Consider the following 226,521-nt stretch of genomic DNA (forward strand, 5'->3'; position numbering starts at 1 on the left):
TAATACCGCATACGTCCTACGGGAGAAAGCAGGGGACCTTCGGGCCTTGCGCTATAAGGCTCGCTCCCACAGTTTTTTTGTATTCCGGTCCTGGCAATCATCCTGTTATGAGCTAGTACTGTCAGGTCAATTCGACATCCTCTGACAGGAGTCCTCCATGTTGGCTCATTGGTCTCTCGCGGCAATTCATCTTCTGGCGTTCGCCTTGGGGTTCTGGGCGGTACTTGCCCGTGGCACGGCGTTGCGACGCCTGGCGGGCGGTATGGACACGGTTCGAAATGTCTTGATGGCGGACAACCTGTGGGGACTATCGGCGGTGGTCCTGCTGGTGACCGGTGGGATGCGAGCTTTCGGCGGCTTCGAAAAAGGCACGGACTATTACCTGCACCAGCCGTTGTTTCACCTGAAAATGACCTTGTTCGTGTTGATCCTGTTGCTCGAGATCGCGCCGATGATCGCCTTGATCAAATGGCGGATGGCACTGGGTAAAGGCGGCGCGATCGATCCTTCGAAAGCCGGCCGGTTTGCACGAATCAGCCACATTGAAGCCTTGCTGCTAGTGCTGATGGTGGTCGCTGCCACAGGAATGGCTCGCGGCGTGAGGCTGGGTTAACCCGTCATGAATACCTGCTTCGTCGCCATTAAAACGAAACGTCTGACAGCCATGCTACGAGCAATGTCATTAGTATCGGTTTGACGGGATGGACGAAAAAATCATGGGCGGGATGGAGCGGGGGGAGGACGGTCGGCATGAATCTTTAGCCAGCCTTGTGACGATGCATACGGGCTGGCTACGGACTGCTACAGGGCTCAGGGCGTTTGCGGCTTGTCGGGGGCGGTAAGGCCCGCCTGAATACGCTGATAGATTTCTTCGCGGTGCACCGCAACGTTCTTTGGCGCGTTGATGCCGATACGAACTTGTTGGCCGCTAACGCCCAGAATGGTGATCGTGATGTCGTCACCAATGTTTATGCTTTCACCGACTTTGCGGGTGAGTATCAGCATGGTGTTCTCCTTGATTGCTTTATAGGGCACCTGATTCAGGCAGTGCAGATGTCGGTACTGCTTATAGATTAGTGCCAAGTGTCACAATGTGGGTGCCTCTTTCTGACGCGCAGACGCAGCATTAATTCCCAGGGTGCGACTATACAGAGACGCCGTGCAGGTTTCTCGTGTTTTGAGCACTGTTTGCGGCGGTATTGGCGGGTTTGAGTGCTAAAATCCTCGCTCCATGTCTTCCGGGGTAAACGTTGTGCGCAAATTGGCTTGGTTAATCGCGGTATTGGCGCTGGCAGGATGCGGTGAAGGGCGTGATGTCGAAACGCCGAAGCCGGCGGCGACCTCCGCGCCAGCCGTCGCTGTGCCGCAGTGGGGTGTCGAGGTCCGTGGCGAGATCCCGCAGGCTGTCAGTGACCTGACCGCCTGGCTCATCGAGCACAGTTTTGTATCAAGCGTGGTGAAAGAGAATGGCAAGGACCGGGTTCTGGTCGGGCCTTTCAATTCAAAGGCCGAAGCCGAGGCGAAGCAGGAGCAATTGAACGCCGCACTGGTTCGAGCGAAAAAGCGCAACATCGAGTCGCTGGTGGTGGATTACCCGACCGCTCAATAAGCCCAGCAGAATAGAACAGTCAGATAAGCCACAACACCTGTGGGAGCGAGCCTGCTCGCGATAGCAGTGGGTCGCCAACGTTGACGTTGGCAGGCATGTCCCTATCGCGAGCAAGCTCACCCACAGTTGATTTGCGCTGTTCACTCATGCGAGGTCAACCACAGGCCTTCAAATTCACTGAGCCTACGAACTCGTTTCCACGTCCCATCACGCACGCCACGCTCTGGTTGCGCTGGCGCTCCCAGCTCTGCACCGGGTAGGTCTTGTCCCAGGCTTCATACAGGCGCCGGTCCTGTTTCGAGAGGCGCAGGCCGTACTGCTTGCTCATGTAGAAATACGTCCGGGCGATCATTCCACGGATGGAAGGGCGGGGCATGACTTTCTTGGCTTTGAAATCCACCTGGGTCAGGCACGAGCCGTACTGGCCCTTCTGCGTTGGCAGCCAGCCAAAGCTGAAGTTGCTGCGGTCGCCGTTCACTTCCCCGATGCTTGGCACCAGATTGTGGAGGTCGGCCTCGGCCCGTTGATAGACCGGGTCATGGCGGGTGCAATTCTTTCGGCCGCCTTGTTGCCAGCATTGACGCTGATGACCGATCTGCCAAGCCGGGACGATATGCTCCCACTCGATACGCGCGGCGCGATTGGCGTTTTTGCGCGGCACATAACCGCAGGCTGCCAGGTTCACGCGATTGCCTGAGTATTTGCAGCCACAGTAGAACTCGGTGGATTGGGGGGCATAGAGTTTCCAGGCGACTTTCTTGGCCTCGCGGAACGTACGGGGCGCATCGGCTTGCGCGCCCATGGCGACCATCACAAGCAATAAAGCAAAACAACGAACACTCATCAGACTCAATCTTCCTTCGGCACAACCCAGAACACCTGCACACCGCCATCGTCGCGATAGGCGAGGGTCACATTGTCGTTCTCGTCGATTTCTTCCAGCAGGCGCTCCCACTCATCCACCGGCTCCTCGGGAAGCCGGAAGATCAGGGCCGCCTTGGCTTTTTGTGCGGTGGGGGAGTTGATGATTTTCGAGACCCGCAGGCCAAGACGGGTATAGGAATCTAAGGGGGTAGTTGCAGCGGACGGCGTTGCCACAGGATTATCCTTATTGAGCTGTACGTGCGTACAGTATTTAACCGTAGGCATTTACGCAACTGCTTAAAATTCAAGAAAATCCTCTGACAACGCTTTTTCCGTTTTGGTGTAGGAAAAATTAAGCTAAAGAAGCCGCTCAAGCAGTCGATGGCCTTTGTAGGAATCTCATCCATGGAGTTTTGTTATGTCGTTTTCCGTCGGCTTTCCAAATGCTGCTGCCGTCACCATCGGCGGCAAGTCCGCGGCCACGCTCAATGCCTTGAGCCAAGCGAGCGCTGAGGCAGCCGATGAGACCCTCGGCCAGACGCAGGCGCCAGGCCAGGTCCGTACGAGCATGAGCCCTGCGTCCGAAGGCAAGGCCGAAAAGAGCGCGAGCACCCAAAGCATTGCCGTGCAGGTGTTGCTCAAGCGCATGCAAGAGCTTCAACAGCAGCTCAGAGAACAGCAACAACAGTTGGCTGCTGCGCAGAAGCAGGCCTATCCGACACCCGAAGCCAAAACCTCGACAGTCATGGCGATACAAGGCCAGATTGCCGACACCAGCGGCGCGTTGCTGGAGGTCACCGGCCATCTGATCACAGAGCTGGCCAAGGGCTCCGGCTCGGGTGCCCTGGTCAACACGATGGTCTGAGCCCGCAGCCTCGCGGTGAAATCCGCACGTTGACAAATCCTGGAAGCTTTACCATAGTTCCTTTCACGCAAACGTTTGCGCAGCCTTCGCTGATGCTTGGCGACGGCCTGTGGAACGACTTCCCGTGCAACGATTTTGCTCAAAATAATCATAAAATCGGAGTGAACCCATGAAGTTGCCATTCGCTGGACGCCTTCTCGCCGTCGCCATGCTCGCGGCCGCATCCGCTGCGCTGCCTTTCTCTTCGGCATTCGCCCAGACCCCGGAAAAACCCAAGGTTGCCCTGGTCATGAAATCCCTGGCCAACGAGTTCTTCCTGACCATGGAAGACGGCGCCAAGGCCTACCAGAAGGAACACTCCGCCGATTTCGACCTGATCTCCAACGGGATCAAGGATGAAACCGACACCGCCAACCAGATCCGCATTGTTGAGCAGATGATCGTGTCCAAGGTCGATGCCCTCATCATCGCGCCAGCCGATTCCAAGGCCATGGTGCCGGTGATCAAGAAAGCCGTCGACGCCGGCATCACCGTGATCAACATCGACAACCAGCTCGATCCGGCCGTGGTCAAAAGCAAAAACATCACTGTGCCGTTCGTAGGCCCGGACAATCGCAAGGGGGCGCGTCTGGTGGGTGAGTACCTGGCCAAGCAGCTCAAGGCCGGTGATGAGGTCGGTATCATCGAAGGCGTGTCCACCACCACCAACGCCCAGGCACGCACCGCCGGCTTCAAGGATGCAATGGAAGCGGCGCAGATCAAGGTCGTTTCCCTGCAATCGGGCGACTGGGAAATCAACAAGGGCAATCAGGTTGCCGCCTCGATGCTCAGCGAATACCCGAACATCAAGGCACTGCTGGCCGGTAACGACAGCATGGCGGTCGGCGCGGTATCGGCCATTCGGGCTGCCGGCAAGGCGGGCAAGGTAAAAGTGGTCGGTTACGACAACATCAACGCCATCAAGCCGATGCTCAAGGACGGTCGTGTTCTGGCGACTGCCGACCAGTTCGCCGCCAAGCAGGCTGTTTTCGGCATCGAGACCGCCCTGAAGATCCTCAAGGGCGAAGCCGTCGACAGCGGCACCAACGGCGTTATCGAAACTCCGGTCGAGCTGGTGACCCAGTAGTTATTCTGGCGACACAACGACGCTCGCCATTACTGGCGGGCGTATTGGAGAGTTTTTTATGTCCGTTCGCGACCCGAACGCTGTCCTTTCGGTCAGCGGCATCGGCAAGACCTATGCCCAGCCGGTACTGACCGACATCGACCTGACGTTGATGCGGGGTGAAGTGCTGGCGCTGACCGGCGAAAATGGCGCCGGTAAGAGCACCCTGTCCAAGATCATCGGCGGGCTGGTGACGCCGACCACCGGGCAGATGCAATTCCAGGGACAGGATTATCGTCCTGGCAGCCGCACCCAGGCTGAAGAGCTGGGCGTGCGCATGGTGATGCAGGAGCTCAACCTGCTGCCGACGCTTTCCGTGGCCGAAAACCTGTTTCTCGACAACTTGCCCAGCCACGGTGGCTGGATCAGCCGTAAGCAGTTGCGCACAGCGGCGGTCGAGGCCATGGCCCAGGTGGGGCTCGATGCGATCGACCCTGACACACTGGTCGGTGAGTTGGGTATCGGTCACCAGCAGATGGTCGAAATCGCCCGCAACCTGATCGGTGATTGCCATGTGCTGATTCTCGACGAGCCGACCGCGATGCTGACCGCTCGTGAGGTCGAGATGCTCTTTGAGCAGATCACTCGTTTGCAGGCGCGGGGCGTGTCGATCATCTATATCTCCCATCGCCTCGAAGAACTGGCTCGGGTCGCCCAGCGCATTGCGGTATTGCGTGACGGTAATCTGGTCTGCGTCGAGCCGATGGCCAACTACAACAGCGAGCAACTGGTGACGCTGATGGTCGGGCGGGAGCTGGGCGAGCACATCGACCTGGGCCCGCGCCAGATCGGCGCGCCGGCATTGACCGTCAACGGCTTGAGCCGTTCGGACAAGGTCCGCGATGTGTCCTTCGAGGTGCGCAGCGGCGAGATATTTGGTATTTCCGGGCTGATCGGGGCAGGGCGCACCGAACTGCTTCGGCTGATCTTCGGCGCCGATGCGGCCGACAGCGGCACGGTGGCGCTGGGTTCGCCGGCCCGTGTCGTCAGTATTCGCTCGCCGTCCGATGCGGTGGCCCACGGCATCGCGCTGATCACCGAGGACCGCAAGGGCGAAGGCCTGCTGCTGACTCAATCCATCGCCGCCAACATTGCCCTGGGCAACATGCCGGAAATCTCCAGCGCCGGCTTCGTCAATGGTGGCGAGGAGTTCTCGTTGGCGCAGCGGCAGATCGACGCCATGCGAATCCGCAGCTCCAGCCCGACGCAGTTGGTGTCCGAACTGTCGGGCGGCAATCAACAGAAGGTCGTCATCGGTCGCTGGCTCGAACGCGATTGCTCGGTATTGCTGTTCGACGAGCCGACCCGAGGCATCGACGTCGGCGCCAAATTCGACATCTATGCGCTGCTCGGTGAGCTGACGCGCCAGGGCAAGGCGCTGGTCGTGGTGTCCAGCGACCTGCGGGAATTGATGCTGATCTGTGACCGGATCGGTGTGCTGTCCGCCGGACGCCTGATTGACACCTTCGAGCGTGACAGCTGGACCCAGGATGACTTGCTTGCCGCCGCATTCGCCGGCTACCAGAAACGTGATGCGTTGCTCAACGAAGCAGCGCCTAGGGACTTCTCATGAAAACCGTATCTGCCGTCGGCAAGCCGAGTGGCAACTTCTATGGCCTGGGTACCTACCTGGGACTGGCCGGTGCCTTGTTGGCGATGATCGCGTTGTTCTCGGTCCTGAGCAGCCATTTTCTTTCGTATGACACTTTCAGCACCCTGGCCAACCAGATTCCAGACCTCATGGTGCTGGCGGTCGGCATGACCTTCATCCTGATCATCGGCGGTATCGATCTGTCGGTCGGGTCGGTGCTGGCCCTGGCCGCCTCGACGGTGAGCGTGGCGGTGCTGGGCTGGGGCTGGAGCGTCTGGCCAGCGGCATTGTTGGGCATGGCCGTGGCGGCGCTGGCTGGCACCGTCACCGGTTCGATTACCGTGGCGTGGCGGATCCCGTCGTTCATCGTTTCCCTTGGCGTGCTGGAAATGGCCCGAGGCCTGGCGTACCAGATGACCGGCTCGCGGACGGCCTACATCGGGGATTCCTTCGCCTGGCTGTCCAACCCGATCGCCTTCGGCATTTCACCGTCATTCATCATTGCCTTGTTGGTGATCTTCATTGCCCAGGCTGTGCTGACCCGCACCGTGTTTGGCCGTTACTTGATCGGTATCGGCACCAATGAGGAGGCCGTGCGCCTGGCGGGTATCAATCCAAAGCCCTACAAGATCCTGGTGTTCAGCCTGATGGGCTTGCTGGCCGGTCTGGCCGCGCTGTTCCAGATTTCCCGCCTGGAGGCGGCAGACCCGAACGCCGGTTCAGGGCTCGAGCTGCAGGTCATCGCTGCTGTGGTCATCGGCGGCACGAGCCTGATGGGCGGGCGCGGTTCGGTCATCAGCACGTTCTTTGGCGTGCTGATCATCTCTGTGCTGGCAGCGGGCCTGGCGCAGATTGGCGCCTCCGAACCGACCAAGCGCATCATTACCGGCGCGGTGATCGTCGTTGCGGTGGTGCTCGACACCTACCGCAGCCAGCGCGCCAGTCGGCGGGCCTGAACCATGGCAACGATCAAGGATGTGGCGGCGCTCGCAGGAATTTCCTACACGACGGTGTCCCACGTAGTGAACAAGACGCGGCCGGTCAGCGAAGAGGTGCGGCTCAAGGTCGAGGCCGCCATCGAGCGCCTCGACTACGTGCCCAGCGCAGTGGCCCGGTCGCTCAAGGCCAAGACCACCGCGACCATTGGCCTGCTGGTGCCCAACAGCCTCAACCCCTACTTTGCCGAACTGGCCCGGGGGATCGAGGATTACTGTGAGCGCAACGGCTACTGCGTGATCCTGTGCAACTCCGATGACAACCCGGACAAGCAGCGCAGTTATCTGCGGGTGCTGCTGGAAAAACGCATCGACGGTCTGATCGTCGCTTCCGCTGGCGGCGACGTCGGTCTCGCCCAGGGGCTGACCAACGTGCGCACGCCCATGGTCATCGTCGACCGTGGGCTTGACGGCGTCGACGCGGACCTGGTGCGCATCGACCATGAGCTCGGCGCGTACCTGGCCACCCAGCACCTGCTGGAGTTGGGCCACCGTGATATCGCTTTTATCGGTGGTCCGGCGGACACCAGCGTGGCGCAGATGCGTCTGGCTGGTTACTGCCGCGCCCTGAAAGAGGCGGGGATCGAGCTGCCCGTCGAGCGCATGCTCGAAAGCGATTTCACCAGTACCGGTGGTTACCAGGCGGCGGCCAGGCTGCTCGAGCATCAGCCACCCAGTGCGATTTTTGCGGCCAACGACATGATCGGAATCGGTGTGCTGCGCGCTGCGGCCGAGCGCAACGTGCGCGTGCCCAGTGAACTGTCGGTCATTGGTTTCGATGACATTCAGATGAGCCGTTATGTCTATCCGGCGCTGACCACGGTGGGGCAGTCGATCCTGCAGCTCGGTGAGATGGCCGCTGAAGTGCTGTTGCGGCGGATCGCAACGCCGGGACTTGCCACCGATCAGCGGATCGTGACGCCCAGCATTGTCTTGCGAGAGTCGACTGCACCACTGTCCGGTACATTCGCCCAATACCGCTGAACCGAATTGATGAGTGACGATGTATGCCAGCAAAAGTAGTGGTAATAGGCAGCCTGAACATGGACCTGGTGACCCGTGCGCCACGTCTGCCCAAGGGTGGTGAAACGCTGATCGGTGAATCGTTCTGCACCATCCCGGGAGGGAAGGGGGCTAATCAGGCCGTCGCCGCGGCGCGCCTGGGAGCGAAGGTGTCCATGGTCGGTTGCGTGGGCAGTGATGCCTATGGCCAGCAATTACGCGGGGCGCTGCTGGACGAGGGCATCGACTGTCAGTCTGTCAGCATCGTGGCCGGCTCCAGCGGCGTAGCGCTGATCGTTGTCGACGACAACAGCCAGAATGCGATCGTTATCGTTGCCGGCGCCAACGGTGTGCTCACCCCTGATGTTTTGGACCGGTTCGATGAGGTGCTGCAAAGCGCCGATGTCATTATCTGCCAGTTGGAGGTGCCGGACGCGACCGTCGGGCATGCACTCAAGCGGGGCCGGGAACTGGGCAAGACCGTCATCCTGAACCCGGCACCGGCCTCCCGTGCGCTGCCGGCCGACTGGTACGCCTCTATCGACTATCTGATTCCCAATGAAAGCGAAGCCGCCGTGCTGAGCGGGCTGACGGTGGACTCCCTGGAAACCGCCGAAGCCGCCGCGACGCAATTGATCGCCGCCGGTGCCGGCAAGGTGATCGTGACCCTGGGTGCCCAGGGCCTGATGTTCGCCAACGGCGCGAGCTTTGAGCACTTCCCGGCGCCGCTGGTCAAGGCGGTGGACACCACGGCGGCCGGAGATACCTTTGTCGGCGGCTTCGCGGCAGCGTTGGCTGACGGCAAAAGCGAGGTCGAGGCGATTCGTTTTGGTCAGGTCGCCGCGGCGTTGTCGGTCACCCGTGCGGGGGCACAGCCCTCCATTCCCACCTGGCTGGAAGTACAGGCTTTCAAATCATGAAAAAGACACCGTTGTTGAATATCGCGCTGTCGCGACTGATCGCTTCCCTTGGCCATGGCGACAAGGTGGTCATCGGGGATGCGGGGTTGCCGGTGCCCCCCCAGGTCGAATTGATCGACCTGGCCCTGACCCACGGCATTCCGGATTTTGTCAGCACCCTGAAAGTGGTGCTCAGCGAAATGCAGGTGGAGAGCCACGTGCTTGCTGAAGAAATTTTCGATAAACAACCCTCGGCCCTGGCGACACTGGAGGCACTTCATGCCGATGGCGCGCTGGGGGCGCGAGAGCTGGTCAGCCATGAACAGTTCAAGGCGGTCAGCCGGCAAGCTCGGGCGATTATTCGCACGGGAGAATGCTCCCCGTACTGCAACATCGTATTGATTGCCGGAGTAACGTTCTAACCCTGTCAACCCTGCACAAGGAATGCGCCATGCACCACTATGCTCAGAAAATGCATCAACTGTTGCGGAGTCTGCTGCTTTTGTCATTGATCACCGCTACGAGCGCCCAGGCGGCGGAAAAAATTGACCTGATCATCGACACCGACCCGGGCGCCGATGATGTGGTTGCCCTGTTATTCGCCCTGGCTTCTCCCGAGGAGCTGAATATCCGTGGGCTGACCACCGTCGCCGGTAACGTTCGCCTGGACAAGACATCGCGCAACGCTCGCCTGGCCCGGGAATGGGCGGGCCGCGAAGACGTGCCGGTGTATGCCGGTGCGCCGAAGCCGATGATGCGCACACCCATCTACGCGGAAAACATTCATGGCAAGGAAGGCCTGTCGGGTGTCGAGGTGTATGAGCCGAAGAAGGGGCTGGCCAAGGGCAACGCCGTCAACTACCTGATCGACAGCCTCAAGGCTGCCAAACCCCATAGCATCACCATTGCCATGCTTGGCCCGCAGACCAACCTGGCCCTGGCCTTGATACAGGAGCCCGAGATTGTCCAGGGCATCAAGGAAGTGGTGATCATGGGCGGTGCGCACTTCAACGGCGGCAATATCACGCCGGTGGCCGAGTTCAACCTGTTCGCTGACCCACAGGCCGCAGAAGTGGTGCTCAAGAGCGGTGTGAAGCTCACCTATCTGCCGCTGGACGTGACCCACAAGATCCTCACCAGCGAAGCGCGCCTGAAGCAGATCGCCGCCGTGAACAACAAGGCCAGCAAGATCGTCGGCGACATTCTCAACGAATACGTCAAAGGTGATATGGAGCATTACGGCATGACGGGTGGCCCGGTGCACGATGCGACGGTGGTCGCTTACCTGCTCAAGCCGCAGTTGTTTACCGGGCGTTCGGTCAACGTCGTGGTGGACAGCCGTGAAGGCCCGACTTTCGGACAGACCATCGTTGACTGGTACGACGGCCTGAAGGCGCCAAAGAATGCGTACTGGGTGCAGGATGGCGATGCTCAGGGCTTTTTTGACCTGCTGACCGAGCGTCTGGCGCGCCTGAAGTAATCGGTCTTGCCGAACACCCGCAGGCCAGGGCCTGCGGGTGTGTTTCAATCCATCGCTTCAATGCTGCTCGGGTATCGTTCGAACGCTTGCTGGATAAAGTTCAGGGCGGCCTTCGTTCCCAATTCCTTGACCAACAGTTCTATACCGATGATTGCCAGTTCTTCGGGGCTGCCAGGGCTGTAGGAGCTGTGACCCTCCGACCATTTGGCATTGATGGTGGCTTCGATGCTGACGGTACTCATGGTCGGGCTCGCGAGTTGGGAGGCCTGTAGGTTGAGTTAACCATTTTTGCCTGGCGTTTGGCACTGCGACTTAGGCATCAGGGAAGGGCTGTGCGACACTTGTCTTTTGAATTTCTGAAGAGGCCCCCGCCGTGCAGATCGATTTGAACGCTCCTGACGGGTTGACCCTTGACGCGGTTCGTCAGTTGCTGGCGTCGGCCAGTGATGACGAACACACCCAACTGCGCGTGACCAAGGGTGGTATCGCCTATTTGTCTTCGGGCGTGGTGGGCGGTGTGGAGATCGACGGGCTATCGTTTCGGCTGGAAACGTGGGCGAAAGGTTCAGGCTACGTCGGAAGGGTCGCCGCCAGCGACGAGGTCTGGGTCATGCAGATCTACAATGCGTTGAAAGACAACTGGCCGAATCCACCCTTTGACTACATTGACGTTTACTGAGCACCATTCATATTCAGTCACGATTCATGCCTGAACCGGCAACTCGGCTCAGGCAAACTGCCTGTTTTCCAGATGAGGGCACCATGATAGCCCTGGTGTTGAAACCAAGCGTCGTTTGGGCTGTCGCACGCTCTCTGTTTATTTATCAAGAAAAGGAGGCTTCATGCCTTGGAAGCTCGCGTCATTGAGTACTTTGCTGGCCGTCGCACTCTTGAGCGGTTGCAGTAGCACCTCTGAATCGACCCCTGACCCAGTGGCAACAGAAACGGGTTACAGCCGCTGCGAAGCAAAAGGTGCCGAGTTTGCCATTGGCAAGAAGGCCTCGCCGCAACTGCTGGAACAAGCCCGCACCCGTGCCGGTGCGCAGAATGCGCGAATCCTCAAGCCCAACGACATGGTGACGCTTGAGTACCGCTCAGATCGCCTGAATCTCAACACCGATGCCAACCTGGTCATCAACCGGGTGAACTGCGGCTGATTGATTTTTCAATCGGCCATAAAAAACCCCGTCACATGGACGGGGTTTTTTGTGCTCGCCGAGAAATTACTCTGGGCGAACCTGTGCAGCTTGCATACCCTTTTGGCCTTTCTCAGCCACGAAGGAAACGGTCTGGCCTTCTTTCAGGCTTTTGAAACCGTCGCTTTCGATAGCTTTGAAGTGTACGAACAGGTCGTCACCGCCACCTGTAGGAGTGATGAAGCCGAAGCCTTTTTCATCGTTGAACCATTTAACGGTGCCGGTTTGGCGATTAGACATGGTGTATCTCCAAGAAACATATATTTTCAGTGTACTGTGCTGCTCAGGCCAACTGGGCACACCGGGGTATCATAGTCGAAATGTTCGATTTGGGAGCCCCCCGGACGCGCTGTTTGCCAATCAGTCGTGTTTTCTTTACTGCCTTGTCCGGCTGAAAGGCCCGGTTTTAAAGGCTTTCGGCCGAACGTAAAGACAATAAAAAAAGCTGTAAAACCTGAATAAATCGGTCAAAAAGGCCTGAAATCAGCGTTTTTTATCGATGCACGGCTCTGTCCAAAGACCCGTGTTCTTACTTTTTAGCCTTGTTATCGGCCTTGCATTTTGCAATCTGCCCCAGTGCTTTTTGCTGCAGCTGTGGGGTCGCCTTGTTGTCCATCAAGGCCTGAATGTCGGCTGCCGGGTAGGACTTGATCGCATCGGCGCCACAGGCGCAATGAGATTTGGCCGCCGCCGCGCCGATCTGTGGCGTTGCCGCCTCAGTGCACTGGGCCATGTATTTCTCACGCTCGCCTTTAGGCCATTCGGCGTGGGCGGTCAGTGGAAGCAGCAGGGCGAGGGGGGCGACTACTGCAAATAAGGTGTTCAGACGCATGCGAAGATGCTCCTTTCGGGTCGATGTCTTGTTATCTGAGGCGTAGCGGACGGTTCAGTTCAGCACTCTGGCATAAAAACCGTGGATTTACGTCCGCTTCAATCCGGGCGCGGCGATGACCGTTCATCTGTGCTAGCATGCCGGGCTCGGGTATTTTCAGGCTCCGGAGGACAACAGGTCCCGGCGGCGGCAAATGTTCGATTAACCCTGATTTGAATCCCAGTCACTCTGGTTCGGTTTTCCCGGTTGGCCGCAAGGCTCCTGCCGCTGTAAGGCAGGCGTTCGTCATTGAATGGCCTGGACTGGATCTTGTACTGGCTCATCCCAACCCACGTGACCTTTGGTAGGGGTCACCACTAGGAGAGGAGGCGCCATGCCAACTATTACTCTTCCCGACGGCAGTCAACGTTCATTCGATCATCCGGTCTCCGTGGCCGAGGTCGCCGCATCCATTGGCGCGGGCCTGGCCAAGGCCACCCTGGCTGGCAAGGTCAACGGCAAACTGGTCGATGCCAGCGACGTCATCGACAGCGACGCTACGCTGCAAATCATCACGCCCAAGGATGAAGAGGGGCTGGAGATCATTCGCCACTCTTGCGCGCACCTGGTCGGCCATGCGGTCAAGCAGTTGTATCCGAGCGCGAAGATGGTCATCGGGCCGGTCATCGACGAAGGCTTCTATTACGACATCGCCTTTGAGCGTCCTTTCACGCCGGAAGACATGGCGGCCATCGAACAGCGTATGCAGCAGCTGATCGAGAAAGATTACGACGTCATCAAGAAAGTGACCCCGCGCGCCGAAGTCATCGAAGTGTTCAAGGCCCGTGGCGAGGATTACAAGCTGCGTCTGGTGGAAGAAATGCCGGACGAGCAGGCCATGGGCCTGTACTACCACGAAGAATACGTCGACATGTGCCGTGGCCCGCATGTGCCGAACACCCGCTTCCTGAAGTCTTTCAAGCTGACCAAGCTGTCCGGCGCCTATTGGCGTGGCGATGCGAAGAACGAGCAGTTGCAGCGCGTCTACGGCACTGCCTGGGCCGACAAGAAGCAACTGGCGGCTTACATCCAGCGTATCGAGGAAGCCGAGAAGCGTGACCATCGCAAGATCGGCAAGCGCCTGGGCCTGTTCCATACCCAGGAAGAATCCCCGGGCATGGTGTTCTGGCATCCGAACGGCTGGACCCTGTACCAGGTGCTCGAGCAGTACATGCGCCAGGTCCAGCGTGAAAACGGCTACCTGGAGATCAAGACGCCGCAAGTGGTGGACCGCAGCCTGTGGGAGAAATCCGGGCACTGGGCCAACTACGCCGACAACATGTTCACCACCCAGTCGGAAAACCGCGACTACGCCATCAAGCCAATGAACTGCCCGTGCCACGTGCAGGTGTTCAATCAGGGCCTGAAAAGCTACCGCGAGCTGCCGATGCGTCTGGCCGAGTTCGGTGCCTGCCACCGTAACGAGCCGTCGGGTGCGCTGCACGGCATCATGCGCGTGCGTGCTTTCACCCAGGACGATGCGCATATCTTCTGCACCGAAGAGCAGATGCAGGCCGAATCCGCTGCCTTCATCAAGCTGACCATGGACGTCTACCGGGACTTCGGCTTCACCGAAGTCGAAATGAAGCTGTCCACTCGTCCGGAAAAACGCGTCGGTTCCGACGAGTTGTGGGATCGCGCCGAAGCGGCACTGGCCGCAGCCCTCGACAGCGCGGGCCTTGCGTACGATCTGCAGCCGGGAGAGGGCGCTTTCTACGGCCCGAAGATCGAGTTCTCGCTGAAAGATTGCCTCGGTCGTGTCTGGCAGTGTGGTACCCTGCAGCTCGATTTTAACCTGCCGATCCGTCTGGGCGCCGAATACGTGTCCGAAGACAACAGTCGCAAGCACCCGGTCATGCTTCACCGCGCGATCCTCGGTTCCTTCGAGCGTTTCGTCGGGATTCTGATCGAACACTACGAAGGGGCATTCCCTGCGTGGCTGGCGCCGACCCAGGCAGTGATCATGAATATCACTGACAAGCAGGCAGATTTTGCCGCTGAAGTCGAAAAAACTCTCAACCAAAGCGGATTTCGTGCCAAGTCCGACTTGAGAAATGAAAAGATCGGCTTTAAAATCCGCGAGCATACTTTGCTCAAGGTTCCTTTTCTCTTGGTTATCGGAGATCGGGAAGTCGAGATGCAGACTGTCGCTGTGCGTACTCGTGAAGGTGCTGACCTGGGCTCGATGCCCGTCGCCGAATTCGCTGAGTTCCTCGCGCAAGCGGTTTCCCGGCGTGGTCGCCCAGATTCGGAGTAATTACTATTAAGCGTGAAATGAGACAAGATAAACGAGCTGCACCGAAAGCCCCGATCAACGAGAATATCTCGGCACGCGAGGTTCGGTTAATTGGTGCTGAAGGTGAACAGCTTGGGATTGTGTCAATTGAAGACGCGCTTCTTAAGGCTGAAGAGGCCAAACTGGATTTGGTGGAAATTTCCGCCGATGCAGTACCCCCTGTTTGCAAACTGATGGACTACGGCAAATCGATCTTCGAAAAGAAGAAGCAGATTGCTGCGGCGAAGAAAAACCAGAAGCAGATTCAGGTAAAAGAAATCAAGTTTCGTCCAGGGACGGAGGAAGGGGATTACCAGGTAAAACTGCGCAACCTGGTACGTTTCCTGAGTGACGGGGACAGGGCCAAGGTATCCTTGCGATTCCGCGGCCGTGAGATGGCCCACCAGGAGCTGGGGATGGAACTCCTCAAGCGGGTTGAACAAGACCTGCTCGAGTACGGTTCGGTCGAACAGCATCCTAAGATGGAAGGACGCCAGCTGATCATGGTCATCGCCCCGAAAAAGAAGAAGTAATCAACAGGGCACGGCAGGCCTTGCGATTATGTTTATCAACTGAATGCGGAGTATCCGAACATGCCAAAGATGAAAACTAAAAGTGGTGCTGCTAAGCGGTTTCTGAAAACTGCTAACGGTATCAAGCACAAGCACGCTTTCAAGAGCCACATCCTGACCAAAATGTCGACCAAGCGTAAGCGTCAACTGCGCGGTAGCAGCTTGCTGCATCCGTCTGACGTGGCAAAAGTCGAGCGCATGCTGCGCCTTCGTTAATTTTTGGATCAAGAATAGAGGAAGTAACTCATGGCTCGTGTAAAGCGTGGCGTCATTGCCCGTAAGCGTCACAAAAAAATTCTGAAACTTGCTAAAGGCTACTACGGCGCGCGTTCCCGCGTATTCCGTGTTGCCAAGCAAGCGGTAATCAAGGCAGGCCAATACGCCTACCGTGACCGTCGTCAGAAAAAACGTCAGTTCCGCGCTCTGTGGATCGCTCGTATCAACGCTGGTGCTCGTGTTAACGGTCTGTCCTACAGCCGTTTCATTGCCGGCCTGAAAAAAGCGTCCATCGAGATCGACCGTAAGGTTCTGGCTGATCTGGCAGTGAACGAAAAAGCGGCGTTTGCTGCGATTGTCGAGAAAGCTAAAGCCACCTTGGCTTAAGTACCCCCGACAGTCACCCGGCCTCACCTCTGTGGGGCCAGGTGTTAAACGTCATAAATAGGGGAAGAGCCTTCAAGCTCTTCCCCTATTTTGTATCTGGAGTCTGTACATGGAAAACCTGGATGCGCTGGTCTCTCAAGCACTAGAGGCTGTGCAAAGCGCTGAAGATATCAATGCCCTGGAGCAAATCCGGGTTCACTACCTTGGGAAGAAGGGCGAGTTGACTCAGGTGATGAAGACCCTGGGGAACCTGCCGGCCGAAGAGCGTCCGCAGGTCGGCGCGCTGATCAACGTTGCCAAGGAGCGTGTCACAGAGGTCCTCAATGCGCGCAAGGCGTTGTTCGAGGAGGCGGATCTGGCTGCCAAACTCGCCGCCGAGTCCATCGACGTGACCCTGCCTGGCCGTGGCCAGACTTCCGGAGGCCTGCATCCGGTTACCCGGACCCTGGAACGTATCGAGCAATTCTTCACCCACATCGGCTACGGCATTGCCGAAGGCCCTGAGGTCGAAGACGACTATCACAACTTCGAGGCGCTCAACATCCCAGGCCATCACCCGGCCCGGTCGATGCATGACACCTTCTATTTCAACGCGAACATGCTGTTGCGCACCCATACCTCGCCGGTACAGGTCCGCACCATGGAATCGCAGCAGCCGCCGATCCGCATCGTCTGCCCAGGCCGTGTGTACCGTAGCGACTCCGATATCACCCACTCGCCGATGTTCCACCAGGTTGAAGGCCTGCTGGTTGATCGCGACATCAATTTCGCCGACCTGAAAGGGACTATCGAAGAGTTCCTGCGGGTGTTCTTCGAGAAAGAACTGGCGGTGCGTTTCCGTCCTTCGTACTTCCCGTTCACCGAGCCATCCGCTGAAGTCGATATGGAATGCGTGATGTGCAGCGGTAAAGGCTGCCGCGTCTGCAAGCAGACCGGCTGGCTGGAGGTCATGGGCTGCGGCATGGTTCACCCGAACGTGCTGCGTATGTCCGGGATCGATCCGGAAGAGTTCTCGGGTTTTGCTTTCGGCATGGGCGTCGAGCGTCTGGCCATGCTGCGTTACGGTGTAAATGACTTGCGCCTGTTCTTCGACAACGACTTGCGGTTCCTTGCGCAATTTCGCTAAGCCGCAGACCCGTAACGAATCTAATAGGAGAGCAGGATGAAATTCAGTGAACAATGGCTGCGCGGCTGGGTAAGCCCGCAGGTAAGCCGGGACGAGCTGGTTGCTCGCCTGTCGATGGCCGGTCTTGAGGTCGATAGCGTGACGCCGGCCGCCGGTGAATTCAGCGGGGTGGTGGTGGGCGAGGTGCTGAGCACCGAGCAGCATCCGGACGCTGACAAGCTGCGGGTTTGCCAGGTCAGCAATGGCACGGAAACCTTTCAGGTGGTCTGCGGCGCGCCAAACGTGCGCCCGGGCCTGAAGATCCCGTTCGCCATGATCGGTGCCGAACTGCCGGGTGATTTCAAGATCAAGAAAGCCAAGCTGCGCGGCGTCGAGTCCAACGGCATGTTGTGCTCCCAGGCTGAACTGCAGGTTGGCGAGGGCAACGATGGCTTGATGGAACTTCCGGCTGATGCGCCGGTTGGCCAGGACATCCGTGAATACCTGGGTCTGGACGATGCGAGCATCGAGGTCGACCTGACACCGAACCGTGGTGACTGCCTGTCCCTGGCCGGTCTGGCCCGTGAGGTGGGTGCGTTGTATGCCGTCCCGGTGGCACGTCCAGCGGTGGCGACCGTTGCGGCGGTGCATGATGAAGTGCGTTCGGTTGAAGTCCTGGCACCGTCGGCATGCCCGCGTTATCTGGGGCGCGTCATCCGTAATGTCGATCTGTCCAAGCCGACCCCGCTGTGGATGGTCGAGCGCCTGCGTCGCGCCGACGTGCGCAGCATCGACGCTGCTGTCGATATCACTAACTACGTGATGCTGGAGCTGGGTCAGCCGCTGCACGCGTTCGACCTTGCCGAAATCAACGGCGGCATCCGCGTGCGCATGGCTGAGGAAGGCGAGAAGCTGGTACTGCTCGATGGCCAGGAAGTGACCCTGCGCAGCGATACGCTGGTGATCGCCGACCACTCCCGTGCCCTGGCGATTGCCGGCGTCATGGGTGGCGAGCACAGCGGCGTCTCCACGACGACCCGTGATGTGTTCCTTGAAAGTGCGTTCTTCGACCAGATTGCGGTGGCTGGCAAGGCCCGTTCCTATGGCCTGCACACCGATGCCTCACACCGTTACGAGCGCGGCGTGGACTGGCAACTGGCCCGTGAAGCCATGGAGCGCGCCACTGGCCTGCTGCTGGAAATCACTGGCGGCGAAGCCGGCCCGATCATCGAAACCGTCAGCGAACAGCACCTGCCCAACATCGCACCGGTTACCCTGCGTGCCCAGCGCATCACCCAAATGCTTGGCATGGAAATGGACCCGGCCGAAGTCGAGCGCCTGCTCAGCGCTCTGGGCCTGAACATCAGCGCCGACGGGGCAGGGCAGTGGCGTGTCGAAGTGCCAAGCCATCGCTTCGATATCAGCCTGGAAGTCGATCTGATCGAAGAACTGGCCCGTCTGTACGGCTACAACCGTTTGCCGGTTCGCTACCCGCAGGCGCGCCTGGCCCCACAGGCCAAGGCTGAGGCCCGTAGCGACCTGCCGGAACTGCGCCGTCTGCTGGTGGCTCGTGGGTATCAGGAAGCGATCACCTACAGCTTCATCGACCCGCGTCAGTTTGAACTGTTCAACCCGGGTGCCGAGCCGCTGTTACTGGCTAACCCGATTTCCAACGACATGGCGGCCATGCGCTCGTCCCTGTGGCCCGGCCTGGTCAAGTCGCTCCAGCACAACCTGAACCGCCAACAGGATCGTGTACGTCTGTTCGAAAGCGGCCTGCGCTTCGTTGGTCAGTTGGAAGGCTTGAAGCAAGAGCCGATGCTGGCCGGTGTCGTTTGCGGCAGTCGTTTGCCGGAAGGCTGGGCGCAAGGTCGCGATGTCGTCGACTTCTTCGACGTCAAGGCTGACGTGGAAGCGGTCCTGGGCTTCGCCGGCGCGCTCGACGCGTTCACCTTCGTGCCGGGCAAGCATCCGGCGCTGCATCCGGGGCAGACAGCGCGCATTGAGCGTGATGGGCGTGAAGTCGGCTATGTCGGGGCGATTCACCCTGAGCTGTCCAAGACTTTGGGCCTGGATCGTCCTGTGTTCGTTTTCGAGCTGGTTCTGGGCGAAGTGGCATTGGGGAAAATGCCGAAATTCCAGGAGTTATCGCGCTTTCCTGAAGTGCGGCGTGACCTTGCGCTGCTGGCCGACCGCGACGTTGCATCCAGCGCCGTACTGGATGTAATCCGTGAAAATGCAGGCGAATGGCTCACGGACCTCAGGCTATTTGACGTGTATCAGGGTAAAGGCATTGATCCGCATAGAAAAAGCCTTGCAGTCGGCTTGACCTGGCAGCATCCATCGCGCACTCTTAATGACGATGAGGTGAATACCGCAACGCAGAATATCCTCACCTCGCTCGAAAACAGGTTGAACGCCACGTTAAGGAAGTGACGTATGGGGGCTCTGACGAAAGCTGAGATGGCGGAACGTCTGTATGAGGAGCTGGGCCTGAATAAACGGGAGGCCAAAGAATTGGTCGAACTGTTTTTCGAAGAAATCAGGCACGCTCTGGAAGACAACGAACAGGTCAAATTGTCCGGTTTCGGCAATTTCGACCTGCGGGACAAACGCCAGCGGCCTGGCCGCAATCCGAAAACGGGTGAAGAAATCCCGATCACGGCTCGCCGTGTGGTCACCTTTCGTCCAGGGCAGAAGTTGAAGGCCCGAGTTGAGGCTTATGCTGGAACCAAGTCATAACGACGAGCTACCCGTCATCCCGGGCAAACGCTACTTCACCATTGGTGAAGTCAGCGAGCTGTGTGCGGTAAAACCGCATGTGCTGCGCTATTGGGAGCAGGAGTTTCCTCAACTCAACCCGGTCAAGCGCCGCGGTAACCGCCGGTATTATCAGCGACAAGACGTGCTGATGATCCGGCAGATCCGCGCGCTGCTGTACGACCAGGGGTTCACCATCGGCGGAGCGCGCTTGCGCCTCTCCGGTGATGAGGCCAAAGACGATACCACCCAGTACAAACAGATGATCCGCCAGATGATCGCCGAGCTTGAAGATGTGCTGGTGGTGCTCAAGAAATAAATTTCTGCTTTTAAATCTTCCAGTTTTCAAAAGCTTGCGATATATTCTTGAGCGTTCCGTTGAGAGACGGAACAAGATTCACGCCTAGTCGGGGCGTAGCGCAGTCCGGTAGCGCACTAGCATGGGGTGCTAGGGGTCGAGTGTTCGAATCACTCCGTCCCGACCATATTATTCAAAGGGTTGCGAGATTTTATCTCGCGACCCTTTTTTATTTTTGGTCGTTTTTACCCCCACAAAACGACTGGCTCTGGGTGGAATCTTCACCTGATACCAAGGCCGGAATTTTCCCCGTTGGCTTTAGTCCCAGCTTGAGTTGACGACGGTTTATGGGTTCATTTCTGCCAAACGTTACCGGCACTATTGGCTGGCCGATTGTTGCCTGTCGCCAAAGGCTGCAATCGGTAATAGCTGCCGGTGGCGGCAGCAGAAGTCGGCCAGAACGGAGGGTCCCCCCAGCGGAGTCACGCTGGAGACGTTCTCGGTGGCGCACGGAAACTACCGGAATATTGGCGAACGATCGGATATTGACGTCCAGAAGGAATTCCTTTGAACGCCGACATGAAACGGGAAAGGTCGCTAGCGCCGCCGTGCTCGTCTGAATTCAACGGAGTTTATGCTGATTCGAGCTTCAACCAATCGAGCAAGGCGTTTTGAGCTTGGAGTGAAGCCTCAAAAGGAGCCATATGTCCACTGTCCTCGAATATCTTCAAATGGGAGCCGGTAACTCGGCTAGTTATGAATTCGTGCTGCGTTACAGGGCTCCATGCATCCTGCCGACCTACGCCAACCAGAGTGGGGCAATTGATAGCCGCTAGTTGCGGGGAGGCGTCCTTCCGATTCAGCAATGCCTTGATCTGACGCGCCAATATATCTGGCGTCATACGCAAAACCATTTCACGGAGTGGCTCAATGAAGGCAGCATTTTGGGCATGCTTAGGAAGCAACATAGGCGGTAGCCAGTGCTCCACGACTGCGACCATGCCGTGTTGATACGCAAGGTCCACCAGCGCCTGGCGGGAATGACTTTCGCCAGATTTGACGGGGTGCACACCTGTGCTGAGAAGGGCTATACGGGTTATTCGTTGCGGCGCACGGCGGTAGACTTCGAGTGCAACTCGAGCCCCCATAGAATGACCTGCGAGCGAGAACCGATCGGGTGCTGCGTCTAGTACCCGCTCGGCCATCGCGCCTATTTCATCGAACCCGCTGAAGTCAATCGTCATGATTCGAGCGTGGCGTGCCAGACCTGGCATCACTTTCATCCAAATGGTGTCGTCACACATGAGACCTGACAGGAGTAAGAGATCTGGCTTCATATGCGGCTCGACTACTGCTGCGGTTTAAACGCTTAGGCAGACTAATGGCTATTTTCACCGAGGGGGCTGCTGCTCGTTGCTATTGGGTTTAGCGAAATATCTACGTTTTTTTGGCCGATTCCTGGAAAGGTATTAGCTTAACCAAGACGATCGCTGCAATGATCATAGGTGCCGAGAGAATCGCGATATACATGGTTTTATCGAGACCCATCGCTATCAGATACCCAGCTAAAAGCGGCCCTGCCACAGCGCCAAGCCGGCCCGCGCCCATGGCAATGCCGGTGCCAGTGCTTCGTACGTGTACAGGGAAGACGCCTGGCACCAGTACGTAAAGCGAATTGACCGCGGAGAACAAGCAGAAGCCTACTGCAATGGCTGCTACCAGTAGAGCCATGCTCGCCCCCGGTGCGGCGGCAAACGCCACGGCGGTAATGACCAGCCCCAGCATGAATGCTGCAGCTAACGCTCTAGGCCCCAGTTTCTGAGCCAGAAAGCCATAGACCAAGCAACCTACTATTCCCCCTAGGTTCATTAACAAAGAACCTGAAATTCCCATGGTTTGAGTCATACCACTCTGTGTGAGGATTTGCGGTGTCCAGCTGAGTAGGAAGTAACAAGTCATCATGACTGTGAAATAAACGACGCTGGTGAAAAACAATCGACTGACCATGTCGCCACTCTTAAGCAACGCAAATAAGCCAGGCTTGGTGTCCGTTACGGAGTGATGAGTGGGAAGCAGGTCCAGTTGGGGCATTCCCATTTTCGATAAAATCCGGTTGCAACGTTCCAAAGCATTGGCCGGTTTTTTAGCAATCAAGTAGTCGACCGACTCTGGCATGGCAATCCAGATGAGAGGAAGCAATAGCGCCGCGGCGCCAGCACCAAACAAATAAACCGACTGCCATCCGTACGCTTGAATGAGAAACACGGAAAAGATTCCGCCCAACGTAGCGCCTACTGGATACCCGAGCGCCATAAGCGAAACGCACAATGCTTTTCGGCGAGCCGACGAATATTCAGTCACCATGATGTTCACATTGGCCAGAATTCCGCCAATGCCGATCCCCGTGACCACACGCATAAAAGCCAGCTCGCCGAGTCCGCTTGTAAACGCGGATAATCCCATCCCTACCAGCAATAGCATCATGCAAAACATGATCGTCGGCTTTCGCCCGACAATGTCGCCGATCGGCGCAACTGCAACAGCGCCGAGTCCCATTCCTGCCAGACCGGCACTGAATAAGAACCCAAGGTCGGTGGGGGCAAGTCCCCAATTTATCGATATTGCGGGACCGGTATAGGCCACCACAAGAACGTCAAAGCCATCCAGGCCAGCAATAAGGGTACAAAGCGCAACGATCAATATTTGATAGTTACTCATTTTTCCCTGTTTGATAGTGTCCAAGATATCAGCAGCATTATTCATTATTGTTCTGCCTTGTGATTGGGTTATTGATCAGTACGAACGTCAGTCCGTGGGTGGGGTGAAGCCTATGCGGGCGGGCATCGAATCCTGTATCGCACCCAGTAATCGGTAGCAGTTCATGACACCGCTCACACTGGAGCGCGGCTCGCGATCGTTGCGTATCGCATCGATGAACTCCCGATCCTGCAACTCGATGCCATCGGCATATGGACCGGTACTCGACAGGTCGACGGGCAACCCATAGCCATCGCTCAATTCGTCATACCGGGCAAGGTAGGTACCTCGATCTCCGATAAAACGAAAATGACTACCAAAGGGGCCTTCGTTATTGAAGCTCAGGCTCAAGCTGCATAACGCTCCGTTGTTACTCTTGAGTTGCAATGAAAGGTCCATGGCGATCCCCAATTGCGGATCCAGAGGACCTTCCAGCACGTTCCAAGCAATGACTTCACTGTCTGTCTGATACTGAAAAAGGTCGACGGTATGTGCAGCGTGATGCCACAACAAACTGTCGGTCCATTGTCTAGGCTGGCCTTCGGCGTTCAGATTCTCACGACGCATAAAATGCGTGGAAACCACGAGATGCTGGAGACGTAGACGGTCCTCATATATCTGCTGATGGAGCCATTGATGAGAAGGATTGAAGCGCCGCGTGTGCCCGACCATCGCGACGCAAGAACTTTTGGCGCTTACCTCCAAGAGGCGTTCGGCATCAGGTAGGTTATCCGCCATCGGAATTTCCACCAGTACATGCTTGCCAGCCGCCAGGCACCGCATGGCCTGGGAAGCATGCAAGGGCGTGGGCGTACATAAAATCAACGCGTCGATATTTGGATCCGCCAGCGCAAAATCGAAATCGCAATAAGTCCTGTCAATACCATAGTGGGCTGCGAGCAAGCAGTTTTGTGCCTGATCGATACCCACCAGCGCTGTGACTACAGCACTCTCAATGTTTGCCAGCACGTCCAGGTGTTTTCGCCCAAACGCGCCAAGGCCTACCAGCGCAATCCGTACCCTGGCCCCGGTGTCTGAATCAGTCATTTTCCAGCACCAGCAGACCATAGGCTGTGTTGGAGACGGGGATATGGTGGAAGCGGTGCAGCTCGCGGACTCGCTCGTTCATAGCACCACGCATGATCAGCCACATCACGAGTTCGATACCTTCCGAGCCTGTTTCACGCAGGTACTCGGTGTGTCCGATATTCAGAAGCGTGGCCGGATCACTAACGAATTGATCCAGCCACTGGAGGTCATACTCCCGGTTGGTCAATCCTGCCCGTTCGCCCTGAAGCTGATGGGACATGCCCCCCGTGCCGAAAATAGCGACTTTGATGTCTTTGTCGTAACTGTCGATGGCACGACGTAGTGCCCTGCCCAATTGGAAGCAGCGGTTACCCGTTGGGGGAGGGTATTGAATGACGTTCACGCACAAAGGGATCACCTTGCACGGCCATGCATCAGGCTGCCCGTAGGCCAACGATAATGGCACCGTCAACCCATGGTCGACGGTCATGTCGGTCACCAGAGTCATGTCAAACTCGTCGAGAATCAGGGACTCGGCAAGGTGCCAGGCAAAGTCAGGATCACCGTGCACTTGCGGCACAGGCCGTGGCCCATAACCTTCATCATGAATATCGAACGTCGCTCCCATGCCAAGGGCAAAGGTCGGGATCAGCGACAGATCGAACTGCGAAGCATGATCGTTGTAGACGACGATACAAACGTCCGGCTTGTGCTCGGCAATCCACGCGCGTGCAGGTTCTACTCCGTCGAATAAGGGTTTCCAATAGGATTCGCCGGTCTTGCCGTGATCGATTGCCGCGCCAATGGCTGGCACATGAGACGTGCCTATCCCGCCAATTAAGTCAGCCATGCATTTGCTCCTTCTTGCTGCGATTGCCAACGATGGAGCGACCGCCATCGAGCATCATTTTCTGGAACGCCTCGAGAGACATTCCGTTGCCAGACATGGCTGCACCTGCTTGCTGCATGCTCAGCCCATCGAAGATGGCCAATTTGAACGTGTAGTAGATGTTCCCACCCAGCCTCAACATTTCTAGCCATTCGCGCTGCATCACTGCGGCGTGTTGTTGTTCTGTCATCGGGTGACGCTGCAGATACCCCAAGGGGTCGCGTCGAAACGCCTCCCGGTTTTCAGCCAGGTCCAGAGATTTGCAGAACATATTCAGCGCATAGCCCTTACGATGGTGGCTACCGTCGAACACATAAGTGCCGGGTATGTCGTCGTAGTCTTTTGGCCGATTCATAGCGGCTCCGGTAAGAAAAATCAGGGTTGAAAAGGCTGGTTTCGCCGATGAGTCATGCCCAATACAAACGTGTCGGGTTGTCGACCAGCAGCTTGCGTTGCAGCTCGGCGGTGATCGCTATGCGTGGGATGACATCCACCAGCAGCCCGTCATCGGGCATGTGATCCTTGAGGTTGGGGTGGGGCCAATCCGTCCCCCAAAGCACTCGGTCAGGGAACGTTTCGACGACCTTTCGGGCAAAAGGAATGGCATCGCGATATGGATGTGATTCGCCATTCAAGGCCGCAGGCCCGCTGAGACTCAAACGCTCCGGGCAACTGACTTTCGTCCAGATATTGGAGTGCTCGGTGAGCAAGCGCAGGAACAGGCCGAATGACGGTCCGTCAACATTCTCACCGACGTCCGGGCGACCCATGTGGTCGACCACCACTGGCAGTGGCAGACCAACGAAGAAATCCCAAAGCTCAGGTAAGTCCTGCGCCTCGAAATACACCACCACATGCCAGCCTAATGGCGCGATACGCTGAGCAATAGCCTGTAATTCTTCACGAGGAGTGAAGTCCACCAGTCGCTTGACGAAGTTGAATCGCACGCCCCTTACACCTGCGCTATGAAGCTCCTGCAATTCTTCGTCGGTTACGTTGTTCTTGAGCGTAACGACGCCACGAGCCCGACCGCCTGAGTGCAGCAAGGCGTCGACCAATGCTCGATTGTCACTGCCGTGGCAGGTGGCCTGCACGATCACACTGCGGTCAACCCCCAGGCGTCGGTGCAAGGCGAACAACTGTTCTTTGGACGCATCGCACGGTGTGTATTTTCTTTCTGGTGCGAAGGGAAAACTGGCCGCGGGACCGAACACATGACAGTGAGCATCCACAGCGCCCGGAGGCAATTGAAAGGATGGCTTACTTGGATCGGGGTGAAAATTAAGCCAGCCGGGGGTGATATCGCTAGTCATGATTACTCTCGATGGAGGTGGAACGCTGCATTTTTTAGACTGGAATCAGTCCATGAATCCAGGCCAGACGACCCGCGGGATGAAGACCTCACTGCGCATCAACAGCCGAGCGGTTCGTAACAGGGTGGCACTCGTCACCGTGGGGTCGCGACCGTCGGGGGAAGATTCAAGGCCCAGTTCCAGAGTGAATTCGCCTGTCGGGTGTTCCACGCTGACGGTCTGTTTAAGCCCACCGGACACCTCGGCCAGTCCGTCAGCTACCGTGCCGGTAAGGACGCAGGCGGTGGCGACGGTGACAGCGGCCAGCACACCGATAGCGTCGTGGCATACATGGGGAATAAAGCAGCGAGTGACGATGCTGCCACCTTGTAGCGGGGAGGCAATCAGACACATTTTTGGGTAGTTGCGCGCGCTGACGTCTCCCAGCCCCATCAAGTCGCCGCACACCAGTCGCAAAGCTTCAAGCTGGGTCTTGAGCTCGTCGTCGGCGTTAAGCATTGAAGTGGGTTCTGAACCTGTGCGCCCTAGCGCGCTGGCGGGAATGAGGACCATTGGCATGCCATTGTCAATGCAAGTCACGTCCAAGGAGACGCCGTCCGGTAATGTGATTCGATCGCGCCGATTGCCGGTAGGCAGTAAACCTGAACAGACCGATCCGGCGGTTTCAAGAAAGTTGATACCGATAGGAGCAGCCTGCCCCGGTACACCATCGATGCGTGTGGCGCCCGCATATTCGACGTGACGCGCGTCACCGGAACTCGGCGTTTGTACGGTGATGTCACACTGCATTCCGGTGTTGAGTGTGAGTACACGCAATGTTGTCACATCGCCTTGGGCTTTAACCAATCCGCGCTCCAGGGCAAACGGCACCACGGCAGCGAGCATGTTGCCGCAATTGGCCGTGGTGTCGACTCGATCGCTGTCGGGCTGGAGTTGTGCAAAGAGAAACTCCAGATTCACACCCGGAACATTACTGATACCAACAATGCCCACTTTGCTCGTCAGCGGATGGGCGCCACCCATGCCGTCAATTTGTCGACGATCGGGGGAGCCCATGATGGCGAGCAGGACACGATCGCGGGTAGGGATATCGCCCGGCAGATCAGCCCGATCAAAAAAAGGTCCGCGTGAAGTACCTCCACGCATGAAAAGGCAAGGGATCGAAGTCTGAGTCATCATTGTGCTCGCAATCGTCGCTTCTTATTAGTCAGGATGCAGAGGTGTTTAATTACCGCCGTCCCGTTAAATCATGATAGGTAGCCCTACCAAGTCCAGCAATGCGATCCGGAACATGACTGTTATCGAATAAAAGCATCGCTCAATTTGCTACTAGCATTGAGTGCACGAGTCGTCGCGGTATGAATGGCATTAGCTGCCCCATACAGATCTGGTCATGCGAATTCCCATTGCACGTCGAGTCAAAACGCCAGTCCGAAGTGTCGGTTGTTGTCAAACTGCTATTCGGAGTAAATCGACTCATCCAAGCCGACGATGTTATTGGTAATAACTGCCTGCTCGGCTTGGAACCCTTTGTGTACTCCAGTTTTTCGGGAGTGCCCGATTCAATGAGTTATATAAAAGTCTCTTGGATGAAGTTTATAGACAAGCAAGCTCGCATTGCAGTGAGTGTTAGTTTAAGTTTAATTTTAATGCGGCCCCGGCATTAACCAGGGTCGGTTTAACAAACGTGTTTTAGCCAGCGTTTTGATCTTGGTATTGAAGCAGGTCGTCGTAATAGACGAGTCCATGTGCCTGCAAGGTTGGGCGCATATCATAGATGTCCAGCCCAAGCTCGCCGCTGGCTAGCCGATTACGCTTGCCAATCTCCAGTGCTTCACGTTGCTTGGCTGCGGCGAGCACTTTCTCCACGTTTGAATGGGGCACTACGACAACACCGTCATCGTCAGCCACGATTGCGTCGCCGGCAACGATGTAAGCGCCGGCGCAGACGATTGGAACATTGACCGACCCCAGGGTAGCCTTGATCGTGCCCTTGGCACTGATCGCTCGCGACCAGACAGGAAAACCCATTTGGGTTAGCGTGGACACGTCTCGACAGCCTGCATCTATGATCAAGCCCCTCACGCCCCTGGCCATGAGCGAGGTCGCAAGCAGGTCCCCAAACATACCGTCTTGGTTTTCCGAGGTGCAGCCCACCACCAAGATGTCTCCAGGTTTGCACATCTCCACCGCCACGTGCAGCATCCAGTTATCACCGGGTTGAGCAAGGACAGTCACCGCCGGACCAGCAATCGCCGCGCCCTTGTAGATTGGATGCATGTAGGTCTGCAGCAGCCCGCTACGGCCCTGAGCTTCATGGACTGTTGCCACTCCCAATGCCGCCAGTTCCTCGCCGATTTGCGGGGAGAATCGCGGTAAATTTCGAATTGCGACCCCGCTCATGACAAGTCTCCAGTTACACGTGGGAAGATGCTCTGATAGCCCTCTGCATAAATGATGTCGCGCTGGGCCGTGATTCCGATATTCCGCTTGGCTTGAACACCACGTTGTAAAGCTACACGGGTGTAGTACTCCCAGAGATGCTCCTGCCCGGCCATGCATTTGATGGCGGCCAGCTTTTGCTCCCACACGGGCGTGATGTCTAGCAGTACGTCGGGTTTCCATTCGCACTGTTCCGGTTGATGCGGTTCGAAGCTGTAAACCGGTGGGGCGCCAACGATTTTTTCCCCGGGCCGATAGCCCTCGGCTTGGGCAATGATGCGCGCTTCCTGGGTGAGGTGCGTCGCCAATGGATGGTCGTAGTTGTAGGGGTCCTTGAGAGAGTGGCTCAATGTAAATGCCGGCTGCACCCGTCGAAATACATCAGCCAGACGGAACAACACTTCTTTGTCCGCTCTCATTGGATAATCACCAATGTCGAAAAACTCGATACTGGCGCCAAGGATGTCTGCTGCAGCCTGGGCTTCGGCCCGACGTCCAGCCTTGACTTTATCTTCTGTCATTTCACCTTTGCGCCACATCTTTGCCGACTCGCCCCTTTCGCCAAAGGACAGGCATACGATGTGAACTTTGTAGCCTTGCTGGGTATGCAGCGCAATCGCACCAGCGGCGCGCCATACAAAATCGGCCGAATGTGCGCTCACCACCAGTGCGGATTTTTGTTCGTTTGACATGTTGGAGTACCTTTGTCTTTCAATAATCAGAAGAAGTAGCCAATACGCACAAAGCCTGAGTAATCGAACTTGTAGCCACCATCCACTTGCAGGTCGCGAGTAAGCTCGGAATACAGCTGCACGTCTGGCCTGATCCAGTAACCCAATCCGGCTCGCGCGCGGGTAGAGTCCGAACGTCTCCCGGTATCAATGCCATCCAAGGTCGAATCACCTCCCCAGGTTCGGGTCAACCCAATAGAAGTGGTGACCGTGTTGGCGAAGGTGTAACTGAGCCACGGTTGCAGGGTGTAGACAGGATCTTGCTTGAACGTGCGATTGACGGGGGTTGATTCCGTATTGTCGCCGTACCAACTGACGTCGCCGGTCAGCTCAGCGCGCCAGGCGCCGAAGCTATGGACATAGCCGGCTTGCAGGGCGGCGGAATAGCGGTTGTTTCCCATGTTTACTTTGCTGTCGTGGTCATAGCTGCCCTGCGGCAAAAATAGGTAGCCGGTGATCCCCAGATAACGTTTATTTACCGTGTCGTTGAGAGGCCACGCTGTCACCGCCACGAATGGATCGGCCAGGCCTGAATCATCGCCAACATGGTTGCCGCTCACTTTCAGTTTTTGTGAACCGAAAGGCAGCCCGAGTTGCACCTGAACTCTCGTCTGGTCGATATCAATCATGTGGAACAGCCGAATCAGTCCAGTCCGGGTATCCAGTTGCGTGCCGTGGTCCAGGGTCGCGCCTTTTTCCGGGTGGTATTCAGTTGCCCGCCCACCTCCCAGATACAGCATTGCGATGCTGCTACCAGCCGGGGCGGGCAGGTAAGCACCGGGCGAGACGTCCAGCGCCCAGGCTTCTGAAAAACCGCCAAGCGAAGCGAATGCTCCGACGGGAATAGCGGCGTTGCGTATACAGCGAGGTAAAAAAATCATGCGTTGTCTCCGTTGTTGTTTTTGTTCGGAATACACGATCATTATTCTGGTGACTGTTACGAGTCAGACCATTAAGAAAAAGGCAGTGCCGGTGAGTGAGCGGGGTCACTCGCCGGCTCCGGGTTAAAGGTCGAGAACCAACCGCTTGCTTTTGGCGCGTGAACAGCAAGGCGTGAATTGGTCGTTTGAGGTTTTTTCGCGATCACTCAGGTAGTAGTCCCGATGATCAGGAACCCCATCCAGCACCTTCGTCACACATGTGCCGCAGATGCCCTGTTGACAGGAAACCGGGATCTCGATACCCACCGCCAGCAACACATCCGTGACCGTTTGCTGAGGGCCGACTTCAAGAACCTGGCCGGTGCTTGCTACTTGGATCTCGAACTGATCACTGTTTTGTTCTTCGCCACTAGCGGGCGCGCTAAAATATTCACGGTGCAGATTTGCCTCTGGCCAATGCAGTTCGCGTGCGACGCCGAGGACGAAATCCATGAACCCACCGGGGCCGCAAATGTAGAGATGCTTGTGCGGCTGCGGATGACTGAGCAACTCTCTGACGTCCAGGCGCGCCTGACCGCCATCGTCATCGAATTGGCATCGGCTGCTGCTGCTGTAGGACGACGCTTCGACTCGCTTGACGAATGCAGCGCTGGCGGCGCTCCGGGCGAAGTAGAAGAGGGAAAACGACTGCCCCTGATCACTCAAGACTTCAGCCATGCTGAGGATGGGAGTGATGCCGATACCGCCAGCGAATAACAGGGAATGAGCGGCCTCCGGTTCCAGCTCGAACAGGTTGCGTGGTTCGCTGATCCACACCGTTTGACCAACGTGCAAATCCTCATGCATGCCTTTGGAGCCGCCGCGGGAGTCTGTGGTTTGCAATACACCCAACTGATAGCGATGGCGTTCTTGCGGGTGGTTGCAGAGCGAGTACTGGCGAATCAGTCCAGGCCGGACTTGTACGTCGATGTGCGAGCCCGCCGTGAAGGGTGGCAACGCACTACCATCAGGGTGCTGGAACTCGAACAGAAAAATATTATCGGCTTCAAGCTCCTTGCGGGTAAGGGTGACCTCAAACATCACGACCTCCGCTGGTTTCAGGTGCGAACAGGTGGTCCTCGGAGTGGAGCGTGCAAAACGCTTCCTGGCTGGTATTAGGGTCAATGACGCCTGTGATCACCACCATGTCTTTGAAGTTGTTTTCTTCGATCGTGCGCACCACGCCGCGTGGATCCTTGCCTTCGAGTACATCGCGGGCGCCCTCGTCAAGCATCCGGCGTGCGCGCATGATCGCCACGTCCGTTGCGCCCAAATGCTCATGGGTATGATCGTGGATGACGCCTTGGGATTGGGTGATTGCAATATCGTGCACAGAGAAACATTCGCCCATGCCCAAGTAGGCAGCTTCTTTCATCGAATCGCGATCTTGCATAAAGAGCGGGTCATCGGCACGCAGCATGCGGTCGTGCTCATCTTTTTCGGCCTGGTATTGCTTCTCCAGACTTTCCTTATCGAGTTGTCCGCTGCGGTGATAGATGAATTCCCAACGCCAGTGTGCGTGGTCGTCGATCGGCACGTCCCACAACATGGTGAGCCCGCCATCTCCCAGGTAACCTTCAAATCCACCGACCGCACAAGCGTTAGGCATGACGTAATTCGTGATTCGGATTGAGGTGTCGCGGGTTTCGCCAATGGCGCGCTTGGTATAAAGACGAACGCCGAACCGGGTGTCTTCGATGCTGATGATCGGACGCGCTTTGTTTGAAAATACACCCCAGCGCGCCTGCATGGTTTCGTCGGCCAGATTCACCTGGTGCAGATAGGAGGTGTGCACCGGGTCAATGTTGCCTTCACTGGCTTGCAGCCAGTTGCAGTCACCCCGCCAACGGCAGGTATAACGGTGTTCATCACCGCCTGCGAGCGCCGGATAGTTAGGAAAAATCGGCGGCTCGCCAGGCCCCATGTAGACCCAAAACGCACCGGCTGCTTCATGCAATGGATAGGAGTGAGTGCGTACCTTGTCCTTCGCAGTGGCGGAATGTTCCGCCGGTTGATCAAGGCATTTGCCTTTCCCGTCGAACAGCCAGCCGTGATATGGACAGCGCAGACCGCCATCTTCGATACGACCCAAAGCCAGGTCTGCGCAGCGGTGCGCACACTTGCGATTGATCAGGCCGACTTCACCTTTATCATCGCGAAACAGCACCAGGTCTTCGCCCATGATCCGCACAGGGAAAGGCGCCGAGCCGGGTGGTACGGCATCAGCCAGAGCAACGGGCTGCCAGTAGCGGCGCAGGAGTTCGCCGGCCGGTGTTCCGCGGTTGGTGCGGGTGAGATATTGGTAGCGTCCAGGGCCGCGCTCGTCGGGAATGCTGTCTTGAACCACAGGGATCAGGCTTGTCTGGTCCATCTTTTAAATCCTGTTCTTGAAGTACCGAACTACCGGGAGGAGTGAACCTGCGCAGGCGGACGGTTACGTTTTTATTGGAGGCCCATTAGTCATGAGCTGGGGTCAACAGTGAGGGCTAGCGGCGGAGTCGATCAATGACGCACCGCCACTAGCAGTTATGCAAAATTTCGATAACGCTGTTCGCTAGTGCTTGTAGTTGTGATACCAGCCGGTGGGGTGCATTCTGCTAAGTAATGCAACGGCACAATCAGCCAACCCTAACAACTAAAAAAACGGGATTGGAATGGACATCAAACAGCTTGAATATTTCAGTCAGGTCGCGGAACTGGGTAGTTTCAGTAAGGCATCGGCTTTTCTCGATATCGCTCAACCGGCACTGAGCCGTCAGATCCGCCAGTTGGAAATCGAACTGCGCACGTCACTGTTCGAGCGCACAGGTCGTGGCGTTACGCTCACGGCGGCGGGCACCCGTTTGCTCAAACATTCGCGAGGCATTCTTCGGCAAATCGATCTGGCTCGAGCCGACATTGATCAACACCGAAATGTCGCCGAAGGGCGTTTGGTTCTGGGCTGGCCACCCAGTTTGGGGCGCACCGCTACGGTTCCATTGGTAGAGGCGTTCCGTGAACAGTTTCCTGGTGTGACGCTGTGCCTGGTGGAGGGGCTGTCGACCCATATTCTCGAGTGGTTGGGTATTGGCCGACTCGATTGCGGAGTGGTCTATAACACCATGCCTACGGCGAATGTGGATCTCCTGCCTCTGGCGGAAGAGCCACTGTTTCTGATCTCGCCGCGCACCCCAGACGACGATGTCACGATTGGCGGATCTATCAGCCTTGAAGCGCTCGCCGAGCTGCAATTCATCATCCCGGGACGACCGAACAATATTCGTCTCTTGCTTGAGCAGTCCCTGGCGACGGTGGAGCGAAAAATCAAAGTTCGTTACGAGATAGAGAGCATCCCGGCCATCCACGAGCTGGTGCGGCGGGGACACGGCCACGCACTCCTGCCAATGAACGCCATCGGTGATGATAACTGTCACCTCGACAAACTTCTGAGTGTTCGGGCGATAGAGCCGGAACTGGCCACCAGTCTTTGGTTGGCCACTTCGACTCATCGGCCATGTAACCTGTTAACCCAGCAAGCATTAGGACTTATCGACTCAGTGATTCGTGAAGAAATCCGACAAAGGTCCATCGCCGTGCGCTCACTGATGCTACCCGTCTGAGCGATGCTTTTATTCGATAACAGTCATGCGCCAGATCGCATTGCTAGTGTCCATTGGCCTCCCTACCATCGCTTCACAGGACGGCGGTTACATGCCGTTACGCTCTGACCAATAAGACCTTTTTGCCTTCGATTCGGCATGAGCGAAGTATCAAGCTTGCTGGGGGTATACCGGCATGATTGCGCCCTAAAAAATTACACTAACGACTATCCGGTTTCGGCTTAGTTACCTTGCTGTCGCCTCACCATAAAAATAAAAGAGAGGGAACATGAACAATACGTTCAGGCATTACGTCGTCCGGACTTTGGCAGGTTGTATGGGAGGCTTGGTGTTAGGCGCTCCAGCGATAACACAGGCTTCCAACGGTCTATATACCGATGGGCAAGGGTTGAAAAGTGTGACGATGGGCGGGGCTGCAATTGCATTGCCACAAGACTCCATGGCCGCTGCTTCTAACCCGGCAGGCATGGCTTATGTAGGTAATAGAGTTGACGGGGACATTCAACTGTTCATCGGCAGCAATGAGGCGACTTACGGCTCCCCGGACAATCGTCTGCGCGGCCATAAAACAGTCCCTATTCCCGAGTTTGGTTTCAATTACGACCTTTCACCGAAGTTAAGCGTTGGTGTGTCCTCAATTGGTGCAGGTGTGGGCTGGGACTACGATGGCCCGTTGTTTCAGAATCAGGGGTTGCCACGGTTTCAGGCGATGCTTAAACAGGTCGGCGTTGCACCGACATTGGCGTACAAAGTGACTGACAACTTTTCGGTAGGTGTTTCAATTACTGCGGCCTACCAGTCACTGTTTGTGCGAGGCGCTGCGTTGCCGACACCTGCTGGTCCAGCCATATTGCCAAACCACGGCACCCAAGGCGCTTGGAGTTATGGGGTCCGCCTAGGTGCATTGTGGACTCCCATTGCTCCTCTGACACTGGGTGTTTCCTATATCAGTAAACAGAAAGCCAGCAGCTTCGACGGCTACAAGGATGATCTATTGGCGGTCTCCGACGGCAAGCTCGATAGTCCCGAGATTCTCGGTGCCGGATTGGCTTGGCGACCCACCGACAAACTGACAGTTGCATTCGATTACAGGTTGATTCGCTGGTCAGAGGTCGAAGCATTGAACAGTGACCAGACCTTCGGTTGGCGCGATCAGCACAACATGCGCCTGGGGTTGGCCTATCAACTCAATGATCAGTGGACGGTTCGTACGGGCATCAATTACGCCAACCGTCAGTACGCCAGTGATTCGCTCGTCGCCAACATTCTGATCCCCGGGCTGCTGCACAAGTCCTACAGCGCTGGCGTGACACGCACGATAGGCGATAGCGGGGAGGCGACCTTTGGATTGGTCAAGGACATCAGTGAACACGTTACTGGCACCGGCAAAAGCAGCGGTTCGACCATCGACGTCAAGTACGGCTATGTCGTGATGGGTTATGGCTACAAATTCTGAACAACCATCGCTAATTACCGGGAGTTGCCATGAAACAGCCTGTCTTCGATTTCAAAAGAGAGCTATCGGATAATGTTCGTTCACGTTTTTTTATTGGCGGCCAGTGGTTGCCGGTGCAAGGAATCCAGCGCAACGTGCTGATTGATCCTTCGAGCGAAGTGCCCGTATGCGATATCCCATTGGCGAATTTTTCCGATATCGATCAAGCCGTTGCTGCCGCACGTGAGGCTTTCGATGTTGGGCCTTGGGCGCGCATGACAGGTCCGGAGAGGGCGGTGCATTTGCGGCAATTTGCAGAGATCGTCAATGATCGTTTGCCATTGTTCATCCGTCTCTGGACTGCACAGGTTGGGGCGCCGGTGGCATTTGCCGGCCTTTTTTCCGGTGTTGCGCCGAGCATGCTCGAGTATTACGCACAGCTGGCTGAAACATTCGAATTCACTCAAATACGCGATACCTATCAAGGGAAGGCTAATGTCGTCCGTCATCCAGTGGGGGTCACTGCACTAATTGCTCCATGGAACGCGCAGTTACCTATCCTGGCCTACAAGTTGGGCGCCGCGCTCGCGGCGGGTTGTACCGTGGTTATCAAATCGCCCCCGGAATCACCCTTTGATGCTCTAGTGTTAGCCGAATGTGCTGAGGAAGCTGGAATTCCTTCCGGCGTGATCAATGTTGTCACTGCAGATCGCGAGGAAGGTGCCCATCTTGTGGCGTCAGCCGGGGTGGACAAGGTCAGTTTTACCGGCAGCACTGCAGTGGGCAAAGTCATCGCGAACGTGTGCATCCAGCGCATGGCGCGTTTCACTTTGGAGTTGGGCGGTAAATCCGCCGCCATCATGCTGGATGACGCCGACCTGCAAACGACTGTCGGCGTTCTGGCCCATTTCAGCATGCCGTTTTCCGGACAGATTTGTTTCGCACAAACCCGGCTGCTGATTCCCAGGTCGCGCTATGAAGAGTTCGTCACCGCCTATACACAGGCGATTGCCACCCTGACGATTGGCGACCCTTGGGACGACACGACTCACTTGGGGCCGGTGGCCAGCGCTGCTCAATATGAGCGCGTATTGACTTACATCCAGACCGGGTTAGAGGAAGGCGCGCGAATCGTCACGGGAGGTGCGCGGGTCGAAGGACGTGAATTGGGTTTCTTCATTCAGCCAACGGTGTTCGTCGACGTGACGCCTGAAATGACGATTGCACGCCAGGAGATCTTTGGTCCGGTGGTAGTGATCATCGCCTACGACGACGATGCCCATGCTCTGCGCCTGGCCAACGACAGCGATTTCGGCCTCAGTGGGAGCGTTTTCAGCGCATCCACCGAGCGTGCGGCTGCCTTTGCGCGTCAGGTCAAGACCGGCAACGTGACCATCAATGGTCTGCAGATGGCGCCCAACGTTCCTTTTGGCGGGTTCAAACAATCAGGTATGGGACGTGAAGGCGGTCTCGAAGGCCTGGACGCTTTTCTCGAGTCCCAAGCGATCTACTTCCCCGGCATTTGAGCCCTCTACCGCAGGTATCTCATGAAATACGATTACATTATCGTCGGTGGGGGCAGCTCCGGCTGTGTTGCCGCAAACCGCCTTGTTGTGGACCACGGCAAGCGAGTGTTATTGCTCGAGCAGGGCGCCGTGGACAAAAGCATGCTGCTGAAAATGCCAGCCGCGACGTTCAAGATGCTTTTCGAAGGAAGCCCCTACGTCAAGCAGTATGAATCCGAACCGCAGTTGCGGATGAACGGGCGTGTGGTGCGCGTGCCGCAAGGCAATGTCATGGGCGGTGGCAGCTCTGTCAACGCCATGGCTTACACTCGCGGCTCGCGCCAGGATTACGAGCGTTGGAACATCGCACTGGGACAGCCGCAGTGGGGCTGGGACGTCTTGCTACCCTACTTCAAGCGTCAGGAAGGCAATCAGCGTTTCGATAACGATGCACATGGCGCCGAGGGGCCACTGAAGGTCTCAGATCCACGTTACCGGGTTGAGGCTGCCGACATTTTTGTGCGCACAATGCAGCGTGCGGGCCTGCCGTTCCGGTCGGATTTCAATGCCGGTGATCTTTACGGAGTCGGTTACCTGCAGACGTCCACTTGGCGTGGTGAACGCAGCAGCGCATCCACGGCATTCATTAAACCGATCCTCGACAACCCCTTGCTAACGGTCATCACTGGCGCTCGCGTCAATAAAATCCTGTTCGACAATGATCGGGCCGTTGGGGTCGAGTATCAGCAAAAGCAATCGCTGCACCAGGCTCATGCCGACGCAGAAGTACTCCTGGCCGCCGGCGCTTTTGCTACGCCAAAATTGCTGATGTTGTCAGGCATTGGTCCTGCCGAGCACCTGAGCCAGCACGGCATCGACGTGCGAGTCGATTTACCGGGGGTGGGGGAGAATCTGCAAGACCACAACACGGCATTGCTGTCGATGACCACCAACGGCGCCTATGGCTACTACGGTGAAGACAAGGGGTGGCCAGCGGTGCGTAATGCGCTGCGTTACTTTGCTTTTCATGATGGCCCCATTTCCTCAAACGGTGCCGAAACCATGGCTTTCATCAACTTGGATGACCCGCTCTCGGATCCAGACTTACAGATCTACGGAGTCGGTGTGATGTGGCCCATGGAGGATGAAGAGAATGTGACGCACGGCTTCACCTTGATGGCCAATCTGGTCAAGCCGCTGTCCCGGGGCACTGTGCGTTTACGCTCGGCGAATCCTGATGATGAACCGCTGATCAATCCCAACTGGCTCAGCGACCCCAGTGACTGCTCGCGCCTGTTGCAGGCACTCAAGTACTTGCGTTCGATCGCTGCGACAGAACCTTTGGCTGGCATCATCCGCAAAGAGATTCAGCCGGGTATCGAAGTGCAAACGGACGAGGCGTTGATGGAGTACCTCAAGCGCACCACCGAGAGCAACTACCATCCCGTAGGCACCTGCAAAATGGGCCCTGATCATGACCCAATGAGCGTGCTACACGGTGATCTGTGTGTGCGAGGTGTATCGGGGTTGCGGGTCATTGATGCCTCCATGATGCCTAATATCATCAGCGCTAACACTAACGCACCAGTGATGGCCGTGGCGGATCGGGCCGTTACCCTGATGATGGCTAACGGGCCAATCTAAACCCCTATCGCTCTGTCAGGAAATCTCGAAATGAGTATATGTACCAGGCGAGCTCTGGCTGTCGTGACGTTGGCGCTGGTGGCTATCGCCGTATTCGGCGCATTGAGCACCGACGAGCGTTTTGCCCGGCGGTGTTTCACCGTATTGGCCATTGGCTTGCTCGTGACGTCCTGGCAGGTAAACCGGTATCTGACGAGGCTATCTGTAGTCTGTGAACACGCGGTAGCTGTGGCGCAGACGATGGGTGGCGGTGACTTTAGCCAGGAACCTATTACAGCAAAGGGGGGGAGCGGCTGGGAAGTTGCGCAGACCCTGTTAGATGTCCAATTGAGTTGGCGAGCGAGGTGTTTACAACGCTGCGAACAGGAGCAGACATTGCGGGGCTCAGCCCGATCATTGAATGACCAGATTCTTTCCATCGCTGACAGCACCGGCACTCAGGCAACGGGTGCTCTGACAATGGCACAAGCGTTGGAGTCGATGGGTGCTGCAATCAGTCAGATTGCTGGGCAGGCTATCACTGCGAAAAGTATTTCAAGTCAGTCGGAGCTCTTGGCCCAAAAAGGTAGCGACGTGATTGCCAACGTCATCGGGGGTGTTGAGGGGATCGTCGAGGCTGTCAATCAGTCCTCTACCCGGATTGTCGCCCTTGGACGATCCTCTGAGGAAGTTCATTCCATTATCCAGGTCATAAGAGGCATCGCTGAGCAGACAAACCTGTTGGCACTGAATGCTGCCATTGAAGCCGCACGAGCAGGGGGCGCCGGTCGAGGATTTGCCGTAGTGGCCGACGAGGTCCGTAACCTGGCCGCCAGGACCGCACAATCCACCCGGGAAGTGACTGAGATGATCGAGCGCATAAGAACTCACACGACGCAGGTGGTGGACAGTATGCAAGCGGCAGTCATGCGGGCCAATAATGGCGTTGCATTGGCAAAAGAAGCGGGGCTCGCCATGGAGCACATCCGCGAAGGTGCACACTCATCGGCGATACTTGTGGATGAGATTTCCCAAGCGTTGAGTAACCAGACTGAAGCAGTAGTGGAAATAGCTTCACGGGTAGATGTCATGGCGCGAAAGTCTCGCAGCAATAACCTTTCCATACAAAGTCTGGCGCAAGCGTCGCAACAATTGGAAGTAGACATTTTTTCAGTGAGTTAGCTTAGGATAAACAGAGCTGGATGCAACGCCCTGTTTATAACTTATTCTTACACCTGTTGCGTGAACCGCATCTAGGTCGCGCACAGTATCGTGCGACTTTTGGGATATTCATGAAGCTAATGGTTTTTCTATTACTGTGCCTTCAAGTAGTAGACCCGCCACACGGCGCACGTCCCCCGGAAGTTGTGATGGACCTCAGACGCTGCTTGGTTTTTTCCACTGGTTGATACTAATGCTGTCGAGCGCTTGGTCCAGCTTTATGCAGTAACCCCCAACTTTGCCAGCCAGTTTCACCACCTAAAAGTTTGTGAAATTTATGGGTGAGCGCCATCTGTAGGAAAATTGCGATGTTGTTTAGGAATATGAAAATTTCTGTTAGAGCCGCTCTATGTTTTGCCGTTATTACTACACTGTTGATTATCCTGGGCTTGATCTCGCTGTGGAGCCTGCACGCCATCCGTACTTTCGCCGCGGATGTCGAAGAGCACTCAATGGCCAGTGTCATAGCCGCCGACCGGATCGACGCCACAGCCTTGAAGCTGATGCTCGAAAGCCGCCGGCTCGTTGGGCAACCCGACATGGCGAACAAGGACGTCATTATCCAAAACATCCGGGATCTTCGCGCGTCACTGCTGACGCAAATGAAGGGGTATGGCGCGTACGTCAACGACGACAATGGGCAGCAGCTGTTCAAAGTGGTCTCCGATGGGATCCTGCGTCTGACCCGCCTGGCGCAGAATTGCATCGACTTCAGCCAGAAAGACCGGAACGTAGAGGGCGAGGCCCTGCTGGATGAGCATGTGCCGCGCTCCAGGCAAATGCAGCAGGCCCTCGACCAACTGATACAACTGAACATTGATAAGGTGCGCCGCTCTGGCATTGATTCCGCGCGAACCTATGACAACGGCGTTCAGTTCATTATCGCAATGATCTTCAGCGCTGTGCTGGCGACCTTGGCGTTGGCCTATTTTTTTACTCGCAGCATTGTGGTACCGCTGAAATATGCGTTGTCGATCAACGACACGATTGCTCGCGGCGATCTGCGAAGCGAGATTGTGATCGAAGGCAAAGACGAACTCTCGGCTTTGCTCAAATCGGCAAAGACCATGCAAGTTAGCCTGCGTGAGACGATCCGCCTGATCGGTGATTCGTCGACCCACTTGGCATCGGCCGCTGAAGAAATGAGCGCAGTCACTGGTGAGTCCAGTCGCGGTCTGCTCCGGCAGAATCATGAAATTGAACAGGCCGCCACGGCAATGAACCAGATGGCGGTCGCGGTAGTTGGAGTGGCCCGTAACGCGGCCTCAGCCTCTGTGGCAGCGCGCTCATCGGGCGCGTCGAGCCACACGGGGTCGGATCGTGTGAAGCACACCATTACCGCTATCGAAAAATTGAGCATGACCGTCCAGAGTACCAGCAACGATGTGCAGCATTTGGCCATGCAATCTCAGGATATCAGCCAGGTGCTGGCGGTCATTCGGGCCATTGCCGAACAAACCAATCTCCTGGCGCTGAACGCGGCCATTGAAGCTGCACGGGCCGGGGAGCAGGGCCGCGGGTTCGCGGTGGTGGCGGATGAAGTCCGGGCTCTGGCGGGCCGTACCCAGCAGTCGACCGGGGAAATTGCGCAAATCATCGAGCGGATCCGTCTGGGCACCGAGCAGGTTACCCAGGCGATGCGCGATAGTTGCCTGGAGGCTCAGGACACCCTGTTGATCGCCCATGAGGCGGGAGCGGCTCTGACGGAAATTTCCCATTCTATCGACCAGATCAATGAGATGAACATGCACATTGCCGCGAGCTCTGAAGAGCAGGCCGAAGTGGCGCATGCAGTGGATCGTAATTTAACGAGTATTCGCGATCTGTCCATGCACAGCGCCACGGGAGCGCAGCAGACCTTTGTGGCCAGTGCCGAGCTCTCCCGGCTGGCGGCCGACATGCACGGGCTCGTAGAGCGCTTTTCGATCTGAGCGTCAAACATCCATTTACGAGTAAATAATTCGGGTTGTTCTATTACGAAAGTTCTCGCAGACAACTCTCTTCGAGAGTTAGTACTCAAGTGGCTCTCTAGCCAGGTTAGCATGCCGCTTTGAATTACTTTCATGGAGAGTGAAGTTCGTATTCGTTGATTTATGAAACTCTACAACGGCAGCGTCAAAGAAGAGGCGAACTTATCGTGTCGCAAGTCGAACAGGACATAGAGATGCGGCTCATGGCTCGCGGTTATCGCGCTGACCCGTCTCAGCGGGCCGCCATCAAACTTCTCGACAAGTGGCTGGGAAGTTGGCTGCGTGAAAGACGGGTTTGGTTACCGGCTCCGAAAGCTGGAGTATATCTGTGGGGTGGTGTCGGGCGCGGTAAGAGTTTCGTGATGGATGCCTTCTTCGCCGCTGCTCCGCTCGAGGCGAAGCGACGCGTGCATTTTCACGCCTTTGTGCAAGGCGTTCTGGAACGTCTCAAACAGCTCACTGGTCAGCGCAATCCGCTGGTTCTTATCGCCAGCGAAATCGCAGCGGACACTCAACTGTTATGTTTTGATGAGTTTCATGTGCATGACATTGGCGACGCTATGTTGCTTGGCCGTCTTCTGTTGCAACTGGTAGATCAGGGGGTCGGGGTGGTAGCCACTTCCAACTATGCTCCCCAAGCGCTGTGTCCGAACCCTCTTTACCGGGACCGCTTCAAGCCGACCATCGAGATGATTGACCGCCGCTTCCATATCCATCATCTAGACGGTGACGAAGATTATCGGCTGAACGTCGAGGGCGGTAACGTTTGGGGTGTGTTGGCACAGGTAGCGGCTGATGCCCAGGCGGACTGGGTTGAGCGACGACTGCAATTCGACTGGTCAGCCGAGCGCAACGTGCTGGTGGAGGTGAATCATCGCCCCATGAAATTGCGGGCGCGGCAGCAAGCGACGGCTTGGTTGGATTTTGAGGACTTGTGCCGCATGCCCCGTTCCTGCGGCGACTTTCTCTGGCTCAGCTGCACCTTCAAACGATTGGCCATTACCGCAGTACCGACATTTGATGGTGAGGGCATCGACGTTCAGCAGCGCTTTCTCAATTTAATCGACATTCTCTACGACAGCGGTATTGAGTTAATTCTGATCACCGAGGAAGGTCCCCTGGCATTGTTTACCGCCAGCGCGCATATGGATTACGCGCGGACATGCAGTCGGTTGCAACAGTTACGGGTACTCGAACTCGAAAGCATGGATAGGATAAATCTTTGATACTGTCTTGCCACCGGAGATCCTTAAGAGCTCTCAGGAGGAAACCGGGATCCGTCCGGTCTAGATCCGGTTGCTATCTCGGCCACGGGAATAATGGATCGCCCTCGATCAGTAAGACCTGCCAGGGTTGACGTTTTCTGGCCCAGATGAACATCTGAGTGAGGTCGGCGAAGAAACTGATGGCTTGTCGGTGAACGCCGCGGTTGACCACGGCCCGGATCAGCGTCCAAACATCGTGTTCGGAGACGCTGATCACTGCGCCCTGGCCTGGTTACGCGCCTTGCGGATGTCGGTCAGGGATTTGCGTGGCCAGGATCCGCAGGCGTGACTCTTTGTTCTGGCCGCCCCAGCGATAACGATAAAAAGCTGACCGACACACCGTCCTTACTCACTGAGACTCGACCGGCGAGATTGCCATCTTCCCTGAGGATGCGGCAGGCATCATTGGCGGTCAGCGACTCGAGTTCTTTGATGGTGATTTTGGCCATGAAATGGACTCCCCCTACTTTTACCCCCACAAAAACGTCGGCTCTTGATGGACGTTACTGGACTCTCGTAGAGCAGAACACCGCTGGGGCTCAAGTAATTACTAGCTTAGAAAAGTCCAGAGCCAGATTTTGAAATCTTTCAAGAAGTATGCAAAAGGAGATGGGGTGCTAGGGGTCGAGTGTTCGAATCACTCCGTCCCGCCATATTATTCAAGGGTTGCGAGATTTTATCTCGCGACCCTTTTTTATTTCTCCGCGTTTTACCCCACAAAACGGCTGACTCTGGGTGGGTTTTTCGGATGTGATACCAATATCGAAATTTGTCCCAGAGGCTTTTAGTCCCAGCATGATAAGTAAGTTGACGATAGCTTGGGTTCATTCCTTTCGTGCGTGACAAGCGCTACTCATATCGAGTCGGATACCAATGTTGTCTTCCGTAAGCCTGGCGAAGAAGATTCCGCTAGAGGGCTATCTGCCTGCCAGAATTGCATACTTTGGTTGATGAGATAGCGCAGCAGGGCCACGAAGGGGAGTCCTTGATAGATGCTGTCGTGGAGGACGCAGGTGCAAGCAAGCTTGCTCAGGCGGGGCGTCAGCGGTTGATTTACAACGTTCATGCGGGACCACCCCTCTTGGGTTGGTGATTGCTCGCACCACCATCAAACCCGGTAGTCCGTTCTTTTTCAGGACGGGTGTCCGATCGGGTTGAGACTTTTACAGATAAGCATCGGCTCTCGAAGGCTGGCTATCGCAGCCACCGACACCTGGTTGCCTTCAGTCAAATCGTCATCGACTCAATATTTTGCTTACCGAGCATCATCCTTGCTGCTTGCAATAATGCACCAGACGCAATCGGTGAGCAGTTCCGTCAGGTGTTGTTCAGTAGTCTCTACTTCGTTCCATTGTAATTGGCCGTAGAGCATTCCAATGATTGTGCAGGTGATTAGGCTGGTCTTCACATCCTGCTTGTCCTGCACGCCACATTCTTCTGCGATAATTTCGTACAACAACGTTCGATGATTATTTTTTAACCGATTTGCCTGATGTTTATGTTCTTCATTGAGATTCACGAACTCTCGGGTCACCAATACCAATCGGTCCTTCTCATTCAAAGTGAAGCTGACAAAGGCCTGGACAAAGCGATGCAGCCGTCCGGCAGGGCTTTTGGCATCGTTCAGGCGGTGCTCGGTCGTGACCAGCAGGTCTGACAAAGCGGACTCAATGAGCTCGAACAACAAGCCTTCCTTGTTTTCGATGTGGTGGTACAGCGACCCGGCGTGCAGCCCTACGTGACCTGCCAGGTCACGCAAGCTGATGGCCTGGAATCCGTGGGATGCGAATAACTCGACTGCCGCGTCAACGAGCCGCTGACGGACGCTGAATGGCGAAATGGATGATGAGTCGACAGCAAGCATGATGGCTCCATCAAGGAAAATGCGAACGTTCGATAGTGCTAGCCCAGTTGGGGATCAATCAGAAATTCCTCGTTCGCGGCCTCATTGCCAATGGGCAGCGACTCACGAGTCGACAGGCAATGGAAGGGGGCAGGGGGGGAGACGTTGAGGGTCAGTAGGTAACGGTTTTCATCGCCGACTTCTTCATTCCGGGAAAGGTCGGCTGGACCTAACAGCAGGCCGACGTCGCGGGAGTTGACCGGTGTAGCCTCAATCCGGACCACGATCTCATCGCCATCCGGTTCTGTTGGCTCGACCTGTTCCCGCGACAGCTCCACCGTACCGTTCTCGTGGATCGCAAATCGCATGTCGCGTCCGGACCAGGTCATGGGCACCCTCCAATAACTCGTGTTGGTGTGCGGTCTGCTTTTCGGTTGATAAAAACAAAATTTACGAAAACGTATTCGTTGGATTTTCTGCATACTAACATGGGACAGAAGCGACGCAACGGGCTTTATGAACGTCTTAGGCATCTTTCCGTTTTTGCTAACTGCTGCAAGCCTTGGCTGCAGAGGGCTCGCTCAGTGCTGCCGCCGACGTACTGGGACAACCGATTTCATCGGTCAGCCGATTGCTGAAAGCGCTGGAGTAGTGTCTCAAGGTGGCGTTGCTGGTGCGCACCACGCGGCGTATGCAACTGACCGAGGCCGGGCAATACCTGTTGGAACGCAGTCATCACGTGCTGGAGTCGCTGAGCGACATCGAGGCCAATCTGACGCAGACCATCGACTATCCGAGTGGACTGCTGCGCATCAACACGTCGGCTTCGTTCATGGATCACTTGCTGCTGCCGCTGGTGCCACAGTTCGCCAAAGCCTATCCCAACATCACGTTAGAGCTGCGCACCAGTGATCAGATGATCGATCTCATCCAGGAACACGCCGATGTGGCGATTCGCATTGGTGTGATGGCGGACTCTTCCTTGCGAGCCGTGCACCTGGGAGATTGTCGGCGAGTGGTGATGGCGTCGCCGACTTACCTGGAACGCCATGGGACGCCGCAACGCGTTGAGGATCTTGCGAGTCATCGGCTGCTGGGATACATCGGTGCAGATCCGTTGAATCGATGGCCACTATCGAGCGGCCGACAGGGCGATTACGCGATCACCCCGGCATTGTGTGTGTCCCATGGCGAAATGCTGCGCCAATTGGTATTGGCCCATGAAGGCATTGCGTGTCTGATGGACTTTTCGGTGGTGGCTGATCGTCATCGTGGTGAGCTGGTCGAACTACTGGCGCCTTACAACCAGGCTCCATCCAGTCCGGTGCACATCGCCTATTACAGGCGCTCCCCGACTGACGCGCGCATTCAGGCTTTCATCGACTTCATGCGCAGTCAGGGTCCTGCACGGCTGACGCCTTAATATTCTTCATCACTCGCTTGACGCATCGTACAACCACGGCTATTTTGCGAAAACGATTTCGTTCCAGGGGTAATAACCCGTGAGAAGGATCTGGCCGTCAATCAAGTGACCTCGGTAGGAGAAAAGCATCATGCAAAACCGCGAAGGGGGCTGCTTATGCGGTTCGGTTCGATATGTGCTCAAGGGTGAGCCGCAAGCGACGGTGGTGTGCCACTGCACCCACTGCCAGAAAGCCAGTGGCAGTGCATTTTCCGTCAACTTGCTGGTGAAAGAAGATCAATACGAGCAACGGGGCGAGACCCACATTTTTGTCGATGTCGGTGACAGCGGTCTGCCGTCCTATCGCCATTTTTGCGCCAGTTGCGGATCTCCCGTGATCACCGTTGCGACCAATTTGCCCGGGCTGCTGTTGGTCAAGTCCGGAACGCTCGATGAGCGAAGTGACGTGCAGCCGCAGTTGGAAATCTATACCCGGCACGCTGCGAAGTGGCACGTGCCGATGGCTGGCACTACGCGCTTCGCCGGTGCTCCGCAGGCTTGAAGCCCTAAGATTTGAATTCATAACGTCCAAGACGAGGAATGAGTGATGAGCTTTCGTTCGATTAACCCGGCAACGGGCGAGTTGGTTAAGGAGTTTCCACTTCAAACAGACGAAGAGGTTTTTTCGGCACTGGATCAAGCCGAGCAGTGTTTTCGACAGGACTGGCGGCACCGGACAGTGTCCGAGCGGGCGGGTATCGTGGCCAAGGCCGCGCGGATTTTACGAGCCAAGCGTGATGAATACGTGCAGTACGCGACACTGGAAATGGGCAAGGTCACTCGTTTCGGCCATTTTGAAGTCGATCTGGTGGCCGACATTCTCGATTACTACGCCGAGCACGGTGAGCGACTGCTGGCTGAACAGGCGTTGCCAGGCGAGCCTGGGGCGACACTGGTCGCCGAACCCTTCGGCGTTATCCTCGCGATCGAGCCGTGGAATTTCCCCTATTATCAGTTGGCCCGTGTCGCCGCACCTCAGCTCATCGCAGGCAACGTGGTTATGATGAAGCACGCTGAAAACGTGCCGCAATGTGCGCTCGCTTTTGCGCGTTTGTTTGAGGAGGCCGGCGCACCGGAAGGGGCTTACACCAATCTATTTTGCAGCATCGACCAAATCGCTAGCCTGATCGACGACAGTCGCGTGCGTGGTGTGGCATTGACCGGCAGTGAGCGGGCTGGTGCCTCCGTTGGCGCTCGGGCTGGCCGTCACATGAAGAAGGTCATCCTTGAATTGGGTGGCAGTGACCCGGCGATCATCATGCCCGGCGCTCCTCTAGAGCATGCCCTGGATCAATGCACCATAGGTCGCCTGTACAACTCAGGCCAGGGTTGCGTGAACATCAAGCGAGTCATCGTGATCGGCAAGGAGCGCGGGGAAAAGGCGCTGGCGGGTCTCAAAGAACGCTTTGCGGCCGTCAAAGTTGGCGATCCAACTGATGAATCCACCTTGCTCGGACCGCTGGTCAGCGAAGCCGCGCTCAACGGTTTACTCAAACAGATCGACGCCGCCAAAGCTGCGGGTGGACGGATTGTCTTTGGCGGTCATCGTGTAGACCGACCAGGCTTCTTCCTTGAACCGACCATCATCACCGACATTTCCGAAGACAATCCGCTGTACCGCGAGGAAGCGTTCGGCCCGGTATTGTCCTTCTATATGGTGGACACTGAGGAAGAGGCGATCAAATTGGCCAACGCTACGCCTTATGGCCTTGGCGGTTACGTATTCGATGCCGACATCGAGAACGCCAAGCGCATTGCGTCGCGCATCGAGTCCGGCATGGTTTACATCAACTCCTGCTACGCGGATTCGCCGGGCCTGCCGTTCGGTGGGATCAAGAATTCTGGCTTCGGGCGTGAACTCTCGGAGTTGGGGATCAGCGAATTCATCAATCGTAAATTGATCCGCGTCGCGCCTTCTGCATAACACGCGCCGTTTTATCTGTTGAAACTTGCCACGACACAGCCTTCGGTGCGCTTGGCCGCGGATTGCTGTGTCGTGGATGAGCCCTGGTCGATGAAACGCCTTCCTCCGAATTTTCTACACGAGAAAAACCATGTCCCGCGCGGCTTTGCGTGCTCCTTGTTTTTTGTTGCTGGGGTTGATTCTGGTGGCACTGAACCTGCGCCCGACGTTGTCGAGCTTGTCACCGATGCTCGGTGAGGTAAGCGCAATCCTGGGCTTTTCAGCGGCGACGGCGGGCGTGCTGACCACAATGCCGGTCCTGTTCCTTGGATTGTTTGCGCCATTGGCTCCGATTCTGGCCCAGCGTTTTGGCCCTGAGCGAACGGTGTTGGGTGTCCTTCTGACCCTGGCGACTGCAATTCTGATGCGCAGTTCATTGGGTGAGGCCGGCCTGTTTATCGGCAGCCTGCTGGCAGGCGCCAGTATTGGGGTACTGGGTGTGTTACTGCCGCTCATCGTCAAGCGTGATTTTGCTCGACGGGCCGTGACTGTGACCGGCATTTACACGACGGCCCTGTGTCTCGGAGCTGCGCTTGCAGCCGGTTTTACCGTGCCGCTGAGCCACTACTTCGGAAATGACTGGCGCATGGGACTGGGTGTTTGGCTGGTGCCTGCGATGGTGGCTGCGCTGTTCTGGTTGCCGCAGGTTCGGCACCCGCGAGGTGTGCAGCCCAGGCGAAATCGGGTGAATGGTTTGCTGCGGGACGTGTTGGCGTGGCAGGTGACGTTGTACATGGGGATGCAATCATCGCTGAGCTACATCGTATTTGGTTGGTTGCCGTCGATCCTCATCGGCCGGGGGCTCACGCCGGGCGAGGCAGGCTGGGTGCTTTCCGGCTCTGTGATGTTGCAACTGGTCGGCGCGGTTGCTGCGTCCTGGTTGGCTGCACGTAGGACCGACCAACGCGGGGCGATCCTGATTGTGATGCTGCTGACTCTGGGTGGGCTGTTCGGCTGTCTGTATGCGCCCCTTGGCACCTTGTGGGGCTGGGCCATCGTGCTGGGCTTGGGGCAGGGGGGCGCTTTCAGCCTGGCATTGACCCTAATCGTATTGCGCTCGCGAGATTCCGACGTGGCCGCGAACTTGTCGAGCATGGCCCAAGGCGTCGGCTACACCCTGGCATCCATGGGGCCACTCGCCGTGGGCCTGGTTCACGATAAAACGGGAAACTGGAATGCGGCAGGCTGGATTTTCGCGCTGATCGGTGGCGCTGCCATCATCGCTGGCCTGGGAGCCGGGCGCGCCCGCTATGTGCAAGCGACCAGTGAAGACTTACCAACATGCACAACGCTGCGTTTGTGATCGCAGCGATCGATTCAACACCAAAACTGTCGCGTCATCCCATGAGATCACTTATGCCGGGAGGCGCACTTACCGTGATTGCCCGTAGAGGTAGCGATGCAAAATCTGATGATCAACGGCCTGGAGCGTGAAGTGGATGTCCCTGATGACATGCCATTGCTTTGGGTCTTGCGTGATGTGCTAGGGCTGACCGGAACCAAGTACGGGTGCGGTATCGCGCAGTGTGGCGTCTGCACGGTGCACCTGGATGGGCAAGCAGTCCGCTCTTGTGTATTGCCTGTCAGCGCCGTGGCCAGTCGTAAGGTCACCACCATTGAGGCGATAGCCGAACATCCTATCGGCCAGGCGCTACAAAAGGCATGGCTGGAACATGAAGTGGTGCAATGCGGGTACTGCCAGCCGGGGCAGATCATGTCTGCAGTCGCTTTGCTGCAGGCTCACCCCCATGCCGATGACGAACAGATCGTCAGCACCATGTCCGGCAACCTGTGTCGCTGCGCCACTTACACGCGCATCCGTGCGGCGATCAAAAGCGTCAGCCAAGCCTGAGGAAGTGATCATGTCAGATACACAACGCTCTCCCGCCGTGTTATCGCGACGCGGTGTGCTCAAGGGGGGCGCAGTACTGAGTGGGTTGGTGATCAGCACTTTTCTGCCTCCAGCGATTTCCCGCAGTTTTGCGGCCAGCACAGTTAAACGCGCGCAACTGGGCGATGCCGCTGAAAAGGGTTACGGCGCTTTTGTTCGGGTGGATCACAGCGGTCATGTGACCGTGATTTCGCCCAAAATAGAGATGGGACAAGGCATCCAGACCGGCATCGCCATGATGGTCGCCGAAGAGCTGGAAGTGCCGTTAAGCCAGGTCAGCATTGCCGAGGCACCGCCTAATGAGCAGCTATATACCGATCCGTTATTGCATTCGCAATTGACGGGTGGCTCGACCTCGACACGTTACGCCTGGGAGCCTCTGCGCAAGGCAGGTGCTTGCGCCCGCATCGTTTTAATTGAGGCTGCTGCGTTGCGTTGGCAGGTCGCCCCGAGTCAATGCCGTGCCCTCAACGGCCAGGTGCTGGGCCCTGATGGACAAGTCGCGGCCTATGGTGATTTGGTGGACGCCGCAGCTGCGCTGCCGCTGCCCGCCGATATACCGCTCAAGCCCATCGCCGAGTTCAAACTCCTCGGCAAACCCGCGCAACGACTGGATACACCTCACAAGGTCAATGGCAACGCCAAATACACCATCGACCTATACGTCCCCGACATGCTGATCGCGTCGACGATCACCTGCCCGGTTCATGGCGGCACCTTGCGCGGGGTCGCCAATGACGCCGCGGCTCTAGGTATTCCGGGTGTGCGCGATATTGTGCGTCTGGATAACGCGGTCGCGGTGACGGCCAGCAACTTTTGGGCCTGTCAGCAGGCACTCAAAGCCCTGGCGATCGACTGGGATCTCGGCCCTCGCGTGAGTCTGGACTCCAGGCAACTGGATAAATCGCTGTTTGAGGCGAGCGCCGGTAACGGTGTGTTTGCCCATCAGAGTGGAGATATCGCGACCGCCCTGAAAAATGCCAGCAGCCGTTTCGAGGCGATCTACGAACAACCTTTCCTGTCCCATTCACCTTTGGAACCCATGACCTGTGTTGCCCATGTCCATGCCGGAGGTTGCGAGCTTTGGGTCGGCAGCCAGGCGCCCGGTATCGCTCAGGCGGGTGCCGCGAAAATATGCGGGCTACCGGTCGACAAGGTTGTGTTGCACAACCAACTGATTGGCGGAGCGTTCGGTCGGCGGCTGGAATCTGACTTCATCTTTCAGGCGGTGGATATTGCCCGCCATCTCAGCTACCCGATCAAGTTGATCTGGAGCCGTGAAGAAGACATGACCCATGACTGTTATCGCCCGCAATACGTCGACCGTCTGAATGCGGCCCTCGACGAGGACTTGCGCCCGGTGGGCTGGGAACATCGAATTGCCGGCGCTTCAGTGGTGGCGGCTTACCTTGGATCACTGCCGCCTGATGGCGTCGACTTCGACGTCGTGGAAGTCGCGAAAGACCCTGTCTACAGCTTGGCCAGTTTGCAGGTTCGCTACATTCGCCACGAGCCCGAAGTGATCCCCGTGTCCTGGTGGCGTGGGGTCGGGCCCCTTCGCGGTACCTTCGCGGTGGAGAGTTTCATCGATGAATTGGCACATAACGCCAAGGTCGATCCGGTGAAGTACCGCCTGAGCCTTATGCAGGCTCAGCCGCGCGCCAAGGCGGTGTTGCGCCAGGCCGCTGAACTGATCGGCTGGGACACCCCGCTACCCGCCGGATCCGGCAGGGGCGTGGCGGTGTCCGCCGTTTTCGGCAGCTTTGTCGCCACTATCGTCGAGCTTGAGGCGCAGGGTCAAAAGGGGTTGCGCATTAAGCGTCTGGTGAGCGTGATCGACTGTGGTTTTGCTCACAACCCAACCTCTGTGGCCTCGCAACTGGAGGGCGGCACCTTGTTCGGCCTTTCGGCCGCGTTGTTCAACGAAATACTGATTGAACAAGGCCAGGTTCAACAGACCAATTTTCATCAGTATCGGCAGATCCGCATGAGCGACGCGCCACCGGTAGAGGTGCATGTCGTCAATAGCGAGGAAAGTCCCGGCGGTGTGGGTGAAACCGGTGCGGTCCCGGCTGCGGCAGCGTTGGTTAATGCACTGTTCGCCGCGACGGGCGTGCGCGAGCGTCGATTGCCATTGAGCCGTTTCGGCTATTTCACCGTTTAAGGAGCGCAGCATGAAGCATATCCACACTGTGCTCGGGCTGCTTGTCGGTTGCTTTGCGCTACCCAGTACTGCAGCCGAGGCGACCGTGGTCAGTAAAGGCGAGTACCTGGCGCGAACCGCCGACTGCGTGGCCTGCCACGTCGTGCCGGGGGGCAAACCCTATGCCGGAGGGCTGGAGTTCAAATTGCCATTCGGTAGCCTCTACTCTCCCAATATCACCCCTGACAAGGACACCGGTATTGGCGATTGGAGCGATGACGATTTCGTCAACGCCGTGCAAAGAGGTGTGGGCAAGGGGGGTAAGCACTATTACCCGGCGTTCCCCTACACCTCCTATACCCTGATGTCCCGGGAGGACATTCTGGCGATCAAGGCCTATCTGTTCAGTTTGGAGCCGATCAGCCAGCGCCCCCCGGAAAACACTATCGGGTTCCCGTTCAACCAGCGTTGGGGAATGATGTTCTGGAACTGGATATTCGCGCCGGATGAGCGCTTTGTCGCCGACAACCAGCAGTCCGTCGAGTGGAATCGCGGTGCCTATCTGGTCCAGGGGCCGGGGCACTGCGGCGAGTGCCACACGCCACGCAACCTGTTCCAGGCCATGGATTCCGGCAAGTTCCTGGCCGGCGCGGAACTGGGAAACTGGCAGGCCTATAACATCAGCTCCGACCGCCAACACGGCATCGGCGAGTGGCCCGAAGAGGCGTTGATCAGTTACTTGTCCAAAGGTTATGCGCCGGGGTATGGCGGTGCAGGCGGACCCATGGCGGATGCCGTCGAACACAGCCTGCGTTATCTGGAACCCGCAGACATCAAAGCCATTGCTGTCTTCCTCAAAAGCACCGCGCCGCAAGCTCAAGGGGTGACGCGTCCCGTCCTCGCATTGAATGACGCAGCGTTGCAGAAGGGCCAAGGCACGAAGCTGTTCAACGACACCTGTGTGGCGTGCCACCTGCTAGACGGCAGCGGCAGGCAATCTCCGGCGGGCGGGTTGGCAGGCCTGAAAACGGTCAACGATCCGGCGGGCAGAAACTTGATCGCCACCCTGCTGGAAGGCCATACACCTAACGCCGCGCGCGCTGACCAGCGCATGCCTGATTTCGCCCATAGCTACAACGATGCCGAGTTGGCGGCCATCAGCACCTTTGTGTTGCGCCGCTTTGGCCAGAGTAAGGGCGACATCACACCCGAAGATATCTCCAAGAGCCGAGAAGGTGCATTGCACTGACGCACGCTGATCGTTGCTGGCTGCCGACTGCCAGGTCGGGAAGCCGGCGTTGTTTATTACTGGCAGGAGTCTGAAGCGATGACGGAACAGGCAGCAGTCAAGAAAACGATGAGAGTGATTCAGGTTTCATCCGCGGGAGGGCCGCTCGAACTTGTCGAACGCGATATACCGGAACCGGTCCAAGGGCATGTCTTGATCAAGGTACAGGCCTGCGGGATCTGTCACAGCGATGCGTTGACCGTGGACGGCGAGTGGCCTGGTCTGCAGTACCCTCGAGTGCCTGGACATGAAGTCGCCGGGGTGATCGAACGGGTTGGCCCGGGTGTCGAAGGGTGGCACAGCGGCAATCGCGTAGGCGTGGGCTGGCACGGTGGGCATTGCGGGCGATGTGAGAACTGCCGGCATGGCGATTTTGTGCTTTGCGCCGATCTGCGCGTTCCCGGCATCAGCTACGATGGTGGATACGCCGAGTACATGATTGCCCCTGTAGAGGCGCTGGTACGCGTGCCAGATGACCTGGCGGATGTCGATGCCGCGCCTCTGTTGTGTGCAGGCCTCACGACTTTCAACGCATTGCGCAATGGTGGTGCGCGTCCTGGGGATGTAGTTGCTGTGCTCGGCGTCGGCGGCTTGGGGCATTTGGCCGTGCAGTTTGCACGCAAGATGGGATTTGTCACCGTGGCTATTGACCGAGGGGCGCGCACCGAGCCGCTGGCCAAACAATTGGGTGCCCACCATTACATCGATGCCAGCGCGCAGGACGTAGCGCAAGTGCTCCTGGGACTGGGCGGCGCTCGGGTCATCCTGGCAACCGTTCCCAGCGGCAAGGCCATGAGCGCCACGATTGGCGGTCTCGGTATCAACGGCAAGATGATCCTGGTGGGCTGGTCACAAGAACCCGTTGAAGTACCGATTCCGCAATTTGTGATGCGGCGCAATTCCATTCTCGGCTGGCCGTCAGGGACAGCGGCGCAATCTCAGGAAACGCTGGCCTTCAGTCTTTTGTCTGGCGTAAAGCCGATGATCGAGGAGTTTCCGCTATCCCGTGCGGCGCAAGCATACGAGAGAGTAATGGGGGGCAGGGTGACATTCAGGGCGGTATTGAGACCCGGAACTTAGCCGCTTCTGGCCAACCGTCGGTGGCTTTCGCGGGCTGTTCCGACTGACTGAGGTGCATGAGAGGTATGCCTTGAGTTTGTCGCAACGCCCGTTTCCACTGGAAAACCAATTCGTCGCCCGTTGTAGCAATGGTAGAGTGGCCCCTCGTATCAGCGGGACTACGGCGGAGCTTCCATTGGAACAACGAATCAACATTGCAGGGCTTGCCCGTCATTTGGGAATAGCGGTATCCACCGTTTCAAAAGCCCTCAACAATCGCCCGGACGTTGGCGAAGCCACCCGCAAACGGGTGCTTGAAGCCGCGCAGGAATTTGGCTTTGTGGTCGACCCGGCCGGCCGACGATTGCGCACTCAGAGCTCCGAGACCATCGGCTTCGTATTGTCGCCTCCGCAGACTCACTTCGCTCACCCGTTCTTTCTAGACCTGCTCATGGGTATTGACCAGGCCTTGGAAAAGACCCCATTCCAGTTGGTCATCGTTTCCGGGAGAACCCCTGAGGGCGAGCTTGAAAGCTTTCGTCGTATGGTTGAACGTCATCGGGTCGATGCGGTGATGTTCGGACGAACCCGCCGAGATGACCCACGGATCCGCTACCTTCAAGAGCGCAAAATGCCCTTCGCTACCTTGGGTAGAAGTGAAACGGGTGAGCCTTTTCCCTACGTGGACATCGACCGTACGGTGGCCGGGCGCAACGGTACGGCACGCTTCATTGCAATGGGCCATCAGCGCATCGGTCTGCTGAGCACCCCGGCTGAATTGATGATGAGTAAACACTTGCAGGACGGCAGCCGCGCGGCGCTTGATGCTGCGCGGATTCCCTTCGACCCGGCGCTGGTGGTCGAGGCACCCATGAGCGAGGAGGGCGGTCTGGTCGGTGCTCGACAACTGCTGGCGTTGAAGAACCCTCCCACGGCGATCATGTGTGGACACGATCTGATGGCCGCCGGTGCGATTCAGGCCATTCTCGAAACCGGCCGACGTCCAGGGCATGACATCGCAATCATCGGCTGTGACGACCATCCGCTCGGGCCTTACCTGAACCCACCCCTGACGACTTTTTCCGCGCCGACCGTTGCCGCCGGGCAGCGTATGGTCGAGTTGCTATTGGCGCTGATGCAGGGCCAATCGCCCGAGCAATTGCAGGAAGTCTGGACGCCAGAACTGATTCTTCGCTCGTCCCATGGCATGCCGCTGACCCCCTCTAACGACTGATTTTTCTGTCACGCGCCTGTTGGACGAGTGACGTTTATCAATTATCGAAAACGTTTTCGAAAAACCGACCCTCGGCTCTTGTAATTCAAATATTACCTATCTATATTAATTCGAAATCGTTTTCGTCAAACCGATTGGAGAATAATAATGGATAGTGAAGATATCGAAATGCTTCGCACAACCACGCGCCGTTTCGTACGTTCGCGCCTGGTCCCTCTGGAAGAGCAGATCGAGACGGCCGACGATGTCGACGAATCGCTGCTCGCTCAATTGCGCTCCGAAGTCGCGGCATTGGGCCTGTATGGTTTCAACCTGCCCGAATCGATTGGCGGTCCTGGTCTAAACGCCGCGGCCAAGCTGGCGGTCCTCGAGGAAATGACCTACACCTCTGTGCCCTTGAGCGAAGTCTTCGGTCATCTTCCGCTCTCGCTTGGGCGATGCAATGCCGAACAACAGGCCCGGCTTCTTCCGGATCTGCTATCGGGTAAAAAGATCCTGACTTACGCATTAACCGAACCGAACGCTGGCTCCGATCTGAGCAATCTGCGTACCCGTGCCACGAAGACTGAAGGGGGCTGGTTGCTCACCGGCAGCAAGCACTTCATTTCGCATGCGGAAACGTCGGATTACATCATCGTGCTCGCCGTCACTGATGCCGACGCATCCCTCAAGAGCAAGCTAACGACGTTTATCGTCGAAAGGCGCAATCCGGGCATCGTTGGCATGACTCGATACAAGAAGATGGGGTGGCGCGGTTACCACCTCAACGGGTTCTCGCTGGAAGACTGTTTCGTGCCCGATGCAGATGTGCTCGGCGAGCCGGGTGATGGCTTCCTGGTCATGATGGAGTCGATCAACCACGACCGGATTCTTTCAGCATGCCGTTCGACCAGCCTCGCGGCTCGCGCGCACACCATGTCTTGTGAGTACGCAAATGAACGCACCGCTTCCGGTACGGCGATAGCCAACCATCAAGCGATTCAATTGATGATCGCCGACAACGATGTCGAGATTGAAGCCGCACGATTGCTCATTCAACGGGCAGCGGAACTGGTCGAGGCTGATGTCCCTCAGGCGAGGATTGCGACCGCCCGGGCCAAGTTGTATGCGAGTGAAATGGGCTGTCGTGTCGCGGACCGGGCATTACAGATATTTGGCGGCATGGGGTACATGTGCGAACTGCCGATCGAGCGTTTTTATCGTGATGCTCGAGCCTTCCGTATCGGAGAGGGCACCTCGGAAATGCAACGCCTGCAAATTGCGCGATATGCGCTTTCCGTTTAAGACTTCGTGGAAGGCCATCATCTTGAAAACGACTTCTGATTTGAATGAGTCGGCTTTGCCGAAAACGTTGAGTGTTTCGGCTCAGTACGACGGTATCTCCAATACTGATATTTCGATTCAAGCATTTGGTGATTTGCTGGCGCATCACCCTGAGCTGCCCGCCTGTCATTTCGGCGAATTGTCAGTGAGCCGCGCTGAACTCAGCGTCGGTGCGTCCAATTCGGCTAATTATCTTTCATCATTGGGTTTCACATCGGGTGATGTACTGGCTGTCTGGCTTCCAGACAGTCCAGCGTGGTTGCAGTTGCTTTTCGCGGCGGCTTCGCTGGGTGTGATCGTTGTACCGATCAGTACCCGGTACAAGGTTGCGGAAGCGAACCATGTGATTGACCAGAGCCGTGCAAAAGGCTTGGTTATTGCGAAGGAGTTTCTTGATTACGACTACGTAACCGCGGCAGCTTCGCTCAAGTCGAGTAATTCGACGCTCGAACATATTATCTGCGTCGATATTAACGCCGGCCTCATGAGTGACGGCGCGGTGGCGCACTCGTCTGCAGTGACGGCGTCTATTCAATTACCTCTGATCACCTTCAGCACCTCAGGAACTACCGGGCATCCGAAACTGGCGCTGCACACACAGCTGGGCATTGCGAAACACGCCCTGAACGTCTCACGCGCACTGGAAGTCCGCGCGGGCGACGTGATGCTGTGTGCATTGCCGTTGTACGGCGTCCTGGGATTTGGGCAGGCACTCGCTGCCATTGCCGTAGGCGCTGCCTGCGTCCTGATGCCGGTTTTCAAAGGTGAGGATGCCGCGCAAGCAATCGAGCGACACGGTGTCACTCACAGTTTCGGCTCCGATGGGCTTTTTGAGCGGATTCTCGACACTACGCAATATTCGCTGGTTTCCTGGCGGCGCGCTGGTTTCACCGAATTTGCGGGCCTTGGCCAAGCGATCTGTAAAAAAGCCGAACAGGATTTGAATCTGTTGCTCACTGGCTTGTATGGCATGTCGGAATGTCTCGCCATTGCGGCGACACGCTTTCCACAGGACGACCCGGGCGTTCGCGCACTCGGTGGCGGCTCACCGGTATCTCCTGAGATTCGCCTGCGTGTAATTGACGGTGACACTGGTCTTGAAGTTACCGAAGGAGACCAAGGTGAATTGCAGATGACGGGTTACAACATCATGACCGGTTATTTGCATAACGAGGCCGCCTCTGCAGGCGCATTCACCGCGGACGGCTGGTTCAAGACCGGAGATCTGGTGCGCCGTACGGCCGATGGTTTCATCTATCTGGCACGCCTTAACGATGGTATGCGGCTCGGCGGCTACCTGGTCGATCCTTCGGAAATCGAACGGTTCCTGACTCAGCACGAGGGTGTTATCGGCGCGCAGGTGGTTGCCGTGAAAAAGCAGGGCACAGGCGATGTTGCGGTTGCTTTCGTTATCTCCGCCGATACGGAGTTATCGGAAGCAAAGTTGCTCGCTTACTGCAAGGCCGGGATTGCCAATTACAAAGTTCCGAAACGCATTATTTTTGTAAATGAGTTTCCGGAGAAGCCTGGTCCGAATGGCGTGAAAATTCTAAAGACCAAGTTGCGCGAAATGGCAGCGGCCGAACTTTCCGTTTAATTGCATCACGACAACAATAGGAGCGAAATAATGAAAGACACTCAAGTGAGGTCTGATATCGCGTGGGCGACCCCTACAAAAGTGGTCATTCACGGGCTCGATCTGTGCGATGAAATTGTAGGGAAGATCGATTTTGGCCAGATGACATTCTTGCAACTGTTCGGTCGACTGCCAGAAGAGCGCGAGTTACGGATGTTCAACGCAATGATGGTCATTCTGGTCGAGCATGGGATCACGCCATCGTCCCTGGCCACGCGATTCACCTATTGTGGCGCGCCAGAGGCCGTTCAGGCGGCGGTAGCTGCCGGGTTGCTGGGCCTTGGGTCTGTCTTTGTCGGCTCGCTCGACAATGCCGCCAAGCTGTTGCAGGAAACGATTCCTGCCAATACAACACTGGCGGACCCACAGGCAAAGGCGGTCGAGATCGTCACTGCATATCGTTCCCGCAAGGAAATCATCCCGGGTATCGGACACCCTTTCCATAAGCCTATCGACCCGCGCAGCGTTGCGCTGTTCGAGGTCGCGAAAGAGACCGGCTATTACGGGCCTTATGTCGCCCTGATGGATGCGATCGCTGAGGAAGCTACACGTCAGGCCGGCCGCCCACTGCCCCTGAATGTGACAGGAGCCATGGGCGCCGTCGCTTCAGAGATGGGCATCACCTGGAAAATCTGTCGTGGTCTGGCGGTCGCGGCGCGAGCCGTTGGATTGGTCGGGCATGTGCTGGAAGAGATGCGTCAACCCATGGCCGAGACGCTCTATCTGCGAACCGAGCATGAAGCGACGGTACACATGCACGAGGAGTAAGCGGCATGTCAACCGCGCCTTCATCAACGTCGAGCCGTGCTGAATCACCCGTTCGGAACCCGCCTCTCGCGCGCGAAGAGTGCGGTTTCTGGACCCGTGAGAAGCTTCGCAACGCTGATACCGATCAGTTTCACCACGTGAACAATGCGGTGATATCGACGTTGCTCGAAGCGGCGCGAATGGAAATGCTCGCCGACGAGGCGTTGAAAACTTCGATGGCGGGCAAGATCGTGGTGGTTGCGCACCTGTCGATCGACTTCTTGAGCGAAGTGTATTTCCCAGGGGGCGTCGAGATTGGGTCCGCCACCATCAGAGTAGGGCGCACGTCTTTTGAGCTGGCACAGGGACTGTTCGTCGGTTCTCAATGCTTCGCGTCTGCGCGGGCGATCTGCGTGCTCATCGACATCGAGCGTCGCGAGCCAACGGTCATTCCGGACGCGATCCGAGTTCATTTGCTTAAGGGGCAGTGAGCGTGAGCTCTGCGTCACCTTCCACTGCTCCTGTGAGGTAATAAAAATGTCTGGAAATTTCACGAAAATTCTTTTCGAGATGCGTGACGGCGTTGCTGTCATCACGCTTAACGACCCGGAGCGGCGCAATGCGCTGTCCCGCCGTATCGTCAGCGAAGTGTTCGAGGCGCTTGAGCTCAGCACCGCCGCATCCGCGCGCGCGATCGTGATTGCTTCGACTGGAACAGCGTTCTGCGCCGGTGCGAATATCGACGATTTACGCGATGGCTGGATGGAGCACACTGATCCGGCGACCGATCCTGCGCTGTTGTTCAAACGGTTGGTTGAGGAACCTCGTATTGTCATCGCCGCGGTACAGGGCGGGGCGTTAGGAGGCGGTTTTGAGCTCTCGCTTTCGTGTGATCTGGTCGTGGCCGCAGAGGAGGCATGGTTCTGCCTGCCCGAAGTGTCGCGCGGGGTGATTCCGAATACCGGTTTGGCACTCCTTCAATCGATGGTGGGTTCTCGGGTCGCTCTGGAGCTGGTCTTGAGCGGTAGACGAGTCGATAGCGCCGAAGGCGTTGCCAGAGGCCTGGTCAATGCAGTAGTCCCACGTGAGTCCGTCGTCGAAAGAGCCGTTTCATGGGCGCAAGAGATCGTTTCGAAGGCGCCTCCGGTTGCACTGTCGACTGCCAAGCGGAATCTGCATGCCCATGCTGGATATGACTGGGCACGCGTGCAGCGTTCGGTTACCGACGTTCCCCGCGCCGAATGGCAGGAGGGGCTGGATGCGTTTACGGAAAAACGCGACCCGGATTTCGAACCCTTTTGGCGCGCTATCGGGTCAGCCTGATATCCCGCTCGGCAGGACATGCAAATCTGTTGTTTATTTTGCGCAGGAGAGCGAATTGAAAGCATTAGTCTCAGTTAAGCGAGTCGCCGACTACAACGTGAAAGTGCGGCCGAAAGCCGATGGCAGCGGTGTCGAACTCGCCAACGTAAAAATGTCCATGAATCCCTTCGACGAAATCGCAATGGAGGAGGCCGTTCGGCTAAAGGAGAGGGGCGCAGTGACTGAAGTGGTCGTTGTCTCGTGTGGGCCGTCGCAATGCCAAGAGACACTGCGAGTCGCGTTGGCGATGGGGGCCGATCGGGCGATCCTTGTCGAAACGTCAGTCGAATTACAGCCGCTGGCTGTGGCAAAACTTCTCCACGCGGTCGTCAGCCGCGAAGCCCCGCAGTTAATCATTTTGGGCAAGCAAGCCATTGACGATGATAGTAACCAGACCGGCCAGATGCTTGCAGCCCTGGCCGGGCTTTCGCAAGCGACGTTTGCTTCAAATGTTTCGATTACGCAGGACAAACTTCAAGTGACACGTGAGGTCGACGGTGGCCTTGAAACACTGTTGCTAACTCTACCTGCCGTGGTGACCACGGACCTGCGGCTCAATGAGCCTAGATACGCCACGCTGCCAAACATCATGAAAGCGAAGAAGAAGCCTCTGGAAATAGTGACGCCCGAGGTACTCAACGTCGACGTGACTTCACGGCTGAAAACGCTGCGCGTCGCGGCGCCAGCAAATCGCTCCGCTGGTATCAAGGTGCCGGATGTGCGGACGTTGCTCGAAAAATTGACTGAAACCAACGTGCTATAGGGCTGGGTAGAAAATGACTATTCTGGTAATTGCTGAACATGACAATAAGGCAGTCAAGCCCGCCACATTGAACACGCTAGCAGCCGCACAGATAATTGGTGGCGATATCGATTTATTGGTCATGGGAAATGATCTGCAGCCAGCGGTCCATGCTGCGTCGAAAATCCTGGGCGTCCGGCGAGTCCTTGTTGCAGAGGCTCCGCACCTTGCGGATAACCTGGCAGAAAACGTTCAAGTTGCCGTGATGCAACTGGCGAAGAGCTACTCCCATATATTCATACCCGCGACTGCGTTCGGAAAGAACGTCGCGCCGCGCATTGCCGCTGCGTTGGATGTTGCGCAGATCAGTGATGTGATCGGGGTTGAAAGTTCAGATACCTTTAAGCGGCCCATTTACGCGGGAAGTTTGATCGCGACGGTGCAGTCCGACGACAACCACAAGGTTGTCACGGTTCGTACAACCGGCTTTGAACCCGCTGCCGCCAGTGGCGGCAACGCAACGATTGAGCGAATCGAAGCGGCACCTGATCAGGGTATCTCGACACTGTTGAGCCGAGAGGTTACGAAAATGGATCGGCCCGAATTAACCGCCGCACAGATCATCGTGTCGGGCGGGCGTGGTTTGGGCAGCGGCGAAAATTACCGGGACCTTTTGCAGCCGCTGGCGGACAAGTTGGGCGCGGCACTGGGTGCCTCGCGCGCGGCAGTGGATGCGGGGTTCGTGCCCAACGACTATCAAGTGGGGCAAACGGGGAAAATCGTTGCACCTGACCTGTACTTCGCCATCGGCATTTCTGGAGCGATTCAGCATTTGGCTGGCATGAAGGACAGCAAAGTGATCGTGGCGATCAACAAAGACCCAGAGGCACCTATATTCGGAGTGGCTGACTACGGCCTCGTAGGGGATCTCTTTGAGGTCGTGCCAGCGTTGACCGCGGCCATCTGATTACGGTGATGGCAGGGCAGTAAGCCGCGGGCAAGAGGGCCAGCGCCAGCATTGGACCTTTGGTCGCCTTGAATGACGGACCGGCGGGCGACCTCTTCACCCTGTGCCATATCTCAGATCAAAAATTAATGTTCAACCCTCTTACCTGCAGCCCTGCGATTGAAAACACTCTCTGCAGAATTTTGACTGTGGACACGATGAGGGCCGTCAGACGCGCGGATGATCAATTCTGGTATCCATACCTCTTGGAGTTCCTGGGGCAACCGACCGGCCAAACGTTCGAGCAACATCTCTGCCATTCGCTTACCTGCACGATGCGTCTCCGCTGAAAACGTTGTCAGCGAAGGCTGTACAAAGCGCCCGATGGGATGATTGTCTCCGCCAATCACACCGACATCACGCCCTGGCGATTGGCCCGTTTCAGCAATGCCGCGCAACACGCCCAAGGCTATCAAGTCGTGGCCACATACGATGGCGGTGGGCGGGTCCGGGAGCGCGAGCAACCGGCGTGCGGCCTCAGCCCCGCCTTCTTCGGAAATATCGGCCTCTACACAAAGTGCTTCGTCGAACCGGATGCCCGCAGCATGTAATGCTTCGGTATACCCCGCATGTTCCAGGTGACTGAACATGAGGTACTCAGGAGCATGAACCAGGGCTATCCGTCGATGACCCAAGGAGATGAATCGTGCGCAGCCGGAGCGGCCAACAACATGATGATCGATATCGACGAAGGGGAACGCGTTGGACGTTTCGCTTCTGCCAAAAGCGACAAAGGGAATGTCCTGTTCGAGAAGATAGGCAATGCGCTCGTCTTGCCGACGTGTCCGGGCGAAGAGTAGGCCGTCGACGCGCTGTCGTTTGATGAGACGCTTGAAGAGTTCCATCTCCGCTTCCACGTTTCGTGCGCAAGCGACAATGACCTGATAGCCACTGTTGTCCATGGCTTCATTCACACCCATCAGCATGTCCAGGAAAAAGGGATGAGCGAACGAGGTCTGCGGTGGAGATAACACGAACGCAATGGTGTCGGCGGTTTGCCGACGCAAGCGGCGTGCGGAAGGGTCCGGAGTAAAACCGAGCAAAGCCGCCGCCTGGAGTACACGCTTACGAGTTGCCGGGCTCACGTCCTCCTTGCCGTTCAGTGCCTTTGACACTGTGCTGATGGACAGGCTGAGCGTGGCTGCAAATTCCTGAATATTCATTTTGCTTCGCTCTGAAACCACCTGGATGGGTGGATCGAAATCGATTTACCACTCCGCATGGCGACATCCTTCATGTTTTGATAGAAAACGATTTCGTAAATCATACAAATTTTTTTGGAAAACTCACATTTTTTGCTGACTGTTGACAGTGTCAATTTTGGGGATGTACTCCATGTCCGCCGGCTATTTTAGCGATCATGGTGCTTTAAGCGACGATAAATGTATAGATCATTTGGATTTTACTGGCCTTAAAAACGTTTTCGAAAAATCTATCATGGCAGTTGAACTTGCAAATCCTCAGTGGTAATGTTTTATCGAAATCGATTTCGAAACAACAAAAATTCCATCGAGCATCGAGAACCTTCCAGTGTTGCGAGCGCGACGGAGCGGAAATCCCGGCAGGTCTATCAGTGGAGAACGCTTTGATAAAACATATTCTGACTCACAAAGCCCCTTTGCCGCGGGGGCACTATGCGCAAGCGACCAAGGCCAACGGCTTTGTTTTCGTGTCGGGGCAGCTGCCGCTGACAACCGATACCCAGCTCACTCTTCCGGAAGGACTAGAGGCGCAGGTTCATCAGGCCCTTACCAACATGCGAGAAGTGCTTCTCGCGGCAGGCACTGACGTTGGATCGCTGGTGAGCGTCCAGATCTACGTATCAAACATCGATAACTGGCCGCGTGTGAATGAGCTTTACCGGGAGTTTATCGGGGAGCCGGCGCCGGCTCGAACGGTCGTGCCATGTGGTGAACTCCACTACGGAGCACTGGTGGAAATTAGCGCGATCGCCATATGCAGTGACGTTTCATAAAGAACAAAAACAATTAAATGAATGTCGCGCGAAAGTAGTGTCAGTACGTCGCGCTGCCCTGAGGAAATGCTGTTGAGACAGCACTGCGAGCGCAGAATGTCTCATCCCAAGAGGAGATCGATATGAAGATGTTTGACTGGTACAGAGCGGCCACCCCCGCGGGAAAAAGGACGTTTTGGGGGTGCTTCGGCGGTTGGACTCTGGATACGTTTGACAATCAGGTTTTGGCGTTTCTTTTGCCTGTCCTGATGGCAACGTGGCATTTCTCCAAGCCGGAGGCGGGTTTGATCGTTACGTCTTCATTGCTATCCGCTGCTTTGGGAGGTTGGGTTGCAGGTATTCTGAGCGACCGTTACGGGCGTGTGCGTATTTTAACGTGGGCCATCATCTGGTTCACCGGCTTCAGTATCGTTGCTGGGCTCACAAATTCGTATAACCAGTTAATGGTTGTGCGAGCGCTGCAAGGTTTGGGTTTCGGCGCGGAGTGGGCCGTCGGTGCCGCACTGATGGCGGAAGTTATCAACCCGGCGCATCGGGGCAAAGCGTTAGGCTTAGTGCAAAGCGGGTTTTCCGTAGGCTGGGCACTTGCAGCAATGGTGACTGGCCTGCTGCTGGCGTACTTTCCGGAGTCGATCGCCTGGAGAATGGCGTTCTGGGTTGGTGTTATTCCTGCAGTGTTCGTGCTGCTGCTCCGCCGATACATTCCTGAGCCGGAAATTTTCCGCGAGATGAAAGAAGCCACAGGTGGCGTAACTGTTGCGACATGGCGCTCATCGTTTCGCAAGGACGTTCGGCGCTCAAGTCTTCTCTCTGCGCTACTGATCACCGGATTGCAAGGAAGTAGCTACGCCATCATGGTGTGGCTGCCGACAATGTTGATTCAGGTGCGTGGCTTGCCAGCGTCGTCTGTCGCAATGATGGTGACGATGATGAGTGTCGGGTCCTTTATCGGGCAAGTCGGCTTCGCTTATCTGAACGACTCTTTGGGACGTCGATTCACCACCATGGCGTTCTGTCTATTCTCAGCCTTCCTGACGGGCGTTTATTTGCTGGTGCCAATGAACGCATGGGTGCTGGCACTTTTAGGGCTTCCGGTGGGTATGGGCATCAACGGTGTATTTGCCGGACTCGGCCCCATGCTGTCAGAGCTTTTCCCGACTCAGATTCGAACGACGTGCATGGGATTCTCGTACAACGTCGGCAAGTCGATTGGCGCGATGAGCGTCGCATTGGTTGGTGTAACGGCAGAATATGTCGGCCTGTTGAATTCGATCGCTCTCTACTGCTTCGTTGGCTATTCCTGCGCATTACTTGCCCTGGCGCTCCTGCCGGAAACACGCGGTCGGGATCTCTCGAGCATTGCGCCCGCCGAAGACCTCTTTGGTCAGACGGATTTGATCGAACAAGCCAATCCCTCCCGCAGATAGCGCTCCCGGCCCGCGTATCGTAGTCCGCACCAGATCTATCCCAAGCCAGTTAATTGCAGCCATCACCTGGAGCTGTCGTGCTGCCTTTATAAGGTACGCAGGCTCCAGGTTTTGCTGACCTTTATTTGCACACGTTGAGACACTGGAGTTACGCATGAGTAGTGAATTGAGGCACGGCGAAGTCGATTTTGATTCGGATGTCGTGTTTTATAATCCTGCTGGCGGCCACGGCCTGCCGCACGATCCGTTCAAGGCAATCGTTGCGCCGCGCATGATCGGATGGATATCGACAACTTCGTCGAGCGGTCGATTGAATCTTGCACCTTACAGCTTCTGCGGTGCGTTCGCGGCGTTCCCGCCGATCATCGGTTTTTGCAGTGAGGGCCGCAAAGACAGCCTGCGCAATATTGAACAGACTGGCGAATTTGTCTGGAATCTTGCGACGCGTCCGCTTGCAGAGAAGATGAACCTTACCTCGGCCATCGTCGCTCAGGATGTCGACGAGTTCCAACTGGCAGGTTTGACGCCGGTGGCAGGACGTAACGTGTCGGTGCCGCGAGTCGGCGAGTCGCCATCAGCGTTGGAATGCAAGCTGTTGCAGATCACGCAGTTGCTCGATCTTGACGGCAATCCAACAGACAACTGGCTCGTGCTGGGGCAGGTGGTTGGTGTGCACATCCAGGAGGCGTATCTGAAGGATGGACTGTTCGATACGTACGCTGCGCAACCGATCCTGCGAGCAGGATACCGCGGCGATTACGCACAGATCGGGGAAATATTTGAAATGTTTCGCCCGGAAGTCTGAACACCGATCCATTGCGTAGCGAGAATGCTCCGATGCCAATCGATTTTAAAGTTATCAATCAAAACATCGCACACATCGTGATTAATCGTCCCGAGCGACTCAATGCTCTGGATGTTGAGCACGAGCGCGCGCTAGCGGCTGCCTGGAAACGGTTTAATACTGATTCAGGTTTGAAGGTCGCAATTTTGACGGGATCAGGCGAGCGCGCATTTTGTACAGGCGCAGATATCCTGGACTATATCCCGCACCGACGAAGGATTGCCGAAAGCCAGGGCGAACAAGGCACCATCAGCTTCGGCGGGCTGACAGCGATTAGAGATGTTATGAAACCCACAATTGCTGCAATTGACGGCTTTTGTGTGGCGGGAGGCTTGGAGTTGGCTCTGGCATGTGACATTCGTATTGCAACGCCCGATGCACGTTTCGGCTTACCTGAAGTCAGGTGGGGGATTATCCCCGGAGGCGGCGGTACGCAGCGGCTCGGTAAAATCGTCGGCCTCGGTGTTGCGATGAAAATGATTCTGACCGGAAACGAGATAAGTGCCGATGCGGCCTTGAACTGTGGATTGGTGACTGACCTGGTTGAAAAGTCAGAGCTCGAAAATACCGCAATCGCCATCGCTGATCGAATTGTAAAAAATGGCCCCTTAGCAGTAGTAGCAGCTCGGCAGGCTCTTTTTGCCAGTTTCGAACTCCCGATGGAGCAAGGGCTAGCAAAAGAGGCCGAACTGCAACGCCATTTACTGCTTACGGATGATGCGGCCGAAGGGGTTGCCGCTTTTTCTGAAAAACGCCATCCGAAATATCAAGGCTGCTAATTTAAATATTGGGTTTCTCGTAAAAAAACGCGTTCAAATACCACCCAACAAAAATAGGTTTTTTAGAGCTTTATTACTGTCAATACTAAGGACGTACGCTAGAGCGGTTGGTACAGCTCCTGGCTGCTCTCTGCCCATCACGACTGTCTGCTTGTGGCCGATTTATCCAGTCATGACGGCTGGAGTCGACCTGAAAAAAACGCGCGGCGATCCTTATGGCACTATGAAAACGCAGCACTAACTAAGCCGATTTATGGAGACCCTAGTGATTCTGTCGCGGTGGACTCTTTATTCCGCTCTTCCCAACCGATAGCGTTAGTAAAAGCTGAGCGACACGCCGTCCTTGCGGATTGAGATTCGACTCGATACCGCGCCAGAACTCGAAGATTGTGGCGGTGATTGTCTGAGTGCATGGCTGAATGCGGGGACCCTGATGCGCAGCTGGCAATGCAAGAGATCCTTCCAAGACGCAGTCAGGAAAACAAGTCAGGCAAAGACTATGACGAATTACGGGATTAGCGACTGAGTTTGAAAGAGGGGAGGTGTTTCTGATGGCTTTGTGCTATATAGCGTTTTTTAGCCGAGGGAACTGCGATGTCTTCCAACTACCAAGCTCAGTACAAATCTTCTGCAACTCAGCAATGGCAAACAAAAACCTACGGCTCAGAGATGGGATGCATGCAAGAGTTGGCTCGGCTTCGCGAGAAATACCCGTTTGCTCGGGTTATCGACCCTGCAGGCCGTGTAGTTAGCTGATCCGCGCAAGCCCCCGTATGCCGCTCGTGCGGGTGACTTTGAAAGGGAGAAAGGTGGCCTTTAGCCTCGATAGAGGTTCTGGCCAGAATTTGTGAAGATCCGGCCCTCTGCTCGATGCTGCTCAAGGAGAGGGCCATGTCACACAGCCTGGATATGCCGATCACGCACGAGTACCGCGGGCATTATGTGGTTGTGAAGTTCACATGGCACAAACCTAACGACGACTCACCAGTTACTGCACATGTACTAACGTATTGCGATGTGCCGGGATTGGCAAGCGAGGTTGCGGAACTCCATGGGCCGTGGGCCAGCTATCACAGCGCTCTGGCCGAGGCGATGTCCGTGGGCGAACGGTGGATCGACAACCAACGGGTCTGAAATTCATAATTTCTATGCGGCCTGCTGTTGTTCCTAGCCGAGGTCCTGCTGTACGGCCGTGACGATACGGCACAAGTAAGTCCAGGCTGGATTCAGCTCGATCGCTTTTTCATCTACCACGCGCCACCACTCCGCGCCGAACAAATCGGTCAAAAGCTCGCCGTGCCGGTGCGCACTCATGATCGATTCGACATTGCGCAGGTCTTCGATCTGGTCGAAAAGATCCCGAGCGTCTTCGTTATCAAGGATATCGCTAAATTCCCAATAGCTCTTGCGCATGCGGCGCCGGTCGACGACCGCCTTTCTCGCAAGCTTCATCAGGGTGTCGTTAGAAAAGCGCATGGCGCCCATGCTGGGCGAGAAGTAGCCGATGATGTAGTGCTCATCCAGCTGGCAAAAGAACTGAGCGAGGGTGTGCCCGTCCCACATTCCACCCCAGTAGGCGTGCCAGCTCTTGTCCCGGCAGCTGACTGTGATCTTTCCTTTTCTCGGGGCCAGGTCCTCTAGGAATACCGTGATTGGGTCCAGGGCCTTTGCGCCGGTGATTACCAGCTTTGTGACGGTCGAGCGCTCAACCTTCAGCGGCTCGGACCGTTTGTTTTCTGTGGGCATGGGGATAACTCAATGCTTCTGCACTGTAGAATCGGAAGCAGGTCATAAGGAAGGTGGTTTTTATGGGCAGGGTGCTTGCGATAATTGGGGTTGTTCTTACTGTTCTCTACGCGGTTTTTGCTTGGTGGTTAGTTGGCGACCGAATTCAAACGCTTCGATCTATGGGGCTGAACGAGGTCGGAGATTTTCTTGCTGGCGCTTTTGGCCCTCTAGCAATCCTCTGGCTTGTTTTGGGTTTTTTTCAGCAAGGTGTAGAGCTTCGCCAAGGAACTGATGCTCTCAGGTTACAAGCTCAAGAGCTAAATAATTCCGTTGTTCAGCAGTGCGAAATGGTTGCGGCACAAAAAGCCAGTCTGCTGAATTATGAAAGGACGCTAGAGCCTCTCTTGCATCTAGATGTTAGTGACAGTGGATGGAGCGAAGGGGGGTTCTATGTCAGCCTGAATGTGAATAATACCGGCGAATACTGTGAGTCAGTTATCATAAAATTATTTGCGACCGATAATGGTGAAAGAAGCGCTGACCCACTCATAACCGGAGCGTCTTGTTCTGTACGATTTGACGGTCTTCATGAATGGGAGGATTTTGAAGTTGTCGTTGAGTACAAAACAAGAAGCGGAGCGTTTAACTCGCAAAAGTTTAGTGCTGCTAGTTATGATGAAGAGGGTAATGGCTATGACTATTATGTGAGAAAGCTTCCTTTTCTAAATTGATCTTTCAGTATTGACTTACTTAAGCTGCTAGGCGGTGGTAAAGCTCGATGACGTTCGCGGCATTGGCGCTGACCAGTTGTTCGGGTTCATCCGGACAGACGCTGTTTCCGATTAGTTTCACTTGGTCAGTCTTGTTGATCGGCAGCCACTGCTCAGCGCCAGTAACCGGATCAACGAAAAGACCACGATCAATGATGTAATCCTTGCCGAATCCCCTGCGCCGCCTTCAATTCCGGTGGTTGCAGCATGCGCAGCGTAATGTCCACCAACACGTAGCCGCCGACCATCACCATGTCGGCGGGGTCCTTGAAGTGCTCTGGCAGATATTTGTGCATGAATGCTGCGCAGCGGCGGGCACCCTCCAATTGCTCGGACGTCAGGGTGTTCAGCACCTGAGTCACCTCAACCAACGCAACTCGATCCTTCATAGGTAGGGTATGCATGGGCTCTGTCAGTGAAATGCCGTCCTTTTCGTTGCCGTAGTACTTCACCAGGTAAGCGTTGATCAGGCGCTGGTTGGCGCCGGATTGGCAGATGGTCGAGAGAGGCGAGTCAGCCGCGCGGCCGTCCCCGTCATAGAAACCACCATTCGCTTGCTCGAAAAACGCCGCTGATACCGCATGGTGCCCGCTGCTGGAACGGTCGTTATGCCAATGCAGAGTTGCAGTTCCGTTGTCTCAGTGCAAACGATCCCGAGCTGCGCAGGCCAACTCTGTAGTCGGAACCGAACGTAAAGATCAGAATCGAGCAATAGCGCCGCCCTCCGTGGCCGGTGGTGGCAATTTGGTGTGGGTTGGGGTATTAGGGAGCTTTGAACTTAAGGCAGAGCTGCGAATGGATCTAAAATTAAGCGACTGGGTGACAATCGGAGCCGCATTCGTAACGGCTATTCCGGTTATCTGGGGGGCTTTTCAGTACTTACTCATTAAGCGGGCGGAAGAGAAGGATCGCCAGTTCAAAAATTATCATGGGATGATTCAGAATCTGGTGGAAACTGCGACATACATCGATAGGCAGGTTGCCGCGGTTTTTGAGCTGAGGCATTACCCGGCTTACTTCCCAGCGACGCACAGGCTTCTAAGCAGGCTTAAGACTTCATGGAGCAAATCTCCAAATCAACACGTAGGCGCTGTAATTGAAGAGATTGACAAGACGCTCGCATACATAGAAAGGTCAGGGCACAGGTATCTAGATTAAAACTGAATCAACAATCTCGTCGCCCGGATCGCGCTTCAGCTCCGCTAAGCTCTGATCTCGAAAAACACCCGCGCCACGTTTTCGCTAATCTGAACTTGTGGTGCGGACTCTGAATCGCCATATATGAGAGCGTCGGCCCGAGGGCGTGAGCGTTCAGAATCAAGTTCTGCACAGCCTCGCTGATTTCCTCGATATCGTTCCAGACCATCAGCTCTTGAAGCTTCTGCCGCGCACCCAGCCGTAACCGGTGCCGCAACTCCTTCTCGTCGTACTCGATCCGCTTCAATGCAGCTTTGGCCGACCGTTCTTGCCCGGTCTTCGCCATGGCCTGCTCCTTCAATTCCACTGGCCGGCAGTGCCAGCCAGGTCTGTCGTTTGCGTCGTTGGGTGTGGAAACGTCTCACGCTGCTACCTTCACCTGGTGCCAGGCGCCGGCGGCGTAGAACAGCTTCGCGGCCTGGGCCTCATCCATCGAAACCTCGTCCGGGATGGCGATCCAGCCTGACGCCACCAGGTGGTTCGGGTTGCAGCTTTCGCGCAGCTCCAGATAGTAATGCTCGATGGCATCCGTCAGGCGCTCGACCTTATAGATGCCCTCGGGCGATATCTCCACCGACTTGATGTACTCGGCGCCACGTTCGTCTCGACACATGGCGCCGATGTAAATCGTCCAGCGGTAGGAGAAGTCGAAAATGGCGTTGGCGATCGCCAAGCTGCGAATCTGCCGACAGCTCTTCCAGTTCGCCATGATCCGGCTGCCGCTCGGGTCGATGTCCACGACAGCGACGTGATTAGTCCTGAGTAGCGCCCGGCAACTTCGTTCAGCCCGGGCGAAACCGTTGTTCGCTTTGCGCTTACTCATAGTGCGTCCGCCATTTTGCGAAGCGCCCTGCGCTCGGCCAGGGTCAGCTTCTTTGGCCGTCGCTTGAGGACTGTTTCAGGGTCTATTTTCGGAGAGCGGGGAGGTGGGATCGGGTTGCGCGGCGGGCTTTTCAATGCGGCTATCTGCCCGCCGGCCGCGAGGAACTGGGCGACCTTCTCGGAAAGTGAGTCCGCTTGTGGCCGATGGTGCTCGACCAAGCTGAGGGGGTGCTGATCATGATCAAGCTCCTAATCTATGGGCCTGCGCCCGCGCTTTGTCGGCGACCTCATCAACCATCCGGCCAAGCTCTAGATTGAACTGGACCAGCTCTTGATGGAGCATTGCGATGTACTCGTCATCGCGCTTAATGGTCTCGATGTAGAGGCGGCAGTCTTCATCTTGGCGCGGATCGAACGACAGGAAATCCCACCATTCCCGGCCTGTGACGAACATGCAGCCCTGAACCTGCGGCTTATGTTCCTCGGGCATGCCTTCGAGCCAGGTGCGAACGTGGACGGCCTCATTGAATGGACATTTCGACTCAATGCCCGTCTTCACCAATCAAGCCGTCCGGCGAACAGCCCAACCAGTCGTACTTTGGGCGAACCACAAAGCCCGACTTGATGACGTTATTTCCGGTCAGGATTTCGTAAAAGTCATGAATCGACTGCTCAACCTCGGTGCCCCAGGCCATCGACTTGCTGCTGACCGAATGTTTCGATCTGTTAGCCAGCCGTTCAAATGCCAGTTCGCGCATATAGGTGGTGCGGGCAGCAAGTGGTTTGCGCTTGCCGTGGAGCGTTTATCCAATGCGTAAAATCCGGGAGGTATTACGCCTAAAGTTCGACGCCGGCCTGTCCGTGCGCAAGATTGTCGCCAATCTGCGCATCAGCAGCGGCAGGGCCGGCAATTACCTGCACCGCCTCAACGCTTGCGGGCTGACTTGGCCGACATCATTGTCGAAGGTCGCGCACCGCTGGTACGCCGACTGAGTGGCTTCGGGCGCTGTGACCCATTTCTGGATGGTGTTTCTCGAAAGCCCGATACGCTTGGCTATCTGGTGTAGTGAGAGCTTGTCGCGGAAGTACATCCGCCGGATTTTTCCCAACATTTCCATGCTGATCACGCTGTGTTCTCTTGCTCGGAAAGTGAGCAGAAGCAGTTGAACTCCGGGGTCAGTTTTGAGTCGGCAAAACAGCCTTTACCGGGTCAATTTTCGGACAGCGGCAACACACCCATCTAATATTTTCATATTCACGTGCCTATCCGAAAAATTATCGCTGCACGGCGATGCATTTGATCTCCACGAGGAGGCCCGGTCGAGCCAGTTCCCCGACACCTATGCATGTCCATGCACAAGTGCTCCTAGGAAAGACTTCGTCCTTCACTTGTCTAAAGATTGGCATGTGGCGTTGCATATCGACGTGATAAGTCGTCATTTCGACGACATCCTCAAATTCGCAGCCACCGGCGACCAAGACGAGCCGGAGATTTTCCCACGCTGCCAGAAACTGCTGCTCCGGATTTTCGATGACTAATAACTCCGGCGTCCGGCCTACCTGACCAGCGCAGTAGAGAGTTTTTCCAACCTTTACAGCTGGCGCATAACCAGCATGCTCGCAGAGCAATTTCATGCCATCTGGAACGATGATCTGACGATCAGTCATGGTCGTGAAGCCTAGAATATAAACGGATACGAAACCTAACCCAGGTACCAGAGCGTCGTCCACGCGAGTCACTCCTCATTAAGCAATCAACCCCTGAAGGTGTATTAGGCTGATGCTTACACGCTTGGCGGATTTACTCAGGCAGGGGATCTTCGGGATGACGTGATTCATCGGATACCGGAACTTCTCGCTCATTTTGAACTTCCGGGTCGTCAATCGTCGCAACAATACGCAGACTATCCCATACCCCCATTACCTGAGTCACCGCTGCATCCAGCGTGGCATGTGGCAGACCATCGCGCGCCAGTGTCGATAAACCCAAGAGAAAACTGTCGAACACGGTGGCGAGCGTTTCCGGTATTACCGTCGCGGGCAATTCCCCTGCGGCAATGGCGCGGTGGATACAGGCAACTATACCTGCACGGTTCACGTTCCTCGCCCGTGCAAGAGGCTCGGAGATGGCCTTGCTCTCATCTGAGCAAGCACTCATCAAGCCTAACGCCACCAGACACCCTTTGGGGTGATCGGGTTCGCACTGCATTTTCGCTGATCGGCGAAGGGTGAGTTCAATCGCGTCCCTGGGCGGAAGGGTTGTATCAGACAGGCTGTCAGTGACCCGGCCGTGGGTGGTGAGGTAGCGCTCCATTACCTCATTGAACAGGGCCTGTTTCGAGCCAAAAGCGGCGTAAAAGCTAGGCGCAGTAATGCCCCCTCCGATTTTCGACTTGAGCTGGCTGAGCGATGTTGCATCGTACCCATGTTCCCAAAACAAATGCAGTGCCTGAGTGATTGCCACATCACGGTCAAACGTGCGTGGGCGTCCCATTTGTGCCATGTCGGATTTCCTCCAGAAGTATTTAAATACTAATCGATATATAAGTCATTGACCACCAGGCTGTTCCTCTCTACATTTATACCGACCAGTATATTAGTGAGGATGGTCGAATGGCTACAGATGAGCAGCAGGACGGAAAGCTTCCGATTGGGGCGTTACTGGCACTGGCGATGACGGGTTTTATTTGCATCGTAACTGAGACGTTACCTGCGGGTTTGCTGCCCAAGATCGGCAGTGGCTTGGGGGTCTCGGCATCGTTGGCGGGACAGATGGTGACCGTTTACGCATTGGGGTCGCTGCTGGCAGCCATTCCGTTGACTATTGCCACGCAAAGCTGGCGCCGCAGAACGGTGCTGCTGCTAACAATTGTGGGCTTTCTGGTATTCAACTCCATCACGGCGCTGTCTTCCCATTATTGGCTGACCTTAGTTGCACGGTTTTTCGCTGGCGTTTCGGCGGGTCTGGCCTGGAGCCTCATCGCGGGTTATGCACGACGTATGGTTGTCCCTCAATTGCAGGGCCGCGCGCTGGCGGTAGCGATGGTGGGAACGCCCATCGCGTTATCGCTGGGGGTGCCTTTGGGAACCTGGCTGGGTGGATTCATGGGTTGGCGCATGGCTTTCGGATTGATGTCCGGGTTGACCTTAGTGCTGATCGCTTGGGTGCTGATCAAGGTGCCGGACTACCCAGGCCAATCTTCCTCACAGCGCCTGCCGCTACGTCAGGTGTTTTTTATCCCCGGCGTACGCTCAGTGCTGGGAGTCGTCTTCACCTGGATGCTGGCTCACAATATTCTTTACACCTACGTCGCGCCCTTTGTTTCCAAGGCTGGGTTGGCGAGTGACGTTGATTTTGTATTGCTGGCATTTGGTGTCGCGGCGCTGGCGGGCATCTGGGTAACAGGACGGCTGGTTGATCGTCATCTGCGAAAGACAGTATTGGCGAGTCTCGCAACCTTCGCAGCAGTTTCGGTTTTCTTCGGCTTTTTCTCAGGCTCTGCCTTGGCAATTTATGCTGGTGCTTTTATCTGGGGCCTGACCTTTGGTGGCGCTGCCACGCTTCTGCAAACCGCGCTTGCCGACGCAGCAGGCGAGGGCGCTGACGTTGCGCTTTCGATGAACGTCGTTGTCTGGAATGGCGCTATCGCCGGCGGTGGACTACTGGGTGGCGTATTGCTCGGTCAATGGGGAGTGAGTTCTTTTCCTTGGGTCTTATTAATGTTGCTCCTTCTAAGTCTGGTCATTGCATCACGAGCGCGAGTCCATGGTTTTACACAAGGTGACAGACAATCCAGTCAAATGATCACCGGTCATTGATGTACTGGCAGCATTGCGCTGCACGATCCGTTTGCCGTCAGAGCATGGCTGCGCTTGCGGCGCCATGCTCTGTTGCTATTTTCTCGTGTCGCTGCACGACCTCGCTAATGACAAACCGCATCAATTTTTCGACAAAAACAGGATCCAGATTGGCGTGCTCTGCAAGTGTCGTCAGGCGATCGTATTGATGCTGTTCCCTGTCCTTATCCACTGCAGGCAAATGGTGTTCTGCTTTCAATGCGCCGACCTGATCGGTGCAGCGAAAACGTTCTGCAAGCATATGGATGAGTGCGGCGTCGATGTTGTCAATGGTCTGTCGAAAGGATGAGAGTTGAACTGTGATATCGGACGTATCCATAAAATGTTCTCTTTACAATAATGGCTAGGGAAACAAAACCGGATACAGAGAGCCAACGAGAAGTAATGCCATTGCAATGTTGAATGCCCTGAGCCTTACCCCGGAAAGCCAATGCCGCAGAGCGGTTCCCAGCCCTGTCCAAATTGCATTCGAGGCCAGGCCGATGACAGCGAAAGCCATCGCAACCAGGATGACCGAGGTCAGCATTCGATCGGCAGCAAAAAGAGTGATAGCCGAAAAACCGGTGGCCCAGATCTTGGGATTGACCCCCTGAAAGGTTGCTGACTGGAAAAATGTTAGCGGTTGCGCTCCTCTTGCTTTTGCCTCAGGCGGCACGGCTATGGCGATCTTCCAGGCCAACCATAAAAGATAAAGTGCAGATACGACGCGCAAAGCCGTTTGCAGCACCGGGAAAGTGTCGAAGACAGTCATCAGTCCCAGGCCTATCAGAGAAATGATTGCGAAAACTCCGGCCGAAATCCCGAAAAGATGGGGCAATGATCGAACAAGGCCGAAATTGGCACCCGAAGCCATCACCATGATGTTATTTGGTCCGGGGGTTATGCTCGCCGCAACCGCGAAAATCGCAAGCGCAGGTAAAATGTTATCCACCATTTAGTTTCCGTCCGGAAGTGAACTGTATGCCAATGCGGAGCTCCGCCTAGAGGCAGTCAACAACATAATCCAATCAAACCTACTAGATGGTAGGTAGCAGTTCAATACCCGATTTCCAAACTATTCGAAAATTTTGCTTGGTTTCACACCTCGTGCGCATGGATACCTGGCCACTGATATGTCATTCCTCGGGACTGCCCAGTCGACCGAAATTGACTTACTTGACGCTCGGCCTACCAGAAGGTAGCGTCCGGCCATGACTAATCACTCAAACACTTTTTACGAAATTCTCAACTGTGCCCGCTCGCTCATTATTGCGGGCGGGTACAACGGCTTCAGCTATGCGGATATAGCCGAGTTTGTAGGTATTCGCAAAGCCAGTATTCACCACCACTTTCCTACCAAGGTGGACCTTGTACGCGTGCTCGTCAGGCAATACCGAGAGGAAGCAGAAGTTGGAATGGGCGAGATAGAACGCCACTGTCCAGCCCCGGAAGACCAGCTTCGTGCCTATATGGGTTATTGGCAATCCTGCATAGGCGATGTAACAAAGGGCTACTGCGTCTGCGCTTTACTGGCGACCCAGATTCCGGTGTTACCGCAGGAGGTGGTTGTAGAAGTGCGGACTCACTTTCGAGCGCTTTGCGCCTGGCTCACTTCCGTCCTTGAGCGGGGATCACAGCAAGGTAGTTTCATGTTATCCGGCGATGCTCGCTCCGAGGCAGAGGCGTTCATGGCGACCGTTCATGGTGCGATGCTCTCGGCTCGTGCATACGGTGATCCCAAAGTGTTTGGCGTGATTACTCTCCCGCTCATCGACAGGTTGGTTAACAAGCAATAATAGAAAGGGCGCCTGGCGTCCTTGTAGATCAGATGGCTTTCAAAATCTGTCATCCCATAGTGCGCAAAGACACCCACGTCGATTTGGCTGCGCATGGCGGTGCCTACAAAAACTTCTCCTGGACCTACTCAAACGTCCTTTGACGAGTCGTCAGGCTCAGGTAAATGGTTTGCCGAAAATCTGCGCGTCGCAATGAGAACAGGAAGAAGCTGGCGCCCCATTTCTGACAATTGATACTCGACACGCAGGGGCTTTTCACCGAAATCGCGTCGCTCGATCAAGCCATCTCTGGCCAGTTCGCGAAGATGGGCCGTCAGCATCTTCTGGGAAACGCCTGGCAGATCGCGCTTCAATTGCAGTGTGCGGATCGATGGGTCGGCATAGAGCCTGAACAGAATCGGTAGTTTCCATCGACTCTGGATCATTTTGATCACCCGAGCCACGTGCCAGGCTGAACCCTCAGGCCCAAGACAAATCTCACGTTGTTCCTGACTGATAGGCACATAAAAGTGCGTACTGGTTTCATCCATCATCTCTATTTACCTTGCGACGTTGACAATACTTGAATAGTGGGTGGGTACATGGACTTGCAATTAAGTGGTAAGAAAGCGTTGGTCACCGGCAGCAGCAAAGGCATTGGCGAAGCGATCGCCAGAAAACTCGCCCTTGAGAGTGCAATCGTCATCGTTCACGGGCGCGATAGAGCTCAGGCAGAACGAGTGGCCAAAGACATTATTATGCTGGGCGGCAGTGCCTTTGTGGTCGTGGGTGATCTGACGGACGATGACCAGGTCCGGCAACTTGTCGACACCGCGGAAAAGCTCGCGGGTCCTCTCGACATCGTGGTCAATAATGCCGGCGGCTCAGGGAGCACGAAAGACAGCTGGAGTCTCACACAGCCTGATGCCTGGGCGGCTGCCTACGATCGAAATGTGCTCGCCGCCCTACGTGTTACCACGCGACTTCTGCCCAGGATGCAGGAGGCGCGATGGGGACGCGTCATCAATATCTCCAGTATGGCTGCAACGATGCCGCCACCCACTGGACCTGACTATTCCGCGGCCAAAGCCGCTATGAACGCAATGACCGCTTCCATGGCGAAAGCTGTAGCCGCAGAGGGGATAACGGTCAACGCCATTTCTCCCGGCACGATACACAGTGCCACCCTTGACGCTCGGTTTCGTGAGGTCGCCGAGGAACGTGGCTTGGCGAGTAAAGACGCGCCATGGGAAGCCGTCGAGCGTGCGGTCCTGCCGATGTTTGCTCAGGTTCCTCTCGGCAGAGTCGGTCGTCTTGACGAGATCGCGGCCGCTGTTGCTTTTCTGGCAAGTCCGGTTGCCGGGTACATAACCGGAGTCAATTTACGTATTGATGGTGGTCTTTCTCCAGTTATCTGACAGCTGCATCGTAAACGCTCCTTTTTCTCAATCCAGCCTCGCACAAATGGAGCGCATCGGACCGGCTTCGCAGTTGCCCTGCGTATCCACTACGGTTTAGGCTGCGCCGGAGTTCAGGGAACCCGTGCACATGGTCATTGAAAAAAAGATAAACACAGCATCGGTCAGCATGAAGTCGCTGCATCCACTCGATCATGCTCTTGAGTTGCTGCATTTCGGATTTCGCGGGTTGACCATCAAGGCCGATCAGTTTCTGGCGACGCGCGAACTGTCTCGCGTGCATCATCGTGTTCTCTACATCATCGCCCGGGCAGATGAGATCAATGTCGGTGATCTGGCGATGACATTAGGCATCAGCAAGCAAGCGTTACATCGGCCTCTTAAGCACTTGATCGATCAGGATCTGGTGTGTTTCAGACGCTCCCCGGAGCGCCATCGTTTCAAGCTGCTGGCGCTCACGGAAGTGGGGAGGGCGGTGGAACAGACCGCCACTGATTTGGAGCGGCAGACTCTCGATCAAGCCCTTCGCAATGTAGGGGTAGAAGGGCAAGAGGCCTGGACGTCCGTCATGGCGTCACTGGCAGACAATTTGAACTGAAATCAGGTGATGCGCTCTCGCACCATGATGCACTTGGCGAGTGGTTGAAGCAGCGCTTCGGTTGCCTCATCGGGCGAGACCACGGTAGGGCTTACCATCAGAGGATCGCAGCGCCCGCTGCCGACAAGGTCGAACACCTTGGGAATGTGTGGACGCACATTGCAGAGCCCCACCGAAAGAGTGACGTCGCGCAAGTACATGCCGAAAAGGGGAATCTTCGGATCGTCGAAGATGATTCCGATGCACGAGCAGTGTCCGCCCGGCGCCAGTGCCAACAGCCCACGGTGCAGTGACTCATGATCGCGGGTGGCGGACACTACAACGTCGTAACGCTCGTCAAGTATCGTGGGCAGTTCCACGTTGGCACCGCTACGCAAAGCGAGATCCCGACGATATTCATTGTCGTCCAGATAGTCGACGCTGCCAGCGCCTGCGGCGACGGCCATCTGGACAGCGAGCACGCCGAGGCTTTCGGTGCCACCCACCACTAGAACGCGGGCGTTCTCCCTGGTGCTGATTGGGCGGCTGGTGGCTACCCAGGCATCTGTGAGGTTGTCACTGGCGCTTGCCACCGCCAGTGGGTTGAGCCCCGCCGGCAAGGGGACAAGCATCGCGTCGGCAAATGGCACGTCTACCACTTCCGAAAACAACCCGCCCCAATGGCCGCCTGCAGGGACACCATAGGCAGCGTGGCGTGGTACTGCGGTGCAGGCGGTGGCACGCCCGGCAAGGCACTGAGGGCAGGTTCCACACGCGATCTTCCAGGGTACGGAAACGAGGTCGCCGCGGCGGACGGTCAGCACGGCTTCGCCCACGTTCAACACTTCGGCAACACATTCGTGGCCTAGCGCAAAGGGCGGTTTGAAGGGTGTACTGCCGGCAATCAGTCGCCGGTCCAGGTCACAGGAAGCGGAAGCTATAGGGCGGACTAGCGCGCTGTGGGTGCTGGAAAGCTTGGGTGACGGAGCCTCGATCCAAGCCAATCGGCCAGCACTTTGGACACTCAATACTTTCATTGGATCAGGCTCCAGCGACTACAAACGTGGTGGTGGCCTTGGCGAAAAGCTTGCCTGCATCATCGACCACGTGGGCATCGCAAATCGCTAGGCTCCTTGTACGCTCCACGACCCATCCTTCGACACGATAGATCTGGCCGGCGCGTAGCGGTCGCACGTATTTGACGTTCAGGTCGATGGTTGAATGGGGAGTGGACGTATCCAGCGTTGAAAACAACGCCAACGCCGCCGCGCCATCGAGGCACGTTGCGGCAAAACCTCCATGCACGCCACCTGCGGGGTTCAGATGACGATCGTCTGGCCGAGCCTCCAGAGTAATTCTACCCGGGCTTACCATTACGGCGGTCAGGCCCATCGTCTGACCGATAGAAGAGGCGGGGATTTCCCCGCGAATCAGCGCGCGCAGCGCTTGCAACCCAGATATCTCGTGTTCGGTCATGTGATTTCCTATGTGGCCCGCCCCCGTGCGCTGAGCCCGTTGCCACCTTTGCGCCAGTTATTAAGGCATGAGGATTTCTGTGGTCGCGGTGCGCAGTGCAACACGGCCTGCAGACAAGCTATACGTTGCGAACACATCAAGTCAATATAGTTGATGTGAGGGGTGGGGTCGCTTGACGGTTAACCCTACCTACTGGTAGGTTTATGTTTCTTTAACGTCTGCATCGAGTCAAACCAGTGGTTGAGCAGGACATGTTTAGGCAGCCCCATCTAGCCATGGGGTCGTCGATATCGATCAGTTCAACACGGCATTTGGAACTATCGGTGCCTGGCTCGTAATCGCCGCAAGTGTGGCGCCGATTTTATTTTTCCTGAGAGATAGCCATGACGCATCCCATGTCGTTTGTAGGCATCATCCACACGCTGGTCAGCCTGGTTCCCGTCCTCGCGGGGATCTACAGCTTTGCCCGCTACAGCAAGATCGATGACAAGAAACGCTCCGGCAAAGTCTATTTGGTGGGGTTAGTGTTAGCGGTTATCACCTCATTTGGCGTATCCAGTACCGGAGGTTTAAACGCTGGGCATGCGTTTGGAATCGTGGTCCTGCTTGCAGCTTTCGGTGGTGTGCTTGCGCATCGATTCACCTTTTTCGGAGCGCTGCGTCCTTATCTGTCTGTCTTTGGGTTGTCGTTTAGTTTCTTCCTGTCGCTGGTGCCCGCCATCAACGAAACGCTCACTCGACTACCACCTTCCCAGCCTCTGGCCGCGGGGCCGACTGCGAGCGTGGTGAAGGTCACTTTGCTGGTGCTGTTTTGTTTATTTGTAGCGGGATTCGCTGCGCAATGCCGGCTTGTGTATGTACAGAAGCGGGAACTGGTCCGGACATAAAGATAGATTCGCGCCTCGCTCACAAAATGCTTGAAGGCACCCTGCTGCGCTCAACCGGTTTCAGGCAACGGCCACGTGGATTGCGCCACGCGCAGGAAATTCTCGCCGTAGATGTTGTGAACATCCGACTCGCTGTAGCCCATCCGCTTCAACTCCCGGGCCACCCGCTCGAGGGCTGCTGGTTGTAATTGGCGATGGCCATTCATGTTTCCGTAATGCTGCTCTGGCCACCAATCGTTCTCCTCCACGCCCTCGGGCAGGTCTCGGTGGTCGGGGTGCAGTTCGGTGTCCAGGCCGAGGCCGATGTGGCGGGTCCCGACTCGCTCGGCCAGGTAATCGATTTGACGAATGAAGGCGGCGACTGAAGCGTCGGGGTCACCCAGAAAAATCCCGAGGCCAGTGAGGCCGATCACGCCACCCTGGGCCGCACACGCGAGGATCTGTTCGTCGTCGATCGTGCGCGGGTGGTCGTGGATGGCCTTCACATTGGTATGGGAAAAAATCACCGGCCGCTGCGAGAACTCCATGACCTCCAGGCTTGAACGCTTGCTGGCGTGGGAGCAATCCATGACGATACCGGACCTGTTGATTTCACTCACCACCTCGCGGCCCAGAGGGGTCAAGCCGCCGCCCGCGCCATGACAACCACCGGCGCAACTGTTATCGCGGTTGTAGGCCAGCAACATTTGGCGCACGCCCAGTCTGGCGAACAGCCCAACCATGGCGACGTCCTGCTGCAGCATGTTCGAACCTTCGAGATCGAAAGAAACCGCCAGCTTGCGCTGGTCACGGGCGCGCTGGATATCGGCGACCGTACCCGCCAGAAGATAGTCGTCATCATGTTGCGCCAGCCAGTGCCGGAAACCGGCGAGCACTCGGATCACGTCAGGAAAAGGCGTCATGTCCATGCCCACGTTGATCGATACATGATGAAAGCCTGCATCGCGGTAGCGTCTCAAGCCAGACATGTCCTGCCCGGGAAGCAACGGCAGGCAAGCGTGAGCTTCCCATTGGATAGGCTCGAAGATATCTGGTTGCGTGTGCATGGGGGGCATATGGGAGCTGCCTGCGGCTAATTGAGTGCTGGTCACAAAACATCACGCGCATTTGTGCGCGCGCTGTAGTCGGGGGGAACACTAAAACGTACAACCAGCATAAGGGTTGTAACACCGCAAATGTGGAGAGCGGGTTCCGGCAATATTTCGCAGCGTAAGACCCTACGTACCAATCATTTCGCCAGCGAGATCCGCGAGGGCGCGGAGCCTGTCCATCTGTCTCATGTCGTGGTGATACCCCATCCAGATATCGCGTCCTGGTGGTTCACTGCCGACGTCTACCAATCTCAGGGCGGTCAACTGATCGCCAAGCGCCCGTGGCAAAACCGCTACGCCCAATCCGCGGCCGCACATCTGCGCCTGCACGGTACGGCTACTGCTGGTGAGCACGGTTTTGGCGCGAGGAAACATTTGCTGTAGCCAAAGCACGTCGGGGTAGTGAGCTTGAGCCGTGCTCATGAGAATCAACCCGAGGTCTTCTCCGTTCTGGGAAGGTGAGAAAGGCAAGTCTGCCGCGGCATAGAGCCCGTAGCTGAGTGTTGTGAGTCGACGTTGAACGATGTCCGGTTCGGTGAACGGCACGATGCGAAAGGCGATATCCGCATCACGGCGAGTCAGATCGAACAGGCGATGGCCGGGGATGACCTCTGGGACAATCTTCGGGTAGCGTCGCGACAGTTCGGTGAGTACGGGTGCCAGCACATAGCAGGCAAACCAGTCCGCCGATGAAATCCTCAGCAGCCCTTCAGGTTGATCGTTGCCACCCAGGTGCCGCTCAATGGACAGCGCGCTTCGCTCCATCTCCTCGGCCAAGTACAGGATTTTTTCACCGCTGTCGGTCAGTACGAGGCCTTGGCTGGTGCGGCGGAAAAAGACCTGGCCGCCGTCCTGTTCAAGAACGTGAAGACGTCGCCCGACAGTGGGGTGGCTGACGCCAAGTTGCTTCGCGGCAGCGCCCAGCGAGCCGGTGCGGACAATCGCCAGAAAGACGCGCAAGTCGTTCCAGTCCATGGCTCATCCCCCACAAAAATGAACGGCGAAGATGCAGCAATGGCAGTCCCGTTGCAACCCCATCCCGCACACAATTGATCCATCAATCTTTGCGCGGCAAGCAGGAGGGCTTCACATGAATATCGGGTTTGTAGGTGTCGGAAGCATGGGGCAAGCCATGATTGCGCTGCTCGTTCAGGCGGGCCATCGGGTGAGTGCATGGAATCGCAGTACCGACGCGCTTTGCCGGTTAAGTGAAATCGATGTGCTTGCGTCCGCGGCGACTGCATTTCAACAGCAGGTGGTCATCAGCATGCTCGCCGATGACACTGCGGTGCGCGAGGTGCTGCTGGAGTCAGCGGCGTTAAAAACGGCCTGCGACGGCTGCATCCATATCGTTATGTCGACGCTGTCGCCAGCGTTGATGGAGCAACTGCAAAAAGAACATGACGAGGCGGGTCTGGTGCTCATTGCCGCGCCGGTTTTCGGCATCCCTGCTGTCGCCGCCAAGGGGGAATTGAACATTCTGGCGGCCGGACCTGAAGCCGCCATCGACCGCGTTCAGCCATTGTTTGATGTGCTCGGCCAAAAGACTTGGCGTCTGGGCGATCGACCCGTGCAGGCCTGTATCGCAAAAATCGCCGGCAATATGATGATCACCCAAGCCATCCAGTCATTGGCTGAAGCGAGTTTACTCACTGAGCAATATGGGCTGAGCCCGGCGGCATTCATCGAAGTCGTCACCCAGACGCTGTTCGCTTGCCCCAACTACCAGCGCTATGGGCAAAACATAGTGAACAGCCGCTACGAGCCAGGCTTCAAGCTGTCCCTTGGTTTGAAAGACGTGAATCTTGCGTTGCGGGCAGCGGAAGACCGGGGACTCTGCCTGCCCGCCGCACGTGTGGTGCGTTCGAGAATGGAAGCGGCCGTCGCAAACGGACTGGGTAATCAGGATTGGTCTGTGTTTTCGATCACGACGAAAGGTGTTCCAGCAGATGCGTTGAGCGAAGAGCCATGGCACATGAACACTCCCACGAGTTCCCGTCGGGGGAATTTCTGGATCACCGGCGAGCGGGTTGTTCAAGAGGGCAAGCAATTCCAGAAAGGTCCGATGTACGTGGAGTGGGAGTCGCCGCAGGTGATCACTCAACCGTACCCCGTGGTGCTCGTACATGGAGGTACGTTGCAGGCGACTGAATGGTTCGATACACCGGACGGACGGCCCGGGTGGGCTCAGCGTTTCGTGGAGTCCGGTCACGTGGTGTTTTGCGTCGACAGGCCTGGCCATGGCCGCTCCCCTTATCACTCGGATATTTTAGGGCCGATGGGGCCGGCGTTTTCCTATGAACGTGCACGAGAGGTCTATTTTCCGGAGGGCGGCAGTGAGACCCAATGGCCCTTTGCTGTGGACGACGATAGTGCCTTTGATGCCTTCATAGCAGGATACGGCCCAATGCCCGCAGACCTTGCGGCTTCCCAGGCGATGGATGCGGATCGCTTGGCCCAACTACTGGACCGAATCGGCAAGGCAATCATCGTCACCCACTCAGCTTCCGGTCCTGATGGCTGGTTATTGGCGGATCGCAGGCCTGGGCTGATTGCAGCCATTGTTGCTGTGGAACCGATGGGCCCGGTCTTTGGCGATACGCCCGGTATCGGCACTTTGGAATGGGGACTGACAGCGACTTCAATGACATACGATCCTCCACGCGCATCGGCGCAGGAGGTGCAAGCCGCCGATCCCTCCACGCTACAGATACCCGCACTCAAGGGATTACCTGTCGCGCTGCTGACGGGAGAGGCTTCGAAATTCGCCACCTACGCCACCACCATTGTGCCTTTCCTGCGAACCGCCGGCGCCTGCGTTGATCATCTGGATCTCCCGGCGTTCGGCATTCACGGTAATGGCCATGGCTTGATCTATGAGCGCAATTCGGATGAGGCGTTCGGGGTGGTTTTGCGCTGGTTGAGCCAGTCACTCCATCAGGTCCAGCAGACGCAACCGGATTCTGAGAAATAGGATAACGCGATGAATATCAAAGCACTGGCCGCACGACTGAACAATCTGGAAAGTCGCTTGGCGATCGAAACGCTTATCTCCACTTATGCGAACGCGTTCGACCGTATGAGTACCGATCTTTTGCAGCAGATCTGGCATGAGGATTCGACTCTGGATCTGCCCGGATTCGGCAGCGCGCGGAGTCGGAGCGAAATCCTCACCATGGCTGAACAGAGCTGGCGGCAGATGCCGCATATGCATCACTGGATGGCCAACCCTCTGATCCAGATCGAGGGCGACAGCGCTGTTGGGACTGTAGCCGCCAATTGCTTGTTTCACGACATCGAGGAAGGACCGGTGCAAGTCAGTGGCCTCTATTACGACAGGTTCGAGCGTCGTGATGACCAGTGGAGGTTCGTGTCCCGGTGCTTTGAGTTGCACTACCTGACGCCTCTCAAAGACTGGGCTCCCATTGCTGGAAGTGAACATTTCAAGTTGGCTGTTGCCCCTGACTGAAGAAATTGCACAACGAGCGGCGGCCTTACAAAAATGCACGAGGAATGTGCATCTCTGGCAGTGCCGCTGTCGCTCGTTGACTCGGACAATAGACCCTCAACAACCGCAACAAACCCTATGGCTTGCCGTTTTATCGGCCAGGCAGCGGACATGAATGAATATGAAGTCTGCCTGCGCTGGCTAGCTGTGTTTCTGGAGTTGCCCAATGACATTCAAACTGGATTGCGCCCCGGCGGCCTATTCGCGCCGATGGTTTGCTTTCGCCGTTCTTCTGGTCGGCGCCTTTCTTCCACCGCTGGATTTTTTCGTCGTCAATGTTGCGTTGCCGTCAATTCGTAGCGGCCTGGCGATTACCCCCGCGCAGGTCGAATGGGTCATTTCAGGCTATGCCGCTAGCTACGCCATCTTCCTTATCACGGGCGGTCGGCTGGGCGACCTGTTTGGCCGCCGCCGAGTGTTCGTTGCGGGAATGGCCGGTTTCGGCGTTGCCTCCTTGATCTGTGGCCTTGCCAACTCGCCGACGATATTGATCTGCGGACGTGTGTTGCAAGGTTTGAGCGCGGCGGCAATGGCACCGCAGGGACTGGCGTCCGTTCATGTCCTGTTTCCGGAGCATGAACGTTCGCGTGCGTTAGCCGTGTATGGCGCAACGATTGGTTTCGCGGCGGTTGTCGCCCAAGCACTTGGGGGCTTGCTGATATCGATGAATGTTTGGGGCCTGCAATGGCGTGCAGTGTTCTTGATAAATCTGCCCATCGTCATCGCTGTTTTTATTGGCGGAATACGGCTGCTTCCCGAAACCCGGAGCCAAACTCCGGCGCCACTGGATCGCCTTGGAGTACTGCTGTGTGCGCTGACGGTTGGGCTGCTGGTTGTACCGTTGGTTGAAGGCAGGGAAGCAGGTTGGCCATGGTGGTTGTGTCTGTTGCTACTCGGCTCGCCGGCAGTCGCTGCTGCCTTTTGGCGCCACGAGGTCGCGCTGGAGCGTCGAGGCGGCACACCATTGGTCAGTCCGCAACTCAGTCGAGCCCCCGGCCTGGTCGCCGGGCTGACGGGCGTACTGTTCTTCTACGTGATATCGGCATTCTTTCTCACGTTTTCGATTTACCTACAGGACGCGCTGGGGGCAACGCCATTGACCTCGGGGATGATGTTCGTCCCGTTTGGCGTGGGCTTTCTGATTGGCCCTTTGACAACTCCATTTGCCATCCGCTTGTTCGGCCGTTTTGTTCCCGCCATTGGAATGATGTTTGAGGTACTGGGGTGTCTGATCCTGAGCGCAGCGGTCGCTATCGCACCGGCAGGGGAGAACCCTCAATTGGCGCTCGTGATCCTCGCGGTGGGATTACTCGGGTTTGGCCAGGGTTGGGCGCTGCCAACACTTATTCGAACCGTGATAGATCGTGCACCACCCGGCGGATCGGGAATGATTTCCGGCGTAGTCAATTCGGCATTGCAGGTCAGCGCCGCGCTGGGGGTGGCAGTACTCGGTGGCGTGTTTTACGCACTGGCTACTCCTGCGCAAACCCCTTCCTCGCTAGCCTCCGGATTCATTGCCAGCCTGCTGGGCATCGCTGCCTGCTTGGTCGTTTCAGCACTGCTGTCGGTGTATGCCTCGATGCCTCGTTTACCAAAAGTAACTGCTCCTTTCGGCGTTTCGGTCAGCCCGAACCTTGACTGACTCCAGCACCGAGCAGTTGCCAAACTTTCAACTCACCCTAAATGCGTTACTCAGGAGTCAAAACATGTCTGGTAAATTTATCAATCAAGTGGCGGTCGTCACGGGCGGCTCGACTGGAATCGGCTTTGCGATTGCCCAAGCGCTGTTAGCCGAGGGCGCTAAACGCGTTTATATCACCGGACGCTCGGCGGCAACGTTGGACGCTGCGGTTGCTGCACTGGGCGATAATGCGGTGGCGGTGGTGTCGGATGTCGCTCAGCAGGCCGATCTCGATTCGCTCAAAGCATTGGTCGAAGGACGGGACGGTCAACTCGACGCAGTGTTCGCCAATGCCGGTGTCTGCGAAAAAAACCCAGTGGGCGAAACGACTGAAGCCGCTTACTACAACATGTTCGATATTAACGTTAAGGGTGTGTTTTTTACTGTTCAGACGCTGTTGCCGTTGATGAAGGATGGCTCGTCAATTGTTCTGACCGCCTCCATTTGTTCCAGCAACGGGATGGAAGGTCTGAGTCTTTACAATGCTTCAAAGGCTGCTGTGCGTTCATTTGCACGTACTTGGGCGAATGAGCTCAAAGGCCGAAAAATTCGCGCGAACGTGCTCAGCCCTGGCTTTACCAGAACACCGTTGATGGACAACGGACTGAAGATGGATGAGAGCCAGATCGAAGCACTCAGAAATCACGTAGAACAAATCGTGCCGCTGGGCTACATGGCCCAACCGGAACAAATAGCGTCGTCCGCACTTTTCCTTGCATCCACTGACGCCAATTATGTCAACGGCGTAGAACTGATGGTCGACGGTGGCCTCTCACAAATCTAATGGATGCCTGTCTGGACAAACGCTTGCCGGCTGGGTAATTGCGCAGAGGCAGGCGAACCTCCAGTCGGGAAATCCAGAGCACATCTGCGCTGACTGTTTCGGCTTTGCTAGCGAAACCAGGTTGCGCTTAAACCGACCCATCTTGCAAAACAAAGCATCACAAGGAAATCACAATGAAATGGCCGACCATTGACGAAGTCCGAGGCTTTACCCCCTTGCCTGAGGACTATGAATGGGACTACCTGGAGCGCGACGAGATCAGCGTTGCCATAAGTTTTCTCGAAACATGGTTTCCTTCCATCTCCGTAGGCACGGGCAGCGCATTTTTTAACAGGTTGTTTTATGAAGAAAAGGTGGTGTTTTCAGACTGCGTCGACCGGGACATTTTAGCGGTGGTTGTTCGTCACCAAGCTGAGATCGTCGCTATCGCGACATGGGAGAAAATAGACGGGGCTGATGTTATCTATGGTCGCGTAGGTGCTGTGGCCAGGCCTCATCGGAAGTCGAACCTTGCCATTGCAGCTCAGCATCTAGGCGAAAAGATCGGCAAACACATGGGGGCGGGGTTGATCTATGGCATGGCGACGACGACCAGCCCTTACATGCAACAAGCGTTGGAACAGGCGGGTTATACAGCCGTCGGCATAATGCCAGGCTTTGATCGTGAAGAACGAGAACCCGGCGTGGTGCATCGTGTTTATGAAGTGATTTACGCAAAACCACTCGCTGACCCTTCAGATTTCATCGTTCCGATAGAGCAAAATTTGACGCCGAATGTTTCCAGGCTGTACGCACAAATCTTCAAAAGTGATACTCAGTCGTCCACGCCCATTAGGTCAATCGATAGTGTTTTGACTTCGGTCGACTTAGTGCCAGCCAGTGCTGCTGATATCCCTGATGTGGTGTCGTTACTGAATCGGGCTTATCGTGGCGATGGTGATGAGGGTGGCTGGACAACGGAAGCTGGCCTCATCAGCGGAGATCGCATTTCGCAAGCGACGCTTCGAGCAGAAATCGCTGAAAAACCCCACGCAACGTTATTGGTATGGAAGCAGTACGAAAGCCTCTTAGGCTGTGTATGGGTCGAGCCAATGAGTGGTCACACTTGGTATCTGGGTTCACTTGCCGTTGATCCACAGACACAGAATGCCCGGTTTGGGCGTCGGTTGCTCAGCACTGCGGAGCAATGGTGCCAGGCACGAGGCGCTCAGGCTATTCATATGACAGTGCTCGAAGCTCGTGAAACTCTGATTGCCTGGTATGAGCGACGCGGATATTCCAAGTCTGGTGAGACTGAACTTTTTCCTTATGAAGACAGCCGTTTCGGAACGCCAACCAAGCCAGGATTGCGTTTCGCGGTTATGACAAAAAGCTTTACCTGAAGCGCACTATCAAGAGGTTGATTTTGATCGTTTAGCCCGCTGCGAGAGCCCGGATAGATAGGCAATGTCCGGTTGTGTCGCTCAAGCACTAGGGAATAAAAGCGAAAAACGAATGGTCCCCGGCTTGGGCTGTTCAACACTCACATTACCGCCATGCAATTGCATGATCGCCACGACGATGGCGAGGCCGAGGCCGTATGAGTCGGAGCTTTGGTGACGGGACGCATCGCCTCGGTAAAAACGGTCGAACAGTTTGCGTAGGGTTTCGTCACTCAGCACGGGCCCCTGATTCTCCACTTCAATTCGGCATCCACCGTCGGCTGCAATGATCCGCATCAGGATCTCGGTGCCTTCGTCGGCGTAGCGAATCGCGTTTGCCACCAGGTTGCTCAATGCTCGGCGCAGCAGCAAAGGGTCTGCATGCACGGTGCCATCGCCGGTGGTCTGGAGGGTCATCTGCCGCTCTTCGGCCAGGCCTTCGAAATAACCGGCGATGCGCTGTGATTCATCGTGCAGCGACAGTGGCTGGCGCTCGACCACCGATTGGGCTTCGTCGGCGCGAGCGAGAAACAGGATGCTTTCGACGATCCGGGAAATACGCTCCAGTTCTTCAAGGTTCGAGGCGATAAGCGCCTGATAGTCGTCCTCGCTGCGGGGCTGGCGCAGGGCGACCTGGCAGTGCCCCATCAACGAACCCACAGGCGTGCGTATTTCGTGAGCCAGGTCGGCGGAGAACTGCGTCAGTCGTTGATAACCCTTGGCAAGGCGATCGAGCATGGCATTGTAGGCGTCACTCAATTGTTGTAGTTCAACCGGTGTATCGGCGCTGTCCATCCGGCTGTCGAGCCGCTCAGGTGTTATGTTTGCCGCATGCGCGGCCATTTTGCGCAACGGGCGCAGTCCGCGACGCAGCAGCACGTAACCGAGCAATGCCGTGAGCAGAAAGGCCAGTGTCACGGCGAGGTAAATACGCTCGCGAAACGCCGCGAGCATGGCCATTTCCTTGCCCATGATGTGCGCGGCTGTCAGGCGAACTTCGCGCCCGCCTGAGGTCGTTTGTACGGAAGCGGCGCGTAGCGGTGCTCCAGAGTCGGTCACGCCGCTGCGCAGGTCGTTTACGCTCAGCTTCGCCTCTTGGCCGATCACGGGCAAATCGGGCAGCGTGACGTTCAGTGGATTGACCAGGATAACCGGCTGCTGGCCGGGCTCCGCGATGATAAAAATGTCGTCTTCGCTGTCGAGCATGTTCTTGAAAATCTGCGGACTGTCGCGCAGCTTCTCGATGGCCAGTTCGTAATGCAGCAGTTTGCGAAAGTGATCCAGACGTCCCATGACCGCGTGGTCGCTGTAGATCAGTACCGAGGCTTTCATCGACTGGTACAAATAAAACCCGGCCCCGGCCACGGCGACCATGGCCACCAGCGAGAACGCCAGGGTCGAGCGCAGGGTCAGGGATGGTTGGCGTCGGGGCCGCATGGCCTCACCTCGCACACATAGCCGATACCGCGAATGGTATGGATCAGCTTGATCGGGTAGGGCTGGTCGACCTTGTTGCGCAGACGTTTGACAGCCACGTCCACGACGTTGGTATCGCTGTCGAAATTCATATCCCAGACTTCCGAGGCAATCTGCGCCCGGGACAGGACATCACCTTCGCGGCGCAGGAACAGATGCAACAGGGCGAACTCCTTGTTGGTCAACACGATCACTTGCTGCTGGCGCGTGACGCGGCGACGCACCAGGTCCAGCTCCAGGTCGGCGATGTGAAAATGATCGGCTTCGCGGACCACGCCACGACGCAGGATGGTGCGAATGCGCAACAGCAACTCGGTGAAGGAAAACGGTTTTACCAGATAGTCATCGGCGCCCAGTTCGAAGCCGCGAATGCGGTCATGCAACTGATCGCGGGCAGTGAGGAACAGCACGGGCACGTCTTGCTTGGCGCGCAATAGCTCGATGATTTGAAATCCATCGATGCCGGGCAACATCACATCCAGCACGATCAGGTCGTAGTTCGTTTGCAGTGCCATGTACAAGCCATCGGCGCCGTGCTGGGTCCAGTCGACGTTGTAGCCGGACTCGCCAAGTCCCTTTTTCAGGTACTCGCCGGTTTTGGTGTCGTCTTCGATCAGCAGAATATGCATCTTCAGGGGGCGCTCGGGTTTCTTTTATGACGGGATTCAACCCGCGGCATCGGTATCTCAGGATTGCAGTGTAACCAGCTGAGAAGGTTGAGTCGGTTACATTTCTGTCATTCGTGAAAGCGTCGTTGCGAATGACAAAAATGTCATCCGGCGGTCATCGTGAGGTCCCGGTCGGGGGCCGAGGATGGCGACACATAAACCAGTGAGGAATCGTCGTAATGAAGCTCAAGACTGCTCTCTCCACCACGTTCGGTTTGCTGATGCTCAGTGCTGCTGTCATGGCCACTGCGGCCGATATGCCGGTGATCAAGCCGCTGCGCGGCACCGTCGAAAGTGTCAGCAACAACACGCTGACTTTCGCTACTCGATCCGGCGCACAGCAGACCATCGGCCTGACTGACAAGACCGATATCAAACGGGTGTCAAAGGCTGCCATCGATTCGATCAAAGCGGACAGTTTCGTTGGCTCTGCAGCCATTCCACAAGCTGACGGTTCGCTGAAGGCGCTGGAAGTCACGGTGTTCGAGTCCAGCCTCAAGGGCAGCGGCGAAGGCCATTACGGTTGGCAGAATGCGGATGGCAGCACCGGCACCATGACCAACGGCACCGTGGGCAAATTGTCCAAAGCCAACGGCCGCACGCTGACTGTCAACTACAAGGGGGGCGAGAAGCAGCTCGTCGTGCCGGATGATGTGCCCATCGCCTACGTTGAACCAGGCAAAGCCGATGAGTTGGTCAAAGGCGCGAAAGTTGTCGTGTTCCCCGCTCAGGATGGCACCACCGCACGCGGTATTGCTGTCGGTAAAGATGGCTTCCAGCCACCGATGTAATCACCTGAACCTGTTGGCGTGAGGCCGCCGGGCCTCGCATCAACAGGAGCAGCGCTTCCAAGGCAGGGAAAAATATGAGTAAAAAAGCAATCCATCCCTGGCCCGTCCGCGTCACTCACTGGCTTAACGCCGTATGCATGGTCTGCATGTTCATGAGCGGTTGGGCGATTTACAACGCCTCGCCACTGTTCGCCTTTCGGTTTCCGGTGGCGTTGACGGTCGGTGGTTGGCTGGGCGGCTCGCTGGCCTGGCACTTCGCATTTATGTGGTTGCTGTTCATCAACGGCCTCATCTATGTGCTGTATGGCTTGATCAGTCGGCATTTCAGACGTGATTTTTTGCCGATCAGTGTTCCGGCGGTAAAACGTGATTTGACGGATGCACTGCGGTTTCGACTGGTGCACGAGAAGGGCGTCTATAACGCGGTGCAGCGCCTGATGTATTGGGTGGTGCTGGCTGCAGGTGCAATGGTCGTGATCTCGGGGCTGGCGATCTGGAAGCCCATTCAATTGCAAGAACTGGTCGCGCTCCTGGGCGGCTATGACATAGCCCGCTACGTGCATTTTGCGGCGATGGCGGTGATTGGCGCGTTCGTCGTTGTGCATCTGACGTTGGTGCTGCTGGTGCCGAAAACGTTGTTGCCCATGATCACTGGCGGAAAACTCGACCATGATTGAGCCAAAAAAACGCGCCATTGAGCGCATCAAACTTGAACCCGCACAGCAGCTTCAGTTGGAAAACCTCCAGCGTCGCCACTTTCTGCGCGGTGGCTTGACCGTCGGCGCGATGGCGATGCTGACCGGTTGCAACTTGCAGGACGGCGATCAGGTCGACAAGGTGCTATGGGCCATGTCGCGTTGGAACGATCGGGTTCAAGCCTGGCTGTTCAGCGGGCAGAAACTCGCGCCGACGTTCACCCAGGCGCAAATGACCAAGCCATTCCCCTTCAACGCGTTCTACGGCCAGGAGGATATCCCGGACCTTGATCTGAGCGATTATTTGCTCGCCGTTTCCGGGCTGGTTCGGGACAAGGCACCGTGGACACTAGAGGGGCTGCGCAAATTGCCGCAGCGCACCGACATTACGCGCCTGATCTGCGTAGAAGGCTGGAGCGCTATCGGGCAATGGGGTGGGGTGCCGCTGAAAGCCTTCCTGGAACATATCGGGGCTGATACGACGGCTAAATTTGTCGGCTTCAAGTGTGCTGACCGCTATTACTCCAGCCTGGACATGCCGACGGCATTGCACCCGCAAACACTGCTGGCACTGGATTTCGGCGACGTCGCTTTGCCGCCGGAGTATGGCTATCCACTACGGGTTCGAGTACCGACCAAGTTGGGCTTCAAAAATCCCAAGCATATCGTTGAGATCTTTGTCAGTACTGATAATCCGGGTGGATATTGGGAAGATCAGGGCTATAACTGGTTTAGCGGGATCTGATGAAGCAAACACGTAAATAACTAGAAGCTGCACACGACTTTAACGGCCGCATAACGTATCTCTGGGGGCCCGCGGCATTCGCTCTAATAAGCGAGCGCCGCTTCAATCACCCGAGATTGTTGTCGACATCCGCATCCGACTGATCAGGGTGATGGCCCTCGGCTGAACGAGGCTTGCGTCGGCGCCAAATCTGAATGCGGGGCGATTGCAGTGGCGCTCGAACTATTTCGATCGGTATCCAGGTGAGGGTGCTTGCGGACAGCGCCACGGCAATTGCTGCTGCATTTAGTCCGCCCTCGCAAGAAGCGCCAGCGGTGAAATCGCTCCCACAGGAGTCGGCGCGCCACGCGGTCGGATCTTCGATAGGCTCTGGACACAGAACGGTACTGTGCTCGTCGGCGCGAGCAAGGTCGATCATCTCAGTACCCACCAGAAAAGTATGATCGGCGAAACTGTAGTCCGGGACAGCCAAGCCACTCGCTAAAGCCCCAGGCACCGATCGACCAATCTTGCTCGGGGCATTGAACGTGATCTTTCGCCATGCCAGCAATTGAAGCATCGCTTCCACGTCCGGCCGGCGCGACGTATCTGCGGTCGACTCCGTCAATACCTGCGCGGTTGCCGGACTGGGCGGTAACAGAGGGGGCTTGGATTGAGCCTTCAGTTGGGATTGAAAATCTGGGCTAGTGGTCAGCGCTCTCGGGTTGTTTTCAGCCTCTACAGCATTCGGTAAGACAGAAGTAACTGGCGACAAGGCAGGAATGCTGGTCATAAGAGAGCCTCATGATCAGAGGCTGGCGTACCATTCGTAACTCCCGTCTTCCTGTTAGCTGCAAATGCTAAGGGTTGCGAGATAGTTATGAGCGGCGCGCTGGTCAGGTCGAGGCCGGGCAACTTGTGCAGGTCCATCAGTCTCTCCTGTGTGGGTGGGGTAGGGCGCTTCTGAAAGATACAGAATCTTGTTCAAGTGCCTATCATCTACCAACTAGTAGGTTTGTACAATGGCGGGTGATGTGGCGGTGCAGCAGTTCGAGCAGGATGGATAACCTGTCGCCCTGTAATACCTGATCGCTACTGACCTGCTGTTTCAGGCGCCAGCAGCAATCCGGACGCCAATGCGACGAAGCCCTCGACCACTTGCTCGGACGCCGTGTGCGGATCTTCGGCATTGGCTATCCACAAGGACGCGCCGAGCAGGGCGCCCATGATCAGGCGCGCCGTCGCTTCGGTATTGACCTTGCGAATCGTCCCTTCATCGATCAACCGTTGGAGGCTGCGTTGGGTTCATTGGCCGGCACTCATGTGTTTTTGCGCCGCGTGGACCCGAAAAAAATTCTCACCCTGATCAACCAGCACCAGGTCAGCCACCTGTGCGGTGCGCCCATTGTGCTCAACGCGCTGGTCAACCTGCCAGACTCGGCCAAGGTCACTTTCGATCATCCGGTCAACGCGATGGTGGCGGGCGCCGCGCCGCCGGCCAAGGTCATCGGTGCGGTCGAGGAGATGGGCATCAAGATCACTCACGTCTATGGATTGACCGAGGTTTACGGCCCTGTGACCGTTTGTGCCTGGCGCAGAGAACATTTCCACCATCGAGATTGAGGACGTTCTGTATCGTCATCCGGCGGTACTGGAGGCTGCGGTGGTCGCCCGTCCGGACGAAAAATGGGGTGAAACGCCGTGTGCCTTCATCACCCTCAAAGCTGACAGCCAGGACACTCGGGAAACCGAGATCATCCGCTTCTGTCGTGAGCATCTGGCGGGGTTCAAACTCCCGAAAACCGTCGTGTTCAGCGAGTTGCCGAAAACCTCGACGGGCAAGATCCAGAAGTACGTACTGCGCGGCTGGGCCAAGGCACTCTAGGACGAAACGGCCCTAGTGCTCATCCAACAATACGTCTGGTTATCGTGGCTTACCTTGAAGCACTGTTGCGAGAATCGGTCATGGCCGACAAGGCCACGGAGGTCGCTGCTGTGCGCGTTTCTACACCTAACTTCACATACACATGCTCCAGATGTTTGTTCACGGTGCGTGGGCTCAGGTCAAGAATGGTGCCGATGTCGCGGTTGGTCTTGCCGCAGGCCACCCAGCGCAGAACCTCGACCTCCCGACCGGTGAGCTGAAAGCGTGCCGACAGCACCCTCTGCGCCGGCTCGTCGTCCAGGCTCGACGCGGCGGGCTGTGACGCCGCTCGGGCCGACAGCAGGATGCGCGAGGTGCGCAGGTGTGCGGCGACCCGGGCCAGCACTTCGTCGGTCTGGATCGGCTTGGTCACGTAGTCGCTGCCACCCACTTCAAAGCCCTGGACCACATGCCTGCTTTCCGTCAGCGCGGTCATGAACAGCACCGGAATATCGGCGTTGGCCGGTTGCGCCTTGATCCGTCGGCAGGTCTCGAAGCCGTCCAGGCCCGGCATCATCGCATCCAGCAGGATCAGGTCCGGACGCCGGCGTTCGATGCGGTTCAGGGCGCTGAGCCCGTCGAGGGCCACCAGCACCATGTAGCCGACATCGTTGAGGGCGTCGGAGAGCATGGCGAGGTTGTCCGGGGTGTCGTCCACAATCAGCACGACACCGGGTTCAGCGACTGTGGTCAGTGCATTCATCTTCTGCCTCCTTGAGGGCGCGGTTGATTTCGTCCAGGCGAAAGTTTTTCAGCAGCTTGCGTAGCGAGTTGATGAACGGGGCGGTGGCGGGCGTCTCGGCCTGGATGGCGTCGAGTTTTTCGTGCAGACCGCGTACGTAGCCGATGGCGCTGAGTTCGCCGAGGGCGATGAGGTCAGGCTGTGAGGGCAATACCCCCGGTTCGGGAAATGTCGCAGGGGCTGGTTTTTCGCGGCGCAGCCAGTGCAGGTCGAGCTGCTGCTGGATCCGTTCGAGCAGCTCCGGGGTGTGTACCGGCTTGGCAAGGTAGTCGTTGCAGGCACTGGCCAGGCTGCGCTCGCGCTCGTCGTTAAAGGCATTGGCCGATATCACGATGATCGGTGCCATGGACAACGCATTGCGGCGGATCAGCCGGCTGGTTTCCCAGCCATCCATCGTCGGCATCGACAGGTCCATGAGGATCAGGTCCGGCCCCAGCAGGGCGACCTGGCGAATCGCTTCCTGGCCGTTGCTGGCCTGGACCACTTCAAAGCCCAGGGGCGTAAGCATGCCGCTGAGGACCTTGCGATGGTCCACATGGTCGTCCACTACCAGCACCAGACGCCGCGGCCCCTGGTAGCCGATGATGTCGTGTTCGACATGGATCACCGCTTGCGGCACCCGTACTTGCGAGAGAAACAGGCGCACCTGGAAACAGGTGCCTTTGTCCTGCTGACTCTTGACCTGCAACTCGCCGCCCATCAGCGAGGTGAGCATGCGGGTAATGGTCAGGCCCAGGCCAACGCCCTTGTCCTGGCGCATCAGATCACCGCGCTCGAAAGGCTGGAAGATTCGCTCGATGTGCTCGGGGTCGATGCCGATACCCGTGTCGATAATGTCGAAGGTTGCCGTCTCGCGCATGTAACTGACCCGCAGGCAGACCTCGCCGCTGTCGGTGAAGTTGACCGCATTGCCCAACAGGTTGATGAGGATCTGCCGGACGCGCTTTTCGTCGCCCCGCACCACCGCCGGCATCTTGCCGATCAGCTCCAGGCGAAAGCGCAATCCTTTGTCCCGGGCTTGTGGAGTGAACATCAGCTCCAGATCGTGGATCAGTTCCGGGAAGGGGATTTCCGTCGGTTCCAGGCGCAATTTGCCGGCCTCGATCTTGGCCACATCGAGCAGGCCGTCGATCAGCGACAGCAGGTGCGAGCCGCTGCGCAGGATGGTCGCCAGGGCATCCTGATGCTGCTCCGGCATGGCCGCGTCGCGCTGCAGGATCTGGGTAAAACCGAGGATGCTGTTCAACGGCGTACGCAGTTCGTGGGAAAGTCCCGTGACGTAGCGACTCTTGGCCGCGTTGGCCGCCTCGGAAGCCTCCTTGGCATCTTGCAGGGCCTGGTCGGTCAAGCGGTGGGCTTCGATTTCCTGCATCAGCAGCAGGGTCTGGCGATCCGATTCTTCCTGGGCCACGCGGCGGCTTTCCCGCGTCAGAACCACCCACCAGGCGAGGATGGCCGCCAGTACCGAGAGCGTCAGGAAGGCCTGGAAAAATGCCTGGTACAGCGTCGCCTGGGCTTGCGGCGAGTGGGGCAGTCCCTGGGAGGCCTGGCCATAGATCAGCGCCAGAGCGCCGCTGAGCATCAGGATCAGCGCGAGCAGCAGGCCCAGGTAATGCACCAGCCGGGTGTGCAGGCGCGGCACCGTGGCATTGGGCAGCAACCAATGTAACAGCGCTTCGAACTGCGCCGACAGACGCCCGTGGGGTTTGCAGCGATCGCCGCAACGCGCGTCCAGCGAACAGCAAAGTGAGCAGATGGGCGTGCTGTAGGCCGGACAGAAAGCCATGTCGGCGGTTTCGAACGGGTTGCTGCACAGGCCGCAGGTGATTTGCGTGCTCGGTGCCACCGGTTGCAGCAGTAACGGATCGCTGGTGCGGGCGATGTAATAGCGGCTGCGGGTGGCCCAGGCCAGCAGCGGGGTCATGACCAGCGAGGTGCCGAGGGCGACGAAGGGCGGAGCGGCCTGGGCCAGTGCACCCAATAGACCGAAGTGGGCGAGGACCGACAGCAGCGAGGCAATCAGCATGGAGCCGACGCCCACCGGGTTGATGTCGTAGAGGTGAGCGCGCTTGAACTCGATGTATTTCGGTGACAACCCCAAGGGTTTGTTGATCACCAGGTCGGCGACCACCGAGCCGATCCAGGCGATGGCGATGTTGGCGTAGAGACCGAGCACCTGGTCGATGACGTCGAATACCCCCAGCTCCATCAGCATCAGGGCAATGGCCACATTGAACACCAGCCACACCACACGGCCGGGGTGACTGTGGGTGACCCGGGCGAAAAAGTTCGACCAGGCCAGGGAACCGGCGTAGGCGTTGGTCAGGTTGATCTTCATCTGCGAGACGAAGACGAACAGCACCATGGCCGCCAGGGCCCAATCCGGCGAGGCGAACACATAACCGAAGGCCACCAGGTACATCTGGGTCGGTTCCGCAGCGCGCTCGATGGGGATCTCGTGTTGCAGGGCGAGAAACGCCAGGAAGGCGCCAGCGAACATTTTCAGGGCGCCGGGCAGGATCCAGCCGGGGCCGGCGCAGAGCAGGGCGGCCCACCAGCGTTTGCGGTTGGCCGCGGTTTTTTCCGGCAGGAAGCGCAGGTAGTCGACCTGTTCGCCGATCTGCGTCACCAGGGACAGGGCCACGGTACAGGCTGCGCAAAACGCCAGCAGATTGAAGTCGCCGCTGGCATCACGGCCCTGGAAACTGGTCCAGTCGCTGAAGGCGTCGGGGTTTTTCAGCAGCACAAACAGATAGGGCAACACCAGCAGCACCAGCCACAACGGCTGGGTCCAGAGTTGCAGGCGGCTGATCAGGGTCACCCCATAGGCCACCAGGGGGATCACCAGCACAGAGCAGATCACATAGGCAAAGGCCAATGGGATATGAAAGTACAGCTCCAAGGCCAGGGCCATGATCGCTGCTTCCAGGGCGAAGAACAGAAAGGTGAAGCTGGCGTAGATCAGCGAGGTGATGGTCGAGCCGATGTAGCCGAAGCCGGCACCGCGGGTCAACAGGTCCATATCGACGCCGTAGCGGGCGGCGTAGTAGCTGACGGGCAGGCCGGTGAGGAAGATGATCAGGCTCACGGCGAGGATCGCCCAGAAAGTGTTGGTGAAGCCGTAGCTCAGGGCCAACACCCCGCCAATCGCCTCCAGGGCCAGGAACGACACCGCACCCAGGGCGGTGTTGGCGATGCGCAGCTCCGACCACTTGCGAAAGGACTTTGGTGTGTAACGCAGGGCGTAGTCTTCCATGGTTTCGTCGGCGACCCAACTGTTGTAGTCGCGACGGATCTTGGCGATGCGCTGGGTGCCAGGTGGAAGCACGGCGAAAGACTCCTGGGGTCAAGGCGCTCCGTGCCTGGCGAGTGTGCCCGTGGCGGATAGCCGAGCAATTTTCATGCCCTGCACCGCGCCGTCTTGCCGCGGTAGCTGTTGCCTGCGCGCGCGTGCGCGCAGTGCCGTTCAGGCGGGGCCTGGAGCGACAGCCTGCGCTGCCTTGGTGCATTTTTCCCTACGTCAAATGACGTATGCGCTTACGTCAGGCTGCGTATACCCGTCGCCGATCCGCGTCGCCATGCTGATGCCACCACCGTTGCCGGCCGCCCCAAGGCGAGCTGTCAGCGTCACCGCAGAGGAGTAGCAGCATGGAACCACGATTGATCCGGACTAAAGGCCTGTTGCCGCGCCGCCTGGCGCTGGGGGCGGCGGCCCTGTCGTTATTGGCTGCCAGTGTGTTCAGCCAGGGTGTATGGGCGGACGAGGCCAACAGCACTGGCCTGGCGGTGACCGCCACTGAAGTCACGGTTGGCCAGTTGCACTCGGCCACCGGCACCATGGCGATTTCCGAGACCGGCTCGATTCAGGCCGAACGCCTGGCCATCGAGCAGATCAACGCTTCAGGCGGCATCCTCGGTCGGCAGATCAAGGTGATTCAGGAAGACGGCGCCTCCGACTGGCCGACTTTCGCCGAGAAGGCCAAGAAGCTCCTGGTCAACGACAAGGTGGCCACGGTGTTCGGTTGCTGGACCTCGGCCTCGCGCAAGGCTGTGCTGCCGATCTTCGAGAAAGAAAACGGCCTGCTTTACTACCCGACTTTCTACGAGGGGCTGGAGCAGTCGAAAAACGTCATCTACACCGGCCAGGAAGCCACCCAGCAAATCCTCGCCAGCCTTGACTGGATCGCCAAGACCAAAGGCGCCAAAACCTTCTACCTGGTGGGGTCGGACTATATCTGGCCACGCACCTCGATGAAGATTGCGCGCAAACACATTGAAAACGTGCTGCACGGCACCGTGGTCGGCGAAGACTACTACCCGCTGGGCAACACCCAGTTCGGCTCGCTGATCAACAAAGTCAAGCTGAAGAAGCCTGACGTGGTGTTCGCTGCCGTAGTGGGTGGCTCCAACGTGGCCTTCTACAAACAACTCAATGCGGCGGGCGTCAATTCGGCCAAGCAGACCTTGCTCACCCTGTCGGTGACCGAGGATGAATTGCTGGGCATCGGCGGCGAAAACATGGCCGGCTTCTACGCCTCGATGAAGTACTTCCAGAGCCTGGACAACCCCAACAACAAAGCCTTCGTCGACGCTTTCAAGGCCAAGTACGGTAAGGATTCGGTGATCGGCGACGTGACCCAGGCCGCGTATCTGGGCCCATGGCTGTGGAAGGCTGCAGTGGAAAAAGCCGGCAGCTTCGATATCGACAAAGTGGTTGCAGCCTCGCCGGGTATCGAGCTGAAAACCGCGCCTGAAGGCTACGTCAAAGTGCATGAAAACCATCACCTGTGGAGCAAGACCCGCATCGGTGAAGTGCAGCCCGATGGCCAGTTCAAAGTGGTGTACGAGTCCGATCTGATCGAACCGAACCCGTTCCCTAAAGGCTATCAGTAAGGTCTGGGCCTATCGCGGCAAGCCGACTCCAACACTCTGTAGGAGCTGGCTTGCCGGCGATGGAACTCCATCGTTTTTCCACATCCTCCCTCCAAGCAGGAGTCCATCATCATGGAATGGCTATCGGAATTTGGTGCCATCGCGGCGATGCAGGGGTTCAACGGCTTGTCCGTGTTCTGCGTGCTGCTGTTGATGGCATTGGGGCTGGCGATCATTTTTGGCCAGATGGGGGTCATCAACATGGCCCACGGCGAGTTCCTCACGATCGGCGCCTACACCACCTATGTCTGTTCGAGCCTGACCAGTCATTTCGCCCCATGGTTTCAACCCTATTATTTTTTCATCGCCATCGCCCTGTCGTTTCTGGTGGCCGGGGCCATCGGCTGGCTGGTGGAGTGGGCGATGATCAGCCGGCTCTATAAGCGTCCGCTGGACACATTGCTGGCGACCTGGGGGCTGTCCCTGGTGATGCAGCAGACCTTCCGTTCGGTGTTCGGCGCCCGTGAAGTCAGCGCGACGTCGCCGGAGTGGCTGATGGGCTCGTTCAACTTCACTGAGTCCATCGAGATCCCGCGCAACGGCCTGTTCATGATGGCCCTGACCCTGCTGCTCACCGCGGCCATTTTTCTCTTGCTCTACCGCTCACGCTGGGGCCTGCAAGTGCGGGCCACGGTGCAAAACCGGCTGATGAGCCGTGCCGTGGGCATCAACACGCGCAAGGTCGACCGCATGACCTTTGCCCTCGGTTGTGGTGTCGCGGGGGTGGCCGGCGCGGCCTTTACCACCATCGGCTCCACCGGTCCCACCGCGGGCTCGCAGTACATCGTCGACACCTTCCTGGTGGTGGTCTTCGGCGGTGCACAAAGCCTGTTCGGCACCATTGCGTCGGCGTTCGTCATTGCCCAGACCCAATCGATCTCGGAGTTTTTCCTCAGTGGTTCGATGGCCAAGGTGCTGACCCTGTCCGGGGTGATTCTGATCCTGATGTTGCGCCCTCAAGGGTTGTTCTCCATCAAAGTGCGCAAGTAGAGGCGAGCCAATGAAGCTTTTAGACAAGATGCTGGCGGGCAAGCAGAACCTGTTGGGCGTGGCCCTGTTGGCGCTGCTGATTTTCGTGGTCTTCCCGCTGACCCTGGATGCCTTTCGCCTGAACATGGTGGGCAAGTACCTGACCTATGCCTTCGTCGCTGTCGGCCTGGTGTTGTGTTGGGGCTATGGCGGCATTCTCAGCCTCGGGCAAGGGGTGTTCTTCGGCGTCGGCGGCTACTGCATGGCGATGTTTCTCAAGCTCGAAGCCTCCGACCCGCAGAGCACCAAAATCCAGTCGACGCCGGGCATTCCGGATTTCATGGACTGGAACCAGATCACCGAACTGCCGTGGCTCTGGGTGCCGTTCCACAGTTTCAGCTTCACCCTGTTGGCGGTGATCCTGGTGCCGGTGGTGCTGGCCTTCATCATTGGCATGGCGCTGTTCAAGCGGCGGGTGGGGGATGTTTATTTCTCTATCGTCAGCCAGGCCATCGCGCTGATTCTCACGGTGCTGATCGTCGGCCAGCAGGGCCTGACCGGCGGAGTCAACGGCATCACCGATCTCAAGACTCTGCTCGGCTGGGACCTGCGCAGTGACAGCGCCAAGCTGCTGCTGTACTTCATCAACGCGGCCTTGTTGTTCGGCTGCATTTTCATCGGCCGTTTCGTCCTCGCATCGAAGCTCGGGCGGCTGCTGATGGCGATGCGCGATAAAGAGGAACGGGTGCGCTTCTCCGGTTATGACGTGGCCAGTTTCAAGATTTTCGTGTTCTGCATCGCTGCTGCTTTCTCGGCCATCGGCGGCGCCATGTTCGCCTTGCAGGTGGGCTTCATGTCGCCTTCGTTCGTCGGCATCGTGCCGTCCATCGAGATGGTGATCTTTGCCGCTGTCGGCGGGCGCATGTCGCTGCTCGGCGCGGTGTATGGGGCCTTGCTGGTGAACTACGGCAAGACCTATTTCTCCGAGTCGTTCCCCGAATTGTGGCTGTACCTGATGGGCGGGTTGTTCATTGCCGTGGTCATGTATTTCCCCAATGGCCTGGCCGGACTCTGGGACAGCCATGGCCGCCAGACCCTTGGCCGTTTATTGCGGCGTACCCCGCAGCAAAGTGCCGTTGCCGCGCCCCAGCCGGAGACGCCGCGCACTGCGCCGCCGACCCCGGCTCCTGAACGTCCTTCGCTGGAGACGCAGCCATGACCGCCGTGGGTTTTCAAATGAACAAGCCGGTGCTGGTTATCGAGGGGCTGACGGTGTCCTTCGACGGTTTCAAGGCCGTGGACAACCTCAATCTGTACATCGACCGCAATGAAGTGCGGGTGGTGATCGGGCCCAACGGCGCAGGCAAGACCACGGTGCTCGACCTGATCTGCGGCAAGACCCGCGCCACCAGCGGCAGCATTCAGTTCGATGGAAAGGAGCTGACCAAGATGCGCGAGTACAACATCGTCCGTGCCGGTGTCGGGCGCAAATTCCAGAACCCGTCGATCTACGAAAACCTCACGGTGTTCGAGAACCTGGAGATGTCCTACCCGGCGGGGCGCAAGGTGTTTGGCGCGTTGTTCTTCAAACGCAGCGCCGCAGTGATTGCCCGGGTAGAAGAGGTGGCGCGGGAGATCTTTCTCGGCGAGCTGTTGCAGCAACAGGCCGACCTGCTGTCCCACGGTCAGAAGCAGTGGCTGGAGATCGGCATGCTGCTGATGCAGAACCCTGACCTGTTGATGCTCGATGAACCGGTCGCAGGGATGAGCGTCAACGAACGCGTCCAGACCGCAGAACTGCTCAAGCGCATCAGCCAGGGACGCTCGGTGCTGGTGATCGAACACGACATGGAGTTCGTCAAGAGCATCGCCCATAAGGTCACGGTGCTGCACCAGGGCAAGGTCCTGGCCGAGGGCAGCATGGAGTCGGTGCAGAACAACCCGAAAGTCATCGAAGTCTATTTAGGCCATTGAGGAAGCAGGCATGTTCAATGTAGACAAGCTGTCCTGTGGTTACGGCCAGAGCCAGATCCTCCACGACCTCGACCTGGCCGTGGCCAAACGCGAAATCGTCGCCGTGATGGGCCGCAACGGCATGGGCAAGACCACGCTGTTCAAGAGCTTGATGGGCATCCTTCCGCAGTGGCGGGGACAGGTTAGCGTCGATGGCCAGGACGTCTCGAACCTGGAAACCCACGAGCGGGTGGAGCACGGCATCGCCTATGTGCCTCAGGGGCGGATGATTTTCCCCAGCATGACGGTGTTGGAAAACATACAGACCGGCCTGCCAGCATCGGCCCGGGGCCAGGTGCCCGAAGACCTCTATGCGTTGTTTCCGGTGCTCCACGACATGCGTTCGCGCAAGGGCGGCAATCTTTCGGGTGGGCAACAGCAGCAACTGGCGATTGCCCGGGCGCTGGCGACCAATCCCAAGGTGTTGTTGCTCGATGAACCTACCGAAGGCATCCAGCCGTCGATCATCAAGGACATCGCCCGCACGTTGAAAGAGATCCGTAACCTGCGCGACCTGACCATTGTGGTCTCCGAGCAGGTGCTGTCATTCACCCTGGAAATCGCCGACCGCTTCCTGGTGATCGAGAAGGGCCGCTTCGTGATTGAAGAGACCCGGGACAAGGTCGACGAAGCCACCATCAGTCGCTACCTCTCCGTGTAGGTGCGGCCGGGCGGCGCGATGGTTTATCGGCCCCCCTTGTAGCAGTTGGTAAACCAGCTTCTACAGGGGTACGTCATCCAACGTATTGGCCGATTCGTGCCGCCATTCGAGACTGGTTCCAACGCGGTACACCCCTAATGTTCAGGAGCTTCGCCATGACCGATACCTTGATCAAAGTCGACCTCAACCAGCCCGCCACCGAGAACGAACAGATCCATAACCGCTGGCATCCGGACATTCCCATGGCTTGCTGGGTCAAGCCGGGGGATGACTTTATTCTTGAGACTTACGACTGGACCGCCGGCGCGATCAAGAACAACGACGACGCCTCGGATGTGCGTGACGTCGACCTGTCCACCGTGCACTACCTGTCCGGTCCAGTGGGCGTGCATGGCGCCGAGCCGGGGGATCTGCTGGTGGTCGACCTGCTGGACATCGGCGCCAAAGCCGAATCGATGTGGGGCTTCAACGGTTTCTTCTCGCGACAGAACGGTGGCGGATTCCTCACGGACCACTTTCCCAGCGCACAGAAAGCCATCTGGGATTTCAAAGGCATGTTCACCAGCTCGCGGCACATTCCCGGGGTCAACTTTGCCGGCCTGATCCACCCCGGATTGATCGGTTGCCTGCCCGACCCGGTAATGCTCGGCGACTGGAACCGCCGTGAGCAGGAGCTGATCGACACCCAGCCGACCCGCGTGCCGCCCTTGGCCAACGCCCCGCTGGCCGCCACCGCGCACATGGGCAAGCTCAAAGGCCAGGCCCGGGATGATGCCGCGGCCACGGGCGCACGCACGGTGCCGCCGCGTGAACATGGTGGTAACTGCGATATCAAGGACCTGTCCCGGGGTTCGAAAATTTTCTTCCCGGTCTACGTCAACGGCGCCGGGTTGTCGGTGGGAGACCTGCACTTCAGCCAGGGCGACGGCGAGATCACTTTTTGCGGCGCAATCGAGATGGCCGGCTGGGTGCATATGAAAGTCGAGCTGATCAAGGGCGGCATGGCCAAGTACGGAATCAAGAACCCGGTGTTCAAACCTAGTCCGATCATCCCGACCTACCAGAATTACCTGATCTTTGAAGGTATCTCGGTGGATGAAGCCGGCAAACAGCACTACCTGGACGTCAATATCGCATACCGCCAGGCCTGCCTGAATGCGATCAACTACTTGACCAAGTTTGGCTACTCGCCCGCCCAAGGCTATGCACTGTTGGGCTCTGCGCCGGTGCAGGGGCATATCAGCGGCGTGGTCGACATCCCCAACGCCTGCGCGACCCTCTGGTTACCCACCGAAATCTTCGAGTTCGACATCAACCCCAACGCCAACGGCCCCATCAAACACCTCGATGGCAGTATCGATCTGCCGATCGCCCCGGACCTGTGAGACACGCCCGAGCCCGATCAATGTCCGGAGAGCGCCATGCCGACCTATGAGTACGAATGCCAAACCTGTGGCTCTTTCACAATGTTGCGGCCCATGGCCCAACGGCACGAGTCGTGCCAGTGCCCGTCTTGCGCGGGCCCAGGAGGGCGGTTGCTGTTGTCTGCGCCGGCACTGACGACGTTGTCGAGCAGTCAACGCCAGGCCATGGCGACCAACGAGCGAAGTGCCCACGCGCCGCAGACCCTTGGTGAGTATCAGCAGAACCGCCGTCACCCCAGTGGGTGCAGCTGTTGCGCACCGAACAAACCGCTGGCCCCGACCAACGCCAATCCACAGGGGCTCAAGAGTAAAACCGGCTCCAGACCTTGGATGATCAGCCATTAACGGAGGTAAATTTCATGCGTCATGGTGATATTTCCAGCAGCCCGGACACCGTGGGTGTCGCGGTCGTCAATTACAAAATGCCGCGGCTGCATACAAAAGCCGAGGTCATTGAAAACGCCCGCAAGATCGCCGACATCATCACCGGTATGAAAAGCGGCCTCCCCGGCATGGACCTGGTGGTGTTTCCTGAATACAGCACCATGGGCATCATGTACGACCACGATGAGATGATGGCGACTGCCGCCAGCATTCCAGGCGAAGAGACTGCGATCTTTTCCGCCGCGTGCCGTGCGGCAGACACGTGGGGGGTGTTTTCACTGACCGGTGAACGGCATGAGGACCATCCTCACAAAGCGCCTTACAACACGTTGGTGTTGATCAATAACCAGGGCGAAATCGTCCAGAAGTACCGCAAGTGTATTCCCTGGTGCCCCATAGAAGGCTGGTATCCGGGTGATCGGACCTATGTCTGCGAGGGGCCGAAGGGCCTGCAGATCAGCTTGATCATTTGTGATGACGGCAACTACCCGGAGATCTGGCGCGACTGTGCCATGAAAGGGGCGGAGTTGATCGTCCGGTGCCAAGGCTATATGTACCCGGCCAAAGAGCAGCAGGTGATGATGTCCAAGAGCATGGCCTGGGCCAATAATTGCTATGTGGCAGTGGCCAATGCGGCCGGCTTCGATGGGGTTTACTCCTACTTTGGTCACTCTGCGATCATTGGCTTCGACGGTCGCACCCTGGGCGAATGCGGTGAAGAGGAAATGGGCATTCAGTACGCACAATTATCCGTTTCGCAAATCCGCGATGCGCGAGCGAACGACCAATCACAGAATCATTTGTTCAAGCTGCTGCATCGCGGTTACACCGGGGTTTATAACTCCGGGGACGGCGACAAGGGCGTGGCTGACTGCCCGTTCGACTTTTACCGCACCTGGGTACTGGATGCGCAGAAAGCCCGGGAAAACGTCGAAAAACTTACCCGTAGCACCGTCGGCGTGGCTCATTGCCCGGTGGGAGAGATTCCCCACGACGGTAAAGAAAAACACGCAGGCTAAACCATGCCTTTGGTGAATGATCGCATCGACCCAAACCACCCACAGCCTGGCCTGACCAGCGCATCACCGGCAGCAGATGTGTTGACCTCACGCTTCGTCTTCAATCCCGCCCAAGTCATGGCGTTGTTGCGCAGTCGCATTGTCGGCCAAGAACATGCCATGAGCGCGGTCGAGGCGTTGCTAAACGTGGTTAAGGTCGATATTGGTGAACGTGAGAGGCCGTTGTCGGTGAACCTGTTCATGGGGCCGACCGGTGTCGGCAAGACCGAAATCGTCCGTCTGCTGGCACTGGCCATACACGGTCGCGCCGATGCTTTTTGTCGCATCGACATGCACACCTTGGCCCAGGAGCATTACTCGGCGGCGCTCACCGGAGCGCCACCGGGTTATGTGGGGAGTAAAGAGGGCGTCAGTCTGTTCGATAGTGAATTGATTCAAGGCACCTACAGTCGCCCAGGCATCGTGCTGTTCGATGAACTGGAAAAGGCCAGCAAGGAAGTGGTGCGCAGCTTGTTGGGCATTCTTGAGAACGGCCAGCTGACCTTGGCGGGCGGTAGCCGAACGCTGGATTTTCGCAATAGCCTGATCTTCATGACCAGCAACATTGGAGCCCGGCAAGCGACCACCTACAGGGAACGTTTTTCACGCGGTTGGCGGCGCTGGCTCGGCATCGCCCCACAAGGTGAGCAGGCTATGTTGGAGCTAGCGTTGCACGCCTGGTTCGAACCGGAATTTCTAAACCGTATTGATCGCATCCTGGTTTTCCAACGCATCGAAAGCCAATGGCTGGAAGCGTTGTTGCAGATCGAACTGAACAAACTCAACCAGCGTCTCGGTCAGCATCGCCGTACGCTGGTCCTGGACGTTGCGGCAAGCAACTGGCTGTGCCGAAAGCATGACCCACGCTTTGGTGCTCGGGCCCTGACAAGGCGAGTGCGGGTCGAGCTGGAGCCTGCCCTCGCTGAGTGTTTGCTGGCTAATCCGCAGGCAATGCAGATGACTGCGACGGTCGAATCAAACCGGCTGACGGTTGTTCCAGCGCAAAGCACTGTGTTCAACGCATCAACGCCGAAGGGTTTTCCTGCAGCATCACCGAACCGTGGAGGGTAGCGAGCGCTTCCTTCAGTAAGGTTTGCTCCGACGCATCCTTGGATTTCTTGCTTTCCTTGGCGGCGTACTCCAGCAATACCAAGTGGCTGCGGCTGGCTGACGCTTGCTTGGGCACCACGGTCTCTTCAATCAGTTTGCCCATGACATACTTCTGTGTCCGGGTGTCCTGGCTGGCGGATTGCGTGACGGAGGCTTTGGTCAGGCGGCCGTCCTTGTAGGCGAGGCTGGCCGAGCTGCTGGCCTTGTCATTCACTTGTACGTAGAGGTAGTTCTGCGATTCGTTATCTTTGCCTAGCGCAGGTGCTTTGCCGCCCTTCAGGGTTTTGTGAAAGCTGGCCGACAGACTCGATTGCTGGACTTGATCGATCTTGCGGTCACGCATGATGGAACCTGCGACGACAGTCTTTTGCGAGAGGGTATAGGCAAAGCTATCGAGTTCAGACAGGTGCATCGGGTTCGACGCGTTGTTCGTCTGCGTGATGGACGCCTCGAAGTCAGCCAGCCCGGTCAACAGGCCTTTGTCCGTTGCGTTACGGGTCAATCGCTCAGGTAGAGGGGTGCCCTGTGGATAGTGGCTGTTCATGGCGCTGAACGCATCCTTGAACATCTCCATCAGGGCCGCCTTGGCGCTGCCGCGCTCCTGCACCCGGTCAAACTGGGCCAGGTAGCTGTTCAGTGCGCTGGCCTGTTGCTTGGCATCGCCCAGGATTGCGCTGTTCTTCAGGTCCACGCTCAGGTTCAGTTTGCCATCCGGACCGCTCATTTGCGTGGTGCGGCGTTGGTCGTCGGCGCTAAAGGCGAGGGTCAGATCCTCACCGTCCACGCCCTTCAGCTTGGCGTTCAGGTCAATGGATGCCAATACACTGGAGTCAAACTGAGTCAGCTTGCCCAGATCGAGCTTGGGCGGCTCGGCGGTCAACCCGTCGACAGCCGCCTGAAACGCATCGCCCAGAGCGCCAATCGCCTTGAGTTCATCCTCGCTCAGCGGGCCACCATCCACCGTAGCCTGGACGCCAAGACCATCGTCCTGGCTTGTCAGACTGAAGGTGACCGTCTTGCCGCTGGCGGTCTTGATACTGAGGCTGATCAGGTTGTCGGCTTTATTGTGCAGCAGCGTCTGTTCGGATTTTATCCCGGCGACGTCGTAAGCCCTGTCCGTGGTGGTATGGAGCACTGACTGGGAAATGCTCGAACTACTCTTGGCGAATTGCTCCACCAAGGCTGCGCCCAGGCCGTGGAAACGGTTGGCGATCGACAGCGATCTGGGGTTGGTCCCCATGACGCGAGTGACGGCATCCTGACTGGTCTTTTCCCAGACACGAACAATCTCCTGGCCGGGCAGTTGCCCGAGTCGGGAATAGGTCTGTGATTCGACATCGGCCACGGGGTTGCCCAGGCTGACGATTGCCGCTGGTCGAGCCGGGAGGACATCAGCACTCTCTATCATTGTTGCAGGCGATGCCGCGACGGCAGAGCGAGTCTGGATCTGGATAGGAATGGCAGGGCTGATCGGGGATAGGGTTGTCATGACAGTCCGTGTCGAGGGAGCAGAGTTACGCTCAATGTAGTGAATTCACCACCCGATTGAAAGCGGGGCGGTTGAAATAAGTGGCAAAGAGCTATTATGCATTTGCCCGTTAGCGTGTTCCCGGAGCGGCTCAGCCCAATCTGAAAAGATTGGGCTTTTTCACGCCTTGAGAAACGCTGGTCCCCAGGCCTGTGGTTGACACTGTCGCCGTCAGAAGACGAGCTTGAACAGGGCGATGACCACGATCAGGCCGATTATGAAAATGATACCTACGGTGCCGCCAAGAAATTTCAACATAATGATGCTCTCATCGGATGGGCTTAATTTTCTAGACCACCCTCGACAACGCTCGTTTCGTTGAATTTCACCTGCCGGTGATCAATGAACTGCCCAGGACCTCGGAACAGGCACCTGATCAAACTTCGAAACGGTCTTGATCCAGTAGCGGCGATAGTCTGTCTGGTCCGGTGCCAGTGGTTTGTGGCTGGACCATGGATGTTTCTCCTTCAGGCTGGCGCGGTACGCCTCCCATTCTTTCTGCTCGGCCACTTCCCGGGCTTTGCTCCGGTCATCGAACCAGCCCAGAACATAAGCTTCGCCCTGGTCCGTGCCGTGCGCTATCAGCAAATAAATCTCTGTCATGACTGACCTACCGTTCTGTCCTGCGCCCCAGTTGCAGGGTCTTATCCTTGATATCGGCCGTTCTTCTCCGTTTTTGAGATTTATTGATAAGTGGTGAGTATTGCGGAACCGGGAGAAACGCAGGACGAACTGCTCAGCCGCCAGCGCCCACGGCGCGCCAGGCGGCCTCGGCCAGCTGCTGCCGGTAGCTTTCAGGGCTGCGTTTGACTCGGGCCGAGAGCCAGGCGCGGCAATAGCTCTCCGCCGAACCGATGATCAGTGACGGGATCAGCTCAAAAGGCAGGTCCTGCAAATCCTGCTGGTGGGCAGGGTCGCTGAACCATTGCTTGAGTGCGGCGTTCCTGGCGAGATTCGCCTCGGCGAGCCGCTCATTGAAGCTGCTTCGCGCCACCGCAAAGCGAGCCTGGTATTGGAACCGCGCCCAATCGGGTTGGCTGACCACCCAATCCACGTAGCTGAACACCAAGGCGTGGACCCATTCCCTGGTCGACGTGACAGCGCTGAGGTAGCTGTCCCTGAGCCGTGCCTGATCATCCAGGGCGGTCATGTACAACGCTGCGACCAAGCCTTCCTTGTTATCGAAATGGTGATAAATGGCCCCCACGCTCATCTGGCTTTCGGCCCGGATGATGTCGATGGTGGTCGCTTCTATGCCCTGTTGGTTAAACAGCGCCAGGGCACATCGCAGGATGTGCCGCTTGGACTCGGCACGGCGCCCTGGATAGCAGCGCTCGAGGAGATCGACAGGTTCCATTCGTCCGTTCACGCGATCGCGTTGTGCGACGCGGCAGAACTGGCGGGCGGCATGATGACCGAGGTGTCCATCCCCCGCGGCGCTCGTTGGATTCCCAAAGGCATGACTGTCGAATACTTGGCCAAGGCCAAGACCGCCATCCATGCGATTGCCGACGGTAGCGAACTCGACTGGCAAACCTCGGGTGATAAGGTCGTCCCGGTCGAGATCTTCGACGAGGCTGGCGTGAAGGTCTTCACGGCGCGCATCACCATGAATGTGAAAATCGGCTAGGTCGCCTGGCCCATCAAACGTCGACCGTCTCCGCCAGATGCGCCATCAACCACTGGCGGAAGCGGCTGACGCTTTGCCTGTTCGGCACCCGGCCTTGGGGTTCCAGCAGGCAGAACTGTGCGTTGGTACGCAGGATGGCTTGCGTCGGCCGCACCAGGTTGTCGGTTTGCAAGTGATTGCTGAGCAGGCCCGACCAGGCCAGGGCGATCCCCTGGCCAGCCAGCGCCGACTGGATCAGCATCGAATAGCTGTTGATATTGATGCGCCGCCGAGGTTCTGGCGCGGGGTAGCCAAGGCGCTGGAACCATTCTTTCCAGCCAATCCAGTCCCGGTGCTGGTCTTCCAGCCACAACCAGGTGCATCCCCCCAACTGCTCGAGCGTCTCGATCCCTGGGTGCTGCGCCAGATAGGCGGGGCTGCATACCGGGAAAATCTCTTCGTTGAACAGCGGCGTGACTTTCATGTTTTTCGGCGGCGTGCTGCAGTAATACAGCGCCAGGTCACAGTCCAGCCGGGAAAAATCACTGACTTGATCCGTCGCGATGATGCGCAGGTCAATCTCTTCATTCTGGCACTGGAACTCCGACACAAGCGGTAGCAGCCACAATGACGCCATCGCCGTACTGGTGACAACAGTGACCTGTTGCGCGCCTTGCCAATGGCGCATTCCCGCGGTGGCCTGGGCGATTTGCTGCAACGTATCGCGGATGCTCTCGTAATACTGGCTGCCCGAGACAGTGAGGTTGATTTCCCGCGTCGTGCGGGTGAACAGCGCCGTGCCCAGGTAGTCTTCGAGCAAGCGTACCTGGCGGCTGATTGCGCCTTGGGTGACGTTCAGTTCGCGTGCCGCCACGGTGAAGCTCAAGTGGCGGGCGGCGGACTCGAACGCCACCAGGCTGTTGAGGGGCGGCAAGGGTTGCAGTTTCATCAGGCTTCACTGCCTTATAAATGTTTGGTGCACGGAGATTGTGCAGAAGCCTGTGCGCAGTGACTACCTAATTAGTGAGACACGACTAAAGATCAAGGACCAGATCAGAAGTGGGCTTGCTGCAGCACAGCAAACGCAGGCCTTTGTCTATTTCCCGTTGCCTGATACCTCCGTTGTGATTCATCTCGACCGTACCCTGTAGCAGGGCGGTCTTGCAGGTGCCACAAACGCCCTGGCTGCAGGAGGAGGGCACGATGGCGCCGGCTTTCTTCGCGGCGGCCAGCACGGTCTGATTGCCCGGCATGCTGAATGTCTTGCCTGAACGCGACAGGGTCACCGTGAAAACGTCCTGCTGATTGAGCGTAGCGGCCTGCTCGACCAACGGTTCTTCATTCAGGGCGGTGATGTCGAAGCTTTCCTGATGGTAGTGGGCGAAATCGAACGCCGCTTCCCTGAGCAGCGACTTGACCGCTTCCATGTAGCCTTGGGGACCGCAGGTAAAGATTTCCCGTTCCTTGTAGTCCGGCACTTGCTGACTCAACAACGACAAGTCGAGCCGGCCTATCGGTTGCTGCCATTGAGTGGTGTCGCCGAGCCCTTCGCAAATACTGATGACTCGCAGCCCCGGCATGGCGGCTTGCATGCGCGTCAACTCTGCGTGGAAGATGATGTCGGTAGGCGTACGGGCGCTGTGCACAAACACGATGTCGAGGTTGCCGGCCATGTCGCAGGCGGCCCGGGTCATCGACATCAGGGGCGTTACACCCGAGCCGGCCGACAGGTACAACAGCTTGCTTGCAGGATGGCCGACCGGGGTAAAGCTGCCCGCCGGACCGGACGCCTTCAGATTGTCGCCGGGCTTGAGGTGGTCATGCAGCCAGTTCGATACCGCGCCCCCCGGCACGCGCTTGACGGTAATGGAAAACGCAAAGGGCCGGGTCGGGGAGGACGATAGGGTGTAGCAACGGAAGAGGGTCTGCCCGCCAATGACCGGTGAGATCGTGATGAATTGACCGGGCTCGAAGCTCAGCGCGCTGAAGTCCGCACAACGAAAAATGAAGGTTTTTACGTCATGGGTTTCCTGGCGTACAGCGCAGCATTGCAGGGTTTTCTGTTCACCGCTGTGCCATTGCGCACCGAACGTGCCCCAGGTGGTCGGGTCGGTAAAGCGCTGGACCGCGCTGGTGTTTCCAGGGCGCGTCAGGTTTTCGTAAGTCGTCATGTTCATTCCTCACACGCCATGGGCGGCCAGACGCGTCGCGTACCAGCGCGAGAACTGGTCGACATAGGTTTCGGTAAAGGCCGAGAACGGCCCAGGCGTGTAGGCAGGATCCTGGGTGCCGCTGTGGGTGATGCCGACGAGGTTGGCGTCCTGCAGATTGGTCGCTGCCCAGACTTCGGTCAGCTTATCCACCTGATAGTCGACGCCTTCGACGGCATCGGCATGGACCAGCCATTTGGTGCGTACCAGGGTTCTATCGGGCGCCAGTGGGATGATGTAGGAGACCACGGCATGGTCGCTCATGACATGAGTCCAGGAGTTGTGCGTCCAAAGGTGCACGTCGCCCAAGTCGCGGCGGGTGAGTTCGCCAAACAGCCGGGTGCACGCCACGCGGGTGTCCAGGGTCTGGGATTCGCCGTTGCCGGCAATGGCCAGTCGCTGCGAGCGGAATTGGGTCACGGCATCTTCACCCAGGTGTTCGACGGCATCGCAGATATAGCCTTCGCGCTCCCAGTTGGCCTTGGTGTCGGCATTGCGGCGGTGATACTCGGCCAGTGCCTGAAGTGAATCCTCGCCCAGCCCATCGGTGCAGAAGCCGAAATCTTCGGGCAGGAAAGACGCGGTCAATTCCGGGTGGGTGGCGGCGCAGTGATAACACTCGCGGTTATTCTCGATCACCAGTTTCCAATTGCCGTTCTCGATGATTTCCGATTCGTGGGCGATCTTTGAGTGGGCAATGTCGTATTGGGCGAAACGCTGCGTCATGACCTGGTCAAGGTACAGGATGTCTTCTGGTGGTTCGTCGCCCAGGCAGACGAAAACATGGGTGCCGATGACCCGAGTGTGCACAGGGATCAGGCTTTTGCATTTTGGGTCGAAGTCCTTGCCCATGTGCGCCGCATGTTTCAGGCTGCCGTCCAGGTCGTAGCTCCACTGGTGGTAGGGGCAAACCAGCATGCCCACCGTCGACTTGCCGGCCTGTTTCAAACGAGCCCCGCGATGGCGGCAGACATTGCGAAACGCCTGCACATGCTCATCGTCATCGCGCACCAGGAGGATGGAGGATTTGCCAATATCGATGGTCGAGACATCACCGGGTTCGGGGACGTCGCTGGTGACACCGACCAGAATCCAATGTTTGGTGAAGAAGACATCGACGTCGGTTTCAAAGATATCCTGGCGGCCAAACAAACCGCCTGGCATACCGTGGCCGGGCGTGCGGTCGGCCAAGAGTTCACGATGGGTCTTCACGGCATTGATTGTCATTATAGGTCTCGCTCACATTCAAATTGATCAGGCGGCGAGTACAGTTTGGAAAGGTGGGATAAGACCGTCAACGCGCTTTATTTTCACGCTCGCATAACTTTGCGTTATGCGTGAAAAATGAATTTAAATTATTGATTATCAGTGAGTTATATAACTGTCATCGCGCAGCCAATCGACCAGTGCCTGGGTAATGGGCTCAAGCTTTCGACCGCTCGGAATCACCAGGTAATAAGCATCTTTGGGCTTGACCACGTAGGGCGTAATTCTGATCAGTTCACCACTGTTGAGCCGGTGCGCGATCAGCCGACTCCATCCCAGTGCAATGCCATGGCCTTGGATGGCCGCCTGGATCGCATCGTTGTAGGAACTGCAGCGGAATGAATAGTTGAGTTTGGGGCGCAGGTCGCCGAGCTCCCGGCACCAACGGTTCCAGGTCATCCAGCCTTCCAGGGTGGAGTCCGAATCAATCAGCGCCGTGTCCAAAAAATCGGTAACGGACGAAGGGGCCGCGTTGGCGGCAAGCCAGGCCGGCGAACAAACGGGAAACACTTCTTCATCGAACAGGAAAACCGAGCTGCCATCCTCCCATTTTCCATTGCCGAAACGGATGGCCAGGTCAACGTCATCCCGATATGAACTTGGCGAGATCTGCTGCGTCATCAAGCGCAATTTCAACTTCGGTTGCAGGGTGCGCAGAGCGATCAATCTGGGGAGTATCCTCAAGTGAGAAAACGCCTCCGTGCAGGCGATGGTGATCTCTTGCTCACCAATGCCCTCGGCAATTTTGTCGAAGACACTGGCCATGCGATGAATGGACTCGGAGACGACCAAGTGCAGGACATAGCCTTCGTGAGTCAACTTGATCGCCCGATGAAGTCGATGGAACAGCTTGGTCCCCAGGGTATCTTCCAACAACCGGATTTGTTTGCTGACGGCGGCCTGGGTCACGCCTAGTTCTTGGGCGGCCAGGGTGAAACTGGCCAGCCGCGCCACGGCTTCGAATTCCAGCAACGCCGTCATCGACGGTATCAACCGCCGATAGCCCTTGACCTTTTTATCGATATCGCTGGGTTGCATAGGTGTGCTCCAACGCCGTTGCCTGGCAAATCAAGCCACCGAAGATTCTCTTGCGGGTTCAGAAAGCGCGGGCTGCGACAGGTTGTGACCCAGCAGTGCCCGATACAGTTCACCGTCGCCCAATATGCCCAGGACAGTACCGGCCTCGTCCTGCACGATCAGGGGATGGCCCGTTTCGTAGCGAATTTTCAGGGCGTCGCGCATGGTAGTCGTCGACGGTACGCAAGTGGGCTGTCGAGCCAAGGTCTCGATTTGCTCGGTCGGATTCCATGATTGGACGTGTGCGGTTGTGGCGCCTTTTCGAGCGCTGGTCAAATGACGCTGCGGGTTCACCACCATCCACAGGTTTTGGGCCGTATCCAGGCAGTATTCGTCACGAGCGAAAACGCACTGGTCCAGCGAGGTCATCAAGCTTTTCGCACACAGCACATTCAACGGGTTGGTGTGGGCGACGAAGTTACGCACGTAGTCGTCGGCCGGATTCAGCACGATCTCTTCGGGTTTGCTGTACTGGATGATCTTGCCGTCTTTCATGATGGCGATGCGCGTGCCCAGCTTCAGGGCTTCGTCCAGGTCATGGCTGACGAACACGATGGTCTTGTGCAGCTTGCGCTGCAGATCGAGCAACTCGTCCTGCAAGCCTTGGCGGATCAACGGGTCGAGGGCGGAGAAGGGTTCGTCCATCAGCAGGATGTCGGCGTCCATCGCCAGGGCGCGGGCCAGGCCGACCCGTTGTTGCATGCCGCCAGACAACTCGTCAGGCTTCTTGTTGCGCCACTGGGTCAGGCCCACCAGCTCGAGTTTTTCATCCACCAGCTTCTTGCGTTCCTTTTCCGGTCGGCCCTGCATTTCCAAGCCGAGTCCGATGTTCTCGCGTACCGTCAACCAGGGCATCAGGGCGAACTTCTGGAACACCATGGCGATGCGTTTGGTGCGCATCATCTTCAGTTCGGCCGGGGTGCAGGAGGCGATGTCGATCTGTCGGCCTTCGTGCTCGACGAACAGCTTGCCGCGGCTGACGGTGTTCAGCCCGTTGATGCAGCGCAGCAGGCTGGATTTGCCTGAGCCTGACAGGCCCATCAGTACGCAAATCTCACCTTTGTTGATCTCCAGGTTGGCTTTCTCCACGCCGACGATCAAACCGGTTTTCTGAAGAATCTGCGGACGCGAAAAGCCTTGGTCGAGTAAATCCAGGGCAGGCTTGGGGCGGGCAGCGAAGATGACGTCGACGTCTTCAAAACGGATGATGCTCATGCGTCACCTCTTTTCACGGCTTCACGTTGTTTGCAGATTCGGTCGAGGATGATTGCCAGCAGCACGATCGCCAGGCCGGCTTCAAAACCCATCGAGATATCGGCGGTGTTCAAGGCGTTCACCACTGGCTTGCCCAAGCCGTCGGCGCCCACCAGTGCGGCGATCACCACCATCGACAATGACAGCATGATGCACTGGGTGATACCGGCGGCGATGCTGGGCATGGCATGGGGCAGTTCGATGCGCGCCAACAATTGGCGGCGCGAACAACCGAAGGCCTTGCCGGCATCCATCAACTCTTCGGGTACGTCACAGATGCCCAGGTAGGTCAGGCGAATAGGGGCGGCGATGGCGAACACCACCGTGGATATCAACCCTGGAACCACACCCAGGCCGAAGAGCGTCAGGGTAGGGATCAGATAGACGAAGGTGGGCACGGTCTGCATCAGGTCGAGGACTGGCCGCAAGATCGCATAGAACCAGGGTCGATGTGCCGCAACGATGCCCAGCGGTACGCCGATGACCACGCAGACGAGTGTGGCGAAGGACACTTGGGCGAGGGTCTCCATGGTCTCCTGCCAGTAGCCGAGATTGAATATCAGCAGGAACGAGAGGGCCACGAACAGGGTGAGGCTCACCTTGCGTTGGATGTAATAGGCAAGCAGGACAAATACAACGATCAACGCCAAGGGGTTGAACCAAAGGAGCGCGTTGGTCAATGCGGTGATGACGCCCGACAACGACAACGATATGGCGTCGAAAATACCGGCGCCATGTTGAGTCAACCATTCGACATACCGGGCCATGTGTTCGCCCAGTGGAAGCTTCTCTTGTGTAATCCACATATCACTAATCCGGCTGATGGAAAAAAATCGCACGCCAGCAACCGCCCGGGCGCAGCTTCGTGCGCCAGGTTTCCAGGCAACACAAAGCGACGGCGCGAGGCGTCGCGTAAGCAGTTATCGAAGTTTGGGCAGGGGATGAGTAACAGAAGACGTGTGTGTCAAAGCCAGTCGCCCCGGCTTTCTTTGGCCGGGTGTCGAGTGTCCTTCAGAGGTGTGCACTGCAAGATTCATGATGGCGGCTCGTTGTTGTTTTGGTTTGGAGTCCGTTGCCTGTGGGAGATAGTTATCCAGGTGCCTTTTGCTGACAAACCATTTTATGTCAGCGCCTCATGAGTTTTTATCACTAATGATTCACCCCTTCTCGGGCAGAAAAGTCAATCAAATGTACTTAGGTGTACATTTGACGGTCATACGAGTACATTCGCGTTACGCATTATTTTAAAGAAGGTAAGCAAAGATGCCCCAGGTAGGGAAGGCACGCGGCAAGGCCCAGGACGCAGGCTGGCGGGGCTCGCCGGAGGGCTGGCTGGAAGCGGCCTACGAGGCCCTGAAGGAGTCGGGCATCGATGCGGTTCGAGTCATGCCGCTGGCCAAGCGCCTGGGCTTGTCACGTACCAGCTTCTACTGGTTCTTCGAGGATCGCGAGCAACTGCTGGCGGCGTTGTTGTCTCGTTGGCGAGAGAACAATACGGGGGGCTTGATACGGCAATGTGAAAGCTATGCCGAAAGCATCTCCGAGGCGATCCTGAATGTGTTCGAGTGCTGGCTCAACCCACAATTGTTCGACTCGCAGTTCGAATTTGCCGTGCGCAGCTGGGCGCTGCAGTCCGCTGAAGTGGCCCAAGAGGTCGCTGCGGTAGACGAGCAGCGAATGAACGCCCTGGCGAACATGTTCAAGCGCTTTGGTTATGACAGCCAGGGGGCTGATACCCGGGCCCGAACGATTTATCTGACGCAGATCGGCTATATCACCATGAATACGAGTGAGCTGATTACCGTGCGTTTCCAGCGCATTCCTCATTACGTGAGCATCTTCACCGGCAAAGTCCCCAAGCAGCGTGAGCTGGACCGTTTCTATGGGAAGTTCGGCTATGCCGAAAAAGAGCCCGGGGTCTTTGTTCCGTTGACGGACACGTTCGAAGGCAATGGCGATGATCAATGAGACCGTGGGGATCATCGGTGGAACCGGTTGGCTGGGCGGTGCGATTGCCAAGGCGGTCTTGGCGAAGGGATTGGTGCCCTCGGGAAACCTGATCATTTCCAATCGCTCGGGAAACCACCCGTTGGTCCAACAAGGTGCCAGCCTGGTCACGGACAACCAGGACCTGGTGGATCGCAGCGCCGTCGTCATCATCGCAGTTCGCCCCGAGCAGTTCGCCAGCTTGAACATCAATGCGACGGGCAAAACCGTGATCTCCTTGATGGCCGGGATCACGGCACAGGCAATAGCTACACAGACCCTGGCTGCGGCAGTCGTACGGGCTATGCCCAATGCGGCGGTGGAAATCGAGCAGTCCTTTACGCCCTGGTATTGTTCGGGCGGGGTAGAGGCGACGACGAAAACCCTGGTGCAGCGCTTGTTTGAATGTGTGGGCACCGCTGCTGAAGTCCAGGAAGAAGACTTCATCGATTACCTCTCGGCACTCTCCGGCACCGGCCCGGCCTTTCCGGCCCTGTTGATGACGGCACTGGCCCATCAGGCGATGCTGGCCGGCATACCTGATGATATCGCGCAGCTTGCCGCGAAAAATGTCGTGGTCAACAGCAGCCAGTTGTTGGCCAACCGTGATGCACAGCAGATGATCGACGCTTTGGTGGCCTATCGCGGTGTAACGGCTGCCGCCTTGCAGGCGATGAGCCAGGGGCCTTTCGAAGAGCAGATTGGAAGGGCGTTGCAAGCAGGTGCCGCGGTGGCCCGCAAGGGGCTTCAAGCCTGATAAAACGATCGGGGTCGGGTAACGGCCACTACCGCATCGCGAGCAGGCTCGCTCCCACAGGAGAAACGCGGCCCACCCAAACCAGGCCGGCTGTCAGGCCGCCTCGCTTTTGATCTTGATCTGGGGCAAACCGAGCCTAAGCGAGGTGCCGAGTGGTGGGGCAAAGCGCTTTTGGTTACTTTTGGCAGGTCCGGCTCCCGGCTCTTCCAAAAGTGACCCGCTATCAGAGCGGAACCGCCAGCCGCGTTACCGCAGCAATGGATATTCACACCTCCCCCCCAAAAAAACGGCACTCCTCCAAAAACGAAAAGCGCCGTTTTCCTCAAGCCAACATCAAATCCTATTCAGCCTTGAAGCAATACACCGCCAGCTTGTTCCCATCCAGATCCCGAGCATAAGCCGCATAGGCATTGTCCGCCCAACCACGGGGGCCTGGCAGGCCTTCACATACGCCACCGTTCGCCAACGCAGCCGTATGGAACGCCAGAACCGCAGCACGGCTCGGTGCCTCGAAGCTCACCGTAACACCGTTACCAATGGTCGCCGCACTGCCATTGGCCGGGTTGAGTACAAAGAAGGATGGTTTGTCGACGCCCCAGATGGAGCCGGCTTCGTCGAGGTCGGCAACGCGTTTGAGGCCGATTTCTTTCAAGGTGACGTCATAAAACGCACGTGCTTTTGCCAGGTTGTTGGTGCCAACGGTGACATGGGTAAAAACGGACATCTTGGTTTCCTTTCTGTGGAGGTATTGGACTTTCGACCGCGTTTCAAAAGTGAATGACGGTACGAATGCTTTGCCCTGTGTGCATCAACTCGAAAGCCTCGTTGATCGCTTCCAGGGGCATGTTGTGGGTGATGAAGGTTTCCAGCGGGATTTCCCCGCGACCGGCCTTCTCCACATAACTGGGAAGCTCGGTGCGGCCCTTCACGCCGCCGAAGGCGCTGCCGCGCCATACACGACCGGTGACGAGCTGAAAGGGGCGGGTGCTGATTTCCTGGCCGGCACCGGCCACACCGATGATGATCGACTCGCCCCAACCCTTGTGGCAGCACTCCAGTGCCGCGCGCATCAACTGCACGTTGCCGACGCACTCGAACGAGTAATCCACGCCACCGTCGGTGAGTTCGACGATGACGTCCTGGATCGGCTTGTCATGTTCTTTGGGGTTGATGAAATCCGTTGCACCCAACGACAGGGCAACGTCGCGCTTGGCTGGGTTGATGTCGATGGCAAGGATGCGTCCAGCGTTGGCCATCTTTGCGCCGATGATCGCGGCCAGGCCGATACCGCCCAGGCCAAAGATCGCCACGCTGGCGCCAGCTTCGACTTTTGCCGTGTTGAGTACCGCGCCAATCCCTGTGGTCACTCCACAGCCGAGCAGGCAAACCTGATCCAGCGGCGCGTCTTTTGAAATCTTCGCCAGGGAGATTTCCGGCAGTACCGTGTATTCGGAAAAAGTCGAGCAGCCCATGTAATGGAACAACGGCTGGTCTTCATAGGAAAACCGCGAGGTACCGTCGGGCATCAAGCCTTTGCCCTGGGTGGCCCTGACAGCCTGGCAGAGGTTGGTCTTGCCCGAGAGGCAGAATTTGCATTGCCGGCATTCCGCCGTATAGAGCGGGATCACGTGGTCGCCGACTTGCAGCGACGTCACGCCTTCGCCGATGGACTCGACGATACCGCCACCTTCATGCCCCAGCACCGTGGGGAAAATGCCTTCAGGATCGCTGCCCGAAAGGGTGAAAGCGTCGGTATGGCAAACGCCAGTGGCGATGATGCGAACCCGGACTTCACCGGCCTTGGGCGGCGCCACATCGATGGTGACCAACCGCAACGGTTCATTGGGCGCGAATGCGACCGCAGCCCTTGATTTCAAGGTCTGTGCTGACATGGAAGAGCCTCGCTAATTGCAACGCAGTTGACTTGAGAGAACGATAAACCCGTGGCGAGGGAGCTTGCTCCCGCTGGGCTGCGCAGCAGACCCCTTTTTATGAGCGCTTCGCACTCAAGCAGGAGCAAGCTCCCTCGCCACGGGTTCATCGAACTCCTTAAATGCAACATCAGTCCCTGACCTTAAGATCAGGGACATGACCTCAGATGTCCTTGACCAGCCGCAGCGCATCGTAGATGGCCGCATGGGTATTGCGCGCCGACACCGCGTCGCCGATCCGGAACAACTGGAAACGGCCCTCTGGGTTGGTCACGATATTCTGGGTTTTCCCGGCGATCAGGTCGTGCTGTTCCACCGCGCCGTTATTGCTCGAATGCGGGCGCAATTCGAAGTACAAATCGTCCAGGGGCAGGGTGCCGTGGTTGACCACCACCTGATCGACCACGCGCTGCTTATGCACCTGGCCGTAATCGCTACCGAAGTTGGCCACCAACTGACCGTCGCGCTTCTCCACGGAATCGACCCGATAGGTGACCGTGAAGGTGACGTTCAGGTCTTGCAGGCTGCGCATGTAAGGCACCAGGTTCATCGCCATCACCTCCGGCGCAAACGACCGGTCCGGCGTGACGATTTCCAGTTTTGCACCGCTGTTGGCGATGACCTCGGCGGCCTGTAGCGCCGCGTGGTCGCCGGCGTCGTCGAAGATCAGCACGTTCTGGCCGGGCTTGACGTCGCCGGAAATGATGTCCCAGGTCGACACCACCAGTTCATTGCCGTGCTTGAGCACCTCGGTATGGGGCAAGCCGCCGGTGGCGACGATCACCACGTCCGGCGCCTCGGCCATGACGGTCTCGGCTTCGGCCCAGGTGTTGAAATGGAACTTCACGCCCAGGCGTTCGCACTGCGCCATGCGCCAGTCGATGATGCTGATCATCTCGCGCCGCCGCTCGCTCTGGGCAGTCAAGCGGATCTGCCCACCGGGCTGATCCGCCACTTCGAACACCGTGACGTCGTGGCCACGTTCACCAGCGACCCGTGCCGCCTCCAGGCCCGCCGGGCCGCTTCCGATTACCACCACCTTGCGCTTGACCGGCGCCTTGGGGATTTCGTGGGGCATGGTGGTTTCGCGGCCGGTGGCGGCGTTGTGGATGCAATACGCGGCGCCGCCCTGATAGATACGGTCCAGGCAATAGTTGGCGCCGACGCAGGGGCGGATTTCTTCTTCGCGCTTTTCGATGATCTTGCGCACGATGTGCGGATCGGTCATGTGCGCCCGGGTCATGCCGATCATGTCCACCTTGCCGGAGGCGATGGCGTGTCGCGCGGTGGCGACGTCCGGGATCTTGGCGGCATGGAACGTCGGGAAGCCGGTGGCCGAACGAATCTCTCCGGCAAAATCCAGGTGCGGTGAGTTGCGCATGCCCTGGATGGGGATTACGTCGGTGAGGCCGGCATCGGTATCGATGTGCCCGCGCACGACGTTGAGAAAGTCCACCAGCCCACTGTCCTTGAGCATGTGGGAGATCTGCAGGCCATCGCTGGCACCGAAGCCGCCGGGCAGGTCTTCATCGCCGGTGTAGCGCACCCCGAGCAGGAAATCCTCGCCACAACGCTGGCGAATGCCGCGTAACACATCAAACGTGAAGCGCATCCGGTTCTCCAGCGAACCACCATAGGGCCCATCGAGATCATTGGTCAGTGGCGACCAGAACTGATCCATGAGATGCCCGTAAGCCTGCAGCTCCAGACCGTCAAGACCGGCAGCCTTCATGCGTTCGGCGGCGTCCACGTAGTCCTTGATGATCCGGTCGATGTCCCATTCTTCCATTTTTTTCGGGAAGGCCCGGTGGGACGCTTCGCGACGATGGGAAGGCGATACGACTGGGAGCCAGTCGGCCTTGTCCCAGCGGGTTCGGCGTCCCAGGTGGGTCAGTTGAATCATCACCGCGGCGCCGTGTTCGTGGCACTCGTCGGTCAGGTCTTTCATCCATTTGACCACTTCGTCCTTGTACGCCAGCACGTTGTTGAACACCGGCGGGCTGTCCCGGGAAACGGCGGCGGAGCCCGCCGTCATGGTCAGTGCCACACCGGCCTTGGCGCGTTCAACGTGGTAGGCGCGGTACAGATCCTTCGGCATGCCGTCGACAGGATAAGCGGGCTCATGGGAGGTGGTCATGATCCGGTTTTTGAGGGTCAGGTGTTTGATCTTATAGGGCTGCAGCAGAGGATCGCTGGACATGGTGTTGCGCTCCGGGAACAGAACATCAGGCTTGGTTTGACATAACGGTATGTCGAATGTTCATGTGTGTCAACGATTGAGACACCTGTGTACATTTTTCTTGCGCGGCGGAAAAACCAGGATTACCATCCAGTCGAAACAGGGGTAATCCGGCGTATCCGGTCGGTCATCCCGCATCGATCCAGAGTGCAAGGGGGCTATGCAAAGAACTATGAAAGTGCTCGTTGCGGTAAAACGCGCCATCGACCCGAATGTGAAAGTCCGGGTGAAAGCCGACGGTTCAGACGTTGAGCTAAATGGCGTGAAGATGGCCTTGAACCCTTTCTGCGAGATCGCAGTGGAGGAGGCGATTCGCCTCAAGGAAAAGGGGCTGGTATCCGAAGTGGTGGTGGTCTCGGTGGGTACTTCGGCCGCGCAGGAACAACTGCGCACGGCATTGGCACTCGGTGCGGACCGGGCGCTGCTGGTCGAGACAAGTTCGCTACTCGAGCCGCTCAACGTCGCCAAGTACCTGAGCAAAGTGATCGATAAGGAAAAGCCGCAATTGATCCTGTTCGGCAAACAGGCGATCGACCAGGAGAACAACCAGGTCGGGCAAATGGTCGCGCAGTTGATCGGCAGCGGTCAGGCCACTTACGCCTCGGCAATCAATCACGTCGACGGGCAATGGGTCGTCGAGCGTGAGGTCGACGGTGGCAGCCAGGTGGTCGCCCTCACAATGCCGGCCGTAGTGACGTGTGACTTGCGCCTGAATCAACCGCGCTACGCCTCGTTGCCGAACATCATGAAAGCCAAGAAAAAACCGCTGGAAATCATCGCCGTTGACACTTTGGGCGTGAGCGTGAAGGAACATGCTCGATTGTTAGGGGTTGTCCCGCCTGCGGTGCGCAAAGCGGGCATCAACGTCGGTTCGGTGGCCGAGCTGGTGGATAAACTGAAAAACGTTGCGGGGGTGATTTGATGCGTACATTGGTGATCGCCGAGCACAGTGCCGGTCAGCTCGCGGCAGGTACGTGGAGTGCCGTGACCGCCGCCATGGCCCTGGGTGCCGAGACGGATTTGCTGGTGATGGGCGGGACGGACGCATCGGCAGTGGCGCAACAGGCGGCGTTGACCCAGGGGCTGGACCGGGTGCTGCTCGCACAAGGGGCGATGTTCGAAAACGCCCTGGCTGAAAATACCCAGCCGCTGATCACTTCACTGGTGGCCGAGGGGTATACGCACGTCGTTGCCGACGCCAGCAGCATGGGCCGCAATGTGTTGCCGCGGGTCGCGGCCAGCCTGGATGTCGGCATGCTGTCCGACGTCATCCAGATCGTCTCGGCGGACACCTTCCAGCGTCCCATTTATGCCGGTAATGCCATCGCCACGGTGCAGTCCCTTGACCCGATCAAGTTGCTTACCGTTCGTGCCTCGGCGTTCGCCCAGGCTTTGTCCCATGAGCAGCGCTGCGAAGTGGTGGCGGTGGAGGGCGGGCAAAGTGCAAGCAACGTGCGCTTTGTGAGCGAACAACTGACGGCCAGCGAAAGGCCCGACCTGTCGAGCGCTCGGGTCGTCGTGTCCGGTGGCCGCGGGATGCAGAGCAAAGAAAATTTCGCCCTGATCGAGCGGGTGGCGGACAAGCTGGGTGGTGCCGTAGGAGCCTCGCGTGCCGCGGTGGATTCGGGGTTTGCCCCCAACGATTTGCAGGTCGGGCAGACCGGGAAAATCGTCGCGCCAGAGCTTTACATCGCCGCGGGTATCAGCGGCGCCATTCAGCATTTGGCGGGCATGAGCGGTTCAAAGGTCATTGTTGCGATCAACCAGGACGCCGAGGCGCCGATTGCCCAAGTGGCGGATTACATGTGGGTGGCGGATTTGTTCGAGGCCTTGCCGGCGCTCGAAAAAGCATTGTGAGTGTTTGCATTCATGAGTTCCGCCAAAGGGCGGAGGAGGGCTGAACCACCGGAATACATGAAGGGTTTCCCATAGCTAGATTTTATCCATGCACAACATAAGATCCCTCGAGGGTGTAATGGCTCTCTGCTTTGATGAGGGAACGTAAATTCTTCTGCTGCCCTGCCAATAACTATTCATACAGTACGCGGAGATGCACCATGATTACGTTATCCAGTAAAACTTGTATCGGCTGGCTTGCAGGCCTGGCGATAGCTGCCGGTAGTCTGACGGCTCACGCCGAGGAACCCACGCCTATCCGTATTGGATGGGTGAATTGGTCGGATACGGAAATCGCTGTAAAGCTGGCAGATACGGCATTGCGCGAGCACTTGAAGCAACCGGTCAAATTGGTACTCGCCGATATTGGCATTCAGTTCCAGGCCCTGGCTAACGGCAATATCGACTTGATTCCGATGGTCTGGCTGCCGAGCACTCACAAAGCGTTCTACGATAAGTACAAAGACAAGCTCGAAGACCTCGGCGTGCTGTATGAAGGTCGGATCGGCATGGCGGTGCCAACGTCCATTCCGACCAGCGAGATCGCCAGTGTCGAAGACCTCAACAAGCCTGAAGTACGGGAAAAACTCGGTGGCAAGATCCTGACGTCGGAAGTGGGCAATGGTCAGTACAAACTGACGGAAAAGGCCATCAAGGAATATAAGCTTGATGGTTATAAAATGGTCGCCTCTTCAGAGTCCGGGATGTTGAGCGAGCTGGATCGCAACATCAAGCGTGACAAATGGTCGTTGATCAACGCTTGGAGCCCGCACTGGATGTTTGCCAAGTGGCCGCTGCGCTACCTGGATGATCCGAAGCAGATTTTCGGTGGTGCTGAGCAAATCCATGCGGTTGCTCGCAAAGGTTTCAGCGCCGAGCATCCTGATGTCGCTCGGTTCTTCTCCAACTTCAAGATCCCCAAGGCTGACCTTGAGAAGTTGATGTCGACCGCCCGCGACAGTTCGGCAGACAAGGTCGTTGCAGAGTACTACGCCGCCAACAAGCCTCGTTTCGAGGCGATGTTCGGCAGCCAGACTGCTTCCGCGACACCGTCCCAGTAAGGGCCGTTGCTATCCAATAGTTGTGTTGCCGTCCGGTGCCCGTGGTGAAGGGCATCGGATGCATCGAACGAATATTCAGGCGATACCCTTGAAGACCACAACTTATCGTCGCTTTACCGTTGATGAAGCGATCGACTGGGTGACGCATCTCTGCGAAGCGAAAGGCTGCTCAGCCGCGGTTGCCGCCTCATTGGCCCACGCCACCGTGGCTGCGCAAGCGCGTGGTAACCAGGCCGTGGGGTTTCGGCACCTCGCCGATTACCTTCCGGGCTTTTCTTCCGGACGCATCAATCCACGTGCCGAGCCACGCATCTCCCGCGCTGGCGCGATGATCTTCAAGTCCGATGCCCGAGGCGGAATTGCCCAGCTTGGCGTAGATCGATGCTTCGATTCGCTATGCCATGCCGCGCACGCCAATGGCATGGCCGCGCTGAGCCAGTGCAACAGTTTCACCAGCGGCGAACTGGGTGACTACACGTTGCGGTTTGCGCAGGCCGGGCTGATTGCATTGGCGGTCGCAAACGGGCCGGCGTTGGTCGCCGTTCCTGGCGCCAAGAGCAAGACCTACTCGACCAATCCGCTTTCATTTGCCGCGCCCTCAGCCGATGGTATCCCTTTGCTGTTCGATCAGGCGTGCAGTGCCGCGGCGTTCGTGAATATCGCCCACGCCGCTTCGACGGGCAGCGATATTCCTGAGGGCTGGGCGGTGGACCAGGATGGCAACGGAACACGCAATGCCCTGGCGGCGTTGAGCGGTGCGCTGCTGCCTTTTGGTGGCCATCGTGGGGCCAATCTGATGCTCATGGTCGAGGTCCTGGCGGCGGGGCTCACGGGCGCCAACTGGTCGTTGGATGCGCCGGATTTCCATCAAGGAGCCCAGACGCCTGGCTGTGGCCTGTTGATCCTGGTCTTGGCGCCGGAATTTTTTGCCACGGGATTCGAACAGCGACTTTCAAGTCAACTGTCCCGCCTGACGCAGATGGGCGTCCACAGGCCAGGATGGGAGCGGCAACACTCAATGATCAACGCGCAGAATGATGGGATCAGTGTTCCTGTTGACCTGTTGGGACAGCTGAGCCGTCTATAAGCCAATGGGATCGAAAACGATGATGAACAGCACTGAAGATCCATCGTGGGATCAGGACATTATCCGCAGCGGCGACTTGCTCAGGCGTTCGCTGCAGAGCGTCCTGTCAGGCAATGCCAGCGATACGGCGCAAGCACATATCGCATCTCTTGCTACGGCCCAATGGACGATCAGGAAGACGGCGGAAACTTCAAATGTGCTGCCGGGTTTCCTGGAGGGGCATTTATCCGAAGCGCTCGGCGCTGCGCCAAGAACCAATGAGCATTTGGTGTCGATACACAATGCGTTAGGCACGCTCTTGCCCCATGTCACCTGGATAAACCGCCAAGCCCGGGCTGGCCAGGACAGCGCTTTCGTGGAGCGGCATCGCCACGGGATGATCGCCGGCCCGGGAGGGTTATTTGAATGCTCCACCTTGACCTTGGGGTTGGCGCTGATGATGCCCGAGACCTGCTACCCCTATCACCAACACCCGCCTGCCGAGTTCTACCTCGTTCTGTCGCCGGGGGACTGGTATCGGGAGGACGTGGGCTGGTGGAGCCCCGGGTCAGGAGGTTTGGTTTTCAACCCGCCATCGTGTGTCCATGCAATGAAGTCGACGGATGTTCCACTTCTGGCATTGTGGGGCCTGATGCATTAATGCCTCGTTATAAGAGTAAATGAACCCGGGTAGCGATTGAGAGGATGAGATATGGCGGTTACCACGCAGGGCATCAAGTTGGATGAAGAAACGCGGGCCAGGCTGAAGTCTGCGTCGGCTAAGTTGGACCGAACCTCCCATTGGTTCATGAGGAAAGCCATTCTGAATTTTATTGAAAAAGTGGAGGCCGGGGCTGGCATCGAAGAGCTTATAGCGGTCGATTTTTTGGAAAAGGATACGAGGCGCCACAGCATCGCACGACGACTTCGCAAAGATTGCAGTACCGATGAAATGGTTTGATGACATAAATGCATACCCTGGGTCTGCCAAGTGGGGCGATGACTGACGAGATCTGACTTAAACAAACCATGAACTGCCAGGCATATAACATCGAAAGTTATAGGCATGGTTTTATTCTAATGATTGATTTTTTCTCATGAATATTGAATGAAAAATGGTTTGTTCGTGCCTGTTCAGTCCTGAACAATGACTTCAGCATACGAGGTCAAGATGAACACGCTTGATCCCAAAAGCTACAACTCGCTTCAGGATAATTAAACACGGCGCTTTCGTTGAGGATCGACCGATGGTTCAGATGACCGATACCCGGCTTGCAAGCAAACAGACCGCATTCGAAGAAATTCCCTTTATTGACATCGCACCGTTACTCGACGGGAGCAACCCGCGAAAAGTCTCGCGCCAGATTGGCGAAACGTGTGAGAAAGTCGGTTTTTTCTATATTAAGAATCATGGCGTTTCGCGCGCATTGATCGACGCGATGTATGCTCAGACGAAAAGCTTCTTTGCCATGCCTTTTGATAAAAAAAATAAGATGAATGTGGTCAATTCAGGTCCCACGCTTCGCGGCTACATTCCCATGTACGCGGAAAACGTCGATCCGGAAAACACCCGCGATTTCAAGGAATGCTTCGACTACGGCGCCCACTACGACGAAGTGTCGCCTTTCTTCGGAGCGAACTTGATGCCGACCGAGCTTCCGAAGTTTTCGGATGTCTGTGACGCCTACCATGGTGCGATGCTTGACTTGGCGCGCAAGCTCATCAGTGCCATTGCACTGAGCCTCGATCTGCCAGTGGACTACTTTGAAAAACTGCAACGCAAACCGATCACTATCCAGCGCTTGTTGCACTACCCCTCGCAGAGTGGCGAAATTTCACAAAAGGAAATCGGGATTGGAGCACATACGGACTATGGTTTTCTGACGATCCTTTTCCAGGACAAGGTCGGAGGCTTGCAAGTACGCAATCGCGCGGGTGAATGGGTAAGCGCCCCACCGGTGGAAGATACGTTCATTGTCAACATCGGTGACCTGGTGCAAACCCTGACGAATGATCGCTACACGTCGACGATGCACCGCGTCATCAATACCAGCGGTGTCGAACGGTATTCCATTCCATTCTTCATCGACTTGGACTTCGATGCGACTGTCGAGACCGTGGCGACGTGCATCAACGTCAGCAACCCGGCCAAATACACGCCCTACACCTGCGGACAACACAAATACAGTCGCTTTGTCGCCAGCTACACTCACCTGCAGGCTGTCGAGGCCGTCTAACGCTAACCATGGGTGGAGCCCGGGACAATCACCGTCTGCGTAGAGACGGTGATTGTCCCGGGGGGGTGACTACCTATAGGTATACGACGGAGTACGTTCATCGCGAGGTGTTACACCGAAGTGCCCGCGATAGCTTCTGGTGAACTGTGCAGCTGAACCAAAGCCGCACAGCGTGCCTATTTTCAGGACGGGCGATGAGGTCTGCTTCAACAACTGTTGTGCCCGGACTAAACGCAGCTTGAGGTAATAGCGCGCCGGAGAAAGGTCCAAATACTTATGAAACAGTCTCTCCAGCTGGCGACGTGAAACGCCTACCTTGAATGCCAGCGCATTGAGCTCGAGGGGCGCACCCAGATTGGCCTCCATCAACAGGATGGCCGCTTGTAGCCTGGGTTGATTTTCGCCAAGTGTATGCTTGAGCGGTATCCGTTGGTGGTCCTGATCATCTCGCATGCGTTCGTACATGAACATATCGGAGATTGCGGCTGCCAGTTCACGACCGTGTTCGCTCCTGATCAAGTGCAACATCATGTCCATTGGCGCCGTGCCGCCGGCAGAGGTCAAGTGATTTCTATCGATGGAGAACAGGTGTGAAGTGGTCTCTGCTCCAGGAAAGGCTTCGCGCATCGCCGCCAGGCATTGCCAATGAACACTGCACCTATGCCCCTCCAGCAGTCCGGCCTTGGCCAAGGCCCAGCTTCCTGTGCAGATGGCACCCAGTCGGACGCCCAGGTGGGCCTGGTGTCGTAACCAAAGCACCTGTTCATGGCTTACGCTGTTCTGAATACCCATTCCACCGCACACGATCACGGTACTTAACGCCGAGGCATCTTCCATTTTCGCGTCGGGCGTTATTTGCAAGCCGGCACTGGCACGCACAGGTTTTGCGTCCTTGCCCAGGGTGAGCCATCGATACAACTCTCTGCCGGAGAGTTGATTGGCCATGCGCAAGGGTTCTATGGCCGATGCCAGCGAGATGAACGTGAAATCATCCAACAAAAGGAATCCGATGGATCGTGGGGCAGGGCCCTGCGAAGTAGACACGGTATTGTGCTCCTCTTGGGGGCATATCCAAGCGTTCAGGCAATCAGAGTTCCGCACCTGCCTGCCACTCCTTCCAGGCAATGGAAGAGCGCAGCCCCAGGCCCAGGAAAGGTTCCGGGGGATTCCAGCAGGGGTCGGGTTGATCGAGCATGATGTCCAGCAGCTCACTGTCCATTCCCACGGCGTATTCGGCGATCAGTTTGCCTGCCACGGTGCTGCGGGTCAGGCCCAAGCCGTTGCAGCACACGGCGCTGAACACGTCCGGGGCGATCTCGCCGAAGACCGATCCGGAGTTGCGCGAAATGCACAGCGCGCCGCCCCAGGTGTATTCGAACTGCACGCCCGGCAACATTGGAAAACGTGCCTCGAAGGAATGGCAGTGAGCGCGGCGTACACGCTCAAGCGTACGGGGACTCGCTGCCAGGCGAGGGTTGTAAGTGAAAGAGTTGCGGATGCAAATCCGGCCATTGGCGAGCCTGCGCACGGTGGTGCCCAGCGGGTCAGCGGGAATGAGCCCCCAGCTTTGCTCGCCGCCCAGGCGGGCCTGCTCCTCGGCGGTCAGCTCTCGGGTCAGGCTGGCGTAGGTGTAGACGGGCAGCAACCGACCCTTGAGCCCCAGCTGGCCGAACGGTGCCGCGTAGGCATTGTTGGCCATGACCATGCGTGGTGCCGAAAGCACGCCTTGGGCGGTCGTCAGCGCATGAGGTTTGCCAAGCTCAATGTTCAATACCGGGCTGTCTTCATACAACGTGACGTTCACCGGCAACGATTGCGCCAGGCCCCTGCATAACGCGGCGGGTTGAACGAGTACGCAACCGGGGGCATGCAGCCCCGATTTGTAGAAGTTGGTACCGGTGATCGCTTTCATCCGCGCGGCATCGAGCATCGTGTAGGGCTCCCCCAATTCGCTCAGCCCTTTGGCAAAGGACTCAAGTGCGGCGATGCCTTGCGGATTGACGGCGCCATGCAACTTGCCCTGCTCGCGCCAATCACACTCGATGCCTTCGCGCTGGACGATCTGGCGCATGAAATCGATGCCGCCACGGCTCAACCGAATGATTCGCTGGTCGGCGGTCCGGTCGGAGGTGTAACTGTGGGACGTCAGGTCATGGGGCAAGTCCACCATGAAGCCGGAGTTGCGTCCGGCCGCACCGAAACCGACTCGCTTGGCGTCGATCAACGCAATCGACGCCTCGGGTAGAAGTTCGGCCAGTCTCCGGGCGGCAGCCAAACCCGCCAGGCCTGCGCCGAGCACCGCCCAGTCGGCCCTGACGGCGCCTTTGAGCAGGTTGGCGGGGGCGGGCGGTGGCAGCGTTTCGTACCAACCGGGTTGACCATCGTTTTGAGGTAGGAAATTACACTGAAGCTGCATGGCAAGCGTCTCCGCCGTATGGGTCAGGCGCGATGAGCCGTCAGCTGTTCATAAACAATCTTGAATGCGCTTTTCTCTGCGTCGCTGAGCGGTTGCAAAGGCAGGCGGGTCACACCCACCGGCTGGCCGGCCAATTCGCAGCCGTGTTTGATGTACTGGCAGAACTTGCCGCCTTGTTCGAGCAGGTTGAGCATCGGCAGCAACCGGGTAGCCAGTTCCCGACCTTTGATCATGTCCTTTTCCACGACACACGCCTGGTACAGTGCAACATGTTCTGGCGCAAGGAAGTTGGACGCGCCAGCGACCCAGCTGCGGGCGCCCCAGGTGAAAAATTCCAGCACCTGGTCGTCCATGCCGCAGCTCACTTGCAGCTGATCAGTGTGTTCGTTGAGCAGCCCGTGCATGCGTTCAATCGAGCCGGTGCTTTCCTTGATGGCCTGGAAGTTGGGGCGGCCCTTGAGCCCGTTGATGAACGCCCACGACATTTCAGTCCCGGTCCGGGCCGGAAAGTTGTAGAGCATGATGGGCATGTCGAGCGCGTCATCGACGCTCAAGGCATGGATCAGCAGTTCTTGTTGCGTCGGTTGGCAGTAGTAGGGCGCGGCAAGAAGAATGGCATTGAAGCCCACTTTTTTTGCATGAAGGCCCAGCGTGAGGCTTTCCTGGGTGGTGGTGGCGTTGATACCCGCCATCAAGGGAATACGCGATTTGGCGTAGTCGGCGATGAAATCGAAAAGCGCCAGCCGTTCATCGTGGGACAAGGCATAGTATTCGCCCGTCGTACCACCGACGATCAGGCCATGCACACCTTGTTCGATAAGTGAGTCAATGATGTTTTCCAGCGACCTGAAGTCCACGGAACCCGAAGTATTAAAGGGAGTTACAACGGGAGTCCACACGCCATCGAAGTTCATACAGTGCCCTGTTATTAAAATAGTTTGCGGTTTTGGTTCGTATGCAGATTACGGGGGGCAACACTGGCGCAACAACTAACATTTATTGAAGGCAATACATGACCCTGCGTTATAAGTTGGTGCCAGGCAAATAGGGGGATACCCGTAGCCAAAGAGCAGGCAGGTGGGCGCGCGGCCGCACGTAGTGAAACGAACGTCCGGCGGCACAGCCGAGGTTATCTGCCAGCAAACGCTATATTTCGTAGCGATCTTCTTTCGACGGGGGATGGCCGAATATGGCGCTATAGCACTTACTGAAATGAGGGGTGGAGACGAAACCGCAGGCAATGGCGACATCAGTGACTGACAGTCTGGAGTTTTGTATCAGGCGACGCGCTTCTCTAAGTCGCAGCTCCAGGTAGTAGCGCTGGGGGGACGTGCTGATTTGTTCGCGAAACAAGCGTTGGATTTGGCGCTTGGACAGTCGAACGCATTCGGCGAGCAAATCCAGGCCTAACGGGGATGACTTCGCAATCGTTGCGACTGAAAGTATGGACTTTTATAGATCCGGGCCGGATGAGGTTGGCGGTCACCAGCACGTCCAGGCATTGCGTGAAGCAAGCCAGGGAGAAGTTATCAAGCAGGAGAAAACCTACGCTTGATCGCTTGCCGGTCTCAATCGATTGACTCATCAATTGGGCGTTGTATCCCGCAGGAAACTGTCGTCGAAGGGATAGTGGGTGAGCAGTTCATAGCCGGTCTCCGTGACCAGCACCTGGTTCTCCAACTTGATCCCGTCCTGCCCTCCCACCTCTCCCACATACGCCTCGACACAAAGCGCCATGCCCGGCAGTAATTCACCCTCGTATCCGTAGGACTCCAAGTCTTCCGGGTAGCGAATGCTTGGGTATTCATCACACAGCCCTACACCGTGGTAAATCACGCCGTAGCGTTGAGCCCGGCAGGGTTCGGGCAGGCGGTGCGCCTTGGCGGTCAGCTCGGTGAAGCGTACGCCTGGCTTTATCAACTCGGTGTTATGGATGATATGGTCATGGGCAATTCGATAGAGGCGCTTCTGTTCGGCTGTTGGCTCGAGTCCTCCACAGATCCAACTGCGGGACATGTCCACGCACATGCCGTAGGTGCCGATCAGGTCCGTGTCGAACGACAATAAGTCGCCATCGTTCAATACCCGTGGGCCGGACTCCTGGAACCACGGATTGGTGCGTGGGCCGGAGCTGAGTATTCGCGTTTCGATCCACTCGCCGCCCCGGCGGATATTGCCGGAGTGCAGGGCGGCCCAGACATCGTTTTCCGTTGCTCCTGCCCGTAGTGCCTGATGCATTTCGGCGATGGACGCTTCGCATGAAGCCACCGCGCAGCGCATAGCCTTGATTTCATCGGGGCCTTTGATCATCCGCGCAAACTCGGTCACTTCCTGGCCGCTGCAAATCTCGACCGCGAGTGCATCCAGTGCGCGTAAGCCTGCGACTTCGATCCGGTCTACCGCCAGGCGCCGGTTGGCTCCGGCGTGTTGACGCAGCAGCTCGTCGAGCTGGCCTGCGAAATGCCTGGCATGGCGATCGGTGTGTTCACCGGTCTCGAAATAGAAGAACGACGCGCCGCTGCGTAACTCGGTAACCAACGGTAAGTGGGCGGAGAGGTGATCACAGCCATGGAAATCCCACAGCACTACATGGCCGCTGGCCGCGACGAAACACGCGCGCGCGGGATTATGGGTCGTCCACAATTGCATGTTCGTGGTGTCGGTGGTGTAGCGGATATTCAGCGGGTCAAACAACAGGATGCCGCCAAGGTCGCGAGCGACCAGTTGGTCGACGATCCGCTGCAGACGGTATTGGCGCATGGTCGGTAGATGAGGCGCTTGCAGGCCCAGTTGAGCCCACTCCGCGAAAGCCAGCGGCGTAGGGCCTATCTCGACGCGATTGTTGTCGTCGACGGAGCCGTCGGCTTTCAGCGCAGCTGCGCGCTGCCTGGCTGGGTCGATACGGCGAGCGCCGGCCGGAACAGAAAAAGGTGAAGTCGTCATGAATTCCATCCTGATTTCATTACTGGATAACCATCGGACACAGCACATCAGTCATTCAAGGCCAGGCTGGGTGGCCAGGCCACAAGTGCGCCTGGCGAAGGAGGAGGGCCGTTACTTGCTGGCTTGGGCCGCAGCCCGGGAAGCTTGGAGCCAGGCGTCGAATTGCTGGCGGTGAGCGGCAATCCATTCCTTGGCATGCCGGGTGATATCCGCTGGCTTGTTCTCACCCTTTTGCATTCTCAGGTTCTGCGCACTTTCGTCGTCAGTGCTGATCTGCATCTGGGAAAGAAACTTCAAGGCCGCTGGATTTTCTTTGGCAAAGTCTTTGTTAAGTACCGCCTCTACCTTGTCTACGGCGAAACCGAGATTCTTGCCTTTGTAGGAGGTGTCGACTTTGTTATTGCCGCCTGGCAGGTCGGTGTACGGTACTTCGAGCCATACCACGTCTTTACCTTCGACCAACACACCGGCGATCCACTGAGGTACCCAGGTGTAATAGAGGATCGGCTGGCCCTGTTTGTAGCGGGTGATGGTGTCTGCCATCAGCGCGAAGTAGGAGCCGCGATTGTGGTTGACCGTTTTCTCAAGATCATAGGCCTTGAGGTGATGGTCGATGGTGAGCTCACAGCCCCAACCGGGATTGCAGCCGGTCAGGTCCGCTTTACCATCGCCGTCGACGTCGAACAGCTTTGCGATCTCTGGCTTCTTGAGGTCCGTCAGGTATTTGATGTTGTAGGCATCAGCCGTCTTTTTATCGATCAGATAGCCCTGCAATACTCCAGGCATGATATCGCCTGCCTTGATCATGTCCTCGTCACCACCCGCTTTCTGGTAGAAGGTGTCGTGGAGGTTGTCCCACATGTGCACGGTGAAATCCGCGTCGCCACTGCCCAAGGCCACCAACATCACGGAGTACTCGGTTTCCTTCGGCTCCTTGAGCTTGTACCCAAGTTCACGCAGGCCCTCCATGGCGATTTCACCCCGAAAGTGCTCTTCGGCGATGGAAGGAAAGATCGGTGTTACCGATACACCGTCGCCGGGCTTGTCGGCCGAGGCCACGGCATGGAATGACAAGACGGTCAGGGCGACAGTCGAGATGCACCGCCGGATGTTGCGGGAGAGTTTCAATTCGCACATGTCACATACCTTTCTTCGTTTTTTTAGTTGAGTGCGGCAGTTCTAATCGAAATTTCATGCAGTCTTGCGCTGCGCTGGAGGCTGGCGTGAGCCGAAGAGGCGCATGACAAGCCCGACCGGACCGGTGTGGTACCAGCGTAAACTTGGATCGGCTTTGATGCGTTCGCCCATGGCCTGCGTGAGGCGATCGAGGAAGATCGCGAGCAACACCAGCCCGACCCCCCCTACGGTGGCCAAGCCCATGTCCAAGCGGCCGATACCACGCAGGACCATCTGGCCCAGTCCGCCGACAGAGATCATCGAAGCGATGACCACCATCGACAGGGAGAGCATCAGGGTTTGGTTGAGGCCCGCCATGATGGTTGACGTGGCCAATGGCAGTTGCACGCGCATGAGCATCTGCCGAGGCGTGCAGCCGAAAGCGCGGGCCGCCTCGATCTTGTCTTCCGGCACTTGGCGGATACCTAAATTAGTCAGGCGTACCAGGGGAGGGAGGGCAAAGACGATGGTCACCAGAACGCCGGGGACGTTACCGATGCCGAATAACATCACCACCGGCACCAGATAGACGAAGGCCGGCAGCGTCTGCATGGCGTCCAGGACAGGTCTGATGGCCCGTTCCAGGTGGTCGTTCCTGGCGCTGAGAATGCCCAACGGCACCCCGAACAACGCACAGAAGAACACCGAAGTGAGGACGAGGGACAGCGTGGTCATGGATTCGGACCACACCCCAATCATACCGAGCAGGGTCAAGGTCACCAGGCAAAGCAGCGCCATGCGCTTGCCTGCCAGTTGCCAACCCAATAGCGACGACATCAGGATTCCGATAGTCGGCGGGATGCTTTGCAGGATGAACTCAATGCCGTTGAGCACTTGATCGATTGGCCAGCGCACCGCCCGGAACACGTCCCGGAAGTTATGGACGAGATAGTTGAGCGCGTTTTGCACCCATTCGCCCAACGGGATGATCGCCGTTTGGAAGGGGTCTAAAAAACTGAAATCTGACATGGTGGCTACCTCTTTTTTGTTTGCATCGACACTTAATGGCGACTCAGGGTTTGAAGTAGCTGACTCTTGGAAAGCGTCCCCTTGAGGGCACCTGCGCGGTCAAGCACCGGTACTGGATAAGGAAGTGTCGCGGCGATATCCAGCACGTCATGCAGCGGTGTATCGAGGTATACGGGGTGTTGTTCATGCAGACTGTGGCGTTGACCTGCAACGTCCTGCGCTACGCTCCCGTTGCCATCGGTATCAACGACACCCAGCAATTGATCTTGCTCGTCGATCAGGTAGCCATAGGGTGTGCCTGCTTTGAAACTGGGCGCTTTACCGTTCACCCGGCAGATCATTTCCGGATCCAGTTGAGCCACATCCCCGGCCGTCAGGACTCTCGAACTGTCGAACCCCTTGAAGAAGTTGCGCACATAGTCCGTCGCCGGCTGGTTGATCAGTTCCTGCGGGGTGCCGATCTGCACGACCCGGCCGCCTTCCATGATCGCGATGCGATGGCCGATGCGAATGGCTTCCTCGATGTCGTGGGAGATGAAGATGATGGTGCGCTGTTGTTCAGCCTGCAGACGGATCAGTTCACCCTGCATCTCGCTGCGGATCAGTGGGTCGAGGGCCGAAAATGCCTCGTCCATCAGCAGGATCGTCGGATCGTTGGCCAATGCCCTGGCCAGCCCGACACGTTGTTGCATGCCGCCAGACAGTTGATGTGGGTAGCTGTGCTCGTGGCCCGCCAGACCCACCTGGCTCAAGGCTTCCTGGGCGCGCAGATGGCGTTCTTTCTCCGGCACGCCGGCGATTTCCAGGCCAAAGGAGGTATTTTCCAGCACGCTCATGTGGGGCATCAGTGCAAAGGATTGGAACACCATGCCCATTTCCTTGCGCCGTACATCGAGCAAGGCTTTATCCGAAAGCCCGGTAATTTCGCGGCCGTTGAGGTGAATGCTCCCCGAGGTGGGTTCGATCAGGCGATTGAACAAACGCACCATGGTCGATTTGCCAGAACCTGACAGCCCCATGATCACGAAAATTTCGCCTCGCTTGACCGAGAAACTTGCATCAAATACGCCGACCACATGGCCGGTTTTATTAAAGATCTCATTCTTGTCGGCGCCATTGCGCAGCATTTTCATGGCGATGTCTGGATTAGAGCCAAAGACCTTAAAAATGTTATTGACCGAAAGAATTTCATCGTCATGGCTCATACGACCCTCTTCTTATCTTTATGACCAAATATTTAACTTGTCCCGGTCGCTATTACAGCTGGAGGGCAAGCGCATATTGGCAGTCCGTTCGAATGCCGAACGTGAGTCATTGCGGTGCGCCATAGTCCTGCCTTGAACTTTTTAGTCATCCCTGGCTGAAGCGCCCCCGGTATGACATTAATCGCCTTATAGGGCGTCCAATGCCATGTTCTTATTTATGCATAGAAACAATTAAATCAAATGGACGGTTTATGCCCGGTCCGCCTCGGTTTGCGCTGCTTATAGAACGCTTGAAGTTGCTTCCGTCAGGCGTCGGGTCATGACCTCGCAGTACCAGTCGACGAACTGGTTGACGCCATTCTCTACCAGTGGTGAGTAAGGGCCCGGTTGATAGGCAGGTGACGTGACGCCGACCTGTGCTCCCTCGACCAGGCGTCGGTCCTGGTCGTTGGTCGCCATCCAGACCTTGGTCAGGCGCTCGATATCGTAGTCCACCCCTTCCTGTGCATCCTTGTGCACCAACCAGCGGGTGGTTACGACGGTCTCGCCCGGACCTTTAGGCAGCACTCGGAAGCTCAATGCGTGGTCGCCAAGAAAGTGATTCCAGGTCGATGGATAATTGAAGTACAGCAGCGCGCCGATATTATCGACCCCACTGCGATCCAGGCGTCTGGCGACGGCAGGCTTGCCGTCCATGGTGTAGCTGCTGGCTCCGTCGCTGAGGGGGATCCGGGTCATCCGATATTGACCTTCAGGATCCATGTTGATCCGGCTCGCCAAACCTGCTGCCTCGCAGGCGCTCCAGTGGGCGGCAAGCTCCGGATCTTCGTCACCGCCGATGCCCTGGACAGATACGTTTTCTACAAACGACTTCAGCAGCTCAGGGTGCGTCCCGTCACAGTGATAACACTCGCGATTATTCTCGAAGACGAGTTTCCAGTTACCTTTCTCGACCAGGTGAGCTTCGAAGGCGACCTTGCAGTCTTCCAGATTGTGCGGGCCAATGAACGGCGAAACAGCGCTGCGGAACTTCTCGAAATCCGGTGCCACCTTGGCGACGCAGACATAAATGTAGCTGTGCACCACTTCACAATGCGCCGGTATAAGCCCATGGTCGGCCGCGTTGAAGTCCGGGCCCATGTTGCCGGCGTAAATAAGCTTGCCATCGAGTTCGAACGTCCACTTGTGGTAGGGGCAGACCAGCTTCGCGACCTTGCCTTTTTCCTCGGTGCAGACCTTTGAACCACGATGACGACACGCGTTGTGGAACGCCCGGACGCTACCGTCTTTTCCTCGTACAACGACTACCGGGTAATCACCGATCTGCAGGGTCAGGTACTGGCCTGCTTTCTCCAGCTCAAAAGTGTGCCCCGCAAAAATCCACGCCCGATGCCAAATCTGCTCCAGATCCTGGCGATACAGATCGGCATCAGAATAAGCAGCGCCAGGAAGAGCATGCTGCGGTTTGCGCTGCTTGATCAGGTCTAATACATCGGTGTACTTAGGCATTTCTTTCATGCACTCCTTATTATCGGGGCTTAGTGCAGCGTTTCCGGTTGCGCAAATGAGTCGCTGACTTGGCCACTCTGCGAACTTGCTTCAACGCTGCGTCCAATTCAGCTAGCCTTACGGCATGGATGCGCCTGAATTCCGGTTGCCACTGCTTGCAAATAGTCTAGGACGAGGCCATAGGCCTGAAGAATCGACATTTTTTATGGGGTAATGATGATCTACTGTCATGGTTAAGCAGACCGAGCCCGATCAGGCGCTGATCAAGATGCCCTCGCTGCGCGCAGTCAAGGCTTTCCTGGCCGCAGCCAGGTATCAGAATTTTACCCGGGCCGCTGAAGCGCTCTGCGTGACGCAGGCCGCCATCAGTCGCCATATACGGGATTTGGAAGAGCATCTCGGGACCGAGCTGTTCGATCGGGCAGGGCGTGCCGTCAGGCTGACCGACGCCGGCTCCAACTTCTATGATGTCGTGCAGTTGTCATTCAGTAGCATCGCTCAAGCCGCTGAGCGTATGCGCAATAACGCTGTCTCCAAGCATGTGGTCACGCTGTGCTGTTCGCCGGCCTTTACCAACTTTTGGCTCGGGCCGCGACTGCCGGCTTTTTTCGAAGCCTACCCTGAGATTGATCTCAACCTGGTGGTGACTCAAAACTTCCTGTCGATGGATACGGGGGTGCATCCGGATATCATCATCTGCAAGATGATGAAGAGTCACGACGGCTATCACAGCGAGCCTCTGATGTGCGACGTCATTTACCCAGTGTGCACACCGCTCTATCTGGAGCAGCATCCGGAACTGCAATCCATCCATGGCCTTCGCGACAGCGCGTTACTGAACCTCAGCCCTTTCGGGCGCTCGCAAGTGGCCGAGCATTTGGACTGGTATGGATGGCTCGCCCACTACGATATCGACCTCAAGGCGCGCTCCAGCAAGGCGTCTCACTTTTTCAACGCCAACGACTACAGTCTCTTGATCCAGCTCGTGCTGGGCAATCAGGGCGTGGCGTTGGGTTGGGATCATCTGGTAGCGCCGCTGATTGAGAAGGGGCTGCTGGTGCGCCCGGTCGAGGAAAAGCTGGTGCACAAGGAAACCCTTCACTATTTGAACTTCAATGAAGACAAAGCGCGCGATGCAAGCTGCTGCAAGCTGCGCGACTGGCTCCTGGCACAGTTCGACAGGGGCGGGTTAGAGGAGCCGGACGTAGCCCTTACATAACCGCAGATCATCAGTTGCTCCACATAAAAGTCGCTGTGTGCTGTTCCCGCCTGTCTTTATTCTTTCACCTTGAGAGCCAAGAACTAACGCGTGTCTCAAGGTGAAGGATTGACCCTTCTTTCCTGAACGAACAAATACGAGTGCTGGTTATTGGTGCGGTTCGTGTCGTATTCGCCTGCCCGGACATTCAGTTTCCGTTGGCGTTGGTTATTCGGCGTCGACTATCAGCAGCATTCGAATGAGTAACGAGTTGCCCATCAGTGCCGATCCGGTAACCGTTGTAGTGGTCACGTTGTCGGTATCTATCGCTCAAAAAAAAGAATGCGGGGAAGACCATAATGACTCAGTTGAAAACAACAGAAGAATACCAGTCCATTGCTCGGCAGCTGACCTTGCCAAACAAGGCTGTGATCGATGGTGAAATACGCTCGGCACTTTCCGGGGCAACGTTCAGTACAGTCAATCCCGCTAATGGCGAGCACCTTGCCGATGTGGCCGCTTGTTCGTCAGCCGATGTGGACGTGGCCGTCACCGCCGCGCGGGCCGCGTTCAATGATGGTCGTTGGTCAAAGCTTCATCCCAGTGCGCGTAAGCAGGCGATCCTGCGCCTGGCTGCGTTGATCGAAGAAAACGCGCTGGAACTCGCGGTGATGGAAAGCCTGGACAGCGGCAAGACCATTTTCGACTGCCAGACCGTCGATGTGCCGGAAACCATTAACTGCCTGCGCTGGCACGCCGAAGCCATCGACAAGATCTATGACCAGGTATCGCCTGCCTCCGACGGTCATCTCGCTTTGGTTGTCCGTGAGGCGATCGGCGTGGTTGGCCTGGTCTTGCCTTGGAACTTCCCGCTGTTGATGCTGGCCTGGAAAATCGGCCCGTCTCTGGCCGCGGGTTGCTCCTTGGTGGTCAAGCCGGCGGAAGAAACGTCGTTGACGACTCTGCGCGTTGCTCAGTTGGCCTTGGAGGCCGGCATCCCCGCCGGGGTCTTCAACGTTGTGACCGGGGGCGGGGCTGAGGTCGGTGAGCCCATTGGCCGTCACCCGGATATCGACGTCATCTCTTTCACCGGCTCGACGGATACCGGGCGTCGTTTCCTGAAATACTCCGCCGAGACCAATCTCAAGGAAGTGGTGCTGGAGATGGGTGGCAAGAACCCTTGCATCGTTCTGAACGATGTCCGAGATGTGGACAGTGTTGCCGCGCATATCGTGAACGGTGCGTTCTGGAACATGGGGGAGAACTGCTCGGCGATCTCCCGACTGATCGTGCATGAGGACATCAAACCTGCTCTGATCGAGCGCATCAAGCACTTCGCCAGCGACTGGCATGTGGGTGATCCACTCGATCCGGCCAACCGCGTCGGCCCGTTGGTGTCCAGCGAACATTTCAGCAAGGTCAGTTCCTACCTGGGCCAGGGTGAGCCGGTGCTCTTCGGCGGGCAGACCAGCCAAGGGCGCTATGTACACCCGACCATCATCGAAGCCTCAAGCAATGACGCAAGACCTGCGCGTGAAGAAATCTTCGGCCCGATCCTCACCGTGATCACTGTCAGCAGCCTTCAGGAGGCCGTGGCAGTGGCCAACGACACGGACTACGGACTCGCCGCTTCGGTGTTCACGGACAACGGCAAGCAAGCCATGCGGGTCGCCCGTGCCCTCAAGGCCGGGACAGTGACCGTCAACTCGTTTGGAGAAGGTGACATCACCACACCATTTGGGGGTTACAGGCAATCAGGTTTCGGTGGCCGCGACAACTCGTTGCATGCCCACGATCAGTACACCCAACTGAAAACCATCTGGCTGGATCTTTCCAGTGACGAAGAAGGGGTTTGAGTCAATGTCTGCCTTCGCTTTTCCCGGTCTCAACCTCGCGGTCACCACGCCTTTTGATGCCCGGGGCAAGATCGACTATCCGCGCTTTGAGGCCTTGCTCGAGCGCTATCTCGCCGCCGGCGTGCATGGCTTCGTACTGAGTTCCGGGACAGGGATGCATGTCTACCTGAGCAAAGAAGAGTCCAGGCAACTGGTTGCCTTTGGCGCCAAAGTCATTAACGGGCGTGCCCGCGTCATCGTTCAAACCTCTGCCTTATTGGTTGACGAGGTGGTGGAGCGCACCCGACATGCCGCCGAGTGCGGCGCGGACGGCGTCATGGTGCTTCCGCCATTTTTCGAAGGCCCCACCGATGACCAGGGCATCGTCGACTTCTATTCCACCGTGTCTGAAGCCGGACTGCCCATCATTGGCTACAACGTGCCTCAGGCGGTGGGCGTGGAAGTGACCCCGGATCTGTTTCGCCAACTGAGCGAAATTCCGAACTTCGTATCGGTCAAGGACAGCAGCGGCGATCTGGCGGCGCAGGCGTCGCTGATTCGTACGGGGCTGCCGACAATGAATGGCGCTGATCCACTGGTGCCGTACGCGCTCTTTGCCGGTGCAGCGGGTCTGATCTGGGGCGGGGCGAACATGGCGCCGCGCTCTTGTGTTGCGGTAGTGAAGGCCGCCATGGAGCAGGACTGGACGCGTGCCCGGGATATCTGGCGGTCGATCGAGCCGGTGATGTCGTTGATCTGGCAGGGTGATTACGTGCAATCGGTTTATGCCGGTGCCGAGATCACAGGCTATGGAGCGGGGAATCCTCGCCGACCATTGGCTCGTCTGCCTGCTGAGAAGATCGCCGTGCTAAAGACAGCCCTTGAGCCCTTGATCGCTCTCGAGTCCGAACTCGCCTGACGATCTTGGGAGCAAGTCATGTACGTGGCCACTAAATTTCCAAAAAACAGCAGTCTTTCCGCCTGGGTGGCCATGCTTCCTGCGCGCATACCGACCCTCCCGCTGGAAGGCGCAGTGACCGTTGACGTTGCGATCATCGGTGCCGGCTTTGCCGGTCTCTCTGCCGCGCGACGGTTATCCCAGCTCGATCCGACTCTGCGGGTTGCGATACTGGAAGCCGGCGTTGTCGCAGAGGGTGCCACTGGGCGCAATTCAGGCTTCATTATTGATTTGCCCCATGAGGTCAGCTCGGAAGATTTCGGTGGCTCATCAACCGACCGGGCTCGACGGGACATCACGCTCTACCGGACTGCGATCGGCTTGGCCACGGACATGGCGCAGGAGCACGGCTGGGCGCGCGATATCATTGACCCATGCGGTCGCTACAGTGTGGCTATCAGCGAGAAAGGCGATGCTCACATCAAGGCTTATGCCCGACAATTGCAAGGGCTCAATGAGTCCCATGAAATCCTGGATGCCAAAGGCATTCATGAGGTGACGGGGAGCCAACTCTATACTTCCGGGCTCTACATGCCCGGTACGGTGATGGTGCAGCCAGCGGCCTACATACGAGCGGTTGCAGACAGTCTGCGCAATCCGGTAACGCTGTATGAGCACTCTGCGGTCCGGTCCTTCGACAAGCAGCCGGGAGGCTGGTCACTGAAAACGTCCAAGGGCACTGTAGCGGCCAAACGCGTCATTTTGGCCAACAACGGCCATGCACAGAGTTTTGGTCTGTTTCCTGGGCAACTGCTGCATGTCTTCACCTATGCGTCGATGTCGGAGCCTTTCGACCCACGACGCCTGAACGGTAAACGCGACTGGGCGGCCACGCCGGCGCTGCCCATGGGCACGACTGTGCGCCGGGTCAGTGGTGCTGCGGGTGACCGCATCCTGATCCGTTCGCGTTATTCCTATCACGCGGGGCTGGAAATCAATGAAGGCCATGTACGCAGTGCGGGACGCGTACACGATGGCAAGTTCGCTGATCGCTTCCCCGGTCTCGCAGGCGTGAAGATGCAATATCGATGGGGCGGTCCGATGGCCTTGACCTGGAACAGCGTGCCGATTTTTGGCGAAATCGAGCCCGGGTTATTCGCCGCTTGTGCGTGCAACGGCCTGGGGGCTTCGAAATCTACGGCTGCCGGGATCGCGGCGGCCGAGGCAGTCGTGGGGCTGAACTCGCAGTTGGTTGAGATTTTCTCCAATTATGACTCGCCAAAAAACCTTCCTCCCCAGCCATTCCTGAGCATCGGCGCGAAAGCTGACTTACGATTACGCGAATGGCGTGCCGGGCGTGAATGATGTTGTCACGAAGCAGCAAGTCCCATCGAAATGGAATGAGTCATGAGCGATCAATTGGACACCGCGGCACCTGCTTACAATGTTCCCAGGCCCCAGTTCGGTATTCTCTTGTGTCTTCTCTCAATGCTGGTGTTCGCAAGCCAGGATGGGATCACCAAGGTACTGGTCAAAGACCTCCCAATCGCGCAGTTGGTGATGGTGCGCTATTGGGTATTCCTGGCTTTTGCTGTCGGCTATAGCGTCTATCAAGGAAGCCTGCGCACGGCCTGTCGAAGCAGCCACCCTTACCAGCAGGTCATCCGTGCCTTGATTGGGGTGGGTGAAATTGTCTTGTTTGGATTGGGGTTGCGCTATCTGGGGTTGGCCGAAATGCATGCCCTGTATGCGGTGTTCCCGTTGATGACACTGGGGTTGGCAGGGGTATTTCTGGGTGAGTTCATCGGTGTGCGTCGATGGGTTGCCGCGGCCATAGGCTTCACGGGGACGCTGATTATCCTTCGACCTGGCACCGGTGTTTTCGAGCTTGTAGCACTGATCCCGCTTTTGTCTGCCTTGGGGTTCGCTGTCTTCAGCGTGCTGACCCGCCGGATCAGCCAACATGATTCGTTCGCCACGAACATGCTTTACATGGGGTTCTTCGGCGCGATCACCATCACCTTGTTGGGCCTTCCCGGATGGGTGGCTCCGAGCCCGCTGCAATGGGGCCTGATTGCGGTGCTTTCCACGACAGGCGTGGTGGCCCAGCTGTTATTTCTCCAGGCGCTGAAGTATGCAACGGCGGCCACACTTCAACCGTTCAACTACACGCTGCTGGTGTTTGCCACGCTGATTGGCCTGCTGGTATTCGGCGAGCTACCTGACACATGGACAGTAGTGGGGGCGTGCCTGGTGTTTGCCGGTGGCATGTATGCAATCAAAGCGAGAGGGTAGTGGTTTGCGGGTGTTCATTCGCCTTGAGCCGTCCTTGGCTTCAGGCTTTTATATTAGAACTTGAACCGCCCCACCAACCCTTTGAGCTGTCCGGAAATATCCGTCAACCGGCCCGACCCCGTCTGCGCCGAGTGGGCATATTCTTCCACCAGTTGTGCATCGGTATGGATTTGCGAGATGTGCCGGTTGATGTCTTCGGCCACCTGGTGTTGTTCCTCGGCCGCCGTGGCGATCTGCGTGTTCTGGTCGCGAATCGAATCCACTGAAATACGGATCTTGTCGAAGCTGTCGCGGGCCTGCTGGATGCGTTCAACGCTGGTTTTGGACCCTTGCAGACTGCCCTGCATTTGCAGGGTGACTTCCTGGGTCCGGCGCGCGAGGTTGCCGAGCAGGCTGTCGATCTCGCCGGTGGAGTCGGCGGTACGACGGGCCAGGGCGCGCACTTCGTCCGCTACCACGGCAAACCCGCGACCCTGGTCCCCGGCACGCGCCGCTTCGATGGCAGCGTTGAGGGCCAGCAGGTTGGTCTGTTCGGCAATTGAGCGAATGGTGTCGAGGATGGTGTTGATGTTCTTGCTGTCCTGCTCTAGCGCCTGCATGGTCTGGGTCGACTTTTGCAGGTCCTCGCTCAGTTTCAGCACGCTGCCCGTGGCTTCACCGATGTGCTGTTGACCATCGTGCACGTCGCGATAGCCCGCGTCCGCGCTGGAGGCGGCCTGACTGCAGGAGCGGGCCACCTCGTTGGCGGTGGCGACCATTTCGTTGAACGCCGTGCTCACCAACTCAACGGCCTGACGTTGACGTCCGGCGGCTTCGTTCATGTTTTGCGCCACTTCGCGGGTATCGGCGGCGGCGCTCTGCAGGTCGGAGGAGGCGCTGCCGATGCGCTGCACCAGTTGCGCGATCATGCCCAGGAACTGGTTGAACCAGCTCGCCAGGGTGGCGGTTTCGTCCTTGCCTTGCACCGAGAGCTTGCGGGTGAGGTCGCCTTCACCTTCGGCGATTTCCTGCAGGCCATTGGCAACACCGCGAATCGGGCGCACGATCACGCTGGCGAAACTGGCACCGACGATGGCGAACACCACTGCCAGTGCGGCGGCGATGATGGCGATCAACCAGGTCAGACTCGCGGCTTCGGCCATGACTTCGTCGCGTTTGATCAGGCCGATGAAGCGCCAGCCCAGGTCTTTGGAGCTGACGACGTTGGCCATGTAGGGCACGCCATCGATCTCGATCTGAGTCACGCCATCCCCGCTTTTGGCCAGTTCGGCATAGTTGGGGCCAAGTTCCGCCATGGGCTTGAAGTTGTGCTTGGCATCGCTGGGATCGACCAGGACGTTGCCATTGGCTTCGACCAGCATCAGGTAACCGCTGTCGCCCAGCTTGATGTTCTTGACCAGTTCGGTCAGTTGCTTGAGCGATACGTCCAGGCCCACCACACCCACCAGCTTGCCGGCGGCGTCGGAGACCGTGTGGACGATGCCGATCAGCGACACATCGTCCGGTTCCCAGTAATAGGCGTCTGTGCGTACGTTAGCGCCCGGTGACGCGATGGCGGCCTTGTACCACGGACGAACGCGAGGGTCGTAGTTGGAAATTTTGGGATCGTCAGGCCAGCTGGCGTAGCCGCCGTCGGCCAGCCCCAGAGAAAGATAGGCGGTGGTCGGATGGCTTTTGGCGAATCTGTCGAAGATTTCCAGCAGCTGTTTGTTGTTCTCAGGGAGAGGAATTTGTGCGGCGTCGGCACCGGAATAATTTTTCAGATCCTTGGCCGCGATAATCCGCGGGTCTTTGGCGAAGAACTCGACGTTCTGGCTGATGCCATCGAAGAATTGCTTCATGCCGTTGTCGATCTGGCGGATTTCACGGCCGCTGCTGTCCAGGAAATTGGTTTGTGCAGCGTCGCGCAGGTTTAACACGACCAGCACCGCCACCAGGATAACTGGCAGGCAGGCGATGGCCGCGAACGCCCAGGTCAGCTTCTGTTTGATATTCATGACTTCTCCCGCGGATATTAGAGGTGTTGAAACGGCGGAAACAGGAAACAGTAGCGGTGCGCGTTGCGAGTTTCTGGAACGGGGGAAGCGCCCATGCGTACCTACACCATATCGACCAAAGTCGAATGTACTTGAGGCCGTTCGGCTGCCAGGCAGGGCGATCGGCCTGGGATGTAGCGAGCCGATTGCAGCCGTCGCGGTTAATCTGGAAGATGTGCGAGTGGCTCTCCTGCTCAAGGCGCGAGAGTGACGCAAGCCCTGATCGCCTTCATGTATTGACGAGGCCCTATGCCAAGCGCATTCGAGAGCGTACTTAAAAACAAAAACATGGCTTACCGGCCAGTCGGGTCGCCAGGTCCTGGGCAGGCTCCGATTCGTGTCGCATTCGTATTGATGGACAATTTTTCGATGATGTCCTTTACCGGTGCGGTAGATGCGCTGGTGACAGCCAACCTGATGAGCGACAAGCCTCTCTATGAGGTGCTGACGGTAGGGGCGTCGGGGGGGCAGGTGACCAGTGACCTGGGGATCGTCATCTCTGCCGATAGCGAGTTGGCGCAGTTGCCGGAGAACCAGGATGTCCTGATCGTCGCTGGTGGCTTTCGGGTGAAGTTGCAAGGCATGCCGCTGCTGCGACGCAAGCTGCGCGCCCATGCGTCGTCCGGGGCAATACTGGGTGGGCTGTGGAACGGCGTTTTTTTTGTTGCCGATGCCAATTTGCTCGATGGTTTCGAGTGCGCGGTTCACCCGGAAAGTCGCGCCATGATGGCGGAGGTTTTCCCCCACGTGAAAGTTTCCAGCCGAGCCTATGTCGTTGACCGGCAGCGGGTCAGTTGCGCAGGTGCGAACAGCTCGCTGCGCATGATGCTTCAGTTGATCCGCCAGACGGGAGGAGAGACGTTGGTGGGGGCGATCGAAGAAATCCTTCGCTGTGATGAGTCGGGCGACGCGTCTGATCTGCCGCCGGTCTTCGTTGAGACCGATCCGACACTGCCAGAAAGTCTCAAGCTGGCGTTGGAATTGATGTGGCAAAACATCGAGGAGCCGTTGACCATCGATGAGCTGGCTGCATGCGTGAAGATTTCCAAGCGGCAGTTGGAGCGGCGGTTCTGCAGTTTCCTCGGGGCGACCCCGACGCGCTATTACCTGGAGCTACGCCTGACCCGTGCGCGCCAACTCATTCAGCAGACCAATCGATCCGTGACAGAAATCGCCGTGGCGACGGGCTTTGTCAGCTCGCCGCATTTTCAGCGTCGGTTTCGGGATTTTTTTGGCGTTCCGCCTGGTAGTTACCGTACGGCGTTTGAGCGAAAACAGGGCGTTCGGTGATAGCGAGTGACCTGATCGGAGGTGGGAGGGGCTTGATGGCAAGTGTCAACAATCCCCGCACAGAACATCATGTCAGAGAACTTTGGCCTGTAGATGGCAGGTAAACGCCGCAGGCTAGCGGCGTTGGGATCAGATTTTATCGTCCGCTTTTACCTTGGCAGGCACTTCATCGGCCTGCGAGGCGGTCATGCTTGTGCCGCGGCAGAGTACTTTGCGCACTTCATCGGCGATCGAGCCTGCGACGATGCGCTCCTGCATCGGGTCGAATTGAGCTTTTTCCAGTCTTTCGAGGCTGTTGTACATACCCATGTGCCGGACGTTCCGGTTCGCGCAGTCGAGGGCCAGTTTTGTGTAGTTGGTGAAGTAGGGACCCGATCTTTGGACGGTGACCTGGAGGGTCGAACCATTTTCGGTAAACGAGACGATGGCGTATTCGGCCTTCGAATCGTCGTAGGCGTACTGGATTTTTTGAACGTCTGCTGTCGCGTAGCAGGCAACGGAAAGCACCGCAAGAGACATAACCGTTTTCATACTTCTTCCATGATTAACTGAGTGAGGATAGTTGATGGCTAATTGAAATCATTTCGACAGCCAATAACATTCAGACAATATTGTAGTTTTAATAAGGACAGAGCACCACTGGTCGGAAAGCGCCGTCACTTCGCATTGTTGGGTTCACTCAGCTCATGCAACTTAAGTTTCTATAGATGCTTTCGATAGATACTCGCTAGTAGGTGTGATAGATGGCCAAATGATATGTCGCAACGCTTCGACACTTATTTCCTACAGTCATGTAGCACCCATCAATGATTAATTAAATATTCAAAGCTGAGTCTGCATGGAGGGTAGTGAGTCCCGGCGGGAGGAGAACCTGCCCGCGATATAAGTGTTCCATTCAACAGGAAGGCTGAATGAGAAACCGCTATCGCGAACAGGACCTGCCTTCATGGCATTTGCGGCAACTCCTGCGGGCGCAGGTCAAACACCAGGACCTCGGCGTCCTGGCCGTTGCTCAACGTCAGCACCTGTTCATCACGCACCCGCACACCATCACCTTCCTGTAACGGCACGCCATTGAGTTCGACGCTGCCACGGGCCACATGCACGTAGGCATAACGATCAGGCGCCAATGTCAGGGTGGCGTTTTCCTTGCCGTCGAACAGCCCGGCATAGACCCGTGCGTCCTGGCGCACCTGGAGCGAGCCGTGGGCGCCGTCCGGGGAAATGATCAATTGCAGGCGACCTCGTTTCTGTTCGGCGCTGAAGTGTTCTTGTTGATAGCGCGGCGTGGCGCCACTGACGTTGGGCACGATCCAGATTTGCAGGAAGTGCACCAACTCTTCGGCGCTGTGGTTGAACTCGCTATGGGCCACGCCGCTGCCGGCGCTCATCAATTGAACATCACCCGGGCGAATCACCGAACCCGTGCCCAAGGTGTCCTTATGCTCCAGTGCGCCTTCAAGTACATAGGAGAAAATCTCCATGTCCCGATGAGGATGCTGGCCGAAGCCCTTGGCGGCTGCGACCCGGTCGTCGTTGATGACCAGCAGGTCGGAGAAGCCTTGTTCATTGATGTTGCGGTAGCTGGCAAAGGAAAAGGTATGGAACGAGGTCAGCCAGCCGTGACGGGCGATGCCACGATCCGAAGCTTTGCGAAGAGTCAGCATGGTAGTTCTCCTGATTTGTGTAGGCGACGGCGGGCGTTCGCCGGGTTCAGAAGAAGGTTAATGGTTATTGAAGTGTTCAATAAGTAGCTGGAAAACGAAAGACTGTCCCTTCTGAGTGGACAGTGAGTGATGCCTACCAGCAGGTGCCTGGCTTCGACATAATGATAGTTTTCCATGCTCCACAAAACCCGTGGGAGCGAGCCTGCGCGCGATAAGGCCGGTCCAGCCTGCGTCCATGTTGGTTGACAGTCCGCTGTCGCGAGCCGGTTCGCTCCCACAGGTGGCATCTACAGATCCTCGATATTTTTGGCGTATTCCCTGATGAAAACCGTTGCAATGGTGCTGTTCCCGGATTTTCTACTGCTCGACATGGCCGGGCCCCTTGAAGTGTTTTCCATCGCCAATCGTTACCTTGAACCTGATCTTCATTATCAATTGCTGACCCTGGGTACCGAGCGCGGCGCGTTGCGAGCGTCCAATGGGGTGGCGGTACAGGCCGATATCCACATCGATCAGGCCTGGGCGGCCTACGACGTGTTGTTGGTGCCGGGTGGGCCGGGGGCCTATAACGACCAGCAGCCGGGATTGCACACCTGGTTGCGCGCAGCGGCGCAACGGGCCACTCGCTGCGGCTCCATTTGCACCGGAGCGTTTGTGCTGGGGGAGGCGGGGCTGCTCGACGGCTATCGCGTCACCACCCACTGGCACTACACCGACCGCCTGATCCAGCGTTTCCCCAACGCACGGGTGGAAACCGACAAAATCGTCCTGCAGGACCGACGCTTGTTTACTTCCGGCGGCGTCACTGCCGGCATCGACCTGGCGCTGTCCATTGTCGCTCAGGACCACGGTCGACAAGTCGCGTTGGATGTGGCCAAGGTATTGCTGGTGGTGATGAAACGCCAGGGCGGCCAGGCGCAGTTCAGCCCGCTGGTGGCGACGGTGGCGGCTCAAGAGTCTGCCATTACCCGGGTGCAGAATCATGTGATGGAGCATCTGGAGGAGCCTTTCACCATCGAGCGCATGGCAGCGATGGCCGCCATGAGTTCGCGCCATTTCGCCCGAATGTTCGCTCGCGAAGTGAAGATGACGCCCATGGAATTCCTGCAAGGCGCGCGCATCGACCGGGCCCGCCAGTTGCTGGAATCCACCGATTTGCCCCTCAAGACCGTGGCGTTTCGCAGCGGCTTCGGCAGTGTGCGGCACATGCGCTTTCTGTTCAGTGAAAAGCTCGGCTTGACCCCGGTGCAGTATCGGCAGCAGTTCAGTTGAGCCGTCGGTGTCCGTCCAGGGCACCGCGATGTCCGTGATGCGCCCTGTGCCAGCATTGTCCTCCGGGCAGTGGCTGCCAAGATAACGGCGAACCCTCTGGAAAGGATGCGCAGGAGCCAGGGCAGACGCGTTCGGATATCCGTAACGTTCGCCCGGAGCGGTTATCCCGCGCTGGATCACCATGAACAGTTTCGTCAAAGCGGATACCGAGGCGCCAGTGAGCTTCGGTCCGTTTATCTTTTACCGCCAGCAGCGACTTGTCACCCGTGACGGTGAGCCGCTGGCATTGGGTGGTCGCGCCCTGGACATTCTTCAAGTGTTGCTGGAGAACGCCGGTCACTTTGTCAGCAAGCAAGCTCTTATCGCGCGCGTCTGGCCTGATAGCGTGGTGGAAGAAATCAACCTGCGGGTACACATCGCGGCGCTGCGACGGGCGTTCGGTGACGCGGCGGATGGTTTTCGCTACATCCTCAATCATCCACGGCAGGGCTATTGCTTTGCTGTGCCCGTGGATGCTGACCTCGAGCAGCCGGTCGAGCGGCATAACCTGCCCGCGCGCCTGAGCCCGGTGATCGGTCGCGACAAAGTGCTGGGACGGTTGCTCAGCGCGGTGCCCCGTCAGCGCCTGACCACCGTGACCGGACCGGGTGGGGTCGGCAAGACCGCCGTGGTGCTGCGGGTGGCTGAACTGTTGCTGGAACACTTTGATGATGGTGCCTGGTTTGTTGACCTGTCCGTCATCAGCGACCGGTCGCAGGTGACGGCACAGGTTGCCCGCACTCTTGGTCTGGAACGCGGCGTCTTGAGCCAGCAACTGAAGTCCTGTCGAATGCTGCTGGTACTCGATGGCGGCGATCATCTGCTCGACGCTTGTCGGGATCTGGCCCTGGCTTTGGGCGCATCGGCCCCGCAGGTCTCGCTGTTGTTCAGCAGCCGTGAGCCCTTGAATCTGCCTGATGAGAGTGTCGTAGAACTATCGGGCCTGACAGTGGCCTCGGCCCTTGAGCCTGAGCACCAGATATTGGCGTGTCCGGCGGTGCAGTTGTTGATCGATCAGGTCGCTGCCCGACAGCAGGGTTTCAAGCCCAATGACCGCGAGCTGGCGACGATTGCCCAGCTATGTCAACGCCTGGACGGATTACCGCTGGCGCTGGAACTGGCGGCGGCCCAGGTCGGCGTGTTGGGCGTGGCGGGGGTCTTGGAACAGTTGGATTATGGCCTGTCACTCTTGAGCCACGGACGCCGCACGGCTGTGGCGCGTCATCGAAGCCTGGAGGCCATGCTGGACTGGAGTTTCGAGCGCTTGAGTGACGATGAGCAGACAGCGTTCCAACGTCTGGCCGTGTTCGATGGACTGTTTACGCTCAAGGCGGCAATGGCCGTCATCAGTTGCGCTGAGCTGGATGCCGGGCAATTGCCTGGTCTGCTGTCACGGCTGGCGAGCCAATCGCTCGTGATGGTCGAGCAGTGCGTGGACGGAGTTCGATTCCACTTGCTCCACACCACTCGCGCCTATGCCTTGGAAAAACTGCACCGCAGTGGTCAGTGGGCTGTTTTCAGCCAGCGTCATGCGCTGCAAGAAGCTTGGGAGATTGGTCGTTCAAGGCCCCAGCCGCCGAGTCAGTTTTTGCAGCAGCGCGCCGGCTTGCTGTAGGTCGGGGGTGTCGAACCCTTCGCTGAAACGTCGATAGACCGGCCCGAGCAGATCCTGGGCGGCGTTGTCCATGCCCCGACGTTGCCATAGCCGGGCCAGGGACATGGCGCTGCGCAGTTCCCAGGCCAACGCATTTTGCCTCCGGGCCACCGTCAGGGCGCTCAGCAGTTGCTCTTCGGCGCGGCGCTCAAGGGTGGGGTCGTTTTGCGCCAACAGGGTTTCGGCGTCGGCCCGCAGGATCTCCGCCGTACACCAGCCTGCCGCACCGTTGCGGGCGCGCTCGACCTGTGCCTGGCTGACACAATCGATGCGCAGGGTGACGACGATATCCTGGATCAGTCCGGCGTTGGTCGAGTTCGCTTCCAGGGTTTTGTCATCGAAAGCACGGGCGTAGTGGCTGGCCCAGTCATGGAACAGCATGACCGAATGTTTCTTGGCCTGGTGCTTCAACAGTTCGAGCCTTTCCCGGGCGCTTGAGTGATCGCCGTTGTAGTGCGCAATGACACAACCGCTCAGCGCCAGGGTGTAGCAGATCGAGATGCCGTGGTTGATCTGCAAGGCAATCTGCAGCGCAAGGTCGGCGGTACGCCGGGCTTTCTCGGCAAAGCCTTGCAGCCAGAGAATGCGCGCCAGAACGGTCAGTGCCGCCACGCTCTGATCGTATTGGACGCCGAAACCGTGGGAGAAACGGCTGAGGTGGCCGCTCTGGGCCAGGCGCTGGACCACTTGTTCGGCATCACGCCGGGCGGCCGTCTGATCACCGGTGAAATGCTGCGCCAGCACACGCAGGCGTTGGGTGCTCAGAGACAGGATCGGATCGCCGTGCACGCCCAGTCGGTTGAAATCCAGGCTTTGTGCCAACGCCTCTTGGTAGTTGCCGCAGCTGAGGTTGACCGTCATGAGCCCCGACACGGCTCGCAGCTCGCCGGCCAGGTCCTGGCATTGTTGTGCCTGGCGCCGGGCGGTGATGAAGGCTTCGACAGTGGCAGGCGCACCACCTTGAGTATGGTAATTGAAACTGGCATGGGCCAGTTCCAGGGCGAGGGTCAGCCGTGGGCACGGCGCGGCGCCTTGGCGTAATAACGCCCGCGCCTTGCTCACGTAAAGCCCGTGCTCCTTGAGCAGCGACAATTCCTGCCAGAGAGGCAGGGTGCGGGCGGTCAGGCGGATCGCCACCGTGTGCGAACCCTGCGGACTCAACCCCCGGTCGAGCGCGGCGCGGATGTCGTCACGATAAGTGGCGTAGCGGGTGATCCACTGCCGCGTGGGAGTCGTTTCCCAGTCTTTTTCGGCTTGTTCCATGAGCGTCAGGCAGCGCTCGGCGTGTCGTTCGTGGCTGGCAGCCAGCTCCCCGGCCTCAGCCAGTTTTTCCAGCGCGTAGCGACGAGTGGTATCCAGCAAGCGGTAGCGCACCTCTTCATCGCCGATCTCGACATTAAGCAACGATTTGGCGACCAACTGGCTGACCGACACCAGAACCTGATCAGGCGCGATATGTTGGCCCACGATCACCGCCGCAGCCGAGGCCAGGTCGAAGCTGTCCATGAACACCGCCAGCCGGCGTAGGCAGGTCTGCTCGCAGGGCGTGAGCAGTGCGAAACTCCAGTCCAGCGTGGCGCGCAGGGTTTGCTGGCGCGGTGCGACGTCGTTGGTGTCATTGTGGAGCAGGACGACGCTGCCTTGCAGTTGCCGGTGAAGCGCCTCCAGTCCGAACACACCGATCTGGCCGGCAGCCAGTTCGATGGCCAGGGGGATACCGTCCAGCCGACGACAGATGTCGACCACCAGCGGTATGTCCTGATCCGTCAGCTCGAAGCTGTCATGACTGGCCATTGCCCGCTCGGCGAATAATTGCAGCGCCGGAAATTCCAGGGCTGGATAGCCCTCGATGAGCATCTCCCGTGGTGGGAACGCCAGAGCGTCCAGGCGCTGCACATGCTCACCTTCGGCCCGCAGGGCTTCGCGGCTGGTGGCCAGGATATGCAAGTGGGGGGCTCCGCGCAGCAGGGTTTCGCTCAGTTGGGCGATGGCGTCGATCAGGTGCTCGCAGTTATCGATCACCAGCAACAAGTGCCGGTCCTTGAGTCGGCGGGCGATGGCGTCCAACGGATCGCCGTCGTGCAGCGGCAGGTCCAGCAGCGCACACAGGTTTGGGGCAATCATGCACGGATCGTTGAGCGAGGCCAGGTCAAACAGATAGGTGCCGTCGCGATAGTGGCCGATCAGCCGTTCAGCGACCCGCAAGGCGACGGTGGTCTTGCCGATCCCGCCAGTACCCACCAGGGTGATGAAGCGTTTTCGCGGCAATCGGGCCACCAGGCTTTCCACCAGGCCTTGCCGTCCGATCATCCGAGTGCGGCGTGGCGGCAGGTTGCGGGCCAGCGAAGGGTGAGGGATGCGTGCCAGTTGCTCGACCGGCTTCAGGGACAACGGTGCGACAAAACTGTAGCCGCGCTGGGCCACGGTGATGATGTAGCGCTGCCCCGCCTGGCCGTCTCCCAAGGCCTTGCGCAGTGCCGCCACGTGGACCCGCAGGTTGGTGTCTTCCACGACGCTCGTGGGCCAGACACGGGCCATCAGTTCTTGCTTGCTCACCACTTGCCCGGCGTGTTCGAGCAACACCAGCAGAATCTCCACCGCCCGCCGCCCCAGGCGCAACGGTTGCCCGGCCTCCAGTACCAGCCGCTGGCGAGGATGGACGCGGTAAGGACCAAAATGCACCGTCTGTTCGACGGGCAGGCTGAGGTATTGGCTCATGTTGCTCTCAATTTCTTGTCCCGGTGCTTGGGCTTTCCCGAGCATATTCCTCAGGTTTTGTTTCAAGCGCAACGGTGAACGTTTTCCAGACGCCGCCTTCAAGGCGTCGATCTCTGTGGCGAGGGAGCTTGCTCCCGCTGGGCTGCGAAGCGGCCCCCAAGGCCCCACTCCCAATCAATCTGGCACGCCGAGGTGACAGTCTTGGGGCTGCTGCGCAGCCCAGCGGGAGCGAGCTCCCTCGCCACAAAAGCAGTTTTTCATACTGACGCTCCGAAAAAATTAACAACGTTTAACTCACGCAACTGCCCCCTCTGACCGGACCATTGAGCAATCCACTCATCTCAAGGAATCACGTCATGAGCACCTTCATCACCCGCGACGGCACCGAGATTTACTACAAGGATTGGGGCAGTGGTCAACCGGTGGTCTTCAGCCACGGCTGGCCGTTGAACTCGGACAGTTGGGAGGCGCAGATGATGTTCCTGGCGTCCAACGGTTATCGGGTGATCGCCCATGACCGCCGCGGGCACGGGCGCTCCAGCCAGCCATGGGACGGCAACGACATGGACACCTATGCCGATGACCTGGCCGAGCTGATTGAGCGGCTGGACCTCAAGGACGCGGTGCTGCTGGGCTTCTCCACCGGCGGTGGCGAAGTTGCCCGCTACATGGGGCGACATGGTGCTGCCCGGGTTGCCAAGCTCGGGCTGATCTCGGCGGTGACCCCGCTGATGCTCAGGACCCCGGCCAACCCTGGTGGCTTGCCCGTGGAGGTGTTCGACGGTTTCCGCCAGGCCTCTCTGGCTGACCGTTCTCAGCTATACAAAGATGTGGCCAGTTCGTTTTTCGGTGCCAACCGGCCGGGTGCCAAGGTCTCCCAGGGCATGATCGACTGGTTCTGGATGCAGGGCATGCTCGCCGGTCACAAGAACACCTACGACTGCATCAAGGCGTTCTCGGAGACGGATCTGTCCGAAGACCTGCGCTATATCGATGTGCCGACCCTGGTGGTCCATGGCGATGACGACCAGGTAGTCCCGATCGAAACGGCGGGCATCGCGGCCGCCAAATTGCTCCAGAACTCGCAGCTGCTGATCTACCCCGGCGCGCCGCACGGCCTGACCGATACGCACAAGGACCGGCTGAACGCGGACCTGCTGGCGTTCATCCAGGCTTGATCACGCACTAACCTGTGGGAGCGGGCTTGCTCGCGAATGCGGTGGCACATTCGACATAAGTGTCACTGACCCACCGCTTTCGCGAGCAAGCCCGCTCCCACAGGATTGGTATTCAACAGGAACAACACCCATGAACCGCAATGATTTGCGCCGCCTCGACATGAACCTGCTGGTGATCTTCGAAGCACTGATGTTCGAGAAGAACCTGACCCGCGTCGCCGAAAAGCTGTTCATGGGCCAGCCGGCGGTGAGCGCGGCGCTGGGACGGCTGCGGGATCTGTTCGACGATCCGTTGCTGATCCGCAACGGTCGCGGCATGGAGCCGACGCCGCGGGCCCTGGCGATCCTGCAGGAGCTGCAACCGGTCATGGATACGATCTCGGGCGCGGTCAGCCGGGCCAAGGCTTTCGATCCCTCCACCAGTTGCGACGTGTTTCGCATCGGCTTGTCCGACGATGCCGAGTTTGGCCTGTTTCCACCTTTGCTCAGTCAACTGCGCGAAGAGGCCCCCGGCATCATTGTGGTGGTGCGCCGGGCCAATTTCCTGCTGATGTCGTCGCTGCTGGCCAGTGGCGAAATCAGCGTCGGCGTGAGTTACACCACCGACCTGCCGGCCAATGCCAAACGCAAGAAATTGCGCGACATCCCCTGCAAGGTCTTACGCGGCGACCAGCGCCCCGGGCCGCTGACCCTGGACGAATACTGCGCGCGGCCCCATGCCATGGTTTCGTTTTCGGGCGACCTGAGCGGCAACATCGACCTGGACCTGGCCCGCATCGGGCGAACGCGCAAAGTGGTGTTGGCGGTGCCGCAGTTCAGCGGTCTGCGAGCCTTGCTGGCAGGCACCGAACTGATCGCCACCGTGCCTGACTACGCCGCCTGCGCGCTGGTGGAAGGCTGCGCGTTGCGCGCGGAGGATCCGCCGTTCCAGATCAATGCCGCCGAGCTGTCGATGGTGTGGAGCGGTGTGCATGACAACGATCCGGCCGAGCGCTGGCTGCGCTCGCGCATTGCCACCCATATGTCTCAACCGTTGCCGGCTGCCGCCTATGCGGATCCGGAGGGAGTGCAGCGATGAGCATCGCGGACGAACGTTCCCTGCAGGATTTGGGCTTGTTGTTCCTGCGCCTGAGTGGCGCGTTGTTTTTGCTGTGGGTCCATGGGCTGCCGAAGCTGTTGCACTACAGCGTCGAACTGACCCATATCGAAGACCCGTTTCACCTCGGCGCGGCGCCGACCCTGGTCCTGGCGATTTTCGCCGAGGTGCTGTGTCCGCTGCTGATCATGGCCGGTGTGCTGGTGCGCCTGGCGTGCTTGCCAATCCTGTTTCTGCTGGCCGTCGCGCTTCTAGTGGTACACCCGCAGTGGACCCTGGAAGAAGGGCAGTTCGGCTGGCTGCTGCTGATCGTATTTACCAGCGTGTTGATTGCCGGGCCTGGACGCCTGGCGATGAACACGCGTTTTGTTGGAGTGCTTCGTCATGTCTGAACCTCAAACCGTTGAATTGACCAGCGATCCTGTAAAACCCGGCTTCGACGAAATCGTCACCCTGGTGATCAAGCACCGGATCAAGCCCGGCCAGGACGCGGCTTATGAGGCCTGGTTGCGCCGCACCGTGCGGGTGGCCGGTCAGTGGCCTGGGCACCTGGGTGTGGATGTCGTCCGGGGCAAGCAGGGCGGGTTGTCGCTGTTTACCTGCGTGCTGCGTTTCTGCTCCACCGAGGCGATGCAACGCTGGCTGGATTCGCCCCAGCGCCGCGAGCTGGTGGAAGAGGCCGCGCCGCTGTTGGCCGATGGCGACCAGACCGAAGTCGCCCCCCACAAGGAATTCTGGTTCGCCCCGTTGGCGGATGCCTCCATCCCCCCACCACGCTGGAAACAGGCCGTGGTGACGTTGTTGGTCATCCTGCCCCACACCTTGTTGGTGCCGCTGATCTGGGGGCCTATGCTGCAACTGCACGCATTTCTTTCCAACTACGTAGTCGCCACGTTCCTGATCACCCTGACCATTGTGCTGTCGGTGGTGTACGTGTGCATGCCGCTGGCGACTCGTCTGTTCGCGCCGTGGCTTGAGGCCTCTCAAGTCCACGAACACTTGGAGCCCTAAGCAGCGCCGAACTGTTGTGACAAACACTGTTGTGGCGAGGGGATTTATCTCCGCTGGCTGCGGAGCAGCCCCTTCTAAATGCCACCACCGATTGATTCACCTGCACATTTATCGCCTAAGGAAATCCGATGAACGCCGATCTGATTCTATTCAATGGCCAGTTCCATACGGTCGACCGTGAAAAACCCCGCGCCAGTGCGGTCGCCATCAGCCAGGGGCGCTTTGTCGCGGTAGGGACCGACGCCGAGGCCATGGCCCTGCGCGGCAGCGGCACCCAGATTGTCGATCTCAAGGGCCGCACCGTCATCCCCGGGCTCAACGACTCGCACTTGCACCTGATCCGCGGTGGCCTGAACTACAACCTGGAGCTGCGCTGGGAAGGCGTGCCGTCCCTGGCCGATGCCTTGCGCATGCTCAAGGACCAGGCCGACCGCACGCCGACGCCACAATGGGTGCGGGTGGTGGGGGGCTGGAACGAATTCCAGTTTGCCGAAAAACGCATGCCAACCCTGGAAGAACTCAACCAGGCCGCCCCCGACACCCCGGTGTTCGTGTTGCACCTGTATGACCGTGCCTTGCTCAACCGCGCGGCGCTACGAGTGGCCGGCTACACCCGAGACACGCCAAACCCGCCGGGCGGCGAGATCGTGCGCGACAGCAAGGGTGAGCCCACCGGGATGCTGGTGGCGCGGCCCAACGCAATGATCCTTTATTCGACCTTGGCCAAGGGGCCGAAGCTGCCTTTGGAGTACCAGGTCAATTCCACGCGCCAGTTCATGCGTGAACTCAATCGCCTGGGCCTGACCAGCGCCATCGACGCCGGCGGTGGCTTCCAGAATTACCCGGATGATTACGCGGTGATCGAGCAGCTGGCGCGTGAGCAGCAGTTGACGGTGCGCATCGCCTACAACCTGTTCACTCAGAAGCCCAAGGAAGAGCTCACCGACTTCAAGAACTGGACCGGCAGCGTCAAGTTGCACCAGGGCGATGATTTCCTGCGGCACAACGGCGCCGGTGAAATGCTGGTGTTTTCGGCGGCGGATTTTGAAGACTTCCTGGAGCCGCGTCCGGACCTGCCGCCGGGCATGGAACAAGACCTGGAACCGGTGGTTCGGCATCTGGTGGAGCAGCGCTGGCCGTTCCGCCTGCATGCCACCTATGACGAATCCATCAGCCGCATGCTCGATGTGTTCGAGAAGGTCAATCGCGACATTCCGTTCAATGGCCTGCCGTGGTTCTTCGACCACGCCGAAACCATCACACCGAAGAACATCGAACGGGTTCGAGCGCTGGGCGGCGGCATCGCGATCCAGGACCGCATGGCCTTCCAGGGTGAATATTTCGTCGACCGTTACGGTGCCAAGGCCGCTGAGGCCACGCCGCCGATCAAACGCATGCTGGCCGAAGGCGTGCCAGTGGGTGCCGGCACCGACGCCACCCGGGTGTCGAGCTACAACCCCTGGACTTCGTTGTACTGGATGGTCAGCGGGCGCACCGTCGGCGGCCTGGCGCTACACGAAGAGGGCCTGCCGCGCCTGACCGCGTTGGAACTGTTCACCCACGGCAGCGCCTGGTTCTCGTCGGAGCAGGGCAAGAAAGGCCAGATCAAGGTCGGCCAACTGGCGGACCTGGCGGCCCTGAGCGCGGACTTTTTCAGCGTCGAGGAAGAAGCCATCAAGTGGATCGAGTCGGTGCTGACGGTGGTCGACGGCAAGGTGGTGTATGCCGCCGGCGACTTCGAAAAGCTCGGCCCCGCCAGCGTGCCGGTACTCCCCGACTGGTCACCGGTGGTCAAGGTCCCCGGCCACTGGCGCCCGACCTCACCGTTGCAGGCGCAAGTCCACCAGTGCAGCGGCCCATGTGTGGTGCATTCCCACAGCCATGAGCGCGCGCGATTGTCGAACGTTCCGGTCAGCGATTTCCAGGGCTTCTGGGGCGCGTTTGGCTGCTCCTGCTTTGCCTTCTGACTGACACACCGATTCTCCCCTGTGGGAGCGAGCCTGCTCGCGAAGGCGTCGGCAAATCCGACATCGCCGCAAGCTGACACACCGTCATCGCGAGCAGGCTCGCTCCCACATTGTTTTTCAATACATCCATCCCAAAGGAGTCATCCCATGAGCAACGTTCCCGCCTACAACCGCCTGAACAAGGACGACGCGGTCGTTCTGCTGGTCGATCACCAGACTGGCCTGATTTCACTGGTCCAGGACTTCTCGCCCAACGAGTTCAAGAACAACGTGTTGGCCCTGGCTGACCTGGCGAAGTTCTTCGAGCTGCCAACCATCCTGACCACCAGTTTCGAACAAGGCCCCAACGGCCCGATCGTGCCGGAGCTCAAGGAAATGTTCCCGGACGCGCCGTACATCCCGCGCCCAGGCCAAATCAATGCCTGGGACAATGAAGACTTCGTCAAGGCGATCAAGGCCACCGGCCGCAAGCAACTGATCATCGCTGGCGTGGTCACCGACGTCTGCGTGGCATTCCCGACGCTGTCGGCGTTGGCCGAAGGTTTCGACGTGTTCGTCGTCACCGACGCTTCGGGTACGTTCAACGAAACCGTGCAACAGGCGGCCTGGGTACGCATGACCGCTGCCGGCGCGCAGATGATGAACTGGTTCTCGGTGGCCTGTGAGCTGCACCGCGACTGGCGCAACGACATCGAAGGCCTGGGCAACCTGCTGTCCCAGCGTATTCCGAACTATCGCAACCTGATGAACAGCTATTCGGCGCTGACCGCCAAGTAAGCTGGGTGGTTGCAGCTGGATGACGCCCGCCTTGTGCGGGCGTTTTTGTGCAGGGCACCTACTGCTCGGCAAGCTGGTCCGCCGTTATCGCGAGCAAGCTTTGCTCCCACACAGGATCGTTGGCGCAACGCGGACCCGTGGGAGCAAAGCTTGCTCGCGATGACAGCGGCACCTTCACCCTCTATGCAACCTGTCTTACCCCATCCACAATACCCAACAGAACATCCCGACTGTCCACCGCTGGAATGACAATGAATCCCTTCGAAGAAATGCGCATTTTTGCCCAGGTCATGGAGTCGGGCAGTTTCACCGCGGCGGCGGACAAACTGGGGCTGTCCAAGCAGTTCGTCAGCCGCAAGCTCATGGCGCTGGAACAGCGGCTGGGTGTGCGTTTGCTCAATCGCTCGACACGCCGGCTGGATGTAACGCCCCTGGGCCAGCGCTATCACGAAGCGGCGCTGCGCCTGCTCAGTGAAGTCGAACAGGTGGAGCAGGGCATCAGCGGCCAGACCAGCGAGCCTCGCGGCACCATTCGTCTCAGCGCACCGCTGTCGTTCGCGGTCGCGCACCTGGGCAGCCTGTTACCGTTATTCTTGCAGCGCTATCAGGAGGTGAGTGTCGAGGTGGATTTGAGTGATCGCTCGGTTGACTTGCTGGGGGAAGGCTACGACATCGCGCTGCGCATTGGCGTGCTGGAGGACTCGACATTGATCGCCCGGCGCATCGCGACCATTGAGCGGGTGTACTGCGCCAGCCCCGCCTACCTGGCGCGACGCGGTACGCCCGAACGGCCTGAAGACCTGCGCACTCACGATTGCCTGCCTTATGGGCATAGCCGTCAGGTGCAATGGCGATTCGGTGGAGGCAGCAAACCGCTGACCCTGGAGGTCGCCGGGCGCATGCGTGCCAATAACGGCGATTTGCTCAGGGATGCGGCGGTCGCCGGCATGGGCATCACGTATCTGCCGACGTTCATTGTCGGGGAGGCGTTGACGGACGGTCGATTGATCAAGGTGCTCGAAGGCTTCGAGACAGAGGCGTTGGCGCTGTCGGCGGTCTATCCGCAACATCGGCAAAGTTCACGCCCGGTGCAGGCGCTGGTGGAGTTTTTGCGCGAACAGATGCAGTGAGCTGCCCGGCTGCGTTCAGCCGTGGCAAACGGCTGAACGCATCGGCAGTGCCTGATCAGGCGGCCAGGCTGGAGCTGCTCATTTCTTTTTTGTACTGCGCCTTCATGGCTTCCATCTGCTCGCCCAACGACTCCAGCGTCGCTTTGCCCAGCAGCTTTTTGGCTTGAGGAAACATCTCGGTTTCTTCCTCTTCGATATGGTGCTCAAGCAACTCTTTGACCACTTTCACCCGGCCAGCGAACTCCGGCGTGGACGGATCGGTATTCTTCAGGTCCGGCAGCACCAGCGAGTCGACGGTGCGATGTTCTTCCTTGGCTTCGTAGTACATCTCGGCCTGCTCCTTGCCGCCGGCCTGCTTGTAGGCCGGATAAAGAATCTCTTCTTCCAGTCGGGTATGAATGGAGATTTCCATTTCCAGTTTCGCCAACAGATCGGTGCGTTTCTTGATGCCACGGCTGGTTGATTCGCTCAGCTGGGCAAGGATGGCCTTGACGCGTTCATGGTCGGCTTTCAACAGGTCGATGGCGTTCATAGGTAGCTCCTGGCAATTCACGGGTGCGGGCCGGCTTCAAGCGCCGACGCCGCGTCACATAGAAATTGCATCAGTCGTGCCAGCCGAATATTTTTGCAAAGTCGTTTAAAAACAGTCAGTTGTATGAGCCTGACTTTTGTTCATCGTGCAGGCTGCATGAGGGCATGAAAAAATGCATTGCACTTTGCGCTGCCCCAATCGCTAGACGATCAGTTGCCGCACCCGCCCGGCAAGCGCCAGGCAGGAGGTCAGCCCTGGCGATTCGATCCCGAACAGATTGATCAGCCCCGGGACCTGATGCTCGGCGGCGCTGCTGATGAGGAAGTCCTGGGCAGGCTCGTTGGGGCCGGAAATTTTCGGACGGATGCCGCTGTAGCCCGGTTGCAGGCTTTGGTCCGGCAAGCCAGGCCAATAATTGCGAATCGCCGGGTAAAAGGCCTCGGCCCGGGCCGGGTCCACGCGGTAGTCCTCGCGTTCGAGCCACTCGGTGTCCGGACCAAAACGGGCCTGGCCCGCCAGGTCCAGGGTCATGTGGATGCCCAGGCCGGCAGCTTCCGGAGCGGGGTAGATCAGATGCCGAAAAGGCGCGCGTCCGGTCAGGCTGAAGTAGTTGCCCTTGCACAAGTAAGCGTGGGGCACCGAGTGCGGCGCCAGGCCTTCGATGCGGCGGGCGAGGGCGGGCGCCTGGAGGCCGGCGGCGTTGATCAGTTGGCGGCAGGACACACTCATCTGCGCAGTGCCACCCAAGTGCAGCAGGAAACCACCGGCGATGGTCTGCGCGCTCAGCATGGGCGTGTGGAATACGATGTCGGCACCGGCTGCTTCGGCATCCCCCTGCAAAGCCAGCATCAGCGCATGCGCGTCGACGATACCGGTGGAAGGCGAATACAGCGCGGCCACGCACGCCAGGGCCGGTTCCAGCGCCAGCGCCTGTTTCTGATCGAGCAGACGCAGGTCGTCCACACCGTTCTTCAAGCCTCGCTCAAGCAAGGCCTTGAGCCCCTGCACCTGAACCTGATCCGTGGCAACGATCAATTTGCCAAGCCTGTGGGTCGCGACCCCGTGACTCTCGCAATACGCGTACAACCGCTGCCGACCCTCGACACACAGTTGCGCCTTGAGGCTCCCCGGAGGGTAATAAATGCCGGCATGGATGACTTCGGAGTTGCGCGAGCTGGTGCCCATGCCGATGGCTTCGCCGGCTTCGATCAACAGCACTTCGTGACCGGCCTGGGCCATTTCCCGAGCCACGGCGAGCCCGACCACGCCAGCGCCCACCACCACGCATTCGATGTCCATGGCCAAACCCTTTCCCCTTGGAGTCGTCTATGCTCAAGCGCCTCAGGATAGCCCGGCGCAGGCAACTTCTACAGCCAAAAAAAATGCCCGTATCAGGCGATACGGGCATTTTTGATGGCTACACCGTTCGGGCGATCAACCCGTCAGGCCGGCCTGCTGTACCAGGGTCAGCAACGGTTGCGGGTACACACCGAGGAAGAACGCCAGTACGGCGATGGCCAGCAGCATCACGCCGCCTGCCTTCTGTTCCCAGTGCAGCTCGGCATCGTGGCGACGCAGGTTCGGCTCCATCAGGTACAGGGTGACCATCACGCGCAGGTAGTAGAACACGCCGATGGCACTGCCCAGCACCAGGGAACCGACCAGCCACCATTGGTGAGCCTCGACACCGGTGGCGATGATGTAGAACTTGCCGATGAAGCCGGCGGTCAGCGGGATGCCGGCCAGGGACAGCATCATCACGGTCAGCACGGCGGTCAGGTACGGACGGCGCCAGAACAGGCCGCGGTATTCGTACAGGGCGTCAGCGTCGCGGCCGTTGTACGGCGAGGACATCAGGGTGATCACGCCGAACGCGCCAAGGCTGGTGATCACGTAGGTGACCAGGTACACGCCGATGGCTTCCACCGCCAGGCCTTTGCTGGCGATCAGGGCGATCAGCAGGTAACCGAAGTGGGCGATGGACGAGTAACCCAGCAGACGCTTGAGGTTGCTCTGGGTCAGCGCCAGCAGGTTACCGAACAGGATCGAGGCGATGGCGATGATGGTCAGTACGTTATTCAGCACACCGCTGCTGGCCACTGGCGAGATCTGGAACAGCCGCACCATCACCGCGAACACGGCGACTTTCGACGCGGTGGCCAGGAACGCCGCCACTGGCGCCGGGGCGCCTTCGTAGACGTCCGGGGTCCAGAGGTGGAAAGGCACCAGCGACAGCTTGAACGCCAGGCCGATCAGCATCATGCCCAGGCCCAGTTGCGCGATCGGGCTAGGCAGGCCGGTGGCCGCCAGGGCCTGGCCGATGCCGACGAAGCTCAGGGTGCCCGCCTCGGCGTAGAGCAGGGCCATGCCGAACAACAGGAACGCGGAACCGGCGGCCGACAGCACCATGTACTTGATGCCGGCTTCCAGGGAGCGCTTGTTGAAGAAGGCATAGGCCACCAGACCGTAGACCGGCACCGACAGCAGCTCCAGGCCGATGAACAGGCTGGCCAGGTGCTGCGCGCTGACCAGGACCAGGCCACCGGCGGCGGCCATCAGGATCAGCAGGTACAGTTCTTCGCGGTTGCCCGGGTAACCCGAACCGCCATCGCCGAGGTAGGCGTGGGCGAGGGTGACGCAGGCGAGGGTGGCGACCAGGATCAGCGCCATGTAGAGGCAGGCGAAGCTGTCGATTTGTATCAGCGGGGTGACCGCCAGCGGCGCGACTTTCAGGGCCGGCAAAATCGACAGCAGGGCCAGGTTCAGCCCCGCCACCGACAGCAGGAAGGTCTGTGAGTGATTGCGCCGCCAGGCGATCGCCAGCATCACCACGATGATCGTGGCGCTGGTGATCAACAGCGGCGCAAGCGCGATAAAGTGTTGAATCGTGAATTCCATAGCGCTCTTACCGGGCCGAAGCGAGTTGAGAGAAGGCGGTGCCGAGCCACTGCTGCACGCCATGCATGGTGGCGGCAGAGGTGTCGAGGAACGGTTGCGGGAAAACGCCGAGGTAAACCAGCAGCACCGCAAGGCCGAGCACCATGATCAGTTCGCGACCGTCCATGCCACGCAGCACTTCGTCCGACTTGGTCGGGCCAAAGTAGGCGCGGTGGATCATGATCAGCGAGTAGACCGAACCGAACACCAGACCAGAGGTGGCGATGGCGGTGATCCATGGAGCGCTGGCGAACGTGCCGATCAGGATCAGGAACTCGCCGACGAAGTTACCGGTGCCCGGCAGGCCCAGGGACGCCGCGGCGAAGAACAGGCTGATGGCCGGCAGGTAAGCGATGCGCGACCAGATGCCGCCCATTTCACGCATGTCCCGAGTGTGCAGGCGCTCATACAACTGGCCGCTGAGGATAAACAGCGCCGCAGCCGACAGGCCGTGGGCCAACATCTGGATCACTGCGCCTTGCAGGGCCAACTGGCTACCGGAGTAGATCCCGATCAGCACGAAGCCCATGTGCGAAACGCTGGAGAACGCGATCAGGCGCTTGATGTCGGTCTGGGCGAACGCCAGGAACGCACCGTAGAAAATCCCGATCAGGCCCAGGGTCATGGCAATCGGCGCGAACTCGGCCGAGGCATTGGGGAACAGCGGCAGGGCGAAGCGCAGCAGGCCGTAGGCGGCGGTCTTGAGCAAGATACCGGCCAGGTCCACGGAACCTGCGGTCGGTGCCTGGGCGTGGGCGTCCGGCAGCCAGGAGTGGAACGGTACCACCGGCAGCTTCACCGCGAAGGCGATGAAGAAACCCAGCATCAGCACGTACTCGGTGGTGCGTGACATCTCTACTTTCAACAGGTCGGCGTAGTTGAAGGTAATCACGCCGGTGTTGTTGAAGTTGACCAGCACCAGACCAAGGATCGCCACCAGCATGATCAGGCCGGAAGCCTGGGTGAAGATGAAGAACTTGGTCGCCGCGTAGATCCGGGTTTTCTTGCCGTCCGAAGAACTGTGACCCCAGAGCGCGATGAGGAAGTACATCGGCACCAGCATCATTTCCCAGAAGAAGAAGAACATGAACAGGTCCAGCGCCAGGAACACGCCGATCACGCCGCCCAGGATCCACATCAGGTTCAGGTGGAAGAAACCGACGTGACGCTGGATCTCTTTCCAGGAGCACAGGACCGAGAGGATACCCAGCAGGCCGGTCAGCAGGATCATCAGCAGCGACAGGCCGTCCAGGGCCAGGTGCACGCTGATGCCGAAGCGTTCGATCCAGATGTGCTTGAACTCAAGCGCCCAGGTAGGATCGGCGCCAGGGGCCGGAGCAAATGAATAGTCGCCGGTCGCCCAGAGCCAGAGGCCGAGCGCGAGTTCCAGGGACATGGTCAGCAACGCAATCCAGCGCGGGAGGGTGGAGCTTGAACGCTCCGCCATCCAGCACAGCAGGCCGCCGATGAAGGGGATCAGGATTAGCCAGGGCAGAATCATGACGGGCTCGTTTCCTTTCGCAAGTTCGCAAGGTTCATATCAGACCGCTACCAGCACGATGGCGCCGATAACCAGCACGGCGCCAGCCGCCATGGAAGCCGCATACCAACGCAGTTGACCGGTCTCGGTACGGCTCAGGGCAGTGTGGCCGCCCTTGGCCATGCGCGGGATCAGGCCAATGGTCTGGTCGAGCGGGTCTTTGCGCAGAATGTGGCTGATCGCAAGGTATGGCTTGACGAACAGTTTGTCGTAGATCCAGTCGAAGCCCCAGGCAGCGAACCACCAGGCCGAAAGGAAGCGCCCGATGCCGCTGTTGGCGACCGCCGTGGCGAAACGACGCTTGCCCAGGAACAGCAGGGCGGCCAGCAGGATACCTGCCAGGGCGATAGCGCCCGAGGCGATTTCCAGGCTGTGCTTGGCTTCGCCGCCGGCATGGCCGACGCTCTGCGGCAGCACATCGGCCAGCGGTGGCGTGATCAGGGCGCCGATGAAGGTCGACAGCACGATCAGCACCGACAGTGGCAGCCAGTGGGCAATACCATGGCCGGCGTGGGCTTCGGTCTTGGCTTCACCGTGGAACGCGATGAAGATCAGGCGGAAGGTGTACAGCGAGGTCATGAACGCACCGACCAGGCCGGCATAGAGCAGGCCCTGGTTACCGCTGGCGAACGCTTCCCAGAGGATCTCGTCCTTGGAGTAGAAACCGGCGGTGACCAGTGGCAGGGCCGCCAGGGCCGCGCCGCCGACGATGAAACTGGCGTAGGCCAGCGGCAGTTTTTTCCACAGGCCGCCCATCTTGAAGATGTTCTGCTCGTGGTGGCAGGCCACGATCACCGCACCGGAAGCAAGGAACAGCAGCGCCTTGAAGAAGGCGTGGGTCATCAGGTGGAAGATCGCGCCTTCCCAGGCACCGACGCCCAACGCCAGGAACATGTAGCCGATCTGGCTCATGGTCGAGTAGGCGAGGATACGCTTGATGTCGGTCTGGACCAGGGCGGCGAAACCGGCCAGCACCAGGGTCACACCGCCGACGATGCCGACCAGGTGCAGGATGTCCGGCGCCAGGGCGAACAGACCGTGGGTACGGGCGATCAGGTAGACACCGGCGGTCACCATGGTCGCGGCGTGGATCAGTGCCGAAACCGGGGTAGGACCAGCCATCGCATCCGCCAGCCAGGTCTGCAGCGGCAGTTGCGCGGATTTACCGACAGCGCCGCCCAGCAGCATCAGGGTCGCCAGGACGATCCAGAAGTCGCCAGCCTGGAAGTGCTCGGGCGCACGTACCAGCAGTTCCTGGATGTTCAGCGTGCCCAGTTGCTGGAACAGGATGAACAGGCCGATGGCCATGAACACGTCGCCGATCCGGGTCACGATGAACGCCTTGAGCGCCGCGTTACCGTTGTTGCGGTTGCTGTAGTAGAAACCGATCAACAGGTACGAGCACAGGCCCACGCCTTCCCAGCCGAAGTACAGGAACAGCAGGTTATCGCCGAGCACCAGGAACAGCATGCTGGCGATGAACAGGTTGGTGTAGGCAAAGAAGCGCGAGTAACCGGCTTCACCACGCATGTACCAGGAGGCGAACAGGTGGATCAGGAAACCCACGCCGACCACCACGCCCAGCATGGTCACCGACAGGCCATCCAGGTACAGGGCGAAGTTCGGCGTGAAGCCTTCCACCGCCATCCACTGCCACAGCACCTGCACGTACGCGCCACCTTCAGGCGGGGCGACGTTGAACTGCCAGATCACGTAGGCCGTGACGAGGGCAGACAGGCCGATGGACCCCACGCCAACCAGCGCCGAAAGGTTCTCCGACCAGCGTCCACGAGAGAACGACAGGAGCAGGAAACCGATGAGGGGAAATACGAAAGTCAGAAAGAGTAGGTTCATCCGCGCATCTCGCTGGCAGCGTCGATATCGAGAGTGTGGAAGCGGCGATACAGCTGCAACAGAATCGCCAGGCCGATACTGGCCTCAGCGGCTGCCAGGCTGATCACCAGGATGAACATGACTTGTCCATCCGGTTGCGCCCAGCGAGCGCCCGCGACGATGAAGGCCAGGGCGGAGGCATTCATCATGACCTCCAGGCTCATCAGCACGAACAGAATGTTGCGGCGGACCATCAGGCCGACCAGACCGAGGCAGAACAGGATGCCGGCAACCGCCAGACCATGCTCGAGAGGGATAGCAGGCATGTGATTACTCCTTCGCCTCGTTACGGCCCAAATGGAATGCCGTGACGGCTGCGGCAAGCAGCAGCATCGAGGCGAGTTCGACCACCAGCAGGTACGGGCCGAACAGGCTGATGCCCACGGCCTTGGCGTCTACGGTGGTGTGGCCGATGGCCTGGCCGCTCTGGTGAGCGAACAGCACATACAGCAATTCACCCAGCAGCAGCGCGGCGAGAATCACCGGGCCCGCCCAGATGCCCGGCTTGAGCCAGGAGCGTTCTTGCTGCACCGAGGCCGGGCCCAGGTTCAGCATCATCACCACGAACACGAACAGCACCATGATGGCGCCGGCGTAGGCGATCACTTCCAGCGCGCCGGCAAACGGCGCGCCGAGGCTGAAGAAGGTCATGGCCACGGCGATCAGCGAGATGATCAGGTAGAGCAGGGCGTGCACGGGGTTGGTGTTGGTGACCACTCGAAGCGTGGAGACCACCGCGATACCCGATGCGAAATAGAAAGCGAATTCCATCTTTCTTCCTTAAGGCAGCAAGCTCTTCACGTTGATCGGTTCGGCTTCATTTTGCGCGGCGCCTTTTGGCTTACCGGCAATGGCCATACCTGCAACACGATAGAAGTTGTAATCAGGGTTTTTACCGGGACCGGAAATCAGCAGATCTTCTTTCTCGTACACCAGGTCCTGACGTTTGAACTCGGCCATTTCGAAGTCCGGCGTGAGCTGGATCGCGGTGGTCGGGCACGCTTCCTCGCAGAGGCCGCAGAAAATGCAGCGCGAGAAGTTGATACGGAAGAAGTCCGGGTACCAGCGACCGTCTTCGGTTTCGGCTTTCTGCAACGAGATGCAGCCCACCGGGCACGCTACGGCGCACAGGTTGCAGGCCACGCAGCGTTCTTCGCCGTCGGGGTCGCGGGTCAGGACGATGCGGCCGCGATAACGCGGCGGCAGGTAGACCGCTTCTTCAGGGTATTGCAGGGTGTCGCGCTTGCGAAAGCCATGGCCGAAGATCATGACCAGGCTTCGCAGTTGGGTACCGGTACCCTTAACGATGTCGCCAATATATTTGAACATGGGTCAAATCCTCACTGAACCGCGGCCGCAGGCGTGTTCATCAACACGATCGCAGCGGTCACCAGCAAATTGATCAGGGTCAGCGGCAGGCAGAATTTCCAGCTGAAGTCCATCACCTGGTCGTAGCGCGGGCGCGGGATCGAGGCGCGCAGCAGGACGAACAGCATGATGAAGAACGCGGTCTTCAGGGCAAACCAGACGAAGGACAGTTGCGGCAGGATGCCGAACGGACCGTGCCAGCCACCGAAGAACAACGTCACCAGCAGCGCCGAGATCAGGATGATGCCGATGTATTCACCGACGAAAAACATGCCCCATTTCATGCCGGCATATTCGATGTGGTAACCGTCGGCCAGCTCCTGTTCCGCTTCCGGTTGGTCGAAGGGGTGACGGTGAGTCACGGCCACGCCGGCCACGAAGAAGGTACAGAAACCGAAGAACTGCGGAATGATGAACCACAGGTTCTGGGCCTGGTACTCGACGATGTCGCGCATGTTGAACGAGCCGGCCTGGACCACGACGCCCATGAGCGCCAGGCCCATGAACACTTCGTAGGACACGGTCTGGGCCGAGGCCCGCAGGCTGCCCAGAAGGGCGAACTTGTTGTTGCTCGACCAGCCGGCGAACAGCACCGCGTACACCGACAGACCCGCCATGGCGAAGAAGAACAGCAGGCCGATGTTCAGGTCCGCCACGCCCCAGGTCGGGGTGATCGGAATGATCGCGAAGGCGATCAGCAAGGCGCTCATGGCCACGACCGGTGCCAGGGTGAAGATCACCTTGTCGGCAAACGGCGGCGTCCAGTCTTCCTTGAAGAACATCTTGATCATGTCGGCGGCGATCTGGAACATGCCGAACGGGCCGACGCGGTTCGGACCGTAACGGTCCTGCCACCAGCCCAGCAGGCGACGTTCGACGAAGCTCAGCAGCGCACCGCAGACCACCACGGCCAGCAGAATCACGATGGCTTTGAGAACCGTCAGGATCACGTCGATCACTTCAGGGGTAAACCAGCTCATTGCGCTGCCTCCTGCAGACCGTCGACGGTTTTGCCGAATATCGCCGGTGGAATACCCGCCAGGCCGGCCGGCAGGGCCACCAGGCCGGCGCCCAGTTCTTCATTGATGCGCAGCGGCAGACGCAAGGTCTGGCCCGCCACGTTCAGGCTCAACAGGGCACCGTCGTTGACGCCCAGGCGATCGGCTTCGGACTTGGCCAGCGACACGTAGGCGGTCGGGATACGTTCCTGAACCGGCGCGGCTTTGGAAGAGTTCTCTTCACTGCCGAACAGGTGATGGAACGGTACGACCTGCCAGGTGCCCGGTGCCGGGTTGAAGGCGCGTGGCACGCTGGCGAACCAGCTCAGGCCATCGCTCTGGCTTTCGATCAGGCGAGTGCCCGGGTCACCGGCACGCAGGTGACCGCCGACTTCGTCCTGGAACTTGTTCCAGGCCTGTGGCGAGTTCCAGCCCGGCGACCAGGCGAACGGCACTTGCGAGCGCGGTTCGGTCGAACCCGAGTAGCCTTCCATGGAGAACGAGAACGCGGTGTCGTTATCCTGGGAGGTGCGTGGCTCGTGGACGCTGATGTCAGCGCGCATGGCGGTGCGACCGGAGTAACGCAGCGGTTCGCGAGCCAGTTTCAGGCCTTTGATGCGGAACGCGGCCGATGGCGCGGCATCGACGATGCGAGCCAGTTGCGGGCTGCTCGAAGCGACGGCGGCGGTGACATGGTCCAGTTGCGTCCAGTCGATCGGCTGGTTCAGCAGGGTGGCGCGCAGGGCATGCAGCCAGCGCCAGCCTTCGTGAACCAGGATGGCGGCGTCCAGGTACGTCGGGTCGAACACCTGGAAGAAGCGCTGGGCGCGACCTTCCTGGCTGACTAGGGTACCGTCGCCTTCGGCGAAGCTCGCCGCCGGCAGCACCAGGTGGGCACGGTCGGCGGTGGCGGTTTTCTGATGGTCGGCGACGATCAGTACTTTCGCGGCATTCAGGGCGGCGTCTACCCGGGCTTTGTCGGTGCGGGTGTACAGGTCGTTTTCCAGCACCACGATGGCATCGGCGCTGCCGTCGATCACCGCTTGCAGGGCCGCGTCCAGCGACTCGCCACCGAGCATGGCCAAGCCGAGGCTGTTGGCCTCCGGCACGATCAGGCTGATGGAGCCGTTCTTCTCGCGCAGCTTCAGCGCCTTGGCGATGTTGGCCGCAGCTTCGATCAGAGCCTTGGAACCCAACGAGGTGCCGGCGATGATCAATGGGCGCTTGGCGGCGAGCAGGGCGTCGGCGATGCGCTGGGCCAGCGCGGACGCTTCGCTGTCCAGGCCTTCGACGGCCGGGGCGCTGGCGTCCAGGGCGTGGGCCACGGCAAAACCGATGCGCGCCAGGTCATCCGGAGCGGCGTGGACGCATTCTTCGGCGACGTCGTCGAGCTTGGTTTCAGCCAGGCTGGCAATGAACAGCGGGTTCAGTGCGTCCTGGCCGATGTTCTTCACGGCCGCGTCGAGCCATGGCTGCACGCGCATGGCGTCGGCCATGTCTTCGGCCTTGCCCTTGACCGACTGGCGCAGGGCCAGGGCCATGCGCGCGGCCGTCTGGGTCAGGTCTTCGCCGAGGACGAACACGGCGTCGTGGTCTTCGATGTCACGCATCGTCGGCACGGGCAGCGGGCTGTCCTTGAGCACTTGCAGCACCAGGCGGATGCGTTCCAGCTCGCCGGCTTCGATGCCACTGTAGAAGTGCTCGGCACCGACCAGTTCTCGCAGCGCGTAGTTGCTTTCCAGGCTGGCCCGTGGCGAGCCGATACCGACGATGTTGCGACCGCGCAGCAGGTCGGCGGCTTTATCCAGTGCTTCGTCCAGGCTCAGCTTGGCGCCGCCCGCCAGCTGTGGCTGACGCGGGCGATCGGCGCGGTTGACGTAGCCATAGCCGAAACGGCCACGGTCGCACAGGAAGTACTGGTTCACCGAGCCGTTGAAGCGGTTTTCGATGCGGCGCAGTTCGCCATAGCGCTCGCCCGGGGAAATGTTGCAACCGCTGGAGCAGCCATGGCAGATGCTCGGCGAGAACTGCATGTCCCACTTGCGGTTGTAGCGCTCGGAGTGAGTCTTGTCGGTGAACACACCGGTCGGGCAGACCTCGGTGAGGTTGCCGGAGAACTCGCTTTCCAGGGTGCCGTCTTCAACGCGACCGAAGTACACGTTGTCGTGGGCGCCGAACACGCCCAGGTCGGTGCCGCCGGCGTAGTCCTTGTAGAAACGCACGCAGCGGTAGCAGGCGATGCAGCGGTTCATCTCGTGGGAGATGAACGGCCCCAGTTGCTGGTTCTGGTGGGTGCGCTTGGTGAAGCGATAACGGCGCTCGTTGTGGCCGGTCATCACGGTCATGTCTTGCAGGTGGCAGTGACCGCCTTCCTCACAGACCGGACAGTCGTGGGGGTGGTTGGTCATCAGCCATTCGACGACGCTGGCGCGAAACACTTTCGCTTCTTCGTCGTCGATGGAGATCCAGCTGCCGTCGGTGGCAGGGGTCATGCAGGACATGACGATCCGACCACGCTTGTCGTTTTCGTCGGTGTACTGCTTGACCGCGCACTGGCGACAAGCGCCAACGCTGCCAAGGGCGGGGTGCCAGCAGAAATAAGGGATGTCGAGGCCCAGCGACAGACACGCCTGTAACAGGTTGTCTGCGCCATCGACTTCGAGCTCTTTGCCGTCTACGTGGATAGTGGCCATGGTTCAAAGTTCTTCGTTGGCCCGGTGTCAGCGGGCGTGGCTAATGGAATCTTGTTATTCGTCCGAATCCAAACAGCCTTCAAAGGCGTCATCGGACGAAAGGCGAAGGGCACGGACCCTTCGCCTTTTAAAGCGTCGTTACGCGCCGACCATGGTCGGCGTGACCACCTGATTGAGATCACCTGCGCGCGTTGGCGCGATGCCGGCCTCGAATTCAGGGCGGAAGTATTTGATCGCGCTGCCCAACGGCTCCACGGCACCCGGTGCATGAGCACAGAAGGTCTTGCCCGGGCCGAGGAAACCCACCAGACCCAGCAGGGTCTCGATGTCGCCGGCCTGGCCTTCGCCGTTTTCAATGGCGCGCAGCAGCTTGACGCTCCACGGCAGACCATCGCGGCACGGCGTGCAGAAACCGCACGATTCACGGGAGAAGAACTCTTCCATGTTGCGCAGCAAAGAAACCATGTTGACGCTGTCGTCCACCGCCATGGCCAGGCCCGTACCCATACGGGTGCCGACCTTGGCGATGCCGCCGGCGTACATTTGTGCGTCCAGGTGTTCGGGCAACAGGAAACCGGTACCGGCGCCGCCGGGTTGCCAGCACTTGAGCTTGTAGCCGTCGCGCATGCCGCCGGCGTAGTCTTCAAACAGCTCGCGGCCGGTGACGCCGAATGGCAGTTCCCACAGGCCAGGGTTCTTGACCTTGCCGGAGAAACCCATGAGCTTGGTGCCCATGTCTTCACTGCCGTCGCGGGCCAGGGATTTGTACCAGTCCACGCCGTCGGCAATGATCGCCGGCACGTTGCACAAGGTCTCGACGTTGTTCACGCAGGTCGGCTTGCCCCACACGCCCACAGCAGCGGGGAAGGGCGGCTTGGAGCGCGGGTTGGCGCGGCGGCCTTCCAGGGAGTTGATCAGCGCGGTTTCTTCCCCGCAGATGTAGCGCCCGGCGCCGGTGTGGACGAACAGCTCGAAATCAAAGCCCGAGCCCAGGATGTTCTTGCCCAGAAGACCGGCGGCCTTGGCTTCTTCCACGGCACGGTTCAGGTGCTTGGCGGCGGTGGTGTATTCGCCGCGCAGGAAGATGTAGCCACGGTAGGTTTTCAGCGCACGGGCGCTGATCAGCATGCCTTCGATCAGCAGATGGGGCAGTTGCTCCATCAGCATGCGGTCTTTCCAGGTGTTGGGCTCCATTTCATCCGCGTTGCACAACAGGTAGCGGATGTTGATGGACTCGTCCTTGGGCATCAGGCCCCACTTCACGCCAGTGGGGAAGCCCGCACCGCCGCGACCCTTGAGGCCGGAGTCTTTGACGGTCTGGACGATGTCGTCCTGGGCCATGTCGCTGAATGCCTTGCGCGCGGCGGCGTAGCCATTCTTGGCCTGGTATTCGTCCAGCCATACCGCTTCGCCGTCGTCACGCAGACGCCAGGTCAGGGGATGGGTTTCGGCCGAACGCTGGATGCGGTTGGCGGGCCCGAAGGAAGTCAGGGTCATACGTAGCCCTCCAGCAGTTTGGCGACGCCGTCAGGCTGGACGTCACCGAAGGTGTCGTCGTCGATCATCAGCGCCGGGGCCTTGTCGCAGTTACCCAGGCAGCACACCGGCAGCAGGGTAAAGCGCCCGTCTGCGGTGGTCTGGCCCAGGCCGATGCCCAGCTTGTTCTGGATCTCGTCGACCACGGACTCGTGGCCGCCGATGTAGCAGACCATGCTGTCGCACACGCGAATGATGTGGCGGCCCACTGGCTGGCGGAAGATCTGGCTGTAGAAGGTGGCGACGCCTTCGACGTCGCTGGCCGGGATGCCGAGGATCTCGCCGATGGCGTAGAGCGCGCCATCAGGCACCCAGCCACGTTCCTTCTGGACGATCTTCAGGGCTTCGATCGACGCCGCGCGCGGGTCTTCATAGTGATGCAGCTCGTGCTCGATGGCCGAGCGCTCGGTTTCGCTCAGGGCGAAACGGTCTGTCTGGATAAGCGTGCTATTCATGCTTAGCGGTCCACGTCGGCCATAACGAAATCGATACTACCCAGGTACGCAATCATATCCGCGACCATGCTGCCTTTGATCACCGAAGGGATCTGCTGCAGGTGTGGGAAGCTTGGGGTGCGAATCCGGGTGCGGTAGCTCATGGTGCCGCCGTCGCTCGTCAGGTAATAACTGTTGATGCCCTTGGTCGCTTCGATCATCTGGAAGGATTCGTTGGCCGGCATGACCGGGCCCCACGAAACCTGCAGGAAGTGCGTGATCAGGGTCTCGATGTGTTGCAGCGTGCGCTCTTTGGGTGGCGGCGTGGTCAGCGGGTGATCCGCCTTGTACGGGCCTTCCGGCATGTTGCGCATGCACTGGTCGATGATCTTGATGCTCTGGCGCATCTCCTCGACGCGAACCATGCAACGGTCGTAGGCATCACCGTTGACTGCCAGCGGTACTTCGAATTCGAAGTTTTCGTAGCCGGAGTAAGGGCGCGCCTTGCGCAGGTCGAAGTCGCAACCGGTGGAACGCAGGCCGGCACCGGTGACGCCCCATTCCAGGGCCTCTTTGGTGTTGTAGGCGGCGACCCCGATGGTACGGCCCTTGAGGATGCTGTTCTGCAAGGCGGCCTTGGTGTATTCGTCCAGGCGCTTGGGCATCCACTCGACGAATTCCTTGACCAGCTTTTCCCAGCCCCGCGGCAGGTCGTGGGCAACGCCACCGATGCGGTACCAGGCCGGGTGCAGGCGGAAACCGGTGATGGCTTCGATCACCGTGTAGGCCTTCTGGCGGTCGGTGAAGGTGAAGAACACCGGGGTCATGGCGCCAACGTCCTGGATGTAGGTGCCCAGGAACAGTAGGTGGCTGGTGATCCGGAAGAACTCGGCCATCATGATGCGGATGACGTCGACCTTTTCCGGCACCTTGATCCCGGCCAGTTTCTCGACCGAAAGCACGTACGGCAGGTTGTTCATCACGCCGCCGAGGTAATCGATGCGGTCGGTGTAGGGAATGTAGCTGTGCCAGGACTGGCGCTCGCCCATTTTCTCGGCGCCACGGTGGTGGTAACCGATGTCCGGGACGCAGTCGACGATCTCTTCGCCGTCCAGCTGCAGGATGATGCGGAATGCACCGTGGGCCGAAGGGTGGTTCGGGCCCAGGTTGAGGAACATGTAGTCCTCGTTCGCCCCGGAGCGTTTCATGCCCCAGTCTTCCGGCTTGAAGCGCGCGGCTTCTTCCTCGAGCTGTTGCTTGGCCAGGGACAGGCTGAACGGATCGAACTCGGTGGCGCGGGCCGGGAAGTCCTTGCGCAGCGGGTGACCTTCCCAGGTCGGCGGCATCATGATGCGCGTCAGGTGCGGGTGGCCGGGGAAATCGATCCCGAACATGTCCCACACTTCACGTTCGTACCAGTTGGCGTTCGGCCAGATACCGGTCACGGTCGGCACGCTGAGGTCGCTCTCGGACAAGGCGACCTTGATCATCACGTCACTATTACGTTCGATCGACATCAGGTGATAGAACACGGTGAAATCGACGCCGTCGGGCAGCCCTTGACGCTTGGTGCGCAGACGCTCGTCCACCCCATGCAGGTCATAGAGCATGACGTACGGCTTGGGCAGGTTGCGCAGGAACGTCAGGACTTCGACGAGTTTGGCGCGGGCAACCCAAAGCACCGGCATGCCGGTGCGGGTCGGCTGGGCGGTGAACGCCTCGGGGCCAAAACGGTTGTTCAGTTCGACGACCACATCCTGGTCGTCTGCCTTGTAAGGCGGGATGTACAGAGCACTGCCTGTAGTCATGGTTATTTATCGCTTTCGGTCAACGTAAAGAATGAAGCCAGGTTCTCGTTTCTTATGCAGAGCAGAGCTGGATCAGACTTCGTCGGGGCTGCGCAGGTTGGTGACTGCGATACGCTGTTCGCGCCGCTGTTCCTTTTGCGATGGCATCTCGGCGCGATAGACGCCTTGATCACCAACGACCCAGGACAGAGGGCGACGCTCCTGGCCAATCGACTCCTGCAACAGCATCAAGCCTTGCAGGAAAGCTTCAGGGCGAGGCGGGCAGCCAGGCACGTAGACGTCCACGGGCAGGAACTTGTCCACCCCTTGAACGACGGAGTAGATGTCGTACATGCCACCGGAGTTGGCGCACGAACCCATGGAGATAACCCACTTTGGTTCGAGCATTTGCTCGTAGAGACGCTGGATGATCGGCGCCATCTTGATGAAGCAGGTCCCGGCAATAACCATGAAATCCGCCTGGCGCGGCGATGCCCGGATCACCTCGGCGCCAAAGCGCGCGATGTCGTGGGGCGCCGTGAAGGCGGTGGTCATTTCCACGTAGCAGCACGAAAGGCCGAAGTTGTACGGCCACAGGGAGTTCTTGCGACCCCAGTTGACCGTGCTGTTCAGCACGTCTTCGAGCTTGCCCATGAAGATGTTTTTGTGAACTTGATCTTCTAACGGATCGGCAACGGTTTCCCGCTCGCCAATCGGATACTGCTCGTTAGGAGCATCGGGGTCGATCCTGGTGAGATTGTATTGCATTGCCAAAGCCTCATTGTTTCAGCTTCGCTTGCCGCTTACGACGACCTTCCGGAGCCCAATCAAGAGCCCCCACCCGCCAAAGGTAGACAAGACCTGCCAACAGAATTGCTATGAAAACGAGAGCTTCGACGAATCCGGTCCAGCCGCTTTCGCGGACGGACACAGACCATGCAAAGAGAAAGAGGGCTTCGATATCGAAGATCACGAAGAGCATCGCGACCAGATAGAATTTGGCTGAGAGCCGTAAGCGGGCGCCACCGGTAGGCAGCATGCCGGACTCGAACGGTTCATTTTTGCTGCGGCCCCAGGCTTTTGACCCGAGCAGGCTCGACACGCCGAGCATGAAGGCACACAGGCCGACAACGCCCAGAAGGAAAATGGCAAAGCCCCAGTTGTGGGCCATGAGTCCTGTCGCTTCGGGCATGCTGGAAATCCTTAACAGAGAGCAAAGGTCTCTGAGCTTGAAAAGAAATAACGCAGTGACGATATGTCGCAGCAATCAATCGCGGTGATTTTATGGCTAAACACCGGGCAAGTAAAATTCCTATAGCGAAATTATTTATTGGAATAAGGACATAGCGTACCTCCAGACCCCCGCGGCCCCGGCCAGGCGGGCATTGGCCTTTTATTCAGCAATAATATTTCGTGCAGGCTGTAACAAGGGAAGCTCCATCTAAATGATAATTGTTATTGTTTGGCGTTGCTTCTGAACAATACTGCGGCGCAGTGGCTGAGAACTCTTCTTACATGCTCGTTAACTGCAGTTGTCAGCGCCGGCCGTTTTACTCTTTTTCAGACTGCCTGATACTGCGTTCGATCAATTTTTTTGTCGGTTCGTAGATTTGTGTATGGAAATGCCCCTGTGGGAGCAAAGCTTGCTCGCGATGCCGACGACGGGATCTTTCCAGGCGGACAGCGTTATCGTTCATCGCGGGCAAGCCTTGCTCCCACAGGCTTGTTCCCACACGCTTGCTCCTAGCCTTGCTCCTGGTCTTGCTCCCACGGGCTTGCTCATGAAGTGTCTTGTCTCGCAGAGCATAGGCGAAAAAAAGCCCCGAACCAGTCGGGGCGTCAGATCGTCGGCTTTGCGGTTAGCTTTTATTCGGTCCGCAAGGGCCGTTTACTCAAGTAAGCCGAAGATCAGTGGAACTGCTCTTCTTCGGTGGAGCCGGTCAGTGCGGTGACCGAGGAGGTGCCGCCCTGGATCACGGTGGTCATGTCGTCGAAGTAGCCGGTGCCCACTTCTTGCTGGTGAGCCACGAAGGTGTAGCCCTTGGCGGCGTCAGCGAATTCCTGCTCTTGCAGCTTCACGTAGGCGGTCATGTCGTTGCGGGCGTAGTCGTGCGCCAGGTTGAACATGCTGTGCCACATGTTGTGAATGCCGGCCAGGGTGATGAACTGGTGCTTGTAGCCCATGGCGGACAGTTCGCGCTGGAACTTGGCGATGGTCGCGTCGTCCAGGTTTTTCTTCCAGTTGAAGGAAGGCGAGCAGTTGTACGACAGCAGTTGGTCCGGGTATTCCTTCTTGATCGCTTCGGCGAAGCGACGCGCCTCGTCCAGGTCCGGCTTGGCGGTTTCGCACCAGATCAGGTCGGCGTACGGCGCGTAGGCCAGGCCACGGGCGATCGCTTGGTCGAGACCGGCGCGAACCTTGTAGAAACCTTCCTGGGTGCGGGTACCGGTCACGAACGGCTGATCGTACGGGTCGCAGTCGGAGGTCAGCAGGTCAGCGGCGTTGGCGTCGGTACGGGCCAGGATGATGGTCGGTACACCAGCAACGTCGGCGGCCAGGCGGGCAGCGGTGAGTTTCTGTACGGCTTCCTGGGTCGGCACCAATACTTTGCCGCCCATGTGGCCGCATTTTTTCACCGAAGCCAGTTGGTCTTCGAAGTGAACGCCGGCGGCGCCTGCTTCGATCATGCTCTTCATCAGCTCGTAGGCGTTCAGTACGCCGCCGAAACCGGCTTCAGCGTCGGCCACGATTGGCGCGAAGTAGTCGATGTAGCCTTCGTCGCCCGGGTTCTTGCCGGCTTTCCACTGGATCTGGTCGGCACGACGGAACGAGTTGTTGATGCGCTTGACCACGGTTGGAACCGAATCCACCGGGTACAGCGACTGGTCCGGGTACATCGACTCGGCGGAGTTGTTGTCCGCAGCCACTTGCCAGCCCGACAGGTAGATCGCCTGGATACCGGCCTTGACTTGCTGTACAGCCTGGCCGCCGGTCAGGGCGCCCATGCAGTTGACGAAATCTTTCTCGGGACGGAAGGCTGGCTTGGCGCCCTGGGTGACCAGGTTCCACAGTTTTTCGGCGCCCATTTTCGCAAAGGTGTGCTCAGGTTGAACCGAGCCACGCAGACGGACGACGTCAGCAGCGGAGTAATTGCGCTTCACGCCTTTCCAGCGCGGGTTTTCAGCCCAGTCTTTTTCAAGGGCTGCAATTTGCTGTTCGCGTGTCAGTGCCATGGAGATAAACCTCGTCGCATAGGTCTGGGGTGGAAAATTCCTGCTCCTGCCGACCAGGGGTTGGACGGTCAAGTCGGTTCAGACGGGGAGGCGACGGGATGAACGATGGGCTCGAGGGGAAAAGTGAGCAGGTAGAGGCGAACTGCGGGCGCATTCGGGCGTCGTGGGCCTTTATGCGAACTCAGAGTGATGCCGGGTTACCTAGTTACGCTTCCGTCCCTCGGGACAACTTCGTTCCAGTCGCAACCTCGTCAAACACACCTTGTGGGCGGTACAGACACGAATCGGCTCGCAGGGTAGTTGCAAGCGTCGACCCGAAGGCCCTTGCCAGGGCCCCTGATTAGCGGGAGCGAGGCCATCATGCCTTCGGTTTTTTGGCTCGTCAAACGTTTTGTAGTGCTTTTTTTATGGCACTACATCTTTGGTCTAATACGACTCGTCAGTCAGTTTTTGGTGCTTCAGTTCAGGGTATCCACCTTAACCCGCAAAATCATGTCGTCCCGGCCCTGGGTCGAGTAGCTGCGGCTCAGGCCCTGTTTATCGGCCTGTGTCTGGCGATTGACGCCGGCCAGGGTGATCCATTCACCCAGGCGACCGCTGACCGTTGTGTCGGTACTTTGAACGTTCACTACATCGGGACGTTCCTGGCTCATGCGGTCACGGTTGGTACTGATGTTCAGATGAACGGTCTCGCCGGTGACGCTGGCCGTGACATAAAAGCCCTGGGTGACGTTGCGGTATTCGGTCTGGCTTTGCAGGCGGCCGTAGGTATCGGTCTGGGTGCTGGTGAGCGGCACGCTCTGGCCGACCTGAATCAGCGCCGGCTGACCTTCGCTGGCTTGTACCTGCTGCACGCCGCCTTCGCGGCTGGCGGTGCTGCGGTTGATGATGCGGGTCTGGCTGGGAGCGGCGCCGTTGATCGAATAGCCTTGGTCGCCCTGCAAGTTGTTCTCGTTGGTGTCGACCGTGATCAGCAGGCGCTTGGGGGCGGTGTCCAGTTGGCCGAGAAATGCCTTGAGCTCCTCGATTTTCCCGGGCTCGGCGTTGACGATCAGTTGGTTGCCATAGGCGCTGACCTGGCCGTCCTTGCCGATGAAATTCTGCGCCACCGGCAACAGGTCGGCGCTGGTTCGGTAGTTCAGCGGGACGATTTCAGTAGCGGCCATCACCGACAGGCTGCAGGCGAGCAGCAGGGTGGCGAGCAGGGTGCGTAAGGACATGTCCATTTCTCCGCGAGACAAAGGCTTGATATTGCCAGTTTGTCGGCCTGGGGTGGGGCAAGTTGAATGTTAGACGGCAAAACGCCCCGGCATCGAAGGATGGCGGGGCGTTTTTGGGGTGTTGCAGGATGCTTTTGTGGCGAGGGGATTTAGCGAAACGTCGCCCCGCCCCGCTGGGGTAAGCCGCGTAGGAGCTGTCGAGTGAAGCGAGGCTGCGATCTTGTCTCAGACAATTGAGTCTGGAGCGAAAGATCAAGATCAAAAGATCGCAGGCTTCGCCAGCTCCTACACCCAGCGGGGATAAATCACCTCGTCACAGAGGTTCAGGCCGAGTGCCGCACCATGTCCACATGAGGAATCCCGGCTTCCAGGAACTCCTCGCTGACCACGGCAAAACCCAGTCGCTCGTAGAACGGCGTGGCATGCACCTGGGCGCTGAGCATCTGCTGTTTGAGTCCACGCTTCTCGGCTTCGGCGATCAGTGCATGCATCAATGCATCGCCCACCTTCAGGCCCCGCCAGTCCTTGAGCACCGAGACGCGACCGATATGGCCGTCAGTCAGCAGGCGGGCGGTGCCGATGGGGAAGTCGCCTTCGAAGGCCAGAAAGTGCACCGCGCCCTGGTCGTCGGCGTCCCATTCCAGCTCGGGCGGGACGGATTGCTCGGCAATGAACACGGTTTCACGAATGCGCCGGATCTCGGCGTTATCCTTTTGCCAGTCTGCGACACGAACGTGGATTCTATTCATCAGCGAACCCCAGGCTGCCTTGTTTGACCAGCTCGCAGATCAGGCCGCGACCGTCTTCGTCGTCCAACCATGGGCCGAGGTTTTCGCTGTGCAGGGCGTCGGCGGCGCAGATCATTTTCAGCAGGTCGCGCAGCTTGCCGGGCAGGTAGCGGCTTTGGCCGCTGGCGAACAGCAGCAGGTCGTCATCGACTTCCGACCAGGCCAGGCGGGCGCTTGGGTTGCGGATGATCACTGCGCCCTGTTCCAGGCCGGCCAGCAAGTCATCTTCTTCCATTTCCGGGCCTACCACCAGTTCCGGGTAGCGAGGCTCGGTCATGAACTGGCCGAACCAGGTCAGCAGCAGGCGCTCGTCGCTCATGTGCTCGGCCAGCAGGCCCTTGAGGCGATCGAGGGCGTCGTGCTGGATTTGATGCGGGTCGGCCACCGGGCGTGCATCGGCGTCGGTGTAGCGTTCTTCATCCGGCAGGAACTGGCTGAGGAAGTCGGTGAAGTGGGTCAGCACTTCGGCAGCGCTCGGCGCACGAAAGCCCACCGAGTAAGTCATGCAGTCATCCACGGCCACGCCGCAGTGGGCCAGGCGCGGCGGCAGGTAGAGCATGTCGCCCGGTTCCAGGGTCCACTCGTCGGTGGCTTCGAAGTCGGCGAGGATGCGCAGGTCAGCGTGTTGCAGCAGCGGGCTCTCGGAGTCGCACATCTGGCCGATTTTCCAGTTGCGCTTGCCATGACCCTGCAGCAGGAACACATCGTAATTGTCGAAATGCGGACCGACGCTGCCACCGGGGGCGGCGAAGCTGATCATCACATCGTCAATGCGCCAGCTCGGCAGGAAGCGGAAGTTCTCCAGCAGTTCATTGACTTCGGGTACGAACTGATCGACAGCCTGTACCAGCAGGGTCCATTCGCGCTCCGGCAGTTTGCTGAATTCATCTTCGGCAAACGGGCCGCGACGCAATTCCCAGGGACGTTCGCCGTGCTCGATGACCAGGCGCGATTCGATTTCTTCTTCCAGGGCCAGGCCGGCCAGTTCGTCGGCATCAATCGGGTTTTGGAAGTCAGGAATCGCCTGACGGATCAGCAGCGGTTTTTTCTGCCAGTAGTCGCGCAGGAACTCCCGTGCCGTGATGCCGCCCAAGAGTTGCAGAGGAATATCAGGATTCATGTGTAACCTATTGAAAAAATATACTTTTCAGACGCGAATGAAAACGCCCGGCGCGGCCGGGCGTCTCAGGGTAAAGCGGTGGATCAGATGCGCTTGGCTTGTGCCGCTGCGTTGCCGATGTAGTTGGCCGGCGTGAGCTTTTTCAGCTCGGCGCGGGCCTCGGCAGGCATGTCCAAGCCATCAATGAAAGTCTGCAGCGCTTCCGGGCTGATGCCCTTGCCACGGGTCAGTTCTTTGAGCTTTTCATACGGGTTTTCGATGTTGTAACGACGCATCACGGTCTGGATCGGCTCGGCCAGGACTTCCCAGCAGGCGTCCAGATCGGCGGCGATCTTCTGCTCGTTCAGTTCCAGCTTGCTGATGCCCTTGAGGCTGGCTTCGTAGGCAATGACGCTATGGGCAAAACCCACGCCCAGGTTACGCAGCACCGTGGAGTCGGTCAGGTCGCGCTGCCAGCGGGAAATCGGCAGCTTGCTCGCCAGATGCTGGAACAAGGCGTTGGCGATGCCCAGGTTGCCTTCGGAGTTTTCGAAGTCAATCGGGTTGACCTTGTGCGGCATGGTCGAGGAACCGATTTCGCCGGCGATGGTGCGCTGCTTGAAATAACCCAGGGAGATGTAGCCCCAGATGTCACGGTCGAAGTCGATCAGGATGGTGTTGAAGCGCGCGATCGCATCGAACAGCTCGGCGATGTAGTCGTGCGGCTCGATCTGGGTGGTGTACGGGTTGAAGCTCAGGCCCAGCTCGTCTTCGATGAAGGCGCGGGCGTTGGCTTCCCAGTCGATGTCCGGGTAGGCCGACAGGTGAGCATTGTAGTTGCCCACGGCACCATTGATCTTGCCCAGCAGTGGCACGGCGGCGACCTGGGCGATCTGGCGCTCCAGACGGTACACCACGTTCGCCAGTTCCTTGCCCAGGGTGGTCGGCGAGGCCGGTTGACCATGGGTGCGCGACAGCATCGGCACGTCGGCGAAGCGGATCGCCAGCTCGCGGATGGCTTGGGCGGTCTGGCGCATCAGCGGCAGCATCACCTCATCACGGCCTTCGCGCAGCATCAGGGCGTGGGACAGGTTGTTGATGTCCTCGCTGGTGCAGGCAAAGTGGATGAATTCGCTGACGTTGGCCAGTTCCGGCAGCTTGGCCGCCTGCTCCTTGAGCAGGTATTCGATGGCTTTGACGTCGTGGTTGGTGGTGCGCTCGATCTCTTTGACGCGCTCGGCGTGCTCCAGCACAAAGTTTTCAGCCAGGGCGTTCAGTACCGCGTTGGCTTGCGCGGAAAACGCCGGGACTTCACTGATGGCAGGGTGAGCGGCCAGGCGCTGGAGCCAGCGCACTTCAACCAGGACGCGGGCACGGATCAGGCCGTACTCGCTGAAAATCGGGCGCAGGGCCTGGGTTTTGCCGGCGTAGCGGCCGTCAACAGGGGAAACCGCAGTGAGCGAAGAAAGCTGCATGGGGTGTTCTCGGACAGTCGGGCAACGAAATGGGGCGCGTATCATACATGAAAACAATCGCCGGTCCGTCGCCAACTGACCGGCGTATTACGCGTAACGGAAACACTATTTATCACCTGTGGCGAGGGAGCTTGCTCCCGCTGGGCTTGTAGGAGCTGCCGAAGGCTGCGATCTTTTGATCTTTCGCCTGAGACTCAAGTGTCTGGGGAAAGATCGCAGCCTCGTTGCACTCGACAGCTCCTACAGTCCAGCGGGAGCAAGCTCCCTCGCCACAAAAAAAACGGGCTGAGGCGACTTATTCGTTGCGCATCAACGGGTAAAGCTCTTTCAGCAATTTGCGTCGGCTGATCACCAATTGCCAGCGATGACCACCCAACTGCCGCCACAGCCGCGCCGAGCGAATCCCGGCCAGCAACAGGGCGCGGATCTTCGAGGCATTACTCGGTTGTTGCAGGTTGCGCATGTCGCCGTGTACCTGGATGCGCTGGCGCAAGGTGCTCAGGGTGTCCTGGTACAGCGCACCGCAAGCGGCGATGACGTTTTCGTGGGCGGGACCGAAGTGTTCGACCTGGGACTGAATCTGCGGCAGGCGATTGCCGATGGTGTCCAGCAGGTCGTCGCGCTTGGCCAACTGACGTTCCAGGCCCAGCATCGACAGGGCGTAGCGCAGCGGCTCGCGTTGCAGAGTGCTGGGGTCGCGCTCCAGGGCGCCGATCAGTGCGCGATAACCCTCGCGCAGGTTCAGGTCATCACCGCCATAGACTTCAAGCGTGTCCTTGGGGTCACGAATCAGCAGGCTGCCGAGCATGCAGCTCAGGCCTGCTTCAGTGGCCTGGCCGGTCTTGGCGATCCGGTCCACCAGCACGGCGGCGAGAAACACGCCGCCCAACGCCGTCAGTTGCTCCTGGGTCGGGCTCATGCCTTGCTGCTCCAGGGCTCTGCGACTTCGATCACGCCGCCGCCCAGGCAGATTTCCCCGTCGTAGAACACCACGGACTGGCCGGGTGTGACTGCTCGTTGTGGGTCGTCGAAGGTGGCACGATAGCCCGTGGCGGTTTTTTCCAGCATGCAGGGTTGATCACTCTGGCGGTAGCGAACCTTGGCCGTCAGGCGGCGCGGTTGGCTGAGGTCGATCGGGTTGACCCAATAGATGTCGGAGGCGAGCAGGGCGCGGGAGAACAGCCACGGATGGTCGTTGCCCTGGCCGACGATCAGCTCGTTGTGCTCCAGGTCTTTGACCAGTACGTACCACGGTTCTTCACCGGCGTCTTTCAGCCCGCCAATGCCCAGGCCCTGGCGCTGGCCTATGGTGTGATACATCAAGCCATGGTGGCGGCCGATGACTTCGCCTTCGGTGGTCTTGATTTCGCCTGGCTGGGCCGGCAGGTACTGCTTGAGGAAATCGCTGAAACGCCGTTCGCCGATGAAGCAGATGCCGGTGGAATCCTTCTTCTTGGCGGTGGCCAGGTCGTGTTTTTCGGCGATCGCGCGCACTTGCGGCTTTTCCAGTTCACCCACCGGGAACAGGGTCTTGGCGATCTGCTCGCCGCCGACGGCGTGCAGGAAGTAGCTCTGGTCCTTGTTCGGGTCCAGGCCCTTGAGCAACTCGGTGCGGCCATCGATATCGCGGCGGCGCACATAGTGGCCGGTGGCAATCAGGTCAGCACCGAGCATCATGGCGTAGTCAAGGAACGCCTTGAACTTGATTTCGCGGTTGCAGAGGATGTCCGGGTTCGGCGTACGACCGGCCTTGTATTCGGCCAGGAAGTGCTCGAACACGTTGTCCCAGTACTCGGCGGCGAAGTTGGCGGTATGCAGTTTGATGCCGATCCTGTCGCACACGGCCTGGGCGTCCGCCAGGTCGTCCATGGCGGTGCAGTATTCAGTTCCGTCGTCTTCTTCCCAGTTCTTCATGAACAGGCCTTCCACCTCATAACCCTGCTCGATCAGCAGAAGGGCGGAAACGGAAGAGTCCACGCCGCCGGACATGCCGACAATGACGTGCTTGTTGGGGGTGTCAGAAGGGGCTGGATCACGCATAGCAGTTCAATGAGTGTCTTGAAAAAGGACGCGATTCTATCAGGCCCGGACGCGCAAGGCTAAAGAGAAGGACGGATCAGTGTCAGGCTGTGGCAATGACCGGTCAGATAATCGTCGATGCAGCGGATGATCAGCTCGCTGCGCCAGTGCTCACGTTGTTCGAGCAACTCGTTGCGGGTCAGCCACTTGGCGCCCAGGATGCCATCGTCCAGTTGATAGTCGGGGCGGTGGTTCAAGGCCTTTGCGGCGAAGCAAACCCGTTGGTAGGTCACGCCATTGCTGGGGGCGGTGTACAGGTAAATGCCCACCACGCTGGTGGGCTCGACGTCCCAGCCGGTTTCTTCCAGGGTTTCGCGCACGGCGGCTTCGATCAGGGTTTCGTCCGGGTCCAGGTGCCCGGCGGGCTGGTTGAGCACCGCTCGTCCGCCCTTGGATTCTTCCACCATCAGGAAACGGCCATGGTCTTCGACGATGGTGGCGACGGTGATGTGGGGTTGCCAGTCCATGAAGTCTCCTCAATTCAAAGGTTGAACACGGTCAAATGTGGGAGCGAGCCTGCTCGCGATAGCGGTATGTCAGTCAGTATCAGTATTGAATGTTATACCGCTATCGCGAGCAAGCCCGCTCCCACAAAGGGAAATGCGTTGTGTCTGAAAGCACAAACCCCGGCACCAGGCCGGGGTTTGTGGTGTTCCCTTACAACCTTACACCAGCGCAGCAATCGCCGCGTTGAAGGTGTTGCTTGGGCGCATGGCCTTGCTGGTCAGCTCCGGGTTGGCGAAGTAGTAACCGCCGATGTCCACCGGTTTGCCTTGGACGGCATTGAGCTCGGCAACGATTTTTTCTTCGTTGTCGGTCAGTGTCTTGGCCAGGGAAGCGAACTGGCCCTTGAGGGCTGCGTCGTCGTTTTGAGCGGCCAGTGCCTGGGCCCAGAACAGGGTCAGGTAGAAGTGGCTGCCACGGTTGTCGATGCCGCCGACCTTGCGCGAAGGTGACTTGTTGCGGTCCAGGAACTCACCGGTAGCCTGGTCCAGAGTCTTGGCCAGCACCAGGGCTTTTGGGTTGTTGTAGGTCACGCCCAGGTGCTCGAGGGACGCGGCCAAGGCCAGGAACTCGCCCAGGGAATCCCAGCGCAGGAAGTTCTCTTCCAGCAACTGCTGCACGTGCTTGGGGGCCGAGCCGCCAGCGCCGGTTTCGAACAGGCCACCGCCGTTCATCAGCGGCACGATCGACAGCATCTTGGCGCTGGTGCCCAGTTCCATGATCGGGAACAGGTCGGTCAGGTAGTCGCGCAATACGTTGCCGGTCACCGAAATGGTGTCCTTGCCTTCGCGGGTGCGGGCCAGGGTGAACTTCATCGCGTCGACAGGCGACATGATGCGGATGTCCAGGCCGGCAGTGTCGTAGTCCTTCAGGTAGGTCTGGACTTTCTCGATCACCACGCCGTCATGGGCGCGCATCGGGTCCAGCCAGAAGATCGCCGGGGTGTTGCTGGCGCGGGCACGGTTGACGGCCAGTTTGACCCAGTCCTGGATCGGCGCGTCCTTGGTCTGGCACATGCGGAAGATATCGCCCGCCTCGACCTTCTGCTCCAGCAGGGTGCGACCGGTGTTGTCCGAAACACGGACCACACCGTCGGCCTTGATCTGGAAGGTCTTGTCGTGGGAACCGTACTCTTCGGCTTTCTTGGCCATCAGGCCGACGTTCGGCACGCTGCCCATGGTGGTCGGATCGAAAGCACCGTGTTGCTTGCAGTCTTCGATCACCGCCTGGTAGATGGTGGCGTAGCAGCGATCCGGGATCACGGCCTTGGTGTCGTGCAACTGGCCGTCGGTGCCCCACATCTTGCCGGAGTCACGGATCATGGCCGGCATCGAGGCGTCGACGATGACGTCGCTCGGCACGTGCAGGTTGGTGATGCCTTTGTCGGAGTTGACCATCGCCAGGGATGGGCGCGCTGCGTAGACCGCCTGGATGTCGGCTTCGATCTGCGCCTGCTGCTCGGCCGGCAGGGCCTTGATGCGGGCGTACAGGTCGCCGATGCCGTTGTTCAGGTTGAAGCCGATCTGCTCCAGCACTTGTGCGTGCTTGGCCAGGGCTTCTTTATAGAACTCGGCAACGATCTGACCGAACATGATCGGGTCGGAGACCTTCATCATGGTGGCCTTGAGGTGGACCGACAGCAGCACGCCTTTTTGCTTGGCGTCTTCGATCTCAGCGGCGATGAAGTTGCGCAGGGCATTTTTGCTCATCACGGCGCAGTCGAGGATCTCACCGGCTTGTACGGTGGTTTTTTCCTTCAGGACAGTGGCGGTGCCGTCCTGGGCGATCAGCTCGATTTTCACACTGCCGGCGGCGTCGATCAGGGCGGCTTTTTCGCTGCCGTAGAAATCGCCGGTGCTCATGTGGGACACGTGGGATTTGGAGTCGGCTGCCCAGGCGCCCATCTTGTGCGGGTGCTTGCGGGCGTAGTTCTTGACCGACAGCGGTGCGCGACGGTCGGAGTTGCCTTCACGCAGAACCGGGTTCACGGCGCTGCCCTTGACCTTGTCGTAGCGGGCGCGAGCGTCTTTCTCGGCATCGCTGGTCACGGTTTCCGGGTAGTCCGGCAGTGCATGGCCCTGGGCCTGCAATTCCTTGATCGCGGCCTGCAGTTGCGGCACCGAGGCGCTGATGTTCGGCAGCTTGATGATGTTGGCTTCAGGCGTAACGGCCAGGTCGCCCAGTTCGGCGAGGTGGTCGGCTACGGCTTTGTCACCCAGTTGCTCGGGGAAGCTGGCCAGGATGCGCCCTGCAAGGGAGATATCGCGGGTTTCCACGGCGATATCGGCCGAAGCGGTAAAGGCTTCGACGATCGGCAGCAGCGAATAGGTGGCGAGGGCGGGCGCTTCGTCGGTGAAGGTGTAGATGATCTTCGAGCGGGTGGGCATATTCGGATTAACTCTCTTCTTTGCTAAAGCATGCGCAGAAACTCGAGGGGCGCCGGGTAAGCGCGTTCGTTCAAAGTCATCCGTGAGCCGAATGTCGAGGTTTCTTCGCGGTGATGTTGGGTGCATCAGTCGAGCGTCAAGCGGTCGGGCCGCGGTAACGGTCCGGCTTTCAACGGGCCGAAAGTCTTGTGATAGAGCCATCGGCCGTCGTGACCCTGTGGTCAGCGGCGGCATTATACATAGGTAGCTGGCGATCTGCCGATGGTTCATAGACTTCCGTACACGTCCATTGGTCTAAACGTCGCAGTGCCGAAGGCGCAGGCTATGCTCACGTTTGGCGCTTTTCCCTTGGTTTTCAGGGTTGTACAGCGCGAACTGCACCGCTTTTCCCCGGATGAGCCTAACGTAGGGTTTGCGCGCCGATTCAACTGGGGTACGCTCGAACGCAGCCAGATGTTCAATCCAAGCAATGGAGTTCAGCATGGGGTATCAAAAGATTCAGGTTCCAGCCGTCGGTGACAAAATCACCGTCAATGCAGACCATTCTCTTAATGTTCCCGACAACCCGATCATCCCCTTCATTGAAGGCGACGGCATTGGCGTCGATATCAGTCCGGTCATGATCAAGGTTGTGGACGCTGCGGTTCAGAAGGCCTATGGCGGTAAGCGCAAGATTTCCTGGATGGAAGTCTATGCCGGTGAAAAAGCCACCCAGGTTTACGATCAGGACACCTGGCTGCCCCAGGAAACCCTGGACGCGGTCAAGGACTACGTGGTTTCCATCAAGGGCCCGCTGACCACGCCGGTCGGGGGTGGTATTCGTTCGCTGAACGTGGCCCTGCGTCAGCAGCTCGATTTGTACGTGTGTTTGCGTCCGGTGCGCTGGTTCGAAGGCGTGCCGAGCCCGGTCAAAAAGCCTGGCGACGTGGACATGACGATCTTCCGTGAGAACTCCGAAGATATTTACGCTGGCATCGAGTGGAAGGCCGGTTCGGCCGAAGCCACCAAGGTCATCAAGTTCCTGAAAGAAGAAATGGGCGTGACCAAGATCCGTTTCGACGAGAACTGCGGCATCGGGGTCAAGCCGGTTTCCAAGCAGGGCACCCAGCGTCTGGCCCGTAAGGCCTTGCAATATGTGGTCGACAACGACCGCGATTCGCTGACCATCGTGCACAAAGGCAACATCATGAAGTTCACCGAAGGTGCCTTCAAGGAGTGGGCCTACGAAGTGGCCGCCGAGGAGTTCGGTGCGACCCTGCTCGACGGCGGGCCGTGGATGCAATTCAAGAACCCGAAAACCGGCAAGAATGTCATCGTCAAGGATGCCATCGCCGATGCCATGCTCCAGCAGATCCTGCTGCGCCCGGCCGAATACGACGTGATCGCGACCCTGAACCTCAATGGTGACTACCTCTCCGACGCCCTGGCAGCGGAAGTGGGCGGTATCGGTATCGCGCCAGGCGCCAACCTGTCTGACACCGTGGCGATGTTCGAAGCCACCCACGGTACCGCGCCCAAGTATGCAGGCAAGGACCAGGTCAACCCGGGTTCGCTGATCCTGTCCGCGGAAATGATGCTGCGTCACATGGGGTGGACCGAAGCGGCCGACCTGATCATCAAGGGCACCAACGGCGCGATTTCGGCCAAGACCGTGACCTATGATTTCGAACGCTTGATGGAGGGCGCCAAGCTGATGTCTTCCTCGGGCTTCGGCGATGCAATGATCTCGCACATGTAAGCGGATCGGTGTTCGGCAGGGATGCCTGGCTCGAGTGATCGAGCCGGGCATTTTATTATTTGTCGGGGCGGCGGCTGCCGATCAATGGACTTCAGTGGTCATGACATTGACGGGGGTGGCGCAAGGGGTGGCTTCGATGGTGTCCGGCGTGATATTGACCGCATGCAGGCCCTTGGGGCCCTGGATGACATTGAATGTTACAGGTTGCCCGGCTTTCAAGGTTTTATAGCCTTCCATGCAGATCGCCGTGTAATGGGCGAAAAGGTCTTCATCCCTGCCGTTTGCAATAATGAAACCGTAGCCCTTGGCGTTATTGAACCATTTGACTTTGCCACTCATCTTGACGACCGACATAGGTCATATCCCTCTGCAACACACTCCATCAGTGGAGTATCATCCAGTCCATCCGCAGTCTAATCTTGAAAACAGGATCGATTCCACGGACCTTTTTAACCCACGATGGGCTCTATTGGTTGTAACACCGTTTTCCCGATAGTCAAGGTGGCCGGGTGGTCGTGGTTGAAATCGCCCACAAGCGCCCCCATCACTGTATTCGCCAACTAAACGAACCTTTCTTTCCATGCATGCAGTCAGCCAGATTCGACTAACATTCAATCAGGATCGCCCGGATCTACACGACGACGATTCCGCAGGCATTGCTGTTCAGGAAGCAAAGCCTGCATTACAGGCGCCACCGATGTACAAGGTGGTTTTGTTCAACGATGACTACACACCGATGGATTTCGTCGTCGAAGTGCTCGAGGTGTTTTTTAACCTGAATCGCGAGCTGGCGACCAAGGTCATGCTGGCCGTCCATACAGAGGGACGGGCAGTATGTGGAGTGTTTACCCGCGACATCGCCGAGACGAAGGCCATGCAGGTCAACCAGTACGCCCGGGAAAGCCAGCATCCGCTACTCTGTGAAATCGAGAAGGACGGTTAACGCCGACCACTTGGGTATGAGGTGAAGCTATGTTAAACCGCGAGCTCGAAGTCACCCTCAATCTTGCCTTCAAGGAGGCTCGTTCGAAGCGTCATGAATTCATGACCGTCGAGCACCTGCTGCTGGCCCTATTGGATAACGAGGCTGCCGCCACCGTTTTGCGTGCCTGCGGCGCAAACCTCGATAAACTCAAGCATGACCTGCAGGAGTTCATCGACTCCACCACGCCATTGATCCCCGTTCATGACGAGGATCGCGAAACCCAGCCAACCCTGGGCTTCCAGCGTGTCCTGCAGCGTGCTGTCTTTCATGTACAGAGCTCGGGTAAGCGTGAAGTGACCGGCGCCAACGTGCTGGTTGCCATCTTCAGCGAACAGGAAAGCCAGGCGGTTTTCCTGCTCAAGCAGCAGAGTGTTGCGCGCATCGATGTCGTCAATTACATCGCCCATGGCATCTCCAAGGTGCCTGGGCACGGCGATCACTCCGAAGGTGAGCAGGATATGCAGGATGACGAGGGCGGTGAGTCTTCTTCTTCAGGCAATCCGCTGGACGCCTATGCCAGCAATCTGAATGAACTGGCGCGCCAGGGACGGATCGATCCACTGGTCGGACGCGAGGCGGAAGTCGAGCGGGTCGCCCAGATCCTGGCCCGGCGCCGCAAGAACAACCCGCTGCTGGTGGGCGAGGCGGGCGTGGGCAAGACGGCGATTGCCGAAGGTCTGGCCAAACGCATCGTCGACAACCAGGTGCCGGATCTGCTCGCCAACAGTGTGGTGTATTCCCTCGATCTGGGGGCCTTGCTGGCTGGCACCAAATACCGCGGTGATTTCGAGAAGCGCTTCAAGGCGTTGCTGGGCGAGCTGAAAAAGCGTCCGCAAGCAATCCTGTTCATCGACGAAATCCACACCATCATCGGTGCGGGTGCCGCGTCCGGTGGCGTCATGGATGCCTCGAACCTGCTCAAGCCGCTGCTGTCCTCGGGTGATATCCGTTGCATTGGCTCGACCACGTTCCAGGAGTTTCGCGGGATTTTCGAGAAGGACCGTGCCTTGGCCCGGCGTTTCCAGAAAGTCGACGTGTCGGAGCCTTCGGTGGAAGACACCATCGGTATCCTGCGCGGCCTGAAGGGGCGTTTCGAACTGCATCACAATATCGAATACAGCGATGAAGCCCTGCGCGCCGCCGCTGAACTGGCGTCGCGCTATATCAATGACCGGCACATGCCTGACAAGGCCATTGATGTTATCGACGAAGCTGGAGCCTATCAGCGTCTTCAGCCGGTGGAGAAGCGCGTCAAGCGCATCGAAGTCCCACAGGTCGAGGATATCGTGGCGAAAATCGCGCGGATTCCGCCCAAGCACGTCACCAGCTCCGACAAGGAGTTGCTGCGCAATCTGGAGCGTGACCTGAAACTGACGGTGTTCGGTCAGGATGCGGCCATCGATTCATTGTCGACCGCCATCAAGCTGTCCCGTGCCGGTCTCAAGTCGCCGGACAAACCGGTGGGTTCTTTCCTGTTCGCAGGTCCTACCGGTGTCGGCAAGACCGAGGCTGCACGGCAATTGGCCAAAGCGATGGGCATCGAACTGGTTCGTTTCGATATGTCCGAGTACATGGAGCGCCACACCGTATCGCGTTTGATCGGTGCGCCTCCAGGTTATGTCGGTTTCGACCAGGGCGGTCTGCTGACCGAGGCCATCACCAAGCAGCCACATTGTGTGCTGTTGCTCGATGAAATCGAGAAGGCGCATCCGGAAGTCTTCAACCTGCTCCTGCAGGTCATGGACCACGGTACGCTGACCGATAACAACGGGCGCAAGGCGGACTTCCGCAACGTGATCATCATCATGACCACCAACGCCGGTGCCGAAACCGCGGCTCGCGCTTCGATCGGTTTCACCCATCAGGACCATTCGTCCGATGCGATGGAAGTGATCAAGAAGAGCTTCACGCCTGAATTCCGCAACCGCCTGGATACCATTATCCAGTTTGGTCGCCTCAGCCATGAGGTCATCAAAAGCGTTGTGGACAAGTTCCTTACCGAACTTCAGGCGCAGCTCGAAGACAAGCGTGTGTTGCTGGAGGTCACCGATGCGGCCCGCAGTTGGCTGGCGGCCGGTGGTTACGATGTGACGATGGGCGCACGGCCGATGGCTCGCCTGATCCAGGACAAGATCAAGCGTCCACTGGCAGAGGAGATCCTCTTTGGTGAACTGGCCGAACATGGCGGTGTGGTCCACATCGACATCAAGGACGGCGAGCTGACCTTCGACTTCGAAACCACGGCTGAAATGGCCTGATCGTTACAGGCAAGAAAAGCAAAAGGCGCCCAAAGGCGCCTTTTTGCTGGTTTCAGAAACACGCCGATCTCCTGTGGGAGCGGGCTTGCTCGCGAATGCAGTTGTACATTCAACATCTATGCAAACTGACCCACCGCTTTCGCGAGCAAGCCCGCTCCCACAGTTTGTTTTCGGCAAGGCACAAGATTGGGTTTCACCGCCAATTCCCTGTGGGAGCCAAGCTTGGCTCCCACAAACAAAAACGCCCGGCATCAGCCGGGCGTTTTGTATTGACTTGTTAGCGAGCGCGGTAAGTGATGCGCCCTTTGCTCAAGTCATAGGGCGTCAGCTCGACGCGCACTTTGTCACCGGTAAGAATACGAATGTAGTTCTTGCGCATCTTGCCGGAGATGTGCGCGGTTACGACGTGCCCATTTTCCAACTCCACGCGAAACATGGTGTTGGGCAGGGTGTCGACGACAGTGCCTTCCATTTCGAAGCTGTCTTCTTTCGACATGCAGTAAAGCCCTCGGTATCCAGTGAATGGCCCGGTGCAACTGCGCCAGGCAAAAGCGGCGTGCATTGTGCCCGAAAAAGGGGGTTTAAGCCAAGGGGTTCTAACTGAGGACGACCCATCTCTGGTTAATCAGCAATTCGATGGGGCGATATTGGGTCTTGTAATTCATTTTTTTGCAGTTTTTGATCCAGTAGCCCAGGTAAACCGCCTCCAGCCCCAGTCGCCGGGCTTCGTTGATCTGCCAGAGAATGGCAAAACGCCCCAGGCTGCGCCGTTCTTCGTCGGGCTCATAGAAGGTGTACACCGCCGAAAGTCCATTGGGCAGCAAGTCTGTGACGGCGATGGCCATCAGCCGCCCTTCGAGGCGGAACTCATAGAAACGGGAAAATGGCAGGTCGCGGACCAGAAAGGTCGAAAACTGATCACGGCTGGGCGGGTACATGTCGCCGTCGGCGTGGCGCTGCTCGATATAGCGCTGGTACAGGTCGAAGTACTCCTCGCTGAACTGCGGCTTGGCCGGCCGAACCTGAAGATCGGCGTTGCGCTTGAAAATACGCTTCTGCTGGCGATTGGGTACAAATTGAGCCACGGGAATGCGCGCCGGAACGCACGCATTGCACTGTTGGCAATGGGGCCGGTAGAGATGATCGCCACTGCGACGGAAGCCCATCTCCGACAGATCTGCGTAGACATGCACATCCATGGGCTGGCTAGGGTCGAGGAACAGCGTCGTGGCCTGCTCCTCGGGCAGGTAACTGCAAGAGTGGGGTTGAGTGGCATAAAACTTCAAACGCGCCAACTCGGTCATGATCAACCCTCGGGAGTAAGCTTTGGATTAAGTGTAAGCCAGGAGCGCCATTGTCGCTCAGCAAACCCAGGTTGCGTGGCTGGGCTGGTCCAGATACGCCTTGAGATAACCGGCAAACTCAGCCCTGGGGATCGATCGGGCGCCCAAGCTGTGCAGGTGTTCGGTGGGCATTTGGCAGTCGATCAGCACAAAACCGGCCTCTTTGAGATGTTGGACCAGGGTCGCGAAGCCGAATTTCGATGCGTTGTCGGCCCGACTGAACATGGACTCGCCAAAAAACAGCTGCCCCATGGCCAGGCCATACAGTCCGCCCACCAGCATGCCCTGGTCCCAGACTTCCACTGAGTGGGCAAAACCACGTCGATGCAGCTCTAGATAGGCGGTTTGCATGGCCTCGGTAATCCAGGTGCCGTCAGCGTATTCCCGGGGCGCGGCGCAGGCCTCGATGACCGCGGTAAAGTCTTTGTCGAACGTCACGGCATAGCGCTGCCTGCGCAAAAGCTTGCCCAGGCTGCGCGATACATGCAGTTCGTCGGGAAACAGTACGGTGCGTGGGTCCGGTGACCACCATAAAATCGGCTGGCCTTCGGAAAACCATGGGAAGCAGCCGTGGCGATAGGCCTGGATCAGCCGATCCGCGGACAGGTCGCCACCGGCGGCCAGCAAGCCGTTGGGATCGCGCAAGGCTTTGGCCAGTGGCGGAAAATCAAACGTGTTGCGTTGTAACCAGGTCAGCATGGTCATCCGGGCGTGCAGAAGGGGAGGGCGGCTCTCGCTGACAGGCGAGAGCTCGCCTAGAGGTTAACCGTCAAAGGACCGGAATGTCATCGAGATACTTCTCTGCGTCGAGTGCGGCCATGCAACCGGCGCCGGCCGACGTAATGGCCTGTCGATACACGTGATCGGCCACGTCGCCCGCCGCGAACACGCCTTCGATATCGGTTGCAGTGGCGTTACCCTCGCTACCGCCGCGCACGATCAGGTAGCCGTCGCGCATTGTCAGTTGGCCCTGGAACAGCTCGGTGTTGGGTTGATGGCCGATAGCGATAAAAACGCCGGCCAGGGACAAGGTGCTGGTCTGGCCGGTCTCACTCTGGCGCAGACGCGCGCCGGTCACGCCGCTGGCGTCGCCCAGCACTTCATCCAGATTCTGGTTCCAGTGCAGTTTCACATTGCCGTTGCGGGCTTTTTCGAAGAGCTTGTCCTGCAGTATTTTCTCCGCGCGCAGTTTGTCCCGGCGGTGAATCAGATGTACCTCACTGGCGATGTTGGACAGGTACAAAGCCTCCTCAACCGCCGTATTGCCGCCGCCGACCACCGCCACTACTTGATTGCGGTAAAAGAATCCGTCGCAGGTCGCGCAGGCGGAAACGCCTCTGCCGGCGAAGGTCTGCTCCGATGCAAGGCCCAGGTATTGGGCCGATGCCCCGGTAGCGATGATCAGTGCGTCGCAGGTGTAGGTGCCGCTGTCGCCGATGAGTTCGAAAGGGCGCTGTTGCAACTTGGCGGTGTGGATATGGTCGTAGACGATCTGCGTGTCGAAGCGCTCGGCGTGCCGTTGCATACGCTCCATCAGCACCGGACCGGTCAAGCCTTCGACATCGCCGGGCCAGTTGTCGACTTCGACGGTGGTGGTGAGTTGACCACCTGCCTGCAGGCCGGTAATGACAACGGGTTTGAGGTTGGCCCGGGCGGCATACACCGCGGCGCTGTATCCCGCGGGGCCGGAGCCGAGAATGATCAGGCGTGAATGCTTCACTTCGCTCATAAAAAACACCTCATAAGCCTTTGTCACAAAAGAGAATGCATGCTCCAATTGGCGCCAGTACATATTGTTTTTGGCTATGCTGTAGCCAATGCGCCGGCAATGCCTTGAGGCCGACAAACCCGTACAATGCTTGAGTTTTGAACGCAGGAGAGGCAAAAGATCAAAATCTTCGGCAACACCTGCGGTTTTCTGGATGCATGTCACAGTGGTAAAAGTAGTACCGGTTGTGCACATTCACTTTTTACCTGCTCGTGATGGGCAGTTTTTTATAGTCATTCAACAGATGGACGCGCCTTTGGCGCAGGAAAAGAAGCGTTTTGAAGAAATCCACCGCAGCACCTAAAACAGTCGTTCCGCTCTGGCGCCAGCAATTGCACTACCGGCTCAAGGAAGGTGCGTTGATCGCCATCGGCGCCTTGTGCCTGTTCCTGATGATGGCCTTGCTGACCTACGGCAAGGACGATCCGGGCTGGAGCCATAACAGCAAGATCGACGATGTGCAGAATTTCGGCGGTCCGGCCGGGTCCTACAGCGCCGACATCCTGTTCATGGTGCTGGGCTATTTCGCCTACATCTTTCCGCTTTTGCTGGCGATCAAGGCCTATCAGATTTTTCGTCAACGCCACGAGCCCTGGCAGTGGAGCGGCTGGCTGTTCTCCTGGCGCCTGATCGGCCTGGTATTCCTGGTGCTGTCGGGCGCCGCGCTGGCCCATATCCATTTCCACGCCCCCACCGGTCTGCCGGCCGGAGCGGGCGGCGCGCTGGGGGAAAGTCTTGGCGAGCTGGCCAAAAATGCCCTGAACATCCAGGGCAGCACGCTGCTGTTCATCGCTCTGTTCCTGTTCGGTCTGACCGTGTTCACCGACCTGTCATGGTTCAAGGTGATGGACGTCACCGGCAAGATCACCCTGGACCTGATCGAACTGATTCAGGGCGCCATGAATCGCTGGTGGGCGGCGCGCACCGAGCGCAAGCAGCTGGTGGCGCAACTGCGTGAGGTGGACGACCGCGTCCACGACGTGGTGGCCCCAACCGTCACGGACAAGCGCGAGCAGGCCAAGGTCAAGGAACGCCTGATCGAACGTGAACAGGCCCTGAGCAAGCACATGTCCGACCGTGAAAAACAGCTGCCGCCGGTTATTACCATGGCTCCGGCCAAGCCCCCTGAGCAGAGCAAGCGCGTGCAGAAAGAGAAGCAGGCGCCGCTGTTCGTCGACAGCGCGGTGGAAGGCACCTTGCCGCCGATCTCGATCCTGGACCCGGCCGAGAAGAAACAGCTCAACTATTCCCCAGAATCCCTGGCGGCCGTCGGTCACCTGCTGGAAATCAAGCTCAAGGAGTTTGGTGTTGAGGTTTCGGTGGACTCGATCCACCCGGGCCCGGTGATTACCCGTTACGAAATCCAGCCGGCCGCCGGCGTGAAGGTCAGCCGTATCTCCAACCTGGCCAAGGACCTGGCGCGCTCCCTGGCCGTGACCAGCGTGCGGGTGGTGGAAGTCATTCCCGGCAAGACCACCGTGGGCATCGAGATTCCCAACGAAGACCGGCAGATCGTGCGCTTCTCCGAAGTGCTCTCGACCCCTGAATACGACAACCACAAGTCGCCGGTCACCCTGGCCCTGGGCCATGACATTGGCGGCAAGCCGGTCATCACCGACCTGGCGAAAATGCCCCACCTGCTGGTGGCCGGTACCACCGGTTCCGGTAAGTCGGTGGGTGTGAACGCGATGATCCTGTCGATTCTGTTCAAGTCCGGCCCGGAAGACGCCAAGCTGATCATGATCGACCCGAAAATGCTCGAGCTGTCGATCTACGAAGGCATTCCGCACCTGCTGTGCCCGGTGGTGACCGACATGAAGGACGCCGCCAACGCCCTGCGCTGGAGCGTCGCCGAGATGGAGCGCCGCTACAAGCTGATGGCGAAGATGGGCGTGCGTAACCTGTCGGGCTTCAACGCCAAGGTCAAGGAAGCCGAAGAGGCCGGTACGCCGTTGACCGACCCGCTGTACCACCGCGAGAACATCCACGACGAAGCGCCGCTGCTGCACAAGCTGCCGACCATCGTGGTGGTGGTGGACGAATTCGCCGACATGATGATGATCGTCGGCAAGAAGGTCGAAGAACTGATCGCCCGTATCGCACAGAAGGCCCGCGCGGCCGGTATCCACCTGATTCTCGCGACACAGCGGCCGTCGGTGGACGTGATCACCGGCCTGATCAAGGCCAACATCCCGACTCGCATGGCGTTCCAGGTGTCGAGCAAGATCGACTCGCGGACCATCATCGACCAGGGCGGTGCCGAGCAGTTGCTCGGCCACGGTGACATGCTCTACATGCCGCCGGGCACCAGCCTGCCGATTCGTGTGCACGGCGCGTTCGTGTCCGACGATGAAGTGCACCGGGTAGTGGAAGCCTGGAAACTGCGAGGCGCACCTGAATACAACGACGACATCCTCAACGGTGTCGAGGAGGCCGGCAGCGGTTTCGAGGGCAGCAGCGGTGGTGGCGACGACGATGCCGAAACCGATGCGCTCTATAACGAAGCGGTGCAGTTCGTCCTGGAAAGCCGCCGGGCCTCGATTTCCGCCGTTCAGCGCAAACTCAAGATCGGCTACAACCGCGCCGCACGCATGATCGAGGCCATGGAAATGGCCGGGGTCGTGACGGCGATGAACACCAACGGTTCGCGCGAAGTATTGGCGCCGGGCCCGATGCGCGATTAATGACCTGAGCGGCCTGGCGACACGCCGCTCGACCTCCCACGACTTCAAGAGGACTCCCATGCGCCTGATTCGCATGTTGCTGTTGCCCGTACTGGCCCTGACCACCTTGTCGGCCCATGCCGATGAAAAGGACGTGGCCCGCCTGACCCAGTTGCTGGAACGTTCCCAGACCCTGACCGCTCGTTTCTCCCAACTGACCCTCGACGGCAGCGGCACCCAGTTGCAGGAAACCGCGGGTGACATGGCCTTGCAGCGTCCGGGCCTGTTCTATTGGCACACCGATGCGCCTGCCGAACAACTGATGGTGTCCGATGGCAAGAAAGTCTCGCTGTGGGACCCGGACCTGGAACAGGTCACCATCAAGACCCTGGACCAGCGCCTGACCCAGACCCCGGCGTTGCTGCTCTCCGGCGATGTTTCCAAGATCAGCCAGAGTTTCGACATCAGCTCCAAAGAGGCCGGTGGTGTGATTGACTTCACCCTCAAGCCCAAGACCACGGACAGCCTGTTCGACAGCCTGCGCCTGTCATTTCGCAACGGCCTGGTCAACGACATGCAACTGATCGACAGCGTCGGCCAGCGCACCAATATCCTGTTCACCGGGGTCAAGGCCAACGAGCCGATCGCTGCGTCCAAGTTCAAGTTCGACATCCCCAAGGGTGCGGACGTGATCCAGGAATAAACCCAAAGCCCCTGTGGGAAATGACCTGTAGGGAAGGGCCTGTGGGAGCAAGGCTTGTGGGAGAATCTGTGGGAGCAAGGCCTTGTTCCCACAGATGCTCCCACAGATCTGCTCCGGCAGAGAGAATCGGCACCAGGACCCAGCGGAGGTTGCATAAGTTGTGATGGACCTGTTTCGAAGCGCCCCGATTGCCCAGCCATTGGCCGCCCGCCTGCGCGCGACCAACCTGGATGAGTACGTCGGCCAGGAGCATGTGCTCGCTCGCGGCAAGCCACTGCGCGAAGCGCTGGAGCAGGGCGCGCTGCATTCGATGATCTTCTGGGGCCCGCCGGGTGTAGGCAAGACCACCCTGGCGCGGCTGCTGGCCGAAGTCTCGGATGCCCATTTCGAAACGGTGTCGGCGGTGCTGGCCGGGGTCAAGGAAATCCGCCAGGCGGTGGAAGTCGCCAAGCAGCAGGCCGGGCAGTACGGCAAGCGCACCATCCTGTTTGTCGATGAAGTGCACCGTTTCAACAAGTCGCAGCAGGACGCGTTCCTGCCCTACGTCGAAGACGGGACGCTGATCTTCATCGGCGCGACCACCGAAAACCCTTCGTTCGAACTCAACAACGCCTTGCTGTCCCGGGCGCGGGTCTATGTGCTCAAGAGCCTCGACGAGGCGGCGATGCGCAAGCTGGTGCACCGGGCGCTGACCGAGGAACGCGGCCTGGGCAAACGCCAGTTGAGCCTCAGCGATGAGGGCTTCCAGATCCTGTTTTCAGCCGCCGATGGCGATGGTCGACGCTTGCTCAACCTGCTGGAAAACGCCTCGGACCTGGCCGAAGACAACAGCGAGATCGGCGTCGAACTGCTGCAAAGCCTGTTGGGCGATACCCGGCGCCGCTTCGACAAGGGCGGTGAGGCGTTCTATGACCAGATTTCGGCGCTGCACAAATCCATACGCGGCTCCAACCCCGATGCGGCGTTGTACTGGTTCGCCAGAATGATCGACGGTGGTTGCGACCCGTTGTACCTGGCACGCCGAGTGGTGCGCATGGCCAGCGAAGACATCGGCAACGCCGACCCCCGCGCCCTGAGCCTGTGCCTGGCGGCCTGGGATGTGCAGGAGCGCCTCGGCAGCCCGGAAGGCGAGCTCGCCGTGGCCCAGGCCATCACCTACCTGGCCTGCGCGCCGAAAAGCAATGCGGTGTACATGGGCTTCAAGGCCGCGATGCGCAGCGCCACCGAGCATGGTTCCTTGGAAGTGCCGCTGCACCTGCGTAACGCGCCGACCAAACTCATGAAGCAATTGGGCTACGGCGATGAATACCGTTACGCTCACGACGAACCGGACGCCTATGCCGCCGGTGAAGACTATTTCCCCGATGAACTCGAACCCCAGCGCTTCTACCAGCCAGTGCCTCGGGGCCTCGAACTGAAGATCGGCGAGAAACTCAATCACCTGGCACAACTGGACCGTCTGAGTCCACGGCAGCGGAGAAAACCTTGATTCCCTTGATCCTCGCAGTCTCCGCCGGTGGCGTTGCCGGCACGTTGTTGCGCTTTGCGACTGGCAATTGGGTCAACGCAAATTGGCCCCGGCACTTCTATACGGCCACGCTGGCCGTTAATATCGTGGGCTGTTTGCTGATCGGCGTTCTATACGGTCTGTTTTTGATTCGCCCCGAGGTGCCCATCGAGGTGCGCGCGGGGCTGTTGGTCGGCTTTCTTGGCGGCCTGACGACTTTTTCATCCTTTTCACTGGATACGGTGCGCCTGCTGGAAAGCGGGCAGGTGCCGCTGGCCCTGGGCTACGCGGCCATCAGCGTATTCGGCGGGCTGCTCGCCACCTGGGCCGGCCTGTCCCTGACCAAACTTTGATAACGAGAGACCGACATGCTCGATTCCAAACTGTTACGTAGCAACCTTCAGGACGTAGCGGACCGCCTGGCATCCCGTGGCTTTGCCCTGGACGTCGCGCGCATCGAAGCGCTGGAAGAACAGCGCAAGACCGTCCAGACCCGCACCGAAGCCCTGCAGGCTGAACGTAACGCGCGCTCCAAATCCATCGGTCAGGCCAAGCAGCGCGGCGAAGACATCGCACCGCTGATGGCCGATGTCGAGCGCATGGCGGGTGAGTTGAGTGCCGGCAAGATCGAGCTGGACGCGATCCAGACCGAACTGGATTCGATCCTGCTGGGTATCCCCAACCTGCCGCATGAATCGGTGCCGGTCGGTGAAGACGAAGAGGGCAACGTCGAAGTGCGCCGTTGGGGCACGCCCAAAGTCTTTGATTTCCCGGTGCAGGATCACGTCGCCCTGGGCGAGAAGTTCGGCTGGCTCGATTTCGAAACCGCCGCCAAGCTGTCGGGCGCCCGCTTTGCTTTGTTGCGCGGGCCGATAGCCCGTCTGCATCGCGCCCTGGCGCAGTTCATGATCAACCTGCACGTCACCGAGCACGGCTACGAAGAAGCTTACACGCCTTATCTGGTTCAGGCGCCAGCCTTGCAAGGCACTGGCCAGTTGCCGAAGTTCGAGGAAGACCTGTTCAAGATCAGCCGCGAAGGCGAGGCCGACCTGTACCTGATTCCCACCGCCGAAGTGTCGCTGACCAACATCGTCGCTGGCGAGATCGTCGACGCCAAGCAACTGCCCATCAAGTTCGTCGCCCACACGCCGTGCTTTCGCAGTGAAGCCGGGGCGTCGGGCCGCGACACCCGTGGCATGATCCGCCAGCATCAGTTCGACAAGGTCGAGATGGTGCAGATCGTCGAGCCCTCGGTGTCCATGGAGGCGCTGGAAAGCCTGACCGCCAACGCCGAGAAGGTCTTGCAACTGCTGGAGCTGCCTTATCGCACCCTGGCGCTGTGCACCGGTGACATGGGTTTCAGTGCGGTGAAGACTTACGATCTGGAAGTCTGGATCCCGAGCCAGGACAAATACCGCGAAATTTCCTCGTGCTCCAACTGTGGCGACTTCCAGGCCCGCCGCATGCAGGCGCGTTTCCGCAACCCGGAAACCGGCAAGCCGGAGCTGGTCCATACTCTCAATGGCTCCGGCCTGGCCGTGGGCCGCACCCTGGTGGCGGTGCTGGAAAACTACCAGCAGGCCGACGGTTCGATCCGTGTGCCAGAGGTGTTGAAGCCCTACATGGGCGGCATCGAGGTCATCGGCTAAATGGACTATTTGCCACTGTTCCACAACCTGCGCGGCAGTCGCGTGCTGGTGGTCGGCGGCGGGGAAATTGCCTTGCGCAAGTCCCGCCTGCTGGCTGATGCCGGCGCGCTGTTGCGGGTGGTCGCACCGCACATCGAACCGCAGCTGCGGGAACTGGTCAGTGGCAGCGGTGGCGAATGCGTCCTACGCGGTTACCTTGAAGCGGATCTGGACGGCTGCGGCTTGATCATTGCCGCCACCGACGACGAGCCGCTCAACGCCCAGGTATCGGCTGACGCCCATAAGCGCTGCGTGCCGGTCAACGTGGTGGACGCGCCAGCCCTGTGCAGCGTGATCTTCCCGGCGATTGTCGACCGCTCGCCGCTGGTGATCGCGGTGTCCAGTGGCGGCGATGCGCCGGTACTGGCGCGGCTGATCCGGGCCAAGCTGGAAACCTGGATTCCGTCGACCTATGGGCAATTGGCCGGGCTGGCGGCGCGTTTTCGCAGCCAGGTCAAAGGGCTGTTCCCGGACGTGCAGCAGCGCCGGGCGTTCTGGGAAGAGGTGTTCCAGGGGCCTATCGCTGACCGGCAGTTGGCCGGGCAGGGCGCCGAGGCCGAGCGCCTGTTGCGTGAAAAAATTGCCGGCCAGGCGCCGAATGCACCGGGTGAGGTCTATCTGGTGGGCGCAGGCCCTGGTGATCCGGACCTGCTGACCTTCCGTGCCTTGCGACTGATGCAGCAGGCGGACGTGGTGCTTTACGACCGTCTGGTGGCTCCGGCGATCCTTGAGCTGTGCCGGCGTGACGCCGAGCGGATCTACGTCGGCAAGCGTCGCTCAGAGCACGCGGTGCCCCAGGACCAGATCAACCAGCAATTGGTCGATCTGGCCCGGCAAGGCAAGCGTGTGGTGCGGTTGAAGGGCGGTGATCCGTTCATCTTCGGACGTGGCGGTGAAGAAATCGAAGAGTTGGCGGCCCATGGCATCCCGTTCCAGGTGGTTCCGGGCATCACTGCCGCCAGCGGCTGCGCGGCCTACGCCGGGATCCCGCTGACCCATCGCGATTACGCCCAGTCGGTGCGGTTCATCACCGGCCATCTGAAGGACGGCACCAGCGACTTGCCGTGGCCGGACCTGGTGTCACCGGCGCAGACGTTGGTGTTCTACATGGGGTTGGTGGGGCTGCCGATCATCTGCGACGAGTTGATCAAGCACGGTCGCGCAGCGGACACACCGGCGGCGCTGATCCAGCAAGGCACGACGTCCAACCAGCGAGTCTTTACCGGCACCCTGGCGAATTTACCGAAACTGGTGGCCGAGCATGAGGTTCATGCGCCGACGCTGGTGATCGTTGGGGAAGTGGTGCAACTGCGTGAGAAACTGGCGTGGTTTGAAGGGGCTCAGGGGCAGGTCTAGAGACCGCGCCGCCCCAATCGCGAGCAGGCTCGCTCCCACATGTGATCGCGTTCAGCCGAAGAATTGAGGCCTACGCCGATCCAATGTGGGAGCTAGCCTGCTCGCGATTGGCCTTCAGAAGCAATAAAAATTCTGGATCAGTTATCAACCCCACGCCAAATCCCTTTCCCACTCAACCGCTCCCGATCATGGGCAACCCTGAAGTCCTGTTCCGGGCCCTTGGGCACGATCCCGTTGGGATTGATGGTCTTGTGGCTGCCGTAGTAATGGCGCTGGATATGGGTGAAATCCACGGTCTCGGCAATCCCCGGCCACTGGTACAACTCCCGCAACCAGTTCGACAGGTTCGGATAATCCGCAATACGCCGCAGGTTGCATTTGAAATGGCCGAAATACACCGCGTCAAAACGGATGATCGTGGTGAACAAGCGGATATCGGCTTCGGTCAGGTATTCCCCGGCCAGGTAGCGTCGGGCTTGCAGCACTGCCTCCAACCGGTCGAGTTCCGCGAATAAACCATCGAACGCTTCTTCGTAGGCTGCCTGCGTGGTGGCGAACCCGGCGCGGTACACGCCATTGTTCACGGCCGGGTAGATGCGTTCGTTCAATGCATCGATATCGTGGCGCAGGTGCTCGGGGTAGAGGTCCATGCCGTTTCCGGTCAAGCCGTCGAAGGCGCTGTTGAACATGCGGATGATTTCCGCTGATTCGTTGTTGACGATGCGTTGTTGCCGTTTGTCCCACAGCACTGGCACGGTGACGCGACCGGTGTAGTCCGGCGTATCGGCGGTGTAGCGCTGGTGCAGGAAATCCAGATGATCGAGTTTGTCGCCGCTGGAGCCATGGCTCTTGTCGAACGTCCAGCCGTTTTCCAGCATCAGGTAGCTGACCACCGAGACATCGATCAGGTCTTGCAGGCCTTTGAGCTTGCGATAGATCAGCGTCCGGTGGGCCCAGGGGCAGGCCAGGGACACATACAAATGATAGCGCCCGCGTTCGGCGGCAAACCCGCTGTCACCCGTGGGACCGGCGCTGCCGTCGGCGGTGATCCAGTGGCGGCGTTGCGCCTGTTCACGCTGGAAGGTGCCGTCCTTGCTTTCGTACCACTGGTCCTGCCAGCGACCTTCGACTAACAACCCCATCTCGATCTCCTCTGCCAATAAACGTTGGAGAGGAGTCTATTCCCATAGGTTCGAACAAAAAGCGTAAAGGTTGGGCGTTGATGATCGGTTAAATCGATCGATCCCGGGCGGCCCAGTATTGGCGGGCTTGCTCTAAAGCTTCTTCCCGAGCCAGACCCAGGCCGCGCAAGGCCAGGGCCATGGTGGCAATCAGCGCCAGTTGCGGGTAGCTGTCCTCGACATCGCCTCGCCAGATGGCTTTGAGGTGCTCAGGGTCGAGGCTTTGCGGTTTGACGTGGCGCTGTTCGGCCAGTCGTGGCCATTCTTCATCCCAGCTCACACCGCCCCGGGTGCCGTACAGGTGGCTGTCAGCGTCCGGGTTGATCTCGATCTCGCCACCGTCGCCTTTGACCACGATGGTGGTGTCCCCCAGCAAGCCGCTGGCATCGCGGTGTACCGCCTGGTAGCCCGGATGGAAGATGCTTTGCAGCCCGCAACGGGCGCCCAGGGGGTTGAGGATTCGCGCCAGGGAATGGATCGGCGAGCGCAAGCCCAGGGTGTTGCGCAGGTCGATCATCCGTTGCATCTGCGGCGCCCAGTCCACCAGTGGCATGAAGGCCAGGCCGCCGGCGTCCAGCGCTGCGCCGACCTGCTGCCAGTCGCGGCACAAGGGGATGTTTAGCAAGCCAAGCAGTTGCTCGGTGTAGAGCCGGCCCGCCGTATGCGCGCCGCCGCCGTGCATGAAAATCCGCACACCGTTCTGCCCAAGGCATTTGGCCGCCAGCAGGTACCACGGTAAATGACGCTTCTTGCCGGCATAGGTCGGCCAGTCCAGATCCACCGCCAACGCCGGGGTCTGCAGGCGCTCACGCAAGGCTTGGGTGAAACCGGCCATTTCTTCGGCGCTTTCTTCCTTGTGCCGCAATAGCATCAGGAAGGCGCCGAGCTGGGTGTCTTCGACCTGCTCGTCCAGGACCATGCCCATGGCTTGCCGCGCTTCTTCGCGGGTCAGGTCACGGGCGCCGCGCTTGCCTTTGCCGAGGATACGCACGAATTGGGCGAACGGATGTTCGGCCGGGGTCTCAAGGGTCAACGGTGGGAAGTCGGTCATAAGCAGTTCGTCGGTTTGGGCAGGCCCGCCAGCTTGGCGGCGAGTTTGGCGGGAGTGCCTTTGAACAATCGGTTCAGGTGCAGGCTGTTGCCCTTGTCTGCGCCCAGCTTCAGCGCCGTGTACTTGATCAGCGGCCGGGTCGCGGGGGAAAGTTGGAATTCGTTGTAGAAGCCGCGCAGCAATTCGAGGACTTCCCAGTGTTCGGGGCTCAACTGGATGTCTTCGGCGGCCGCCAGGGCCGTGGCGACTTCGGCCGACCAGTCATTGAGATCGGCCAGGTAGCCGTCCTTGTCCAGCGCAATGGCGCGTTGGCCCACGTTCAGCACGTTCATAACCAGGTGTTGACCTTGTCATGGTGGATCGACAGCGCGACGAACGCCGGGTAGTCGATGGCTTCGGCCCATTGTGGAATGTCCAGGGCCCGGGCTTGCGCGTCTTCGCCAAGCACGAAAAGCTTCAGGCCTCTGAGCTGCAGTTCTTCAAAGGGTACCGTGGCGGTGCGCAAGGCGTATGTCGCGTCGCCGCACAGCAGTAGCGCGTCCTGTTCGCCCAGTACCCGCAGGCAACTGGCGAAGCGGCTATCGCCGAAGGGGGAATGAGACAACACATGCAAAGTCGACATCAGAAGGTGATCACCTGGTCGTAACGATCGATGAGCGCGGCGATCTGCGGCGCGCTCAGTATTTTCAGCTCGTCCAGCGCCAGGGCATCGGTTGCGACGCCTCGTTCGGCGGCACTGTCGGCGCAGACGTACAGGTCCTCGACGCCAAACATGGGCAACGCCTGCAAGTTCGCGCTCAGGTCCTTTTGCTGGACCGTCTTGGCGTTTTGGCCGCTGACCAGCTGCATGACGCCGTCGTCGAGAAACAGCAGGCCGATGGGCAGGTCGAACGCGCCGCCGGCCAGCACGATGTCCAGGGCTTCCCGGGCTCCGGGGCCTGACCAGGGAGCCTGGCGGCTGATGAGTAACAAGGATTTGGCCATTACGCGCCTCCAAAACAGATCAAGCGGTCGGCGTCCTGGATCGCATCGTGCAATTGGCCCAGGCCGGACAAGGCCCAAGGCGCCCCGACGCTGACCGCCGAACGCTGGTAGCGCTGGGCCTCTTCATCGTTCAGCACGCCACGGCGCAACGCCGCTGCGATGCAAACCACACCGTCGAGCTGGTTGTCGCTGACAAAGGCGCGCCACTGTCGGGGCAGATCCTGTTCATCCTGGGGCGTTACGAGGCTGTCGGCAGCGTTATAGACGCCATCCTGATAGAAAAACAACCGCACGATTTCATGCCCACCGGCCAGCGCGGCCTGGGCAAACAACAGGGCGCGGCGCGAGGAGGGCGCATGGGCGGCGGAAAACAACGCGATGGCAAACTTCATGACAGACCCGATCAGCAAAACTGCGGCCATGATAAAGCTTTATGGGCGCAGGGGCGATTGCCAGGAAAGGGGCGAGCCCCTATGGCCAGGGAGCACGCTCTCTGGCCAAAGGAATGTGCTCAGTCTTGGTTTTTGAGACCATTCAACTCGCAATACTCCGCCCACTCCATCCCCGCCATCTGCGCCACCTCCTTGTGTACTTCCATGCGCTGGTTTTCGTAGTCCTGGGGCGAGGTGGCGGTCAGTTGCAGGGTCAGTTCCCACGCGAACAGGCCCTGGCGCTCGGCCTCGGCTTCGAACGCTTCATGCAAGCGCTCGGCGCGATACTGCGCGGCGGTCTCGCCCTTGGCCTGGGCCAGCAGCGGGTTGAGGTTGTCCAGCTCGACGCGTAGGTCGGGGCGTTCATCGAGAAATTTTTCCAGCGCTCGTTCATGTTGCTGTTCGGTTGCCGCCATGGTCACTCCTTGGGTGCCGGGGGTTGTTTCTTGTTGGCCTTGGCCGCAGCGGCCAGGCATTCGAGGGCGAACTGTTCGGTGTAGGTCATCTGTATCGGCGTGGTTTCGCCCTTGACGGTGCGTTCGCCGTCGAGGATGTAGCGAATCCGCTTGTCGGTGACGCCGATTCGCTTGGCGATCCAGGCCGGGGTCTGGCCGATCTGGCTGATCAGTTTGTCAGCGTATTCGGTGGTGGGTTTGTAGAATTCGGCATTGGGTGTCATGGGTGTTCCGCGCAGGCAAGTGGCAAGGGCGCGACAGGTTGCGCGAATCATCGCCCGGTGTCGCGTATAAATTTCAGTAAAGCAGCATGAAGGCCCAGGCCGCAGTGCTACAGTCGGTTTTTTTCTCTATGAGTGAACGCAATGCGAATGCTGATGGTGGCCGTGGCCGCAACGTTGCTGGTTGGCTGCGCGGGTTCGGCGATGAACCAGGCCCGTACTCAAGCACCCTATAAGACATTGACTTCGGACAAACCGCAGCAGGTGGTGGCCGAGTGTGTGCAGTTTTCCTGGCAGGACGAAGCTGTGTTTGGCGTCGATGCCGGTGCCTATCTGCAACCCGGCAAGACGGGTGGCATGACCGTGTATACCCGCTCGGCCGAAGCGTTTGTGGATCTGCAAACCAGCGCTTCCGGCACGGCGCTGAACTACTACGCCCGGCATGACGACTTTGTTGCCAAGCGTCGGTTGGCGGCGTTGGCGACTTGTCTGTAGACCACTTGCACTGCTATCGCGAGCAGGCTCGCTCCCACAGGTTTTTGTGTCGTTTGCAGATCCTGTGAACACTCGCAACCCCTGTGGGAGCGAGCCTGCTCGCGATGAGGCCGGCACAGCCCACATCACCGCAGCTGACCCACCGCTTTCGCGAGCAAGCCCGCTCCCACAGGGTCCGCATTTCAATCAGTCTGGCTCAAGCGCTTCTGGAAGAAAAAATGCTGGTGGCCCGGCGGGTAATCGTCGATCTGGCCGATTTCCGTGAAGCCGTGTTGCCTGTAGAACGCGGGCGCCTGGAAGTCGAAGGTGTCCAGCCACATGCCCACGCAGTTTTTCTCTCGGGCAAAGTCTTCGGCCATCTGCATCAACGTCGAACCCGTGCCCTGGCCACGGGCCTGTTCCGGCACCACCAGCAACTCGATATAAAACCAGCGAAAGAACACTCGACCGTAGAGCCCGCCCACGATTTCGTCGCTGTGTTCGTCGCGCACCAGCCAAGCGACCAGCTCAGGCACCGTCCCGCCGGTCTTGGCCGCGTTGTAGGCGCGTAGCGGGGCAAGGATAGCCTCGCGGTCTTGTGCGGTGGGGGTGTCCGTACGTTCGATTCGTAGCGTCATCGGCAATGTCCTTGTGCGGTGAGGGATGAGCCGCACGAGCCTATCCCAAACCCGGCTTTTGCGTCACCCAAGCGACGGCGAACAGGCGCATTACGCAAATCGGGCCATACTGCCTAGTGCTCTTTTATGCGATCCGCGACATGGCGTTATCGGTAGGTTATTAATCCGTTGTCGGGATCCAACACGTTTTGAAGAGGAAGCTCATGAACACCGCCTTGCTGATCATCGATGTCCAGAACGCGCTGTGCAGCGGCGAAGAAGAGTGCTTCGACAGCCCACGCATGCTCCGGACGATCAACGACCTCGGCGCCAGGGCCAGGGCTGTCGGCTTGCCGGTGATCCTGATCCAGCACGAAGAGCCGGAGGGTTCGCTGACGTATGGTTCCAGCGCCTGGCAACTGGCCGACGGCCTGTTGACCGCACCGGATGACCTGCGAGTACGCAAGACCACGCCGGACGCCTTCTACCAGACCGATCTGCTGTCGCTGCTGCAAGCCCGGATGATTGATCGCGTGGTGATCTGCGGGTTGCAAACCGACTATTGCGTTAACGCCACGGTACGCCAGGCCCATGCCCTGGGGTATGACGTGGTCCTGGCCGCCGACGCCCATTCCACCGTGGACAACGGCAGCATGGCGGCCGAGCAGATCATTGCCAACCACAACAACCGGCTGGGACGCCTGAGCAGCGCGGTGTCGCGGATCGATGTGCTGCCGGCGGGGGAAATCCGTCTCTGACGGTGAAACCCAAACCTCTGGCGAGGGAAACCGGGCGATGGCATCGGATCCGCTGATCAGCGTAGCAGCACGGGCACTGGCGGCGGGGGATCCGGTGGCCGCGCTCAATCGCGTTTCCCTGCGTGACGATGCGCCGGCCTTGGCGCTTCGCGGCATTGCCATGGCGCAGTTGGGCGATCTGGATCGGGCCAGGGCGCTGATGCGGCGGGCGGCTCGGGTCTTCGGGCCACGGGAGGCCGTGGCACAGGCGCGGTGCGTGGTGGCCGAAGGGGAAATCGCCCTGGCGTCCCGTGATCTGGCCTGGCCGGTGAAGCGTCTGGAGGCTGCGCGGGCGGTGCTTGAATTCCATGGTGACCGGGCGAACGTCGCCCATGCATGCTCAATCGAAATCCGCCGCTTGCTGTTGCTAGGCCACCTCGACGAGGCCGAGTCGAGGCTGGTCGACCTTGATCCTGGCTGTCTTCCTCCGCCGTCCAGAGCTGCTTGCGAACTGGTGGTGGCGGGCATCGCCCTGCGGCGGTTACAAACGAAAACCGCACGCGCCGCGCTTGAACGTGCCAGCCAGGCGGCGCGACAAGCGGGCATCGGCGCGCTCACTGCTGAAGTCGAAAGCGCCTGGCGCGTCCTGCAGGCTCCAGCGGCACGCCTGATTGCGAGGGGCGAGGAGCGATTGCTGGCCCTTGAAGAGGTTGAAGCACTCCTGGCCAGCGACGCGTTGGTGGTGGACGCTTGTCGCAATGGCGTGAGCGGGACGGGCCTGCGGATCTCCCTTGCCGGGCGCCCGGTGTTGTTCGCCCTCGCCAGGCAATTGGCTCAAGCCTGGCCTGCTGATGTGTCCAGGGAAACGCTCGTTGCCCAGGCCTTTGGTTTGAAACTGACGGATGACTCCCATCGTGCCCGACTGCGGGTCGAAGTCGGGCGCTTGCGCGTGGCGCTTCGCCCACTGGCCGAGGTGACGGCAACCCAGCGTGGGTTTGCTCTGATGCCGCGCAGGAGCGGCGAAGTGGTGGTGCTGGCGCGTCCTGTAGAAGAACCCCACGGCGCAGTGCTGGCGTTGCTGGCCGATGGCCAATCCTGGTCCAGTTCCGCCTTGGCGCTGGCCTTGGATGCCAGCCAACGCACCGTGCAACGGGCCCTCGACACGCTGGCCGCGTCGGGCAAGGTACAGTCGGTCGGGCGTGGGCGGGCCTGTCGCTGGCTGGCGCCACCGATGCCCGGATTCACGACGGTATTGTTACTCACCGCGCTGCTGCCCGATGGTTAGGATGCAGTGACACCCCAACGATGAGGCTTGCAAGATGAAACGTTCAGATGCCCAGATCCTGCGTGAATACGGCCCTTTTCCTGGCGTCGATTGCGTACACGGTGTCAGTCATGACGGCGAGCTCGTCTGGTTTGCTTCAGGCGACAAGCTGCACGCACTCGATCCCGCCAGCGGTCAGACGTTGCGTTCGCTGGACGTCCCGGCAAATGCCGGAACGGCTTTTGACGGTGAGCACCTGTTCCAGATCGCGGGCGACACCATTCGCAAGATCGACCCGCGCACTGGCCAGGTGCTGGCGAGCATTGCGGCGCCTAATAGCGGTGATGACTCAGGACTGGCCTGGGCCGAAGGATCACTCTGGGTCGGCCAGTACAAGGCGCGCAAAATCCTCCAGATCGATCCCTCCAGCGGCAAGATTCTGCGCACCCTCGAATCCAACCGCTTCGTCACGGGCGTGACCTGGGTTGACGGCGAGCTCTGGCACGGCACCTGGGAAAATGATGAAAGCGATCTGCGTCGCATCGACCCTCAAACCGCAGAAGTGCTGGAAAGCGTGACCATGCCGCCGGGGATTGGCGTGTCGGGGCTTGAGTCAGACGGCGCCGACCGGTTCTTTTGCGGCGGAGGCAATAGCGCGAAGGTGAGGGCGGTTCGTCGGCCGTAGGAGCTGCCGAAGGCTGCGATCTTTTGATCTTGATCTTGATCTTGATCTTGATCTTTCGCTTGGGACTCAATTGTTTGGGGCAAGATCGCAGCCTCGTTGCACTCGACAGCTCCTACACAGCTCCTACACAGCTTTTTCGCAGATACGCTCGACCTTGCGATAAGTCAGCAACACGATGCCGGTGACCACAATCGCGCCGCCAATCACCTGGCCCGGGTTGAGCATCTGGTCAAGCACCAGCCAGCCGATCAGCAGCGTCGCCAGCGGTTCGATGTTCATCACCGGTGCGTTGCGCGGCATGTCCAGGCGGGGCACGGAAATGAACAGCACGATAAACCCGGTGCCATAAAGCACCACCAGGGTCGCCAGGGCAAACCAGCCGGTGCTGCTGGCCGGCAGGTCGAAGCCACCGGGAAGGGCGCCGGTCAGGCCGGCGAGGTTGACGCTGCTGAACACGATGAAAATGGTCAGCAGGCTGCGCACCGAACCGCGCACCTGGGACAGTTTGTGGTCAGTGATCCATAGCGCGCAGGCGAACACGCAGGCGGCACAGAAGGCCAGGCCCACGCCCAGCAACCACTGCGGGCCGACGCTCTCTTGCGACGACAGCCGGGCCGGTACTTCCAGCACGAACACCAGGCCAACCAGAATCATGCCCATCAACGCGGCAGTGCGCGCGGTGGGGCGTGGCCCGCCGAGTGCCCAGGTCAGCAACGCCAGCAGGATCGGAAAGACATTGCCTACCAACAGCGCCAGGGCGACTGGCACCCGAGCCACGGCCGAATACAGGCACAGACTCTGGGCGGCAATCAACAGCCCCAGGGTCAATTGCCAGCGCCAGACCCCTGGCGGCAGGCGCAGGTTCTGGCGTTGCCAGAGCACCATGGCGGCCAGCACCAGCAGGGTGCCGCCCGAGCGTAGCAGGATCGCCAGCAAGACCCCGGCACCGTCATCAAATGCCGCCCTGGCGGCGACATGGTTGCCGGCGAAGGCACATCCCATGCAGAGCAGAACCAGCACGGCGAGGTGCCGAGGTAACGGAGTGGGGGTGTCAGGTGCGGTCGTGGAGCGGGTCATGGCAGGGCGTCTCAAAGGCAGGCCGCCAAAGCAAGACGCTTCGGAACGGCTATTGTAGTTATAGGTTGTCGTACAACTTGGCTTGGGTTTTTACCCCATAGGCATGCAAGACACAAGCTTCGCCTCCGGAAAGCTTTTGACCGGTTCACCGCGATCCTTTGGTAGTCCGCGCACATTGTTCGCCGGTTTGCTGTACAACCACCTGATCGTTGGGTTGTTTCACACCGCCCTTGATCTACCCCTTCTGCGGAGCAACCCATGCGCCTGGCTGATTTCATCCTCGACAATATCGAGCCGATTCTTCAGGCGTGGGAAGACTTCGCCAAAACCATCACGCCGGCGTCAATCGGTATGGATTCGGTGGCTCTGCGCGATCATGCCGAGCAAATGCTGCGCACCATTGCCGCTGATTTGCGTACTTCGCAAACCGTCAAGGAACAGATCGCCAAGTCCCAGGGCGAGGCGCCGGCGGCAGAGGCTGAAACCGCAGCCGAAACCCATGCGGTCATTCGCCAGTCCTCGGGGTTTACGGTAGAGCAGATGGTTTCGGAATACCGGGCGCTGCGCACCAGTGTGCTGATGCTCTGGATGCCGCAGACCCAACTGGACCACGAGCAAGTAGTGTCCGACGTGATCCGCTTCAACGAGGCTGTAGACCAGGCCCTGGCGGAGTCCGTCGTCAGTTATTCAGGCGCCGTGGATGCGGGGCGCAATATCTTTCTCGGGATTCTGGGGCATGACCTGCGCAGTCCCCTGGGTGCGATCCTGCTGAGTTCCGAAGTGCTGCTGCGGGCAGGCGACCTGCCCGCCAAAGCCACCAAGATCTCCTCGCGCATCTACACCAGTGTCAAACGGGCCAACAAGATTGTTGGCGATCTGTTGGACTTCACCCGTACCCAACTGGGGGCGGGCATTCCGGTGCAGCGCTTCAACGGTGACCTGGTGGCGGCCTGCGAGGGCATGGTGGAGGAGGCGCGGGCCTATCATCCGGAAAGCAAAATCATCTTTGAAACGAGCGGTGCCCTGGAAGGTTTGTTCGATCAGGCGCGCATGGAGCAGGTGTTCGCCAACCTGATCGGTAATGCCGTCCAGCATGGCAGCGAGGGGGCGCCGATTACCGTTTCATTGAGTACCGAAGAGGATACGGCAGTCATCGCGATCAACAACCAGGGCAAGCCTATCGAGAAAGACGCCATTGCCAGCATCTTCAACCCGATGGTCCGACAATTGCGCAGCGGCGACATGCAGTATGGCTCTGCGGCTGGGCTCGGGCTGGGCCTGCACATCGCGTCGGCCATCGTATCCGCCCATAAGGGCACCATTGAGGTTCATTCGAAGGCAAGATCGGGCACCACCTTCACCGTCCGGATCCCGCTCCACGCCAACTGAATTTTTTCTTGTGCAGGGCAGGACGCGTACTTGTACGATGTCCTATCACGGAGTAAAACTGTCGTCGCCGTCCAAATAATAATTAACGGAGACGCACGATGGATGCTTCGCAACCTGCAACGACCGCCCATCAGGGCCGCCGGGTATTCCTGAAAAAATCTTTGGTGGTTTCAGCCGCCGCCGCAACCCTGGGCAACCTGCCCGGGCTGACTCAGGCAGAGCCCTTGAGCCAGCGTTACCCAGACCCGCTGATCAAGATCCTCGACCCCAGCTTCATGGACCTGCGCCTGTTCAACGCCAGTGTTGAAAAGCTCGCCGACGGCCTGCGCTGGGCGGAAGGGCCGGTGTGGGTGGGCGACGGTCGATATCTGCTGGTCAGTGACATTCCCAACAACCGCATCATGCGTTGGGATGAAGTCACCGACAGCCTGTCGGTTTACCGCGAGAACTCCAACTTTTCCAACGGTTTGTGTCGCGACCGCCAAGGGCGATTGCTGGTATGCGAAGGCTCCACCACGTCGACTGAAGGCCGACGCGTCACCCGTACCGAGCACAACGGCACCATCACCGTGCTGGCGGACAGTTTCGAGGGCAAGCCTTTCAATTCGCCCAATGACATCGTGTGCAAGCGCGACGGTTCTGTCTGGTTCACCGATCCACCGTTCCAGACCGGCAACAACTACGAAGGGCACAAAGTCGCACCTGCCCAGCCCCACGCGGTGTATCGCATCGACGGTGAAAGCGGCAAGGTCACCCGGGTGATCGACGACATGGCCGGGCCCAACGGCCTGTGCTTTTCCCCGGACGAGAAGATCCTCTACGTGGTCGAAGGCCGGGCCAAGCCGAACCGCCTGGTGTGGGCGATCACGGTCAAGGACGATGGCACCCTGGGCGAGCGGCGCAAGCACATCGAAGGTCTGGATTACGCGGCCATCGATGGGCTCAAGTGCGACGAGAGTGGCAACCTCTGGTGTGGTTGGGGTGGTAATGGCGATCCCAAGGCCGACCTGGAAAAGCTCGACGGCGTGCGGGTGTTCAACCCCGAAGGCAAGGCTATCGGCCACATCTCCCTGCCGGAGCGCTGCCCTAACGTCTGCTTTGGCGGACGAGAGGGTAATCGCCTGTTCATGGCCGGCAGCCACTCGTTGTATGCACTGTTCGTGAATACCCGTGGGGCGACGTTTGCCTGAGTGACTGACCTTCAGACCCTGAGTGTCATTGTGGCGAGGGGGTTTATTGTGGGAGCAAGCCTTGCCCCCACAATAAATCCCCTCGCCACAGAGTGCTGTTTGGACCAGGGGACATCGTTATCCGCAACTCCACAACTCCACCGTTGGCTGACTGGCCTTTGGCGGCCCGAGCCAATGGCTCATCGGCTGGCAAGCCCCGTCGAAGCACAACTGGTAATCACCCGCCTCGGGTGTACGTCCCAGTTTCAGCGGTTGCAGGGGCGGCAATTGGCGCTGATAGTGCCAACTGCCGTTTTTCAGCCGGGCACCGTCCGGAATTTCCATGCCGGCGCCGTTGCCCTTGACCCTGGCTTCGCCCAGGACCAGCCCTGGTTGGGTCACGCGGTAATCTTCCTCCCAGCGGATTTTCTCGATGGTGTGATTCCACGCCAGGGTGAAATCAGTGAGAGGAAGCCGGGCCCAGACCGCACCGGCCAGGCCCAGGCACAAACCGATCACGCCAAGGCCCGTCCGGCGCGCCGTGAGCGCCACACATGTTGCAAGATCAGCAGCCCGGCGAACACGAAGCCAATCTCATCGGTCAGCGGCAGCGCCACGACCAGCAAAGCCCCGGCGGCAAAACACATCAGGCGTTCCCAGATCGGCATTTTCTGTTGCAGGAAGCCGGTGGACGCCATGCCCCAGAGCCCGACCGCCAGCATCGTCTTGATCAGCATGTAAGCGGTCATCCATAGGCTGTCGCCCTGGAGCATCAGCGCCGGGTTATAGACCGCCATGAATGGAATGACAAAGCCGGCAAGGGCGATGCGCACCGCCCAGAAACTGATTTTCAGCCCCTTTTCCCTGGCGATCGGCGCGGCGGCGAAGCAGGCCAGCGCTACCGGTGGCGTCAGGTCGGCGAGGATGCCGAAATAGAACACGAACATGTGCGACACGATCAGCGGCACGCCCAGTTCCAGCAGCGCGGGCGCGGCGATCGAACTGGTGATGATGTAGTTGGGAATGGTCGGGATGCCCATGCCCAGTACCAGGCAAGTGAGCATGGTCAGGATCAGCGACAGCAGCAGGTTGTCCTTGCCGATGGCCAGAATGTAGCCGGCGAAGGTCGACGCCACACCGGTCAACGACACCACGCCGATGATGATCCCCACCAGGGCGCAGGCAATCCCCACCGGCACCGCATGCCGCGCGCCGTCCACCAGTGCGTGCAGGCAAACCGTCAGGGTTTCCCGCGCGCCCTTGATGAACCAGCAAATCGCCACCAACACTGCGATCACCGCAAATATGACGCCGATACCTAACTGGAAAAACCCCACGCACAGGATGCCCAGCGCGATCCAGAACGCGCAGCGCATAGCAAAGCTCGACACCCGCAAAATGATCGCCGAGCCGAGGATCACAATAGCGGTGAGTGCCAGTCCGACCATGCCGGAAAAGAGCGGCGTGCGACCGGAGAACAGCAGGTAGATCAGCACGGCGAGTGGAATCAGCAGGTACCAGTTTTCTTTGACGGCGCCCAGCGCGCTGGGGCATTGGTCTTTGGGCAAGCCCTTGAGGTCGGAGCGCTTGGCTTCCAGATGAACCATCCAGAACACCGAGCCGAAGTACAGGCACGCGGGAATCAACGCCGCCTTGGCGATCTCAACGAATGGCACATTGATGGTCTCGGCCATGATGAACGCCACGGCGCCCATGATCGGCGGCATCAATTGACTGCCCATGCTCGAAGTGGCTTCGACGCCGCCGGCAAACGCGGCCTTGTAGCCGAAGCGTTTCATCAGCGGGATGGTGAATTGTCCGGTGGTCACCACGTTGGCGATGCCCGAACCGGTAATGGTGCCCATCAAGGCGGAGGAGGCAACCGCCACTTTGGCCGGGCCGCCGAGCTTGTGGCCGAACAGGCCCATGGCGAAGTCGGTAAACAGCTTGATCATTCCGGCTTTCTCAAGAAAAGAGCCAAACAGAATGAACAGGAAAATGTAGGTCGCCGATACGTAGGTGGGCGTGCCGTACAGCCCCTCGGTGCCGAAGGACAATTGATTGACGATCTGATCGAAGCCGTAGCCGCGATGGGCCAACTCGCCCGGCAAGTATTCACCGAACAGCCCATACGCCAGGAACAGGCCGCAAATCAGTGGCAGGGCAATACCCATCACCCGCCGGGCCGCTTCGAACACCAGCACGATCAAAACGATACCGATGATGAGGTCCGTGGTCGTCAGGTCGCCCGAACGCAGGATCAGGTCGGCTTCAAACACCCACTGGTACACCGCCGTGGTCACGCCTGCCAGGGACAACACCCATGCCAGGGGTTGCCAGGGTCGGCTTGCGCCATAGGCGGGATAACTGAGGAACACCACCCACAACAGGAAACCCACGTGCACGGCACGCAGCACCTGGCTGGAGATGGGGGCGAACGCGGCGGTGATGATCTGGAATACAGAAAACAGCAGGGCCACGTAGAACAGCGTCTTGGGCCAGTCTCGTGGGTCGGAGGGAAGACCGTGCTGAATTTCACTCATTAACTGAAAGCCTCTTGTCTACATCAAAGGTGCGAACCAGGAGGGTGCAACGGCGATCATCGCCGCTGCACCGGGTCGGTTTACAGCGCGCCGACTTCCTTGTAGTAGCGCTCGGCACCGGGATGCAGAGGGATGGGCAGGTTCTTCGCGGCATTTTCCAGCTTGATATCCTTGGCCGCCGAGTGGGCGTTGCCCAGGCGGGTGAGGTTATCGAACAACAGCTTGGTCATCTGATAGGCCACCTCATCGGAGACATCCGAATGGGTGACCAGGATGTTGGTGATGGCCACGGTCGGCACGGCTTCGGCCTGGCCGTCGTAGGTATTGGCCGGGATATCTGCGCTCTGGTAGGCCGGGTTGCCGATTTTCGCCACCACGTCTGCCGGGATCGACACGTAGTTGAGTGCCATGGTCGAGGCCAGGTCACGAATGGCCGCCATCCCAAGCCCCGAGGACTGGAGTGTGGCATCCAGTTGACGGTTCTTGATCAGGTCCACCGACTCGGCGAACGGAAGGTACTGAACCTTCATGTCCTTGTAGCTCAGCCCCGCTGCCTTGAGGATGGCCCGCGCATTGAGCTCGGTACCGGATTTGGCTGCCCCCACGGAGATGGATTTACCCTTGAGGTCGGCCAGGGTCTTGATGCCCGACTCCTGGCTGGCAACGATCTGGATGTAGTTGGGGTAGGCGCCGGCGATGGCCCGCAGTTTGGTCAGGGGTGCCTTGAAACCGGCATCTTCCACACCGTTCTTGGCGTCCGCCACCGAGTCGCCCAGGGCCAGGGCCAGCTCACCGCGACCGGCCTGCAGCAGGTTGAGGTTTTCCACCGAGGCCTTGGTGGCTTGCACCGAGGTCTTGGAGTCCTTGATGCCAACGCTATAGATCTGCGACAGCCCGACCCCGATCGGGTAATAAACCCCACTGGTGCCCCCTGTCAGGATATTGATGTACACCGGGGCGGCCTGGACCGTGGTCGTGACCACCAGGGCTGCTGCCGCGGCCAGAAGGGTGAAGCGCTTGTTGACTCGCATGGGAAAATCTCCGTCTTGTTATGGCTTTATGCAGAGTAGTGCCACTGTAGTCGAAACGGGCCCGCAGGTGGCGAGTCAATAGCGCATCAAAAGGTGATGGGCGTCTTTTTTTAAGCATTTTCGCTAAACGCCGGGCCTGGCGCGGCGGTGCTGCCGCGCACGGTCAACTCGAACGGCAGCACGACAT

218 protein-coding genes, 1 tRNA gene and 11 pseudogenes (1 of these 230 only partly in view) are annotated in these 226,521 nt (G+C 58.6%); 116 read left to right on the forward strand and 114 right to left on the reverse strand.

Annotated elements, in window-relative coordinates:
- Positions 1 to 157: 157 nt before the first annotated feature.
- Positions 158 to 613 (forward strand): DUF2214 family protein, encoded by a 456-nt coding sequence (locus MA884_RS02030; RefSeq protein ID WP_256228771.1) that lies wholly within the window; start codon positions 158 to 160, stop codon positions 611 to 613.
- Between the two features lie 197 nt (positions 614 to 810).
- On the opposite strand, the gene csrA is transcribed toward MA884_RS02030, so the two are convergent.
- Positions 811 to 1,005, reverse strand: a complete 195-nt coding sequence (gene csrA, locus MA884_RS02035) for a carbon storage regulator CsrA (protein WP_003179932.1) — start codon at positions 1,003 to 1,005, stop codon at positions 811 to 813.
- 247 nt (positions 1,006 to 1,252) lie between these two features.
- On the opposite strand from csrA, the gene MA884_RS02040 reads away from it, so the two are divergent.
- A complete protein-coding gene (locus tag MA884_RS02040) occupies positions 1,253 to 1,609 on the forward strand; it encodes an SPOR domain-containing protein (RefSeq protein WP_256228772.1) in 357 nt (118 codons plus the stop codon).
- Between the two features lie 154 nt (positions 1,610 to 1,763).
- Here MA884_RS02040 and MA884_RS02045 read toward each other — a convergent pair whose 3' ends face one another.
- Positions 1,764 to 2,453 (reverse strand): endonuclease, encoded by a 690-nt coding sequence (locus MA884_RS02045; protein ID WP_256228773.1) that lies wholly within the window; start codon positions 2,451 to 2,453, stop codon positions 1,764 to 1,766.
- A 5-nt stretch (positions 2,454 to 2,458) separates the two neighbouring features.
- On the reverse strand, positions 2,459 to 2,758 hold the full coding sequence (locus MA884_RS02050) for a DUF1654 domain-containing protein (protein ID WP_076385536.1): 300 nt from the start codon (positions 2,756 to 2,758) through the stop codon (positions 2,459 to 2,461).
- 133 nt (positions 2,759 to 2,891) lie between these two features.
- On the opposite strand from MA884_RS02050, the gene MA884_RS02055 reads away from it, so the two are divergent.
- The 8 genes from MA884_RS02055 to MA884_RS02090 all read left to right on the forward strand — a co-directional run bounded on the left by MA884_RS02055 (position 2,892) and on the right by MA884_RS02090 (position 10,470).
- Complete coding sequence (locus MA884_RS02055; RefSeq protein ID WP_256228777.1) at positions 2,892 to 3,338, forward strand: hypothetical protein; 447 nt, start codon at positions 2,892 to 2,894, stop codon at positions 3,336 to 3,338.
- 169 nt (positions 3,339 to 3,507) lie between these two features.
- Positions 3,508 to 4,464: a sugar ABC transporter substrate-binding protein gene (locus tag MA884_RS02060; RefSeq protein ID WP_160892971.1), complete on the forward strand. Its 957-nt coding sequence runs from the start codon at positions 3,508 to 3,510 to the stop codon at positions 4,462 to 4,464.
- A gap of 58 nt (positions 4,465 to 4,522) precedes the next feature.
- Positions 4,523 to 6,076, forward strand: coding sequence for a sugar ABC transporter ATP-binding protein (locus MA884_RS02065; protein ID WP_256228780.1), 1,554 nt, complete (start codon positions 4,523 to 4,525; stop codon positions 6,074 to 6,076).
- A complete protein-coding gene (locus MA884_RS02070; RefSeq protein ID WP_092455090.1) occupies positions 6,073 to 7,050 on the forward strand; it encodes an ABC transporter permease in 978 nt (325 codons plus the stop codon). The genes MA884_RS02065 and MA884_RS02070 overlap by 4 nt, the downstream gene beginning before the upstream one ends.
- A gap of 3 nt (positions 7,051 to 7,053) precedes the next feature.
- Positions 7,054 to 8,073, forward strand: coding sequence for a LacI family DNA-binding transcriptional regulator (locus tag MA884_RS02075; protein ID WP_256228782.1), 1,020 nt, complete (start codon positions 7,054 to 7,056; stop codon positions 8,071 to 8,073).
- 23 nt (positions 8,074 to 8,096) lie between these two features.
- On the forward strand, positions 8,097 to 9,011 hold the full coding sequence (rbsK, locus tag MA884_RS02080; protein ID WP_256228783.1) for a ribokinase: 915 nt from the start codon (positions 8,097 to 8,099) through the stop codon (positions 9,009 to 9,011).
- Positions 9,008 to 9,412, forward strand: coding sequence for a D-ribose pyranase (gene rbsD / locus MA884_RS02085; protein ID WP_256228785.1), 405 nt, complete (start codon positions 9,008 to 9,010; stop codon positions 9,410 to 9,412). Before rbsK ends, rbsD begins: the two co-directional genes overlap by 4 nt.
- 29 nt (positions 9,413 to 9,441) lie before the next feature.
- Positions 9,442 to 10,470, forward strand: a complete 1,029-nt coding sequence (locus MA884_RS02090; RefSeq protein WP_256228786.1) for a nucleoside hydrolase — start codon at positions 9,442 to 9,444, stop codon at positions 10,468 to 10,470.
- A gap of 44 nt (positions 10,471 to 10,514) precedes the next feature.
- Here MA884_RS02090 and MA884_RS02095 read toward each other — a convergent pair whose 3' ends face one another.
- Positions 10,515 to 10,712: a hypothetical protein gene (locus MA884_RS02095; RefSeq protein ID WP_256228788.1), complete on the reverse strand. Its 198-nt coding sequence runs from the start codon at positions 10,710 to 10,712 to the stop codon at positions 10,515 to 10,517.
- 131 nt (positions 10,713 to 10,843) lie between these two features.
- Here MA884_RS02095 and MA884_RS02100 point away from each other — a divergent pair, with 131 nt between their 5' ends.
- Positions 10,844 to 11,149 carry a hypothetical protein gene (locus MA884_RS02100; RefSeq protein ID WP_256228790.1) on the forward strand — a complete coding sequence of 102 codons (306 nt, stop codon included), beginning with the start codon at positions 10,844 to 10,846 and terminating at the stop codon, positions 11,147 to 11,149.
- A gap of 163 nt (positions 11,150 to 11,312) precedes the next feature.
- Complete coding sequence (locus MA884_RS02105) at positions 11,313 to 11,627, forward strand: I78 family peptidase inhibitor (RefSeq protein ID WP_256228792.1); 315 nt, start codon at positions 11,313 to 11,315, stop codon at positions 11,625 to 11,627.
- A 66-nt stretch (positions 11,628 to 11,693) separates the two neighbouring features.
- Here MA884_RS02105 and MA884_RS02110 read toward each other — a convergent pair whose 3' ends face one another.
- Complete coding sequence (locus MA884_RS02110; protein WP_047229330.1) at positions 11,694 to 11,906, reverse strand: cold-shock protein; 213 nt, start codon at positions 11,904 to 11,906, stop codon at positions 11,694 to 11,696.
- A gap of 289 nt (positions 11,907 to 12,195) precedes the next feature.
- Entirely contained in the window at positions 12,196 to 12,498 is a 303-nt protein-coding gene (locus tag MA884_RS02115; RefSeq protein WP_047229331.1) for a hypothetical protein, read from the reverse strand.
- 373 nt (positions 12,499 to 12,871) lie between these two features.
- Between MA884_RS02115 and thrS the strand changes: the two genes are divergently transcribed.
- The 9 genes from thrS to MA884_RS02160 all read left to right on the forward strand — a co-directional run bounded on the left by thrS (position 12,872) and on the right by MA884_RS02160 (position 20,337).
- Positions 12,872 to 14,794, forward strand: a complete 1,923-nt coding sequence (thrS, locus tag MA884_RS02120; protein WP_256228795.1) for a threonine--tRNA ligase — start codon at positions 12,872 to 12,874, stop codon at positions 14,792 to 14,794.
- Complete coding sequence (gene infC, locus MA884_RS02125) at positions 14,794 to 15,345, forward strand: translation initiation factor IF-3 (RefSeq protein WP_256229182.1); 552 nt, start codon at positions 14,794 to 14,796, stop codon at positions 15,343 to 15,345. Before thrS ends, infC begins: the two co-directional genes overlap by 1 nt.
- Before the next feature lie 60 nt (positions 15,346 to 15,405).
- Entirely contained in the window at positions 15,406 to 15,600 is a 195-nt protein-coding gene (gene rpmI, locus MA884_RS02130) for a 50S ribosomal protein L35 (protein WP_002553160.1), read from the forward strand.
- A gap of 30 nt (positions 15,601 to 15,630) precedes the next feature.
- On the forward strand, positions 15,631 to 15,987 hold the full coding sequence (rplT, locus tag MA884_RS02135; RefSeq protein ID WP_002553161.1) for a 50S ribosomal protein L20: 357 nt from the start codon (positions 15,631 to 15,633) through the stop codon (positions 15,985 to 15,987).
- Between the two features lie 109 nt (positions 15,988 to 16,096).
- Positions 16,097 to 17,113, forward strand: a complete 1,017-nt coding sequence (pheS, locus tag MA884_RS02140) for a phenylalanine--tRNA ligase subunit alpha (RefSeq protein ID WP_047229332.1) — start codon at positions 16,097 to 16,099, stop codon at positions 17,111 to 17,113.
- Between the two features lie 36 nt (positions 17,114 to 17,149).
- Positions 17,150 to 19,528 (forward strand): phenylalanine--tRNA ligase subunit beta, encoded by a 2,379-nt coding sequence (pheT, locus tag MA884_RS02145; protein WP_256228796.1) that lies wholly within the window; start codon positions 17,150 to 17,152, stop codon positions 19,526 to 19,528.
- Between the two features lie 3 nt (positions 19,529 to 19,531).
- On the forward strand, positions 19,532 to 19,834 hold the full coding sequence (ihfA, locus tag MA884_RS02150; protein ID WP_002553164.1) for an integration host factor subunit alpha: 303 nt from the start codon (positions 19,532 to 19,534) through the stop codon (positions 19,832 to 19,834).
- Positions 19,815 to 20,171 carry a MerR family transcriptional regulator gene (locus tag MA884_RS02155; protein WP_003179985.1) on the forward strand — a complete coding sequence of 119 codons (357 nt, stop codon included), beginning with the start codon at positions 19,815 to 19,817 and terminating at the stop codon, positions 20,169 to 20,171. The genes ihfA and MA884_RS02155 overlap by 20 nt, the downstream gene beginning before the upstream one ends.
- Positions 20,172 to 20,260: 89 nt before the next feature.
- Positions 20,261 to 20,337, forward strand: a tRNA-Pro gene (locus MA884_RS02160).
- Between the two features lie 445 nt (positions 20,338 to 20,782).
- Here MA884_RS02160 and MA884_RS02165 read toward each other — a convergent pair.
- From MA884_RS02165 to MA884_RS02220, 12 genes are all read right to left on the reverse strand, one after another.
- Positions 20,783 to 21,487 carry an alpha/beta fold hydrolase gene (locus MA884_RS02165; RefSeq protein WP_256228797.1) on the reverse strand — a complete coding sequence of 235 codons (705 nt, stop codon included), beginning with the start codon at positions 21,485 to 21,487 and terminating at the stop codon, positions 20,783 to 20,785.
- A gap of 100 nt (positions 21,488 to 21,587) precedes the next feature.
- Positions 21,588 to 22,913, reverse strand: coding sequence for an MFS transporter (locus MA884_RS02170; protein ID WP_256228798.1), 1,326 nt, complete (start codon positions 22,911 to 22,913; stop codon positions 21,588 to 21,590).
- A gap of 42 nt (positions 22,914 to 22,955) precedes the next feature.
- Entirely contained in the window at positions 22,956 to 23,954 is a 999-nt protein-coding gene (locus MA884_RS02175; protein WP_256228799.1) for a Gfo/Idh/MocA family oxidoreductase, read from the reverse strand.
- On the reverse strand, positions 23,947 to 24,786 hold the full coding sequence (locus MA884_RS02180) for a class III extradiol dioxygenase subunit beta (protein WP_256228800.1): 840 nt from the start codon (positions 24,784 to 24,786) through the stop codon (positions 23,947 to 23,949). The genes MA884_RS02175 and MA884_RS02180 overlap by 8 nt, the downstream gene beginning before the upstream one ends.
- Positions 24,779 to 25,180 (reverse strand): protocatechuate 4,5-dioxygenase subunit alpha, encoded by a 402-nt coding sequence (gene ligA / locus MA884_RS02185; RefSeq protein WP_256228801.1) that lies wholly within the window; start codon positions 25,178 to 25,180, stop codon positions 24,779 to 24,781. The genes MA884_RS02180 and ligA overlap by 8 nt, the downstream gene beginning before the upstream one ends.
- A 52-nt stretch (positions 25,181 to 25,232) precedes the next feature.
- Positions 25,233 to 26,138 carry an amidohydrolase family protein gene (locus tag MA884_RS02190; protein WP_256228802.1) on the reverse strand — a complete coding sequence of 302 codons (906 nt, stop codon included), beginning with the start codon at positions 26,136 to 26,138 and terminating at the stop codon, positions 25,233 to 25,235.
- Positions 26,139 to 26,183: 45 nt separating this feature from the next.
- Positions 26,184 to 27,314, reverse strand: coding sequence for a 4-oxalomesaconate tautomerase (locus MA884_RS02195; protein WP_256228803.1), 1,131 nt, complete (start codon positions 27,312 to 27,314; stop codon positions 26,184 to 26,186).
- Between the two features lie 516 nt (positions 27,315 to 27,830).
- Complete coding sequence (locus tag MA884_RS02200; RefSeq protein WP_256228804.1) at positions 27,831 to 28,541, reverse strand: 4-carboxy-4-hydroxy-2-oxoadipate aldolase/oxaloacetate decarboxylase; 711 nt, start codon at positions 28,539 to 28,541, stop codon at positions 27,831 to 27,833.
- A complete protein-coding gene (gene galB / locus MA884_RS02205; RefSeq protein ID WP_256228805.1) occupies positions 28,538 to 29,272 on the reverse strand; it encodes a 4-oxalmesaconate hydratase in 735 nt (244 codons plus the stop codon). Before galB ends, MA884_RS02200 begins: the two co-directional genes overlap by 4 nt.
- A gap of 26 nt (positions 29,273 to 29,298) precedes the next feature.
- The gene (locus tag MA884_RS02210; RefSeq protein WP_256228806.1) at positions 29,299 to 30,192 is read right to left on the reverse strand and encodes a transporter; all 894 of its coding nucleotides are present in this window, start codon (positions 30,190 to 30,192) and stop codon (positions 29,299 to 29,301) included.
- Between the two features lie 123 nt (positions 30,193 to 30,315).
- A complete protein-coding gene (locus MA884_RS02215) occupies positions 30,316 to 31,272 on the reverse strand; it encodes a PDR/VanB family oxidoreductase (protein ID WP_256228807.1) in 957 nt (318 codons plus the stop codon).
- Positions 31,265 to 32,602 (reverse strand): Rieske 2Fe-2S domain-containing protein, encoded by a 1,338-nt coding sequence (locus MA884_RS02220; protein WP_256228808.1) that lies wholly within the window; start codon positions 32,600 to 32,602, stop codon positions 31,265 to 31,267. Before MA884_RS02220 ends, MA884_RS02215 begins: the two co-directional genes overlap by 8 nt.
- Before the next feature lie 283 nt (positions 32,603 to 32,885).
- Here MA884_RS02220 and MA884_RS02225 point away from each other — a divergent pair, with 283 nt between their 5' ends.
- The 7 genes from MA884_RS02225 to zapE all read left to right on the forward strand — a co-directional run bounded on the left by MA884_RS02225 (position 32,886) and on the right by zapE (position 42,810).
- A complete protein-coding gene (locus MA884_RS02225) occupies positions 32,886 to 33,830 on the forward strand; it encodes a LysR family transcriptional regulator (RefSeq protein ID WP_256228809.1) in 945 nt (314 codons plus the stop codon).
- 268 nt (positions 33,831 to 34,098) lie between these two features.
- The gene (locus MA884_RS02230) at positions 34,099 to 35,286 is read left to right on the forward strand and encodes an OmpP1/FadL family transporter (RefSeq protein WP_256228810.1); all 1,188 of its coding nucleotides are present in this window, start codon (positions 34,099 to 34,101) and stop codon (positions 35,284 to 35,286) included.
- A gap of 29 nt (positions 35,287 to 35,315) precedes the next feature.
- Positions 35,316 to 36,791: an aldehyde dehydrogenase gene (locus tag MA884_RS02235; protein WP_256228811.1), complete on the forward strand. Its 1,476-nt coding sequence runs from the start codon at positions 35,316 to 35,318 to the stop codon at positions 36,789 to 36,791.
- A gap of 21 nt (positions 36,792 to 36,812) precedes the next feature.
- Entirely contained in the window at positions 36,813 to 38,414 is a 1,602-nt protein-coding gene (locus MA884_RS02240) for a GMC family oxidoreductase (protein ID WP_256228812.1), read from the forward strand.
- 480 nt (positions 38,415 to 38,894) lie between these two features.
- Positions 38,895 to 39,575, forward strand: a complete 681-nt coding sequence (locus tag MA884_RS27935; RefSeq protein WP_371134726.1) for a methyl-accepting chemotaxis protein — start codon at positions 38,895 to 38,897, stop codon at positions 39,573 to 39,575.
- Between the two features lie 362 nt (positions 39,576 to 39,937).
- Positions 39,938 to 41,545 (forward strand): methyl-accepting chemotaxis protein, encoded by a 1,608-nt coding sequence (locus MA884_RS02250; protein ID WP_256228814.1) that lies wholly within the window; start codon positions 39,938 to 39,940, stop codon positions 41,543 to 41,545.
- Between the two features lie 206 nt (positions 41,546 to 41,751).
- Positions 41,752 to 42,810, forward strand: a complete 1,059-nt coding sequence (gene zapE, locus MA884_RS02255) for a cell division protein ZapE (protein ID WP_256228815.1) — start codon at positions 41,752 to 41,754, stop codon at positions 42,808 to 42,810.
- 94 nt (positions 42,811 to 42,904) lie between these two features.
- Here the strand turns inward: zapE and MA884_RS02260 are convergent.
- From MA884_RS02260 to MA884_RS02270, 3 genes and pseudogenes are all read right to left on the reverse strand, one after another.
- Positions 42,905 to 43,298: pseudogene (locus MA884_RS02260) on the reverse strand (Arm DNA-binding domain-containing protein); the annotation flags it as partial.
- An 806-nt stretch (positions 43,299 to 44,104) separates the two neighbouring features.
- Complete coding sequence (locus MA884_RS02265; protein WP_256228816.1) at positions 44,105 to 44,713, reverse strand: TetR/AcrR family transcriptional regulator; 609 nt, start codon at positions 44,711 to 44,713, stop codon at positions 44,105 to 44,107.
- 38 nt (positions 44,714 to 44,751) lie between these two features.
- Positions 44,752 to 45,081 carry a hypothetical protein gene (locus tag MA884_RS02270; protein WP_256228817.1) on the reverse strand — a complete coding sequence of 110 codons (330 nt, stop codon included), beginning with the start codon at positions 45,079 to 45,081 and terminating at the stop codon, positions 44,752 to 44,754.
- A gap of 173 nt (positions 45,082 to 45,254) precedes the next feature.
- On the opposite strand from MA884_RS02270, the gene MA884_RS27940 reads away from it, so the two are divergent.
- The 17 genes and pseudogenes from MA884_RS27940 (at position 45,255) to MA884_RS02350 (ending at position 62,509) form a co-directional block, all read left to right on the forward strand.
- Positions 45,255 to 45,344 carry a LysR family transcriptional regulator gene (locus MA884_RS27940; protein ID WP_371134717.1) on the forward strand — a complete coding sequence of 30 codons (90 nt, stop codon included), beginning with the start codon at positions 45,255 to 45,257 and terminating at the stop codon, positions 45,342 to 45,344.
- A gap of 9 nt (positions 45,345 to 45,353) precedes the next feature.
- Complete coding sequence (locus MA884_RS02275; protein WP_256228818.1) at positions 45,354 to 46,115, forward strand: LysR substrate-binding domain-containing protein; 762 nt, start codon at positions 45,354 to 45,356, stop codon at positions 46,113 to 46,115.
- Positions 46,116 to 46,245: 130 nt separating this feature from the next.
- Positions 46,246 to 46,656 carry a GFA family protein gene (locus MA884_RS02280; protein ID WP_256228819.1) on the forward strand — a complete coding sequence of 137 codons (411 nt, stop codon included), beginning with the start codon at positions 46,246 to 46,248 and terminating at the stop codon, positions 46,654 to 46,656.
- A gap of 45 nt (positions 46,657 to 46,701) precedes the next feature.
- Entirely contained in the window at positions 46,702 to 48,078 is a 1,377-nt protein-coding gene (locus MA884_RS02285; protein WP_256228820.1) for an NAD-dependent succinate-semialdehyde dehydrogenase, read from the forward strand.
- Between the two features lie 154 nt (positions 48,079 to 48,232).
- A pseudogene (locus MA884_RS02290) lies at positions 48,233 to 49,420 on the forward strand (CynX/NimT family MFS transporter); the annotation flags it as partial.
- 96 nt (positions 49,421 to 49,516) lie between these two features.
- On the forward strand, positions 49,517 to 49,969 hold the full coding sequence (locus tag MA884_RS02295; protein ID WP_256228821.1) for a (2Fe-2S)-binding protein: 453 nt from the start codon (positions 49,517 to 49,519) through the stop codon (positions 49,967 to 49,969).
- 10 nt (positions 49,970 to 49,979) lie between these two features.
- Positions 49,980 to 52,172, forward strand: coding sequence for a molybdopterin cofactor-binding domain-containing protein (locus MA884_RS02300; RefSeq protein WP_256228822.1), 2,193 nt, complete (start codon positions 49,980 to 49,982; stop codon positions 52,170 to 52,172).
- A gap of 10 nt (positions 52,173 to 52,182) precedes the next feature.
- The gene (locus MA884_RS02305; RefSeq protein ID WP_256228823.1) at positions 52,183 to 53,400 is read left to right on the forward strand and encodes a cytochrome c; all 1,218 of its coding nucleotides are present in this window, start codon (positions 52,183 to 52,185) and stop codon (positions 53,398 to 53,400) included.
- 78 nt (positions 53,401 to 53,478) lie between these two features.
- The gene (locus MA884_RS02310) at positions 53,479 to 54,519 is read left to right on the forward strand and encodes an alcohol dehydrogenase (RefSeq protein ID WP_256228824.1); all 1,041 of its coding nucleotides are present in this window, start codon (positions 53,479 to 53,481) and stop codon (positions 54,517 to 54,519) included.
- A 175-nt stretch (positions 54,520 to 54,694) separates the two neighbouring features.
- Positions 54,695 to 55,732, forward strand: a complete 1,038-nt coding sequence (locus MA884_RS02315; RefSeq protein ID WP_256228825.1) for a LacI family DNA-binding transcriptional regulator — start codon at positions 54,695 to 54,697, stop codon at positions 55,730 to 55,732.
- Between the two features lie 147 nt (positions 55,733 to 55,879).
- Positions 55,880 to 57,016 (forward strand): acyl-CoA dehydrogenase family protein, encoded by a 1,137-nt coding sequence (locus tag MA884_RS02320; protein WP_256228826.1) that lies wholly within the window; start codon positions 55,880 to 55,882, stop codon positions 57,014 to 57,016.
- Positions 57,017 to 57,038: 22 nt separating this feature from the next.
- Positions 57,039 to 58,652: an AMP-binding protein gene (locus MA884_RS02325; protein WP_256228827.1), complete on the forward strand. Its 1,614-nt coding sequence runs from the start codon at positions 57,039 to 57,041 to the stop codon at positions 58,650 to 58,652.
- A 30-nt stretch (positions 58,653 to 58,682) separates the two neighbouring features.
- Positions 58,683 to 59,459, forward strand: coding sequence for a citryl-CoA lyase (locus MA884_RS02330; RefSeq protein WP_256228828.1), 777 nt, complete (start codon positions 58,683 to 58,685; stop codon positions 59,457 to 59,459).
- A gap of 5 nt (positions 59,460 to 59,464) precedes the next feature.
- Positions 59,465 to 59,929: a thioesterase family protein gene (locus MA884_RS02335; RefSeq protein ID WP_256228829.1), complete on the forward strand. Its 465-nt coding sequence runs from the start codon at positions 59,465 to 59,467 to the stop codon at positions 59,927 to 59,929.
- A gap of 46 nt (positions 59,930 to 59,975) precedes the next feature.
- A complete protein-coding gene (locus MA884_RS02340) occupies positions 59,976 to 60,761 on the forward strand; it encodes an enoyl-CoA hydratase/isomerase family protein (protein ID WP_256228830.1) in 786 nt (261 codons plus the stop codon).
- 55 nt (positions 60,762 to 60,816) lie between these two features.
- Positions 60,817 to 61,563 carry an electron transfer flavoprotein subunit beta/FixA family protein gene (locus tag MA884_RS02345; protein ID WP_256229183.1) on the forward strand — a complete coding sequence of 249 codons (747 nt, stop codon included), beginning with the start codon at positions 60,817 to 60,819 and terminating at the stop codon, positions 61,561 to 61,563.
- 13 nt (positions 61,564 to 61,576) lie between these two features.
- A complete protein-coding gene (locus MA884_RS02350) occupies positions 61,577 to 62,509 on the forward strand; it encodes an electron transfer flavoprotein subunit alpha/FixB family protein (RefSeq protein ID WP_256228831.1) in 933 nt (310 codons plus the stop codon).
- Between the two features lie 125 nt (positions 62,510 to 62,634).
- Here MA884_RS02350 and MA884_RS02355 read toward each other — a convergent pair whose 3' ends face one another.
- A complete protein-coding gene (locus MA884_RS02355) occupies positions 62,635 to 63,711 on the reverse strand; it encodes a LacI family DNA-binding transcriptional regulator (protein WP_256228832.1) in 1,077 nt (358 codons plus the stop codon).
- Positions 63,712 to 63,998: 287 nt separating this feature from the next.
- On the opposite strand from MA884_RS02355, the gene MA884_RS02360 reads away from it, so the two are divergent.
- From MA884_RS02360 to MA884_RS02380, 5 genes are all read left to right on the forward strand, one after another.
- On the forward strand, positions 63,999 to 64,523 hold the full coding sequence (locus tag MA884_RS02360; protein WP_256228833.1) for a RidA family protein: 525 nt from the start codon (positions 63,999 to 64,001) through the stop codon (positions 64,521 to 64,523).
- A gap of 122 nt (positions 64,524 to 64,645) precedes the next feature.
- The gene (locus tag MA884_RS02365) at positions 64,646 to 65,950 is read left to right on the forward strand and encodes an MFS transporter (protein WP_256228834.1); all 1,305 of its coding nucleotides are present in this window, start codon (positions 64,646 to 64,648) and stop codon (positions 65,948 to 65,950) included.
- 154 nt (positions 65,951 to 66,104) lie between these two features.
- Complete coding sequence (locus tag MA884_RS02370) at positions 66,105 to 66,755, forward strand: flavin reductase family protein (RefSeq protein ID WP_256228835.1); 651 nt, start codon at positions 66,105 to 66,107, stop codon at positions 66,753 to 66,755.
- Between the two features lie 32 nt (positions 66,756 to 66,787).
- Positions 66,788 to 67,573 carry an enoyl-CoA hydratase/isomerase family protein gene (locus tag MA884_RS02375; protein WP_256228836.1) on the forward strand — a complete coding sequence of 262 codons (786 nt, stop codon included), beginning with the start codon at positions 66,788 to 66,790 and terminating at the stop codon, positions 67,571 to 67,573.
- Between the two features lie 891 nt (positions 67,574 to 68,464).
- Positions 68,465 to 68,707, forward strand: coding sequence for a hypothetical protein (locus MA884_RS02380; protein ID WP_256228837.1), 243 nt, complete (start codon positions 68,465 to 68,467; stop codon positions 68,705 to 68,707).
- Positions 68,708 to 68,740: 33 nt separating this feature from the next.
- On the opposite strand, the gene MA884_RS02385 is transcribed toward MA884_RS02380, so the two are convergent.
- A complete protein-coding gene (locus tag MA884_RS02385; RefSeq protein WP_256228838.1) occupies positions 68,741 to 69,319 on the reverse strand; it encodes a hypothetical protein in 579 nt (192 codons plus the stop codon).
- A gap of 62 nt (positions 69,320 to 69,381) precedes the next feature.
- On the opposite strand from MA884_RS02385, the gene MA884_RS02390 reads away from it, so the two are divergent.
- Positions 69,382 to 70,032: a hypothetical protein gene (locus tag MA884_RS02390; protein WP_256228839.1), complete on the forward strand. Its 651-nt coding sequence runs from the start codon at positions 69,382 to 69,384 to the stop codon at positions 70,030 to 70,032.
- 19 nt (positions 70,033 to 70,051) lie between these two features.
- Here MA884_RS02390 and MA884_RS02395 read toward each other — a convergent pair.
- Positions 70,052 to 70,667 (reverse strand): annotated as a pseudogene (locus MA884_RS02395) (DNA cytosine methyltransferase); the annotation flags it as partial.
- Between the two features lie 199 nt (positions 70,668 to 70,866).
- Between MA884_RS02395 and MA884_RS02400 the strand changes: the two are divergent.
- Positions 70,867 to 71,229 carry a hypothetical protein gene (locus tag MA884_RS02400; protein ID WP_256228841.1) on the forward strand — a complete coding sequence of 121 codons (363 nt, stop codon included), beginning with the start codon at positions 70,867 to 70,869 and terminating at the stop codon, positions 71,227 to 71,229.
- Positions 71,230 to 71,236: 7 nt separating this feature from the next.
- Here MA884_RS02400 and MA884_RS02405 read toward each other — a convergent pair whose 3' ends face one another.
- The 5 genes from MA884_RS02405 to MA884_RS02425 all read right to left on the reverse strand — a co-directional run bounded on the left by MA884_RS02405 (position 71,237) and on the right by MA884_RS02425 (position 72,848).
- Positions 71,237 to 71,554 carry a hypothetical protein gene (locus MA884_RS02405; RefSeq protein ID WP_256228842.1) on the reverse strand — a complete coding sequence of 106 codons (318 nt, stop codon included), beginning with the start codon at positions 71,552 to 71,554 and terminating at the stop codon, positions 71,237 to 71,239.
- 75 nt (positions 71,555 to 71,629) lie between these two features.
- Positions 71,630 to 72,091, reverse strand: coding sequence for a hypothetical protein (locus tag MA884_RS02410; RefSeq protein ID WP_256228843.1), 462 nt, complete (start codon positions 72,089 to 72,091; stop codon positions 71,630 to 71,632).
- Positions 72,088 to 72,309 carry a hypothetical protein gene (locus MA884_RS02415; RefSeq protein WP_256228844.1) on the reverse strand — a complete coding sequence of 74 codons (222 nt, stop codon included), beginning with the start codon at positions 72,307 to 72,309 and terminating at the stop codon, positions 72,088 to 72,090. Before MA884_RS02415 ends, MA884_RS02410 begins: the two co-directional genes overlap by 4 nt.
- A 22-nt stretch (positions 72,310 to 72,331) precedes the next feature.
- A complete protein-coding gene (locus tag MA884_RS02420) occupies positions 72,332 to 72,649 on the reverse strand; it encodes a hypothetical protein (protein WP_256228845.1) in 318 nt (105 codons plus the stop codon).
- Positions 72,633 to 72,848 (reverse strand): YqaJ viral recombinase family protein, encoded by a 216-nt coding sequence (locus tag MA884_RS02425; RefSeq protein ID WP_256228846.1) that lies wholly within the window; start codon positions 72,846 to 72,848, stop codon positions 72,633 to 72,635. The genes MA884_RS02420 and MA884_RS02425 overlap by 17 nt, the downstream gene beginning before the upstream one ends.
- Positions 72,849 to 72,884: 36 nt before the next feature.
- Between MA884_RS02425 and MA884_RS02430 the strand changes: the two are divergent.
- Positions 72,885 to 73,053 (forward strand): annotated as a pseudogene (locus MA884_RS02430) (IS21 family transposase); the annotation flags it as partial.
- Here the strand turns inward: MA884_RS02430 and MA884_RS02435 are convergent.
- The 3 genes and pseudogenes from MA884_RS02435 to MA884_RS02445 form a co-directional block, all read right to left on the reverse strand.
- Positions 73,050 to 73,217, reverse strand: a pseudogene (locus MA884_RS02435) (IS21 family transposase); the annotation flags it as partial. The pseudogenes MA884_RS02430 and MA884_RS02435 overlap by 4 nt on opposite strands.
- Before the next feature lie 148 nt (positions 73,218 to 73,365).
- The gene (locus MA884_RS02440) at positions 73,366 to 73,758 is read right to left on the reverse strand and encodes a RidA family protein (protein ID WP_256229184.1); all 393 of its coding nucleotides are present in this window, start codon (positions 73,756 to 73,758) and stop codon (positions 73,366 to 73,368) included.
- Positions 73,759 to 73,891: 133 nt separating this feature from the next.
- Positions 73,892 to 74,593: a TetR/AcrR family transcriptional regulator gene (locus tag MA884_RS02445; protein ID WP_256228847.1), complete on the reverse strand. Its 702-nt coding sequence runs from the start codon at positions 74,591 to 74,593 to the stop codon at positions 73,892 to 73,894.
- A gap of 110 nt (positions 74,594 to 74,703) precedes the next feature.
- Here MA884_RS02445 and MA884_RS02450 point away from each other — a divergent pair, with 110 nt between their 5' ends.
- Positions 74,704 to 75,909, forward strand: coding sequence for an MFS transporter (locus tag MA884_RS02450; protein ID WP_256228848.1), 1,206 nt, complete (start codon positions 74,704 to 74,706; stop codon positions 75,907 to 75,909).
- A 37-nt stretch (positions 75,910 to 75,946) separates the two neighbouring features.
- Here MA884_RS02450 and MA884_RS02455 read toward each other — a convergent pair whose 3' ends face one another.
- On the reverse strand, positions 75,947 to 76,267 hold the full coding sequence (locus MA884_RS02455) for a chorismate mutase (protein ID WP_256228849.1): 321 nt from the start codon (positions 76,265 to 76,267) through the stop codon (positions 75,947 to 75,949).
- Positions 76,268 to 76,291: 24 nt separating this feature from the next.
- Positions 76,292 to 76,882 (reverse strand): LysE family translocator, encoded by a 591-nt coding sequence (locus MA884_RS02460; protein ID WP_256228850.1) that lies wholly within the window; start codon positions 76,880 to 76,882, stop codon positions 76,292 to 76,294.
- A 256-nt stretch (positions 76,883 to 77,138) separates the two neighbouring features.
- On the opposite strand from MA884_RS02460, the gene MA884_RS02465 reads away from it, so the two are divergent.
- On the forward strand, positions 77,139 to 77,723 hold the full coding sequence (locus MA884_RS02465; RefSeq protein WP_256228851.1) for a TetR/AcrR family transcriptional regulator: 585 nt from the start codon (positions 77,139 to 77,141) through the stop codon (positions 77,721 to 77,723).
- Between the two features lie 128 nt (positions 77,724 to 77,851).
- On the opposite strand, the gene MA884_RS02470 is transcribed toward MA884_RS02465, so the two are convergent.
- Entirely contained in the window at positions 77,852 to 78,256 is a 405-nt protein-coding gene (locus tag MA884_RS02470; RefSeq protein ID WP_256228852.1) for a helix-turn-helix domain-containing protein, read from the reverse strand.
- Between the two features lie 48 nt (positions 78,257 to 78,304).
- Here MA884_RS02470 and MA884_RS02475 point away from each other — a divergent pair, with 48 nt between their 5' ends.
- Positions 78,305 to 79,120, forward strand: coding sequence for an SDR family NAD(P)-dependent oxidoreductase (locus MA884_RS02475; RefSeq protein WP_256228853.1), 816 nt, complete (start codon positions 78,305 to 78,307; stop codon positions 79,118 to 79,120).
- A 130-nt stretch (positions 79,121 to 79,250) separates the two neighbouring features.
- Positions 79,251 to 79,718 (forward strand): MarR family winged helix-turn-helix transcriptional regulator, encoded by a 468-nt coding sequence (locus tag MA884_RS02480; protein WP_256228854.1) that lies wholly within the window; start codon positions 79,251 to 79,253, stop codon positions 79,716 to 79,718.
- 2 nt (positions 79,719 to 79,720) lie between these two features.
- On the opposite strand, the gene MA884_RS02485 is transcribed toward MA884_RS02480, so the two are convergent.
- Both MA884_RS02485 and MA884_RS02490 read right to left on the reverse strand, forming a co-directional pair.
- Positions 79,721 to 80,734 carry a zinc-binding dehydrogenase gene (locus MA884_RS02485; RefSeq protein WP_256228855.1) on the reverse strand — a complete coding sequence of 338 codons (1,014 nt, stop codon included), beginning with the start codon at positions 80,732 to 80,734 and terminating at the stop codon, positions 79,721 to 79,723.
- A gap of 4 nt (positions 80,735 to 80,738) precedes the next feature.
- The gene (locus MA884_RS02490; protein ID WP_256228856.1) at positions 80,739 to 81,173 is read right to left on the reverse strand and encodes a PaaI family thioesterase; all 435 of its coding nucleotides are present in this window, start codon (positions 81,171 to 81,173) and stop codon (positions 80,739 to 80,741) included.
- Positions 81,174 to 81,556: 383 nt separating this feature from the next.
- Between MA884_RS02490 and MA884_RS02495 the strand changes: the two genes are divergently transcribed.
- Positions 81,557 to 82,060 (forward strand): hypothetical protein, encoded by a 504-nt coding sequence (locus MA884_RS02495; protein ID WP_256228857.1) that lies wholly within the window; start codon positions 81,557 to 81,559, stop codon positions 82,058 to 82,060.
- Positions 82,061 to 82,110: 50 nt separating this feature from the next.
- Here MA884_RS02495 and MA884_RS02500 read toward each other — a convergent pair whose 3' ends face one another.
- Positions 82,111 to 83,106: a dipeptidase gene (locus MA884_RS02500; protein WP_256228858.1), complete on the reverse strand. Its 996-nt coding sequence runs from the start codon at positions 83,104 to 83,106 to the stop codon at positions 82,111 to 82,113.
- A gap of 171 nt (positions 83,107 to 83,277) precedes the next feature.
- On the reverse strand, positions 83,278 to 84,126 hold the full coding sequence (locus tag MA884_RS02505) for a LysR family transcriptional regulator (RefSeq protein ID WP_256228860.1): 849 nt from the start codon (positions 84,124 to 84,126) through the stop codon (positions 83,278 to 83,280).
- 115 nt (positions 84,127 to 84,241) lie between these two features.
- On the opposite strand from MA884_RS02505, the gene MA884_RS02510 reads away from it, so the two are divergent.
- From MA884_RS02510 to MA884_RS02530, 5 genes are all read left to right on the forward strand, one after another.
- Positions 84,242 to 86,125, forward strand: coding sequence for an NAD(P)-binding domain-containing protein (locus tag MA884_RS02510; RefSeq protein WP_256228861.1), 1,884 nt, complete (start codon positions 84,242 to 84,244; stop codon positions 86,123 to 86,125).
- A 9-nt stretch (positions 86,126 to 86,134) separates the two neighbouring features.
- Positions 86,135 to 86,620 (forward strand): nuclear transport factor 2 family protein, encoded by a 486-nt coding sequence (locus tag MA884_RS02515; protein WP_256228863.1) that lies wholly within the window; start codon positions 86,135 to 86,137, stop codon positions 86,618 to 86,620.
- Between the two features lie 205 nt (positions 86,621 to 86,825).
- The gene (locus tag MA884_RS02520) at positions 86,826 to 88,301 is read left to right on the forward strand and encodes an MFS transporter (RefSeq protein WP_256228864.1); all 1,476 of its coding nucleotides are present in this window, start codon (positions 86,826 to 86,828) and stop codon (positions 88,299 to 88,301) included.
- A gap of 64 nt (positions 88,302 to 88,365) precedes the next feature.
- On the forward strand, positions 88,366 to 89,124 hold the full coding sequence (locus tag MA884_RS02525; protein WP_256228865.1) for an SDR family oxidoreductase: 759 nt from the start codon (positions 88,366 to 88,368) through the stop codon (positions 89,122 to 89,124).
- 173 nt (positions 89,125 to 89,297) lie between these two features.
- A complete protein-coding gene (locus MA884_RS02530; protein WP_256228866.1) occupies positions 89,298 to 90,506 on the forward strand; it encodes a GNAT family N-acetyltransferase in 1,209 nt (402 codons plus the stop codon).
- Positions 90,507 to 90,587: 81 nt separating this feature from the next.
- Here the strand turns inward: MA884_RS02530 and MA884_RS02535 are convergent, their stop codons facing one another.
- Complete coding sequence (locus tag MA884_RS02535; protein ID WP_256228867.1) at positions 90,588 to 91,982, reverse strand: heavy metal sensor histidine kinase; 1,395 nt, start codon at positions 91,980 to 91,982, stop codon at positions 90,588 to 90,590.
- Positions 91,955 to 92,650, reverse strand: a complete 696-nt coding sequence (locus tag MA884_RS02540; protein ID WP_256228868.1) for a heavy metal response regulator transcription factor — start codon at positions 92,648 to 92,650, stop codon at positions 91,955 to 91,957. Before MA884_RS02540 ends, MA884_RS02535 begins: the two co-directional genes overlap by 28 nt.
- 218 nt (positions 92,651 to 92,868) lie before the next feature.
- Here MA884_RS02540 and MA884_RS02545 point away from each other — a divergent pair, with 218 nt between their 5' ends.
- The 3 genes from MA884_RS02545 (at position 92,869) to MA884_RS02555 (ending at position 94,920) form a co-directional block, all read left to right on the forward strand.
- Entirely contained in the window at positions 92,869 to 93,480 is a 612-nt protein-coding gene (locus MA884_RS02545; protein WP_256228869.1) for a hypothetical protein, read from the forward strand.
- 74 nt (positions 93,481 to 93,554) lie between these two features.
- A complete protein-coding gene (locus tag MA884_RS02550; protein ID WP_256228870.1) occupies positions 93,555 to 94,157 on the forward strand; it encodes a cytochrome b/b6 domain-containing protein in 603 nt (200 codons plus the stop codon).
- Entirely contained in the window at positions 94,150 to 94,920 is a 771-nt protein-coding gene (locus tag MA884_RS02555) for a molybdopterin-dependent oxidoreductase (protein ID WP_256228871.1), read from the forward strand. Before MA884_RS02550 ends, MA884_RS02555 begins: the two co-directional genes overlap by 8 nt.
- A gap of 106 nt (positions 94,921 to 95,026) precedes the next feature.
- Here MA884_RS02555 and MA884_RS02560 read toward each other — a convergent pair whose 3' ends face one another.
- Together MA884_RS02560 and MA884_RS27945 are read right to left on the reverse strand one after the other, a co-directional pair.
- Positions 95,027 to 95,692 (reverse strand): hypothetical protein, encoded by a 666-nt coding sequence (locus MA884_RS02560; protein ID WP_256228872.1) that lies wholly within the window; start codon positions 95,690 to 95,692, stop codon positions 95,027 to 95,029.
- A gap of 299 nt (positions 95,693 to 95,991) precedes the next feature.
- Complete coding sequence (locus tag MA884_RS27945) at positions 95,992 to 96,183, reverse strand: hypothetical protein (protein ID WP_371134720.1); 192 nt, start codon at positions 96,181 to 96,183, stop codon at positions 95,992 to 95,994.
- A gap of 21 nt (positions 96,184 to 96,204) precedes the next feature.
- Here MA884_RS27945 and MA884_RS02565 point away from each other — a divergent pair.
- Positions 96,205 to 96,784, forward strand: a pseudogene (locus MA884_RS02565) (AMP-binding protein); the annotation flags it as partial.
- Positions 96,785 to 96,833: 49 nt separating this feature from the next.
- Here the strand turns inward: MA884_RS02565 and MA884_RS02570 are convergent.
- Entirely contained in the window at positions 96,834 to 97,526 is a 693-nt protein-coding gene (locus MA884_RS02570) for a response regulator (RefSeq protein ID WP_256228873.1), read from the reverse strand.
- Positions 97,501 to 100,893, reverse strand: a complete 3,393-nt coding sequence (locus MA884_RS02575; protein ID WP_256228874.1) for an ATP-binding protein — start codon at positions 100,891 to 100,893, stop codon at positions 97,501 to 97,503. The genes MA884_RS02570 and MA884_RS02575 overlap by 26 nt, the downstream gene beginning before the upstream one ends.
- Before the next feature lie 320 nt (positions 100,894 to 101,213).
- On the opposite strand from MA884_RS02575, the gene urtA reads away from it, so the two are divergent.
- The 9 genes from urtA to MA884_RS02620 all read left to right on the forward strand — a co-directional run bounded on the left by urtA (position 101,214) and on the right by MA884_RS02620 (position 110,077).
- On the forward strand, positions 101,214 to 102,458 hold the full coding sequence (urtA, locus tag MA884_RS02580) for an urea ABC transporter substrate-binding protein (protein WP_047229346.1): 1,245 nt from the start codon (positions 101,214 to 101,216) through the stop codon (positions 102,456 to 102,458).
- A 111-nt stretch (positions 102,459 to 102,569) separates the two neighbouring features.
- Positions 102,570 to 103,487 carry an urea ABC transporter permease subunit UrtB gene (gene urtB, locus MA884_RS02585; protein ID WP_256228875.1) on the forward strand — a complete coding sequence of 306 codons (918 nt, stop codon included), beginning with the start codon at positions 102,570 to 102,572 and terminating at the stop codon, positions 103,485 to 103,487.
- Positions 103,488 to 103,497: 10 nt separating this feature from the next.
- Positions 103,498 to 104,685 carry an urea ABC transporter permease subunit UrtC gene (urtC, locus tag MA884_RS02590; RefSeq protein ID WP_256228876.1) on the forward strand — a complete coding sequence of 396 codons (1,188 nt, stop codon included), beginning with the start codon at positions 103,498 to 103,500 and terminating at the stop codon, positions 104,683 to 104,685.
- Positions 104,682 to 105,440 carry an urea ABC transporter ATP-binding protein UrtD gene (gene urtD / locus MA884_RS02595; RefSeq protein ID WP_003203582.1) on the forward strand — a complete coding sequence of 253 codons (759 nt, stop codon included), beginning with the start codon at positions 104,682 to 104,684 and terminating at the stop codon, positions 105,438 to 105,440. The genes urtC and urtD overlap by 4 nt, the downstream gene beginning before the upstream one ends.
- A gap of 10 nt (positions 105,441 to 105,450) precedes the next feature.
- Positions 105,451 to 106,140: an urea ABC transporter ATP-binding subunit UrtE gene (gene urtE / locus MA884_RS02600; protein WP_256228877.1), complete on the forward strand. Its 690-nt coding sequence runs from the start codon at positions 105,451 to 105,453 to the stop codon at positions 106,138 to 106,140.
- Positions 106,141 to 106,295: 155 nt separating this feature from the next.
- Positions 106,296 to 107,525: a formamidase gene (fmdA, locus tag MA884_RS02605; protein WP_256228878.1), complete on the forward strand. Its 1,230-nt coding sequence runs from the start codon at positions 106,296 to 106,298 to the stop codon at positions 107,523 to 107,525.
- 36 nt (positions 107,526 to 107,561) lie between these two features.
- Positions 107,562 to 107,909, forward strand: coding sequence for a zinc ribbon domain-containing protein (locus MA884_RS02610; RefSeq protein WP_256228879.1), 348 nt, complete (start codon positions 107,562 to 107,564; stop codon positions 107,907 to 107,909).
- A 14-nt stretch (positions 107,910 to 107,923) separates the two neighbouring features.
- Positions 107,924 to 108,967 (forward strand): aliphatic amidase, encoded by a 1,044-nt coding sequence (locus tag MA884_RS02615; protein WP_256228880.1) that lies wholly within the window; start codon positions 107,924 to 107,926, stop codon positions 108,965 to 108,967.
- A 3-nt stretch (positions 108,968 to 108,970) separates the two neighbouring features.
- On the forward strand, positions 108,971 to 110,077 hold the full coding sequence (locus tag MA884_RS02620; RefSeq protein WP_256228881.1) for an AAA family ATPase: 1,107 nt from the start codon (positions 108,971 to 108,973) through the stop codon (positions 110,075 to 110,077).
- Here the strand turns inward: MA884_RS02620 and MA884_RS02625 are convergent.
- The 3 genes from MA884_RS02625 to MA884_RS02635 all read right to left on the reverse strand — a co-directional run bounded on the left by MA884_RS02625 (position 110,022) and on the right by MA884_RS02635 (position 113,001).
- Positions 110,022 to 111,605, reverse strand: a complete 1,584-nt coding sequence (locus MA884_RS02625) for a lactate dehydrogenase (RefSeq protein WP_256228882.1) — start codon at positions 111,603 to 111,605, stop codon at positions 110,022 to 110,024. The genes MA884_RS02620 and MA884_RS02625 overlap by 56 nt on opposite strands.
- Before the next feature lie 378 nt (positions 111,606 to 111,983).
- Entirely contained in the window at positions 111,984 to 112,247 is a 264-nt protein-coding gene (locus tag MA884_RS02630; protein ID WP_256228883.1) for a hypothetical protein, read from the reverse strand.
- A 133-nt stretch (positions 112,248 to 112,380) separates the two neighbouring features.
- A complete protein-coding gene (locus MA884_RS02635; RefSeq protein WP_256228884.1) occupies positions 112,381 to 113,001 on the reverse strand; it encodes a TetR/AcrR family transcriptional regulator in 621 nt (206 codons plus the stop codon).
- Here MA884_RS02635 and MA884_RS02640 point away from each other — a divergent pair.
- Positions 113,002 to 113,274: pseudogene (locus MA884_RS02640) on the forward strand (DUF4442 domain-containing protein); the annotation flags it as partial.
- 13 nt (positions 113,275 to 113,287) lie between these two features.
- On the opposite strand, the gene MA884_RS02645 reads toward MA884_RS02640, so the two are convergent.
- The 6 genes from MA884_RS02645 to choW form a co-directional block, all read right to left on the reverse strand.
- Complete coding sequence (locus MA884_RS02645) at positions 113,288 to 114,202, reverse strand: LysR substrate-binding domain-containing protein (RefSeq protein WP_256228885.1); 915 nt, start codon at positions 114,200 to 114,202, stop codon at positions 113,288 to 113,290.
- 85 nt (positions 114,203 to 114,287) lie between these two features.
- The gene (locus MA884_RS02650) at positions 114,288 to 115,424 is read right to left on the reverse strand and encodes a hybrid-cluster NAD(P)-dependent oxidoreductase (protein WP_256228886.1); all 1,137 of its coding nucleotides are present in this window, start codon (positions 115,422 to 115,424) and stop codon (positions 114,288 to 114,290) included.
- Between the two features lie 9 nt (positions 115,425 to 115,433).
- Complete coding sequence (locus MA884_RS02655) at positions 115,434 to 116,690, reverse strand: SRPBCC family protein (protein ID WP_256228887.1); 1,257 nt, start codon at positions 116,688 to 116,690, stop codon at positions 115,434 to 115,436.
- A 138-nt stretch (positions 116,691 to 116,828) separates the two neighbouring features.
- The gene (locus MA884_RS02660) at positions 116,829 to 117,767 is read right to left on the reverse strand and encodes a LysR substrate-binding domain-containing protein (protein WP_256228888.1); all 939 of its coding nucleotides are present in this window, start codon (positions 117,765 to 117,767) and stop codon (positions 116,829 to 116,831) included.
- 30 nt (positions 117,768 to 117,797) lie between these two features.
- Complete coding sequence (gene choV, locus MA884_RS02665; protein WP_256228889.1) at positions 117,798 to 119,021, reverse strand: choline ABC transporter ATP-binding protein; 1,224 nt, start codon at positions 119,019 to 119,021, stop codon at positions 117,798 to 117,800.
- The gene (choW, locus tag MA884_RS02670; RefSeq protein WP_256228890.1) at positions 119,018 to 119,866 is read right to left on the reverse strand and encodes a choline ABC transporter permease subunit; all 849 of its coding nucleotides are present in this window, start codon (positions 119,864 to 119,866) and stop codon (positions 119,018 to 119,020) included. The genes choV and choW overlap by 4 nt, the downstream gene beginning before the upstream one ends.
- A 457-nt stretch (positions 119,867 to 120,323) precedes the next feature.
- On the opposite strand from choW, the gene MA884_RS02675 reads away from it, so the two are divergent.
- Positions 120,324 to 121,028, forward strand: coding sequence for a TetR/AcrR family transcriptional regulator (locus tag MA884_RS02675; RefSeq protein WP_256228891.1), 705 nt, complete (start codon positions 120,324 to 120,326; stop codon positions 121,026 to 121,028).
- The gene (locus MA884_RS02680; protein ID WP_256228892.1) at positions 121,018 to 121,803 is read left to right on the forward strand and encodes a pyrroline-5-carboxylate reductase; all 786 of its coding nucleotides are present in this window, start codon (positions 121,018 to 121,020) and stop codon (positions 121,801 to 121,803) included. Before MA884_RS02675 ends, MA884_RS02680 begins: the two co-directional genes overlap by 11 nt.
- Positions 121,804 to 122,143: 340 nt before the next feature.
- Here the strand turns inward: MA884_RS02680 and MA884_RS02685 are convergent, their stop codons facing one another.
- The 3 genes from MA884_RS02685 to MA884_RS02695 all read right to left on the reverse strand — a co-directional run bounded on the left by MA884_RS02685 (position 122,144) and on the right by MA884_RS02695 (position 125,934).
- Positions 122,144 to 122,527, reverse strand: coding sequence for a VOC family protein (locus tag MA884_RS02685; protein ID WP_256228893.1), 384 nt, complete (start codon positions 122,525 to 122,527; stop codon positions 122,144 to 122,146).
- Between the two features lie 43 nt (positions 122,528 to 122,570).
- The gene (locus MA884_RS02690) at positions 122,571 to 123,695 is read right to left on the reverse strand and encodes an S-(hydroxymethyl)glutathione dehydrogenase/class III alcohol dehydrogenase (protein WP_256228894.1); all 1,125 of its coding nucleotides are present in this window, start codon (positions 123,693 to 123,695) and stop codon (positions 122,571 to 122,573) included.
- Between the two features lie 202 nt (positions 123,696 to 123,897).
- Positions 123,898 to 125,934, reverse strand: a complete 2,037-nt coding sequence (locus tag MA884_RS02695) for an NADH:flavin oxidoreductase (protein ID WP_256228895.1) — start codon at positions 125,932 to 125,934, stop codon at positions 123,898 to 123,900.
- Positions 125,935 to 126,145: 211 nt separating this feature from the next.
- Between MA884_RS02695 and MA884_RS02700 the strand changes: the two genes are divergently transcribed.
- The 7 genes from MA884_RS02700 to MA884_RS02730 all read left to right on the forward strand — a co-directional run bounded on the left by MA884_RS02700 (position 126,146) and on the right by MA884_RS02730 (position 132,233).
- Positions 126,146 to 126,895, forward strand: coding sequence for an electron transfer flavoprotein subunit beta/FixA family protein (locus MA884_RS02700; RefSeq protein WP_256228897.1), 750 nt, complete (start codon positions 126,146 to 126,148; stop codon positions 126,893 to 126,895).
- Entirely contained in the window at positions 126,895 to 127,830 is a 936-nt protein-coding gene (locus MA884_RS02705; RefSeq protein WP_256228898.1) for an electron transfer flavoprotein subunit alpha/FixB family protein, read from the forward strand. Before MA884_RS02700 ends, MA884_RS02705 begins: the two co-directional genes overlap by 1 nt.
- A 200-nt stretch (positions 127,831 to 128,030) precedes the next feature.
- Positions 128,031 to 128,930: a glycine betaine ABC transporter substrate-binding protein gene (locus MA884_RS02710; RefSeq protein WP_256228899.1), complete on the forward strand. Its 900-nt coding sequence runs from the start codon at positions 128,031 to 128,033 to the stop codon at positions 128,928 to 128,930.
- 58 nt (positions 128,931 to 128,988) lie between these two features.
- Complete coding sequence (locus tag MA884_RS02715) at positions 128,989 to 130,017, forward strand: Ldh family oxidoreductase (protein WP_256228900.1); 1,029 nt, start codon at positions 128,989 to 128,991, stop codon at positions 130,015 to 130,017.
- A 22-nt stretch (positions 130,018 to 130,039) separates the two neighbouring features.
- A complete protein-coding gene (locus tag MA884_RS02720; protein ID WP_256228901.1) occupies positions 130,040 to 130,657 on the forward strand; it encodes a dimethylsulfonioproprionate lyase family protein in 618 nt (205 codons plus the stop codon).
- 51 nt (positions 130,658 to 130,708) lie between these two features.
- The gene (locus tag MA884_RS02725; RefSeq protein WP_256228902.1) at positions 130,709 to 130,957 is read left to right on the forward strand and encodes a ribbon-helix-helix protein, CopG family; all 249 of its coding nucleotides are present in this window, start codon (positions 130,709 to 130,711) and stop codon (positions 130,955 to 130,957) included.
- A 286-nt stretch (positions 130,958 to 131,243) separates the two neighbouring features.
- The gene (locus MA884_RS02730; RefSeq protein ID WP_256228903.1) at positions 131,244 to 132,233 is read left to right on the forward strand and encodes an isopenicillin N synthase family oxygenase; all 990 of its coding nucleotides are present in this window, start codon (positions 131,244 to 131,246) and stop codon (positions 132,231 to 132,233) included.
- Between the two features lie 78 nt (positions 132,234 to 132,311).
- On the opposite strand, the pseudogene MA884_RS02735 reads toward MA884_RS02730, so the two are convergent.
- The 9 genes and pseudogenes from MA884_RS02735 to MA884_RS02775 form a co-directional block, all read right to left on the reverse strand.
- Positions 132,312 to 133,304: pseudogene (locus tag MA884_RS02735) on the reverse strand (GlxA family transcriptional regulator); the annotation flags it as partial.
- 16 nt (positions 133,305 to 133,320) lie between these two features.
- A complete protein-coding gene (locus tag MA884_RS02740; RefSeq protein ID WP_256228904.1) occupies positions 133,321 to 134,649 on the reverse strand; it encodes an FAD-binding oxidoreductase in 1,329 nt (442 codons plus the stop codon).
- A 23-nt stretch (positions 134,650 to 134,672) separates the two neighbouring features.
- A complete protein-coding gene (dapA, locus tag MA884_RS02745) occupies positions 134,673 to 135,563 on the reverse strand; it encodes a 4-hydroxy-tetrahydrodipicolinate synthase (protein ID WP_256228905.1) in 891 nt (296 codons plus the stop codon).
- Positions 135,564 to 135,795: 232 nt separating this feature from the next.
- Positions 135,796 to 136,062 (reverse strand): annotated as a pseudogene (locus tag MA884_RS02750) (helix-turn-helix domain-containing protein); the annotation flags it as partial.
- A 171-nt stretch (positions 136,063 to 136,233) separates the two neighbouring features.
- Positions 136,234 to 137,592 (reverse strand): dimethylsulfonioproprionate lyase DddP, encoded by a 1,359-nt coding sequence (dddP, locus tag MA884_RS02755; RefSeq protein ID WP_256228906.1) that lies wholly within the window; start codon positions 137,590 to 137,592, stop codon positions 136,234 to 136,236.
- 111 nt (positions 137,593 to 137,703) lie between these two features.
- Positions 137,704 to 138,729 carry a glycine betaine/L-proline ABC transporter substrate-binding protein ProX gene (gene proX / locus MA884_RS02760; protein WP_256228908.1) on the reverse strand — a complete coding sequence of 342 codons (1,026 nt, stop codon included), beginning with the start codon at positions 138,727 to 138,729 and terminating at the stop codon, positions 137,704 to 137,706.
- Positions 138,730 to 138,783: 54 nt separating this feature from the next.
- Positions 138,784 to 139,758, reverse strand: a pseudogene (gene proW, locus MA884_RS02765) (glycine betaine/L-proline ABC transporter permease ProW); the annotation flags it as partial.
- An 11-nt stretch (positions 139,759 to 139,769) separates the two neighbouring features.
- Positions 139,770 to 140,942 carry a glycine betaine/L-proline ABC transporter ATP-binding protein gene (locus tag MA884_RS02770; RefSeq protein ID WP_256228909.1) on the reverse strand — a complete coding sequence of 391 codons (1,173 nt, stop codon included), beginning with the start codon at positions 140,940 to 140,942 and terminating at the stop codon, positions 139,770 to 139,772.
- A 279-nt stretch (positions 140,943 to 141,221) separates the two neighbouring features.
- Positions 141,222 to 142,451: an aromatic ring-hydroxylating dioxygenase subunit alpha gene (locus MA884_RS02775; RefSeq protein ID WP_256229187.1), complete on the reverse strand. Its 1,230-nt coding sequence runs from the start codon at positions 142,449 to 142,451 to the stop codon at positions 141,222 to 141,224.
- Positions 142,452 to 142,680: 229 nt separating this feature from the next.
- On the opposite strand from MA884_RS02775, the gene MA884_RS02780 reads away from it, so the two are divergent.
- From MA884_RS02780 to MA884_RS02800, 5 genes are all read left to right on the forward strand, one after another.
- Positions 142,681 to 143,670, forward strand: a complete 990-nt coding sequence (locus tag MA884_RS02780) for a LysR family transcriptional regulator (protein WP_256228910.1) — start codon at positions 142,681 to 142,683, stop codon at positions 143,668 to 143,670.
- A 338-nt stretch (positions 143,671 to 144,008) separates the two neighbouring features.
- Positions 144,009 to 145,505 (forward strand): aldehyde dehydrogenase, encoded by a 1,497-nt coding sequence (locus tag MA884_RS02785; RefSeq protein ID WP_256228912.1) that lies wholly within the window; start codon positions 144,009 to 144,011, stop codon positions 145,503 to 145,505.
- Positions 145,506 to 145,509: 4 nt separating this feature from the next.
- Positions 145,510 to 146,403, forward strand: a complete 894-nt coding sequence (locus MA884_RS02790; RefSeq protein WP_256228913.1) for a dihydrodipicolinate synthase family protein — start codon at positions 145,510 to 145,512, stop codon at positions 146,401 to 146,403.
- Between the two features lie 18 nt (positions 146,404 to 146,421).
- Entirely contained in the window at positions 146,422 to 147,747 is a 1,326-nt protein-coding gene (locus MA884_RS02795; RefSeq protein ID WP_256228914.1) for an FAD-binding oxidoreductase, read from the forward strand.
- A 42-nt stretch (positions 147,748 to 147,789) separates the two neighbouring features.
- Positions 147,790 to 148,677, forward strand: a complete 888-nt coding sequence (locus tag MA884_RS02800) for a DMT family transporter (protein WP_256228915.1) — start codon at positions 147,790 to 147,792, stop codon at positions 148,675 to 148,677.
- Positions 148,678 to 148,730: 53 nt separating this feature from the next.
- Here the strand turns inward: MA884_RS02800 and MA884_RS27950 are convergent, their stop codons facing one another.
- Together MA884_RS27950 and MA884_RS27955 are read right to left on the reverse strand one after the other, a co-directional pair.
- Complete coding sequence (locus MA884_RS27950) at positions 148,731 to 149,585, reverse strand: methyl-accepting chemotaxis protein (protein WP_371134727.1); 855 nt, start codon at positions 149,583 to 149,585, stop codon at positions 148,731 to 148,733.
- A gap of 6 nt (positions 149,586 to 149,591) precedes the next feature.
- A pseudogene (locus MA884_RS27955) lies at positions 149,592 to 150,674 on the reverse strand (cache domain-containing protein); the annotation flags it as partial.
- Positions 150,675 to 150,962: 288 nt separating this feature from the next.
- Here MA884_RS27955 and MA884_RS02810 point away from each other — a divergent pair.
- Positions 150,963 to 152,003: a GlxA family transcriptional regulator gene (locus tag MA884_RS02810; RefSeq protein ID WP_256228918.1), complete on the forward strand. Its 1,041-nt coding sequence runs from the start codon at positions 150,963 to 150,965 to the stop codon at positions 152,001 to 152,003.
- Positions 152,004 to 152,132: 129 nt separating this feature from the next.
- On the opposite strand, the gene MA884_RS02815 is transcribed toward MA884_RS02810, so the two are convergent.
- The gene (locus MA884_RS02815; protein WP_256228919.1) at positions 152,133 to 152,534 is read right to left on the reverse strand and encodes a hypothetical protein; all 402 of its coding nucleotides are present in this window, start codon (positions 152,532 to 152,534) and stop codon (positions 152,133 to 152,135) included.
- 413 nt (positions 152,535 to 152,947) lie between these two features.
- Entirely contained in the window at positions 152,948 to 153,670 is a 723-nt protein-coding gene (locus MA884_RS02820) for a pirin family protein (protein WP_256228920.1), read from the reverse strand.
- 321 nt (positions 153,671 to 153,991) lie between these two features.
- Here MA884_RS02820 and MA884_RS02825 point away from each other — a divergent pair, with 321 nt between their 5' ends.
- Together MA884_RS02825 and MA884_RS02830 are read left to right on the forward strand one after the other, a co-directional pair.
- Positions 153,992 to 154,942: a GlxA family transcriptional regulator gene (locus MA884_RS02825; RefSeq protein ID WP_256228921.1), complete on the forward strand. Its 951-nt coding sequence runs from the start codon at positions 153,992 to 153,994 to the stop codon at positions 154,940 to 154,942.
- A gap of 181 nt (positions 154,943 to 155,123) precedes the next feature.
- A complete protein-coding gene (locus MA884_RS02830; RefSeq protein ID WP_256228922.1) occupies positions 155,124 to 156,596 on the forward strand; it encodes a winged helix-turn-helix domain-containing protein in 1,473 nt (490 codons plus the stop codon).
- Here MA884_RS02830 and MA884_RS02835 read toward each other — a convergent pair.
- Complete coding sequence (locus tag MA884_RS02835) at positions 156,543 to 159,353, reverse strand: winged helix-turn-helix domain-containing protein (protein WP_256228923.1); 2,811 nt, start codon at positions 159,351 to 159,353, stop codon at positions 156,543 to 156,545. The two genes, MA884_RS02830 and MA884_RS02835, sit on opposite strands and share 54 nt — an antisense overlap.
- Before the next feature lie 356 nt (positions 159,354 to 159,709).
- Between MA884_RS02835 and MA884_RS02840 the strand changes: the two genes are divergently transcribed.
- From MA884_RS02840 to MA884_RS02870, 7 genes are all read left to right on the forward strand, one after another.
- Positions 159,710 to 160,531 (forward strand): alpha/beta fold hydrolase, encoded by an 822-nt coding sequence (locus MA884_RS02840; RefSeq protein ID WP_256228924.1) that lies wholly within the window; start codon positions 159,710 to 159,712, stop codon positions 160,529 to 160,531.
- A gap of 130 nt (positions 160,532 to 160,661) precedes the next feature.
- Positions 160,662 to 161,609 (forward strand): LysR family transcriptional regulator, encoded by a 948-nt coding sequence (locus tag MA884_RS02845; RefSeq protein WP_256228925.1) that lies wholly within the window; start codon positions 160,662 to 160,664, stop codon positions 161,607 to 161,609.
- Entirely contained in the window at positions 161,606 to 162,019 is a 414-nt protein-coding gene (locus MA884_RS02850; RefSeq protein WP_256228926.1) for a DoxX family protein, read from the forward strand. The genes MA884_RS02845 and MA884_RS02850 overlap by 4 nt, the downstream gene beginning before the upstream one ends.
- Complete coding sequence (locus MA884_RS02855) at positions 162,012 to 162,638, forward strand: antibiotic biosynthesis monooxygenase (RefSeq protein ID WP_256228927.1); 627 nt, start codon at positions 162,012 to 162,014, stop codon at positions 162,636 to 162,638. Before MA884_RS02850 ends, MA884_RS02855 begins: the two co-directional genes overlap by 8 nt.
- 128 nt (positions 162,639 to 162,766) lie before the next feature.
- Positions 162,767 to 164,605, forward strand: a complete 1,839-nt coding sequence (locus MA884_RS02860) for an amidohydrolase (protein ID WP_256228928.1) — start codon at positions 162,767 to 162,769, stop codon at positions 164,603 to 164,605.
- 147 nt (positions 164,606 to 164,752) lie between these two features.
- A complete protein-coding gene (gene ycaC, locus MA884_RS02865) occupies positions 164,753 to 165,382 on the forward strand; it encodes an isochorismate family cysteine hydrolase YcaC (RefSeq protein WP_014337664.1) in 630 nt (209 codons plus the stop codon).
- Between the two features lie 251 nt (positions 165,383 to 165,633).
- On the forward strand, positions 165,634 to 166,512 hold the full coding sequence (locus MA884_RS02870) for a LysR family transcriptional regulator (protein ID WP_256228929.1): 879 nt from the start codon (positions 165,634 to 165,636) through the stop codon (positions 166,510 to 166,512).
- A gap of 55 nt (positions 166,513 to 166,567) precedes the next feature.
- Here MA884_RS02870 and MA884_RS02875 read toward each other — a convergent pair whose 3' ends face one another.
- The 24 genes from MA884_RS02875 to MA884_RS02990 all read right to left on the reverse strand — a co-directional run bounded on the left by MA884_RS02875 (position 166,568) and on the right by MA884_RS02990 (position 195,016).
- Positions 166,568 to 167,044 (reverse strand): hemerythrin domain-containing protein, encoded by a 477-nt coding sequence (locus MA884_RS02875; protein ID WP_047227744.1) that lies wholly within the window; start codon positions 167,042 to 167,044, stop codon positions 166,568 to 166,570.
- A 201-nt stretch (positions 167,045 to 167,245) separates the two neighbouring features.
- Positions 167,246 to 168,349 (reverse strand): NAD(P)/FAD-dependent oxidoreductase, encoded by a 1,104-nt coding sequence (locus tag MA884_RS02880; RefSeq protein ID WP_256228932.1) that lies wholly within the window; start codon positions 168,347 to 168,349, stop codon positions 167,246 to 167,248.
- 129 nt (positions 168,350 to 168,478) lie between these two features.
- Positions 168,479 to 169,942: an NADH-quinone oxidoreductase subunit NuoN gene (gene nuoN, locus MA884_RS02885; RefSeq protein WP_256228933.1), complete on the reverse strand. Its 1,464-nt coding sequence runs from the start codon at positions 169,940 to 169,942 to the stop codon at positions 168,479 to 168,481.
- A gap of 7 nt (positions 169,943 to 169,949) precedes the next feature.
- On the reverse strand, positions 169,950 to 171,482 hold the full coding sequence (gene nuoM / locus MA884_RS02890; RefSeq protein ID WP_256228934.1) for an NADH-quinone oxidoreductase subunit M: 1,533 nt from the start codon (positions 171,480 to 171,482) through the stop codon (positions 169,950 to 169,952).
- A gap of 39 nt (positions 171,483 to 171,521) precedes the next feature.
- Positions 171,522 to 173,375, reverse strand: a complete 1,854-nt coding sequence (gene nuoL, locus MA884_RS02895; RefSeq protein WP_256228936.1) for an NADH-quinone oxidoreductase subunit L — start codon at positions 173,373 to 173,375, stop codon at positions 171,522 to 171,524.
- Positions 173,372 to 173,680, reverse strand: a complete 309-nt coding sequence (gene nuoK / locus MA884_RS02900) for an NADH-quinone oxidoreductase subunit NuoK (RefSeq protein ID WP_044463936.1) — start codon at positions 173,678 to 173,680, stop codon at positions 173,372 to 173,374. Before nuoK ends, nuoL begins: the two co-directional genes overlap by 4 nt.
- 4 nt (positions 173,681 to 173,684) lie before the next feature.
- Positions 173,685 to 174,185, reverse strand: coding sequence for an NADH-quinone oxidoreductase subunit J (gene nuoJ / locus MA884_RS02905; RefSeq protein WP_047227739.1), 501 nt, complete (start codon positions 174,183 to 174,185; stop codon positions 173,685 to 173,687).
- A gap of 9 nt (positions 174,186 to 174,194) precedes the next feature.
- Positions 174,195 to 174,743, reverse strand: a complete 549-nt coding sequence (gene nuoI / locus MA884_RS02910) for an NADH-quinone oxidoreductase subunit NuoI (protein WP_047227738.1) — start codon at positions 174,741 to 174,743, stop codon at positions 174,195 to 174,197.
- A gap of 11 nt (positions 174,744 to 174,754) precedes the next feature.
- On the reverse strand, positions 174,755 to 175,762 hold the full coding sequence (gene nuoH / locus MA884_RS02915; protein ID WP_047227737.1) for an NADH-quinone oxidoreductase subunit NuoH: 1,008 nt from the start codon (positions 175,760 to 175,762) through the stop codon (positions 174,755 to 174,757).
- A complete protein-coding gene (gene nuoG / locus MA884_RS02920; protein ID WP_256228938.1) occupies positions 175,759 to 178,473 on the reverse strand; it encodes an NADH-quinone oxidoreductase subunit NuoG in 2,715 nt (904 codons plus the stop codon). The genes nuoH and nuoG overlap by 4 nt, the downstream gene beginning before the upstream one ends.
- A 138-nt stretch (positions 178,474 to 178,611) precedes the next feature.
- The gene (gene nuoF, locus MA884_RS02925; RefSeq protein ID WP_256228939.1) at positions 178,612 to 179,970 is read right to left on the reverse strand and encodes an NADH-quinone oxidoreductase subunit NuoF; all 1,359 of its coding nucleotides are present in this window, start codon (positions 179,968 to 179,970) and stop codon (positions 178,612 to 178,614) included.
- Entirely contained in the window at positions 179,967 to 180,464 is a 498-nt protein-coding gene (gene nuoE / locus MA884_RS02930; protein WP_256228940.1) for an NADH-quinone oxidoreductase subunit NuoE, read from the reverse strand. Before nuoE ends, nuoF begins: the two co-directional genes overlap by 4 nt.
- Positions 180,465 to 180,466: 2 nt before the next feature.
- Positions 180,467 to 182,251, reverse strand: coding sequence for an NADH-quinone oxidoreductase subunit C/D (gene nuoC / locus MA884_RS02935; RefSeq protein WP_256228941.1), 1,785 nt, complete (start codon positions 182,249 to 182,251; stop codon positions 180,467 to 180,469).
- Positions 182,252 to 182,323: 72 nt separating this feature from the next.
- On the reverse strand, positions 182,324 to 182,998 hold the full coding sequence (locus MA884_RS02940; RefSeq protein ID WP_003180065.1) for an NADH-quinone oxidoreductase subunit B family protein: 675 nt from the start codon (positions 182,996 to 182,998) through the stop codon (positions 182,324 to 182,326).
- A gap of 10 nt (positions 182,999 to 183,008) precedes the next feature.
- Positions 183,009 to 183,422, reverse strand: coding sequence for an NADH-quinone oxidoreductase subunit A (locus MA884_RS02945; RefSeq protein ID WP_011062185.1), 414 nt, complete (start codon positions 183,420 to 183,422; stop codon positions 183,009 to 183,011).
- Positions 183,423 to 184,138: 716 nt separating this feature from the next.
- Positions 184,139 to 185,464 carry an isocitrate lyase gene (gene aceA, locus MA884_RS02950; protein WP_014337679.1) on the reverse strand — a complete coding sequence of 442 codons (1,326 nt, stop codon included), beginning with the start codon at positions 185,462 to 185,464 and terminating at the stop codon, positions 184,139 to 184,141.
- 458 nt (positions 185,465 to 185,922) lie between these two features.
- Complete coding sequence (locus tag MA884_RS02955) at positions 185,923 to 186,684, reverse strand: secretin N-terminal domain-containing protein (protein ID WP_256228942.1); 762 nt, start codon at positions 186,682 to 186,684, stop codon at positions 185,923 to 185,925.
- Between the two features lie 323 nt (positions 186,685 to 187,007).
- On the reverse strand, positions 187,008 to 187,433 hold the full coding sequence (locus MA884_RS02960; RefSeq protein ID WP_256228943.1) for a GNAT family N-acetyltransferase: 426 nt from the start codon (positions 187,431 to 187,433) through the stop codon (positions 187,008 to 187,010).
- On the reverse strand, positions 187,426 to 188,592 hold the full coding sequence (locus MA884_RS02965; protein ID WP_256228944.1) for a cupin domain-containing protein: 1,167 nt from the start codon (positions 188,590 to 188,592) through the stop codon (positions 187,426 to 187,428). The genes MA884_RS02960 and MA884_RS02965 overlap by 8 nt, the downstream gene beginning before the upstream one ends.
- Before the next feature lie 83 nt (positions 188,593 to 188,675).
- On the reverse strand, positions 188,676 to 190,046 hold the full coding sequence (purB, locus tag MA884_RS02970; protein WP_256228945.1) for an adenylosuccinate lyase: 1,371 nt from the start codon (positions 190,044 to 190,046) through the stop codon (positions 188,676 to 188,678).
- 295 nt (positions 190,047 to 190,341) lie between these two features.
- On the reverse strand, positions 190,342 to 190,965 hold the full coding sequence (gene hflD / locus MA884_RS02975) for a high frequency lysogenization protein HflD (protein ID WP_047227727.1): 624 nt from the start codon (positions 190,963 to 190,965) through the stop codon (positions 190,342 to 190,344).
- Positions 190,962 to 192,086 (reverse strand): tRNA 2-thiouridine(34) synthase MnmA, encoded by a 1,125-nt coding sequence (gene mnmA / locus MA884_RS02980; RefSeq protein WP_256228946.1) that lies wholly within the window; start codon positions 192,084 to 192,086, stop codon positions 190,962 to 190,964. Before mnmA ends, hflD begins: the two co-directional genes overlap by 4 nt.
- Before the next feature lie 59 nt (positions 192,087 to 192,145).
- On the reverse strand, positions 192,146 to 192,592 hold the full coding sequence (locus tag MA884_RS02985) for an NUDIX hydrolase (RefSeq protein WP_256228947.1): 447 nt from the start codon (positions 192,590 to 192,592) through the stop codon (positions 192,146 to 192,148).
- 198 nt (positions 192,593 to 192,790) lie between these two features.
- On the reverse strand, positions 192,791 to 195,016 hold the full coding sequence (locus tag MA884_RS02990; protein ID WP_256228948.1) for an NADP-dependent isocitrate dehydrogenase: 2,226 nt from the start codon (positions 195,014 to 195,016) through the stop codon (positions 192,791 to 192,793).
- Between the two features lie 481 nt (positions 195,017 to 195,497).
- Between MA884_RS02990 and icd the strand changes: the two genes are divergently transcribed.
- On the forward strand, positions 195,498 to 196,754 hold the full coding sequence (gene icd / locus MA884_RS02995) for an NADP-dependent isocitrate dehydrogenase (protein ID WP_256228949.1): 1,257 nt from the start codon (positions 195,498 to 195,500) through the stop codon (positions 196,752 to 196,754).
- Positions 196,755 to 196,835: 81 nt separating this feature from the next.
- Here the strand turns inward: icd and MA884_RS03000 are convergent, their stop codons facing one another.
- On the reverse strand, positions 196,836 to 197,108 hold the full coding sequence (locus tag MA884_RS03000) for a cold shock domain-containing protein (RefSeq protein ID WP_371134721.1): 273 nt from the start codon (positions 197,106 to 197,108) through the stop codon (positions 196,836 to 196,838).
- A 226-nt stretch (positions 197,109 to 197,334) separates the two neighbouring features.
- Here MA884_RS03000 and clpS point away from each other — a divergent pair, with 226 nt between their 5' ends.
- Both clpS and clpA read left to right on the forward strand, forming a co-directional pair.
- The gene (gene clpS, locus MA884_RS03005) at positions 197,335 to 197,697 is read left to right on the forward strand and encodes an ATP-dependent Clp protease adapter ClpS (protein ID WP_003180089.1); all 363 of its coding nucleotides are present in this window, start codon (positions 197,335 to 197,337) and stop codon (positions 197,695 to 197,697) included.
- 29 nt (positions 197,698 to 197,726) lie between these two features.
- The gene (clpA, locus tag MA884_RS03010; protein ID WP_047227721.1) at positions 197,727 to 199,997 is read left to right on the forward strand and encodes an ATP-dependent Clp protease ATP-binding subunit ClpA; all 2,271 of its coding nucleotides are present in this window, start codon (positions 197,727 to 197,729) and stop codon (positions 199,995 to 199,997) included.
- Between the two features lie 277 nt (positions 199,998 to 200,274).
- Here the strand turns inward: clpA and infA are convergent, their stop codons facing one another.
- From infA to trxB, 4 genes are all read right to left on the reverse strand, one after another.
- On the reverse strand, positions 200,275 to 200,493 hold the full coding sequence (gene infA, locus MA884_RS03015) for a translation initiation factor IF-1 (RefSeq protein WP_002553999.1): 219 nt from the start codon (positions 200,491 to 200,493) through the stop codon (positions 200,275 to 200,277).
- A gap of 100 nt (positions 200,494 to 200,593) precedes the next feature.
- Positions 200,594 to 201,301: an arginyltransferase gene (locus tag MA884_RS03020; protein WP_256228950.1), complete on the reverse strand. Its 708-nt coding sequence runs from the start codon at positions 201,299 to 201,301 to the stop codon at positions 200,594 to 200,596.
- Positions 201,302 to 201,358: 57 nt separating this feature from the next.
- Positions 201,359 to 202,039 carry a leucyl/phenylalanyl-tRNA--protein transferase gene (aat, locus tag MA884_RS03025; RefSeq protein ID WP_256228951.1) on the reverse strand — a complete coding sequence of 227 codons (681 nt, stop codon included), beginning with the start codon at positions 202,037 to 202,039 and terminating at the stop codon, positions 201,359 to 201,361.
- A 70-nt stretch (positions 202,040 to 202,109) separates the two neighbouring features.
- Positions 202,110 to 203,069, reverse strand: coding sequence for a thioredoxin-disulfide reductase (gene trxB, locus MA884_RS03030; protein ID WP_256228952.1), 960 nt, complete (start codon positions 203,067 to 203,069; stop codon positions 202,110 to 202,112).
- Positions 203,070 to 203,386: 317 nt separating this feature from the next.
- Between trxB and MA884_RS03035 the strand changes: the two genes are divergently transcribed.
- The 6 genes from MA884_RS03035 (at position 203,387) to cysG (ending at position 211,025) form a co-directional block, all read left to right on the forward strand.
- Positions 203,387 to 205,792: a DNA translocase FtsK gene (locus MA884_RS03035; protein ID WP_256228953.1), complete on the forward strand. Its 2,406-nt coding sequence runs from the start codon at positions 203,387 to 203,389 to the stop codon at positions 205,790 to 205,792.
- A 58-nt stretch (positions 205,793 to 205,850) separates the two neighbouring features.
- Positions 205,851 to 206,474, forward strand: a complete 624-nt coding sequence (gene lolA, locus MA884_RS03040; RefSeq protein WP_256228955.1) for an outer membrane lipoprotein chaperone LolA — start codon at positions 205,851 to 205,853, stop codon at positions 206,472 to 206,474.
- A gap of 163 nt (positions 206,475 to 206,637) precedes the next feature.
- The gene (locus MA884_RS03045; protein WP_256228956.1) at positions 206,638 to 207,963 is read left to right on the forward strand and encodes a replication-associated recombination protein A; all 1,326 of its coding nucleotides are present in this window, start codon (positions 206,638 to 206,640) and stop codon (positions 207,961 to 207,963) included.
- A complete protein-coding gene (gene crcB / locus MA884_RS03050) occupies positions 207,960 to 208,334 on the forward strand; it encodes a fluoride efflux transporter CrcB (RefSeq protein ID WP_047227715.1) in 375 nt (124 codons plus the stop codon). Before MA884_RS03045 ends, crcB begins: the two co-directional genes overlap by 4 nt.
- Positions 208,335 to 208,349: 15 nt before the next feature.
- On the forward strand, positions 208,350 to 209,630 hold the full coding sequence (gene serS, locus MA884_RS03055; RefSeq protein WP_256228958.1) for a serine--tRNA ligase: 1,281 nt from the start codon (positions 208,350 to 208,352) through the stop codon (positions 209,628 to 209,630).
- Positions 209,631 to 211,025, forward strand: coding sequence for a siroheme synthase CysG (gene cysG, locus MA884_RS03060; RefSeq protein WP_256228959.1), 1,395 nt, complete (start codon positions 209,631 to 209,633; stop codon positions 211,023 to 211,025). It abuts the gene before it with no gap.
- Positions 211,026 to 211,162: 137 nt separating this feature from the next.
- Here the strand turns inward: cysG and MA884_RS03065 are convergent, their stop codons facing one another.
- The 8 genes from MA884_RS03065 to MA884_RS03100 all read right to left on the reverse strand — a co-directional run bounded on the left by MA884_RS03065 (position 211,163) and on the right by MA884_RS03100 (position 215,351).
- A complete protein-coding gene (locus MA884_RS03065; protein WP_256228961.1) occupies positions 211,163 to 212,167 on the reverse strand; it encodes a glutathione S-transferase family protein in 1,005 nt (334 codons plus the stop codon).
- 88 nt (positions 212,168 to 212,255) lie between these two features.
- A complete protein-coding gene (locus MA884_RS03070; RefSeq protein ID WP_256228963.1) occupies positions 212,256 to 213,257 on the reverse strand; it encodes a glycosyl transferase family protein in 1,002 nt (333 codons plus the stop codon).
- Positions 213,254 to 213,589: a TusE/DsrC/DsvC family sulfur relay protein gene (locus MA884_RS03075; protein ID WP_256228965.1), complete on the reverse strand. Its 336-nt coding sequence runs from the start codon at positions 213,587 to 213,589 to the stop codon at positions 213,254 to 213,256. The genes MA884_RS03070 and MA884_RS03075 overlap by 4 nt, the downstream gene beginning before the upstream one ends.
- Positions 213,586 to 213,879 (reverse strand): sulfurtransferase complex subunit TusB, encoded by a 294-nt coding sequence (tusB, locus tag MA884_RS03080; protein WP_256228966.1) that lies wholly within the window; start codon positions 213,877 to 213,879, stop codon positions 213,586 to 213,588. Before tusB ends, MA884_RS03075 begins: the two co-directional genes overlap by 4 nt.
- Positions 213,879 to 214,241 (reverse strand): sulfurtransferase complex subunit TusC, encoded by a 363-nt coding sequence (gene tusC, locus MA884_RS03085; RefSeq protein WP_256228967.1) that lies wholly within the window; start codon positions 214,239 to 214,241, stop codon positions 213,879 to 213,881. Before tusC ends, tusB begins: the two co-directional genes overlap by 1 nt.
- A complete protein-coding gene (gene tusD, locus MA884_RS03090; protein WP_256228968.1) occupies positions 214,241 to 214,633 on the reverse strand; it encodes a sulfurtransferase complex subunit TusD in 393 nt (130 codons plus the stop codon). The genes tusC and tusD overlap by 1 nt, the downstream gene beginning before the upstream one ends.
- 119 nt (positions 214,634 to 214,752) lie before the next feature.
- Positions 214,753 to 215,088, reverse strand: coding sequence for a DUF6388 family protein (locus MA884_RS03095; RefSeq protein ID WP_256228969.1), 336 nt, complete (start codon positions 215,086 to 215,088; stop codon positions 214,753 to 214,755).
- Positions 215,089 to 215,090: 2 nt separating this feature from the next.
- On the reverse strand, positions 215,091 to 215,351 hold the full coding sequence (locus MA884_RS03100) for a hypothetical protein (protein WP_256228970.1): 261 nt from the start codon (positions 215,349 to 215,351) through the stop codon (positions 215,091 to 215,093).
- A 141-nt stretch (positions 215,352 to 215,492) separates the two neighbouring features.
- On the opposite strand from MA884_RS03100, the gene MA884_RS03105 reads away from it, so the two are divergent.
- Positions 215,493 to 215,843, forward strand: a complete 351-nt coding sequence (locus MA884_RS03105) for a hypothetical protein (RefSeq protein ID WP_256228971.1) — start codon at positions 215,493 to 215,495, stop codon at positions 215,841 to 215,843.
- A gap of 182 nt (positions 215,844 to 216,025) precedes the next feature.
- Here the strand turns inward: MA884_RS03105 and MA884_RS03110 are convergent, their stop codons facing one another.
- Positions 216,026 to 216,460 (reverse strand): GNAT family N-acetyltransferase, encoded by a 435-nt coding sequence (locus tag MA884_RS03110; protein WP_256228972.1) that lies wholly within the window; start codon positions 216,458 to 216,460, stop codon positions 216,026 to 216,028.
- A gap of 203 nt (positions 216,461 to 216,663) precedes the next feature.
- Here MA884_RS03110 and MA884_RS03115 point away from each other — a divergent pair, with 203 nt between their 5' ends.
- From MA884_RS03115 to MA884_RS03125, 3 genes are read left to right on the forward strand one after another with little or no spacing between them, the layout of a single operon-like run.
- Positions 216,664 to 217,197 (forward strand): cysteine hydrolase family protein, encoded by a 534-nt coding sequence (locus MA884_RS03115; protein WP_256228974.1) that lies wholly within the window; start codon positions 216,664 to 216,666, stop codon positions 217,195 to 217,197.
- A gap of 37 nt (positions 217,198 to 217,234) precedes the next feature.
- On the forward strand, positions 217,235 to 218,461 hold the full coding sequence (locus tag MA884_RS03120; RefSeq protein WP_256228975.1) for a helix-turn-helix domain-containing protein: 1,227 nt from the start codon (positions 217,235 to 217,237) through the stop codon (positions 218,459 to 218,461).
- 34 nt (positions 218,462 to 218,495) lie between these two features.
- Positions 218,496 to 219,125 (forward strand): DUF5074 domain-containing protein, encoded by a 630-nt coding sequence (locus tag MA884_RS03125; protein WP_256228976.1) that lies wholly within the window; start codon positions 218,496 to 218,498, stop codon positions 219,123 to 219,125.
- Between the two features lie 123 nt (positions 219,126 to 219,248).
- Here MA884_RS03125 and MA884_RS03130 read toward each other — a convergent pair whose 3' ends face one another.
- On the reverse strand, positions 219,249 to 220,202 hold the full coding sequence (locus MA884_RS03130; protein WP_256228977.1) for a DMT family transporter: 954 nt from the start codon (positions 220,200 to 220,202) through the stop codon (positions 219,249 to 219,251).
- Positions 220,203 to 220,460: 258 nt separating this feature from the next.
- Between MA884_RS03130 and MA884_RS03135 the strand changes: the two genes are divergently transcribed.
- The gene (locus tag MA884_RS03135) at positions 220,461 to 221,591 is read left to right on the forward strand and encodes a sensor histidine kinase KdpD (protein WP_256228978.1); all 1,131 of its coding nucleotides are present in this window, start codon (positions 220,461 to 220,463) and stop codon (positions 221,589 to 221,591) included.
- 98 nt (positions 221,592 to 221,689) lie between these two features.
- Positions 221,690 to 222,781: an SMP-30/gluconolactonase/LRE family protein gene (locus MA884_RS03140; protein WP_256228979.1), complete on the forward strand. Its 1,092-nt coding sequence runs from the start codon at positions 221,690 to 221,692 to the stop codon at positions 222,779 to 222,781.
- Positions 222,782 to 222,898: 117 nt separating this feature from the next.
- On the opposite strand, the gene MA884_RS03145 is transcribed toward MA884_RS03140, so the two are convergent.
- From MA884_RS03145 to MA884_RS03160, 4 genes are all read right to left on the reverse strand, one after another.
- Positions 222,899 to 223,279 carry a DUF1850 domain-containing protein gene (locus MA884_RS03145; RefSeq protein ID WP_256228980.1) on the reverse strand — a complete coding sequence of 127 codons (381 nt, stop codon included), beginning with the start codon at positions 223,277 to 223,279 and terminating at the stop codon, positions 222,899 to 222,901.
- On the reverse strand, positions 223,276 to 225,303 hold the full coding sequence (locus tag MA884_RS03150) for a TRAP transporter permease (RefSeq protein WP_256228982.1): 2,028 nt from the start codon (positions 225,301 to 225,303) through the stop codon (positions 223,276 to 223,278). Before MA884_RS03150 ends, MA884_RS03145 begins: the two co-directional genes overlap by 4 nt.
- A gap of 80 nt (positions 225,304 to 225,383) precedes the next feature.
- Positions 225,384 to 226,334, reverse strand: a complete 951-nt coding sequence (locus MA884_RS03155) for a TAXI family TRAP transporter solute-binding subunit (RefSeq protein ID WP_256228983.1) — start codon at positions 226,332 to 226,334, stop codon at positions 225,384 to 225,386.
- A 110-nt stretch (positions 226,335 to 226,444) separates the two neighbouring features.
- On the reverse strand, positions 226,445 to 226,521 hold the 3' end of the coding sequence (locus MA884_RS03160; protein ID WP_256228984.1) for a LacI family DNA-binding transcriptional regulator. It continues 943 nt past the right edge of the window; 77 of the gene's 1,020 nt are visible here — the last part of the coding sequence; its start codon lies beyond the right edge, outside the window — the gene reads right to left on this strand; its stop codon occupies positions 226,445 to 226,447.

This window comes from Pseudomonas sp. Q11, from assembly GCF_024494355.1.
GTDB lineage: Bacteria > Pseudomonadota > Gammaproteobacteria > Pseudomonadales > Pseudomonadaceae > Aquipseudomonas > Aquipseudomonas hefeiensis.

Coding starts and splice junctions, on each gene's coding strand:
- MA884_RS02705 (WP_256228898.1), top strand. CDS start 126,895: ATGCGTACATTGGTGATCGCCGAGCACAGTGCCGGTCAGCTCGCGGCA.
- MA884_RS02410 (WP_256228843.1), bottom strand. CDS start 72,091: ATGAGTAAGCGCAAAGCGAACAACGGTTTCGCCCGGGCTGAACGAAGT.
- MA884_RS02225 (WP_256228809.1), top strand. CDS start 32,886: ATGGACATCAAACAGCTTGAATATTTCAGTCAGGTCGCGGAACTGGGT.
- MA884_RS02300 (WP_256228822.1), top strand. CDS start 49,980: ATGTCAGATACACAACGCTCTCCCGCCGTGTTATCGCGACGCGGTGTG.
- MA884_RS02660 (WP_256228888.1), bottom strand. CDS start 117,767: ATGCAACCCAGCGATATCGATAAAAAGGTCAAGGGCTATCGGCGGTTG.
- clpA (WP_047227721.1), top strand. CDS start 197,727: ATGTTAAACCGCGAGCTCGAAGTCACCCTCAATCTTGCCTTCAAGGAG.
- rplT (WP_002553161.1), top strand. CDS start 15,631: ATGGCTCGTGTAAAGCGTGGCGTCATTGCCCGTAAGCGTCACAAAAAA.
- nuoC (WP_256228941.1), bottom strand. CDS start 182,251: ATGACTACAGGCAGTGCTCTGTACATCCCGCCTTACAAGGCAGACGAC.
- rbsD (WP_256228785.1), top strand. CDS start 9,008: ATGAAAAAGACACCGTTGTTGAATATCGCGCTGTCGCGACTGATCGCT.
- MA884_RS02785 (WP_256228912.1), top strand. CDS start 144,009: ATGACTCAGTTGAAAACAACAGAAGAATACCAGTCCATTGCTCGGCAG.
- MA884_RS02725 (WP_256228902.1), top strand. CDS start 130,709: ATGGCGGTTACCACGCAGGGCATCAAGTTGGATGAAGAAACGCGGGCC.
- pheS (WP_047229332.1), top strand. CDS start 16,097: ATGGAAAACCTGGATGCGCTGGTCTCTCAAGCACTAGAGGCTGTGCAA.
- MA884_RS02955 (WP_256228942.1), bottom strand. CDS start 186,684: ATGTCCTTACGCACCCTGCTCGCCACCCTGCTGCTCGCCTGCAGCCTG.
- MA884_RS02650 (WP_256228886.1), bottom strand. CDS start 115,424: ATGACGACTTACGAAAACCTGACGCGCCCTGGAAACACCAGCGCGGTC.
- MA884_RS02685 (WP_256228893.1), bottom strand. CDS start 122,527: ATGTCCGTTTTTACCCATGTCACCGTTGGCACCAACAACCTGGCAAAA.
- MA884_RS02775 (WP_256229187.1), bottom strand. CDS start 142,451: ATGCCTAAGTACACCGATGTATTAGACCTGATCAAGCAGCGCAAACCG.
- MA884_RS02845 (WP_256228925.1), top strand. CDS start 160,662: ATGAACCGCAATGATTTGCGCCGCCTCGACATGAACCTGCTGGTGATC.
- MA884_RS02675 (WP_256228891.1), top strand. CDS start 120,324: ATGCCCCAGGTAGGGAAGGCACGCGGCAAGGCCCAGGACGCAGGCTGG.
- MA884_RS02250 (WP_256228814.1), top strand. CDS start 39,938: ATGAAAATTTCTGTTAGAGCCGCTCTATGTTTTGCCGTTATTACTACA.
- MA884_RS02510 (WP_256228861.1), top strand. CDS start 84,242: ATGAATATCGGGTTTGTAGGTGTCGGAAGCATGGGGCAAGCCATGATT.
- MA884_RS02505 (WP_256228860.1), bottom strand. CDS start 84,126: ATGGACTGGAACGACTTGCGCGTCTTTCTGGCGATTGTCCGCACCGGC.
- rpmI (WP_002553160.1), top strand. CDS start 15,406: ATGCCAAAGATGAAAACTAAAAGTGGTGCTGCTAAGCGGTTTCTGAAA.
- proX (WP_256228908.1), bottom strand. CDS start 138,729: ATGTGCGAATTGAAACTCTCCCGCAACATCCGGCGGTGCATCTCGACT.
- MA884_RS02445 (WP_256228847.1), bottom strand. CDS start 74,593: ATGGCACAAATGGGACGCCCACGCACGTTTGACCGTGATGTGGCAATC.
- MA884_RS02335 (WP_256228829.1), top strand. CDS start 59,465: ATGTCAACCGCGCCTTCATCAACGTCGAGCCGTGCTGAATCACCCGTT.
- MA884_RS02235 (WP_256228811.1), top strand. CDS start 35,316: ATGAAACAGCCTGTCTTCGATTTCAAAAGAGAGCTATCGGATAATGTT.
- MA884_RS02555 (WP_256228871.1), top strand. CDS start 94,150: ATGATTGAGCCAAAAAAACGCGCCATTGAGCGCATCAAACTTGAACCC.
- MA884_RS02940 (WP_003180065.1), bottom strand. CDS start 182,998: ATGCAATACAATCTCACCAGGATCGACCCCGATGCTCCTAACGAGCAG.
- MA884_RS02790 (WP_256228913.1), top strand. CDS start 145,510: ATGTCTGCCTTCGCTTTTCCCGGTCTCAACCTCGCGGTCACCACGCCT.
- MA884_RS02630 (WP_256228883.1), bottom strand. CDS start 112,247: ATGACAGAGATTTATTTGCTGATAGCGCACGGCACGGACCAGGGCGAA.
- MA884_RS02215 (WP_256228807.1), bottom strand. CDS start 31,272: ATGTTTGAGGTCACCCTTACCCGCAAGGAGCTTGAAGCCGATAATATT.
- urtD (WP_003203582.1), top strand. CDS start 104,682: ATGACCGCCGTGGGTTTTCAAATGAACAAGCCGGTGCTGGTTATCGAG.
- urtC (WP_256228876.1), top strand. CDS start 103,498: ATGAAGCTTTTAGACAAGATGCTGGCGGGCAAGCAGAACCTGTTGGGC.
- MA884_RS02270 (WP_256228817.1), bottom strand. CDS start 45,081: ATGACCTGGTCCGGACGCGACATGCGATTTGCGATCCACGAGAACGGT.
- MA884_RS03065 (WP_256228961.1), bottom strand. CDS start 212,167: ATGGGGTTGTTAGTCGAAGGTCGCTGGCAGGACCAGTGGTACGAAAGC.
- MA884_RS02465 (WP_256228851.1), top strand. CDS start 77,139: ATGACTAATCACTCAAACACTTTTTACGAAATTCTCAACTGTGCCCGC.
- MA884_RS02710 (WP_256228899.1), top strand. CDS start 128,031: ATGATTACGTTATCCAGTAAAACTTGTATCGGCTGGCTTGCAGGCCTG.
- MA884_RS02825 (WP_256228921.1), top strand. CDS start 153,992: ATGAAAACCGTTGCAATGGTGCTGTTCCCGGATTTTCTACTGCTCGAC.
- MA884_RS02945 (WP_011062185.1), bottom strand. CDS start 183,422: ATGCCCGAAGCGACAGGACTCATGGCCCACAACTGGGGCTTTGCCATT.
- MA884_RS02330 (WP_256228828.1), top strand. CDS start 58,683: ATGAAAGACACTCAAGTGAGGTCTGATATCGCGTGGGCGACCCCTACA.
- MA884_RS02830 (WP_256228922.1), top strand. CDS start 155,124: ATGAACAGTTTCGTCAAAGCGGATACCGAGGCGCCAGTGAGCTTCGGT.
- MA884_RS02560 (WP_256228872.1), bottom strand. CDS start 95,692: ATGACCAGCATTCCTGCCTTGTCGCCAGTTACTTCTGTCTTACCGAAT.
- dddP (WP_256228906.1), bottom strand. CDS start 137,592: ATGACGACTTCACCTTTTTCTGTTCCGGCCGGCGCTCGCCGTATCGAC.
- MA884_RS03125 (WP_256228976.1), top strand. CDS start 218,496: ATGAAACGTTCAGATGCCCAGATCCTGCGTGAATACGGCCCTTTTCCT.
- MA884_RS03100 (WP_256228970.1), bottom strand. CDS start 215,351: ATGACACCCAATGCCGAATTCTACAAACCCACCACCGAATACGCTGAC.
- MA884_RS02840 (WP_256228924.1), top strand. CDS start 159,710: ATGAGCACCTTCATCACCCGCGACGGCACCGAGATTTACTACAAGGAT.
- nuoL (WP_256228936.1), bottom strand. CDS start 173,375: ATGAACCTACTCTTTCTGACTTTCGTATTTCCCCTCATCGGTTTCCTG.
- MA884_RS02475 (WP_256228853.1), top strand. CDS start 78,305: ATGGACTTGCAATTAAGTGGTAAGAAAGCGTTGGTCACCGGCAGCAGC.
- MA884_RS02295 (WP_256228821.1), top strand. CDS start 49,517: ATGCAAAATCTGATGATCAACGGCCTGGAGCGTGAAGTGGATGTCCCT.
- MA884_RS02450 (WP_256228848.1), top strand. CDS start 74,704: ATGGCTACAGATGAGCAGCAGGACGGAAAGCTTCCGATTGGGGCGTTA.
- MA884_RS02155 (WP_003179985.1), top strand. CDS start 19,815: ATGCTGGAACCAAGTCATAACGACGAGCTACCCGTCATCCCGGGCAAA.
- MA884_RS02425 (WP_256228846.1), bottom strand. CDS start 72,848: ATGCGCGAACTGGCATTTGAACGGCTGGCTAACAGATCGAAACATTCG.
- MA884_RS02380 (WP_256228837.1), top strand. CDS start 68,465: ATGTCACACAGCCTGGATATGCCGATCACGCACGAGTACCGCGGGCAT.
- MA884_RS02385 (WP_256228838.1), bottom strand. CDS start 69,319: ATGCCCACAGAAAACAAACGGTCCGAGCCGCTGAAGGTTGAGCGCTCG.
- pheT (WP_256228796.1), top strand. CDS start 17,150: ATGAAATTCAGTGAACAATGGCTGCGCGGCTGGGTAAGCCCGCAGGTA.
- lolA (WP_256228955.1), top strand. CDS start 205,851: ATGCGCCTGATTCGCATGTTGCTGTTGCCCGTACTGGCCCTGACCACC.
- MA884_RS02320 (WP_256228826.1), top strand. CDS start 55,880: ATGGATAGTGAAGATATCGAAATGCTTCGCACAACCACGCGCCGTTTC.
- MA884_RS27935 (WP_371134726.1), top strand. CDS start 38,895: ATGGGTGCTGCAATCAGTCAGATTGCTGGGCAGGCTATCACTGCGAAA.
- thrS (WP_256228795.1), top strand. CDS start 12,872: ATGCCAACTATTACTCTTCCCGACGGCAGTCAACGTTCATTCGATCAT.
- hflD (WP_047227727.1), bottom strand. CDS start 190,965: ATGAGCCCGACCCAGGAGCAACTGACGGCGTTGGGCGGCGTGTTTCTC.
- MA884_RS02095 (WP_256228788.1), bottom strand. CDS start 10,712: ATGAGTACCGTCAGCATCGAAGCCACCATCAATGCCAAATGGTCGGAG.
- clpS (WP_003180089.1), top strand. CDS start 197,335: ATGCATGCAGTCAGCCAGATTCGACTAACATTCAATCAGGATCGCCCG.
- MA884_RS03070 (WP_256228963.1), bottom strand. CDS start 213,257: ATGACCGACTTCCCACCGTTGACCCTTGAGACCCCGGCCGAACATCCG.
- mnmA (WP_256228946.1), bottom strand. CDS start 192,086: ATGCGTGATCCAGCCCCTTCTGACACCCCCAACAAGCACGTCATTGTC.
- MA884_RS02700 (WP_256228897.1), top strand. CDS start 126,146: ATGAAAGTGCTCGTTGCGGTAAAACGCGCCATCGACCCGAATGTGAAA.
- MA884_RS02480 (WP_256228854.1), top strand. CDS start 79,251: ATGGTCATTGAAAAAAAGATAAACACAGCATCGGTCAGCATGAAGTCG.
- MA884_RS02680 (WP_256228892.1), top strand. CDS start 121,018: ATGATCAATGAGACCGTGGGGATCATCGGTGGAACCGGTTGGCTGGGC.
- nuoN (WP_256228933.1), bottom strand. CDS start 169,942: ATGGAATTCACGATTCAACACTTTATCGCGCTTGCGCCGCTGTTGATC.
- choW (WP_256228890.1), bottom strand. CDS start 119,866: ATGTGGATTACACAAGAGAAGCTTCCACTGGGCGAACACATGGCCCGG.
- MA884_RS02800 (WP_256228915.1), top strand. CDS start 147,790: ATGAGCGATCAATTGGACACCGCGGCACCTGCTTACAATGTTCCCAGG.
- MA884_RS02820 (WP_256228920.1), bottom strand. CDS start 153,670: ATGCTGACTCTTCGCAAAGCTTCGGATCGTGGCATCGCCCGTCACGGC.
- MA884_RS02870 (WP_256228929.1), top strand. CDS start 165,634: ATGAATCCCTTCGAAGAAATGCGCATTTTTGCCCAGGTCATGGAGTCG.
- MA884_RS02965 (WP_256228944.1), bottom strand. CDS start 188,592: ATGAATCCTGATATTCCTCTGCAACTCTTGGGCGGCATCACGGCACGG.
- MA884_RS02220 (WP_256228808.1), bottom strand. CDS start 32,602: ATGGACCAGACAAGCCTGATCCCTGTGGTTCAAGACAGCATTCCCGAC.
- MA884_RS02265 (WP_256228816.1), bottom strand. CDS start 44,713: ATGCTTGCTGTCGACTCATCATCCATTTCGCCATTCAGCGTCCGTCAG.
- MA884_RS02500 (WP_256228858.1), bottom strand. CDS start 83,106: ATGCACACGCAACCAGATATCTTCGAGCCTATCCAATGGGAAGCTCAC.
- MA884_RS02985 (WP_256228947.1), bottom strand. CDS start 192,592: ATGGACTGGCAACCCCACATCACCGTCGCCACCATCGTCGAAGACCAT.
- MA884_RS02340 (WP_256228830.1), top strand. CDS start 59,976: ATGTCTGGAAATTTCACGAAAATTCTTTTCGAGATGCGTGACGGCGTT.
- MA884_RS02165 (WP_256228797.1), bottom strand. CDS start 21,487: ATGAAGCCAGATCTCTTACTCCTGTCAGGTCTCATGTGTGACGACACC.
- cysG (WP_256228959.1), top strand. CDS start 209,631: ATGGACTATTTGCCACTGTTCCACAACCTGCGCGGCAGTCGCGTGCTG.
- MA884_RS02055 (WP_256228777.1), top strand. CDS start 2,892: ATGTCGTTTTCCGTCGGCTTTCCAAATGCTGCTGCCGTCACCATCGGC.
- MA884_RS02075 (WP_256228782.1), top strand. CDS start 7,054: ATGGCAACGATCAAGGATGTGGCGGCGCTCGCAGGAATTTCCTACACG.
- MA884_RS03105 (WP_256228971.1), top strand. CDS start 215,493: ATGCGAATGCTGATGGTGGCCGTGGCCGCAACGTTGCTGGTTGGCTGC.
- MA884_RS02050 (WP_076385536.1), bottom strand. CDS start 2,758: ATGCCTACGGTTAAATACTGTACGCACGTACAGCTCAATAAGGATAAT.
- MA884_RS03155 (WP_256228983.1), bottom strand. CDS start 226,334: ATGCGAGTCAACAAGCGCTTCACCCTTCTGGCCGCGGCAGCAGCCCTG.
- MA884_RS02370 (WP_256228835.1), top strand. CDS start 66,105: ATGAGTAGTGAATTGAGGCACGGCGAAGTCGATTTTGATTCGGATGTC.
- MA884_RS02485 (WP_256228855.1), bottom strand. CDS start 80,734: ATGAAAGTATTGAGTGTCCAAAGTGCTGGCCGATTGGCTTGGATCGAG.
- aceA (WP_014337679.1), bottom strand. CDS start 185,464: ATGGCACTGACACGCGAACAGCAAATTGCAGCCCTTGAAAAAGACTGG.
- MA884_RS03115 (WP_256228974.1), top strand. CDS start 216,664: ATGAACACCGCCTTGCTGATCATCGATGTCCAGAACGCGCTGTGCAGC.
- MA884_RS02570 (WP_256228873.1), bottom strand. CDS start 97,526: ATGAATGCACTGACCACAGTCGCTGAACCCGGTGTCGTGCTGATTGTG.
- purB (WP_256228945.1), bottom strand. CDS start 190,046: ATGCAGCTTTCTTCGCTCACTGCGGTTTCCCCTGTTGACGGCCGCTAC.
- MA884_RS02170 (WP_256228798.1), bottom strand. CDS start 22,913: ATGAATAATGCTGCTGATATCTTGGACACTATCAAACAGGGAAAAATG.
- MA884_RS02635 (WP_256228884.1), bottom strand. CDS start 113,001: ATGGAACCTGTCGATCTCCTCGAGCGCTGCTATCCAGGGCGCCGTGCC.
- MA884_RS02455 (WP_256228849.1), bottom strand. CDS start 76,267: ATGGATACGTCCGATATCACAGTTCAACTCTCATCCTTTCGACAGACC.
- MA884_RS02200 (WP_256228804.1), bottom strand. CDS start 28,541: ATGAGCGGGGTCGCAATTCGAAATTTACCGCGATTCTCCCCGCAAATC.
- MA884_RS03140 (WP_256228979.1), top strand. CDS start 221,690: ATGGATGCTTCGCAACCTGCAACGACCGCCCATCAGGGCCGCCGGGTA.
- nuoM (WP_256228934.1), bottom strand. CDS start 171,482: ATGATTCTGCCCTGGCTAATCCTGATCCCCTTCATCGGCGGCCTGCTG.
- MA884_RS02210 (WP_256228806.1), bottom strand. CDS start 30,192: ATGATTTTTTTACCTCGCTGTATACGCAACGCCGCTATTCCCGTCGGA.
- MA884_RS02520 (WP_256228864.1), top strand. CDS start 86,826: ATGACATTCAAACTGGATTGCGCCCCGGCGGCCTATTCGCGCCGATGG.
- MA884_RS02730 (WP_256228903.1), top strand. CDS start 131,244: ATGGTTCAGATGACCGATACCCGGCTTGCAAGCAAACAGACCGCATTC.
- MA884_RS02070 (WP_092455090.1), top strand. CDS start 6,073: ATGAAAACCGTATCTGCCGTCGGCAAGCCGAGTGGCAACTTCTATGGC.
- MA884_RS03150 (WP_256228982.1), bottom strand. CDS start 225,303: ATGAGTGAAATTCAGCACGGTCTTCCCTCCGACCCACGAGACTGGCCC.
- rbsK (WP_256228783.1), top strand. CDS start 8,097: ATGCCAGCAAAAGTAGTGGTAATAGGCAGCCTGAACATGGACCTGGTG.
- MA884_RS02810 (WP_256228918.1), top strand. CDS start 150,963: ATGCCAAGCGCATTCGAGAGCGTACTTAAAAACAAAAACATGGCTTAC.
- MA884_RS02305 (WP_256228823.1), top strand. CDS start 52,183: ATGAAGCATATCCACACTGTGCTCGGGCTGCTTGTCGGTTGCTTTGCG.
- MA884_RS02545 (WP_256228869.1), top strand. CDS start 92,869: ATGAAGCTCAAGACTGCTCTCTCCACCACGTTCGGTTTGCTGATGCTC.
- nuoI (WP_047227738.1), bottom strand. CDS start 174,743: ATGTTCAAATATATTGGCGACATCGTTAAGGGTACCGGTACCCAACTG.
- fmdA (WP_256228878.1), top strand. CDS start 106,296: ATGACCGATACCTTGATCAAAGTCGACCTCAACCAGCCCGCCACCGAG.
- MA884_RS02060 (WP_160892971.1), top strand. CDS start 3,508: ATGAAGTTGCCATTCGCTGGACGCCTTCTCGCCGTCGCCATGCTCGCG.
- MA884_RS02440 (WP_256229184.1), bottom strand. CDS start 73,758: ATGACTGATCGTCAGATCATCGTTCCAGATGGCATGAAATTGCTCTGC.
- MA884_RS02780 (WP_256228910.1), top strand. CDS start 142,681: ATGGTTAAGCAGACCGAGCCCGATCAGGCGCTGATCAAGATGCCCTCG.
- MA884_RS02105 (WP_256228792.1), top strand. CDS start 11,313: ATGCCTTGGAAGCTCGCGTCATTGAGTACTTTGCTGGCCGTCGCACTC.
- MA884_RS02655 (WP_256228887.1), bottom strand. CDS start 116,690: ATGACAATCAATGCCGTGAAGACCCATCGTGAACTCTTGGCCGACCGC.
- MA884_RS02495 (WP_256228857.1), top strand. CDS start 81,557: ATGACGCATCCCATGTCGTTTGTAGGCATCATCCACACGCTGGTCAGC.
- MA884_RS02835 (WP_256228923.1), bottom strand. CDS start 159,353: ATGAGCCAATACCTCAGCCTGCCCGTCGAACAGACGGTGCATTTTGGT.
- MA884_RS02190 (WP_256228802.1), bottom strand. CDS start 26,138: ATGACTAGCGATATCACCCCCGGCTGGCTTAATTTTCACCCCGATCCA.
- MA884_RS02695 (WP_256228895.1), bottom strand. CDS start 125,934: ATGTCCAGCGATCCTCTGCTGCAGCCCTATAAGATCAAACACCTGACC.
- MA884_RS02175 (WP_256228799.1), bottom strand. CDS start 23,954: ATGACTGATTCAGACACCGGGGCCAGGGTACGGATTGCGCTGGTAGGC.
- MA884_RS02770 (WP_256228909.1), bottom strand. CDS start 140,942: ATGAGCCATGACGATGAAATTCTTTCGGTCAATAACATTTTTAAGGTC.
- choV (WP_256228889.1), bottom strand. CDS start 119,021: ATGAGCATCATCCGTTTTGAAGACGTCGACGTCATCTTCGCTGCCCGC.
- MA884_RS02065 (WP_256228780.1), top strand. CDS start 4,523: ATGTCCGTTCGCGACCCGAACGCTGTCCTTTCGGTCAGCGGCATCGGC.
- MA884_RS02620 (WP_256228881.1), top strand. CDS start 108,971: ATGCCTTTGGTGAATGATCGCATCGACCCAAACCACCCACAGCCTGGC.
- MA884_RS02815 (WP_256228919.1), bottom strand. CDS start 152,534: ATGAAAACGGTTATGTCTCTTGCGGTGCTTTCCGTTGCCTGCTACGCG.
- nuoJ (WP_047227739.1), bottom strand. CDS start 174,185: ATGGAATTCGCTTTCTATTTCGCATCGGGTATCGCGGTGGTCTCCACG.
- MA884_RS02365 (WP_256228834.1), top strand. CDS start 64,646: ATGAAGATGTTTGACTGGTACAGAGCGGCCACCCCCGCGGGAAAAAGG.
- dapA (WP_256228905.1), bottom strand. CDS start 135,563: ATGAACTTCGATGGCGTGTGGACTCCCGTTGTAACTCCCTTTAATACT.
- MA884_RS02350 (WP_256228831.1), top strand. CDS start 61,577: ATGACTATTCTGGTAATTGCTGAACATGACAATAAGGCAGTCAAGCCC.
- MA884_RS02490 (WP_256228856.1), bottom strand. CDS start 81,173: ATGACCGAACACGAGATATCTGGGTTGCAAGCGCTGCGCGCGCTGATT.
- MA884_RS02285 (WP_256228820.1), top strand. CDS start 46,702: ATGAGCTTTCGTTCGATTAACCCGGCAACGGGCGAGTTGGTTAAGGAG.
- MA884_RS02230 (WP_256228810.1), top strand. CDS start 34,099: ATGAACAATACGTTCAGGCATTACGTCGTCCGGACTTTGGCAGGTTGT.
- MA884_RS02960 (WP_256228943.1), bottom strand. CDS start 187,433: ATGAATAGAATCCACGTTCGTGTCGCAGACTGGCAAAAGGATAACGCC.
- MA884_RS02740 (WP_256228904.1), bottom strand. CDS start 134,649: ATGCAGCTTCAGTGTAATTTCCTACCTCAAAACGATGGTCAACCCGGT.
- MA884_RS02550 (WP_256228870.1), top strand. CDS start 93,555: ATGAGTAAAAAAGCAATCCATCCCTGGCCCGTCCGCGTCACTCACTGG.
- nuoH (WP_047227737.1), bottom strand. CDS start 175,762: ATGAGCTGGTTTACCCCTGAAGTGATCGACGTGATCCTGACGGTTCTC.
- MA884_RS02180 (WP_256228800.1), bottom strand. CDS start 24,786: ATGGCTGACTTAATTGGCGGGATAGGCACGTCTCATGTGCCAGCCATT.
- MA884_RS02855 (WP_256228927.1), top strand. CDS start 162,012: ATGTCTGAACCTCAAACCGTTGAATTGACCAGCGATCCTGTAAAACCC.
- MA884_RS02390 (WP_256228839.1), top strand. CDS start 69,382: ATGGGCAGGGTGCTTGCGATAATTGGGGTTGTTCTTACTGTTCTCTAC.
- MA884_RS02240 (WP_256228812.1), top strand. CDS start 36,813: ATGAAATACGATTACATTATCGTCGGTGGGGGCAGCTCCGGCTGTGTT.
- MA884_RS03000 (WP_371134721.1), bottom strand. CDS start 197,108: ATGTCGGTCGTCAAGATGAGTGGCAAAGTCAAATGGTTCAATAACGCC.
- MA884_RS03020 (WP_256228950.1), bottom strand. CDS start 201,301: ATGACCGAGTTGGCGCGTTTGAAGTTTTATGCCACTCAACCCCACTCT.
- MA884_RS02515 (WP_256228863.1), top strand. CDS start 86,135: ATGAATATCAAAGCACTGGCCGCACGACTGAACAATCTGGAAAGTCGC.
- MA884_RS02875 (WP_047227744.1), bottom strand. CDS start 167,044: ATGAACGCCATCGACCTGTTGAAAGCCGACCATGAACGCGTCAAGGCC.
- MA884_RS03120 (WP_256228975.1), top strand. CDS start 217,235: ATGGCATCGGATCCGCTGATCAGCGTAGCAGCACGGGCACTGGCGGCG.
- MA884_RS03045 (WP_256228956.1), top strand. CDS start 206,638: ATGGACCTGTTTCGAAGCGCCCCGATTGCCCAGCCATTGGCCGCCCGC.
- urtA (WP_047229346.1), top strand. CDS start 101,214: ATGGAACCACGATTGATCCGGACTAAAGGCCTGTTGCCGCGCCGCCTG.
- MA884_RS02045 (WP_256228773.1), bottom strand. CDS start 2,453: ATGAGTGTTCGTTGTTTTGCTTTATTGCTTGTGATGGTCGCCATGGGC.
- MA884_RS02030 (WP_256228771.1), top strand. CDS start 158: ATGTTGGCTCATTGGTCTCTCGCGGCAATTCATCTTCTGGCGTTCGCC.
- MA884_RS02535 (WP_256228867.1), bottom strand. CDS start 91,982: ATGCGGCCCCGACGCCAACCATCCCTGACCCTGCGCTCGACCCTGGCG.
- csrA (WP_003179932.1), bottom strand. CDS start 1,005: ATGCTGATACTCACCCGCAAAGTCGGTGAAAGCATAAACATTGGTGAC.
- nuoE (WP_256228940.1), bottom strand. CDS start 180,464: ATGAATAGCACGCTTATCCAGACAGACCGTTTCGCCCTGAGCGAAACC.
- MA884_RS02525 (WP_256228865.1), top strand. CDS start 88,366: ATGTCTGGTAAATTTATCAATCAAGTGGCGGTCGTCACGGGCGGCTCG.
- nuoF (WP_256228939.1), bottom strand. CDS start 179,970: ATGACCCTGACTTCCTTCGGGCCCGCCAACCGCATCCAGCGTTCGGCC.
- MA884_RS02795 (WP_256228914.1), top strand. CDS start 146,422: ATGTACGTGGCCACTAAATTTCCAAAAAACAGCAGTCTTTCCGCCTGG.
- nuoK (WP_044463936.1), bottom strand. CDS start 173,680: ATGCCTGCTATCCCTCTCGAGCATGGTCTGGCGGTTGCCGGCATCCTG.
- MA884_RS02355 (WP_256228832.1), bottom strand. CDS start 63,711: ATGAATATTCAGGAATTTGCAGCCACGCTCAGCCTGTCCATCAGCACA.
- MA884_RS02860 (WP_256228928.1), top strand. CDS start 162,767: ATGAACGCCGATCTGATTCTATTCAATGGCCAGTTCCATACGGTCGAC.
- urtE (WP_256228877.1), top strand. CDS start 105,451: ATGTTCAATGTAGACAAGCTGTCCTGTGGTTACGGCCAGAGCCAGATC.
- galB (WP_256228805.1), bottom strand. CDS start 29,272: ATGTCAAACGAACAAAAATCCGCACTGGTGGTGAGCGCACATTCGGCC.
- MA884_RS03130 (WP_256228977.1), bottom strand. CDS start 220,202: ATGACCCGCTCCACGACCGCACCTGACACCCCCACTCCGTTACCTCGG.
- MA884_RS02470 (WP_256228852.1), bottom strand. CDS start 78,256: ATGATGGATGAAACCAGTACGCACTTTTATGTGCCTATCAGTCAGGAA.
- MA884_RS03110 (WP_256228972.1), bottom strand. CDS start 216,460: ATGACGCTACGAATCGAACGTACGGACACCCCCACCGCACAAGACCGC.
- tusC (WP_256228967.1), bottom strand. CDS start 214,241: ATGGCCAAATCCTTGTTACTCATCAGCCGCCAGGCTCCCTGGTCAGGC.
- serS (WP_256228958.1), top strand. CDS start 208,350: ATGCTCGATTCCAAACTGTTACGTAGCAACCTTCAGGACGTAGCGGAC.
- MA884_RS02990 (WP_256228948.1), bottom strand. CDS start 195,016: ATGCCCACCCGCTCGAAGATCATCTACACCTTCACCGACGAAGCGCCC.
- MA884_RS02400 (WP_256228841.1), top strand. CDS start 70,867: ATGGATCTAAAATTAAGCGACTGGGTGACAATCGGAGCCGCATTCGTA.
- tusD (WP_256228968.1), bottom strand. CDS start 214,633: ATGAAGTTTGCCATCGCGTTGTTTTCCGCCGCCCATGCGCCCTCCTCG.
- MA884_RS02460 (WP_256228850.1), bottom strand. CDS start 76,882: ATGGTGGATAACATTTTACCTGCGCTTGCGATTTTCGCGGTTGCGGCG.
- MA884_RS02540 (WP_256228868.1), bottom strand. CDS start 92,650: ATGCATATTCTGCTGATCGAAGACGACACCAAAACCGGCGAGTACCTG.
- MA884_RS02610 (WP_256228879.1), top strand. CDS start 107,562: ATGCCGACCTATGAGTACGAATGCCAAACCTGTGGCTCTTTCACAATG.
- ycaC (WP_014337664.1), top strand. CDS start 164,753: ATGAGCAACGTTCCCGCCTACAACCGCCTGAACAAGGACGACGCGGTC.
- MA884_RS02110 (WP_047229330.1), bottom strand. CDS start 11,906: ATGTCTAATCGCCAAACCGGCACCGTTAAATGGTTCAACGATGAAAAA.
- MA884_RS02720 (WP_256228901.1), top strand. CDS start 130,040: ATGAACAGCACTGAAGATCCATCGTGGGATCAGGACATTATCCGCAGC.
- aat (WP_256228951.1), bottom strand. CDS start 202,039: ATGCTGACCTGGTTACAACGCAACACGTTTGATTTTCCGCCACTGGCC.
- MA884_RS02850 (WP_256228926.1), top strand. CDS start 161,606: ATGAGCATCGCGGACGAACGTTCCCTGCAGGATTTGGGCTTGTTGTTC.
- ligA (WP_256228801.1), bottom strand. CDS start 25,180: ATGAATCGGCCAAAAGACTACGACGACATACCCGGCACTTATGTGTTC.
- MA884_RS02615 (WP_256228880.1), top strand. CDS start 107,924: ATGCGTCATGGTGATATTTCCAGCAGCCCGGACACCGTGGGTGTCGCG.
- MA884_RS02530 (WP_256228866.1), top strand. CDS start 89,298: ATGAAATGGCCGACCATTGACGAAGTCCGAGGCTTTACCCCCTTGCCT.
- MA884_RS02195 (WP_256228803.1), bottom strand. CDS start 27,314: ATGACTCAGACTTCGATCCCTTGCCTTTTCATGCGTGGAGGTACTTCA.
- MA884_RS02310 (WP_256228824.1), top strand. CDS start 53,479: ATGACGGAACAGGCAGCAGTCAAGAAAACGATGAGAGTGATTCAGGTT.
- MA884_RS03095 (WP_256228969.1), bottom strand. CDS start 215,088: ATGGCGGCAACCGAACAGCAACATGAACGAGCGCTGGAAAAATTTCTC.
- MA884_RS02690 (WP_256228894.1), bottom strand. CDS start 123,695: ATGTCAGCACAGACCTTGAAATCAAGGGCTGCGGTCGCATTCGCGCCC.
- ihfA (WP_002553164.1), top strand. CDS start 19,532: ATGGGGGCTCTGACGAAAGCTGAGATGGCGGAACGTCTGTATGAGGAG.
- MA884_RS02405 (WP_256228842.1), bottom strand. CDS start 71,554: ATGGCGAAGACCGGGCAAGAACGGTCGGCCAAAGCTGCATTGAAGCGG.
- MA884_RS02115 (WP_047229331.1), bottom strand. CDS start 12,498: ATGCGTCTGAACACCTTATTTGCAGTAGTCGCCCCCCTCGCCCTGCTG.
- MA884_RS03075 (WP_256228965.1), bottom strand. CDS start 213,589: ATGAACGTGCTGAACGTGGGCCAACGCGCCATTGCGCTGGACAAGGAC.
- MA884_RS02625 (WP_256228882.1), bottom strand. CDS start 111,605: ATGACAACCCTATCCCCGATCAGCCCTGCCATTCCTATCCAGATCCAG.
- MA884_RS02280 (WP_256228819.1), top strand. CDS start 46,246: ATGCAAAACCGCGAAGGGGGCTGCTTATGCGGTTCGGTTCGATATGTG.
- nuoG (WP_256228938.1), bottom strand. CDS start 178,473: ATGGCCACTATCCACGTAGACGGCAAAGAGCTCGAAGTCGATGGCGCA.
- MA884_RS27950 (WP_371134727.1), bottom strand. CDS start 149,585: ATGATCGCGCAACTGGTGCAGCGCATCGGCAGCGCCTCCTCCGACCTG.
- infA (WP_002553999.1), bottom strand. CDS start 200,493: ATGTCGAAAGAAGACAGCTTCGAAATGGAAGGCACTGTCGTCGACACC.
- MA884_RS03135 (WP_256228978.1), top strand. CDS start 220,461: ATGCGCCTGGCTGATTTCATCCTCGACAATATCGAGCCGATTCTTCAG.
- MA884_RS02375 (WP_256228836.1), top strand. CDS start 66,788: ATGCCAATCGATTTTAAAGTTATCAATCAAAACATCGCACACATCGTG.
- MA884_RS02715 (WP_256228900.1), top strand. CDS start 128,989: ATGCATCGAACGAATATTCAGGCGATACCCTTGAAGACCACAACTTAT.
- MA884_RS02090 (WP_256228786.1), top strand. CDS start 9,442: ATGCACCACTATGCTCAGAAAATGCATCAACTGTTGCGGAGTCTGCTG.
- trxB (WP_256228952.1), bottom strand. CDS start 203,069: ATGAGCGAAGTGAAGCATTCACGCCTGATCATTCTCGGCTCCGGCCCC.
- tusB (WP_256228966.1), bottom strand. CDS start 213,879: ATGTCGACTTTGCATGTGTTGTCTCATTCCCCCTTCGGCGATAGCCGC.
- urtB (WP_256228875.1), top strand. CDS start 102,570: ATGGAATGGCTATCGGAATTTGGTGCCATCGCGGCGATGCAGGGGTTC.
- icd (WP_256228949.1), top strand. CDS start 195,498: ATGGGGTATCAAAAGATTCAGGTTCCAGCCGTCGGTGACAAAATCACC.
- MA884_RS02645 (WP_256228885.1), bottom strand. CDS start 114,202: ATGAAACTGCAACCCTTGCCGCCCCTCAACAGCCTGGTGGCGTTCGAG.